Annotated in this window: 189 protein-coding genes, 2 tRNA genes, 1 other RNA gene, 5 pseudogenes and 1 other annotated feature; of the genes and pseudogenes, 104 read left to right on the forward strand and 93 right to left on the reverse strand. The window is 54.6% G+C overall.

All coding sequences use genetic code 11. The annotated features are described in order from the left end of the window. Window positions 1-110: 110 nt before the first annotated feature. Together ACOTXL_RS14500 and ACOTXL_RS14505 are read left to right on the forward strand one after the other, a co-directional pair. The gene (locus ACOTXL_RS14500; protein WP_032634437.1) at window positions 111-350 is read left to right on the forward strand and encodes a hypothetical protein; all 240 of its coding nucleotides are present in this window, start codon (window positions 111-113) and stop codon (window positions 348-350) included. After that, complete coding sequence (locus ACOTXL_RS14505; RefSeq protein WP_032634435.1) at window positions 350-670, forward strand: hypothetical protein; 321 nt, start codon at window positions 350-352, stop codon at window positions 668-670. Before ACOTXL_RS14500 ends, ACOTXL_RS14505 begins: the two co-directional genes overlap by 1 nt. 237 nt (window positions 671-907) lie before the next feature. On the opposite strand, the gene ACOTXL_RS14510 is transcribed toward ACOTXL_RS14505, so the two are convergent. Together ACOTXL_RS14510 and yeaG are read right to left on the reverse strand one after the other, a co-directional pair. After that, complete coding sequence (locus tag ACOTXL_RS14510) at window positions 908-2,191, reverse strand: YeaH/YhbH family protein (RefSeq protein WP_045350494.1); 1,284 nt, start codon at window positions 2,189-2,191, stop codon at window positions 908-910. An 89-nt stretch (window positions 2,192-2,280) separates the two neighbouring features. Next, entirely contained in the window at window positions 2,281-4,215 is a 1,935-nt protein-coding gene (gene yeaG / locus ACOTXL_RS14515) for a protein kinase YeaG (protein WP_006809140.1), read from the reverse strand. A 432-nt stretch (window positions 4,216-4,647) separates the two neighbouring features. Between yeaG and ACOTXL_RS14520 the strand changes: the two genes are divergently transcribed. Further along, window positions 4,648-5,394, forward strand: coding sequence for a MipA/OmpV family protein (locus ACOTXL_RS14520; RefSeq protein WP_022650867.1), 747 nt, complete (start codon window positions 4,648-4,650; stop codon window positions 5,392-5,394). Between the two features lie 66 nt (window positions 5,395-5,460). Here the strand turns inward: ACOTXL_RS14520 and ACOTXL_RS14525 are convergent, their stop codons facing one another. Both ACOTXL_RS14525 and gapA read right to left on the reverse strand, forming a co-directional pair. Then, window positions 5,461-6,345 (reverse strand): D-hexose-6-phosphate mutarotase, encoded by an 885-nt coding sequence (locus ACOTXL_RS14525; protein WP_023324474.1) that lies wholly within the window; start codon window positions 6,343-6,345, stop codon window positions 5,461-5,463. 74 nt (window positions 6,346-6,419) lie between these two features. Beyond that, window positions 6,420-7,415, reverse strand: coding sequence for a glyceraldehyde-3-phosphate dehydrogenase (gene gapA, locus ACOTXL_RS14530; protein ID WP_023324475.1), 996 nt, complete (start codon window positions 7,413-7,415; stop codon window positions 6,420-6,422). A 341-nt stretch (window positions 7,416-7,756) separates the two neighbouring features. Here gapA and msrB point away from each other — a divergent pair, with 341 nt between their 5' ends. After that, window positions 7,757-8,170, forward strand: coding sequence for a peptide-methionine (R)-S-oxide reductase MsrB (gene msrB / locus ACOTXL_RS14535; protein WP_003857865.1), 414 nt, complete (start codon window positions 7,757-7,759; stop codon window positions 8,168-8,170). A 41-nt stretch (window positions 8,171-8,211) separates the two neighbouring features. Beyond that, window positions 8,212-8,490: a YeaC family protein gene (locus ACOTXL_RS14540; protein WP_003857863.1), complete on the forward strand. Its 279-nt coding sequence runs from the start codon at window positions 8,212-8,214 to the stop codon at window positions 8,488-8,490. A gap of 60 nt (window positions 8,491-8,550) precedes the next feature. Here the strand turns inward: ACOTXL_RS14540 and ACOTXL_RS14545 are convergent, their stop codons facing one another. The 4 genes from ACOTXL_RS14545 to sppA all read right to left on the reverse strand — a co-directional run bounded on the left by ACOTXL_RS14545 (window position 8,551) and on the right by sppA (window position 13,613). Continuing rightward, window positions 8,551-9,807, reverse strand: a complete 1,257-nt coding sequence (locus tag ACOTXL_RS14545; RefSeq protein ID WP_023324476.1) for a glycoside hydrolase family 18 protein — start codon at window positions 9,805-9,807, stop codon at window positions 8,551-8,553. Window positions 9,808-10,026: 219 nt separating this feature from the next. Then, window positions 10,027-10,668 (reverse strand): bifunctional nicotinamidase/pyrazinamidase, encoded by a 642-nt coding sequence (pncA, locus tag ACOTXL_RS14550; protein ID WP_023324477.1) that lies wholly within the window; start codon window positions 10,666-10,668, stop codon window positions 10,027-10,029. Window positions 10,669-10,677: 9 nt separating this feature from the next. After that, window positions 10,678-11,694 carry an asparaginase gene (gene ansA / locus ACOTXL_RS14555; RefSeq protein WP_023303507.1) on the reverse strand — a complete coding sequence of 339 codons (1,017 nt, stop codon included), beginning with the start codon at window positions 11,692-11,694 and terminating at the stop codon, window positions 10,678-10,680. Window positions 11,695-11,756: 62 nt separating this feature from the next. Beyond that, window positions 11,757-13,613: a signal peptide peptidase SppA gene (sppA, locus tag ACOTXL_RS14560; protein ID WP_032653247.1), complete on the reverse strand. Its 1,857-nt coding sequence runs from the start codon at window positions 13,611-13,613 to the stop codon at window positions 11,757-11,759. Between the two features lie 167 nt (window positions 13,614-13,780). On the opposite strand from sppA, the gene ACOTXL_RS14565 reads away from it, so the two are divergent. From ACOTXL_RS14565 to ACOTXL_RS14575, 3 genes are all read left to right on the forward strand, one after another. After that, window positions 13,781-14,332, forward strand: coding sequence for an NAD(P)H nitroreductase (locus ACOTXL_RS14565; protein WP_023324479.1), 552 nt, complete (start codon window positions 13,781-13,783; stop codon window positions 14,330-14,332). 116 nt (window positions 14,333-14,448) lie between these two features. Further along, window positions 14,449-15,492 (forward strand): selenide, water dikinase SelD, encoded by a 1,044-nt coding sequence (gene selD, locus ACOTXL_RS14570; RefSeq protein WP_045350495.1) that lies wholly within the window; start codon window positions 14,449-14,451, stop codon window positions 15,490-15,492. 4 nt (window positions 15,493-15,496) lie between these two features. Next, window positions 15,497-17,404 (forward strand): DNA topoisomerase III, encoded by a 1,908-nt coding sequence (locus ACOTXL_RS14575; protein ID WP_022650874.1) that lies wholly within the window; start codon window positions 15,497-15,499, stop codon window positions 17,402-17,404. 71 nt (window positions 17,405-17,475) lie between these two features. Here the strand turns inward: ACOTXL_RS14575 and gdhA are convergent, their stop codons facing one another. Next, window positions 17,476-18,819 carry an NADP-specific glutamate dehydrogenase gene (gene gdhA / locus ACOTXL_RS14580; protein ID WP_023315910.1) on the reverse strand — a complete coding sequence of 448 codons (1,344 nt, stop codon included), beginning with the start codon at window positions 18,817-18,819 and terminating at the stop codon, window positions 17,476-17,478. A gap of 225 nt (window positions 18,820-19,044) precedes the next feature. Between gdhA and ACOTXL_RS14585 the strand changes: the two genes are divergently transcribed. Beyond that, entirely contained in the window at window positions 19,045-19,317 is a 273-nt protein-coding gene (locus ACOTXL_RS14585) for a YnjH family protein (protein WP_003857857.1), read from the forward strand. On the opposite strand, the gene ACOTXL_RS14590 is transcribed toward ACOTXL_RS14585, so the two are convergent. Beyond that, window positions 19,277-19,693: a pyrimidine (deoxy)nucleoside triphosphate diphosphatase gene (locus ACOTXL_RS14590; protein ID WP_023315911.1), complete on the reverse strand. Its 417-nt coding sequence runs from the start codon at window positions 19,691-19,693 to the stop codon at window positions 19,277-19,279. The genes ACOTXL_RS14585 and ACOTXL_RS14590 overlap by 41 nt on opposite strands. A gap of 75 nt (window positions 19,694-19,768) precedes the next feature. Between ACOTXL_RS14590 and ACOTXL_RS14595 the strand changes: the two genes are divergently transcribed. After that, complete coding sequence (locus tag ACOTXL_RS14595; RefSeq protein WP_003857852.1) at window positions 19,769-20,341, forward strand: carboxymuconolactone decarboxylase family protein; 573 nt, start codon at window positions 19,769-19,771, stop codon at window positions 20,339-20,341. Next, the gene (locus tag ACOTXL_RS14600) at window positions 20,331-20,948 is read left to right on the forward strand and encodes a CDP-alcohol phosphatidyltransferase family protein (RefSeq protein WP_045350496.1); all 618 of its coding nucleotides are present in this window, start codon (window positions 20,331-20,333) and stop codon (window positions 20,946-20,948) included. The genes ACOTXL_RS14595 and ACOTXL_RS14600 overlap by 11 nt, the downstream gene beginning before the upstream one ends. On the opposite strand, the gene ACOTXL_RS14605 is transcribed toward ACOTXL_RS14600, so the two are convergent. The 6 genes from ACOTXL_RS14605 to xthA all read right to left on the reverse strand — a co-directional run bounded on the left by ACOTXL_RS14605 (window position 20,945) and on the right by xthA (window position 27,120). Then, window positions 20,945-22,252 (reverse strand): sulfurtransferase, encoded by a 1,308-nt coding sequence (locus tag ACOTXL_RS14605; protein WP_045350532.1) that lies wholly within the window; start codon window positions 22,250-22,252, stop codon window positions 20,945-20,947. The two genes, ACOTXL_RS14600 and ACOTXL_RS14605, sit on opposite strands and share 4 nt — an antisense overlap. Window positions 22,253-22,325: 73 nt before the next feature. Next, window positions 22,326-22,946, reverse strand: coding sequence for an ATP-binding cassette domain-containing protein (locus ACOTXL_RS14610; RefSeq protein ID WP_022650881.1), 621 nt, complete (start codon window positions 22,944-22,946; stop codon window positions 22,326-22,328). Beyond that, the gene (locus ACOTXL_RS14615; protein ID WP_045350497.1) at window positions 22,946-24,475 is read right to left on the reverse strand and encodes an ABC transporter permease subunit; all 1,530 of its coding nucleotides are present in this window, start codon (window positions 24,473-24,475) and stop codon (window positions 22,946-22,948) included. The genes ACOTXL_RS14610 and ACOTXL_RS14615 overlap by 1 nt, the downstream gene beginning before the upstream one ends. Beyond that, window positions 24,448-25,617 carry an ABC transporter substrate-binding protein gene (locus ACOTXL_RS14620; protein WP_072134609.1) on the reverse strand — a complete coding sequence of 390 codons (1,170 nt, stop codon included), beginning with the start codon at window positions 25,615-25,617 and terminating at the stop codon, window positions 24,448-24,450. Before ACOTXL_RS14620 ends, ACOTXL_RS14615 begins: the two co-directional genes overlap by 28 nt. A gap of 6 nt (window positions 25,618-25,623) precedes the next feature. Further along, window positions 25,624-26,307: a TVP38/TMEM64 family protein gene (locus tag ACOTXL_RS14625; protein ID WP_032628204.1), complete on the reverse strand. Its 684-nt coding sequence runs from the start codon at window positions 26,305-26,307 to the stop codon at window positions 25,624-25,626. Between the two features lie 6 nt (window positions 26,308-26,313). Beyond that, window positions 26,314-27,120: an exodeoxyribonuclease III gene (xthA, locus tag ACOTXL_RS14630; RefSeq protein WP_022650885.1), complete on the reverse strand. Its 807-nt coding sequence runs from the start codon at window positions 27,118-27,120 to the stop codon at window positions 26,314-26,316. Window positions 27,121-27,553: 433 nt separating this feature from the next. On the opposite strand from xthA, the gene astC reads away from it, so the two are divergent. From astC to ves, 7 genes are all read left to right on the forward strand, one after another. Then, window positions 27,554-28,774 (forward strand): succinylornithine/acetylornithine transaminase, encoded by a 1,221-nt coding sequence (astC, locus tag ACOTXL_RS14635; protein ID WP_022650886.1) that lies wholly within the window; start codon window positions 27,554-27,556, stop codon window positions 28,772-28,774. After that, window positions 28,771-29,805 (forward strand): arginine N-succinyltransferase, encoded by a 1,035-nt coding sequence (gene astA, locus ACOTXL_RS14640; RefSeq protein WP_022650887.1) that lies wholly within the window; start codon window positions 28,771-28,773, stop codon window positions 29,803-29,805. The genes astC and astA overlap by 4 nt, the downstream gene beginning before the upstream one ends. Next, window positions 29,802-31,289: a succinylglutamate-semialdehyde dehydrogenase gene (astD, locus tag ACOTXL_RS14645; protein ID WP_045350498.1), complete on the forward strand. Its 1,488-nt coding sequence runs from the start codon at window positions 29,802-29,804 to the stop codon at window positions 31,287-31,289. The genes astA and astD overlap by 4 nt, the downstream gene beginning before the upstream one ends. Further along, complete coding sequence (gene astB, locus ACOTXL_RS14650; protein WP_045346450.1) at window positions 31,276-32,601, forward strand: N-succinylarginine dihydrolase; 1,326 nt, start codon at window positions 31,276-31,278, stop codon at window positions 32,599-32,601. The genes astD and astB overlap by 14 nt, the downstream gene beginning before the upstream one ends. 9 nt (window positions 32,602-32,610) lie before the next feature. Next, entirely contained in the window at window positions 32,611-33,576 is a 966-nt protein-coding gene (gene astE / locus ACOTXL_RS14655) for a succinylglutamate desuccinylase (protein WP_045346449.1), read from the forward strand. Between the two features lie 337 nt (window positions 33,577-33,913). Continuing rightward, window positions 33,914-34,408: an ATP-independent periplasmic protein-refolding chaperone Spy gene (gene spy / locus ACOTXL_RS14660; protein WP_015570753.1), complete on the forward strand. Its 495-nt coding sequence runs from the start codon at window positions 33,914-33,916 to the stop codon at window positions 34,406-34,408. Between the two features lie 167 nt (window positions 34,409-34,575). Beyond that, window positions 34,576-35,133: an environmental stress-induced protein Ves gene (ves, locus tag ACOTXL_RS14665; protein WP_045350500.1), complete on the forward strand. Its 558-nt coding sequence runs from the start codon at window positions 34,576-34,578 to the stop codon at window positions 35,131-35,133. On the opposite strand, the gene cho is transcribed toward ves, so the two are convergent. Then, window positions 35,111-35,989, reverse strand: coding sequence for an excinuclease Cho (cho, locus tag ACOTXL_RS14670; protein ID WP_072139661.1), 879 nt, complete (start codon window positions 35,987-35,989; stop codon window positions 35,111-35,113). The two genes, ves and cho, sit on opposite strands and share 23 nt — an antisense overlap. A 115-nt stretch (window positions 35,990-36,104) precedes the next feature. Next, window positions 36,105-36,932 carry an ammonia-dependent NAD(+) synthetase gene (gene nadE / locus ACOTXL_RS14675; RefSeq protein WP_003857837.1) on the reverse strand — a complete coding sequence of 276 codons (828 nt, stop codon included), beginning with the start codon at window positions 36,930-36,932 and terminating at the stop codon, window positions 36,105-36,107. 231 nt (window positions 36,933-37,163) lie between these two features. Between nadE and osmE the strand changes: the two genes are divergently transcribed. From osmE to chbG, 7 genes are all read left to right on the forward strand, one after another. Further along, window positions 37,164-37,508 carry an osmotically-inducible lipoprotein OsmE gene (osmE, locus tag ACOTXL_RS14680; RefSeq protein WP_003857836.1) on the forward strand — a complete coding sequence of 115 codons (345 nt, stop codon included), beginning with the start codon at window positions 37,164-37,166 and terminating at the stop codon, window positions 37,506-37,508. A 281-nt stretch (window positions 37,509-37,789) separates the two neighbouring features. Further along, window positions 37,790-38,107 carry a PTS N,N'-diacetylchitobiose transporter subunit IIB gene (chbB, locus tag ACOTXL_RS14685; RefSeq protein WP_015570750.1) on the forward strand — a complete coding sequence of 106 codons (318 nt, stop codon included), beginning with the start codon at window positions 37,790-37,792 and terminating at the stop codon, window positions 38,105-38,107. 80 nt (window positions 38,108-38,187) lie between these two features. Further along, entirely contained in the window at window positions 38,188-39,546 is a 1,359-nt protein-coding gene (gene chbC, locus ACOTXL_RS14690; RefSeq protein ID WP_017384664.1) for a PTS N,N'-diacetylchitobiose transporter subunit IIC, read from the forward strand. Window positions 39,547-39,594: 48 nt separating this feature from the next. Beyond that, on the forward strand, window positions 39,595-39,942 hold the full coding sequence (chbA, locus tag ACOTXL_RS14695; RefSeq protein WP_003857835.1) for a PTS N,N'-diacetylchitobiose transporter subunit IIA: 348 nt from the start codon (window positions 39,595-39,597) through the stop codon (window positions 39,940-39,942). Between the two features lie 30 nt (window positions 39,943-39,972). Further along, on the forward strand, window positions 39,973-40,791 hold the full coding sequence (gene chbR, locus ACOTXL_RS14700) for a transcriptional regulator ChbR (protein WP_017384663.1): 819 nt from the start codon (window positions 39,973-39,975) through the stop codon (window positions 40,789-40,791). Between the two features lie 109 nt (window positions 40,792-40,900). Beyond that, on the forward strand, window positions 40,901-42,256 hold the full coding sequence (locus ACOTXL_RS14705; RefSeq protein WP_022650894.1) for a 6-phospho-beta-glucosidase: 1,356 nt from the start codon (window positions 40,901-40,903) through the stop codon (window positions 42,254-42,256). 11 nt (window positions 42,257-42,267) lie between these two features. Beyond that, a complete protein-coding gene (chbG, locus tag ACOTXL_RS14710; protein WP_023324492.1) occupies window positions 42,268-43,017 on the forward strand; it encodes a chitin disaccharide deacetylase in 750 nt (249 codons plus the stop codon). Window positions 43,018-43,126: 109 nt separating this feature from the next. Here chbG and katE read toward each other — a convergent pair whose 3' ends face one another. Next, window positions 43,127-45,376, reverse strand: a complete 2,250-nt coding sequence (katE, locus tag ACOTXL_RS14715) for a catalase HPII (RefSeq protein ID WP_045350501.1) — start codon at window positions 45,374-45,376, stop codon at window positions 43,127-43,129. Between the two features lie 188 nt (window positions 45,377-45,564). Here katE and cedA point away from each other — a divergent pair, with 188 nt between their 5' ends. After that, on the forward strand, window positions 45,565-45,819 hold the full coding sequence (cedA, locus tag ACOTXL_RS14720) for a cell division activator CedA (protein ID WP_072034775.1): 255 nt from the start codon (window positions 45,565-45,567) through the stop codon (window positions 45,817-45,819). Window positions 45,820-45,867: 48 nt separating this feature from the next. Here cedA and tcyP read toward each other — a convergent pair whose 3' ends face one another. The 4 genes from tcyP to hxpB all read right to left on the reverse strand — a co-directional run bounded on the left by tcyP (window position 45,868) and on the right by hxpB (window position 49,634). After that, complete coding sequence (gene tcyP / locus ACOTXL_RS14725; RefSeq protein WP_022647826.1) at window positions 45,868-47,259, reverse strand: cystine/sulfocysteine:cation symporter; 1,392 nt, start codon at window positions 47,257-47,259, stop codon at window positions 45,868-45,870. Between the two features lie 127 nt (window positions 47,260-47,386). Next, window positions 47,387-47,977 (reverse strand): metal-dependent hydrolase, encoded by a 591-nt coding sequence (locus tag ACOTXL_RS14730; protein ID WP_015570742.1) that lies wholly within the window; start codon window positions 47,975-47,977, stop codon window positions 47,387-47,389. A 95-nt stretch (window positions 47,978-48,072) separates the two neighbouring features. Beyond that, window positions 48,073-48,834 carry a 2-dehydro-3-deoxy-D-gluconate 5-dehydrogenase KduD gene (gene kduD, locus ACOTXL_RS14735; RefSeq protein ID WP_032658160.1) on the reverse strand — a complete coding sequence of 254 codons (762 nt, stop codon included), beginning with the start codon at window positions 48,832-48,834 and terminating at the stop codon, window positions 48,073-48,075. Between the two features lie 128 nt (window positions 48,835-48,962). After that, window positions 48,963-49,634, reverse strand: coding sequence for a hexitol phosphatase HxpB (hxpB, locus tag ACOTXL_RS14740; protein WP_032658162.1), 672 nt, complete (start codon window positions 49,632-49,634; stop codon window positions 48,963-48,965). Between the two features lie 140 nt (window positions 49,635-49,774). Between hxpB and ACOTXL_RS14745 the strand changes: the two genes are divergently transcribed. Next, window positions 49,775-50,311 (forward strand): YniB family protein, encoded by a 537-nt coding sequence (locus tag ACOTXL_RS14745; RefSeq protein ID WP_045350504.1) that lies wholly within the window; start codon window positions 49,775-49,777, stop codon window positions 50,309-50,311. 36 nt (window positions 50,312-50,347) lie between these two features. Here the strand turns inward: ACOTXL_RS14745 and ACOTXL_RS14750 are convergent, their stop codons facing one another. The 3 genes from ACOTXL_RS14750 to pfkB form a co-directional block, all read right to left on the reverse strand. Beyond that, window positions 50,348-51,208, reverse strand: a complete 861-nt coding sequence (locus ACOTXL_RS14750) for a fructosamine kinase family protein (protein ID WP_045350505.1) — start codon at window positions 51,206-51,208, stop codon at window positions 50,348-50,350. A 105-nt stretch (window positions 51,209-51,313) separates the two neighbouring features. Then, window positions 51,314-51,604 (reverse strand): type V toxin-antitoxin system endoribonuclease antitoxin GhoS, encoded by a 291-nt coding sequence (gene ghoS / locus ACOTXL_RS14755; protein WP_003857822.1) that lies wholly within the window; start codon window positions 51,602-51,604, stop codon window positions 51,314-51,316. 91 nt (window positions 51,605-51,695) lie between these two features. Then, a complete protein-coding gene (gene pfkB / locus ACOTXL_RS14760; RefSeq protein ID WP_032609031.1) occupies window positions 51,696-52,628 on the reverse strand; it encodes a 6-phosphofructokinase II in 933 nt (310 codons plus the stop codon). A 296-nt stretch (window positions 52,629-52,924) separates the two neighbouring features. On the opposite strand from pfkB, the gene ACOTXL_RS14765 reads away from it, so the two are divergent. Further along, entirely contained in the window at window positions 52,925-53,683 is a 759-nt protein-coding gene (locus ACOTXL_RS14765) for a DUF481 domain-containing protein (protein WP_026080717.1), read from the forward strand. A 263-nt stretch (window positions 53,684-53,946) separates the two neighbouring features. Further along, window positions 53,947-54,177: a hypothetical protein gene (locus tag ACOTXL_RS14770; RefSeq protein ID WP_003857817.1), complete on the forward strand. Its 231-nt coding sequence runs from the start codon at window positions 53,947-53,949 to the stop codon at window positions 54,175-54,177. A gap of 149 nt (window positions 54,178-54,326) precedes the next feature. On the opposite strand, the gene yniD is transcribed toward ACOTXL_RS14770, so the two are convergent. Then, on the reverse strand, window positions 54,327-54,434 hold the full coding sequence (gene yniD, locus ACOTXL_RS14775) for a small membrane protein YniD (protein ID WP_003857815.1): 108 nt from the start codon (window positions 54,432-54,434) through the stop codon (window positions 54,327-54,329). A 98-nt stretch (window positions 54,435-54,532) separates the two neighbouring features. After that, window positions 54,533-54,625 carry a stress response membrane protein YncL gene (gene yncL, locus ACOTXL_RS14780; RefSeq protein ID WP_071785204.1) on the reverse strand — a complete coding sequence of 31 codons (93 nt, stop codon included), beginning with the start codon at window positions 54,623-54,625 and terminating at the stop codon, window positions 54,533-54,535. Between the two features lie 324 nt (window positions 54,626-54,949). Between yncL and thrS the strand changes: the two genes are divergently transcribed. The 14 genes from thrS to selO all read left to right on the forward strand — a co-directional run bounded on the left by thrS (window position 54,950) and on the right by selO (window position 67,593). Further along, window positions 54,950-56,878, forward strand: coding sequence for a threonine--tRNA ligase (gene thrS, locus ACOTXL_RS14785; RefSeq protein WP_003857814.1), 1,929 nt, complete (start codon window positions 54,950-54,952; stop codon window positions 56,876-56,878). A gap of 3 nt (window positions 56,879-56,881) precedes the next feature. Beyond that, window positions 56,882-57,424: a translation initiation factor IF-3 gene (infC, locus tag ACOTXL_RS14790; protein WP_023616141.1), complete on the forward strand. Its 543-nt coding sequence runs from the start codon at window positions 56,882-56,884 to the stop codon at window positions 57,422-57,424. A gap of 97 nt (window positions 57,425-57,521) precedes the next feature. Then, window positions 57,522-57,719 carry a 50S ribosomal protein L35 gene (rpmI, locus tag ACOTXL_RS14795; RefSeq protein WP_001124225.1) on the forward strand — a complete coding sequence of 66 codons (198 nt, stop codon included), beginning with the start codon at window positions 57,522-57,524 and terminating at the stop codon, window positions 57,717-57,719. A 50-nt stretch (window positions 57,720-57,769) separates the two neighbouring features. Continuing rightward, complete coding sequence (gene rplT / locus ACOTXL_RS14800) at window positions 57,770-58,126, forward strand: 50S ribosomal protein L20 (protein WP_000124850.1); 357 nt, start codon at window positions 57,770-57,772, stop codon at window positions 58,124-58,126. 117 nt (window positions 58,127-58,243) lie between these two features. After that, window positions 58,244-58,368: a sequence feature (Phe leader region), on the forward strand. After that, window positions 58,249-58,293, forward strand: a complete 45-nt coding sequence (pheM, locus tag ACOTXL_RS14805) for a pheST operon leader peptide PheM (RefSeq protein WP_001386830.1) — start codon at window positions 58,249-58,251, stop codon at window positions 58,291-58,293. Its footprint overlaps the feature before it by 45 nt. Before the next feature lie 62 nt (window positions 58,369-58,430). After that, on the forward strand, window positions 58,431-59,414 hold the full coding sequence (gene pheS / locus ACOTXL_RS14810; protein ID WP_003857809.1) for a phenylalanine--tRNA ligase subunit alpha: 984 nt from the start codon (window positions 58,431-58,433) through the stop codon (window positions 59,412-59,414). Window positions 59,415-59,429: 15 nt separating this feature from the next. Next, window positions 59,430-61,817 carry a phenylalanine--tRNA ligase subunit beta gene (gene pheT / locus ACOTXL_RS14815; RefSeq protein WP_022650903.1) on the forward strand — a complete coding sequence of 796 codons (2,388 nt, stop codon included), beginning with the start codon at window positions 59,430-59,432 and terminating at the stop codon, window positions 61,815-61,817. A gap of 4 nt (window positions 61,818-61,821) precedes the next feature. Further along, window positions 61,822-62,121 carry an integration host factor subunit alpha gene (gene ihfA / locus ACOTXL_RS14820; protein ID WP_003857805.1) on the forward strand — a complete coding sequence of 100 codons (300 nt, stop codon included), beginning with the start codon at window positions 61,822-61,824 and terminating at the stop codon, window positions 62,119-62,121. 103 nt (window positions 62,122-62,224) lie between these two features. Further along, complete coding sequence (gene btuC / locus ACOTXL_RS14825; RefSeq protein ID WP_032658170.1) at window positions 62,225-63,205, forward strand: vitamin B12 ABC transporter permease BtuC; 981 nt, start codon at window positions 62,225-62,227, stop codon at window positions 63,203-63,205. A gap of 33 nt (window positions 63,206-63,238) precedes the next feature. Further along, window positions 63,239-63,790 carry a glutathione peroxidase gene (locus ACOTXL_RS14830; protein ID WP_045346439.1) on the forward strand — a complete coding sequence of 184 codons (552 nt, stop codon included), beginning with the start codon at window positions 63,239-63,241 and terminating at the stop codon, window positions 63,788-63,790. Next, a complete protein-coding gene (btuD, locus tag ACOTXL_RS14835) occupies window positions 63,790-64,545 on the forward strand; it encodes a vitamin B12 ABC transporter ATP-binding protein BtuD (RefSeq protein WP_045350506.1) in 756 nt (251 codons plus the stop codon). The genes ACOTXL_RS14830 and btuD overlap by 1 nt, the downstream gene beginning before the upstream one ends. Before the next feature lie 72 nt (window positions 64,546-64,617). Next, window positions 64,618-65,082, forward strand: coding sequence for an NlpC/P60 family protein (locus tag ACOTXL_RS14840; protein ID WP_003857796.1), 465 nt, complete (start codon window positions 64,618-64,620; stop codon window positions 65,080-65,082). A gap of 293 nt (window positions 65,083-65,375) precedes the next feature. Further along, entirely contained in the window at window positions 65,376-66,089 is a 714-nt protein-coding gene (locus ACOTXL_RS14845; protein WP_003857794.1) for an EAL domain-containing protein, read from the forward strand. 61 nt (window positions 66,090-66,150) lie between these two features. Continuing rightward, window positions 66,151-67,593: a protein adenylyltransferase SelO gene (gene selO, locus ACOTXL_RS14850; protein WP_023324501.1), complete on the forward strand. Its 1,443-nt coding sequence runs from the start codon at window positions 66,151-66,153 to the stop codon at window positions 67,591-67,593. On the opposite strand, the gene ACOTXL_RS14855 is transcribed toward selO, so the two are convergent. The 8 genes from ACOTXL_RS14855 to ppsR all read right to left on the reverse strand — a co-directional run bounded on the left by ACOTXL_RS14855 (window position 67,590) and on the right by ppsR (window position 75,722). Then, on the reverse strand, window positions 67,590-68,369 hold the full coding sequence (locus tag ACOTXL_RS14855) for a heme ABC transporter ATP-binding protein (RefSeq protein ID WP_032658174.1): 780 nt from the start codon (window positions 68,367-68,369) through the stop codon (window positions 67,590-67,592). The genes selO and ACOTXL_RS14855 overlap by 4 nt on opposite strands. After that, a complete protein-coding gene (locus tag ACOTXL_RS14860) occupies window positions 68,362-69,354 on the reverse strand; it encodes a FecCD family ABC transporter permease (RefSeq protein ID WP_045336621.1) in 993 nt (330 codons plus the stop codon). The genes ACOTXL_RS14855 and ACOTXL_RS14860 overlap by 8 nt, the downstream gene beginning before the upstream one ends. Next, window positions 69,354-70,172 (reverse strand): heme/hemin ABC transporter substrate-binding protein, encoded by an 819-nt coding sequence (locus ACOTXL_RS14865; protein ID WP_022650910.1) that lies wholly within the window; start codon window positions 70,170-70,172, stop codon window positions 69,354-69,356. Before ACOTXL_RS14865 ends, ACOTXL_RS14860 begins: the two co-directional genes overlap by 1 nt. Beyond that, window positions 70,169-71,197: a hematinate-forming heme oxygenase ChuS gene (gene chuS / locus ACOTXL_RS14870; RefSeq protein WP_086532034.1), complete on the reverse strand. Its 1,029-nt coding sequence runs from the start codon at window positions 71,195-71,197 to the stop codon at window positions 70,169-70,171. The genes ACOTXL_RS14865 and chuS overlap by 4 nt, the downstream gene beginning before the upstream one ends. 35 nt (window positions 71,198-71,232) lie before the next feature. After that, the gene (locus tag ACOTXL_RS14875; protein ID WP_045350507.1) at window positions 71,233-73,215 is read right to left on the reverse strand and encodes a TonB-dependent hemoglobin/transferrin/lactoferrin family receptor; all 1,983 of its coding nucleotides are present in this window, start codon (window positions 73,213-73,215) and stop codon (window positions 71,233-71,235) included. Between the two features lie 76 nt (window positions 73,216-73,291). Continuing rightward, window positions 73,292-73,480: a hemin uptake protein HemP gene (gene hemP, locus ACOTXL_RS14880; RefSeq protein WP_015570723.1), complete on the reverse strand. Its 189-nt coding sequence runs from the start codon at window positions 73,478-73,480 to the stop codon at window positions 73,292-73,294. 211 nt (window positions 73,481-73,691) lie between these two features. Then, window positions 73,692-74,738, reverse strand: coding sequence for a 3-deoxy-7-phosphoheptulonate synthase AroH (gene aroH / locus ACOTXL_RS14885; RefSeq protein ID WP_023315935.1), 1,047 nt, complete (start codon window positions 74,736-74,738; stop codon window positions 73,692-73,694). A 150-nt stretch (window positions 74,739-74,888) separates the two neighbouring features. Next, window positions 74,889-75,722 carry a posphoenolpyruvate synthetase regulatory kinase/phosphorylase PpsR gene (ppsR, locus tag ACOTXL_RS14890; RefSeq protein WP_017384644.1) on the reverse strand — a complete coding sequence of 278 codons (834 nt, stop codon included), beginning with the start codon at window positions 75,720-75,722 and terminating at the stop codon, window positions 74,889-74,891. Between the two features lie 334 nt (window positions 75,723-76,056). Here ppsR and ppsA point away from each other — a divergent pair, with 334 nt between their 5' ends. The 5 genes from ppsA to ACOTXL_RS14915 all read left to right on the forward strand — a co-directional run bounded on the left by ppsA (window position 76,057) and on the right by ACOTXL_RS14915 (window position 83,226). Continuing rightward, window positions 76,057-78,435, forward strand: coding sequence for a phosphoenolpyruvate synthase (ppsA, locus tag ACOTXL_RS14895; RefSeq protein ID WP_045350508.1), 2,379 nt, complete (start codon window positions 76,057-76,059; stop codon window positions 78,433-78,435). 234 nt (window positions 78,436-78,669) lie between these two features. After that, on the forward strand, window positions 78,670-80,070 hold the full coding sequence (locus ACOTXL_RS14900; RefSeq protein WP_045350509.1) for an MFS transporter: 1,401 nt from the start codon (window positions 78,670-78,672) through the stop codon (window positions 80,068-80,070). A 3-nt stretch (window positions 80,071-80,073) separates the two neighbouring features. Further along, a complete protein-coding gene (locus ACOTXL_RS14905) occupies window positions 80,074-82,449 on the forward strand; it encodes a glycoside hydrolase family 3 N-terminal domain-containing protein (protein ID WP_045350510.1) in 2,376 nt (791 codons plus the stop codon). A gap of 131 nt (window positions 82,450-82,580) precedes the next feature. Further along, the gene (locus tag ACOTXL_RS14910; RefSeq protein ID WP_052426625.1) at window positions 82,581-82,943 is read left to right on the forward strand and encodes a hypothetical protein; all 363 of its coding nucleotides are present in this window, start codon (window positions 82,581-82,583) and stop codon (window positions 82,941-82,943) included. A gap of 13 nt (window positions 82,944-82,956) precedes the next feature. Beyond that, window positions 82,957-83,226, forward strand: coding sequence for a hypothetical protein (locus ACOTXL_RS14915; protein WP_048210412.1), 270 nt, complete (start codon window positions 82,957-82,959; stop codon window positions 83,224-83,226). A 1-nt stretch (window position 83,227) separates the two neighbouring features. Here the strand turns inward: ACOTXL_RS14915 and ACOTXL_RS14920 are convergent. Continuing rightward, window positions 83,228-83,761, reverse strand: a pseudogene (locus ACOTXL_RS14920) (IS3 family transposase); the annotation flags it as partial. A 210-nt stretch (window positions 83,762-83,971) separates the two neighbouring features. Here ACOTXL_RS14920 and ACOTXL_RS14925 point away from each other — a divergent pair. The 6 genes and pseudogenes from ACOTXL_RS14925 to ACOTXL_RS14950 form a co-directional block, all read left to right on the forward strand. Continuing rightward, entirely contained in the window at window positions 83,972-84,514 is a 543-nt protein-coding gene (locus tag ACOTXL_RS14925) for a hypothetical protein (RefSeq protein WP_099975526.1), read from the forward strand. Between the two features lies 1 nt (window position 84,515). Beyond that, entirely contained in the window at window positions 84,516-84,776 is a 261-nt protein-coding gene (locus tag ACOTXL_RS14930) for a hypothetical protein (protein ID WP_126814528.1), read from the forward strand. A gap of 9 nt (window positions 84,777-84,785) precedes the next feature. Continuing rightward, window positions 84,786-84,989, forward strand: coding sequence for a hypothetical protein (locus ACOTXL_RS14935; RefSeq protein ID WP_045350515.1), 204 nt, complete (start codon window positions 84,786-84,788; stop codon window positions 84,987-84,989). 489 nt (window positions 84,990-85,478) lie between these two features. Beyond that, on the forward strand, window positions 85,479-86,291 hold the full coding sequence (gene tolA, locus ACOTXL_RS14940) for a cell envelope integrity protein TolA (RefSeq protein WP_052426624.1): 813 nt from the start codon (window positions 85,479-85,481) through the stop codon (window positions 86,289-86,291). A 344-nt stretch (window positions 86,292-86,635) separates the two neighbouring features. After that, the gene (locus ACOTXL_RS14945) at window positions 86,636-86,845 is read left to right on the forward strand and encodes a hypothetical protein (RefSeq protein WP_045350520.1); all 210 of its coding nucleotides are present in this window, start codon (window positions 86,636-86,638) and stop codon (window positions 86,843-86,845) included. A 434-nt stretch (window positions 86,846-87,279) separates the two neighbouring features. Beyond that, window positions 87,280-88,007, forward strand: a pseudogene (locus ACOTXL_RS14950) (IS3 family transposase); the annotation flags it as partial. A 302-nt stretch (window positions 88,008-88,309) separates the two neighbouring features. Here the strand turns inward: ACOTXL_RS14950 and rprA are convergent. After that, window positions 88,310-88,417: antisense sRNA RprA (gene rprA / locus ACOTXL_RS14955), an RNA gene on the reverse strand. 209 nt (window positions 88,418-88,626) lie between these two features. Continuing rightward, the gene (ydiK, locus tag ACOTXL_RS14960; RefSeq protein ID WP_015570721.1) at window positions 88,627-89,742 is read right to left on the reverse strand and encodes an AI-2E family transporter YdiK; all 1,116 of its coding nucleotides are present in this window, start codon (window positions 89,740-89,742) and stop codon (window positions 88,627-88,629) included. 199 nt (window positions 89,743-89,941) lie between these two features. Between ydiK and ydiJ the strand changes: the two genes are divergently transcribed. From ydiJ to ACOTXL_RS14975, 3 genes are all read left to right on the forward strand, one after another. Next, entirely contained in the window at window positions 89,942-92,998 is a 3,057-nt protein-coding gene (gene ydiJ, locus ACOTXL_RS14965; protein WP_032666027.1) for a D-2-hydroxyglutarate dehydrogenase YdiJ, read from the forward strand. Then, window positions 92,995-93,405 carry a 1,4-dihydroxy-2-naphthoyl-CoA hydrolase gene (gene menI, locus ACOTXL_RS14970; protein WP_003857767.1) on the forward strand — a complete coding sequence of 137 codons (411 nt, stop codon included), beginning with the start codon at window positions 92,995-92,997 and terminating at the stop codon, window positions 93,403-93,405. The genes ydiJ and menI overlap by 4 nt, the downstream gene beginning before the upstream one ends. An 85-nt stretch (window positions 93,406-93,490) precedes the next feature. After that, window positions 93,491-93,685 (forward strand): YdiH family protein, encoded by a 195-nt coding sequence (locus tag ACOTXL_RS14975; RefSeq protein WP_003857766.1) that lies wholly within the window; start codon window positions 93,491-93,493, stop codon window positions 93,683-93,685. A gap of 46 nt (window positions 93,686-93,731) precedes the next feature. Here ACOTXL_RS14975 and ACOTXL_RS14980 read toward each other — a convergent pair whose 3' ends face one another. Both ACOTXL_RS14980 and ACOTXL_RS14985 read right to left on the reverse strand, forming a co-directional pair. Beyond that, window positions 93,732-94,361, reverse strand: a complete 630-nt coding sequence (locus ACOTXL_RS14980) for a helix-turn-helix domain-containing protein (RefSeq protein WP_032609042.1) — start codon at window positions 94,359-94,361, stop codon at window positions 93,732-93,734. Between the two features lie 77 nt (window positions 94,362-94,438). Further along, on the reverse strand, window positions 94,439-95,098 hold the full coding sequence (locus ACOTXL_RS14985) for a winged helix-turn-helix transcriptional regulator (RefSeq protein WP_003857763.1): 660 nt from the start codon (window positions 95,096-95,098) through the stop codon (window positions 94,439-94,441). A 354-nt stretch (window positions 95,099-95,452) separates the two neighbouring features. Here ACOTXL_RS14985 and ACOTXL_RS14990 point away from each other — a divergent pair, with 354 nt between their 5' ends. Genes ACOTXL_RS14990 through ACOTXL_RS15015 form a run of 6 tightly spaced genes read left to right on the forward strand, consistent with a single transcriptional unit; the run spans window position 95,453 to window position 101,457 of the window. Continuing rightward, the gene (locus ACOTXL_RS14990) at window positions 95,453-95,983 is read left to right on the forward strand and encodes a fimbrial protein (protein ID WP_022650915.1); all 531 of its coding nucleotides are present in this window, start codon (window positions 95,453-95,455) and stop codon (window positions 95,981-95,983) included. A gap of 57 nt (window positions 95,984-96,040) precedes the next feature. Then, window positions 96,041-96,718: a fimbrial biogenesis chaperone gene (locus ACOTXL_RS14995; protein ID WP_045346430.1), complete on the forward strand. Its 678-nt coding sequence runs from the start codon at window positions 96,041-96,043 to the stop codon at window positions 96,716-96,718. 27 nt (window positions 96,719-96,745) lie between these two features. Beyond that, window positions 96,746-99,289, forward strand: a complete 2,544-nt coding sequence (locus ACOTXL_RS15000) for a fimbria/pilus outer membrane usher protein (RefSeq protein ID WP_045350522.1) — start codon at window positions 96,746-96,748, stop codon at window positions 99,287-99,289. Between the two features lies 1 nt (window position 99,290). Further along, window positions 99,291-100,238, forward strand: coding sequence for a fimbrial protein (locus ACOTXL_RS15005; RefSeq protein ID WP_045350523.1), 948 nt, complete (start codon window positions 99,291-99,293; stop codon window positions 100,236-100,238). Window positions 100,239-100,249: 11 nt separating this feature from the next. After that, on the forward strand, window positions 100,250-100,762 hold the full coding sequence (locus ACOTXL_RS15010) for a fimbrial protein (protein ID WP_022650916.1): 513 nt from the start codon (window positions 100,250-100,252) through the stop codon (window positions 100,760-100,762). A 41-nt stretch (window positions 100,763-100,803) separates the two neighbouring features. Beyond that, window positions 100,804-101,457: a helix-turn-helix transcriptional regulator gene (locus ACOTXL_RS15015; RefSeq protein ID WP_023324523.1), complete on the forward strand. Its 654-nt coding sequence runs from the start codon at window positions 100,804-100,806 to the stop codon at window positions 101,455-101,457. A 51-nt stretch (window positions 101,458-101,508) separates the two neighbouring features. Here ACOTXL_RS15015 and fdhF read toward each other — a convergent pair whose 3' ends face one another. The 4 genes from fdhF to ycgZ all read right to left on the reverse strand — a co-directional run bounded on the left by fdhF (window position 101,509) and on the right by ycgZ (window position 104,725). After that, entirely contained in the window at window positions 101,509-103,659 is a 2,151-nt protein-coding gene (fdhF, locus tag ACOTXL_RS15020) for a formate dehydrogenase subunit alpha (protein WP_045350524.1), read from the reverse strand. Between the two features lie 193 nt (window positions 103,660-103,852). After that, entirely contained in the window at window positions 103,853-104,131 is a 279-nt protein-coding gene (locus tag ACOTXL_RS15025) for a biofilm/acid-resistance regulator YmgB/AriR (RefSeq protein WP_003857748.1), read from the reverse strand. A 29-nt stretch (window positions 104,132-104,160) separates the two neighbouring features. Further along, entirely contained in the window at window positions 104,161-104,481 is a 321-nt protein-coding gene (locus ACOTXL_RS15030; RefSeq protein WP_045350525.1) for a hypothetical protein, read from the reverse strand. A gap of 4 nt (window positions 104,482-104,485) precedes the next feature. Continuing rightward, the gene (gene ycgZ, locus ACOTXL_RS15035; RefSeq protein ID WP_003857747.1) at window positions 104,486-104,725 is read right to left on the reverse strand and encodes a regulatory protein YcgZ; all 240 of its coding nucleotides are present in this window, start codon (window positions 104,723-104,725) and stop codon (window positions 104,486-104,488) included. A 339-nt stretch (window positions 104,726-105,064) separates the two neighbouring features. Between ycgZ and ACOTXL_RS15040 the strand changes: the two genes are divergently transcribed. Continuing rightward, window positions 105,065-106,285 carry a diguanylate phosphodiesterase gene (locus ACOTXL_RS15040; RefSeq protein WP_045350526.1) on the forward strand — a complete coding sequence of 407 codons (1,221 nt, stop codon included), beginning with the start codon at window positions 105,065-105,067 and terminating at the stop codon, window positions 106,283-106,285. 189 nt (window positions 106,286-106,474) lie between these two features. Beyond that, complete coding sequence (locus tag ACOTXL_RS15045) at window positions 106,475-107,203, forward strand: MerR family transcriptional regulator (protein ID WP_045350527.1); 729 nt, start codon at window positions 106,475-106,477, stop codon at window positions 107,201-107,203. A 109-nt stretch (window positions 107,204-107,312) separates the two neighbouring features. On the opposite strand, the gene ACOTXL_RS15050 is transcribed toward ACOTXL_RS15045, so the two are convergent. Together ACOTXL_RS15050 and ACOTXL_RS15055 are read right to left on the reverse strand one after the other, a co-directional pair. Next, window positions 107,313-107,765, reverse strand: a complete 453-nt coding sequence (locus ACOTXL_RS15050) for a DUF3828 domain-containing protein (RefSeq protein ID WP_045350528.1) — start codon at window positions 107,763-107,765, stop codon at window positions 107,313-107,315. Between the two features lies 1 nt (window position 107,766). Then, the gene (locus ACOTXL_RS15055; protein WP_045350529.1) at window positions 107,767-108,126 is read right to left on the reverse strand and encodes a CHAP domain-containing protein; all 360 of its coding nucleotides are present in this window, start codon (window positions 108,124-108,126) and stop codon (window positions 107,767-107,769) included. A gap of 496 nt (window positions 108,127-108,622) precedes the next feature. On the opposite strand from ACOTXL_RS15055, the gene sufA reads away from it, so the two are divergent. The 7 genes from sufA (at window position 108,623) to ldtE (ending at window position 115,251) form a co-directional block, all read left to right on the forward strand. Then, entirely contained in the window at window positions 108,623-108,991 is a 369-nt protein-coding gene (sufA, locus tag ACOTXL_RS15060) for a Fe-S cluster assembly scaffold SufA (protein ID WP_003857741.1), read from the forward strand. Window positions 108,992-108,999: 8 nt separating this feature from the next. Further along, on the forward strand, window positions 109,000-110,490 hold the full coding sequence (gene sufB, locus ACOTXL_RS15065) for a Fe-S cluster assembly protein SufB (RefSeq protein ID WP_045350530.1): 1,491 nt from the start codon (window positions 109,000-109,002) through the stop codon (window positions 110,488-110,490). A 9-nt stretch (window positions 110,491-110,499) separates the two neighbouring features. Then, window positions 110,500-111,246 carry a Fe-S cluster assembly ATPase SufC gene (gene sufC, locus ACOTXL_RS15070; RefSeq protein WP_003857736.1) on the forward strand — a complete coding sequence of 249 codons (747 nt, stop codon included), beginning with the start codon at window positions 110,500-110,502 and terminating at the stop codon, window positions 111,244-111,246. After that, entirely contained in the window at window positions 111,221-112,492 is a 1,272-nt protein-coding gene (sufD, locus tag ACOTXL_RS15075; protein WP_022650922.1) for a Fe-S cluster assembly protein SufD, read from the forward strand. Before sufC ends, sufD begins: the two co-directional genes overlap by 26 nt. Further along, window positions 112,489-113,709: a cysteine desulfurase SufS gene (gene sufS, locus ACOTXL_RS15080; RefSeq protein ID WP_003857731.1), complete on the forward strand. Its 1,221-nt coding sequence runs from the start codon at window positions 112,489-112,491 to the stop codon at window positions 113,707-113,709. Before sufD ends, sufS begins: the two co-directional genes overlap by 4 nt. 14 nt (window positions 113,710-113,723) lie before the next feature. After that, window positions 113,724-114,140, forward strand: a complete 417-nt coding sequence (gene sufE, locus ACOTXL_RS15085) for a cysteine desulfuration protein SufE (RefSeq protein ID WP_015570705.1) — start codon at window positions 113,724-113,726, stop codon at window positions 114,138-114,140. 97 nt (window positions 114,141-114,237) lie between these two features. Further along, on the forward strand, window positions 114,238-115,251 hold the full coding sequence (gene ldtE / locus ACOTXL_RS15090; RefSeq protein WP_022650923.1) for a L,D-transpeptidase LdtE: 1,014 nt from the start codon (window positions 114,238-114,240) through the stop codon (window positions 115,249-115,251). 60 nt (window positions 115,252-115,311) lie between these two features. Here the strand turns inward: ldtE and lpp are convergent, their stop codons facing one another. The 5 genes and pseudogenes from lpp to ACOTXL_RS15115 all read right to left on the reverse strand — a co-directional run bounded on the left by lpp (window position 115,312) and on the right by ACOTXL_RS15115 (window position 120,189). Beyond that, entirely contained in the window at window positions 115,312-115,548 is a 237-nt protein-coding gene (gene lpp / locus ACOTXL_RS15095) for a murein lipoprotein Lpp (RefSeq protein ID WP_001082307.1), read from the reverse strand. A 312-nt stretch (window positions 115,549-115,860) separates the two neighbouring features. Further along, complete coding sequence (pykF, locus tag ACOTXL_RS15100; RefSeq protein ID WP_003857687.1) at window positions 115,861-117,282, reverse strand: pyruvate kinase PykF; 1,422 nt, start codon at window positions 117,280-117,282, stop codon at window positions 115,861-115,863. A gap of 7 nt (window positions 117,283-117,289) precedes the next feature. Next, the gene (locus ACOTXL_RS15105; RefSeq protein ID WP_418249985.1) at window positions 117,290-117,586 is read right to left on the reverse strand and encodes a hypothetical protein; all 297 of its coding nucleotides are present in this window, start codon (window positions 117,584-117,586) and stop codon (window positions 117,290-117,292) included. A 73-nt stretch (window positions 117,587-117,659) separates the two neighbouring features. Then, window positions 117,660-118,806: pseudogene (locus tag ACOTXL_RS15110) on the reverse strand (trans-sulfuration enzyme family protein). Between the two features lie 12 nt (window positions 118,807-118,818). Continuing rightward, on the reverse strand, window positions 118,819-120,189 hold the full coding sequence (locus ACOTXL_RS15115) for a pyridoxal-phosphate dependent enzyme (protein ID WP_045350531.1): 1,371 nt from the start codon (window positions 120,187-120,189) through the stop codon (window positions 118,819-118,821). Between the two features lie 399 nt (window positions 120,190-120,588). Here ACOTXL_RS15115 and ACOTXL_RS15120 point away from each other — a divergent pair, with 399 nt between their 5' ends. The 4 genes from ACOTXL_RS15120 (at window position 120,589) to fumD (ending at window position 123,426) form a co-directional block, all read left to right on the forward strand. Continuing rightward, the gene (locus ACOTXL_RS15120) at window positions 120,589-121,611 is read left to right on the forward strand and encodes a methionine ABC transporter ATP-binding protein (RefSeq protein WP_023315949.1); all 1,023 of its coding nucleotides are present in this window, start codon (window positions 120,589-120,591) and stop codon (window positions 121,609-121,611) included. Beyond that, a complete protein-coding gene (locus ACOTXL_RS15125; protein ID WP_023315950.1) occupies window positions 121,604-122,272 on the forward strand; it encodes a methionine ABC transporter permease in 669 nt (222 codons plus the stop codon). The genes ACOTXL_RS15120 and ACOTXL_RS15125 overlap by 8 nt, the downstream gene beginning before the upstream one ends. Before the next feature lie 23 nt (window positions 122,273-122,295). After that, window positions 122,296-123,108, forward strand: coding sequence for a MetQ/NlpA family ABC transporter substrate-binding protein (locus tag ACOTXL_RS15130; RefSeq protein ID WP_003857677.1), 813 nt, complete (start codon window positions 122,296-122,298; stop codon window positions 123,106-123,108). 108 nt (window positions 123,109-123,216) lie between these two features. Beyond that, window positions 123,217-123,426 carry a fumarate hydratase FumD gene (gene fumD / locus ACOTXL_RS15135; protein ID WP_003857676.1) on the forward strand — a complete coding sequence of 70 codons (210 nt, stop codon included), beginning with the start codon at window positions 123,217-123,219 and terminating at the stop codon, window positions 123,424-123,426. Here the strand turns inward: fumD and ACOTXL_RS15140 are convergent. From ACOTXL_RS15140 to ACOTXL_RS15155, 4 genes are read right to left on the reverse strand one after another with little or no spacing between them, the layout of a single operon-like run. Continuing rightward, window positions 123,407-124,093: an amino acid ABC transporter permease gene (locus tag ACOTXL_RS15140; RefSeq protein ID WP_032609051.1), complete on the reverse strand. Its 687-nt coding sequence runs from the start codon at window positions 124,091-124,093 to the stop codon at window positions 123,407-123,409. The two genes, fumD and ACOTXL_RS15140, sit on opposite strands and share 20 nt — an antisense overlap. Continuing rightward, window positions 124,077-124,823 carry an amino acid ABC transporter permease gene (locus ACOTXL_RS15145; protein WP_045342720.1) on the reverse strand — a complete coding sequence of 249 codons (747 nt, stop codon included), beginning with the start codon at window positions 124,821-124,823 and terminating at the stop codon, window positions 124,077-124,079. The genes ACOTXL_RS15140 and ACOTXL_RS15145 overlap by 17 nt, the downstream gene beginning before the upstream one ends. Next, window positions 124,823-125,638, reverse strand: a complete 816-nt coding sequence (locus ACOTXL_RS15150) for an amino acid ABC transporter ATP-binding protein (RefSeq protein WP_023324533.1) — start codon at window positions 125,636-125,638, stop codon at window positions 124,823-124,825. Before ACOTXL_RS15150 ends, ACOTXL_RS15145 begins: the two co-directional genes overlap by 1 nt. Before the next feature lies 1 nt (window position 125,639). Beyond that, window positions 125,640-126,470, reverse strand: a complete 831-nt coding sequence (locus ACOTXL_RS15155; RefSeq protein WP_044704414.1) for an ABC transporter substrate-binding protein — start codon at window positions 126,468-126,470, stop codon at window positions 125,640-125,642. 245 nt (window positions 126,471-126,715) lie between these two features. Between ACOTXL_RS15155 and ACOTXL_RS15160 the strand changes: the two genes are divergently transcribed. Both ACOTXL_RS15160 and ACOTXL_RS15165 read left to right on the forward strand, forming a co-directional pair. Then, window positions 126,716-126,883, forward strand: coding sequence for a hypothetical protein (locus tag ACOTXL_RS15160; protein WP_032609053.1), 168 nt, complete (start codon window positions 126,716-126,718; stop codon window positions 126,881-126,883). 144 nt (window positions 126,884-127,027) lie between these two features. After that, entirely contained in the window at window positions 127,028-128,434 is a 1,407-nt protein-coding gene (locus tag ACOTXL_RS15165; protein ID WP_022650932.1) for a DUF1996 domain-containing protein, read from the forward strand. Window positions 128,435-128,490: 56 nt separating this feature from the next. Here ACOTXL_RS15165 and ACOTXL_RS15170 read toward each other — a convergent pair. Beyond that, window positions 128,491-128,630: pseudogene (locus tag ACOTXL_RS15170) on the reverse strand (hypothetical protein). Window positions 128,631-128,755: 125 nt separating this feature from the next. Between ACOTXL_RS15170 and ACOTXL_RS15175 the strand changes: the two are divergent. Together ACOTXL_RS15175 and ACOTXL_RS15180 are read left to right on the forward strand one after the other, a co-directional pair. After that, on the forward strand, window positions 128,756-129,538 hold the full coding sequence (locus ACOTXL_RS15175; RefSeq protein WP_032658225.1) for an MBL fold metallo-hydrolase: 783 nt from the start codon (window positions 128,756-128,758) through the stop codon (window positions 129,536-129,538). A gap of 72 nt (window positions 129,539-129,610) precedes the next feature. Beyond that, window positions 129,611-130,246, forward strand: coding sequence for a carbonic anhydrase (locus tag ACOTXL_RS15180; protein ID WP_003857662.1), 636 nt, complete (start codon window positions 129,611-129,613; stop codon window positions 130,244-130,246). 28 nt (window positions 130,247-130,274) lie between these two features. Here the strand turns inward: ACOTXL_RS15180 and ACOTXL_RS15185 are convergent, their stop codons facing one another. Next, window positions 130,275-131,870 (reverse strand): FAD-NAD(P)-binding protein, encoded by a 1,596-nt coding sequence (locus tag ACOTXL_RS15185; protein ID WP_045342713.1) that lies wholly within the window; start codon window positions 131,868-131,870, stop codon window positions 130,275-130,277. A 595-nt stretch (window positions 131,871-132,465) separates the two neighbouring features. Between ACOTXL_RS15185 and tssB the strand changes: the two genes are divergently transcribed. The 8 genes from tssB to ACOTXL_RS15225 all read left to right on the forward strand — a co-directional run bounded on the left by tssB (window position 132,466) and on the right by ACOTXL_RS15225 (window position 138,036). Beyond that, the gene (gene tssB / locus ACOTXL_RS15190) at window positions 132,466-132,957 is read left to right on the forward strand and encodes a type VI secretion system contractile sheath small subunit (protein ID WP_003856899.1); all 492 of its coding nucleotides are present in this window, start codon (window positions 132,466-132,468) and stop codon (window positions 132,955-132,957) included. Window positions 132,958-132,997: 40 nt separating this feature from the next. Continuing rightward, complete coding sequence (gene tssC, locus ACOTXL_RS15195; protein WP_045351002.1) at window positions 132,998-134,533, forward strand: type VI secretion system contractile sheath large subunit; 1,536 nt, start codon at window positions 132,998-133,000, stop codon at window positions 134,531-134,533. Window positions 134,534-134,546: 13 nt separating this feature from the next. Next, entirely contained in the window at window positions 134,547-135,887 is a 1,341-nt protein-coding gene (gene tssK, locus ACOTXL_RS15200) for a type VI secretion system baseplate subunit TssK (RefSeq protein ID WP_032667088.1), read from the forward strand. Beyond that, window positions 135,884-136,537, forward strand: coding sequence for a type VI secretion system protein TssL, short form (tssL, locus tag ACOTXL_RS15205; protein WP_045344095.1), 654 nt, complete (start codon window positions 135,884-135,886; stop codon window positions 136,535-136,537). Before tssK ends, tssL begins: the two co-directional genes overlap by 4 nt. A 3-nt stretch (window positions 136,538-136,540) precedes the next feature. Further along, window positions 136,541-136,807 (forward strand): hypothetical protein, encoded by a 267-nt coding sequence (locus ACOTXL_RS15210; RefSeq protein WP_127341242.1) that lies wholly within the window; start codon window positions 136,541-136,543, stop codon window positions 136,805-136,807. 83 nt (window positions 136,808-136,890) lie between these two features. After that, entirely contained in the window at window positions 136,891-137,013 is a 123-nt protein-coding gene (locus tag ACOTXL_RS15215) for a hypothetical protein (protein WP_255580146.1), read from the forward strand. A 179-nt stretch (window positions 137,014-137,192) separates the two neighbouring features. After that, window positions 137,193-137,393, forward strand: coding sequence for a cell surface composition regulator GlgS (gene glgS / locus ACOTXL_RS15220; protein WP_045332105.1), 201 nt, complete (start codon window positions 137,193-137,195; stop codon window positions 137,391-137,393). Between the two features lie 172 nt (window positions 137,394-137,565). Next, window positions 137,566-138,036 (forward strand): Hsp20 family protein, encoded by a 471-nt coding sequence (locus ACOTXL_RS15225; protein WP_003857647.1) that lies wholly within the window; start codon window positions 137,566-137,568, stop codon window positions 138,034-138,036. Between the two features lie 178 nt (window positions 138,037-138,214). Here ACOTXL_RS15225 and ACOTXL_RS15230 read toward each other — a convergent pair. From ACOTXL_RS15230 to mdtK, 3 genes are all read right to left on the reverse strand, one after another. Then, a tRNA-Val gene (locus ACOTXL_RS15230) sits at window positions 138,215-138,291 on the reverse strand. Window positions 138,292-138,295: 4 nt separating this feature from the next. Further along, window positions 138,296-138,372: transfer RNA gene (locus tag ACOTXL_RS15235), tRNA-Val, on the reverse strand. Between the two features lie 153 nt (window positions 138,373-138,525). Next, window positions 138,526-139,899, reverse strand: a complete 1,374-nt coding sequence (mdtK, locus tag ACOTXL_RS15240; protein WP_032609058.1) for an MdtK family multidrug efflux MATE transporter — start codon at window positions 139,897-139,899, stop codon at window positions 138,526-138,528. Window positions 139,900-140,124: 225 nt separating this feature from the next. Here mdtK and ACOTXL_RS15245 point away from each other — a divergent pair, with 225 nt between their 5' ends. After that, window positions 140,125-140,766 carry a riboflavin synthase gene (locus ACOTXL_RS15245; RefSeq protein WP_003857643.1) on the forward strand — a complete coding sequence of 214 codons (642 nt, stop codon included), beginning with the start codon at window positions 140,125-140,127 and terminating at the stop codon, window positions 140,764-140,766. Window positions 140,767-140,797: 31 nt separating this feature from the next. Here the strand turns inward: ACOTXL_RS15245 and cfa are convergent, their stop codons facing one another. Beyond that, window positions 140,798-141,946: a cyclopropane fatty acyl phospholipid synthase gene (gene cfa, locus ACOTXL_RS15250; RefSeq protein ID WP_045332192.1), complete on the reverse strand. Its 1,149-nt coding sequence runs from the start codon at window positions 141,944-141,946 to the stop codon at window positions 140,798-140,800. A 298-nt stretch (window positions 141,947-142,244) separates the two neighbouring features. Further along, entirely contained in the window at window positions 142,245-143,444 is a 1,200-nt protein-coding gene (punC, locus tag ACOTXL_RS15255; protein WP_003857639.1) for a purine nucleoside transporter PunC, read from the reverse strand. 111 nt (window positions 143,445-143,555) lie between these two features. Here punC and punR point away from each other — a divergent pair, with 111 nt between their 5' ends. Then, window positions 143,556-144,467 (forward strand): DNA-binding transcriptional activator PunR, encoded by a 912-nt coding sequence (gene punR, locus ACOTXL_RS15260; protein ID WP_003857638.1) that lies wholly within the window; start codon window positions 143,556-143,558, stop codon window positions 144,465-144,467. Window positions 144,468-144,484: 17 nt separating this feature from the next. On the opposite strand, the gene purR is transcribed toward punR, so the two are convergent. After that, window positions 144,485-145,510, reverse strand: a complete 1,026-nt coding sequence (gene purR, locus ACOTXL_RS15265; protein ID WP_003857634.1) for an HTH-type transcriptional repressor PurR — start codon at window positions 145,508-145,510, stop codon at window positions 144,485-144,487. 297 nt (window positions 145,511-145,807) lie between these two features. Between purR and ACOTXL_RS15270 the strand changes: the two genes are divergently transcribed. After that, complete coding sequence (locus tag ACOTXL_RS15270; protein ID WP_003857632.1) at window positions 145,808-145,897, forward strand: YnhF family membrane protein; 90 nt, start codon at window positions 145,808-145,810, stop codon at window positions 145,895-145,897. Between the two features lie 161 nt (window positions 145,898-146,058). Continuing rightward, window positions 146,059-147,225 (forward strand): MFS transporter, encoded by a 1,167-nt coding sequence (locus ACOTXL_RS15275; protein ID WP_045350970.1) that lies wholly within the window; start codon window positions 146,059-146,061, stop codon window positions 147,223-147,225. Window positions 147,226-147,262: 37 nt separating this feature from the next. Here ACOTXL_RS15275 and sodB read toward each other — a convergent pair whose 3' ends face one another. Together sodB and ACOTXL_RS15285 are read right to left on the reverse strand one after the other, a co-directional pair. Continuing rightward, on the reverse strand, window positions 147,263-147,844 hold the full coding sequence (gene sodB, locus ACOTXL_RS15280; protein WP_003857629.1) for a superoxide dismutase [Fe]: 582 nt from the start codon (window positions 147,842-147,844) through the stop codon (window positions 147,263-147,265). Between the two features lie 122 nt (window positions 147,845-147,966). After that, window positions 147,967-148,725: a C40 family peptidase gene (locus ACOTXL_RS15285; RefSeq protein ID WP_023313959.1), complete on the reverse strand. Its 759-nt coding sequence runs from the start codon at window positions 148,723-148,725 to the stop codon at window positions 147,967-147,969. Between the two features lie 338 nt (window positions 148,726-149,063). Here ACOTXL_RS15285 and grxD point away from each other — a divergent pair, with 338 nt between their 5' ends. Continuing rightward, complete coding sequence (gene grxD / locus ACOTXL_RS15290) at window positions 149,064-149,411, forward strand: monothiol glutaredoxin 4 (protein WP_003832760.1); 348 nt, start codon at window positions 149,064-149,066, stop codon at window positions 149,409-149,411. Window positions 149,412-149,489: 78 nt separating this feature from the next. Here the strand turns inward: grxD and rnt are convergent, their stop codons facing one another. The 5 genes from rnt to eptA form a co-directional block, all read right to left on the reverse strand. Then, window positions 149,490-150,149, reverse strand: a complete 660-nt coding sequence (rnt, locus tag ACOTXL_RS15295) for a ribonuclease T (RefSeq protein WP_003857625.1) — start codon at window positions 150,147-150,149, stop codon at window positions 149,490-149,492. 96 nt (window positions 150,150-150,245) lie between these two features. Beyond that, window positions 150,246-150,653 (reverse strand): lactoylglutathione lyase, encoded by a 408-nt coding sequence (gloA, locus tag ACOTXL_RS15300; protein WP_003857623.1) that lies wholly within the window; start codon window positions 150,651-150,653, stop codon window positions 150,246-150,248. A 99-nt stretch (window positions 150,654-150,752) separates the two neighbouring features. Beyond that, the gene (locus tag ACOTXL_RS15305) at window positions 150,753-151,850 is read right to left on the reverse strand and encodes an alkene reductase (protein ID WP_045350971.1); all 1,098 of its coding nucleotides are present in this window, start codon (window positions 151,848-151,850) and stop codon (window positions 150,753-150,755) included. A 53-nt stretch (window positions 151,851-151,903) separates the two neighbouring features. Continuing rightward, window positions 151,904-152,503, reverse strand: coding sequence for a TetR/AcrR family transcriptional regulator (locus ACOTXL_RS15310; protein WP_003857618.1), 600 nt, complete (start codon window positions 152,501-152,503; stop codon window positions 151,904-151,906). Window positions 152,504-152,529: 26 nt separating this feature from the next. After that, window positions 152,530-154,170 carry a phosphoethanolamine transferase EptA gene (gene eptA, locus ACOTXL_RS15315; RefSeq protein ID WP_045350972.1) on the reverse strand — a complete coding sequence of 547 codons (1,641 nt, stop codon included), beginning with the start codon at window positions 154,168-154,170 and terminating at the stop codon, window positions 152,530-152,532. 147 nt (window positions 154,171-154,317) lie between these two features. Here eptA and ACOTXL_RS15320 point away from each other — a divergent pair, with 147 nt between their 5' ends. The 3 genes from ACOTXL_RS15320 (at window position 154,318) to sodC (ending at window position 156,102) form a co-directional block, all read left to right on the forward strand. After that, window positions 154,318-154,557 carry a DUF1289 domain-containing protein gene (locus ACOTXL_RS15320; protein ID WP_003857614.1) on the forward strand — a complete coding sequence of 80 codons (240 nt, stop codon included), beginning with the start codon at window positions 154,318-154,320 and terminating at the stop codon, window positions 154,555-154,557. Between the two features lie 48 nt (window positions 154,558-154,605). Beyond that, window positions 154,606-155,502, forward strand: coding sequence for an aldo/keto reductase (locus ACOTXL_RS15325; RefSeq protein ID WP_045350973.1), 897 nt, complete (start codon window positions 154,606-154,608; stop codon window positions 155,500-155,502). An 81-nt stretch (window positions 155,503-155,583) separates the two neighbouring features. After that, a complete protein-coding gene (gene sodC, locus ACOTXL_RS15330) occupies window positions 155,584-156,102 on the forward strand; it encodes a superoxide dismutase [Cu-Zn] SodC (protein ID WP_032609061.1) in 519 nt (172 codons plus the stop codon). On the opposite strand, the gene ACOTXL_RS15335 is transcribed toward sodC, so the two are convergent. From ACOTXL_RS15335 to ACOTXL_RS15345, 3 genes are read right to left on the reverse strand one after another with little or no spacing between them, the layout of a single operon-like run. Then, window positions 156,081-158,114, reverse strand: coding sequence for an FUSC family protein (locus ACOTXL_RS15335; protein ID WP_045351003.1), 2,034 nt, complete (start codon window positions 158,112-158,114; stop codon window positions 156,081-156,083). The two genes, sodC and ACOTXL_RS15335, sit on opposite strands and share 22 nt — an antisense overlap. Then, a complete protein-coding gene (locus tag ACOTXL_RS15340; RefSeq protein WP_032610212.1) occupies window positions 158,114-158,974 on the reverse strand; it encodes an HlyD family secretion protein in 861 nt (286 codons plus the stop codon). Before ACOTXL_RS15340 ends, ACOTXL_RS15335 begins: the two co-directional genes overlap by 1 nt. A 2-nt stretch (window positions 158,975-158,976) precedes the next feature. Continuing rightward, on the reverse strand, window positions 158,977-159,213 hold the full coding sequence (locus ACOTXL_RS15345) for a DUF1656 domain-containing protein (protein WP_003857607.1): 237 nt from the start codon (window positions 159,211-159,213) through the stop codon (window positions 158,977-158,979). Window positions 159,214-159,400: 187 nt separating this feature from the next. On the opposite strand from ACOTXL_RS15345, the gene slyA reads away from it, so the two are divergent. Continuing rightward, window positions 159,401-159,841: a transcriptional regulator SlyA gene (slyA, locus tag ACOTXL_RS15350; protein ID WP_006808997.1), complete on the forward strand. Its 441-nt coding sequence runs from the start codon at window positions 159,401-159,403 to the stop codon at window positions 159,839-159,841. A gap of 35 nt (window positions 159,842-159,876) precedes the next feature. On the opposite strand, the gene ACOTXL_RS15355 is transcribed toward slyA, so the two are convergent. Then, the gene (locus ACOTXL_RS15355; protein WP_045350974.1) at window positions 159,877-161,241 is read right to left on the reverse strand and encodes a GGDEF domain-containing protein; all 1,365 of its coding nucleotides are present in this window, start codon (window positions 161,239-161,241) and stop codon (window positions 159,877-159,879) included. 193 nt (window positions 161,242-161,434) lie between these two features. Beyond that, window positions 161,435-161,902, reverse strand: a complete 468-nt coding sequence (gene slyB, locus ACOTXL_RS15360; protein ID WP_003857604.1) for an outer membrane lipoprotein SlyB — start codon at window positions 161,900-161,902, stop codon at window positions 161,435-161,437. A 255-nt stretch (window positions 161,903-162,157) separates the two neighbouring features. Between slyB and anmK the strand changes: the two genes are divergently transcribed. From anmK to pdxY, 5 genes are all read left to right on the forward strand, one after another. Beyond that, entirely contained in the window at window positions 162,158-163,282 is a 1,125-nt protein-coding gene (gene anmK / locus ACOTXL_RS15365; RefSeq protein ID WP_003857603.1) for an anhydro-N-acetylmuramic acid kinase, read from the forward strand. Window positions 163,283-163,375: 93 nt separating this feature from the next. Next, window positions 163,376-163,699, forward strand: a complete 324-nt coding sequence (gene mliC, locus ACOTXL_RS15370) for a C-type lysozyme inhibitor (RefSeq protein WP_003857602.1) — start codon at window positions 163,376-163,378, stop codon at window positions 163,697-163,699. A 57-nt stretch (window positions 163,700-163,756) separates the two neighbouring features. Beyond that, window positions 163,757-164,413 (forward strand): pyridoxamine 5'-phosphate oxidase, encoded by a 657-nt coding sequence (pdxH, locus tag ACOTXL_RS15375; protein ID WP_003857601.1) that lies wholly within the window; start codon window positions 163,757-163,759, stop codon window positions 164,411-164,413. Window positions 164,414-164,538: 125 nt separating this feature from the next. Further along, window positions 164,539-165,813 carry a tyrosine--tRNA ligase gene (gene tyrS, locus ACOTXL_RS15380; protein WP_003857600.1) on the forward strand — a complete coding sequence of 425 codons (1,275 nt, stop codon included), beginning with the start codon at window positions 164,539-164,541 and terminating at the stop codon, window positions 165,811-165,813. A gap of 66 nt (window positions 165,814-165,879) precedes the next feature. Next, window positions 165,880-166,740 carry a pyridoxal kinase PdxY gene (gene pdxY, locus ACOTXL_RS15385; RefSeq protein WP_003857599.1) on the forward strand — a complete coding sequence of 287 codons (861 nt, stop codon included), beginning with the start codon at window positions 165,880-165,882 and terminating at the stop codon, window positions 166,738-166,740. A gap of 90 nt (window positions 166,741-166,830) precedes the next feature. On the opposite strand, the gene gstA is transcribed toward pdxY, so the two are convergent. The 12 genes from gstA to blr all read right to left on the reverse strand — a co-directional run bounded on the left by gstA (window position 166,831) and on the right by blr (window position 177,015). Continuing rightward, entirely contained in the window at window positions 166,831-167,436 is a 606-nt protein-coding gene (gene gstA, locus ACOTXL_RS15390) for a glutathione transferase GstA (protein WP_003857598.1), read from the reverse strand. A gap of 105 nt (window positions 167,437-167,541) precedes the next feature. Further along, window positions 167,542-169,050 carry a dipeptide/tripeptide permease DtpA gene (dtpA, locus tag ACOTXL_RS15395; RefSeq protein ID WP_003857596.1) on the reverse strand — a complete coding sequence of 503 codons (1,509 nt, stop codon included), beginning with the start codon at window positions 169,048-169,050 and terminating at the stop codon, window positions 167,542-167,544. Window positions 169,051-169,663: 613 nt separating this feature from the next. Then, window positions 169,664-170,299: an endonuclease III gene (gene nth, locus ACOTXL_RS15400; protein ID WP_003857594.1), complete on the reverse strand. Its 636-nt coding sequence runs from the start codon at window positions 170,297-170,299 to the stop codon at window positions 169,664-169,666. Further along, window positions 170,296-170,982: an electron transport complex subunit E gene (locus ACOTXL_RS15405; RefSeq protein ID WP_003857592.1), complete on the reverse strand. Its 687-nt coding sequence runs from the start codon at window positions 170,980-170,982 to the stop codon at window positions 170,296-170,298. The genes nth and ACOTXL_RS15405 overlap by 4 nt, the downstream gene beginning before the upstream one ends. A 2-nt stretch (window positions 170,983-170,984) precedes the next feature. Then, a complete protein-coding gene (gene rsxG / locus ACOTXL_RS15410; protein WP_045350975.1) occupies window positions 170,985-171,605 on the reverse strand; it encodes an electron transport complex subunit RsxG in 621 nt (206 codons plus the stop codon). Window positions 171,606-171,615: 10 nt separating this feature from the next. Continuing rightward, window positions 171,616-172,668, reverse strand: a complete 1,053-nt coding sequence (gene rsxD, locus ACOTXL_RS15415; protein WP_003857588.1) for an electron transport complex subunit RsxD — start codon at window positions 172,666-172,668, stop codon at window positions 171,616-171,618. Beyond that, complete coding sequence (rsxC, locus tag ACOTXL_RS15420; protein WP_045350976.1) at window positions 172,669-174,690, reverse strand: electron transport complex subunit RsxC; 2,022 nt, start codon at window positions 174,688-174,690, stop codon at window positions 172,669-172,671. Beyond that, window positions 174,683-175,261, reverse strand: coding sequence for an electron transport complex subunit RsxB (rsxB, locus tag ACOTXL_RS15425; protein WP_003857583.1), 579 nt, complete (start codon window positions 175,259-175,261; stop codon window positions 174,683-174,685). The genes rsxC and rsxB overlap by 8 nt, the downstream gene beginning before the upstream one ends. Then, a complete protein-coding gene (rsxA, locus tag ACOTXL_RS15430; protein ID WP_003857582.1) occupies window positions 175,261-175,842 on the reverse strand; it encodes an electron transport complex subunit RsxA in 582 nt (193 codons plus the stop codon). The genes rsxB and rsxA overlap by 1 nt, the downstream gene beginning before the upstream one ends. 76 nt (window positions 175,843-175,918) lie before the next feature. Next, window positions 175,919-176,359, reverse strand: a complete 441-nt coding sequence (locus ACOTXL_RS15435; protein WP_015570663.1) for a DUF2569 domain-containing protein — start codon at window positions 176,357-176,359, stop codon at window positions 175,919-175,921. Between the two features lie 85 nt (window positions 176,360-176,444). Continuing rightward, window positions 176,445-176,660: a transcription modulator YdgT gene (gene ydgT, locus ACOTXL_RS15440; RefSeq protein ID WP_000217941.1), complete on the reverse strand. Its 216-nt coding sequence runs from the start codon at window positions 176,658-176,660 to the stop codon at window positions 176,445-176,447. A 229-nt stretch (window positions 176,661-176,889) separates the two neighbouring features. Beyond that, entirely contained in the window at window positions 176,890-177,015 is a 126-nt protein-coding gene (blr, locus tag ACOTXL_RS15445) for a division septum protein Blr (RefSeq protein WP_151884424.1), read from the reverse strand. A gap of 209 nt (window positions 177,016-177,224) precedes the next feature. Between blr and ACOTXL_RS15450 the strand changes: the two genes are divergently transcribed. After that, a complete protein-coding gene (locus ACOTXL_RS15450) occupies window positions 177,225-178,295 on the forward strand; it encodes an oxidoreductase (RefSeq protein WP_234393273.1) in 1,071 nt (356 codons plus the stop codon). 56 nt (window positions 178,296-178,351) lie between these two features. Here ACOTXL_RS15450 and add read toward each other — a convergent pair whose 3' ends face one another. The 3 genes and pseudogenes from add to ACOTXL_RS15465 form a co-directional block, all read right to left on the reverse strand. Then, a complete protein-coding gene (add, locus tag ACOTXL_RS15455; RefSeq protein WP_015570661.1) occupies window positions 178,352-179,350 on the reverse strand; it encodes an adenosine deaminase in 999 nt (332 codons plus the stop codon). A gap of 96 nt (window positions 179,351-179,446) precedes the next feature. Next, a complete protein-coding gene (locus ACOTXL_RS15460) occupies window positions 179,447-180,619 on the reverse strand; it encodes a MalY/PatB family protein (RefSeq protein WP_045350978.1) in 1,173 nt (390 codons plus the stop codon). A gap of 50 nt (window positions 180,620-180,669) precedes the next feature. Continuing rightward, window positions 180,670-181,137 (reverse strand): annotated as a pseudogene (locus tag ACOTXL_RS15465) (glucose PTS transporter subunit EIIB); the annotation flags it as partial. A 418-nt stretch (window positions 181,138-181,555) separates the two neighbouring features. Here ACOTXL_RS15465 and ACOTXL_RS15470 point away from each other — a divergent pair. Then, the gene (locus ACOTXL_RS15470; protein WP_049025764.1) at window positions 181,556-182,278 is read left to right on the forward strand and encodes a YagK/YfjJ domain-containing protein; all 723 of its coding nucleotides are present in this window, start codon (window positions 181,556-181,558) and stop codon (window positions 182,276-182,278) included. 542 nt (window positions 182,279-182,820) lie between these two features. Here ACOTXL_RS15470 and ACOTXL_RS15475 read toward each other — a convergent pair. Then, the gene (locus ACOTXL_RS15475) at window positions 182,821-183,906 is read right to left on the reverse strand and encodes an MmcB family DNA repair protein (protein WP_058660857.1); all 1,086 of its coding nucleotides are present in this window, start codon (window positions 183,904-183,906) and stop codon (window positions 182,821-182,823) included. A 158-nt stretch (window positions 183,907-184,064) separates the two neighbouring features. Then, window positions 184,065-184,679, reverse strand: a complete 615-nt coding sequence (locus tag ACOTXL_RS15480) for a recombinase family protein (RefSeq protein ID WP_063216025.1) — start codon at window positions 184,677-184,679, stop codon at window positions 184,065-184,067. Window positions 184,680-184,950 lie beyond the last annotated feature (271 nt).

Here is a 184,950-nt window from a genome sequence, read left to right on the forward strand (position 1 = left end):
CCGCCAGACACCCAAGGCAGGAGCCCGGTGCGTGAATAGCGCACGCCGGGATCTGTGCGGGGGGTACCCGGTAACGGGTATCCCTACCGCGACATTTTTGTGAGGTAATGATGCCACGCACAGCAGACATAAATGCCGCTTTTATCGCGGCAATAGAGGTTAACCCAAAAGGGTACCGCTATCTACGAACAGACAGCTTCATCAAAAAGCTGCGGGGGTTTAACTGGCACTTCAGCCGTGCAGAAGCAAACACATGGATAGAACGCTATCAACCCGGTTTTGCAGATAAGACAACTGACGGCAGTGATAACAGATACTGGATCCTGCGTAACATGGGGAGAGTTCTCTAATGGGATTTCCTTCACCAGCAACAGACTACATTGAGCGCCGACTAACCCCAGCAATTCTTTGCAATATGGGGGTTGATAGTAGGGTGCTTGAAACGGATGTGGGGTTTGCGGTCATAGAGCCAGCAACGAAAAAGACACCTGGAGATGTGTTGTTAATTCTTTGCGATGGCCACACACAATTTGCCAAGCTGATGGGCAGGGCGCTCATAACTGATGATGGAGAGGCGATAGAAGGTGCAGCGCTGGAGCAGATTGAAGTGCTGGGTAGGGTGACATTCTTCATCAATCGTGCATTAGATGATGATTGCCCCGCAATATAGATAAATTTCCCCAGGCTTCACTGACGAATAACCAGCCATAAGCGGCTGGTTTTTTTGTGTGGTTTTGGTCGGCACGATAGGATTTTTCCTCCATCGCATGATGACCATCCTTAAAGCTCAAAGGAAGTTTTGCATTATCACTTCCTCAAAATCGCATTCCCCAAAATAAAAGCTAAGCGAATGAAAATGCAATAAAATCAGCCAGAAAAACATGGTTAACTGGCTGATTAATAACAATTAATTGGAAGTTGTAGAACTCTGCTTCTGGAACAGTTCCCGGAAGACCGGATAGATGTCATCCTGGTCACGAATGTGCTGCATCGCAAAGTTATCAAACATCTCTTGCAGATGCTCATACTCACGCCATAGCGTCTGGTGGGCGCGACGGGTAATTTCAATGTAGCTGTAGTAACGCACCACCGGCAGGATCTTCTTCGCCAGAATTTCATGACACAGCGGCGAGTCATCCGCCCAGTTATCGCCATCCGATGCCTGCGCGGCGTAGATGTTCCACTGCGCCGGATCGTAGCGCTCCTTCACTACCTCATCCATCAGCTTCAGGGCGCTCGACACGATGGTGCCACCGGTCTCCTGCGAGTAGAAGAACTCATGTTCATCCACCTCTTTCGCCTGAGTGTGATGGCGGATGTAGACCACCTCCACGTTCTTATACGTTCTGCTCAGGAACAAATAGAGCAGAATATAAAAACGCTTAGCCATATCCTTGGTGGCCTGATCCATTGAACCTGACACGTCCATCAGGCAGAACATCACCGCCTGGCTGGAAGGCTCAGGGCGTTTTTCGTAGTTCTTGTAGCGCAGGTCGAACGTGTCGATAAACGGCACCCGGTCGATCTTCGCCCGCAGTTCGGCAATCTCTTTTCGCAGGCGCTCCTCTTCCAGCAGTTGCGCCGGTTCCGTGTTTTCTACTACTTTCAGGCTGGTTTCCAGCTCGCGCAGTTCGCGCCGTTTGCCTGCCGTCATCGCCGTGCGTCGCGCCAGCGAGTTTTGCAGTGAACGCACCACGCTGATGTTGGCGGGCACCCCATTTGCGGTATAGCCCGCACGATGGGTTTTGTATTCGTTGAGTTGACGGTGCTGATTCTTTCTCAGATTCGGCAGGGCCAGATCCTCAAACAGCAGATCGAGATATTCGTCTTTTGAAATCTGGAAGACAAACTCATCCTGGCCTTCTCCGTCCTGGCTGGCTTGCCCCTGACCGCTGCCAGAACCGCCGCCTCCGCCTTGGGGACGCTCGATTCTGTCATTCTGGACGAAGTGGTCATTACCTGGGTGTACACGATGGCGAAGGCCGCCACGCCCCTGATGAAACATCGGTTCGCTGATGTCATCGTTGGGGATGGAGACGGATTCGCCGCTGTCGACGTCGGTCACCGAGCGTTTGTTGATGGCCTCGGAGATCGACTGTTTAATTTGCGCTTTATAACGGCGCAAGAAGCGCTGGCGATTCACCGTGCTCTTGTTTTTGCCGTTAAGACGCCGGTCAATAAACCAGGTCATATATCCCCCGTACTGCATTTGCCAACTTGCAGCGTCCGTAAGTGCCGGACATTTTGTTGGCCCGGTAAGCGCGTTACCGGGCACTTGTTTTAAGACGATTTACGCACGCGCAGATACCATTCACAAAGCAGGCGGACCTGTTTGCGCGTATAGCCTTTTTCCATCATACGGTCGACAAAATCGTCGTGCTTTTTCTGCTCGTCGGTTGAGGTTTTGGCGTTGAACGAGATAACCGGCAACAGCTCTTCCGTGTTAGAGAACATTTTCTTCTCTATAACGGTGCGCAGTTTTTCGTAGCTGGTCCAGTTCGGATTGCGGCCGTTGTTATGCGCTCTGGCGCGCAGCACGAAGTTCACAATCTCGTTTCGGAAGTCTTTCGGGTTGCTGATCCCGGCTGGTTTCTCGATTTTTTCAAGTTCCGCGTTCAGGGATTCACGGTCAAACAGCTGGCCGGTATCCGGGTCGCGATACTCCTGATCCTGGATCCAGAAGTCAGCGTAAGTGACGTACCGGTCGAAGATGTTCTGGCCGTATTCGGAATAGGATTCCAGATAGGCGGTCTGGATCTCTTTGCCAATGAACTCGGCGTATTTCGGGATCAGGTAGCCTTTCAGGAACTCCAGGTAGCGTTCAGCCTGCTCCTGTGGGAACTGTTCACGTTCAATTTGCTGTTCCAGCACGTAGAACAGATGTACCGGGTTGGCGGCCACCTCCGCGTGGTCGAAGTTAAAGACGCGGGAGAGGATCTTAAACGCGAAACGCGTCGACAGACCGTTCATCCCTTCGTCGACCCCGGCGTAATCGCGGTATTCCTGGTACGATTTCGCTTTCGGGTCAGTATCCTTCAGGCTTTCCCCGTCATACACGCGCATTTTTGAGTAGATGCTGGAGTTTTCCGGCTCCTTCAGGCGCGACAGGATCGAGAAGCGCGACAGCGTTTCCAGCGTTCCCGGTGCGCAAGGGGCATGGACCAGCTCACTGTGGTTGAGCAATTTTTCGTAAATCTTGATCTCCTCGGAGATCCGCAGGCAATAAGGCACTTTGACGATGTACACACGGTCAAGGAACGCCTCATTGTTTTTGTTGTTACGGAAGGTCACCCATTCAGATTCGTTAGAGTGGGCAAGGATAATCCCGTTAAACGGCAGGGCGGAAATACCTTCCGTCCCGTTGTAGTTCCCCTCCTGGGTGGCGGTCAGCAGCGGATGCAGCACTTTGATCGGTGCTTTAAACATCTCGACGAATTCCATAATCCCCTGGTTGGCACGGCACAGCGCACCGGAATAGCCGTAGGCATCTGGGTCGTTTTGCGCGTGATGCTCCAGCTTACGGATATCGACTTTACCCACCAGCGCCGAGATATCCTGGTTGTTCTCGTCACCGGGTTCTGTTTTGGCAATGGCGATCTGCTCGAGGATAGACGGCCACACTTTCACGACGCGGAATTTGGTGATGTCCCCGCCAAACTCGTGCAGACGTTTTGCCGCCCACGGCGACATGATCGTACCGAGATAGCGATGCGGAATGCCAAACTCTTTTTCCAGAATTTGCGCATCCTCTTGCGGATTAAACAGGCACAGCGGATGGTCATTGACCGGGCTGCGCTCGCCGTTGGCGCTCAGCACATAGATCGGCACGCGCTGCATCAGCGCTTTCAGCCGTTCAGCCAGGGAGGATTTACCCCCACCGACAGGACCCAGCAGGTAAAGGATCTGCTTCTTCTCTTCCAGCCCCTGAGCGGCATGCTTCAGGTAGGAGACGATCTGCTCAATGGCATCTTCCATGCCATAGAACTCTTCAAACGCCGGGTATCGGGCGACCACCCGATTCGAAAAGAGACGGGAAAGCCGTGGCTCCAGGGCAGTATCAACCATGTTTGGCTCACCAATAGCCATCAATAGCCGTTCTGCCGCATTGGCATAGGCACTGCGATCTTGCCGACAAATGGTAAGAAACTCCTGCAGTGTGAACTCTTCGTCCTTGGCAGCTTCGTAGCGCTGGCGATAGTGATCGAATATATTCATGGCATGCCGTCCTTTCGTTTTTTAGCACAGGATAAGAGCCGTTCGTATGAGTAGTGGAGGCTCCCGGAAGAGAATTTTTCGCACCTCACTGCCAGAGCAGCAACCTGTGTGCCAGGTCGAAGGCTATGAACCGCAGGGTGTTCAGCAAAACCTCTTCTTAAATTAAAGCGTAGATGGCAATTGCAAAACTTGCATACGGATAAAATCTACTTTCAATGACATATCAATAACTCATCCAAAAATTTCCACTGCGGTTATAAGCGAAAAGCGGGTTTTTCATTTATCGGTCACATAAATGAAAGCGGGATGTCATCTGAAAAATGAAAAATAACGGGTTAATCAAACGGATTAGTGCGCAAAAAATTTTGGGATGTACGGGAATGGCGGTTACACTTCACCCGCTGATTATTTGACTACAGGAAAGAATGGATTGTGACCAAACTCAAACTTCTGGCATTGGGCATCCTTGCCGCTACCGCAGCGAGCACCGTACAGGCTGAGAGCCAGTGGACTGTTGGCGCGGGTGCTGGCGTGATTAACAGCCCGTACAAGCAGTATGACCGCGACGTTTATCCTGTCCCCGTTGTCACCTATGAAGGCGATAACTTCTGGTTCCGTGGGTTGGGCGGCGGCTACTATCTGTGGAACGATACGGCCGATAAGCTCTCCATCATGGCCTATTACGACCCAACGCACTTTAAACCAGGCGACAGCGACAGCAATGCGCTTCGTCAACTGGACAAACGCAGAAGCTCACTGATGGCGGGGCTTTCTTACGTCCATAATACCGAGTATGGCTTCCTGCGCACTGCGCTGGCGGGCGATACCCTGGACAACAGCAACGGCTTCATCTGGGATCTGGCGTGGCTTTACCGCTATACCAACGGCGCAGTGACGCTGACGCCGGGTATCGGTGTGCAGTACAGCAGCGAAAATTACAACGACTACTACTATGGCGTGTCTAAAGCGGAGTCTCGCCGCAGTGGTTTGAATAGCTACAGCGCGGATGATGGCTGGGACCCGTACCTGGAACTCACCGCATCGTATAACTTCCTCGGTGACTGGAATGTGTACGGTACTGGCCGTTACATTCGTCTGAGCGATGAAGTGAAAGACAGCCCGATGGTCGACAAGTCCTGGTCTGGCATCTTCTCTGTAGGTGTGACCTACAAGTTCTGACCAGAACGTAATGCATTAAAACGGGGCGCTTGCGCCCCGTTTGTTTTTTATGATGCCTGAACAATATTAGCGCTTCACAATCTTGATCGTCTGGCCTAAGCGGGACGGTTTTTCTTCGCTGGTTTTCTGCGGCGCGGTCACGCACGCGGTTTCCACGCAGACGAAGGTCTTGTAACCGTCATCCGGGATATCCGCCATGCTGACGGAAAGGGCAGGGCCCGGGTTCCAGCCCACTACGTTGCTGTGGTGGTGATGAACCACATCAATACCGCGGTTCAGCGCGCTGTCGTGGATGACGCTACAGGCTTCCGGGTGCAGGTATACGCGGTCGGTACGATCCGGGAAAGTCTGCACGCCGTCGTCCAGCTTGCCTTCTTTCGCGTTATCCACTTTGTCGATAAAGGTATCGCCAAGTCCGCTCACCTTAACGGCCTGAATGTCGCCTACGTTGAAATAGGTGTGCAGGGCGGACGTTGTTTCGAATTCGCCGTGCGCTTCCAGTTCAATCTCGCAGGTTTTACCCAGCTTGAAGCGGGCATACAGGGTGAATTCATGTGGCCACAGGGCGCGCGTTTCATCATTCGCCTGGAGCTCAAAGGTCAACACCGCGCCGTTTTCATCTTCGTTGTGGGCTTTCAGCGTCCACTGCTGGTTACGGGCGAAACCGTGAGACGGTAATCCCTGCTGCGCTGACGGGCCAAACCATGGCCAGCAAATCGGTACGCCGCCGCGGATCGCCGCCCCTCTTTTGAACGAGGTGGCCTCGCTTAGCCACAGGCCTTCTTCTTCACCTTCTGGTTTCCAGGAGAGCAGGTGGGCGCCGTTGAGCGCGACGGAGGCTTTAACGCGCGGATGATCAACGACGATGATATCGGCACCGTCAATCTGACGGCGGGAGAGCACAGGGGTAAGTTGTTCGACTACCGGAAGTGCAAAAATTTTATTAATCATTAAGCAATCCTCTGTCTAAAAACAATAAAAAAGGCGACCGAAGTCGCCTTTTAGGATCAAGCACTCATCTCAACTTATTTGGAGATGTGAGCGATCAGGTCCAGTACTTTGTTAGAGTAGCCAGTTTCGTTGTCGTACCAGGAAACCAGTTTCACGAAGTTGTCGTTCAGTGCGATACCTGCTTTAGCATCGAACACGGAAGTGCACACTTCGCCGTTGAAATCGGTAGATACAACGTCGTCTTCGGTGTAACCCAGAACGCCTTTCATTGGGCCTTCGGAAGCAGCTTTGATTGCTTTCTTAATTTCTTCATAAGAAGCAGCTTTTTCCAGACGAACGGTCAGGTCAACAACGGATACGTTAGGAGTTGGAACGCGGAACGCCATACCAGTCAGTTTGCCATTCAGTTCTGGCAGTACTTTACCTACTGCTTTAGCAGCACCGGTAGAAGATGGGATGATGTTCTGAGCCGCGCCACGGCCGCCGCGCCAGTCTTTGTGAGACGGGCCATCAACGGTTTTCTGAGTAGCGGTGGTTGCGTGAACGGTAGTCATCAGACCTTCGATGATGCCGAAGTTGTCGTTGATAACTTTAGCCAGCGGTGCCAGGCAGTTGGTGGTGCAGGATGCGTTGGAAACGATGTCCTGGCCAGCGTAAGTTTCAAAGTTTGCACCGCGAACGAACATTGGGGTGTTGTCTTTGGAAGGACCAGTCAGAACAACTTTCTTCGCACCCGCAGTGATGTGTTTACGTGCAGTTTCGTCGGTCAGGAAGATACCGGTAGCTTCAGCTACAACGTCAACACCGATTTCGTTCCATTTCAGGTTAGCTGGGTCTTTCTCAGCAGTAACGCGGATGGTTTTGCCGTTAACAACCAGGTGGCCGTCTTTCACTTCAACGGTGCCGTCGAAACGACCGTGAGTTGAGTCGTACTTCAGCATGTACGCCATGTATTCAGCGTCCAGGAGATCGTTGATACCAACGATTTCGATGTCAGAACGTTCCTGAGCAGCACGGAAAACAATACGGCCGATACGGCCAAAACCGTTGATACCTACTTTGATAGTCATATATTCCACCAGCTATTTGTTAGTGAATAAAAGGTTGCCTGTAAAATTACAAAAACCTTACGCAGCGTCAAGCGGAATCGTGTCAATCATTGCGACAAATCAATCCTGTGACTAACGTTTGTGCGACTGACTCGCCTCACTTTCCCTTTGAGCTAGCAACCACATGGGGGCTGCGCCCGGAATTTTAAAGGCCTCGCAGGATTAAAATGTGAAATTGATCACAATTGCCTGACCGCCTTTTCGCGACACATAAGTTTAGAACAAAAGTGCACGCGCGGGTGTTAATGTTTTGTTAGAATCTGGGTTAAAAGATGTCTGTTTCAACAGCGAGATGTAAGCATATGTCGAACCAACGTAACCCCGACGATTTGAAAAAAAACCTTACAGAGATGCAGTTTTACGTGACGCAAAATCACGGCACAGAACCGCCGTTTTCCGGGCGTTTGCTGCACAATAAACGGGAAGGCGTCTACCACTGCCTGGTGTGTGATGCACCGCTGTTTAACTCCCAGACGAAGTACGATTCTGGCTGCGGCTGGCCGAGTTTTTACGAGCCTGTCAGCGATGATGCGATCCGCTACCTGACGGACACCTCGCACGGCATGGTGCGCACCGAAATTCGTTGCGGGAACTGCGACGCCCATCTCGGGCATGTCTTCCCGGATGGCCCGCAGCCGACGGGGGAGCGTTTCTGCGTAAATTCGGCTTCCATGAGCTTTACCGATGATGAAAACGGCGACCAGACCAAGGGTTGAAAAAACGATTCAGCAAATTATTCCTTTGAAAGGGAGAGATCATGAATATTGATGACATGATTGCAGGTATGACCCCGGAGGTTTATCAGCGTCTGGTGACGGCCGTTGAGCTGGGAAAATGGCCGGACGGTGTGGCGCTCACACCTGAGCAAAAAGAGAACAGCTTGCAGCTGGTGATGCTGTGGCAGGCGCGTCACAATACCGACGCCCAGCACATGACCATCGACACTAACGGTCAGATGGTGATGAAAAGCAAGCGCGAGTTGAAAGAAGACTTCGGCATCACGCCGAAGCCGATTGCGACGATGAAAATGCAATAACGGTGCGGGTTTATGCCCTCACCCAACCCTCTCCCAAAGGGAGAGGGCTTGATTGTCTTACTACTGATGCGGGATCCCAAGCGACTCCGCCAGCTGTTTCGCGAGCTGGTTTTCGTCGTCAGCCCCATACTCCCAGAACATGGCGCCGGCAAGTCCTTTCTCCTTGATGTAATCCGCTTTGATCGCCACGGAGCGCGGGTTCTCATAGGAAATCGCAAACAGCGCCTTCCCGTCGGCGGATTTCACCGACAGCCACGGCACCTTCGCCTGTTCGTCCCAGTGCTCGGTAAAGCGTTTTTGCGGATCGTTCAGCAGCTTGCGGACGATATCGTTGTATTTCACATAGGTATCTTTGGTCAGATCATAGCCAAGCGATTTGAACAGGCTCAGTTCCTGCGGCCCGAAGTAGGGCTGCGTCACCGGATTGTTTTGCGCGTCTGGTTTGCTCCAGTCGATCCCTGGCTCTACGGCACGTTTCGGCACGCGCCCATAGAAACCAATTCCGAGATTCATCTGCTGCGGCTTCAGCCCGGCGGCCAGATAGTTATTCACCACAAACTCGACGCTGTATTTGTCTGCGGCAGCTACCGTTGGCCAGTCGCTGGAGTCATACAGATTCGCGTTAAAATACTGAGTACCGTACGCCATGTCGTAGGTCATCAGGTTGATGTAATCAAGCAGGGGGGCAATGGCTTTCACATCCACCCAGCTTTTCGGACTTTCCGCATTCGCGCCCACCGCAATCGTGACCAGCTTTTTCTTACCAAACGCGTCACGCATCTCTTTTAACAGCGCGGTGAAATTATCCCGGTCGGCAGGGGTGCTTTCGACAAGTCCCCACGCGCCGTTGACCGGATATTCCCAGTCCAGGTCGATCCCGTCCAGGCCGTATTTACTGACGATCTCCTGCGCGGAGCGAATAAACACCGCGCGACTCTCTTTGGTTGCCGCTGCGCCAGAAAATCCTCGCGCGCCCCAGCCGCCAACGGAAAGCAGGACTTTCAGGTTCGGGTTTTGTTTACGAAGCTGAGGAAGTAACGCCAGATCGGATGCCACCTTGGGTGATAACCAGATTTGATGCAGTTTTGCCGGATCTTTCAGCGCGGCGTTGGTTTCGTCTTTCTCGTTGTTATAGACCAGACCAAACGAGTAGTTGAGGTGGGTGATCTGGCGGACGTCGAGTTTATGAATATCGCCACCCGGTCCGGCGGTAACATCGCCACCCCCATTGAAGTAGCCCACGGACATCAGGGGCGCGGCGGAAGCCAGTGACGCGCAAAGCAAGGGTAATGCTGCCAGCAAGGGCAAACGTTTCATATAAGTTCCTCTTTGACTGAATAAAAATAACCACGCCACAGAAAAGGCGTGGCGAAAAAACAGCCTGAAGAGAATAGCATCGCCGTTTCGCTTGTGATGCGAGGGAGTTCACTTTATGGGGATTGGGGAAGAAATGCCGGGTGGCGCTGACGCTTACCCGGCCTACAAAACCAGAGAAAGTAGGCCGGGTAAGGCTAAGCCGTCACCCGGCTAAAAAGCTTACGCCTGCGTCTCCATCCAGTCAGCCAGCGTATACAGCGTTGCGCCTTCTGCTGCCATATCCATAAACGCCTGAGCGCTGTCCTGCGGCTGAATATTTACCCCGCGACAGCCGTCGGTGATGACATTCACGGTATAGCCCAACTGGAGCGCATCCAGCACGGTGAACTTCACGCAGTAATCCGTCGCCAGGCCCAGCACAATCAGCTCGGTGATCTCATGGTGGCGTAACCACGCGTCCAGCGCCGTCTTCTGGCGGTGACCGTTATCAAAGAACGCGCTGTAGCTGTCGATGATTGGGTTTTCACCTTTGTGGAACACCGCGTCGATGGCCTTCTGGTTCAGCAGCGGATGCAGCTCAGCGCCCTCCGTCTGCTGCACGCAGTGATCGGGCCAGAAGGTTTGCGCCAGCCCGTCCAGATCGCCCTGGCTGTAAGGCTCAACGTTGTGCTGGCTGGCAAAGCTGCCGTGGTTTGCCGGATGCCAGTCCTGACTCGCCACCACCGCTTCACCACGAGCTTTACACCACGCAATCAGCGAATTCGCGACGTCTACGGTGCTGTCGCCTTCCGCGACGGCCAGCGCACCACCCGCACAGAAATCATTTTGCAAATCGACCAGTAACAGGGCGCGTTGCTTCATGGGATCTCCTTATTCGTCCGGCGTCAGTTCACCGCGCAGGTTTTGCATCATGGCGCGGCGAATGGAATCAATATCCAGATCCTGACTCAGTAAATAGTGAAGTTTAGTCAGCGTTGCCTCAACGGTCATATCGAAACCACTTATCACGCCTGCGTGAGCCAGAGCATTACCGGTGGCGTAGCCGCCCATATTGACCTTGCCGGACATACACTGGGTGAGGTTGACCACCACAATCCCGCGATCGCTCGCCTCCTGAAGCTCTTTCAGGAACTCACCGTTCTGCGGGGCGTTACCCACACCATAGGAGCGCAGGATCAGCGCCTTCACCGGCTGGCGCAGGAAGTTGCGCACCACGTCGGCGGAAATACCCGGATAAATCGTCACCACGCCGATCGGCTGCGGGGTGATCGGGTGAACGATCAGTTCGCCTGCGGTATTTGGTGCGGGCGGCGTGCCCAGACGACGGATATGGATCCCCGCTTCCAGCAGCGGTTGCAGGTTAGGTGAGGCAAAAGCGTCAAAGCCATCGGCGTGCGCTTTAGTGGTACGGTTCCCGCGGTACAGTCGGTTGTTGAAGAAAAGCGTTACCTCGTTGATCGGGTAATTAGCGGCCACGTACAGAGAGTTAAGCAGGTTGATCTGCCCGTCTGAACGCAGTTCCGCCAGCGGGATCTGCGAACCGGTCACGATGACGGGCTTGCTCAGGTTCTCCAGCATGAAGGAGAGCGCCGAGGCGGTGAACGCCATGGTGTCGGTACCGTGAAGGATCACGAAGCCGTCGTACTGGTCGTAATGGGCTTTAATATCATCCGCAATATGCTGCCAGTCTTCCGGCGTCATGTCGGAGGAGTCCATCAGCGGCTCATATTCGTGGATGGTAAAGTCCGGCATTTCCGGACGGTGAAATTCAGGCATCAGCGCCAGCTGGCGCTGCAAGTGGCCGGAAACCGGGATATAGCCATTTTCTGAGCGCTGCATACCGATGGTACCGCCGGTATAGGCGACATATATTGATTTCTTCTGCATGGTAATGAGTTCTTGTTCTTCAAAAGAAAAAATCCCCTCTTCACGGGAAGAGGGGACGGTTTTTAACGCACGTTCGCGCAGGTCAGGCAAAACGCGTAACGGCTCTGTGGATCATTAAAGGCTGCGAGCTTGTCGCTCTCCGCTTTCATGGCTTTCGCCGCGGTCGCCACCGGGGCCGGCAGATAAGCCTGAAGCGCGTCCGGCAGCATGGCACGGACGGAGCCGGACATGCTGTCCATGACCATATCGAAGAACGTCGGTTCGTCCTGATAATAGTCCACGTGCCACTGCTTGAGCTTCGCCAGCTCCGCCGCTTTCTTCACGGCGTCGTCGAAGTCACCCAGGCTGTCTACCAGACCGTTGCTCTTCGCATCCTGGCCGGTCCAGACGTGGCCCTGCGCGATCTGGTCAATCTGGTCTGGCGTCTTTTTACGGGAGTCCGCAACCAGCGTGATGAAACGTTTATAGCCACTCTCAATGCTGAGCTGCATCATCTCAGACACCTCAGGCGGCAGGGATTTGGTAACGGACACGTCTGCCAGCGGCGAGGTGGAAACGCCGTCGGTGTGGACGCCGAGATAATCCAGGCTGTTCTCAACGGTGTTGATCACACCGAAGATGCCAATCGAGCCGGTCAGCGTGCTTGGGTTAGCCACGATGTAGTTGGCTGGCGTCGAGATCCAGTACCCCCCGGAAGCCGCCATGCCGCCCATCGAGACCACTACCGGCTTGCCTGCGGCGCGCGCGGCGGCCAGTTCAGCACGGATCACTTCAGAGGCGCTGACGCTGCCGCCAGGGCTGTTCACCCTCAGGACAATTGCCTTCACTTTCGGATCCAGGCGCGCATCGCGGATCTGCGACGCGGTGGTGTCCCCGCCGACGTTCCCCGGCGTTTCTTCCCCGTCCATAATGGCCCCGTTAGCAAACACCACGGCGATGCTGTCACCGCTGTCGTCCGGCTTTTTCGCGGCGTAGTCATACATGCTGATGGCGCTGTAGTTTTTATCCTCTTTACTCCAGCCGAACTGTTTGGTCAGCGCTTTTTCAATTTCAGCGCTGGAACCCAGCTGATCGACCAGTTTGTTATCAAGCGCGTATTTCGCTGTATCGCCGTCCACCTTGCGCAGGCCGTCCAGCACGCCGCGCGCGCCCGGAAAGACCTGCTCAGCGGTAATCTGACGGTTAGCGGCAATGGTGCCGAGGTAGTTCTGCCACAGCTCGCCAATCCAGCGGCTGTCCGCTTCACGAGCGGCAGGGGACATATCATCGCGGATAAACGGCTCCACGGCGGATTTATAGGTCCCGACGCGGAAGACGTGGGTAGTGACCTTCAGCTTGTCGAGCAGCGATTTGTAGTACAGACCGTTAGTGGCGAAGCCATGCAGATCGACCGTGCCCTGTGGCGAAAGCCAGATCTTATTGGCAAAGCTCGCCAGATAATATTGCCCCTGGGTGTAGCTGTCGCCAATGGCAATAACCGGTTTACCGCTGTCGCGAAATTCGCGCAGCGCTTTACCGATGTACTGCATTGACGGCTGATCGGCGCCGGCAAAATCTTTCAGGTCCAACACGATACCGGTAATGTTACGATCGTCTTTGGCCTGACGGATGGTGTCGACAATATCAAACAAGGAGTTTTCCTGGAGACGGTCTGACGTTGCGCCGAACAGCTGGCGGCCAATCACGCCCAGACGGTTGCTGGTCGATGGCTTATCAACAATCACCCCGGTGATATCGAGTAACAGTGCGCCGCGCGTCGAATGCTGCGACTGGTTTGCGTTGCTGATATGCATCCAGATACCAGCGCATACCAGGACCAGGAAGATGAAAAAGATGTTCATCACCAGGTTGCGGACGAAGTTGAGCAGTCGCCACGTCCATTTAAAGAAACCGGCAAAGATTCGCCAAAGGGTTCGCATGTATTCTCCCTAACCAGAAAAGGACTGTTTCCGTCGCCACGGGACGGTAATGTGCGGTTATCGTAATGACCCAACCGCCACTTGTCAGCAGGAATCGCCTGCCACGCTGTAACAAATTCTGCTGTCGTGTTAATTTTGTGAGTAAATTTCATGAAAGGAGTTAACCAATGGACGCACTTGAACTGCTTGTTAACCGTCGTAGCGCTTCCCGCCTGGCCGAACCGGCACCCGTCGGCGAGCAGCTGGAAAACATTCTGCGTGCCGGAATGCGTGCGCCGGACCATGGCACATTGCAGCCGTGGCACTTCTTTATTATTGAAGGCGAAGGGCGCGGCCGCTTCAGCCAGCTGCTGGAGCAGGGGGCTGTTGCCGCAGGCCAGGATGAGAAGGGGATTGATAAAGCCCGCAACGCGCCATTCCGTGCGCCGATGATCATCGCGGTAGTCGCAAAATGCCAGGCCGATCATAAAGTGCCGGTCTGGGAGCAGGAGATGTCTGCCGGTTGCGCGGTAATGGCAATGCAAATGGCCGCCGTCGCGCAGGGCTTCAATGGCATCTGGCGCACCGGACCGCTGACCGAAAGTTCGGTCGTGCGTGATGGCTTTGCCTGTGGCGAGCACGATAAAATTGTCGGCTTCCTCTATCTCGGCACCCCGCAGCTTAAAGCCTCCAGCACCATCAGCGTGCCGGACACCACGCCTTTCGTCAGCCGTTTTTAATTACCCGCGCTAAACTGTCTGGATTCTGAGCATCCGCCGCAGAATTCAGACAGTCATACTTACCTCTTTATGGAATGAGCGCTACCATAGCGCGATTGAGATGACAGGAGACGTCCATGAGCGAGCAAACCATTCGTTTAACGCAATACAGCCACGGAGCCGGTTGCGGTTGTAAAATTTCCCCGAAAGTGCTGGAGACCATCCTGCACAGTGAGCAGGCGAAGTTTGTCGACCCGAACCTGCTTGTCGGTAACGAAACGCGTGACGATGCAGCGGTTTATGACTTAGGTAACGGCACCAGCATTATCAGCACCACTGACTTTTTTATGCCGATTGTCGACAACCCATTCGACTTCGGACGCATTGCGGCCACCAACGCCATCAGCGATATCTTTGCGATGGGCGGTAAACCGATCATGGCGATCGCCATTCTGGGCTGGCCGATTAACAACCTCCCGCCTGAGATTGCCCGCGACGTGATCGAAGGCGGACGCTTTGCCTGCCAGCAGGCGGGTATTGCCCTGGCCGGTGGTCACTCTATCGATGCGCCGGAGCCGATCTTCGGCCTGGCCGTCACCGGCGTGGTGCCCACCGAACGCGTGAAGCGCAACAGCACGGCGCAACCGGGCTGCAAACTGTTCCTCACCAAGCCGCTGGGCATTGGCGTACTGACCACTGCCGAGAAGAAATCCCTGCTGAAGCCCGAGCATATCGGTCTGGCAACGGAAGTGATGTGTCAGATGAACCTCGCCGGTGCGGCATTCGCCAATATCGACGGCGTGAAGGCCATGACCGACGTGACCGGATTTGGTCTGCTGGGGCACCTCTCTGAAGTGTGTCAGGGCGCGGGCGTGCAGGCGCAGATCTGGTATCAGGATGTGCCGAAACTGCCGGGCGTGGAAGAGTACATTGCTCAGGGCGCGGTGCCGGGCGGGACGCAGCGCAACTTCGCCAGCTACGGCCATTTAATGGGCGAAATGCCGGAAGCATGGCGTAACCTGCTGTGCGATCCGCAAACCTCCGGCGGTCTGCTGCTGGCGGTGACGCCGGAAGCTGAAGCTGACGTTCAGGCGACGGCTGCCGAGTTTGGCATCACCCTGACGGCCATTGGCGAGCTGGTGACCGCCCGCGGTGGCCGCCCGATGATTGAGATCCGTTAATTCGATGCGGTTGTTTATTGCCGAAAAGCCGAGTCTGGCGCGAGCCATCGCCGACGTGCTGCCCAAGCCGCATCGCAAAGGTGATGGCTTTATCGAATGCGGTAACGGGCAGGTGGTCACCTGGTGTATCGGTCACCTGCTTGAACAGGCGCAGCCGGATGTCTACGACAGCCGCTACGCCCGCTGGAATCTCAACGATCTGCCGATTGTGCCGGAAAAGTGGCGTCTGCAACCGCGTCCTTCCGTCACCAAACAGCTCAACGTCATTAAGCGTTTCCTGCATGAGGCGACGGAAGTGGTCCACGCGGGTGACCCGGACAGGGAAGGGCAACTGCTGGTCGATGAAGTGCTGGACTACCTGGAGCTGGCGCCGGAAAAGCGTCAGCAGGTGCAGCGCTGCCTGATCAACGACCTTAACCCGCAGGCGGTGGAGCGCGCGATTTCGCGCCTGCGCGCCAACAGCGAATTTATTCCCCTGTGTGTGTCCGCGCTGGCACGTGCCCGCGCGGACTGGCTGTACGGGATCAACATGACCCGCGCCTACACCATCCTGGGACGCAATGCGGGCTATCAGGGCGTACTCTCTGTTGGGCGTGTTCAAACCCCGGTGCTGGGGCTGGTGGTGCGTCGCGACGAAGAGATCGAAAATTTCGTCGCCAAAGACTTCTTCGAAGTCAAAGCGCATATCGTCACGCCGAAAGACGAACGCTTTACCGCCGTCTGGCAGCCGAGCGATGCCTGTGAGTCATATCAGGACGAAGAGGGACGGCTGCTGCATCGTCCGCTGGCGGAGCACGTGGTTAACCGCATTACCGGCCAACCCGCGATAGTCACCAGCTATAACGACAAACGGGAATCAGAGCCCGCACCGCTGCCGTTCTCCCTTTCGGCGTTGCAGATCGAGGCCGCGAAAAAGTTTGGCCTGAGCGCGCAGAACGTGCTCGATATCTGCCAGAAGCTCTATGAAACCCACAAGCTGATCACCTATCCGCGTTCGGACAGCCGCTATCTGCCGGAGGAACACTTCGCCGGACGCCACTCGGTGATGAACGCCATTGGTGTCCATGCGCCGGATCTGTTGCCGCAACCGGCGGTAAACCCGGATACCCATAACCGCTGCTGGGACGATAAAAAAGTCGATGCCCACCACGCGATAATCCCGACGGCGCGCACCAGCAACGTCAACCTGACCGACAACGAAGCAAAAGTCTATAACCTGATCGCGCGTCAGTATCTGATGCAGTTCTGCCCGGACGCGGTGTTCCGCAAGTGCGTTATCGAACTGGACATTGCCAAAGGCAAATTTATCGCCAAAGCGCGTTTCCTCGCGGAAGCGGGCTGGCGCACGCTGCTCGGCAACAAAGAGCGTGACGAAGAGAACGACGGTACGCCGCTGCCGGTCGTGGCCAAAGGCGACGAACTGCTGTGCGAGAAGGGGGAGGTGGTTGAACGACAGACCCAGCCGCCGCGCCACTTCACCGATGCGACGCTGCTTTCGGCCATGACCGGGATCGCCCGTTTTGTGCAGGATAAAGATCTGAAGAAGATCCTGCGCGCCACCGACGGTCTGGGTACGGAAGCAACCCGCGCGGGGATCATCGAGCTGCTCTTTAAGCGCGGTTTTCTTGAGAAAAAGGGGCGCTATATCCATTCGACCGAGCCGGGGCGCGCGCTGATTCATTCCCTGCCGGAGCTGGCCGCCAGGCCGGACATGACCGCGCACTGGGAATCGGTGCTGACGCAGATTAGCGAGAAGCAGTGCCGCTATCAGGACTTTATGCAGCCGCTGGTGGGGACGCTTTACCAGCTGATCGATCAGGCGCGCAGCACGCCGGTGAAGCGCTTCAGAGGGATGGTTGCACCAGGCGCGGGTGCGAAGAAACCGTTTAAAAAGAAGAAAAGCGCGGCCTGATACGCCCGGTTTTCACCCTCTCCCTATGGGAGAGGGCCGGGGTGAGGGCACCCGGCCGCACAATATAAACCTTAAATCACACCCTGCCCAATCATCGCATCGGCCACCTTCACGAACCCGGCGATATTCGCCCCGCGCACGTAGTTGGTTTGAGACGCCTCGCCGCCATACTCCACGCAGGCGTGATGAATATCGAGCATGATGTGGTGCAGACGGGCATCCACTTTCTCAGCCTTCCAGCTCATTCTCGCGGCGTTTTGCGCCATTTCCAGACCGGATGTTGCCACGCCGCCAGCGTTCGCCGCCTTGCCTGGTGCAAATAGTACGCCCGCGTCCAGGAACAGATCGGTCGCTTCAATGGTGGTGGGCATATTTGCCCCTTCCGCTACCGCTTTCACGCCATTGCTAATCAGCGTCCGGGCGGCATCCACGTCCAGTTCGTTTTGCGTCGCGCACGGCAGGGCGATATCCACCGGCACGCCCCACGGCTGTTTACCTTCCAGATAGGTCAGGCCAAACTCACGGGCATAATCCGCTACCCGACCGTCACGGCTGGCTTTGATTTCGCACAGACGCGCCAGTTTTTCTGCCGTAAAGCCAGCTTCATCCACTACGGTGCCGCTGGAGTCGGAGGCGGTCACCACGCGCGCGCCAAACGCCATCGCTTTCTCGATAGCGTACTGCGCCACGTTGCCGGAGCCGGAGACCGCCACGCGCATCCCCTCGAAGCTCAGCCCGTGACGCTTAAGCATCGCTTCAGTGAAATAGACCAGACCGTAACCCGTCGCTTCCGGGCGAATCAGGCTACCGCCAAACGACAGACCTTTGCCGGTAAAGACGCAGGCGCTGTTGTTGGAGAGCTTTTTCATCATCCCGGCCATAAAGCCCACTTCACGCCCCCCCACGCCGATATCTCCGGCGGGAACGTCGGTGTCGGGCCCAAGGTGGCGATAGAGTTCAGTGACCAGCGCCTGGCAGAAGCGCATCACTTCGCCTTCGCTCTTGCCTTTCGGATCGAAATCACTCCCGCCTTTACCGCCGCCCATCGGCAGGGTAGTGAGCGCATTTTTAAAGGTCTGCTCGAAGCCGAGGAACTTCAGAATCGACAGGTTCACCGAAGGATGGAAGCGCATCCCGCCCTTAAACGGCCCAATGGCGGAGTTAAACTGCACGCGCCATGCGCGGTTGACCTGCACCTGATTGCGATCGTCCACCCACGCCACGCGGAACTGGATGACGCGCTCTGGCTCTACCAGACGTTCAAGCAGCGCCATCTGGCGGTAGCGCGGATTTTCCTCAAGGAAGGGCCACAGGGTGGTCATGACTTCACGAACGGCCTGGGCAAACTCGCTTTGGTGCGGGTCGCGCTGCTGAACATGGGCAAGAAAGCTTTCCAGAGAGCGTGTCTGATCCATAGATATAAGAACCTCTTATAATAATTTATGCGTGTGGCGGAGATGTTTTGTGTCGTTTTTTTGACTATACCACCCGCACCGCTTTGAGAGGCAAGCAGAAATTTATGCTGCAAGGGAAATTAATGACAGGGCGCGCGTCATAACTAAAAGCGATGACGAGATACATTAAAGATCCCGTCCGGATCGACCGTTATAGATATAAACGATGCAAAGGAAACAAAGTCTATGAACCGTTACGCAATGGCCGCGTTATGTTTGATGGTGTCCGCCGGGGCACAGGCTGATCGCATTCGCCCGGATGTCGAGGTTAACGTGCCGCCAGAGGTCTTTAGCGCTGGCGGCCAGCGTGCGCAGCCGTGTAATCAGTGCTGTATCTATCAGGATCAAAACTATTCCGAAGGCGCAGTGGTCAGGGCGGATGGCGTGCTGTTGCAGTGCCAGCGTGATGAACGCACCCTCAGTACAAACCCGCTGGTCTGGCGTCGCGTAAAAGAATAAACGCTTCCAGCAGCGGTATATCCGCCGGGGCTAAATCATACGTGAACGCGTCTTCTGGCGTACACCATACCAACGCCGAGTGATAATGCGCCTTCAGCTCACCGCTAAATTCAGGCACATGCCAGGCGTGGAGGTGAATCAGCCGCTGCGACACCTCCCGCTGGTGGCTTGCCACATACCGCGCGGGCACGGCCTCAATGCCGAGCTCTTCGCGCAGTTCGCGGATCAGCGCTTCCGGCTGGGTCTCACCGGCTTCAACCTTCCCGCCCGCAAATTCCCACATTCCTGGCTGATCGGCATGTTCGGGACGCTGCGCCAGCAAAATCTTGCCCTCATTTTCGAGGATGGCCGCAACCACATCGAGTGTTTTCAGCATGTTCGTCAATAATTAATAGCGAAAAACGACATATTATCGTGCCCTTCCAAAGAGTCCAGTCATCAGGAGAATCAGGTGAAAGAGATATCCGCCTGGGTTGCGCCCATGGAAACCCTTCCCGTCAGCCTTAGCCCCATCGCCGCCATGCAGAAAAAACACTTCGGCGCGGTGCTGAACCCCACTCGCTGGTGGGGGCGTATGCCGCGTCTTTTCTGGCTGGTGGCGCTGTTTGTCGGCTATCTGGAGCGGCGCAAGGCGCGTTTGACCCCGGTTCTCCGATCGCTACTAATGACGCGGGTCTCGCAGATCTGCCACTGCGCATTTTGTATTGATGCCAACAGCCTGCGTCTGGCCGAGCGGAGCGGGGCGCTGGATAAAGTGCAGGCCGTCAGCGACTGGCAAAATTCCACCCTGTTCAGCGAAGAGGAGCGCGCGGCGCTGGCCTATGCGGAAGCGGTCACCGCCACGCCGCCTGAGGTGGATGAAAATATCAAAAGCCTGCTGAAGCGCCACTTTACGGAAGAGACCATCACCGAAATGACGGCTCTGATTGCCTTTCAGAATCTTTCCGCCCGCTTTAACGCCGCGCTGGATATCCCGACTCAGGGGCTGTGCGCCACGTTTAAAGGTAAACCACATGCTGGATAAACATCTGCACCCCCGGCTGAAACCCGGGTTAAATCAGCTGGCCGCCGCGCTGGATAAACCGTTTATCACGCCTGATGGCTTAACGCTCGCCGGGTTTGCGATTGGCGTGCTGGCGTTACCTTTTCTGGCGCTGGGCTGGTATCCGGCGGCGCTGATCGCCATTGTGCTGAACCGGCTGCTGGATGGTCTGGACGGCGCGCTGGCGCGTCGCCGTGGCCTGACGGACGCGGGAGGATTTCTTGATATCGCCCTCGACTTCCTTTTTTACGCCCTGGTGCCGTTTGGTTTTGCGCTGGCCGCTCCGGCTGATAATGCGATCGCCGCCGCCTGGCTGCTGTTCGCGTTTATGGGGACGGGCAGCAGTTTTCTGGCCTTTGCCGCGCTGGCGGGGAAGCATGATATCGACAACCCCGGCTATGCGCACAAGTCGCTTTATTACATTGGAGGATTAACGGAAGGAACAGAGACCATCGCGCTGTTTGTGCTGTGCAGCCTGTTTCCGGCGCATTTCGCGCTCTTTGCATGGGCGTTTGGCGCGTTGTGCTGGCTGACCACCACAACGCGCATCTGGAGCGGTTATATCACGCTGAAGTCACTTCCCCGCTAGCGTGCGCTCTCCGGTCCGCGCTCCCCGGTGGAGACCGGGTTCTGCGGATGGCTGCTCCATTCGTACCAGCCGCCGTCGTAGACGGCAACGTTCTGCCAGCCCATGGCGCGGGCGTACATAAAGGCTTCAGACGCGCGCCAGCCGGTACCACAGTAAAACGCAACGTGCTGCTCCGGCAGGATATTCCACGTTTTCCACATGGCGGCAATATCATCGGCGCTGCGCATGGTGCCATCCGGATTGTGGAAATCTTCCATGTGGGTCGCGTCGCTGCCCGCATGGCCCCAGCGCGCACCGGCAATTTCACCTTTTGGCTTGATATAGCTGTAGCCGCTGGTTTCACCGATAAACTCTGGCCAGGAACGAATGCTCACCAGCGACGCGTCCTGACGGTGCAGCATTCCCCGGGCCTGCTCCATATCCACCATCAGCTGCGGCTGGCCCGGGATCGGCGCGCCAAAATCAGGGGCTGGCTTCACGTTTGCAGGCGTTCCGCGCTCAACGGGCAGGCTGGCGTCGGACCACGCCTTCCAGCCGCCATCCAGAATCCGTACATCCTTCACGCCCGCGTAGAGCATGATCTGCGCCACGCGCGCGGCGGCATACACGTCGCGACCGTACAGAATGACGGTGGTATCGTGACGGATCCCGTGCTTCGCCAGCATCGCTTTCAGCTTTTCGTCAGAGACCTTATTCCACAGCGGTTCGCTTTCCACTTCATTGGTGTCGATATAGCCCGCGCCGGGAATATGGCTCAGGAGATAAAGCTTCGGCGCACCCCAGCCAGCCTCGATCACCTTCCACTCTCCGGCTGGTGCGGCGGTAACGGGTTTCCCCTGCTGCAACTGGCAGATCCACTGCGGATAAACCAGCTGTTCGAAATGCGCCAGACGTTGCAGACGGTCGGATTGTTGCAGGGCATCGCTCAGGGTGGAGACGTGGGTAAAGCCCGCTTTCTCCAGCCGTGTTTTGACGGTCTGGTTGTCATTATCGTTGCCATAGAGCGCAACCGGCATGTCTGGCGTAAGCCGATGCTGTTTTGCCCAGCCGCTGAGCTGTTCATCGCTCATTGCCCCAAGCCAGCTGGCAGAGAGATTAAGCGCGGCGGGCTCGTGCCCGGACGTTCCGCTCAGGGTCTGCGGCCAGCCGTTATAGAACGCACTGATGCGCGTATCAATTACCGCGCCATTTTGCGTCTGAAGCTGAGCCAGCGTGAGGGAGTGGGGCATATCAGCCGCCGTGGAGGAGAGTGAGGCGAGGCCGCAGATCAGGGCCAGCGCGGTCAGTTGAGAAACACGTTTCATCGAAAAACCTGACGTCATTAAAAGAGGGGGGCATTGTCGTCTCTCCTGAAGCCAAAAACATTGCGTTAGCACATTACTGCCAGCGAGAAATCTCAATCACCTCGCCGCCGGGCGGAATATCGTCCTCATCATGCGTGACCAGCACCACCGGGATCCTGCGCTGGCGAGTGACCTCGAATACCCACGCCCGGAATGAGGCGCGCAGCGTTTTATCCAGTCGACTGAACGGCTCGTCGAGCAGCAATGCCTGCGGCTGGGCGAGAAGGGCGCGCAACAGGCTGACCCTGGCGCGCTCGCCGCCGGAAAGGGTCGCCGGATCGCTGGTGTAGTGGTTTGCCAGCCCGGCAGTCTCCAGGGCCTGCTCGACCGCGTTGCGGCGGGCGCGCCCGACGATGTGCGCCGGCAGCGCCAGCATCAGGTTTTGCCCCACGCTGAAGGCGTCAAACAGCAGGGCATCCTGAAACAGAATGCCGATCCCGCGCGTTTCCACGGGGAGCATATCGCAGCGACGATCGTTCAGCCACAGCTCGCCGTGCGCCTTAAAATCAGCGGATAACGCCCCCACCATCCAGGCGAAAAGGGTCGATTTCCCACTCCCGGAGGGCCCCATCAGCGTGACGATCTCCCCTGCCGGGACGCGGAAGTTGACCTCATGTAAGAGCGGCGCAATGGTGAGATTTTTCACGGTCAGCATTAACGTAATCCTTGTCTGTGACGGCCCACGAGCCGGGAGAGCAGCGCGGCAAGGGCAAATACGCTGCTGGTCAACAACAACAGACCCAGCGCCCTGCTGGCGAGGATCGGAATGCTGCCGCCGCTGCTGAGGGCGACCGCCTCCGTCGTCAGGGTGGTGAAACGTCCCGCCCCCAGCCAGAGGGTAGGCATGTACTGGGCCATGCTCACGGAAAAGCCGGTGGCAAAGGCCAGCAGGGCCGGACGAACCATCAATGGGCATTTCACTAGCCAGAAAATTTTCGCCCGCCGCCAGCCCAGCGTTCTGGCAGTGAGGATAAGCCGGGGATCGAGCCGGCGCCAGGCCGGTTGTAGCACCAGGAGCATCCACGGGAGGACCCAGAGCATATGGCTCCAGAGCACCGCAGCGTACTGGCCGTCGATGCCCAGCCACAGCGCTACGGCGTATTGCCCGGACACGAGGGGCAGCGCCGGGAGGGCGAGCGGCAGCCAGATCCACACCGCGCCGCGCTGGGATCCCCACTCAAGCCAGAGCATGAGGATGGCCAGCGCTGTCAGGCTGGACAGCAGTCCCAGTGAAAGGCTGTCGCTGACGGGGCCGATGTCGTCCCGGCGTGCCAGCATCAGCAGAACCAGCGCACAGAGCACGCCGCACAGCGGCAGTAACCCGCCCAGCACCCGTGCGGGCAGCGCGCTATGCGAAGCGCGACGTACCCCGGAGGGGTCAGGCTGGGCGCGCCGCCATGCCGTCCAGAAGCCGTATCCCACCGCGGCAAGCGCCGCCAGCAGCAGGAGCAACACCAGACACAGCAGCGTTCCCTTGGTTTGCTGCTGCGCATCGCCCTGGGTGAGCCACTGCCAGGCCAGCACCGCCAGCGTAGGCGGGTTGCCCGGCCCGAGCACGATCGCCACATCCACCACGGAAAGCGACCAGGCGAGCACCGCCAGCATCACGGCGCCCAGCGCGGGGGCGATTGCCGGGAGGATGAGCCAGTTGAGCGCCTGCATTCGTCCGTAGCCGAAGGTATGCAGGACAATTTTCTGCTGTACGAGGCGCTTTTCAGGCAGCGCGGCGTAGATTGTCCACAGAACGAACGCACTCTCTTTGACCGCAAGCGTCAGGCCAAGCCCGATACCGTAGCGGTCAAGCTGCGGCGAACAGACTGTACAGATCCGGTAAAACTGCCCCCCTTCCGCAAACAGCAGCAGCGCGCTGGTGGCGAAGGCGACGTGCGGCACGGCTAACAGCCACGGCAAACGGGTGCTCAGGCGCTGCCAGCCTTCACCCGGCCAGAGAAGCGCAAGCAGGGTCAGGGCGATAAACAGTGAGCCCAGCGTCGCGATAAGCGCTGACACCAGCGTGGCGGCCAGCGCCTGCGGCAGCTGCGGGTCGGCAAACAGCGTCGCCCAGTTGCCGGGAGAAAACGCCGGGGCCAGCAGCATGCCGCTGGCGGGAAGCAGGGGCAGATAGATGACCGCCATTGCCGCCCAGACCAGCCCGCTTAGCGGGTTCCGTAGCGGCGAAGCCATTCCTGCTCCAGGGCGTTAACCCAGGCGGCGTGCGGTTCGGGAAGCACATCAGGCGTGCCTGAGGGGGTAAAGGCGCGAAGCTGTTTTGCCGCTTTCGCAGGCAGTTTTTCGCCATCCAGCACGCTCGGGTCACCCCAGACGGCAGGATTAGCTTTGCGGATCTGCGCCTGTGGTGACAGCAGGAAATTCGCCACCACTTTCGCACCTGCGCTCGCGCTGGCGTTTGCCGGGATGGCGACAAAATGGACGTTGCCGATCATGCCTTTGAGAAAGCCGAAACTGTAGCTGTCGGCAGGCAGTTCACCGCTCGCCACCTTTTGCATCGCATGGGCGGGGTTAAAGGTGAGCGACAGGTTCAGACTGCCGCTGGCCAGCAGCGTATCCATGCGCGCAGGCGACGGAGGAAAATCGTTTCCTTCGCGCCACAGCAGGGGGTGCAGCGTATCAAGGTAATCCCACAGCGGCGCGGTGACCTGCGCAAAGGTACTGTCTGGCGCGTTTTTTAACGCCTCCGGATGGGCGGTCAGCGCCAGCAGTAGCTGCTCAAGAAACGCCGTGCCGGTAAAATCCGGCGGTCGCGGATAGCTCACCTTGCCAGGGTGCTGTCGGGCGTATACCAGCAGCGCGTGGGGATCTGCCGGTGGTGTCGGCGTACTCGCTTTACGGGCGATAAAGGTTAATTGCGCGCCGCCCCACGGGGATTCTGCCCCATCGGTCGGGATGGCAAAATCTTCCGTTACCGGTTTACGGGTATCGACGTAGCGCCAGTTGGGCAGGGTTTGCGCCCAGCCGGTGAGCAGCAGGTTTGCCGCTTTCAGGTTGCGGAAGTTTTCCCCGTTTACCCAGAGCAGATCCACCGACCCGTTACTGCTACGTCCTGCGGCATGTTCCGTCTGGATCCGCTTCACCGCGTCGGCGGCATCGGCCAGATGAACGATCTTCAGGTTGATGGCGTAGTGCGTTTTCATCTCGCCGCTTACCCAGTCGAGGTAGCGGTTAACGGCCTCGTCACCGCCCCAGGCGTTAAACCAGACGGTCTGCCCGGTGGCCTGTTGCTGAATGGATTGCCAGCTCTCTGCGGCGAAGGCAGAGGTTGCCAGCAGCAGACTCGTCAGAAACGCGCAAAAACGCACCCGGCGCATAATGCCTCACTTTTTAATCGAAGGGATGTAACGGGAAAACAGCCAGCGAGTGACCAGCGGTAATAACCCTAATAGTGTAAAGGCGAACAGCAGTCCCGGCGACAGAATATCGCGCAGCGAGGTGAGTTTCCCCAGCTCGCGTCCGGCGTTCAGATAAATGACGGTGGCAGGTAGCATTGCAAGCTGGCTGACCCACCAGTAGTGACACACCCTGAGACGGGTTAGCCCCATCAGCAAATTGACCAGAAAGAACGGGAACAACGGCATCAGGCGCAGGGCAAAAAGGTAGCGCGCGCCGTCGCGATCCATTCCCGCATCTATCGTGCTCATCTGTGCGGCAAAGCGCCGTTGCACCCAGTCTCGAAGCAGATAACGGCTGACGAGCATGGCAAGCGTGGCGCCGAGCGTCGAGGCAAATGACACCAACAGCGTCGCCTCCCACAGGCTGAAAAGCGCCCCGCCGAGCAGCGTCAGAAGCGCGGCTCCGGGGATCGATAGCGCGGAGAGCAGAACGTAAACCGCAAAATAGAACAGCGCGCTCTGAAGGGGCGCTTGCTCCACACGAGCGAGCAACGTTTGCTGGTGTATTTTTAGCGTGTCGAGGGAGAGCATGCCCGGTGGAAGCAAAACAACAATTAAAACAAATGCGCCCAGAAGGGCGCACAGGAGACTGATTTTTTTAATATTCACTGAAGTTTACAGCTTGAACGTTGCCCATACCGGCGCATGGTCGGACGGCTTTTCCATGCTGCGGATGTCATAGTCGATACCGGTTTCGATGCAGCGTTCGGCCAGGGGGGCGCTCGCCAGCAGCAGATCAATACGCAGGCCCCGGTTGTCATCGAAGCCTTTAGAGCGGTAGTCAAACCACGAGAAACGGTCCTGCGTTTCCGGGTTAGCCGTGCGGAAAGTATCCACCAGCCCCCAACCCAGCAGGCGCTCCATCCACTCGCGCTCCTCCGGCAGGAAAGAGCATTTGCCGGTGCGCAGCCAGCGCTTACGGTTCTCTTCGCCAATACCGATATCCAGATCCGTCGGGCTGATATTCATGTCGCCCATGATAAGCACCGGGTTTTCTTTTTTGAGTTCGGTTGTCAGGTAGTTTTGCAGATCCTGATAAAACTTCGCTTTGGCCGGGAATTTGGTTTCATGATCGCGGCTTTCACCCTGCGGGAAATAGCCGTTGATGACGGTCACATTGCCGAGTGCGGAAGGAATTTCCGCCATGATGATGCGGCGCTGCGCCTCTTCACCGTCACCCGGGAAGCCACGGCGCACCGACACCGGCGTATCTTTGGTCAGCAGCGCAACGCCGTAGTGGCCTTTCTGACCGTGGTAAAAAACGTTATAGCCCAGCTTCGCTACCTCTTCGAGCGGGAACATATCGTCGTGAACTTTTGTCTCCTGCAAGCCGATCACATCTGGCTGATGTTGCTCAACAATCGCTTCAAGCTGGTGAGGGCGGGCACGCAGGCCGTTGATATTAAAAGAGACAAATTTCATAGTCGCTGCCAATGCAAGGTGAATAGTGCAAGGATGGTAGCAGAATTTACGTCGTCTGTTATCCGCTTCGCCCAATTACTGCGACAGATAATGCCAACGGTGCAATATTTGCACCATTTCGGCGCGTTTTGCCCTCGAACAGGGCGTAAACGACCGATAAATTTCGCGAGCGATCACAATTCCAGAATTATATTTGGCCTCTGCATACTCTTTCTTGTTTTCATGCGGCAAAGCGCCGCTTGTCGTAAAAATATTCACTATTTATGCATTATAAGTGAATATCTCCATATTGTAACTCATTGATATTCTGTTACCCAAACCCATTTATGCATTTTTATCGCTGGCTGGCACGAACGCTGCAATCTACATTCACAGTGCAAACACTCAATTATTTAACATTTAAACAACCTTTTATTTACCGGATGAGGTCGCTATGTCTCTGTCAGTTACGCGTGAAAATTTCGATGAATGGATGATGCCGGTATACGCTCCGGCGGCTTTTATTCCGGTACGTGGGGAAGGCTCTCGCCTGTGGGATCAGCAGGGCAAAGAGTATATCGACTTTGCAGGTGGGATTGCGGTGAATGCGCTGGGGCATGCAAACCCGGCGTTGCGGCAGGCGCTGAATGACCAGGCGGCGAAATTCTGGCATACCGGCAACGGTTATACCAACGAACCGGCATTGCGTCTGGCGAAGAAGCTGATCGACGCCACCTTCGCAGAAAAAGTCTTTTTCTGTAACTCCGGCGCGGAAGCGAACGAAGCGGCGCTGAAGCTGGCGCGCAAATATGCGCACGATAAATTCGGCGCGCATAAGAGCGGCATCGTAGCCTTTAAAAATGCTTTCCATGGCCGCACGCTGTTTACCGTCAGTGCGGGCGGTCAGCCCTCATATTCTCAGGATTTTGCGCCGCTGCCGCCGGATATCCGTCATGCGGCGTATAACGATTTACACTCTGCCAGCGAGCTGATTGACGACACCACCTGTGCGGTGATTGTCGAGCCCATGCAGGGGGAAGGCGGCGTCATGCCCGCCCAGAAAGCGTTCCTGCAAGGGCTGCGCGAGCTGTGCGATCGGCATAACGCGGTCCTGATTTTTGACGAAGTCCAGACCGGCGTGGGCCGCACGGGTGAGCTGTATGCCTACATGCACTATGGCGTGACCCCGGATGTGCTCTCAACAGCCAAAGCGCTCGGCGGCGGTTTCCCGGTGGGGGCGATGCTGACCACCGAAAAATTCGCCAGCGTGATGACCGTGGGCACTCATGGCACCACATACGGCGGCAACCCGCTGGCAACCGCTGTCGCCGGACAGGTGCTGGATATCATCAACACCCCTGAGGTGCTGAACGGCGTGAAGCAGCGTCACCAGTGGTTTGTTGAGCGACTCACGGCCATTAACAGCAAAACTGGCCTGTTCAAAGAGATCCGCGGTCTGGGGCTGTTAATAGGCTGTGAGCTTGCCCCTGAGTTTGCCGGCAAAGCGAAGCTGATTTCACAGGAAGCGGCAAAGCAGGGCGTAATGGTGCTGATTGCCGGTGCTAACGTGGTGCGCTTTGCCCCTGCGCTGATCGTCAGCGAGGAAGAGGTCAGAACTGGCTTAGATCGTTTTGCGCTGGCCTGCGAACAGGTGAAGTCCGGGGTGTCATCATGATGGTCATCCGTCCCGTTGCGCACGGCGATCTCGCCGGGCTTATGCAGCTTGCCGGTAAGACAGGGGGCGGGCTGACCTCGCTGCCTGCTGATGAAAAAACGCTGTCGGCGCGCATTGAGCGCGCCCTGCAAACCTGGCAGGGGACGTTGCCAAAAAGCGAACAGGGCTATGTGTTCGTGCTGGAAGATACCGACACGGGAACCGTGGCGGGGATTTGCGCTATCGAGGTGGCCGTCGGGCTTAATGATCCGTGGTACAACTACCGCGTCGGCACGATGGTCCACGCCTCGAAAGAGCTGAACGTTTACAACGCGCTGCCGACGCTCTTCCTCTGTAATGACCATACCGGCGCCAGCGAACTCTGCACCCTGTTTCTCGATCCGGACTGGCGCAAAGAGGGCAACGGTTATCTGCTCTCCAAATCGCGCTTTATGTTTATGGCCGCCTTTCGCGACCGCTTCAACGAAAAAGTGGTCGCGGAGATGCGCGGCGTGATTGATGAGACGGGCTACTCGCCGTTCTGGGAGAGTCTGGGCGAACGCTTCTTCTCCATGGAATTTAGCCGGGCGGATTACCTGTGCGGCACCGGTCAGAAGGCGTTTATCGCCGAGTTGATGCCGAAGCATCCTATTTATACCCATTTCCTAACGCCAGAAGCGCAGGCGGTGATCGGCGAAGTTCACCCGCAAACCGCCCCGGCCCGCGCGGTGCTGGAGAAAGAGGGATTTCGCTACCGTAACTACGTCGACATCTTCGACGGCGGCCCGACGCTGGAATGCGACATTGACCGCGTTCGCGCCATCCGTAAAAGCCGCCTGGTTGAGGTTTCAGAAGGCCAGCCCGCGCCGGGCGAGTGGCCAGCCTGCCTGGTCTCGAACGAGAATTACACCAACTTCCGCGCCATGCTGGTGCGAACCAACCCATCATGCGAGCGTCTGGTACTGACGGCTGCGCAACTGGATGCCCTGAAATGTAACGCTGGCGACACGGTTCGCCTGGTGCGGCTCTGCCCTGAGGAGAAAACAGCATGACTCTATGGATTAACGGTGACTGGGTTACGGGCGAAGGTGACGCGCGGACAAAAACTAACCCGGTCGGCCAGGAGGTGCTCTGGTCTGGGAACGACGCAAGCGCCGGGCAGGTTGAGCAGGCCTGTCAGACTGCACGCCGCGCGTTTCCGGCGTGGGCGAAACGGCCATTCTTCGAGCGCCAGGCGTTGGTTGAGAAATTTGCTGCGCTGCTGGAGGCCAATAAAGCCGAGCTGACCCGCATCATTGCCTGCGAAACCAGTAAGCCGCGCTGGGAGGCAACAACCGAAGTCACGGCGATGATCAACAAAATTGCGATATCGGTGAAGGCGTACCATACCCGCACCGGCGAGCAGCATACCGAGATGCCAGACGGCGCGGCCACGCTGCGCCACCGTCCGCACGGGGTACTGGCGGTGTTTGGCCCGTATAACTTCCCCGGGCATCTGCCGAACGGGCACATTGTGCCTGCGCTGCTGGCGGGGAATACCGTCATCTTCAAGCCGAGTGAGTTAACCCCCTTAACCGGAGAAGCAGTGGTAAAACTCTGGGAGCAGGCGGGGCTGCCGCCGGGGGTGCTGAATCTGGTGCAGGGCGGGCGTGAAACCGGTCAGGCGCTGAGTGCGCTGAGCGACATTGACGGTCTGCTGTTTACCGGCAGTGCCGGAACGGGCTATCAGCTGCATCGTCAGCTGGCGGGGCAACCGGAAAAAATTCTGGCGCTGGAGATGGGCGGCAACAACCCACTGATTGTGGAAGATCCGGAGGATATCGATGCCGCGGTCCACTTGACCATTCAGTCGGCGTTCATTACCGCCGGACAGCGCTGCACATGCGCCCGCCGCCTGCTGGTTAAGCGCGGCGCGCAGGGGGATGCGTTCCTGAAGCGTCTGGTGGAGGTGAGCGCGCGTCTGGTTCCCGCGAAATGGGATGCCGAGCCGCAGCCGTTTATCGGCGGGCTGATCTCCGGGCAGGCGGCGCTGAACGTACTGAAAGCGTGGCAGGAGCACGTGGCGCGCGGGGCGAAAACCCTGCTGGAGCCGAAGCTGGTTCAGCCGGGCACGTCGCTGCTGACGCCGGGGATTATTGAGATGAGTGCGACGAGCAACGTGCCGGATGAAGAGGTCTTTGGCCCGCTGCTGTGCGTCTGGCGCTATGACGATTTTGAGTCGGCGATCGAGATGGCCAACAATACCCGCTACGGCCTGTCGAGCGGCCTGATATCGCCGCATCGCGAGAAATTCGACCAGCTGCTGCTGGAAGCGCGCGCCGGGATCGTGAACTGGAACAAACCGCTGACCGGTGCGGCGAGCACTGCGCCGTTTGGTGGCGTAGGGGCGTCGGGCAACCATCGCGCCAGCGCCTGGTATGCCGCCGATTACTGCGCGTGGCCGATGGCAAGCCTGGAAACCCCGGCGCTGACGCTGCCGGAGACGTTGAATCCGGGGCTGGATTTTACTGAGGGTGACGCCCATGAAAGCGCGTGAGGTTAACTTTGACGGCCTCGTGGGGCTGACGCACCACTATGCCGGGCTGTCGTTCGGTAATGAAGCCTCGACGAAGCACCGTTTCCAGGTCTCGAACCCGAAGCTGGCGGCGAAGCAGGGGCTATTGAAAATGAAGGCGCTGTCAGATGCCGGTTTCCCGCAGGCGGTGATCCCACCGCAGGAGCGCCCAAACGTGGCCGTGCTGCGCCAGCTGGGGTTCAGCGGTACGGATGAACAGGTGGTGGAAAAAGCAGGCACGCAGACGCCACACCTGCTTTCCGCAGCCAGTTCAGCCTCCTCGATGTGGGTGGCGAATGCCGCCACCGTTGCGCCGTCGGCGGATACGCTGGACGGCAAAGTGCATCTGACCGTTGCTAACCTGAACAACAAATTCCACCGCGCCAGCGAAGCGGAGACCACCGGGCGCGTGCTGCGCGCCATTTTTAATCATGATGCGCATTTCGAGGTACATTCGGCGCTGCCGCAGGTCGCGATGTTTGGCGATGAAGGGGCGGCAAACCACAACCGTCTGGGCGGCGACTATGGCGAGCCGGGTTTGCAGCTGTTTATCTATGGACGGGAAGAGGGCGGCCACGCCGCGCCGGTTCGTTATCCGGCGAGACAAACCTTAGCCGCAAGCCAGGCGGTTGCGCGGCTGAACCAGGTTAATCCTTCTCAGGTGATTTTTGCCCAGCAAAATCCGCAGGTGATCGACCAGGGCGTGTTTCATAACGACGTCATTGCCGTTTCCAACCGTCAGGTACTGTTCTGCCACGAGCAGGCGTTTGCCCATCAGGAAAAGTTGCTGGCCACGCTGCGCGAACGCGTGCCGGGATTTATGCCGATTCAGGTGCCCACGCAGGCGGTAAGCGTGCAGGACGCGGTCGAAACGTATCTGTTCAACAGCCAGCTGCTGAGCCGGGATGACGGCAGCATGATGCTGGTGCTGCCGCAGGAGTCCCACAACCATCAGGGCGTCTGGCGCTATCTCAGCGAACTGGTGCAGGCGGATAACCCGATTGATGAACTGCGCGTGTTTGATCTTCGGGAAAGTATGGCCAACGGCGGGGGACCGGCGTGCCTGCGACTACGCGTGGTGTTAACGCCGGAGGAATTGCAGGCCGTGAATCAGGCGGTGATGATGAACGACACGCTGTTCAATACCCTCAATGACTGGGTGGACCGCTATTATCGCGACCGTCTGGCTCAGGCCGATCTGGTTGATCCGCAGCTGCTGCGCGAAGGCCGCGAAGCGCTGGATGCATTATCAACCATCCTGCAACTGGGATCGGTTTATCCGTTCCAGCGCTAAGGAGACGACATGGAAAACTTACTGGCGCTGACGCTGGCCGAAGAGACACCGGAGCGGCAAGAGGGGGCAGGCCCTTCGTTCCACTGGCGATGGCTGGGGCCGGGCGTGCTTGAACTCACGCCGACGGGGAAATATAACCTGTCGCTGCTGCTTTCTACCGGCATTCACGGAAACGAAACCGCGCCCGTGGAGATTGTCGAACTATTGCTGCGCGCGCTGTATCGCGCAGAGATCACGCTGCACTGCCGTCTGCTGGTGGTACTGGGAAATCCGCCTGCGCTGGCGCAAAATAAACGGTATCTCGTGAGCGACATCAACCGCATGTTTGGTGGTCGCTGGGCGCAGTTTCCACAGAGTGATGAGACGACTCGCGCGCAATGGCTGGAGAAGGTGGTCACGGCGTTTTTTGCCGGGGCGGGGGAAACGCGCTGGCACCTTGATCTGCATACGGCCATTCGCGCCTCGTACCATGTGCGTTTTGGCGTGTTACCGCAGCGTCATCAGCCGTGGGATGAGGCGTTTCTGACCTGGCTTGGCGATGCGGGGCTGGAGGCACTGGTTTTCCACCAGACGCCAGGCGGCACTTTTACCCACTTCACCTGCGAAAATGTTGGCGCGTTATCCTGCACCCTGGAGCTCGGAAAAGCGCTGCCGTTCGGGCAAAACGACCTGACGCGTTTTACCCCTACGCATCAGGCGCTCCGGGCGTTGCTCGCCGGGGTTGCGCCGGAACCCACCCGGGAACCCGTCGTGCGCTATCGGGTCGTGCAGCAGATCACGCGTCAAAGCGAGGCTTTCCAGCTTCATATGGCACCCCATACGCTGAACTTTACGCCGTTTCGCCAGGGCGTCCTGCTGGCGGAAGATGGTGAGACGCGCTATGCGGTAAAGAAATCCACGGAATATGTTTTATTTCCTAATCCGTCGGTCGCGTTTGGTTTTCGAGCAGGTCTGATGCTGGAAAAAATGCCCTGAACGTCTCCCCTCGCGCAGACCGGAGGGGAAATGAAGAATAAATTTCTTAGCGTTAAAAGCGCTCTGGTATTGTTTGCGGAATATTCCTGGAGAATTGCTTTATTATTAAACGGCACTTCGCTATACTTCTCCATAATCTCTTTAAAATCATCCTGTTGAATATTTTTGTTTCATCTCTCCACGCTTTTTCCTTAATTTCTCCACAATTGGCGAAAAGTTGTTTTTTACACTTTCATTGTTTTACCGTTGCTCTGACTAATTGACGATAAACGCCGTAAAGTTAATCTCGTCAACACGGCATAGCGCCGAAGAATAACTGAAAGTAAGGAAAGACATTATGCGTAAATTAACTGCACTGTTTGTTGCCTCTACCCTGGCTCTGGGCGCTACCAGCATGGCGTTCGCCGCCGATACCGCGACCACTACCGCCGCGCCGACGGAAGGCAAAATGATGATGCATCATAAAGGCAAGCCGGGTATGCACCATGAGATGATGATGTTTAAAGATCTGAACCTCACCGATGCGCAGAAGCAGCAGATCCGCGACATCATGAAAAGCCAGCGTGACCAGATGAAACGTCCTCCGCTGGAAGAGCGCCGCGCAATGCATGACATCATTGCCAGCGACAGCTTCGATAAAGCAAAAGCGGAAGCGCAGATCGACAAAATGGCCGAGCAGCATAAAGCACGCATGCTGGCCCACATGGAAACCCAGAACAAGATTTACAACATTCTGACGCCGGAACAGAAAAAGCAATTTAATGCCAATTTTGAGAAGCGTCTGACAGAACGTGCAGCGCCGGAAGGTAAAATGCCTGCACCAACCGAATAATCGGTTCACTCTCTTAAGACCGCCGGGCTCCTGTCTACAAAAGCGAAAACGCTGTGGACAGGACCGGCGGTTTTTCTTTTATCCCATGCCTAAGGTCTGGCCTGACTGCTGCCGATAATACGTCTGTGAAAATGCCCTGGCGCACGGTGCGTCCTTCAGGAGTGGTCATGGAATTCTTTGATATCCGTAAAATGCCGGTCAGTCTCTGGCGTAATGGTGCGGGTGAGACGCGTGAGATTTGCTGTTTTCCTCCCGCGACGCGGGATTTTTTCTGGCGGGCCAGTATTGCCTCCATCGCCATTAACGGCGAATTCTCCGCGTTCCCGGGCGTTGACCGGGTGATTACGCTGCTGGAAGGCGGCGAGGTGACCCTGGATGCAGGCAGGGCGTTTTGTCATACCCTGAAGCATCACCAGCCTTACCGATTTGCGGGCGATCTGGCGGTGAAAGCCGTGCTCACAGAGGGGCAGATGTCGATGGACTTCAACATCATGACCCGACGGGATTGCTGCCAGGCAAAGGTGCGCGTTGCTACCCGAACGTTCACTACCTTCGCGTCACGCGGTGGGGTGGTCTTTGTCTTAAGTGGCGCCTGGCAACTGGGCGACAAATTACTGACCGCCGATCAGGGTGCCAGCTGGGAAGCGGGCAGTCATACCCTACGTTTACTGGAAACGAAGGGGTCGCTGCTGTTCAGTGAAATTACCTGGCTGCCGGGTCACTGAGGACGATGATCTCATATTTTCCGGTTAATAATGGCTTACAGAGAATTTTGTAACCATCCTGATCGAACCCGGCAGGGGTGCGCAGCAGGGCGGTAGCGTCATCCAGGCTTTCAACGGCGCCAAGCCAGAGCCAGTTGCGGATGATGTGATAATGCGTCATCGCATCGCGGGTTTCTTTCAGCGCCACCGCGCCTTCCCACGGCCAGCAGTTAACGCTGATAGAGGCCAGGCCCGCCATAAACCGGGCATGATGTTCTTCAACGCTCTCTTTTCCACAACACGCCCCGGCGCAGCGTTTCAGCGCGGAGCGGAAACAGGCGCGACCGCGGGTGGTGGCTTCCAGTCCTAACAGGCCGTAACAAAGCTGTAATTCATCAGCCAGGGATTGCAGGGTTTGCAGTGCGGCACGTTTGTTGGCAAACAGACCGTAAAGATTGGGTTCATGCGAAAAATCCACTTCCCGGGCATAAACAACCTGCGGTTTTCCTGCGTTAACCTGCAAGGAACACAGCTGGCGGTTGCGGCGCAGGCGTTTGTTAAACAGCGGCTGCTGTTCCTTGATGAGCCGGGCTTCGAGCAGAAGCGCGCCCAGTTCGCCTGCCGTCTCGATCCAGGTGATCCGCCGGGACTGCCTGAGCATCGATGCTTCATCCGGCGTACGCAGGTGCGACATCACCCGGCTGCGGATATTCACGCTTTTGCCGATATAGAGCGGCATGGTATCGCTGTCGCCGTGGAAGAAATAGACGCCAGGCTGTTTAGGCAGAGCCTCAAGCCAAGGGCGAAGATGCTCGGGATATTCGTAGATAGCCGCCGCTTCAAACTCAAGACGCGGGGCGGATTGACGCCTGCTCACATACTGCTCCATATACTGTTCAGGCATACAGTGTAGCAGGTGTTCGGTGGTTAAAAAAGAGCCGGGTGGCGGTTACGCCTTACCCGGCCTGTAAAACTGAGTTACCGTTTTGCTTTTACTTTTTCCAGAAATCATCAAACACCGTAATCGGCGGACGGCGCTTGTGCTCGGTTTTCAGATACCAGCCTTCGATAATTTTGGCGGTACCTTCGTCGAGCGTTTTGCCTTCCAGATAATCATCAATGTTGTCATATGTGACGCCCAGCGCGGCTTCATCCGGCAGGGAAGGGCGATCGTCCTCCAGGTCCGCCGTTGGCGCCTTCTTATACAGGTGCTCCGGGCAGCCCAGCGCCGCCAGCAGCTGCTTGCCCTGACGCTTGTTCAGGCGGAAGAGGGGGTTGATATCCGTGCCGCCATCGCCGTATTTGGTGAAGAAGCCGGTGATGGCTTCCGCGGCGTGGTCGGTGCCGACGACGACCCCTTTGGTCATCCCTGCGATACTGTACTGCGCTTTCATGCGCTCACGGGCTTTCTCGTTGCCGCGAACAAAATCGCTCAGTTCAATACCGGCTTCACGCAAGGCCTGCTCGCTTGCCAGTACCGAACCTTTGATGTTTACGGTAAGAACACGGTCCGGCTGAATAAACGCGATCGCATCCTGACAGTCCTGCTCGTCAGCCTGCACGCCATACGGCAGACGTACGGCAATAAATTGCAGCGCGGTGTCACCGGTCTCGTCACGCAGCTCGGAGATGGCCATCTGGCTCAGCTTGCCGGCCAGAGTGGAATCCTGACCGCCGCTGATACCCAGCACCAGCGTCTTCAGGAAAGGGTGTGCAGACAGGTAAGCTTTCAAAAAATCAACGCTACGACGGATCTCTTCATTGGCATCAATCGCAGGTTTCGCGCCCAGCGCCTGAATAATTTCTTGTTGCAGAGCCATTACGCCCTCCCTATGCAGAACCAAACAGAAAGTGTGATCTGTTAAAACTAACCCTTTGTCGGGGAAACGACAAGGATCACAGTTTTGAGTGTACTGTTTTACAGCGATTTAGCAGCTTACCGTTGTTTTATTAGAATTTTCCGAAATTCGTCTGGCGTAACTCGCAAAGTTGAACAATAGTAATTTTTATCCCATGCTTAGTTAACACGCTGATAAACAAGAGGACGGAATATGAACAAGAACGTAGCAGGAATTTTAAGCGCAGCGGCGGTACTGACTATGCTGGCAGGGTGTACAGCTTACGATCGCACCAAAGATCAGTTCACACAGCCAGTGGTAAAAGACGTCAAAAAAGGCATGACGCGTTCCCAGGTTGCAGCCATTGCCGGTAAACCTTCTTCAGAAGTTACTATGATCCACGCGCGTGGTACCTGCCAGACCTATATTCTGGGTCAACGTGATGGTAAGGCAGAGACCTACTTTGTCGCCCTGGATGATACGGGTCACGTGATCAATTCTGGTTACCAGACCTGTGCCGAATACGACACCGACCCACAGGCACCTAAGGCACAGTAAGCCTGCTTGCCTGAGAGCGTTAACTAACCGGCCGGAAGGCCGGTTTTTTTATGCATACGTGAATCTTATTTCTTGGCGCGAATTATTTGCCTGAAATGTGAAGGTAGTCAACAAGCCAGGTCAATGAGAGACAATTTCAGTCTATCCAGAATTATCCCCTCCCTGTACCATTGCGTATACTCACTTCAACGATAAACAATGTTCAGCACACTGCCCGTCAGCCAGGATAGCGAGTCGAGTGATAGCGAGACGGCGGGTAGCCAAACAAGAGGGAAGTTATCATGGAAAAGAAACATATCTATCTGTTTTGCTCTGCGGGCATGTCCACTTCGCTGCTGGTTTCTAAAATGCGCGCGCAGGCCGAAAAATATGAAGTCCCTGTGGTGATTGAGGCGTTTCCGGAAACGCTGGCGGGCGAGAAGGGCCAGACAGCAGACGTTATTTTACTCGGGCCGCAAATCGCTTATATGCTGCCAGAAATTCAACGTCTGCTACCCAATAAGCCGGTCGAAGTGATCGATTCCGTTTTATACGGCAAGATTGATGGTTTAGGTGTATTAAAAGCTGCCGTTGCGGCGATTAAAAAAGCTGCTAATTAATTTTTTATTTTTCCCGTCAAAGAGTTATTTCACACACAATACGCCGTAACGATCGTTGCGGCCTTTAAGGGTATTTTCCTATGAGTAAAGTCATCGCTTCACTTGAAAAGGTACTCCTTCCTTTTGCTGTTAAAATAGGAAAGCAGCCTCATGTTAATGCCATTAAGAACGGCTTTATTAAATTAATGCCGTTGACATTAGCCGGGGCAATGTTCGTTTTAATTAACAACGTTTTTCTGAGCTTTGGAGAAGGTTCCTTTTTTTATTCATTAGGAATTAGGCTAGATGCTTCAACTATTGAAACCCTTAATGGTTTAAAAGCCATTGGCGGCAACGTATACAACGGTACGTTGGGTATTATGTCGCTAATGGCGCCTTTCTTTATTGGAATGGCGCTGGCGGAAGAGCGTAAAGTGGATCCGCTGGCGGCAGGCTTACTGTCCATTGCCGCGTTCATGACCGTCACACCGTACAGCGTGGGCGACGCTTATGCCGTTGGCGCCAACTGGCTGGGTGGGGCAAACATCATTTCCGGTATTATTATCGGGCTGGTGGTGGCCGAAATGTTCACCTTCATTATTCGCCGTAACTGGGTTATCCGCTTGCCGGATAGCGTTCCGGCCTCTGTTTCTCGTTCATTTTCCGCGTTGATTCCGGGCTTCATTATTCTCTCCATCATGGGGATTATTGCCTGGGCGCTCTCTCACTGGGGAACTAACTTCCACCAGATCATTATGGACTCTATCTCAACGCCGCTGGCGTCGATGGGTAGCGTGGTCGGTTGGGCGTATGTCATCTTTACCTCCCTGCTGTGGTTCTTCGGCGTGCATGGTTCACTGGCACTGGCGGCGCTGGACAGCGGTATTATGACCCCATGGGCACTGGAAAACGTCGCGCTTTACCAGCAGTACGGCTCCGTCGATGCGGCGCTGGCGGCCGGTAAAACCTTCCATGTGTGGGCGAAGCCGATGCTTGACTCCTATATCTTCCTGGGCGGTACCGGGGCGACGTTGGGTCTGATCATCGCGGTCTTTATTGTCTCTCGCCGCGCTGACCATCGTCAGGTTGCGAAGCTGGCCCTGCCGTCAGGCATCTTCCAGATTAACGAGCCGATCCTGTTTGGTCTGCCAATTATCATGAACCCGGTGATGTTCATTCCCTTCATCCTAGTTCAGCCGCTGCTGGCCGCGATTACGCTGACGGCGTACTACCTGGGCATTATCCCGCCGGTGACCAACATTGCGCCGTGGACGATGCCGGCTGGTCTGGGCGCGTTCTTCAACACCAATGGTAGCGTGGCCGCCTTCCTGCTGGCGATATTCAACCTCGGGATTGCAACCCTGCTCTACATGCCGTTCGTGGCGATTGCGAACAAGGCCGCAACGGTTATCGATGAAGAAGAGAGCGAAGAGGATATCGCCCTCGCACTGAAATTCTAAAATTGCACGGCGCGGGGCAACCCGCGCCAGCGGAAAGGAGCTTAAAAAATGTTAGATTTAGAGAGTATCGTTGCCGAAGAAACCGCAGAGAACGATCTGGAAGAGGTGGTGATGGGCCTCATCATCAACTCCGGGCAGGCACGCAGCCTGGCGTATGCGGCGCTTAAGCAGGCTAAGCAGGGCGACTTCGTTGCCGCGAAAACCATGATGGAGCAGTCCCGTACGGCGTTAAACGAAGCGCATCTGGTGCAGACGAAGCTTATCGAAAGCGACCAGGGCGAAGGGAAGATGAAAGTGAGTCTGGTGCTGGTACATGCGCAGGATCATCTGATGACCTCCATGCTGGCACGCGAGCTGGTAGCGGAGCTCATCGAGCTTCACGAGAAGATGCAATAAGTCAGGATGAAGTAGCAGGAGGTCAGCACGATGGAAATCAAAACCGCACATGAGCAGCAGCTGTTTAATGGCAAGAATTTTCACGTGGTGATTTACAACAAAACGGAGAGCGCCAGCGGTCTGCACCAGCATGACTACTACGAGTTCACGATTGTTCTGACCGGCCGCTACTATCAGGAGATCAACGGTAAGCGCGTCCTGCTTGAGCGTGGCGATTTCGTCTTCCTGCCGATGGGATCTTATCACCAGAGCTTTTATGAGTTTGGTGCGACGCGCATTCTGAACGTAGGCGTGAGCAGGCGTTTCTTCGAGAAGCATTATCTGCCGCTGGTGCCGTTCTGCTTTGTGGCGTCACAGGTGTATCGCGTTAAAAATGAGTTTATGACCTGGATTGAAACGGTTATCGCCTCGCTGAATTTCCGCGACAATGAATTTGATGAATTTATTGAAACCGTGACGTTCTACGTCATGAATCGCCTCCGCCATCACCGTGAAGAACAGCAGGTGGTGGATGATATTCCTCAGTGGCTGCGTAGTACCGTGGAGCTGATGCACGACAAAGGACAGTTCAGCGATAACGCCCTGGAGAATATGGTGGCGCTGTCGGGTAAATCGCAGGAATATTTGACGCGCGCCACGCAGCGTTATTACCGTAAAACGCCTGTGCAAATTATTAATGAAATCCGCATTAACTTTGCCAAAAAACAGCTGGAAATTACTAATTACTCTGTCACCGATATCGCTTACGAATCGGGTTACAGCAGTCCCAGTCTGTTTATTAAAACCTTTAAAAAATTGACTTCATTCACACCGAACAGTTACCGCAAAAATTTAACGGTAATTAATTAACTTTCGGCGGTTTATCCGCCAGGAACAGTGACGTAATGGCTTGCCCAAATAGCGGGAAGAGCACGCTATACCTTGCAGGCGATTAACCTGATACGCTAAGGGAGATATTATGCAACAGAAATTAAAAGTCGTAACCATTGGTGGCGGCAGCAGCTATACTCCGGAATTACTTGAAGGTTTCCTGAAACGGTATCATGAATTACCGGTCAGCGAATTATGGCTGGTGGATGTTGAAGAAGGTCAGGAGAAGCTGAATATTATTTTTGAACTGTGCAAACGCATGGTTGAAAAAGCGGGCGTGCCCTTAACCGTGCATAAAACGCTGGATCGTCGCCTGGCACTGAAAGATGCTGACTTCGTGACCACGCAGCTGCGCGTCGGCCAGCTGAAGGCGCGTGAGCTGGACGAGCGCATTCCGCTGAGCCATGGTTATCTGGGCCAGGAAACCAACGGGGCAGGTGGCCTGTTTAAAGGCCTGCGTACTATTCCGGTCATTTTTGACATCATTAAAGACGTGGAGGAGATCTGCCCGAACGCCTGGGTGATCAACTTTACCAACCCGGCCGGGATGGTCACCGAGGCAGTCTATCGCCATACCGGTTTCAAACGCTTTATCGGCGTCTGCAATATTCCGATTGGCATGAAGATGTTCATCCGCGATGTACTGGAACTGACCGAGCACGATGATCTGTCCATTGACCTGTTCGGCCTGAATCACATGGTCTTTATCAAAGATGTGATTGTGAACGGGCAATCGCGCTTTGCGGAACTGCTCGACGGCGTCGCCTCTGGTCGCCTGACTGCGGCCTCGGTGAAAAACATCTTCGATCTGCCGTTCAGCGAAGGGCTGATCCGCTCCCTGAATCTGCTGCCGTGCTCGTATCTGCTTTACTACTTCAAGCAGAAAGAGATGCTGGCCATTGAAATGGGCGAATACTACAAAGGTGGCGCACGCGCTCAGGTTGTGCAGAAAGTAGAGAAGCAGCTGTTTGATTTGTATAAAGATCCGAACCTGAACGTCAAACCGAAAGAGCTGGAGCAGCGCGGCGGGGCATACTATTCGGATGCGGCGTGTGAAGTGATTAACGCCATTTACAATGACAAGCAGGCCGAGCACTATGTGAACGTTCCCCATCACGGGCACATCGACAATATCCCGGCAGACTGGGCCGTTGAGATGACCTGCATCCTTGGACGCGAGGGTGCAAAACCGCATCCCCGCATTACCCACTTCGATGATAAGGTGATGGGGCTGATTCACACCATCAAAGGCTTTGAAGTGGCGGCGAGCAATGCTGCCCTGAGCGGCGAACTGAATGACGTACTGCTGGCGCTGAATCTCAGCCCGCTGGTGCATTCTGACCGTGACGCTGAAAAACTCGCGAGTGAGATGATCCTGGCGCATGAAAAATGGCTGCCAAACTTTGCTGCAACGGTTGAGAAACTGAAACTCACACACCGTTAAGAGGAGGCGCGATGGAAAACCTGCTGATCGTCAATGCCGATGATTTTGGCCTGTCAAAAGGGCAGAACTACGGCATTATTGAAGCCTGTCGCCGGGGCGTCGTGACCTCTACAACAGCGCTCATCAACGGTGAGGCGGTGGAACATGCGGCGCAGTTAAGCCGTGAGCTGCCCGAGCTGGGCGTGGGCATGCACTTTGTGCTGACGCTTGGGTTGCCCCTTTCACCGATGCCGGGTCTGACGCGCGAGGGACAACTGGGGAAATGGATTTGGGAAATGGCGGAGCAGGACGCTCTGCCGCTCGATGAGATTGCCCGCGAGCTGGAGTGCCAGTTTAACCGCTTTGTGGATATGTTTGGCCGCGAACCTACCCATATTGACAGCCATCATCATGTGCATATGATCCCGGCGATTTTCCCGCTTGTGGCAGAGTTTGCGCAACGTAAAGGCGTGGCGATGCGCGTGGATCGTGAGGTGCGCGGGTTGCCGGACGTCGCGGTGACGTCAACGGAGGGGTTCAGCAGCGCATTTTATGGCGACGAGATCGACGAAGCGCTGTTCCTGAAGGTGCTGGATGACTCCGCCGCAAAAGGGGAGCGCTCGCTTGAGGTAATGGCGCACCCGGCGTTTGTCGATGAGATAGTACGTAAGAGCGCCTACTGCTGGCCGCGTCTGGCAGAACTGGATGTGCTGACATCGGCGTCGTTAAAGTATGCGATTGCCGAGCGTGGGTATCGTCTGGGGACGTTCAGGGATCTTTGAGGCAAAGCCCGGTGGCGAGGTAAAAGCAAAACGGTAACCTTTTGGTTACCGTTTTTATTGTTTTCTCCCTCTCCCAGGGGAGAGGGCCGGGGTGAGGGCTTCAGGTTTTTTACGCCGGTATCTGGTCAATCTTACTGCTGCGCGACCACACGCGGTGCGCGGCGAGCAGGTCAAACAACCGGGTCATAAACGCATCATCGACGTTATCACCTTCGACAATGCCTTCTTCCCCTTGATCCGGTACCTTCAGCAGAGTTTTAAACTTCCGCGCATCGCCTGCCAGAGCGATTGGCTTCAGGTGCTTATAGGCTTCCAGCAGATAATAGGCGGCATCACCGTTACCGAGCAGGCTCTCAACGTCGCCGCACGGCATAATCACCGCATCAACCGTCAGCGACGGTGCTCCGGCGAAGGTCGCGGCAATCGGCAGGACGGAGCCATCATCGGCCGTCACTTCACCCATGCGAGAGTAAAGCAGTTTGGCATGTACGCCCTGGGTTTTGAGCGCCCGCATGATCCCCAGTACGTCGCTGGCGCGCGGTTTATCGTTCAGCAGAATAGCCACTACGCGGCCTTTAATTGACCCGCCAGGTACCGCGTACAGGCTCAGGGACGGATCCTTCTTCAGCCCGTTCACGTCTTTTGGCGGTGCGGCATGGCATTGCTCATCGGTGAGCGTGATGCCGAGATTATTCGCCACGCCCTGAGCAAGCTGGATATCAATATGCGCCAGATGGTCGACCACGCGCTCGCGAATGTAGGTACGCACCACTTTGCTCAGCTCAAAGCTGAAACCGCCGATAATGTGCTGCTGTTCAATCGGGGTCTGGCTGTTCCAGAACAGGCGAGGCTGAGCGTAATATTCGCCGAATGACGGGCTGCGCTCGCGAATTTTTGTTCCGTCCACGCGCTCCTGATACGACTCGAATCCGCCACGTTTTGGCCCCGGCGGGGTTTCACGCGGCCAGTTATCGTTAATGGAGTTTGGCTCGTAGTTCGCCGGGTTGGTATCGATATCCTGGCGATGCATCCCGTCACGCTGGAAGTTATGGTACGGGCAGGTCGGACGGTTGATAGGAATTTCGTGGAAGTTCGGTCCGCCGAGACGGCTGATCTGCGTATCGGTATAAGAGAACAGACGGCCCTGGAGCAGCGGATCGTTGGTGAAATCCAGCCCCGGCACAATATGGCCCGGGTGGAACGCAGCCTGCTCATTCTCCGCGAAGAAGTTATCCGGGTTGCGATTAAGCACCATTTTGCCCACCAGCTGAACCGGCACCAGCTCTTCGGGAATAAGCTTGGTCGGGTCGAGCAGGTCGAAGTCGAATTTGAATTCGTCCTCTTCCGGGATCAGCTGTAACCCCAGCTCGTATTCCGGGAAATCACCGGCTTCAATGGATTCCCACAGTTCGCGACGGTGGAAGTCCGGATCGCGCCCGGTCAGCTTCTGTGCTTCATCCCACACCAGGGACGCTTTCCCCGCGACCGGTTTCCAGTGGAAACGCACAAACGTCGCTTTACCTTCAGCGTTAATCAGACGGAAGGTATGAATACCAAAGCCTTCCATGGTGCGATAGCTGCGTGGGATCCCCCGGTCAGACATCGCCCACATCACGTTGTGAAGGGTTTCCGGTTGCAGGGAGACGTAGTCCCAGAAGGTGTCATGCGCACTTTGTCCCTGCGGTATGGCCCAGTGTGGCTCTGGTTTTACCGCATGGACAAAGTCAGGGAATTTATGCGCATCCTGAATGAAGAAAACCGGGGTGTTATTCCCGACGAGGTCGAAAATGCCCTCTTCGGTATAGAATTTGGTGGCGAAGCCGCGAATATCACGCACCGTGTCGGCCGAACCCGCGCCGCCCTGTACGGTAGAGAAGCGCACAAATACCAGTGTAATTTTGTTCGGATCGGAAAGGAAATCCGCCTTCGTGATCTCCTTCAGGCTCTTGTACGGCTGGAAATAGCCGTGCGCCGCAGAGCCGCGAGCGTGAACGATACGTTCAGGAATACGCTCATGGTCGAAATGGGTGATTTTTTCCCGCAGGATGAAATCTTCCAGCAGCGTCGGGCCGCGCGTTCCGGCGCGCAAGGAGTTCTGATCATCGGCGATGCGCACGCCCTGATTGGTGGTCAGCGCATAGCCTTCACCCCCTTTGCGGTGCGGGTCGAGAGATTTTAACTTTTCGTTGTCCGCATCGGGTGACTTCATGCTTCCCGGTGCAGTAGGTTGCTCGCCCGGCGCGGAGAGGCCCGGCGACGGTTTATGAGAGCCATCCGCAGGGGCGAGTGAGTCCATTCCCGGTTGAGATTCTTCGGTGCCATGAATAGGGGATTGATGGGGTTTATCATTGTTCGACATTGCACGATTCTCCTTTGTTCGTTCCTGAAAACCCTATTAAGGATAGAACAATGTGATGAATTAGCAGGCGAACTAAGCGTTTTCAGAGGAAGTGATTAGCGAAAGGAGCCATCTGCCACATGTCAGGCGCGACGGGTGGGGGGAGAATCGGCTATGATAGAAATTTCCTGCTTTAAGAATTTGCTTTAGTGAACCCGTCGCTTATGAAACCTTTTCGTCAACAAAACCGCCAGGTTATTAGCTATGTGCCCCGCGTTGAACCCGCGCCGCCTGACCATGCCCTGAAAGTGGATGGTTTTCGCGATGTCTGGATGTTACGGGGTAAATACGTTGCCTTCGTGCTGATTGGCGAGCACTTCCGTCGCTCCCCTGCGTTTACGGTGCCAGAATCGGCGCAGCGATGGGCTATGCAGACCCGCCAGGATGAAGAGGTTGAAGAATAACAGCCATAAAAAAACCGCCCTCAGGCGGTTTTTTTATTTCGGCCGTGATTAACGATGGGCCAGTTCGGCATCATCTTCACTGTCGAGAATTGTTTTGTCGGTCTGCTTCAGCCACTGGCTGGTCAGGGTACCGGCGGTCATTGAGCCACTCACGTTCAGGGCGGTACGACCCATGTCGATCAGCGGTTCAACAGAGATCAGCAGGGCAACCAGCGTCACCGGCAGTCCAAGCGCAGGCAGAACGATCAGCGCAGCGAAGGTCGCGCCGCCGCCCACGCCCGCAACACCGGCGGAGCTAATGGTCACGATACCGACCAGCGTCGCAATCCAGACCGGATCCAGCGGATTAATCCCCACTGTTGGGGCAACCATTACGGCCAGCATCGCCGGGTAGAGACCCGCACAGCCGTTCTGCCCGATGGTGGCGCCAAAGGAGGCCGAGAAGCTGGCGATAGACTCCGGTACGCCCAGACGACGGGTCTGTGCTTCGACGTTCAGCGGGATAGATGCCGCGCTGGAACGGCTGGTAAAAGCGAAGGTCAGCACCGGCCAGACTTTACGGAAGTATTTCAGCGGGCCAACGCCGTTCACCGCCAGCAGAATGCCGTGCACAACAAACATGATGCCCAGACCGAGGTACGAGGCAATCACAAAGCTGCCAAGCTTAATGATGTCTTGCAGGTTAGAACCTGCAACGACTTTGGTCATCAGCGCCAGGACACCGTACGGCGTCAGCTGCATGACCAGACGCACCAGCTTCATCACCCAGCTTTGCAGGGTATCGATGGCTGTCAGAACGCGCTCGCCTTTCGGCGCATCGTCCTTCAGCAGCTTCAGCGCAGCCACGCCCAGGAATGCCGCGAAGATCACCACGCTGATAATGGAGGTTGGGCTTGCGCCGGTCAGGTCAGCAAACGGGTTCTTCGGAATGAAGGAGAGCACCATCTGCGGAACGGTCAGATCGGCCACTTTACCCACGTAGTTGGTCTCAATCGCCGTCAGACGCGCGGTTTCAGCGCTACCCTGCACCAGACCTTCAGCAGTCAGGCCAAACAGATTGGTTACCAGCACACCCACCAGCGCCGCAATCAGCGTGGTGAAGAGCAGGGTACCAATGGTCAGGAAGCTGATTTTACCCAGTTGAGAGGCATTGTGCAGGCGGGCTACGGCGCTCAGAATAGAGGCGAATACCAGCGGCATAACGATCATTTGCAGCAGCTGTACATAGCCGTTACCGACAATGTTGAACCACTGAATGGAGTCTTTCAGTACCGGGCTGTCGGAGCCGTAAATAGCGTGTAAGGCCAGGCCAAACACCACGCCCATGACCAGACCGACCAGTACCTTTTTCGCCAGGCTCCACTGTTTGTGGCGAGCCTGGGCGAGAAGCAATAGCAATACGACGAACACAACAATGTTCGCGATGAGTGGAAAATTCATCCCCGTTCTCCTGATTTATTATACGGTCGGTTTTTACCGAACCTGTTGGCGCAAGGTTATCAGAAGTGTGATGTCACGCTTATATCCATATGGAATGGTTTATGACAAAAGTGATTATATTGTCGGTTTAATGTTCAATCTGGTGATTAATAAAACGATTGAACTGAAATTGCAGCGAGTTGATCATCTGCGATGACCAGCGCACTGCACCATTTTCGGGCAATGTCTGCGGCATCCAGACGGCATACGCAAACAGCGCCATGCACAGAACGCGCTCCAGCTGGTTGCCTTTTTGCGGCACGAGGATTGGCAGGCGGAAACGCCAGCGGCAGGGCCAGAGCAGCGGTACGCCCGCTGGCGTCAGCATATCGGCGAGGATATGGCTTAAGTAGCCAAGCACCATGCCCTGAATGGCATCCGCCGGGACGATCCAGCTCTCCGGAACCTTTAAATAGAAGAGTGTAAGCAGGCCAAATACGGCCAGCAGGCTGTGGGTAAACCCGCGATGACCAAAGGCTCTGGCGATGGGCTTTGAAATCCACTTTAGCCGCTGGCCAAGGAATGACTTTGGATGATCTATGTCCGGCAGCAGGCAGGTAAGTACGGCGGAAGGGACAATATGCCACCAGTCCCCCTGTGCCAGCACAGGGGTCAGTTCAGCGTTTTTGGCAAACACTGCACAGGCAAGTGAAAAAAGCAGGTGGCCTTCCGCCGTCATGATAAAACCCGGTAAACTGTCGATTCATACAGTATAGGGTTTTTATACAGTGTGTGAAAGAGGTGACGGTGTAACTCTTTGTCACAAACGCGCGGTTAGCGCGCCAGCCAGCCACCGTCTACGGCGAGAGTATGACCGTTAACGTAATCAGATGCTCTTGAAGCCAGAAACACCACCGGACCCTGTAAATCCTCCGGGAGACCCCAGCGGCCCGCCGGAATCCGGTCGAGGATCGCCTGGCTGCGCTGCTCATCATCCCGAAGTTGCCGGGTGTTATTTGTCACCATATAACCCGGCGCAATAGCATTCACATTAATGCCCAGCGTTGCCCATTCGTTCGCCAGCAGGCGGGTGAGGCCCAGCACGCCGCTTTTGGACGCCGTATAGGAGGGCACCCGGATGCCGCCCTGGAAGGAGAGCATGGAAGCAATGTTAATGATCTTGCCGCCCTGACCCTGCGCGATAAACTGTTTCGCCACTGCCTGAGAGAGGAAAAAGACTGATTTCAGATTGAGATCGATGACCTCGTCCCAGTCCTTCTCACTAAATTCCAGCGCATCGGCACGGCGGATGGTGCCGGCATTGTTAACCAGAATATCGATGCGGCCCATCTCAGCGACTGCGGTATCCACCACGCTCTGAATACTCTCCTGCTTGCCAAGATCGGCGCGAATCGCGATAAAGCGTCGTCCCAGCGCCGTAACGCGCGCTGCCGTTTCGTCAGGAACCTTGCGGTTAACCCCCACGATATCGCATCCTGCTTCGGCGAGGGCAATGGCCATGCCTTGCCCCAGACCGGTATCGCACCCGGTCACCATCGCCACTTTTCCTGCCAGAGTAAAAGCATCCAGTATCATACGCGCCTCAGAAGTCAGGTTATTGTCATTCTGCACGTAAGAATAGGAGTCTGGAATGAGAAAAGCAAATAAAGTAAAACGTTGTTTTGATTTTGCGGGGCAGGCAGCCGAAGCTGCCTGAAAGAGCGTTACTCCCCACGCAGATGGCGGGCAGTCAATTCTTCAAGAGACGTCAGCCTGACATCCGCCAGGGCAAAACGGGGATCGTGTCGGCCTTCTTCAGCCGGCACAACGATGGAGCGCATACGTGCGGCTTTGGACGCCACCATGCCGTTAACCGAATCTTCCAGCGCCACACAGGTAAGCGGATCCAGCCCCAGTTTCGCGGCGCAGTCCATATACACCTGCGGATGTGGCTTGCTGTACGGAAGCTTTTCGGCCGAGGCCAGCGCGTCGAAGCTGTCGCGCAGCCCGAACATCGTCAGCACTTTTTCCAGCATATGCAGCGGTGAGGCGGAGGCCAGCCCCACTTTCAGCCCTTGCGCCTTGCACAGGGCGATAGCGTCGCGTACGCCCGGTAACAGAGGCTTATACTCTTCTACGAGGGAGATGGCGCGGTTGATAATGCGCGCCGTAACTTCGTCGCGATCCGGGCCAACCCATGGCTGGTGGGCATACCAAAGGTCAACCACCATATCGATGCGCAGCCCCAGGGTATCGGGAAGCTCGTTACGACGACTGATATCGACGCCGAGGCTGGCCATCACGTCCAGTTCAGCCCGATCCCACAGGGGTTCGGAATCAATCAGCAATCCATCCATGTCAAAAATAGCGGCAAGTATCTTGCGCGGTGTCGACATTACAACATCTCCTTATCTTGGGGTAAGACGAACGGTGCTAAGCACAAGCAATTTAGCATATTGCATGCAAAGAGCGGGCGAAATTGACCGACAGCAGGTAGACTTAGGCACAAATAACGCGTCTTTATGAAGAGGAACTAATGACGTATCAACAAGCTGGACGCATCGCGGTCTTAAAACGTGTTGCTGGTTGGGTTATTTTTATTCCCGCCCTGATTTCAACGCTGATCTCCGTACTCAAATTTATGTACGATCACAGCGAAAAACAGCCGGGCATCAATGCCGTTATGCTTGATTTTGCCCACGTCATGATTGAGATGATGCGGTTTAACACCCCGTTCCTGAACGTCTTCTGGTTCAACTCCCCCACGCCGGATTTTCACCACCAGCTGAATGTCGTTTTCTGGATAATCTATGCGTTGATATTTATCGCGATGGCGTTGCAGGCCTCCGGCGCGCGCATGAGTCGCCAGACCCGCTTTTTACGCGAAGGGGTGGAAGATCAGCTGATACTTGAGAAGGCGAAAGGCCCTGACGGGATGAGCCGCGAGCAGATCGAATCGCGCATTGTCGTTCCGCGTCATACCATTTTTGTGCAGTTTTTCCCGCTCTACATCCTGCCGGTCATCATCATTGTGGCCGGGTATTTCTTCTTTACGCTGCTTGGCTTCCTGTAAATCCTAAGGGAAGGGGCGTGATGCTGCCCCTTCCCGCTATGCCGCCAGAATACGGTCCAGCGCCCGCTGGGCATTTACCAGATGACTCCCGCCAAACAAAATAGCCCGGTTTAGCAAGGTGTACAGCTGATAAACCGGCTGACGATCAAGGAAATCCGCAGGTAACGGCGAGACAGACTGATAGCCATCATAAATTTGCGGCGGCTGTTCAGGGTGCAACGGCAGCATCGCGAGGTCACACTCTCTGTCGCCCCAGTAGCAGGCCGGGTCATATATATAGGGACCATCAGGCCCAAGCGCGCAGTTGTTTGACCATAAATCACCGTGCAGAAGGGAAGCCTGAGGCTGATGCGAAGCCAGACGCTGCTGAATATGTTCAACAATCGCGTCGATGTTGCCGAACGCTAATCCCTTTTCAGCGGCCAGCTCCAGCTGCCAGCCGATGCGCTGTTCGGCGAAAAAAGTCGACCAGCGGCGCTGCCATGCGTTTGGCTGTGGGGTGGTGGAGAGGTCGTTATCGAAATCGAGCCCAAACTGAGGTTGATCGCTCCACTGGTGCAAACGGGCGATCTGTTGCCCGAGAATAAAGGCGTTATGCGCATCCAGAGGACGCGCGGGAAGATAGTTCATCACCAGAAAGCTATAGTCACGATCGCTGCCGACGGCTAAAACCTGCGGAACGGTGACTGTTTTACTGCGCGATAACAGCTCAAGCTGATCGGCTTCGGCAGTAAAAATGGGGAGCAATTCGCGCTCATCACATTTAACGAAAAGATCGCGCCCGGCGTAACGTAAATGCCATGCGGCATGGATCTCTCCGCCTGGCAGTTCGTTACGCAGTTCAATTTCACCTTCACCCAGCTGCTCACTTAAAAGATGACTGATAGCCTGCCACATGATGTCTCTCCCATGTTGTCTGCCAGATCATAAAGTTAGCGCAAAACGGCTATAAAAAAACAGGAACTAACGCACAACTGAGCGGTTTAATTTTATACAGGGCACTTATTGTTCTTTTTTATGCCAGTTTTCCCAGCTATCCACATCAATTTCCGTGGCTTTGTCAGTCACGCTTTCCACCAGGCTACTGGCCAGCGCCTTCACCTCTTCCTGACTCAGCGGGCTTATCAGGCCAAATGCCAGTGAGCCGAGATCGTGAATATTGCCCTCATCGTCCGTCAGCGTAAGCAGAAAATTGGCGCGCGTGAACGCGTTGTTGAGTTCATTCAGTTCGGTCAGCGACGCTTCATGAATATTCACGGTTACGACGTAGCGGGTGATATCACCACTGCTCATAATTCACCTCGTTGTTATCCTGAAAGTTTTCTTAGCATAGTCGATAAGCCCTGTTTAGCGACTTCCCCTTCCATGGGAAGGGGAAGCAGGTTCAGCTTCTCTCGAGGTAATCGACAATTTTCTGGGTATCCGCAAGCGAACACAGACGCGTTCCCTGATTGATGGTGGCTGCACTCCCTGCCGCGACGCCATAGCGTGCCATCTCCAGAAGCGAAGCGCCCTGCGCCAGCTTCAGCACCATCGCGCCAACCATACTGTCACCGGCACCCACGGTGCTCTGGCTTTTCATCGGCGGTGGCACAACCTGCACAAAGCCCGTCTTGTCGACGGCCAGCGCACCCTGAGGACCGAGAGAAACAACAACGCGATGTGCTTTGCCCGTACGTACCAGCTCTTCTGCGGCAGTACGAACGTCATCAGGCTGGCTGAGTTCTCGATTAACCAGGGCACTGAGCTCTTTCTGGTTAGGTTTAACGAGTTCAAGTTGTCCGGGTTCTAACGCCGCCTTCAGGGCTTCGCCCGAGCTATCGACAATGCAGCGGATGCCGCGCTGGAGCGCAGCCTGAACCAGCGCCGTCAGTTTCTCTGTTTTGACGCCCGGCGGCAGGCTACCGCTGATCACCAGTAATGAGCCGCTTTCAATGGTCAGCACTTTCTCTTCCAGTTGACGAAACTCATCATCGGTCAATATCGCCCCCGGCATCACAAAGCGATATTGCTCGCCGCTGGATTCAACATGGACATGCAGATTCTGCCGGGTCCAGTCTTTAGCGTCGACGGTGTCTACGGCCACCTGTTCATCTGCCAGCAACGCCACCAGATGTTCTCCCGTGGCGCCGCCAGCGGGGAAGATGGCGGTGGCTTTTCCGCCGAGATGGGTAATAGCGCGCGCCACGTTGATGCCGCCGCCGCCCGGTTCAAACACCGGCGCGCTACAGCGCAGCTTACCTTCCGGGTAGATTTGCGGCGTCATGGTCGCGGAGTCGAGGGAAGGGGAGAGTGTCAGCGTATAAATCGAAGCCATCATGACCTCCTTTTATCATGGGTTCTTTTAAGCCTGGCACCGTTTGGCAGGAAGGCAACGTAAATAACAGTATGATTTTAAATATGAATGCTGACAAATAAGCTGCGCCGGGCATATAAAATAAAACGCGTTTTGGGATCGTTCTTATTCAAAAAATGAAAGAAGAAAATATTGCTATGTTATTTGCGGCTTTTTATAATTTGTTACCTTTCTATGGTCGCCTTGTCATTGATCCGCAAGAAAGTTTCCGAGACCGTGACGGTCTCTTTTTATGTTGTACGGACTCCTTAAATAAAATGAAGCTTTTGAAGACAGTACCCGCAGCACTGATGCTGGCGGGTGGCGTATTTGCGTCACTGAATGCAACCGCCGATGATACCGTTTTTACTGTCATGGACGATCCCTCCACTGCCAAAAAACCCTTTGAAGGTAACGTGAATGCCGGGTATCTGGCGCAATCCGGTAATACGAAAAGCTCCTCCCTGACCGCAGACAGCACCCTGACCTGGTACGGCAACACCACGGCCTGGTCGCTGTGGGGAAATGCCAGCAACACCTCTGCTAACGATCAACGCTCATCGGAGAAATACGCGGTAGGCGGACGTAGCCGATACAACATGACCGATTATGACTACCTGTTCGGGCAGGCGAGTTGGCTGACTGACCGCTACAACGGCTATCGCCAGCGTGATGTCGTAACTGCGGGTTATGGTCGTCAGTTCCTCAATGGGCCGGTGCACAGCCTGCGTTTTGAATTCGGTCCGGGTGTCCGTTACGACGAGTACACCAACGGCGAAGATGAAACCCAGCCGCTGGGTTATGCATCGGGCACCTATGCATGGCAGATGACCGACAACGCAAAATTCACCCAGGGTGTGTCGGTGTTTGGTGCTGAAGATACAACGCTGAACTCAGAAAGTGCGTTGAACGTGGCGATCAATGAACACTTTGGACTCAAGGTGGCGTACAACGTAACCTGGAACTCATCCCCACCTGATTCTGCACCGGAACATACCGATCGCCGAACCACGATTTCATTAGGTTATAAAATGTAATATCGTCGGGCCGAGAATAATCCCGGCCCGTTTTTTATTTTCTGAAACTGTGCTTATTTATATTAAACGGCGTTTTAAAATAATGTGTCTGGTTTCATCTTCATAATTTCTCCATAATTAGCTGGCCAGGGCTTATTCAGTTTATTTGACACGAATTGATAAATAATTTGACTAGGCAAGAATGTGATCCAGATCTACACTTACGGCACAGGCGAAAAACTTGCCTCAGGCATATCGCATTAAATAAGTATGAGAATAAAATTATGAAAAAAATCAAAACCGCTACAGCAGCGATGGTGCTTTCCGCACTTTCATTTGGCGTATTTGCTGCTGATAATACGCAACCTGCCAATGACGTTAACAGCCCAATCGGGATCGCTAAAGCCTCTGATGTAGAAGCAGGCTCCAACATTGCCCCTGGCACTCAGTCTACCGGCCAGTCAATGAATGATGCATTTGATGTACATAAGCTGGTGGCGGGTGAGTGGTCCTGATATTTCAACTGCCACGAGTGACGGAATATATACGCTGCCACAGCCTGTCGAAAACCGGATTATGACGTACCGGTTTTGGACCATAAATTATCGTAAAGATAGTTAAGATTTATTCAGTAAATTCACGGCAGGTTTTCGCTGACAAAATATTAGCCCCAGATCATAGCGGCCCAGCGCAGCAGCAACATCGCGCCGCAAATAGCAATTAACACCACGACCATTTTCCAGTGCTTCACGGCAAATCTTTTTGTTGGCATAACCTAATCCTTGTCAGTTGATACCCTTAGTCTACCAAAGTCTGCGCCAGAAAACGCTCAACAAGGGAGAACAGGTTATGCCGGAACACCGGTTCGGCTTAAAACCAATGGAATCTGTCAGCCAGAATCAATACCAGGCCAGCAGCGGAAAGTAGATTTAATATCACAACGGTTCTACTCGATACGTTCATGTGATACCCCTTCGATGTTTAAGGACCAGATCAAGAATAGCTCAGCACTTTCGGATTGCGAGCACCCGTCAACAAAAGTTCATTAATGCAGACAACAGGATGTGCGGTTCAAAACGGTCGCAGGAAGGTGCATTCGCCCTGTCAATAGTGTTACCATTACGTCGCCTGTCGTAAACCCGCATTATTCTGAAATCGGCCGGTGAATGATGACGAACCAATTTGACGATTGTTGGTCAGATGGTTTCGTAATCTACTGTTTAATCACGATTATTTTCTTTGTATATGCTCTTATGTGTGGGGCATCACTGCAAATAAGGATATAAAATGCCTGTAATTACTCTTCCTGATGGCAGCCAACGCCATTTCGACCACGCTGTTAGCCCAATGGATGTTGCCCTGGATATCGGTCCTGGACTTGCAAAAGCAACCATTGCAGGCCGCGTAAACGGCGAGCTGGTAGACGCGTCCGATCTGATTGAAAGCGATGCAACGCTTGCGATCATCACCGCGAAAGACGAAGAAGGTCTGGAGATCATTCGTCACTCCTGCGCGCACCTGTTAGGCCATGCTATCAAGCAGCTGTGGCCAAACACCAAAATGGCGATCGGCCCGGTTATCGACAACGGTTTCTACTACGACGTTGACCTTGACCACACCCTGACCCAGGAAGATATCGACGCGCTCGAAAAACGTATGCACGAGCTCGCCGAAACTAACTATGACGTCATTAAGAAGAAAGTCAGCTGGCACGAAGCGCGTGAAACCTTCGTGAAGCGCGGCGAGAGCTACAAAGTCTCGATTCTTGATGAAAACATCGCTCATGATGACAAGCCAGGCTTGTACCATCACCAGGAATACGTCGACATGTGCCGTGGTCCGCACGTGCCGAATATGCGCTTCTGTCATCACTTCAAACTGATGAAAATCGCAGGCGCTTACTGGCGTGGCGATAGCAACAACAAGATGTTGCAGCGTATCTATGGTACCGCGTGGGCCGATAAGAAAGCCCTGAACGCATACCTGCAACGCCTGGAAGAGGCGGCTAAGCGTGACCACCGTAAAATCGGTAAGCAGCTTGACCTGTATCATATGCAGGAAGAAGCGCCGGGGATGGTGTTCTGGCATAACGACGGCTGGACTATCTTCCGTGAACTGGAAACGTTCGTGCGCTCCAAGCTGAAAGAGTACCAGTATCAGGAAGTGAAGGGCCCGTTCATGATGGACCGTGTGCTGTGGGAAAAAACCGGCCACTGGGACAACTACAAAGATGCGATGTTCACCACTTCGTCTGAGAACCGTGAATACTGCATCAAGCCAATGAACTGCCCGGGCCACGTTCAGATCTTCAACCAGGGTCTGAAATCCTACCGCGATCTGCCGCTGCGTATGGCGGAGTTCGGTAGCTGCCACCGTAACGAGCCATCAGGTGCGCTGCACGGTCTGATGCGTGTTCGTGGCTTTACTCAGGATGATGCGCATATCTTCTGTACTGAAGATCAGGTCCGTGAAGAAGTTAACGCCTGTATTCGTATGGTCTACGATATGTACAGCACCTTTGGCTTCGAGAAGATCGTGGTCAAACTCTCAACGCGTCCGGAAAAACGTATCGGCAGCGATGAGACATGGGATCGCGCAGAGGCGGATCTCGCCGTAGCGCTGGAAGAGAACGGTATTCCGTTCGAATACCAGCTGGGCGAGGGCGCATTCTACGGTCCGAAAATTGAATTTACCCTGTATGACTGCCTCGATCGCGCATGGCAGTGCGGAACGGTACAGCTGGACTTCTCCCTGCCGCAGCGTTTAAGCGCCTCTTATGTTGGCGAAGACAACGAGCGTCAGGTGCCGGTTATGATTCACCGTGCGATTCTCGGTTCACTGGAGCGCTTCATCGGCATCCTGACCGAAGAGTTCGCAGGCTTCTTCCCAACCTGGCTTGCGCCGGTGCAGGTCGTGGTGATGAACATTACCGATTCTCAGGCGGATTACGTTAAAGAATTGACGCAGAAACTACAAAATGCGGGCATTCGCGTAAAAGCAGACTTGAGAAATGAGAAGATTGGCTTTAAAATCCGCGAGCACACTTTACGTCGTGTCCCGTATATGTTGGTCTGTGGTGATAAAGAGGTGGAAGCAGGCAAAGTTGCCGTTCGCACCCGCCGTGGTAAAGACCTGGGGAGCCTGGACGTAAGTGAAGTGATTGAGAAGCTGCAACAAGAGATTCGCAGCCGCAGTCTTCAACAACTGGAGGAATAAGGTATTAAAGGCGGAAAACGAGTTCAAACGGCACGTCCGAATCGTATCAATGGCGAGATTCGCGCCCAGGAAGTTCGCTTAACAGGTCTGGAAGGCGAGCAGCTGGGGATTGTGAGTCTGAGAGAAGCGATCGAAAAGGCTGAAGAAGCTGGAGTAGATTTAGTTGAAATCAGCCCTAACGCCGAACCGCCAGTTTGTCGTATCATGGACTACGGCAAGTTCCTTTATGAAAAGAGTAAGTCTTCTAAGGAACAGAAGAAGAAGCAAAAAGTTATCCAGGTTAAGGAAATCAAATTCCGTCCTGGTACCGACGATGGCGATTATCAGGTAAAACTCCGCAGCCTGATTCGCTTTCTGGAAGATGGCGATAAGGCCAAGATCACGCTGCGTTTCCGCGGTCGTGAGATGGCCCACCAACAGATTGGTATGGAAGTGCTTAACCGCGTCCGTGACGATCTGAGTGAACTGGCAGTAGTCGAATCCTTCCCTACGAAGATCGAAGGCCGCCAGATGATCATGGTGCTCGCTCCTAAGAAGAAACAGTAAGGCCTTCAAGCAGCAAAATCTGTGGAGCCTTCGGGTTTCATAGGTTTTGTTCGCCTATGTTTCGTTTATTTAACAATGCGAAGTGGAAGTTATTAAAATGCCAAAAATTAAGACCGTACGCGGTGCTGCTAAGCGCTTCAAAAAAACCGGTAAAGGTGGTTTTAAGCACAAGCACGCTAACCTGCGTCACATTCTGACTAAGAAAGCTACCAAGCGTAAACGTCACCTGCGTCCAAAAGCCATGGTTTCTAAAGGCGATCTGGGCCTGGTCATCGCGTGCCTGCCGTACGCATAAGTCGTTAACGTTTAACTTTTTTAACTTAGAATAGATACAGGAGAGCACACATGGCTCGCGTAAAACGTGGTGTAATTGCACGTGCACGTCACAAGAAAATTTTGAAACAAGCTAAAGGCTACTACGGTGCGCGTTCACGCGTATACCGCGTTGCCTTCCAGGCTGTTATCAAAGCAGGTCAGTACGCTTACCGTGACCGTCGTCAGCGTAAGCGTCAGTTCCGTCAACTGTGGATTGCGCGTATCAACGCAGCAGCACGTCAGAACGGTATTTCTTACAGCAAATTCATCAACGGCCTGAAAAAAGCCTCTGTTGAAATCGACCGTAAGATCCTGGCTGACATCGCAGTATTTGACAAAGTAGCGTTCACCGCTCTGGTCGAAAAAGCGAAAGCAGCACTGGCATAAGCCAGTTGAGAGAGGGGGCTTTGCCTCCTCTTTTCATTTAACACCATCAGAAGATTGACATTTATCCGTGCAGGCTTTTCAATAAGGTCTTAACGGTTTTTACCCTACAAGGTAACGCAAGCATGAATGCTGCTATTTTCCGCTTCTTCTTTTACTTTAGCACCTGACTTCAGGAGGCTAGCGCGTGAAAGATGAAACGAAAAACAGCGCCAGATAAGCCTCCCGATGGAGGCTTTTTTTGTGCCTGAAGTTAAGAGAATACGTCCAACAATTCGGTGTCTGCACCGACATAATGAGGAAAACCATGTCACATCTCGCAGAGCTGGTTGCCAGTGCAACGGCCGCCATTAACCAGGCCTCAGATGTTGCCGCGTTAGACAATGTCCGCGTCGAATATCTGGGCAAGAAAGGGCATTTGACCCTTCAGATGACTACCCTGCGTGAACTGCCAGCAGAGGAGCGCCCGGCAGCCGGTGCAGTGATTAACGAAGCCAAAGAGCAGGTACAGCAGGCGCTGAACGCGCGTAAAGCCGAGCTGGAAAGCGCAGTACTGAATGCGCGTCTGGCGGCAGAAACGATTGACGTTTCTCTGCCGGGTCGTCGTATCGAAAACGGCGGTCTGCATCCGGTTACCCGTACTATCGATCGTATTGAAAGTTTCTTCGGTGAGCTCGGCTTTACCGTGGCGACTGGCCCGGAAATTGAAGATGATTACCATAACTTCGATGCCCTCAACATTCCTGGCCATCATCCGGCACGTGCTGACCACGACACTTTCTGGTTTGACGCTACCCGTCTGCTGCGTACCCAGACTTCCGGCGTTCAGATCCGTACCATGAAGGAACAGGAACCGCCTATCCGCATCATCGCGCCGGGTCGCGTATACCGTAACGACTACGATCAGACCCACACCCCAATGTTCCACCAGATGGAAGGTCTGATTGTTGATAAAAACATCAGCTTCACCAACCTGAAAGGCACGCTGCACGATTTCCTGAACAACTTTTTTGAGGAAGATTTGCAGGTTCGCTTCCGTCCGTCCTACTTCCCGTTCACCGAACCGTCTGCGGAAGTTGACGTGATGGGTAAAAACGGTAAATGGCTGGAAGTGCTGGGCTGCGGCATGGTGCATCCAAACGTGCTGCGCAACGTGGGTATCGATCCAGAAGTGTATTCCGGCTTTGCGTTCGGTATGGGCATGGAGCGTCTGACCATGCTGCGCTACGGCGTAACCGATTTACGTGCGTTCTTCGAAAACGATCTGCGTTTCCTCAAACAGTTTAAATAAGGGCAGGACAGAACAATGAAATTCAGTGAACTGTGGTTACGCGAATGGGTGAACACCACGCTGGACAGCGACGCGCTTTCCAACCAGATCACCATGGCGGGTCTGGAAGTTGATGGTGTAGAGCCGGTTTCTGGCGCCTTCACCGGCGTGGTCGTGGGCGAAGTTGTTGAATGCGGTCAGCACCCTAACGCTGACAAACTGCGCGTAACAAAAGTCAATGTGGGCGGTGATCGTCTGCTGGATATCGTCTGCGGTGCGCCAAACTGCCGTCAGGGCCTGAAAGTGGCCGTGGCGACCGTCGGTGCGGTACTGCCGGGCGATTTCAAAATCAAAGCGGCTAAGCTGCGCGGTGAGCCGTCTGAAGGTATGCTGTGCTCCTTCTCCGAACTGGGTATTTCCGACGATCACTCCGGCATTATTGAACTGCCGCAGGATGCGCCAGTCGGTACCGATATCCGCGAATACCTGAAGCTTGATGACAACACCATCGAAATCAGCGTAACGCCAAACCGTGCCGACTGCTTAGGCATCATCGGTGTGGCCCGCGACGTGGCCGTGCTAAACCAGACCGAACTGAACGTGCCGGAGATCGCGCCGGTTGAGGCAACCATCAGTGACGTGCTGCCGATTCAGGTAGACGCGCCTGAGGCCTGCCCACGCTACCTCGGTCGTGTGGTGAAAGGTATTAACGTTAAAGCGCCAACCCCGCTGTGGATGAAAGAGAAACTGCGTCGCTGCGGTATCCGTTCTATCGACGCCGTGGTTGACGTCACCAACTATGTTCTGCTGGAGCTCGGCCAGCCAATGCACGCCTTTGATAAAGATCGTATCGAAGGTGGGATCGTCGTGCGCATGGCGAAAGAGGGCGAAACCCTGGTTCTGCTGGACGGCAGCGAAGCGAAACTGAACGCCGACACCCTGGTGATTGCCGATCACAACAAAGCGCTGGCGATGGGCGGTATCTTCGGCGGCGAGCACTCTGGCGTTAACGACGAGACGCAAAACGTCCTGCTGGAATGCGCGTTCTTCAGCCCGCTCTCCATCACTGGCCGCGCACGCCGTCACGGTCTGCACACTGATGCTTCTCATCGCTACGAGCGTGGCGTGGATCCTGCGCTGCAATACAAAGCGATGGAGCGTGCAACTCGCCTGCTGATCGATATCTGCGGCGGTGAAGCGGGTCCGGTAATTGATGTGACCAACGAAGCGACACTGCCGAAGCGTGCGACCATTACCCTGCGCCGCAGCAAGCTGGATCGCCTGATTGGTCACCACGTTGCCGATGCGCAGGTGACCGACATTCTGACGCGCCTGGGCTGCGAAGTCACAGAAGGCCAGGACGAGTGGAAAGCCGTTGCGCCATCCTGGCGTTTCGACATGGAGATCGAAGAAGATCTGGTGGAAGAAGTGGCCCGCGTTTACGGCTACAACAACATCCCTGACGAGCCGGTGCAGGCGGGTCTGGTGATGGGCAGCCATCGCGAGGCCGATCTGTCTCTGAAGCGTGTGAAAACCATGCTGAACGACAAAGGCTACCAGGAAGTGATCACCTACAGCTTCGTTGATCCTAAGCTGCAACAGCTGATCCACCCGGGTCAGGAAGCGCTGATCCTGCCAAGTCCGATTTCCAGCGAGATGTCAGCGATGCGTCTGTCCCTGTGGACGGGACTGCTGGGCACTATCGTTTATAACCAGAACCGTCAGCAAAACCGCGTGCGTATTTTCGAAAGCGGTTTGCGCTTTGTACCGGATACTCAGGCGAATTTAGGCATCCGTCAGGATCTCATGCTGGCCGGCGCCATCAGCGGTAACCGCTATGAAGAGCATTGGGACCTGGCAAAAGGGACGGTTGATTTCTACGATATGAAGGGCGATCTGGAAGCAATTCTCGATCTGACCGGTAAATTATCCGAAATTGAATTCCGCGCAGAAGCGATTCCAGCCCTGCATCCGGGTCAGAGTGCGGCGATCTATTTAGACGGCAAACGTGTTGGTTTCATTGGGGTTGTTCACCCGGAACTGGAACGTAAGCTGGATCTGAATGGCCGTACCATCGTATTCGAACTGGAGTGGAACCCGGTTGCAGACCGCGTCATTCCTCAGGCGCAGGACGTCTCACGCTTCCCGGCAAACCGCCGTGATATCGCGGTTGTGGTCGCTGAAAATGTGCCCGCAGCAGATATTTTGGCCGAATGTAAGAAAGTTGGCGTAAATCAGGTAGTTGGCGTAAACTTATTTGACGTGTACCGCGGCAAGGGCGTAGCAGAAGGTTTCAAGAGCCTCGCTATTAGCCTTATCCTTCAGGATACCAGCCGTACACTCGAAGAAGAGGAGATTGCCGCTACCGTCGCCAAATGTGTAGAGGCATTAAAAGAGCGATTCCAGGCATCATTGAGGGATTGAACCTATGGCGCTTACAAAAGCTGAAATGTCAGAATATCTGTTTGATAAGCTTGGGCTTAGCAAACGGGATGCCAAAGAGCTGGTAGAGCTGTTTTTCGAAGAGATCCGTCGTGCTCTGGAAAATGGTGAGCAGGTTAAACTCTCCGGTTTTGGCAATTTTGATTTGCGAGACAAAAACCAACGTCCGGGCCGTAACCCGAAGACGGGGGAAGATATTCCCATTACAGCCCGCCGCGTGGTGACCTTCAGACCCGGACAGAAGTTAAAAAGCCGTGTCGAAAACGCAACGCCCAAAGCAGAGTAATATGAACTAACTAAAAAGGCCGCTCACGCGGCCTTTTTTCTTTGCGCTATTTGCTAAACCCGCCGTAAAATCAATGATATCTCAACCGGATAACCTATCGTCTATGCTTGATCTTGCCCGTCTTCAGCACCGCTCCGATCTCCGCCGCCTGTGTCTGCTCGGGGTGCTGTTGATTGTCGCCACCACCGTCAGCCTGTGCGCGGGCGATCGGTGGCTGGGGCCGGAAAGCTGGTTTACGCCTGAAGGGCAGCTCTTTGTCTGGCAGATCCGCCTGCCGCGGACGCTGGCTGTCCTTTTGGTCGGCGCTGCGCTGGCGCTGTGCGGTACGATCATGCAGGCATTATTTGAAAACCCTCTGGCGGAACCCGGGCTTCTCGGGGTCTCGAATGGTGCAGGCGTCGGGCTTATCGCCGCCGTGATGCTGGGGGGAGGCGAGCTCTCCGCCTGGGGGATTAGCCTCAGCGCCATCCTAGGCGCGCTGTTGATAACCCTTATCCTTCTGCGCTTTGCTCGTCGCCATTTATCCACCAGCCGGCTGCTGCTTGCCGGGGTAGCGTTGGGGATCATCTGTAGTGCGCTGATGACCTGGGCCGTCTACTTCTCCACCTCCTTCGATCTGCGCCAGTTAATGTACTGGATGATGGGGGGATTTGGTGGCGTCGACTGGCGTCAGGGGTGGCTGATGGTGCTCCTGATCCCGGTTATCCTGTGGATGGTTTTCCAGGCGCAGCCGCTGAATATTCTCGCGCTGGGCGAAACGTCTGCTCGCCAGCTCGGGATGCCGATTGGATTCTGGCGCAACGTGCTGGTTATCGCCATCGGCTGGATGGTGGGCGTAAGCGTGGCGCTTGCGGGGGCGATTGGCTTTATTGGGCTGGTGATCCCGCATATGCTGCGTCTGTGCGGCATGACGGACCACCGAACCCTGCTCCCGGCCTCGGCGGTTGCCGGGGCGGCAACGCTGCTGGTTGCCGATATCATCGCCCGACTCGCCCTGACGGCCGCTGAGTTGCCCATAGGCGTGGTGACCGCAACGCTGGGCGCGCCGGTCTTTATCTGGCTACTATTAAAAGCTGGACGTTAAAACACAACCTGTAAGTCAACCTGAGGGAATGCTATGCAGTCTGATATTCTGAATACCGAAGTGACGACCATTGACGGCGAGAAAACCACGCTGGAAGGCTACAAGGGCAAGGTGCTGCTCATCGTGAACGTGGCGTCGAAATGTGGCCTTACGCCGCAGTATGAACAGCTGGAAAACATTCATCAAGCCTGGGAAAAAGACGGCTTTACCGTACTCGGCTTCCCGTGCAACCAGTTCCTGGGCCAGGAGCCGGGCAGCGAAGAGGAAATTAAGACCTTTTGCAGCACAACCTATGGCGTGACGTTCCCGATGTTCAGCAAAATTGACGTGAACGGGGAAAATCGTCATCCGCTGTATGCCAAACTGGTGGCCGCGGCGCCGACCGCCGTTGCGCCTGAAGAGAGTGGTTTCTATGAGCGTATGGCGAGTAAAGGCCGCGCGCCGCTCTATCCGGACGATATTCTGTGGAACTTCGAAAAATTCCTGATTGGACGTGACGGTCAGGTCGTGCAGCGTTTTTCGCCTGACATGACGCCGGAAGATCCTATCGTGATGGAATCAATCAAGCTGGCGCTGGCGAAATAATGACGCTGCTGATGCAGCTCACGGACGTTGCCGGGAAGGGACGTCTTGAGCCTGTGACTGCCGCAGTCAACGCAGGTGAAATCCTTCACCTGGTTGGGCCAAACGGCGCCGGAAAAAGCACACTGCTGGCTCGCATGGCGGGGCTGACCACCGGGGAAGGAGAGATAACCTTTCTCGGGCAATCGCTCGTCGACTGGCTACCCGCTACACTTGCCTCCCGTCGAAGCTACCTGGTTCAGCAGCAGGTTCCGCCCTTTGCGATGCCCGTCTGGCACTACCTGACGCTGCATCTGTCTGATAAAAATCAGATGGGCTTGCTCAACGAGGTTGCTGCGGCGCTCGGGTTAGACGATAAGCTCACCCGGCAGGCAAATCAGCTTTCCGGCGGCGAGTGGCAGCGCGTGCGTCTGGCCGCCGTTATCCTTCAGATCCATCCGGCGGGAAATCCTCACGGGCGGATGCTGCTGCTGGACGAGCCGATGAGCGGGCTGGACGTTGCCCAACAGGCAGCGCTGGATACCCTGCTCAGCGCGCTATGTCGCAAGGGGATCGCCATTGTGATGAGCAGCCATGATTTAAACCATACGTTGCGCCACGCGCATCGGGTGTGGTTGCTGGCGCGTGGCAAACTGATTGCCAGCGGAACGCGCGACAACGTGCTGACGGCCGCCAATCTTGCGAGCGCTTACCACATGTCGTTCCGGAGGCTGGATATTGAAGGCCACAAGATGCTCATTTCCACGGCGCAGGAATAACCTTTCTTGCACAGTCGCATAGATGCACGCTAAATTACCGAAAGAACAAAAAAAGCAGAGGATTCGTCTGAAATGCGATTCTGGTTTCTCCTTGTTGCGGCGCTATTTCTTGCAGGATGCAGCAGCCATCATGCACCTCCGCCCAACCCACGGCTTTCCGATTCCATTACGGTCATTGCCAGCCTGAACGATCAGCTCAGCAACTGGCGCGGCACCCCTTATCGCTACGGCGGCATGAGCCGGGGCGGGGTGGATTGCTCAGGATTCGTGCTGATGACCTTCCGCGATAAATTTGACCTCCAGCTTCCGCGAGAAACGCGTATGCAGGCGAAAATCGGTACTGAAATTGATAAAGACGAACTCCTGCCCGGCGATCTGGTCTTTTTTAAAACGGGCTCCGGTGAAAGCGGCCTTCATGTCGGCATTTATGACACCGATAATCAGTTCATTCATGCCTCGACCAGCCGTGGCGTGATGCGCTCCTCTCTGGATAATGTTTACTGGCGTAAAAACTTCTGGCAGGCCAGACGTATTTAACCGCTGCATAAAAATGCAGTGCGGAGGGCCTGGCGGTGAAAATAGACGTCAGGCTTTTCTTGCGGGTTGATTAAAGTTAAATTTTTTGCCCAATTATTTATGTCCGCATGTGCCTGTTTTATCTAAAACTGGCTATTATTCAATAACCAGGATAAAATTAATTAAGATTCAGGGAAAAATCTGAAAATTAATACGGAAAGAATGAAATTAATCTTATTAAAATCAAGACAGTGGAATTGTGCCTGCAATTGCTCCAGGATGTTCTCTCTCATCTTTAATGCAGGACAAGCGCGATGATTATTACGCTAGATAATGCTTACCAGTCTGAACTTTTACTCCTTCCGGCGCGTGATAGTGCAGGTTTGCTTAAAGGTTTAGAGATTTTGGTTAACTTTACTGGCGTGGGTGCGGACGTACGGATCCCGACTGAACTGGTTATCCCCCATCTTTCTCAGGAAGATGAATTAGCGCTGTTTCAGGAGAAACTACAATTACTCGATACCTGTAAGCTATTTTTTATTCAGCATCAGTTAATTGCATGGATCAATATTACACCTGCAATTGTTGAGTTTTTATTAACTAATGAGAACGCTGTTTCAATCCTTGAACGATATCCGTTTCTTGAGTTTACTGTTAATGAGAACTATCCAGGTTTAAATAACGGGAAAGACGATCCCTGTCTGGCAAGAATGGCGATCCATTTCCCCTTAGTGCTGGCTAACTTCGGTGCAGGGGCTGCGTCCCTTAAGCCGGTTTATGATGGTCTGTTCAAACGGGTGGTTCTGGATAAAAACTTTATCCAGCAGCGTGTCTCGGCACTCTCGTTTGAGCCTTTTATGCGCGCTATTCTCTGGCAGATCGCGCCGCACTGTCAGTCGGTCATGGTCTCGGGAATTGACGATCACGGCATCTTACAACGCGTGCTGCCATTCAATTTTGGTGCAATGCAGGGAAGCCTGTGGCCTGCCGTCCCGGCAGAGCGGGTCACGACTCTCGTACAGCAATAACCCCTTTCTTCGCCCGTGTTTACGTCCAGGGAAACCCTCTACACTTAAAGCAGGAGGACTTATGACCCTGTCTTTTACTGCTCACTGGCACGATGAATTACCCGGCTTTTACACCGCGCTTAAGCCAACGCCTTTACAAAACGCGCGTCTTATCTGGCATAACGATGCATTAGCGGATTCGCTTGGCATCCCTTCGACGCTTTTTCAGCCAGAAAAAGGCGCCGGCGTCTGGGGCGGCGAAACGCTGCTTCCGGGCATGAAGCCGCTGGCTCAGGTCTACAGCGGACATCAGTTTGGCGTCTGGGCGGGACAGCTCGGCGATGGCCGCGGTATCCTGCTGGGTGAACAAGTTCTGCCGAATGGCGAAACGCTCGACTGGCACCTGAAAGGGGCAGGGCTAACCCCATACTCACGCATGGGAGATGGCCGCGCGGTGCTGCGTTCAACCATACGTGAAGGTCTGGCTTCCGAGGCGATGCACGCTCTGGGGATCCCTACCTCACGTGCGCTGTCCATTGTCACCAGCGACACGCCGGTGGCCCGCGAAACGATGGAGCAGGGAGCGATGCTGGTCCGCGTGGCGGAAAGCCATCTGCGTTTCGGTCATTTTGAACACTTCTACTATCGCCGCGAGCCGGATAAAGTCCGCCAGCTTGCCGATTACGCTCTTCGTCGTCACTGGCCGCACCTGCAAAACGAGCCGGACCGCTATGTTCTCTGGTTCCGTGATGTTGTTGCGCGCACCGCCGCAATGATTGCCCGCTGGCAGGCCGTCGGCTTTGCCCACGGGGTGATGAACACCGACAACATGTCCCTGTTAGGGCTGACGTTTGACTACGGTCCGTACGGCTTCCTTGATGACTATCAGCCGGGTTACATCTGTAACCATTCGGACTATCAGGGGCGTTACCGTTTCGACAACCAGCCTGCGGTGGGGCTGTGGAACCTTCAGCGGCTTGCACAAAGCCTGTCGCCGTTTATCGACGTCGATGCCCTGAACGATGCGCTGGACAGCTATCAGGAGGTCCTGCTGCGGGAATACGGTGTGTTAATGCGCACCAGGCTGGGGCTGATGACGCAGCAAAAAGGCGATAACGCGCTGCTGAATGGGCTGTTTGCCATCATGGCGCGTGAAGGCAGCGACTATACCCGAACCTTCCGTATGCTGAGCCAGACCGCGCAGCAGAGCGCCGCGTCACCGCTGCGCGACGAGTTCGTCGATCGACAGGCGTTTGATGACTGGTTTGCCGCTTACCGGGCGCGTTTACAGCAGGAACAAATTGATGACGATACCCGCCAGGCGCGGATGAAGGCGGTTAACCCGGCGATGGTATTGCGCAACTGGCTGGCGCAGCGGGCCATTGAGCAGGCAGAGCAGGGGGACTATACCGAGTTGCATCGGCTACATATCGCCCTGCGCACGCCGTTTGCCGACCGGGAGGATGACTATGTCAGCCGCCCGCCGGACTGGGGCAAGCGGCTGGAAGTGAGCTGCTCAAGCTAAGGGGCGAGAAAAACCTGCGGCGCGGCGTGCGCCGGATGTCTGCCGACGTGCACCTGCGCACCGTACCAGCGTGCCAGCGCGTCGGCCTGCAAAACCTTCTCCGGTATGCCCTGAGAAACAATCCTGCCGTTGTGTAACAGCAGGATCCGGTCCGACCATAATGCGGCAAGATTGAGATCGTGCAGCACCACGCAGGCGTGAAGATGGCCCTGACGGGTCAGCGATTTCAACAGGCGCAGCAGATGCTGCTGGTGGTAGAGATCCAGCGCGGAAGTGGGTTCGTCGAGAAACAGCCAGCCGCGTGGCGTTCCGTCACGCCACAGCTGCGCCAGCGCGCGGGCGAGCTGGACGCGCTGTTGCTCGCCCCCCGAGAGGGCATGATAGCGCCTGCCGGCCAGCGGCAGGCAACCGGTCAGCTGCAACACCTCACGCACAATTGACGGTTCCGGGTGACGCGTCCAGGGCGCACGCCCCATTCCAACGATCTCCTCCACCTGCCAGTCAAATTCAGGCTGAGATTGCTGGCGCATCACCGCCCGATAGCGCGACAGCACCTGCGGATGCCATTCATCCAGCGCTTTTCCCGCCAGCGAACAGCCTCCGCTGTCGGGTTTCAGATAGCCGGTCAGCAGCCGCAGCAGCGTGGATTTCCCCGCGCCGTTGGGGCCGATCAATGTAACCAGCTCTCCCTGCGACAGTGACACCGAAACGTTATCTGTCAGCGTGCGGCCAGACCGGGTAAAAGTCAGATTTTCAGCCGTATAACGTTCAGCCATGCTGTTCTCCACGACGAAAAATGAGCCATAAGAACCAGGGAGCGCCAAGGATACTGGTGAGCAGGCCGACCGGCATTTCTGCCGGGGCGACCAGGGTGCGCGCGACCGTATCCGCCACCAGCAGCAGTAAAGCGCCCGCGAGTACCGTGCCGGGGAGGGTTGCCCGGTGATCGGCGCCCAACCACATGCGCATCAGGTGCGGCACCACGAGTCCGACAAAGCCAATCACGCCGCTGACGGCGACAGCCGCAGCGACCAGCAGGGCGCTGCATAACAGTAATATTCGCTGTACAAGGGCAACGTCCACGCCAAGGTAATGCGCTTCCTCTTCACCCAGTTGCAGTAAATTTAACGCACTGGCACAGCGCCAGATCGCCAGAGCGGCAGGCACCATCAGCGAGGTCACGGCGAGCAGCGTGGACCACTGCGCCTGACCAAGACTTCCCATTCCCCAGAGTGAAAGCTGACGCAGCTGGGCGTCATTGCTGACCCACGAAAGCACACCTACTGCCGCACCGCACAGGGCATTGATGGCGATACCCACCAGCAACAGACGTGACAGAGAGGTGTCATGCTGCTTGCTGAGCAGGAAGATCACGCCTGTGGCTGCCAGCGCTCCAAAAAATGCCGCCAGCATAGGGGCGTAAAGCATCACCAGCGCGGGCAGCGCAAGCGGGAGCACCACCCACAGGGCGACGGCCAGCGCCGCACCGCTGCTGATCCCGAGCAGGCCCGGGTCGGCAAGCGGATTGCGGAACAGCCCCTGCATGACGCAGCCGGCGAGCGCCAGCGACCCGCCAATCACCAGCGCCAGCAGCACGCGGGGCAGACGGATGGTGAGCCAGATATGGCGTAGCGTCTCATCGCTGCCGCTCCACAGCACGTTCACCGGCAGGCGTAACGCCCCAAAACCGGTAGCCATGATCGTCATGACGGTAAGCGACCCCGCCAGAAGCCATAACGATAACGTGATGCGCCGGGACATCAGGGCAGTTGCTCCGCTCTGGCACGCAGCTGTTGTATGGCTTTCGGCGTGCGGACGCTGAAGCCCAGCAGGGCCATGTCATCAATAGCCAGCACCTGCTTGCTTCGTCCCGCTGGCGTTTGCGCCAGACCGGGCAGTTTCCACAGATTTTCTTCGCCGCCCAGCGCGTTAAGGCCCTCCTGCGAAATCACCACCAGATCCGGCTGGCTGGCCATCACCCCCTCCTGGGAAAGCGGCTGATAGCGGGTAAAGCCCTGCATGGCGTTCTGCAACCCGGCGGCGCGTATTGCCGCATCCGCGCCGGTCTGTTGCCCGGCCGCCATTGCGGTCATTCCGCCGTGGCTGAGGATAAACAGCACCCGCTTGTTGAGCGGTATTGAGGGCAGTGCCGCCAGCGCCTGACGCAGCGAGCTGCGCAGGGTTTCCCCTTGCGCCTCATGATGCGTCGCCTGAGCTATCACCCTCACTTTTTCGTCAATCGCGCGCAGGTCAGGCGTGCCGGGAACGGTAACCACCCGGACGTGGCTCTGTTCAACCTGCTTCAGCGCCAGAGAGGGCTGCGCCTGGTCGCTTGCCAGCACCAGCGTCGGGCGTACGGACAAAATCCCCTCCGCATTCAGCTGGCGAAGATACCCCACGTCAGGCAGCGCGTTTGTCGCCTGCGGCCACTGGCTGGTACTGTCGCGCGCAACCAGAGAAGACTCCGCGCCGAGGGCGTAGACGATCTCCGTCACGTCGCCGCCGAGGGCGACAATTCTCTCCGGCGCGGCGACGGCGACCAGCGGCAGGGCGCAGAGCAGGGCAAACCAGTTTTTCATGCGGCCAGCCCTTCTGGCGTCAGGGCGTCAATCTGGCGACGCCACTGGCTCTGCTCAGGCTCGCCTTCGGTACGCTGCCCATAGAGCTGGGCGATTTGGGTGCCATCCGCCGCAAACAGCTCCAGGCTGGTGACGTGACCGTCCGCCGTCGGCTTGCGCGTTACCCACGTCTCCGCGACGGCCTCCTCCAGCAGGTGCAGGGTAAAGGTTGGGTTGAAGATGTTCAGCCAGCCTTTCATGGGCGTCAGTTTTTCCACCACACCGGTGAAAATCTGCACGCAGCCGCGGTTGCCGACGAAGATCATGATTTCGTTTCTGTCCTGTCGCGCCGTCTCCAGCAGCTGTGCCAGCGCGCTGTTATCCACCTTACAGGCCAGATCGTCACTCACCAGACGAAACGCCTGCTGGCGGCTCAGGTTATGGCGCTTCAGTAAGCTAAAGAACTGATGCACGTCGGTCATGGCGCGCCACTCTTTCTCCACCGAGCCTGCATCAGCACCGTCGGAATGCGCAGGGGCCTCGACAGCCTTTAGCGCCAGAGCGGGGTTATCGGCAATGATAAAACGGGTCAGCACGTCGCCCCAGGCGGCAACGTCGGTGTGATCCGTGGTGTAGACCTTAAGTAAAGCGTCGCCCTGATGATCGAAGAACTGAATGCTCTGACGTTCGCCGCGGGAGGTCGTTTCACTTATGTGAAACGCGCTCGCCCACTGGTTGAGGAACAAACGCAGATCCAGCGCACGCGGATTTAGCACCAGCCCGGCGTGGCCGCCGAGGTGCTGGTTAGTAAACGCTCCGATCTGTTCATGAACGGCGTATTCGTTACGGCAGATGCATTTGGTTTCCCCCACCAACTCCAGCGCCGCCAGAATCTCACGGATTTCACCGCGCAGCCGCCAGGCGTCGTGTCCCACGCGCGCAAATGCCAGCTCTGCTTCGCTGATGTGCATTAATCCGGCGATATCACGGGCGTACTTACCCGGATGTTCTTCTTTAAGCTCAAGCCAGCGTGTGTAGTGACCCATAATCTTATCCTTCTGAATCGTTGCCCCGAAGGGAATTACCATTGATAACTGACGAAGATCTTGCCGTTGCGGCCATCCTGCGGGATGCCCTGCGGTGACCAGTAGGCTTTGTCGAAGGCGTTCCCCAGCACGAGGGTGGTGGTGATGCCTTTGAACTGCTGCTGACCTTTATAGCTGACGTAGAAATCATTCACTGCGTAGCCAGGCTGCTCGCTGTAGCTGCTGCTGATATGCGTTGAACGTTCGACGAAGGTGCCGATCCAGCCCACGGAGAATCCGCTTTGCGCCACCGGGATATCCAGCTTGCTGGTGACGGTGTCCGGGTTGATGCTGGAGATGTATTCGCCCGTGTCGGTATCTTTCCCGCGCGTGCGGTTGTAGGCCACGTCCAGGTTGAACAGGCTGGTCGCGTAGGTTGCCATCATGTCCCAGCCCCAGATTTTGGCATTTGGTACGTTATAGGACATGGTGGTGGCCGCCGCAAAATCGACGGTAGTGGAGATGTAATCTTTCGCTTTGGTGTCGAAGTAGCTGGCTTTGAACTCCAGCGCGTCGTTGGCGAGCAGCAGATCGTCAAAACGCAGCCCAAAACCGAACTCCTGGGTTTCGTTAGTTTCCGGACGCAGGTTCGGGTTCGGCACCCAGTAGTTGGTGTAGAAGCTGCCGATAGAGAAGTGCTTCGAGTCGTTATACATCTCGCCCATCGTTGGCGCGCGGAAGGCCTGGGCGTAAGAGCCGAACAGCATCAGCCAGTCGGCTGGACTCACGGTTAACCCGGCGCGTGATGACCACTTATCCGCATCCACGTCATCGTAACCGCTGCTGCTGCCGCGGTAGTTGTCGTAACGCGTCCCGCCGAGAAGCGTTACCGGCAGGTCGCGCAGGGTAATCTCATCCTGCAACCAGCCGGAGCTGAAGTCGATTTTAGCGTCCGGGAAGCCGGTGGTCGCGCCGCCAGGGTGTTGCTCCTGACGATAGTATTCCCCGCCGTAGGTCAGCAGGTGCGAGGCGAAGGAGTCGCTGAACAGGCGGGTGCGGTTTTCGACTTTGCCGCCTTTGGTGGTCTGCTTACGGAACTCACCGCTGGCGTCGATGTTCTGGGCGTTAATCCGCGCTTCGGACCAGTAAATTTTCGCATCGGCGTTCAGCCAGTTGTTTCCGGCTGGCGCAATGCGGTAGCCAAGCTGGGCATCGCGCTGAATGGTGGAACGATCGGTCATCGGGTTACTGCTGCTGGCATCCGTGGTCTGCGGATTTTTCGGCTCCTGCGCGTCGTTGTTGTAGTAGCGCAGGGAGCCGCTCAGCGTCTGCGCCGGATCGATTTTCCAGCTGCCTTTCGCCAGCATATTGTTGATGGATTCGTCGTTTGGCGCCCTCGCGCCGTCACTCTGGCGAATGTCGCCGCGATCGCGGCTGGACCAGGAGACCACACCGTCCAGGGTATCGGTGCGGCCATAGGCGCTGGCGCCCATCCCGATGCTGTGATCGCCCGTTGCACCGGTAGCAAATACGCGATAGCCGCTGTTTTTACCTGCATCCAGCAGATCGCTGGCGTCGACGGTGTCATACGAAATTACGCCGCCCAGCGCGCCGCTGCCGTACAGCAAGGCGGAAGGGCCGCGCACCACTTCGATACGTTTGATCAGCGCCGGATCGAGGAACGTGCTGTTCAGGTGTCCGGTATCGGTGCCCTGGCGCACGCCATCCACCAGCACCAGCACGCCACGGCGGTCATAGCCACGGAGGTTAACGTCCTGACCGTTGGTGCGCCCGGTGCCGTCCAGCATCAGACCGGGCACCTTGCGCAGCAGGTCGGCGGCGGAGCTGGCGGTCTGGTTTTCCGGCGCGGTGGCGTCAATCACGCTCACCATCATGGGGGCTTCAAAGGCGCTGCGGGCATTGCCGGTGGCGGTGACGGTGATCTCGTCTGCAGCGGCAAACGTAACGCCCGGCAGGGTGCTGACAATCGCCAGCGCCAGAAGAGACGGGCGTAAAGACGCGGATTGCAGGTGTGGCATAGCAACTCTCCATAAGAATTGAAAAGCGCTGGCTGCCTGGGGATCACCTGGGTGGCTGGCGAATGTGTTGTCTGGTTTATTTAGTCAGGATCAGTTTTCCGGCATTGGTCTGGCGCAGCAGGTAGTGCTGGCCGTCATGCTCGATAATGACCCGTCCCTCCTCACCCAACAGGCTTTTACTGTCGATTCGGCGATCGGTGGGAGCAGGGGACGGCGCTGTGTGTGTTTTTGTTGGCGTTGCCGCGCTGTTATCGGTCGGTGACATAATGTTTATAAATAACAATCAATGTAACAATGATAATCATTATCAATAAACTGCAAATTCACAGCAAGCGTTTTTGTGAAAATTGTGTGACGGGATCAAATTTGGGGGAGAGATGCGGTCTGACACCCTCACCCCGACCCTCTCCCACGGGGAGAGGGAGAAGGGCACGAATCGTAGGCCGGGTAAGGCAAAGCCGCCACCCGGCAAGGGGTTAGAAGCGCGAATCTACCGCAGACGCCAGCATCTCCAGCAGCCGTTCGCTGTCTTCCCAGCTCAGGCACGGGTCGGTGATTGACTGGCCGTAGACCATTTGCTGTCCGGCGACGATCTTCTGCGTGCCTTCTTTGATAAAGCTCTCCGCCATAATTCCTGCAATGGCGGTCGAGCCGCTGCGGATCTGCTGGCAAACTTCCTCGCAGACGTCCAGCTGGCGGCGGTGCTGTTTCTGACAATTGCCGTGGCTGAAATCCACCACCAGATGCTCCGGCAGGTCAAATTCCGCCAGCGTTTCGCAAGCGGCGGCAATATCTTCTGCATGGTAATTCGGTTTTTTACCGCCACGCATAATGATATGTCCGAACGGGTTGCCGCTGGTCTGGTAGATGGTCATCTGGCCATTTTTATCCGGGGAGAGGAACATATGGCTGGCGCGTGACGCGCGGATGGCATCTACGGCAATTCGGGTATTACCGTCCGTTCCGTTTTTGAAGCCCACCGGACAGGAGAGCGCCGACGCCATTTCACGGTGGATCTGACTTTCGGTGGTACGCGCGCCAATCGCGCCCCAGCTTATGAGGTCGGCAATAAACTGTCCGGTCACCATATCCAGAAATTCGGTGGCAGTCGGCACGCCCAGCTCGTTAACCTGTAACAGCAGCTTGCGCGCCAGCGCAATACCGTGATTCACCCGGTAGCTACCGTTCAGATCGGGATCGGAAATCAATCCTTTCCAGCCCACGACGGTACGGGGCTTTTCAAAGTAGGTACGCATCACGATCTCCAGGCGATCCTGATACGTGCCGCGCAGCGTCTGAAGGCGTTGTGCATAATCCATTGCCGCGTCCAGGTCGTGGATGGAGCAGGGGCCAATCACCACCAGAAGACGTTTGTCTTCACCATTGAGAATTTTTTCGATGCGGCGACGGGAGGCCGTCACATGGTCCGCCACCTCGGCGGAAACGGGATGCAGCCGGGCCAGTTCAGCCGGTGTGACCAGGCTATCAATGCGCGCGGTGCGCAGTTCGTCGGTTTTGTTCATGGAATGTCTCAGAAATTTTTTGCTTCATCGGCAGACTACCGGGAAGTGATGGGCATCACCTTAAACCAATCCCTGCTGATTTCAAGTTCGGGGCACGTCGCCCCGAGGATGGCATGATAATAACTGAAACTGGATTAATGTACTAGCATATTAGTACATGCGGCGATTTAGCCCCATGATATCGAGGATCTTGGTGGCAATTTCTTCTACTGAATAGTTGGTACTGTTCAGCCAGGGAATTTGATTTTTCCGGTACAGCGCTTCGACTTCAGAGACTTCCATTCGGCACTGGCGCATCGAGGCGTAGCGGCTGTTCTCGCGACGTTCTTCGCGGATCGCCGCCAGTCGTTCCGGGTTGATGGTCAGCCCAAACAGCTTATGCTGGAGCGGCTTGAGCGCGGCGGGCAGCACCAGGTTATCCATATCATCGGCAATAAAGGGGTAGTTGGCGGCGCGGATGCCAAACTGCATTGCCAGGTATAGGCTGGTGGGAGTTTTACCGCAGCGCGACACGCCGAGCAAAATCACCTGCGCCTGGTCGAGATTGCGCAGCGAGATCCCGTCGTCGTGCGCCAGGGTGTAGTCAATAGCGGCAATACGCGCATCGTATTTGGTCAGGTTACCGGGGTTCAGCCCGTGGGTACGGTGGGCGATCGGCGTCGGGTCGAGCTTCAGTTCGCTTTGCAAGGGGGCAACCAGCGCCTGCACGATGTCCTGACAGAAGCCCTCGCTTTGCAGAATGATATTGCGGATCTCAGGGATCACAATGGAATAGAACACCAGCGGACGAACGCCGGTCTGCTGGTAAATAGCGTCGATCTGGTCCTTGACCGCTTTGGCCCGGCTCTCATTTTCCACGAACGGCAGCGTGATGCTGTTTATCGATACCGGAAACTGCGACATCACCGCGTGTCCCAGCACCTCGGCGGTAATCGCCGTCCCATCAGAAATATAAAAAACGTGGCGATCGACAGCATTATCCATTTTATCCACCCTGAATAGCGTACGTAATTGCCTGAAAGCATAAATTAAAAAAGTTAATTTCACAGCAAAGAACTTATCTGAATTTAAAATGAAATGGTGTTTTTGATTTTCCTGAAAAGTGGATTTCATTTTTCGAATAGCGGCTTTATTTCTATGGTTTTTGCCGGAATCTATAGGAATCATCGGGTTAGCGAATGCGGGAAACTGTCCGAAAAGTTGAAAATTTAAATTGCTTACACGATTCACCGTTTTTTTAGCGGAAATAAATATGCCAGTATAAATACGTAGTCAGGTGTTTCTTACTCCGATCAAATATCACAAAAGGATTGTTTCGATGTCCAACAATGGCTCGTCACCGCTGGTGCTTTGGTATAACCAACTCGGCATGAATGATGTAGACAGAGTTGGGGGCAAAAATGCCTCCCTGGGTGAAATGATTACAAATCTGTCCGGTATGGGTGTCTCCGTACCTAACGGGTTTGCCACAACCGCCGATGCGTTTAACCTGTTTTTAGACCAGAGCGGTGTAAACCAGCGCATTTACGACCTGCTGGATAAAACGGATATTGATGATGTCACCGAGCTTGCCAAAGCCGGCGCGCAAATCCGCCAGTGGATTATCGACACACCTTTCCAGCCGGAACTGGAAAAAGCCATCCATGACGCCTACAACCAGCTCTCCGCTGACGACGCGCAGGCCTCCTTTGCCGTGCGCTCTTCCGCTACCGCAGAAGATATGCCGGATGCCTCTTTCGCCGGGCAGCAGGAAACCTTCCTCAACGTCCAGGGTTACGAGGCGGTACTGGTGGCGGTGAAGCATGTGTTTGCTTCCCTGTTCAACGACCGCGCCATCTCCTATCGCGTCCATCAGGGCTATGACCACCGCGGCGTCGCGCTCTCCGCAGGCGTACAGCGCATGGTGCGCTCCGACGTGGGCTCTTCCGGCGTGATGTTCTCTATCGACACTGAATCCGGCTTCGACCAGGTGGTGTTTATCACCTCCGCATGGGGTCTGGGCGAGATGGTGGTGCAGGGGGCGGTGAACCCTGACGAATTCTATGTGCACAAGCCTACGCTGGCGGCTAACCGTCCGGCAGTGGTACGCCGCACCATGGGCTCGAAAAAAATCCGCATGATCTATGCCCCGACGCAAGAACATGGCAAGCAGGTCACCATTGAAGATGTGCCGCAGGAGCAGCGGGATCGCTTCTCCCTGACCGACGCCGAAGTGGAAGAGCTGGCGAAGCAGGCGGTGCAGATTGAAAAACACTATGGCCGTCCGATGGACATCGAGTGGGCCAAAGACGGACACACCGGCAAGCTGTTTATCGTGCAGGCGCGTCCGGAAACCGTCCGTTCACGCGGTCAGGTCATGGAGCGCTACACCCTGCACGCGCAGGGCAAAATTGTCGCGGAAGGCCGCGCAATCGGCCACCGCATCGGTGCCGGTCCGGTGAAAGTGATCCACGACATTAGCGAGATGAACCGCATTCAGCCCGGCGACGTGCTGGTGACCGACATGACCGACCCGGACTGGGAACCGATCATGAAGAAAGCGGCTGCCATCGTCACGAACCGCGGCGGCCGTACCTGTCACGCGGCTATCATTGCCCGTGAGCTGGGGATCCCGGCGGTAGTCGGCTGCGGTGACGCGACCGAACGCATGAAGGACGACCAGAACGTGACGGTCTCCTGTGCCGAAGGCGATACCGGTTACGTGTATGCCGATATCCTCGACTTCAGCGTGAAAAGCTCCAGCGTGGATACCATGCCGGATCTGCCGCTGAAGATCATGATGAACGTCGGCAACCCGGACCGCGCGTTTGACTTCGCCTGCCTGCCGAACGAAGGCGTGGGCCTGGCGCGTCTGGAATTTATTATTAACCGTATGATCGGGGTGCACCCGCGTGCGCTGCTGGAGTTCGACGACCAGGACGCAAAACTGCAAAACGAAATCCGCGAGATGATGAAGGGTTACGACTCGCCGAGAGAATTCTATGTTGGTCGTCTGACGGAAGGGATCGCCACGCTCGGCGCGGCCTTCTACCCGAAACGCGTGATCGTGCGTCTGTCGGACTTTAAGTCCAACGAATACGCCAACCTGGTGGGCGGCGAACGCTACGAGCCGGAAGAAGAGAACCCGATGCTGGGCTTCCGCGGCGCCGGACGCTACGTGTCGGAAAGCTTCCGCGACTGCTTCGCGCTGGAGTGCGAGGCGGTAAAACGCGTGCGCAACGACATGGGGCTGACCAACGTGGAAATCATGATCCCGTTCGTCCGTACCGTGGATCAGGCGAAGGCAGTGGTAGATGAGCTGGCGCGTCAGGGGCTGAAGCGCGGCGAGAACGGGCTGAAGATCATCATGATGTGTGAAATTCCGTCCAACGCCCTGCTGGCAGAGCAGTTCCTGGAGCACTTCGACGGCTTCTCCATTGGCTCGAATGACATGACGCAGCTGGCGCTCGGCCTGGACCGCGACTCCGGCGTTGTCTCTGAGCTGTTCGATGAGCGTAACGAGGCGGTGAAAGCGCTGCTCTCCATGGCCATCCGCGCGGCGAAGAAACAGGGTAAATATGTCGGGATTTGCGGGCAGGGTCCTTCTGACCATGAAGACTTTGCGGCCTGGCTGATGGACGAGGGAATTGATAGCCTCTCCCTGAACCCGGACACCGTGGTGCAGACCTGGCTGAACCTGGCAGAGCTGAACAAGTAAAACCTGCATAATCTGAAAAAGGCGAGGATATCTGTCCTCGCCTTTTTTATTTTCCTGCGAATATGCTCACCATCACAAATAAAGCAAAAAACCAAATATCATAATTTATCTGTTAATTTAGACAATTGTTAGCGGGCAGGGCGTTGCTAATACTTGAGCCTTACCGCGTACATCCGTCGGGATGATGCGCGACTGGTTGAAATACGTTTTAACCTGATAAAAAGGCAAATAACAATGACAATCTCCTCTGTATTACGTACCAAAGATAAAATAGGTTATGGCCTCGGCGATATGGCCAGCGCGCTGGTCTGGCAAACGGCAACGTTATTTCTCGCTTATTTCTATACGGACGTATTCGGTTTGCCTGCCGCCATTATGGGCACCATGTTTTTAGTGGTGCGCGTGGTCGATGCGTTTGTCGACCCGTGCATTGGCGCGCTGGTGGACCGCACTCAGACCCGCCACGGTCGTTTTCGTCCCTGGCTGCTCTGGTTTGCCATTCCGTTTGGCGTGAGCTGCCTGATTACCTTCTACGTACCGGATGCCGGGCAGACGGCAAAAATTGTCTATGCCTGCGTAACCTATGCCATCCTGAGTCTGATCTATTCTGCGATTAACGTCCCTTACTGCGCCATGCCCGGCGCGCTGACGCTCGACCCGCGCGAACGCCACTCGCTGCAATCCTGGCGCTTTGGCCTGTCGTTTATCGGCGGGTTGATTGTAACGGTCATCGCGCTGCCGCTGGTCTCATTATTAGGCCAGGGGAATGTGCAAAAAGGCTATTTCTATGCCATGAGCCTGATGGGGCTGCTAGGCATTGTTTTATTCTTCTGCTGCTTCTTTATGACCCGGGAGCGTTACTCGCCGCGCAATGACACCTCCGGTTCGATGCTGACGGATTTAAAACTGCTGGCCGCCAATAGCCAGTGGCGAATTGTTTTTCTGTTTAATATTTTACTGTTAACCGCCGTCGTGACGCGTGGCTCTGCGACCATGTATTACGTTAACTATGTTCTGTTACGTCCGGAACTGGTTTTTGCCTTTATTGTTTCCGGCATGGTGGCCTCCTTAAGCGGCGCATTATTATCTGAACGCCTGCTGGGGAAATTTGACCGGGTGCGTGCCTATCAGTGGACCATTATTTCTTTCGTTATTTTTGGCGCGCTGATTTTCTTCATTCCGCCTTCGCAGGTGTGGCTGATATTCGGTCTGAATATTGTGTTTAGCTTTATTCAGAACCTGACCACGCCGCTGCAATGGACCATGTTCTCCGATGTGGTGGACTACGAAGAACACCGTAGCGGCCGCCGCCTGGACGGGCTGGTCTTTTCTACCGCCCTGTTTGCCATCAAGTTTGGGCTGGCGCTGGGTGGGGCGGTGGTCGGTTGGGTGCTTGGCATGGTGGATTACGCTCCGGGTCAGGCAAACCAGGCGCCTCATGTTCTTGCAACCATCAATGCCCTGTTCACCCTGATCCCCTGCGCGCTGTTCCTCTGCATGATGGCGCTCCTTGCCATCTACAAACTTAACAGCCGGCTGGTGGACAGCATCGCCCGCGAGCTGGCCAGCAAACGCGATAGTCGAAACGATGCGGGGCAGCTCAGCCCGGCAACCCAATCCGCACTACAGGAGTAAACCATGACTGCGATCTACAAGGACGCGGGACGTCCCGTACACGAGCGTGTCGCTGATTTACTGGCGCGTATGACGCCGGAAGAGAAATTTGCCCAGATGCACGCGTACTGGCTGATCCTCGATGAACACGGCAACCACCGCGAGCGCAGCGATCTGAGCGATGAATTCGCTGGCGTGAGCGAACAGGCGTCCCTCAACGAAAGGCTGAAGCTCGGCGTCGGGCAGATCACCCGTCCGCTCGGCACGCACATTGTTAATGCAAAAACCGGCGTGCGTGCCGCCAACCGCCTGCAACGCATGATGATGGAGGAGACCCGGCTCGGCATTCCGGCGCTGTTTCATGAGGAGTGTCTGGTGGGGCTGCTGTGCAAAGATGCAACCCTGTTCCCGTCGTCGCTAAACTACGGTTCCACCTGGGACCCGGAGCTGGTACAGCGCGCAGCGGAGCAGATTGGCAAAGAGGCCCGATCCGTCGGGTGCCAGCAGGGGCTGGCCCCCGTGCTGGATGTCTCGCGCGATGTGCGCTGGGGACGGACGGAAGAGACATTTGGGGAAGATCCGTGGCTGGTAGGGGTGATGGCGACGGCGTACGTGAAGGGGTTGCAGGGCGATAAGCGCGATCTGCTGGCGACCCTGAAACATTACGTCGGCCACTCCTTCAGCGAAGGGGCGCGCAACCATGCGCCGGTCCATCTCGGTTTCAGCGAGCTAAACGATACCTTCCTGCTGCCGTTTGAGATGGCGGTGAAGCTGGCCAACGCCGGTTCGGTGATGCCAGCCTATCACGACATTGATAATCAGCCAGGGCACAGCGACCATTTCCTGCTCTCTACCGTGCTGCGTGAACAGTGGGGCTTCGACGGCATTATCGTGGCGGATTACGGCGGCGTCAGCCTGCTGCACCAGCACCACGGAATTTCTCACGATCCAGCGGAATCGGCGGCGCTGGCGTTTAACGCCGGGCTGGACGTGGAATTGCCGAAGGATGACTGCGCGCGTCATCTGGCGGAAGCGGTAGAGCGTGGGCTTATCTCAATGGCGAAAGTGGATGAGATTGTGGCGCGCGTGCTAAGTGAAAAATTCCGTCTCGGGCTGTTTGAAAAACCGTACGCCGCCGAAGACGGCATCGATTTGCAGAGTGAGGCGACCCGGCAGGTGGCGCGCGAGGTGGCAACAAAATCGATCACGCTGCTGGAAAATAACGGCATATTACCTCTCGGCGGAAAACCCCGTGTAGCGGTGGTGGGGCCAACGGCTGACGATCCGCTGGCGCTGCTGAGCGGCTACAGCTTCCCGGTTCACCTGATCATCAGCGATATGGTTGAAGAGACCTCGCAGGTGACCACCCCGCGCGCGGCGCTGGAACAGTACCTTGGCGCATCGCTGATACGTTACGCCAAAGGGTGTCACATTATCGAAAAACGGATGGCGGGCGCGCCGGTGTTCCCGGGCGACAGCGGCGGTAAACCGATACAGCAATCGCCGGTTTCACAACGTATGGATCTGATCCCCGACGCCGTAAGCGCGGCAAAAGAGAGTGACGTGGTGATAGCCTGCGTCGGCGATCTCGCCGGGCTATTCCAGAGCGGCACCGTGGGGGAAGGCTCGGATACGGATTCGCTAAACCTGCCGGGCGTGCAGCAACAGCTGCTGGAGGCGCTGGTGGCAACCGGTAAGCCGGTGATTGTCGTCATGACGGGCGGGCGTCCTTATAACCTCCAGGGGCTGGAAGAGAAGGTGGCCGCGCTGATGATGGCCTGGGCGCCGGGGCAGGAAGGGGGCTGGGCGATTGCAGATGTCTTAACCGGCCGCGCGGAGCCGCAGGGCAGGCTGGTAGTGAGCGTGCCGAAAAACGCCGGGGCGATGCCGTACTACTATAACCACAAGCTGAAAAGCGGCGGCACGCCGTTTGCGTTCCATTTCGGCGCACTTTACCCGTTCGGTTACGGTCTCGGCTGGACGCAGTTTCGCTGGGGCGCGGCCCGCCTGGCTGAAAGCCGCGTCCCGATCGACGGAGAGGTGGCGTTAAGCGTCGATATCACCAACACCGGCGAGCGCAGCGGCAGCGAAGTGGTACAGGTGTACGTACGCGATAAGGTCGCCACGCAGGTGCGTCCGCTTCAGGAGCTGAAAGCGTTCCAGCGCGTTACGCTTTCACCGGGAGAAACCGCCACGCTGACCTTTACCCTGCCGGTGGAGATGTTTAATTTCACCCGCCGGGACGGGAAGCGGATTGTCGAGCCAGGGGAATTTGAGCTACAGGTTGGCGCGTCCTCGGCGGATATTCGCGCGGTGGTGAACGTGCAGGTAACCGGAGAGACGCGGGTGCTGGCGGGGGAGTGGCGGATGCTCAGCCGCTGTGACATTACACGGGCGTAAAAAGGATAAAAAAAAGCCCATCGAGGGAGATGGGCAAAATACAAACCCACGATAAGCACTACGGCCTTAAAGCCTTGTGCAGTGGGCTTTTGCAATGCTCTCAGCAAAAATTCTATATCTGAGAGAATGTTATGATTCATACAAATGTAAAACAAACTTCATACAGCGCTAAGAACGGTTATGTGTGGCGAAAGCTGTACCAGAAACAAGCGCTCAGCGCTTCCATACAAGCACGTGATGAAGAGGAAGCGGCTAAACGTTCTGCACTGATGGAAATTCGATTCATGCAACTTGCTCAGCTTGCCGTGCCATTCGTGGCAATCCGTGAAACGCTCAAGCAATATAGAAATGAGCTTGTGATGCAAAGCAAGATTGCTTTCTTAGCGAGCGTAGCGGGAAATCCCGCTTCGGTTTCAGACCGCTCTGCATTTTTGCAGACCGCACCAGAAGCCCCACAAGCGACGTTTGCACCACAGGCAACCCAATCACTCTAGCATTGTTGAGAAAGTGGCTGTAGCGACGTTACAGAGAGAAATTGACGCTAAAGCAGGTCACTCACTGGAAGAAACCAAAGCTGCATACTTTGAAGCTAACACTGAATGGACTCAGAAAACGATTAAGGATTATTCAAGCTGTATTGACCGCTTTATTGTATGGGGAACTACTCAGAGCATCACCACTGTAGAAGCTGTCACTAAAGACTCTAGCATTGCGTTCAAAGTTTATATGGATTCAGTAGGGTTAGCTCCTAACACTAAACTGAATCGCCTCGGATAAACTAGACACTTCCGAGCCGTTGATAATTTTGGTTTTCATATTCTGTCGGTGACATCTGATCGCTAGAACCATGCCGACGCTTACTGTTATAAAACATTTCGATGTAATCAAAAATATCACTGCGGGCTTCTTCCCGCGTTCCGTAGATCTTTTTCTTTATCCGTTCGCGTTTCAACAACTGGAAAAAGCTTTCTGCAACCGCATTATCATGGCAGTTACCGCGACGGCTCATGCTGCCCTCCAGGCCGTGTGATTTCAGGAACGACTGCCACTCATGGCTTGTGTACTGACTACCCTGATCCGTATGAACCAGCACCTGTTTTTGGGGATTACGCCGCCATACAGCCATCAGCAGTGCGTTCAGGACAATGTCCTTTGTCATCCGGGATTGCATGGACCAGCCGATAATTTTGCGTGAGAACAGATCAACAACTACGGCAAGATACAGCCAGCCTTCGTGGGTCCTGATGCAGGTTATGTCCGTTACCCAACGCTCATCCGGAGCATCCGGATTGAACTGTTGCTGGAGCCTGTTGTGATTCGGCGGTTCACGTATGGCCTAAAGCTGTATGCAAGGCAAGCTTAAATCAACTGTGCATAGCATAATGGTGCAGCACAGTTTAATTAGCTCGTGGCGTGGTCAAGAAAAGTCTGAAGGATTAGCACTAATACCTCATAAAATCAAAGGTGCTGACTTTATTATTTGGCTCCCCGCTCAGGGGAATTAAACTTTTAGGTGAATGTGATGAATAAGATTTTATTGGCTGCTTTACTGGTTGCTTCATTTAGTGCTGTGGCTGGTAATTGTACTTACCCTGATGATATTGCGTCTGATGGTTCTATCTGTGGTGGTCGTGCTGCTTCTGTTCGTGCGGGTGGTGAAGTTCCACCCCCTGAATATGTTCAGCCTGTAAGTGATAATTCTGCATCAGATACATATGTTCAAAAAGCTGATTGCACTAACGGTTATTCAGTGATGGAAACTACTGTAATGACGGGTGAGGAGCCTACTCAGATTATATTTATGCACAGTGGAAAGGTTGTGGCTCAGGAATCAGGAACAAGTGCAAGCATTGATTCCACCACTGATAATGTAGATGGAATTAATAGCACTACTAATTCAATTGCTCGGACGGGTAATTTAAATTCAGGCACATTGAAATTCTATACGCTGGCTTATGAGTTTAATCGCGTTAACTTCAATGCAAAAGATGTTAATAAGGGCGTGATTATCATTAATAAAGATGTTGTAGCCCAATGCTCTGTTTCTATGATAAGTGGTGATTAATATGAAAAAATTAATATTGGCTGTTCTGCTGTGCACCTCTTTCAGTGCTCTTGCTGATTCTCAGACTTATTGCAACCCTGATGGTGCAGGTGGTCAAATCTGTAACACATACGGCAGCGGTGATAGTGATAGCGGTCAGTCATACACTAGCCCTGACGGGGCGGGTGGCTCTATTACTAACTCATATGGTGAAGATGGTTCCACTACTCAAACTTTTTGTAGCCTTGATGGAGCTGGTGGTCAGATTTGTAATTCTTATTAAGAGGTGCATATGAAGATTTTAATTTTAATTACCTGTGTTATTGTTTTCATTCTGGCTTCTCGCTCTCTTGAGCGTGACAAACAGGAAGAAGCAGCACGAAAGAAAGAAATAATAGACCGTGCAATGGATGAAGCCTCTGAAACCATCAACAAAAGAAAGCTTGAAGAACACGAACAGTTTAAGCGTGATTTGAAAAATGGAGTGTTTAATTAATGAAAATTATATTAACCGCTCAACTTTTAAGCACAGCGCTCACAGCTTCAGCTTGCCCTCATGGTGAGCGCATCCACGGCGGTTATGGCAGTCACCATACAGGGGGTGGGTGTTGTTATTAAGCATTCTGACCTGTATCGAATTGAGGCGGGTGATTTAAGCCCCTCAGCACACGCTACACAGCGTTTAACTGAACACCCCTATGGAAAGGAAAGGCTTCAGGAGTGGCTACAGAGGCCTACGGTGGCTTTTATGATGATGAAGGTAAGGGATGGACAATAAAATATTTTGGTCTGTGTTTAGTGCTCTTATAGCTTTCGCTGTTCTGTGTAGTGCTGGATATCTGGTCTATCAGGACAATGAATATCATAATAGAGTAAAGGCTTGCATTAATCATCAGAATAAAATAATCATTCAGTCAGGTGAGTATGATTTATTGACTTCTGAGAAAACAGAAATAACTAAAGAATGTCGTGAGGCTGTTCAGTTATGAAGAAGATTATGATGGGTGCTGTTCTACTGGCTGTGTGTGGTAGTGCATTTGCTTCAGAGCTACCACCTACAGATTACACATGCATCAGGGAAACAGAAACGGGCTTCAATGTAATTGGCATTAAATACGCTCAATATGAAGGTCAATATCCTTTCATCCTTTTTGGTGAATCAGACACAAGCCTTGCATATTATCGCTATGACTCTCTGAACGATTTGAAAGAAGGTGTTTATGACCTACAGAAGAAATCTGTTATTTCTATTTCCAGTGACAATAGCAACTACCCTCTGAAGGTTCACTATAAGGATGAAAAGAAAATACTTGAATATAGCTGTCAGCTAGACGCTGAACAGACAGAAAGTGATTTAGAAGATTGGCATAGAATGCATCCAACTAAAAAGGAATTAGCAGAGAGAAAGAAAGCTGAAGCTGTTAAGAAAGCTGAAGCTGCTGCTCTTGCTGCTCTAAAAAAGATGGAGGCTGAGAGGGCTGCTGAACAGGCTGGACAGAGGAGGCCTGAGAGCGTTTCTAGCAGTGCATCAGGTGCAGATATAAATAATTATGTCAACACCATCAGAGCAACGATACAGAGGCGTTTAGATGCATCTAAATACGCTGGTCAGCGCTGCTCTCTGACATTGCACCTAAGCAGGGATGGAACTGTTCAGGCTGTAGACCATCTGACAGGGGATGATAATCTCTGCAATGATGCTCTTGCTGCTATTTATGAAATAGATAAGTTTCCCTCACCACCTAGCGATGGGGTGTATGCAGTATTCAAAGATGCAACTTTGAGCTTGCGGCTATAGAACGCTGAGCTATTACGCTGAGTAAATAGAAGGGCTAAGGCCATTACTGGCCTTTGGTGATTTCTATTGTTCCTGATTAGAAAGGCTATCTAGTGATAGGTAGCTCTTTTTTATTTCTTTTCCTCAGCGTCTGCCGTAAGGCAGTATAGCAAAATTGAGAACTGTCAACTTGACAGTCTATTTATATGCATCTTTTAAGTAAGTAATAGTTTGAATATTAATGTGTTGTCAATCTGACACTTCTCAAAATCGGGACCATTTTACCTTATCTGGTGTACTTATCTATAAACGAAAGAAAATTACTTTCTTTCAATACTAAAACATCAATGCAAGGAAGTAATAAAATGAAAATGAATATGGCCTCTAGCGAGTTGCCTATGCCAGAGCATTTCTTGCTATCTAAAAACTTTGAATCTCTCAATATTTGGGATTGGTTTATTTACTCTGCCATGCTATCAACTACTGATTATAACGATTTGCCTTGCACAGTTAATGTGAGCTTTAAAGAGTTAGAAATTTATTGTAAATGTTCGCATGTGACTATTCGTAAATGAATGAAACGCTTACTGAGAGTAGGCTTACTGAACAAAATCACTAAACATATTTATACGCTAAACGATTATCAGGAAGTTGGCGGTGAACTGGAGGAAAACCCATATGAAGAAACCCTCTAATGATACTGCACCTTTCCAGATGGTATTCAGTGAGCTTTATCAGTATTCAGAATTAACTCTGATGGATGCATATATTTATTCATTTCTGTTTGTTAAGTCTTGCTATTATAAATCCATTCATAAGCCTTTCTGTCCTTCAGTGCATTACATCAGTATTGAATGCAAGATCTCAGAAAGTAGCGTATTACGTTCTTTGAAGTTCCTTAAAAAACTGGGGTTGGTAACTGTGGTACGCAAAGGAAACAACATCACAGGTCACGTCTCTTAATACACAATCAAAGATTATCGTGAACTGGCTTCTGTGCTATTCACCCGCCCGCGAACTCAGCCTGTATGAGTCCCAGCTCTATGCATGGCGCAGCAAACAGCAACAGCAAATGACATCGTCAGAGCGGGAAAACGAATTGGCAGCCGAGAATGCCCGCCTTAAACGTCAGCTGGCGGAGCAGGCTGAAGGGTTGGCCATCCTTCAAAAGGCCGCGATATACTTCGCGAAGCGCCTGAAATGAAGTATGTCTTTATCGAAAAACATCAGGCAGAGTTCAGCATCCAGGCGATGTGCAGTGTGCTTCAGGTTGCCCGCAGTGGTTGGTATGCCTGGCGTCCCCGTCGTCATCAGATAAACCGCCGTCAGCAGTTCCGCCTTGTCTGTGATAATGCCGTCCGGAAGGCATTCAGTGACGGAAAACAGCGGTACGGTGCGCCACGTCTGACGGATGAGCTTTGTGCTCAGGGTCTGGTGTATAACATAAAAACCGTGGCGGCCAGTCTGCGCCGTCAAGGGCTACGGGCGAAAGCCTCGCGCAAGTTCATTCCGGTCAGCTACCGTGACCACGGCCTGCCGGTATCCGAGAACCTGCTGAAACAGAATTTTCATGCCAGTGGCCCGAATCAGAAGTGGGCTGGCGATATAACATACCTGCGTACAGATGAAGGCTGGCTGTATCTGGCGGTGGTAATCGACCTGTGGTCACGCGCCGTTATCGGCTGGTCGATGTCGTCGCAGATGACGGCGCAACTGGCGTACGATGCGTTGCAGATGACTACGTCAAAAATCAAAACGTAAAATCCAATCGTCAGGGTGGGTTAAACAAAACAATGGGTAACTGGTCAACACGTTAAGCATAAACATCACCCCTTCATGGCCTTCTGGCATGAGGGGATTTTCAAAGTTATCATCACATCCTACCGCAATAATCCGCAGTCAGAAAATTGTTGTAACATTCGCCTGATTTACGTCTGTAGCACACAAATGGTACACAAACGGCATACATGTAATCGCATGCCCTAAAAATGCGAAATCCTTGAAATGCCGTCATTGCTGGCCTGATGCCTGAAATCAGGATAAAAAAAAGCCCATCGTGGGAGATGGGCAAAGACTACACACAGCAATTCGTTGTTTCACTCAGGGGATTTCCATGCTTATAAATCAAGGTGTTGATTTATAACCGTGTCTTAATAGTAGGCATGCCAGGATTTTGAGTCGATCGGATTCGTCTCAATAGTTAAAGGCAGGTAAAGATTTCTTGAAGAGAATGACGGTTTTAGGCAGGAAAAGGCGGGTCTGACCAGTGTGCAGAGAATAAATAGTTTAGCAACGTTTAAGTATTGCTGTGGAGAGTGTAGGCCGGGTAAGCGTTAGCGCCACCCGGCATCCGTTCTTACTGCGCGTTCTTATCTTCCAGCTCTTCAAGTTCGCTTAAGATGACGTCTGGATCGGTTCCCGGCGGCGGTACTTCATGCACCCAGGCGGAGAAGAGACGCCAGGTCACCGCTAGCAGAACCGGACCGATGAACAGGCCAATCATGCCGAAGGCAATTAACCCCCCGATTACCCCGGACAGGATCAGAATCAGCGGCAGGTCAGCGCCCATGCGGATGAGGAGGGGACGGATCACGTTATCCATGGTGCCCACCACGCAACTCCAGACCAGCAGCACCGTGCCCCAGGTCGTATCCCCCGTCCAGTAAAGCCAGATAATGCAGGGAACCAGCACCAGCAGCGGACCGAGCTGCGCCAGACAGGTCATCAGCATGACGACGGTGAAAATGGTGGCATAAGGTACGCCGGAAATCGCCAGCCCGATTCCGCCAAGTACAGCCTGCACCAGCGCTGTGACCACCACACCGAGCGCCACCGCGCGGACGGCCTGGGCTGCCAGCAGCACGGCCGCATCGCCGCGTTTACCTGCCAGTCGGGTGGCGAAATGACGTACCCCCAGCGCAACCTGCTCGCCGCGCCAGTACAGCAGGGCGCTGAAGACCAGCATCAACGTACAGTGCATCATGAAGCGACCGATGTGCGCAGCCTGCCCCACAAACCAGGTGGTGGTTGTGCCGATGTACGGACGCACTTTGGCCATCAGGGCGCTACCGCCCATCTCCAGCAGGCTGTGCCAGCCGCTGTACAGTTTTGCGCCCACAACAGGAATACTGTTCAGCCACGCGAGATCCGGCAGCGTCATATCACCGCTGGTGACCGCGCGAATAACCGGGCCGCTACTGTCAACCAGGCTGTTAACCAGTAGTGCAATGGGAATAATAAACAGCAGGAACAACAGCAACGTCATCACCAGCACGGCCAGGCCGCGGCGACCAAACAGCAGTTTCTGCAAACGCAAGAGTAAAGGCCAGGTGGCGACGACGACGGTCGCGGCCCAGGCAAATCCGAGCACGAAAGGACGAACGATCCACAGACACGCAATAATCATAATGGCTAAGAACAGCACCGACAGCAGTATCTGCGCGACATCCCTGGGCTGACGAAGATTGACCATAAACGAAACTTTCCTTAAATGAACACCAGCAAGGCTGATGGGAATATAAACCGCATCTCTCTAATCATTAGTGATTTCAGCGATTTTTGACAGGCGGATTTTGCCCGTAATTCTACGAAGCACATAAGAAAAAAATGTGATAAAACTTTCCAGACACAACGCAAACGATTTCACACTATTCTCATTAGGGTCGACAGCAATGATCCCACAGATTTCTCAGGCACCGGGCGTCGTTCAGCTGGTGCTTAATTTTTTGCAGGCACTGGAGCAACAGGGTTTTACAGGTGACACCGCTACCGATTATGCCGACAGGCTGACGATGGCGACCGATAACAGTATTTACCAGCTTCTTCCCGATGCCGTCGTTTTCCCGCGCTCTACCGCCGATGTGGCGCTCATCGCCCGTCTGGCATCGCAGGAGCGTTTCAGCTCCCTGGTCTTCACCCCGCGTGGCGGCGGGACGGGTACCAATGGGCAGGCGCTGAACCAGGGCATCATCATTGATATGTCCCGCTATATGAACCGCATCATTGAGATCAACCCGGAAGAGGGGTGGGTGCGTGTGGAAGCGGGGGTGATCAAAGATCAGTTGAATCAGTTTTTGAAACCTTACGGCTATTTTTTTGCGCCGGAGCTTTCCACCAGTAACCGCGCGACCATTGGCGGGATGATCAACACCGATGCCTCGGGGCAGGGCTCACTGGTGTACGGCAAAACCTCCGACCACGTTATGGGTGTGCGGGCGGTGCTGCTGGGGGGCGATATCCTCGATACCCAACCGATGCCGATCGAGCTGGCCGAAACGCTGGCAGCAGAGAGCACCACCAGCGGACGGATTTATCGCACCGTGCTGGAGCGCTGCCGCGAAAATCGCGAGCTGATCCTTGACAAATTCCCGAAGCTAAACCGCTTCCTGACGGGCTACGATCTGCGACATGTCTTCAATGACGATATGAGCCAGTTTGATCTTACCCGCGTACTGACCGGGTCAGAAGGGACGCTGGCCTTCATCACCGAAGCGCGTCTGGATATCACCCGGTTGCCAAAGGTGCGCCGTCTGGTGAACGTCAAATACAACTCCTTTGACTCGGCGCTGCGTAATGCACCGTTTATGGTGGAGGCGCGGGCGCTGTCGGTGGAAACCGTCGATTCAAAAGTCCTGAACCTGGCCCGGGAGGATATTGTCTGGCATTCGGTGAGCGAACTGATTACCGACGTGCCGGATAAAGAGATGCTCGGCCTGAACATCGTTGAGTTCGCCGGGGATGACGCAGAGCTGATTGAGAGCCAGGTAAGCACGCTCTGCCAGCGTCTGGACGAGCTGATTGCGCAGGGGGAAGGCGGCGTCATTGGCTGGCAGCTGTGTAACGATCTCTCCGGCATCGAGCGAATCTACGCGATGCGTAAAAAGGCGGTGGGGCTGCTCGGCAACGCGAAAGGGGCGGCGAAGCCGATTCCGTTTGCGGAAGATACCTGCGTGCCGCCGGAACATCTGGCGGATTATATCGTGGAGTTTCGCGCGCTGCTCGACAGCCATGGTCTGAGCTATGGCATGTTCGGGCACGTTGACGCGGGCGTGCTGCACGTGCGCCCGGCGCTGGACATGTGCGATCCGCAGCAGGAGATCCTGATGAAGGCGATCTCCGACGAGGTCGTGGCCCTCACGGCCAAATACGGCGGTTTGCTGTGGGGCGAGCACGGCAAGGGGTTCCGCGCCGAGTACAGCCCGGCCTTTTTTGGCGAACAGCTCTACGCCGAGCTGCGTAAGGTGAAGGCCGCGTTCGATCCTCATAACCGCCTCAATCCGGGAAAAATCTGCCCGCCGGAGGGCGTTGATGCGCCGATGTTGCAGGTGGATGCCGTTAAGCGCGGCACCTATGACCGCCAAATTCCGATTGCGGTACGCGCTTCCTGGCGCGGCGCGATGGAGTGTAACGGCAACGGGCTGTGCTTTAACTTCGATGTGAAAAGCCCGATGTGTCCGTCGATGAAAATCACCAGCAACCGCATCCACTCCCCAAAAGGGCGTGCCACGCTGGTGCGCGAATGGCTGCGCCTGCTGGCCGACCGCGGCGTTGACCCGCTCAAGCTGGAACAGGAGCTGCCGGAAAAACGCGCGAGCCTGCGCGGGCTTATCGAACGCACCCGCAACAGCTGGCATGCGAACAAAGGCGAATACGATTTCTCGCATGAGGTGAAAGAGGCGATGTCCGGCTGCCTGGCGTGTAAGGCGTGTTCAACCCAGTGCCCAATTAAAATTGACGTACCGGAATTCCGTTCCCGCTTCCTCCAGCTGTACCACACGCGTTATCTGCGCCCGATGCGCGATCATCTGGTAGCAACGGTGGAGAGTTACGCGCCGCTGATGGCCCGTGCGCCAAAAACCTTTAACTTCTTTATCAACCAGCCACTGGTGCGAAAACTGTCTGAAAAACATATCGGCATGGTGGATCTGCCGCTGCTGTCGGTGCCATCGCTCCAGCGTCGGCTGGTGGGGCACCGCTCGGCGAATATGACCCTGGAACAACTGGAAGCATTAAGCCCTGAGCAGAAAGCGAAGGTGGTGCTGGTGGTGCAGGATCCATTTACCAGCTATTACGATGCGCAGGTGGTGGCCGATTTTGTCCGACTGGCCGAGAAAATCGGCTACCAGCCGGTGGTGCTGCCGTTCTCGCCGAACGGCAAGGCGCAGCACATTAAAGGCTTCCTCACCCGCTTTGCGAAAACCGCGCAGAAAACTTCAGATTTTCTGAATCGCGTGGCGCAGCTCGGCATGCCGATGGTGGGCGTCGATCCGGCGCTGGTGCTCTGTTACCGGGACGAATATAAGCAGACTCTCGGCGATAAGCGCGGTGATTTTCAAGTCTTACTGGTACACGAGTGGCTGCCTGCGGTGCTGACGCAAACGCCCCCTCAGGAGGTCAGCGGAGAATCCTGGTACCTGTTTGGGCACTGCACCGAAGTGACGGCGCTGCCGACGGCGCCTGCCCAGTGGGCTTCTATCTTCTCCCGGTTTGGCGCGAAGCTGGAAAGCGTCAACGTGGGCTGCTGCGGTATGGCCGGAACCTACGGCCATGAAGTCAAAAACCACGCTAATTCGCTCGGCATTTACGAGCTGTCATGGCATCAGGCGATGCAGCGCCTGCCACGCAACCGCTGTCTGGCGACGGGCTACTCCTGCCGCAGCCAGGTGAAACGGGTGGAAGGTAACGGCGTCCGCCATCCATTGCAGGCTTTACTGGAGATTATCGGATGATCTGGAAACGTGCGGTCACGCTGGAGGCCTTAAATGCCATGGGCGCGGAGAACATGGTCGGTTTGCTGGACATCCAGTTCACGCGCATTGGCGACAACGAACTGGAAGCGACGATGCCGGTAGACTGCCGTACTCATCAACCGTTTGGCCTGTTACACGGCGGCGCGTCCGTCGTGCTGGCCGAAACGCTGGGATCGGTGGCGGGCTACCTGTGTACGGAAGGAGAGCAGAAGGTGGTGGGTCTGGAGGTCAATGCCAACCACATCCGCTCCGTTCGCAGCGGGCGCGTGCGCGGCGTCTGCCGGGCGCTGCATGCTGGAAGCCGCCATCAGGTGTGGCAGATTGATATCCTGGACGAGCAGGATCGCCTGTGTTGTTCATCAAGGCTGACGACGGCCGTTGTGTAAAGTTTCCGGATGTCTTGCTTTTGGTCAAAAATTAGCCGCCTGATTGTGATATACTGGTCACGTTTTGAACATAAGCGAGGACATCATGGATACTGAAATAACCCCAACACAGCTGGCAATTGAATATTTACGTCGCGATAAAAGCAATCTGTCTCCAGCGCAGTACCTGAAAAAGCTGAAACAGCTTGAGCTGGAATTTACGGATTTGCTGGCGCTCTCTTCAAACGAACTGAAAGAAGAGATCTACTTTGCCTGGCGGTTGGGCGTTCACGTCCATTAAGCAGTGAAGAAAAGGCCGCAAGCGCGGCCTTTTTTGTGTCTGACAGTCAGTATCTGGCAGGCAGTTTATTAATTTTAATCAGCCGGCCTTCTTCCATTTCGATGAACCCGCCCGTTTTCAGGTCAGCCAGGATCCGCATTACGCCGCTGCGGGAAAGCTGGGTTTTATCCCTGATATACCTTTCCGCCGTCACGCTACGTCGGTAGCTGTCATCTTCCTGCATCAGCAGCACGAGCTGCTGGCGAATCATCTCGTACGCGGTTGGCGCGCCTTTCGGCATGACGTTGTGATAAAGCCGGTTATAGACAAACATTAGATGATTAGAAAGCAGCCCCCACAGCGCCTTCTCTTTGATAATTTCAGCCACCCGATCGGTCGTGAGCACACCAATCAGGCAAGGCGTTACCGTTCGAAGGTAGTCGGTAAAATAGATGTCCGTCAGGTTAGCGAGGCCAAACAGGGCGGGACTGCGCGCCGTCGAAAGCATCATGTCGTCGCTTCTTCTGTATATGGCGACCGTGCCGTCAAGAATTAAATAACACATGCTCTGCCCGTTTACCTGGAGATTAAGTTGCTCGCCGGGATCGGTTTTATGCGTGGTGCAGTGCGGCTGTAAATGAGAAATCAGTTCCTGAGCATAGGGAGATCCGCGATGCGATGGTTTGTCAGAAGACATAGCGTTAACCTGGAAAGAGACTGTACTCTCTATAGTGTCGCTCTTCTTTTCCACCTTCTCCAGAGATAAATACAGCCTCAGTATTTACGGGGTAAGTGATGGATCTCTACTAGAACGCCACGCTCCATGGTGATGTATTTCCCCGTCCGCAACTCCGCGAGGATCCGCATAATGCCACTGCGTGAAAGATAGGTGCGGCTTTTGATATAGGCTGCGGCGGTAATGTTTTGTCTAATGGCTTCCGGCTCCTGCATCAACTCAACCAGCTGAAAGCGGATAATGTCATAAGCCGACATTTGCGATATCTGGGCGCAATGTTCGTAAACGCGCGATGCGGTATAGATCAGCAGGTTTGAGAAGTGCTCCCATAAATTCTGTTGTGCGACAACATGATTGAAACGCGCCAGCGAAACGCTGGCCACCTCTGAGGTTTCCAGCGCTCTGACGTACAGGTGCTCAGACGATAACTGGCTGCTCACGCCGAGTATAAATGGCGCAGATTCAGAATTTAAGACGATACCGTCCCCGCGACGGTGCAACGCCACGCTGCCATGCAACAGTAAAAAGCATTGACGGGTATCGCCGGAGCAATAATGGATAATTTCTCCTCTGGCAATAATGCCTCTCTCCGCATGCGGCAAAACATTATCGATTATTTTTTCAATGTGCTTAAAAGGCTTAGCGCCGAGCACTGTTGATTTATCAATTTCTGACTCAGGCGCGAATCGGGTATTCATTTGAGACCTCACTGACTGATGCGATCATTTTTTGATCGGCATAAAGAATTATCTTAAAAAACAGCAGGTCAGGGAATGTTAGCAGCGAGTCTAATTATAGACTTATCTTTTTTTAAGTGTTAATTAATTGAAATTGCAACTTTTTTTGTTCAGGTCTAAAAGTAGACTGTGGACATTATTCTTAAGCTATTCCCGAGTGAATATGTTTTTTATTTGTTAAAAGAGGGTCTACAGCTAGACCTCAAAATTGATTGTATGCGGAAAAGGAGTTGTATAAATTTTGACTCGTCGGAAGGGGTTTAATTTCTGCAACTGAATGTCGGTAATAAATAGAGTAATACGGGATATAAAATTATGAATAAAAAATTGATGATGGCAATGTTAGCGGCAGGTTCTGTACTCACTATGACCAATGCATTGGCAGCGGCCGGTACCGTTAATTTTAACGGAAATATTCTGGATTCTGCCTGCGACGTTGATGTGGCATCCCAGAATCAGGTGGTGGTATTGGGCGATTATTATAAAACGGAATTCCCGACAACCGGGGCGAGAACGGCTGCGACGCAGTTTAATATTATTTTGAAAAACTGTCCGGTAACGGTCACCAATGCAAAAGTCCGTTTTGATGGCACGCCGGATTTAACCAACGCCAGCCTGCTGGCGATTGATACGTCCGTGGCGGGAGCGGCTACCGGGGTGGCGATTAACCTGATGACGGCAGATAAAGCCGATCTGCCGCTGCACGGCAGCAACAGCTATACCTACGCACTCAGCAGTACGGCTGATAATACGTTGAGCTTCTACGCGCAGTATATTTCCACCGCGGCATCCGTTACCGCGGGCCCGGCTAACTCGGTCGCGAACTTCTCTGTGGTGTACAACTAAGTCAATGGCAGTAATTAGCAGGGGGCCGCCTGGCCCCTTGTTTTATGAGGTAAAAAAATGCGTTTTATCACCACAACGGGCCTGGCTATGGCGCTGTTACCGCTGACGTTAACATCCGCCAGTGCAGGAGTAATTATTGGCGGCACCCGTGTTATTTTTGATGGGGCTAAAAAAGAAGCGTCAATAAATATTACGAATCCTGATAACGGTCCTTATTTAATTCAGTCGTGGATAGATGTTCAGGATGAACAATCGGGTAAAGCGCCTTTTATTATTACTCCTCCGCTGTATCGGCTGGACGGCGGACAAAAAAACCTCGAGCGTATTGTCATGACAGGCTCTCTGCCTCAAGGGCAGGAGAGTTTATTCTGGCTGAACATCAAAGCTATTCCGTCAGCCTCTAAGCAGATGAACTCGCTGCAAATTGCCGTCAAAACGCGCATCAAATTAATTTATCGACCAGAGGCTCTTCGTGCGTCTACCCCCGAGGAGCAGGCCAATAAATTAACCTGGCGTCGTGCGGGAAATACCCTTCTGGTTAATAATCCAACGCCGTACGTTATCAATTTCAATGAAATTACGTTGGGTAATAAGAAACTTGACGATGTCACGTATGTGATGCCTTCGGGCACAGCCCGTTTCCCGTTACCGAATGGAACCAGTGGCAATACGCTGACGTTTAAAGTCATTAACGATTATGGCAGCCCTGGTGAATTACACCGGGCCAGTTTGTGATCCTTACGCGTTAATCAGGTGCTCGTCATGACAACGGCATTGAATACAATGCAGCCTGCGCGCCTGGCAATATTTATTGCCCTCGCGCTTGCTGGTGTCTCTCCCACACTGTATGCCAGTGAGACGTTTAATACGGAACTGGTAGAGCTGGATAATCCCGGAATGGGGAAAGCGGATTTATCTGCCTTTGAATCCGGCTCGCAGGCGCCCGGGACATACCATGTTGATATTATTCTTGACGATCGGCTGCTGGAAACGCGGGATATTCGTTTCATGGCAGTGAAGGATGCTAACGGCAGTGAAACGTTGCAGCCGTGCCTGAGTATCGGGCAGTTAAAAGCGTGGGGCGTGAAAACGGCGCTTTTCCCGCAGCTCGACGCCGGGGAAGGAGAATGCGCCGATCTCAGGGCGATTCCACAGGCCAGCGCGGATTTCCAGTTTGGCGCCCAGCGCCTGGCGATCAGCATCCCACAGGCGGCCATAGACCTGCCAGCGAGAGGTTACGTTCCGCCGGATATGTGGGATGAAGGCATTACCGCGGCCATGCTCAACTACAGCCTGAGCGGGGCAAACAGCCGGGCAAGAAGCGGGGCAGGCACCCGCAGCGACAGCCAGTATGCAAACCTGCGGCCGGGGATCAACGTCGGTCCCTGGCGGTTACGCAACTACACCACCTGGTCCCGCGATGCGTCCGGCCTGGATAAGTGGGACAACGTCTACACCTTGATGCAGCGCGCGATTATTCCCCTGCAAGCCCAGCTTACGCTCGGAGACAGTTCCGCGCCTGCCGATGTCTTTGACAGCATGCCGTTTCGCGGCGTCCAGCTGGCGTCCGACGACGATATGCTGCCGGATTCCCTGAAAGGCTATGCGCCGGTGGTGCGCGGTATTGCGCGAACTAACGCGCAGGTCGTGGTGCGTCAGAATGGCTATCAAATCTACCAAAGCTACGTGGCGCCGGGCGCGTTTGAGATCGCGGATATGTATCCCACCGGCGGCGCGGGCGATCTTGATGTCACGATCGTCGAAGCCGATGGCAGTGAGCAACATTTCACCCTGCCGTACGCTTCGCTGCCGGTCCTGCAACGGGAGGGGCGACTGAAATATGCCCTTACCGCCGGGCAATATCGCTCGTATAACCGTAGCGTGGAGAAAACCCCCTTCGGGCAACTGACCGGAATTTACGGCCTCCCTCACGGGATCACGCTCTATGGCGGCGTCCAGGGGGCAGATAAGTACCAGTCGGCGGCTCTGGGGATGGGCAAGAACATGGGCGATCTCGGGGCTGTATCCGCAGACGTCACTCAGGGCTGGTCAACGCCGGAGCATACCGCGAAAACAAGCGGTCAGTCGTGGCGGGCCAGATACAGCAAGAATTTTATCACTACCGGGACCAACTTTTCGATTGCCGGGTATCGCTACTCGACCCGCGGCTATTACGGGATGCAGGACGTCCTCGGTTCGTACGGAGACAGCAGCGCGCTTCAGGACAGGCGACGTAACCGTGCCGAGCTGACGATGAGCCAGACGCTGGGGGACAACCTGGGCGCGCTTACCCTCAGTGCGGCGCGGGAAGATTACTGGAATGACGGTAAGTCGATGGCTTCGTGGAGCGTCGGCTATAGCAACTACTGGCACAACATCAGCTATGGCCTGACATGGACCTACAGCAAAAATGTCCGCTCAGCGTCAGAAAACCGCAAAAGCCAAAAAAACGCTGACCACGACCAGCTTCTGTCGTTCAACGTCAGCATTCCGCTGGATAAATTTTTGCCGCAGACATGGGCTAACTATGGCATGAACGCCAGCAGCAATAACGGGACGACGTATAACGTCGGCCTGAACGGGGTGGCACTCGAGAACCGTGCCCTGAGCTGGAACGTCCAGCAGGGATATGGCACAGAGGGCGTGGGGAATACCGGCAACGTGAACGCGGACTATAAAGGCACCTATGGCGAAGTCACGGCAGGTTATGGTTATGACAAAAACAGTGAACGCCTGAATTACGGGCTGCAAGGCGGCATTCTCGCCCATGCTGATGGCATCACGCTTTCCCAGCCGCTGGGGGAGACCAGCGTCTTAATCAAAGCCCCAGGCGCCTACTACGTGGATATCCGCAATCAGCCCGGTGTACGGACAGATTTTCGCGGATATACGGTCGTGAGCAACCTTTCTGTCTACCGGAAAAACGATCTCACCCTCGACCCGGAAACGATGCCGGACGATGTCGAGCTGGAGATCAACACCCGCACGGTGACGCCGACGCGGGGAGCGGTGGTGAGAGCCGATTATCTGCCGAAGTCAGGTCGCCGGGTGCTGATGACCTTGACCGACAACGACCGCGCCGTTCCGTTTGGGGCGGTGGTCACCCTTGTGGGTGATGAAAGCGGCAGTTTTATTGTCGGCGATCGCGGTCAGGTCTATTTAACCGGGATGCGCGAGCAGGGAACGTTAGTCGCCACATGGGGAAGTCAATCCAGCCAGCAATGCCGCGCTGATTTCAAGCTGCCGAATCACTCAACGTACGGTGGGATCGCTGATATGCGCGCCACCTGCCGTCAGGAACGCTAACATGAAATGTCTTAACTCGATGCTGCTGCTCTGTTTGCTCGCGGCGGGAAGTATCGCTCGTGCCGGTACCTGCACCACCATCATCCCGCAGCTTTCCACCCTGTCCGTGGGGACGATCAACGTGCAGCGCGATGCGCCTGTCGGCACGGTGGTATTTTCCGGCGCGGCGTCAGCCACAGGCTCCTATCTTACCGGGTGTACGAATCCGCTGATGCTGGGATTCAGCATGCGCTACAACAGCGCCACGTTGAGCAGCTACGGCAACCATGTTTACAACACGAACGTCAGCGGGATAGGGATACGCTTTTCCTCCAACGGCTATCTTGAAAACCCGAGCAATACGTTCTCGTACAATGCGCAGACATCCTATGTGGACTGGTACGGCGGGAGGATTGAGCTGGTGGTGACCGGCCCGGTCTCATCGGGGGCATTAACCCCGGGGGTGATTGGCGTCGTGACGCTTCAGGGAAGCGACGGCCTCTACCGTGACGGTCTGACCACGCAGCTCACCTCCGGCAACATCAATGCCCTGGCGTGCACGGTGAATACGGCCCAGCTGACGTTTCCGATAGGGGATATTCCCGCTTCGGCGTTCGGCACCGTGGTGGGCACCACGCCAGCGGGAGCACAGAACACGCAAAACCTGGGCTTAACCTGCGCCGCCGGAACCAATATTACGGTCTCGCTCAGTGGAATACAGAATCCGGACAGCGCCAATACCAGCGTGATGGCCTTAACCGGGCAGGGAAATGCCGGCACTGCAAAAGGGGTGGGGGTGCAGCTAATCTATAACGGTGCACCGCTGGCGATGAACAGCCGACTATTTTTGCGACAGTCTGCCGGGGGGCAAGAGACGTTGCCATTAACGGCCCGATATTACCAGACGTTAACCCGCGTGGAGTCAGGTTCAGCGAATGCCTCCGCCACCCTGAATTTGACCTACCAGTAGCAGGTAAGAAGATGAAAATAAGATGCAGGACACTGCTGTTACTTGCCTTACTCAGCGGGAAGGTATGCTCCGCTGATAGCGTCAACATCGGTGTGACGGGAAATATCGTGGCGTCGCCATGCATATTTAATGGCGGCAATAACAATCTCGATGTCAATCTGGGCAATATTCAGGCAACCAATATGGCGACGCCGGGCTCAACATCGGATCCGGTGCCTTTCAGTCTGCTGTTTACCCAGTGCCCAACGGGAACGCAGAGTGTGACCGTCGCTTTCACCGGCAGCCCCGATCCTGAGGCGGGCGCGGACTATTTTATGAACAGCGGTTCGGCCACACATGTGGCGATAGCCATGCGCGATGCCCAAACCGGTGCGCTTAAAGGAACAGGCTCCAGCATGACCCAGACCATTGCCGCGGACAGAACCGCGACATTAGCTATGCTGGCCTCGGTAAAATCCATGACGGGGGGCGCCACGCCGGGAAGCATCCGCGCGGTTGTGGTGATGACGATGCAGTACAACTGAATGCCGGTGATAAGCCTTTTTTAAAGACGTTGGTGTGAACTATGTTAAATATTCTGATTCAGGAAACGGATCTGTTTTTTCAGGCTGGGCTACAGAGCTTTTTCGAAGATTTTTTTAAGCATAACTTTCATCGCTCCATCACTTTTCACCTGGCGCTGACCAATGAAAACGTCAGCCAGGCCGATATTATTGTTCTTTCATTATGTCAGGGGGAAACGCTGACCTGTTTTCCGGAATTACTGGCCCGGCAAAAAGGAATTGTGATAGGTCTCGTCGACGATGAGCTGCGCTTTTCGGCGCTGCCTTCCTGCTTTCAGGACATTATTTTTCTTCCTCGCCGGGCATCGCTTGATCGTATTAGCGGCGTTCTGTTTATTGCGTGGTTCACGACGCAATTACCGGGTTACACCTGGAATAAAAAGACCTGTTTCGACTGCCAGCATAAAGGGTTATCCCGGCAACAAATTCGTATTCTGGTCAATTTTTACCGAGGGCTGTCGGTAGTGCAGACCGCTCAGGCGCTGGAGATGAGCGAAAAAACGGTCTTTACCCATAAATATATGATGATGCAAAAATTTAATCTGCGAAGCGATTACGAGCTGATCGTACTGTTGAGAAGGCTGATGGAGAAAAAGAGCCGGCCGAACCTGCTTCGCGATTACCTGGAAAATAATTATGCACAACAAATAGCCTGAAACGGCAGCGGATAGCTGGCCGGGCAGCGATAGCCGCCACCCGGCAAGCATTTAAACGTTAACCGCAGCGATCAACCGCGTCTTCATGGTCTGGTACGCGGAAGCCGCAAAATCCTCCGCCCAGCGCTGGTCCTCGATTGCCTCAAGCTGCACGGCGCAATACTTCGTTTCCGGCGTTCTGGAGATCGGGTCGAGATTATCCTGCGTCAGCTCATTACAGGCGCCAATCCACCACTGGTAGGTCATATAGATTGCTCCCGCATTGATGCGCTCGCTGATGCTGGCGCGGGTGATCACTTTACCCCGGCGTGAACGTACCCAGACCAGCTGGCCTTCGGCAATCCCCCGTTCATCCGCGTCGGCCGGGTTAATTTGCACCCGGCCCGGCTCGTCGGCCAGGCTTTGCAGCGCGGCGCAGTTCCCGGTCATGGAGCGGCAGGAGTAGTGGCCCACTTCGCGCACTGTGCACAGTACCAGCGGGTAATCCGCATCCGGTGTCTCCGCCGGGGCGCGCCAGGGGGCGGCAAATAGCTGGCCTTTGCCAGTGGGGGTGTCGAACTGATTATCCTTGTACAGGTAGGGAGTGCCGGGATGATCGAGGGTTGGACAGGGCCACTGCACATGACCCATCTCGCCCATTTTTTCGTAGGTCACGCCGTAGAAGAGGGGGCACAGCTCGCGCATTTCGTCCCAGATCTGCTGGTTATCCTCGTAATGCATGGGATAGCCCATTTCCGTGGCCAGCAGGCTGATGATCTCCCAGTCGCGCCTGACATTGCCGCTGGGCTCAATGGCTTTGCCGAAACGCTGAAAGCCGCGATCGGCACAGGTGAACACACCGGCGTGTTCTCCCCATGAGGTGGCAGGGAGCAGCACGTCAGCCAGCTCTGCCGTTTTGGTCATAAAGATGTCCTGAACCACCACAAAATCTAGCGCCTCAAAGCCGCGGCGGACCTGACCCAGATCGGCTTCTGTCTGAAGCGGATCTTCCCCCATGATGTAATACGCTTTGATCTTACCTTCCAGCGCGAGATGCGGCACTTCGGTGATACGCGTTCCGACGCGATCGTCCATCCGGTTGACATTGATTTTCCACGCATCGGCAAATTTCAGTCTGACCGCCGGATCAGTGACGTCCTGGTAGCCGGGGAACATATTGGGCAGAACACCCATATCGCAGGCGCCCTGAACGTTATTTTGCCCGCGAACCGGCCCCACGCCGACGGCAGGGCGGCCCAGATTGCCGGTCAGCAGTGCCAGGCTGGAGAGACCTTTCACCACATCGACCGCCTGACCAAACTGCGTGACGCCCATACCCCACATCACCGTTGCTGAAGGCGCCGCTGCGAACATGCGAATTGCCTGACGAACATCCCGCGCGGGGATCCCCGTCAGATGTTCAACCTGCTCGGGTGCGTAATCTTTTACCGTCAGTCGGTACGCCTCAAGCCCTTCTGTAAAGCGAGCAACGTAGTTTTTGTCGTACAATTCCTCTTCAAGCAGGACATAGCCAAAGGCATTGACCAGCGCCATGTTACTGCCATTTTTTAACTGAAGATGAAGATCGGCAATGCGTGCCGTTTCAATATGACGCGGATCGCAGACAATGATTTTAGCGCCATTTTCACGTGCTTTAAGCACGCGTCGGGCGACGATGGGGTGAGAGTCGGCGCAGTTATAGCCGAATACCAGCAGGCATTTTGAGTTTTCAATATCGTTAATGGAATTGCTCATGGCGCCGTTGCCGAGGGTCTCCTGTAAACCGGCAACGGACGGACCGTGACAGACGCGGGCGCAGCAGTCGACGTTGTTAGTATTCAGCACCGCACGGGCAAATTTTTGCATCACATAGTTGGTCTCATTGCCCGTTCCCCGCGAGGAACCCGTGGTCATAATGGACCGAGGGCCGTACTGTTCTTTGATGCTTTTAAGCCTGTAAGCGGTATAGCGAATGGCCTCTTCCCAGGTAACAGGGGTAAAGGCCTCGCCTTTGCTGTAGCGGATCATGGGCTGCGTCAGGCGGGGGGTAAGCAGCTGAGTATCATTAAGATAGTCCCAGCCGTAGAACCCTTTCAGGCAAAGCGTGCCCTGATTAGTTACGCCATCAGCGGCTTCGGCACGGATAATCCGATTATTTTTAACGACGAGGTTAAGTTTGCAGCCTGCACCGCAGTACGGGCAGACGCTGGCGATTTTTTTCATCAATAACAGACCTGTTAAGAAATGAAGCAATGTTTACTGGAAAGCCCAGTCCCTTAGCGGACTAAGCAGGATCCATGCCACATTCGGCGTGCTTGATTAACAGGGCGTTAGGGGAGAGAGGGCGTGTCATCGTCAGTCCGTTCGTCAGAATTGACGATGACACGCTATCCGAAGAGATGGGAAGAGAGAGGCGTTAAAGATCGTCCATGGTGTAACCGACGACAATTTCCAGCGTCTTGCGGATCACATCCGCCTTAACGACATCGTCGGTGGATTCCAGCGTCTGGATCAGCCAGAGAATGATCGCTTTGTTGGTCAGATGACCTTCGGAAGCAAGAACACAACGAACCGCAGTCGAAAAAATGGCAGACTCTTCAGCAAAGCGATCGCCTGCGTGACGGAAATACTCCGACAACGCGCTATCTAAAAAGGCGGAGTGGTATTCGGGTTGAAGCTGAATATTTTGTCTCATTTGTTCTCACCGTAGCTGTAAAGTTGTAGTCAATGTATCTTTTTGGGATCGGACGGTTTTCCATTTCCAAATAACGGCACTACATTGTCTCGGTTATTTTTGAGAGATCCCTCTCTCTGAATTCGTCCTTGTGCGGTTCTGCGACCTTTAAAAGCGACCGTGCCAGAGCTGATTTCAGCTATCACCCTCGCTAATGTCTCCCGCCGCTGGGGATCCGTCTCACAGGCTTGCATGTTACGCAGACGCAGAACCAATCCCTCGGTCGTTACAGGACCGCGCTCCTTCAAAAGTGAAAGAGCGGCTTCTCCAATAAGCTGGTCGATCAGTCTGTCCGCATCACTGCTGTTCATAACATTAACGTTCGAAGAGCAGGCCAAGAAGCATGTGATAATGATGCTCCTCTTCCGGGCCATTGGCCTTTTCAAGGCGACTTAACAGTTTTGTGCAGAGCGATTTGCGATTCAGATTCCGCCCGTCGCTAAGGATTTCAACAACAACCTGACCCAATGTTTCCTGTTGGGTTGGAAGCGCGGCTTTTTCGAAGTACTGCGCAATTGCTGTTGCTGTGTCTGCGAGGTGTCCGTTCTGCTGCATGTTTCGCTCCTGTAAATTTTCGTAATCAGTAACGTTACATTTAAGGTATACATAATTTTCAAATCTGTACATTAAAAATGTACAATTTTTTAAATATTTTATTATATATTTGATAAAGTATATATTTATCATATGGTTATATGTATACAGCTTACTGCTAAATTCACAAAATATATTGTACAATTCGAAGTGGCGTTGCAAAGTTGTACAAGCCCGGAAAAGGCGCAAAGAAGTCATGTAAATTGTTGAGATGTAAATTATTTATTGGGTAATTAATGTGCTATAACAGAGTTCTCCCCACGTGTTTTCGTGGTCACCCCCTCAATCTTCAGGATTAGCATGCTCACAACCATTATTTACCGCAGTCATATCTGCGAGGACGTTCCAGTGAAAGCGCTGGAAGACATGGTCGCTGCTGCAAATTGTAGAAATCGCCAGTTCGATGTGACGGGGATTTTGCTGTTTAACGGCACACACTTCTTTCAGTTACTTGAAGGGCCCGCTGATAACGTTAAGGAGATCTATCAGCTCATCTGCCGTGACCAACGGCATCACAACGTGGTCGAATTGTTAAGCGATCACGGGCCTTCAAGACGTTTTGGCAACGTAGGTATGGAGCTCTTTGACCTTCGTCAGTACGACACCGACGAAGTGCTACAAAAGGTACTCGATAAAGGCACAACCCGCTATCAGCTGACCTATAACGATCGCGCCCTGCAATTTTTCCGCACCTTCGTTGAGGCCACTGAAAAAGCCAACTACTTTGAGCTGCCTCCGGCTGACGCCTGGGAGTTTGTCACCGAAAACACGCCATTATCCTCCCAGCCAACGGTAGTGGCAAAGGGCGCGGACTGTAGTTTCGCATTTCAACCTATCGTCGATCCGTTTATGCAGCAGGTGGTTTCCTGGGAAGCCCTGATCCGCACGCCGTCCGGTGAGTCTCCGGAAAGCTACTTTGCCAACCTGTCGCGTGAGGCGCTGTACGAATCGGATCTGAAGAGTAAGCAGGTGGCTTTGTCGATGGCCAGCGCGCTGGGCCTACAGACTCAAACGTTGTCCATTAATCTGTTGCCGATGACGCTGGTCAATGTTCCTGGCGCCGTCGATTTTTTACTGACGGCAATTGAGGCGAACGGTTTTGTGCCGGAGCAAATTGTGGTCGAGTTCACCGAGAGCGAGGCGATCTCGCGCTTCGAAGAGTTCACCAGCGCGGTCAGACAGCTTAAAAGCGCCGGGATCAGCGTGGCCATCGATCACTTTGGCGCGGGATTCGCCGGTCTGCAACTGCTGGCCCAGTTCCAGCCGGACAGAATCAAGATCAACCGTGATTTGATTGCTAACGTGCACAAGAGCGGCCCGCGTCAGGCAATCATTCAGTCAATCATTAAATGCTGCGCCTCCCTGGAAATTCTGTTCTGTGCGGTAGGCGTAGAGCTGGCTGAAGAGTGGATGTGGCTGGAATCTGCCGGGATTTCTCAGTTCCAGGGTCACCTTTTCGCCAGCCCGCGTCTGGGGGGCATTCCGGCGATTGCCTGGCCCGAGAAAAAGTACGATTTATAAAAAACCTGTACGTAACTGTTAAAAGTGACCTGTACGTACGGCTAAATTTATACAACAATATATTAACGAGTGAGTGGTTCTTTGAGCCATTCACTTGTCTCAGAACGAGGAGTTAGTTATACAAATGATTTGTACAATCTGATAAGGTTGGTTTGGTTAGGTATGGAAGTATTGTGCGTGAGGGAGTTAATGGCCTATTACAGTATCGGCGAAGTGGCCGAACGATGCGGTATCAACCCCGTTACGTTGCGTGCCTGGCAGCGCCGTTATGGATTGTTGAAGCCGCAGCGAAGCGAAGGGGGCCATCGTCAGTTTGACGATGAAGATATCCTGCGTATCGAAGAGATCAAACGCCTGATGAAAACGGGTGTTTCGGTCGGTAAAGTAAAAGCGCTTCTTGAAAATTCAGAAGTGATGACTCAGGGGAACTGGGCATCGTTTCAGGAAGAGATGTTAACCGTTCTGCGCTATGCCAGCCCGGCAAAACTGCGCGCCAAAATCGGCGAGTTCCGCCGCGACCATGCGATGGATGTTCTGATAGATAACATCATCACCCCTGTGCGTCAGCGAATGAACCAGGACCAGAATACGGTGCGTCACATGGCGAGCCTGCTGGACGGTGTCCTGATTGAGTTTGCCGTTGCAAGCCTGGGTGAGTCGCGAAAAAAAGCAGGTAAGGATGCGCTGCTGATTGGGTGGGAGTGCGACGACCGTACGCATTTGTGGCTGGAAGCGGCCCGTCTTGCCTACAAAGGCTGGCATATCGACGTGCTGGCTGAGCCGATTGATTCTCCACGTCCTGAACTCTTCCCCGGGCAAAAAATCTTCGTCTGGACCGGTAAAGCGCCTACGCCTCGTCAACAGGAGCAGCTCGACCACTGGCGTGAACAGGGTTTCGCCGTTTCGATCCATCACTGATGTTAAGGGGGCCAACGGTAAACCGCCAGTGCGGGATTTTGCCTTCTGGCGATACGACAGGGGTATCCGCGAAGATGCATAGCATCAGTACCCCTGTCATATCGTCGGTTTATTCCATCATCAGGTTGTCTGAAATATTCATACTGGCCACGGATTCAACTTTCCACACGCCATCTTCCTTGACCATGCAGTCAATCACGGTGTGATCCCGCTTTTTGCCGAATGAGATATAAACCTGCATACAGGCGGCATCGTAATCCAGCGCCCGCGCACTGACGATGCCCCAGTCATCTTCATATCCCTGAGCCTTGATGAACATATCGACGTCAGGCACGTCATATTCATCTGGATCCAGCTTATCCATGGCTTTGAGTTTGCTGATAGTTTCGCGGGTTATATATGGCCTCAGCGCTTCATAGTTTTTCAGGGGCTCTTTCCCGATAATAATTTGCGAGATGTACCACTTATTAAACTGAAGGGCAGCGGATACCTCAGGGGGGAACTTCTGTGCAGCGGATGCGAGAGTGGGCAGAAGCAGGATCGCCAGAATTATTTTTTTCATGTCAGTCATGCCTGTAAATTGCATATGCTGGCTTTAATTCCCGGTATTCCTTTCCCGGATACATTGTTCGCTGAACAAAATCAGAGTACCAGACGCCGTTCCCACCATAGATGCAAGCGTGGCCATATGGGTGGTGCGCAGTGGGCTGGATCACCGCCACATCGCCCTCAACAGGCTCATCGTAAACCTGGTGGAAACCCGCCAGAATTAAATTGCTTTTCATATCCTTAGCATAATGCGTGTTCTGTAGATTAGCACCGCCGGCGCGAATGGATTTCGAAACAAATTCTGCACATCTTTTCTGGCTATACTGACCTGCATGCTGGCGAGCATGAACTGCGGCTTTATGGGCACTCCACATAATTTAATCCCTTATTGAATAAATGGTTAACAAGGGAAACATTACGCCGAAAAGGGATGAGTTTATGTAAATAATCATGAGCGGAATTTAACCACTATCAGACTGATAAATAATGGTTAACTCATCCATTAAACGTCTTTATGCGCACCCAGGTAAGGCAAAAAAGGATTAAAAAGAACCTGGCTTAAGGGGGAGGCATACGTAAATAATGTATTTGGTGCCTGGGTGTACTTTAGCTATCTTAAAAATAGGTATTTCCAATACAATTTTTATCATTGCCCGCCACCTTACCGCCTTTCTTATGAAATGCATTATTTATCAATGCATTGAACAAATCTAACCATCCCATCCGCATCCCGTCACAGGGTCTATGCTTAATGAAAGTAGCCAAAAAGGGCGGTTTAGCCCAAAGCCCCTGCTCGCAGGGGGTTGAAGTGATAATCGTTATCACTAACATGGTGTTATGCCCTGGTGGCTTATCAGATGAGGTGGACCTATGGAACTGCATTCAGAAACCTTCAATCCGGCCGATTTTGCCTGGCGTGGCTTAACGCTGACGCCCGCGGCGGCGGCGCATATTCATGAGCTGGTGGCAAAAAATCCCGACATCCTCGGCGTACGCTTAGGCGTTAAGCAGACTGGCTGCGCGGGATTTGGCTACGTGCTGGATACCGTAACCGAACCTGAAAAGGACGATCTGGTCTTTGAAACCGACGGTGCAAAGTTATACGTCGCACTACAGGCGATGCCGTTTATCGATGGAACCGAAGTCGACTACGTTCGGGAAGGTTTAAACCAGTTATTCAAATTTCATAACCCGAAAGCCCAGAACGAATGCGGCTGCGGCGAAAGCTTTGGGGTATAGGCGGTACTATGTCTCGTAATACTGAAGCAACGAGTGATGTAAACACCTGGAGCGGCGGACACCTCAACTATAAAGAGGGTTTCTTCACGCAGCTGCAAACCGATGAACTGGCGAAAGGCATCAACGAAGAGGTCGTGCACGCCATTTCGGCGAAACGTAACGAGCCGGAGTGGATGCTGGAGTTTCGCCTGAGCGCATTCCGCGCGTGGCTGGAGATGGAAGAACCCCACTGGCTGAAAGCGCATTACGATAAGCTGAACTATCAGGATTATAGCTATTACTCTGCGCCCTCCTGCGGCAGCTGTGATGATACCTGCGCCTCGCAACCCGGTGCGGTACAGCAAACCGGTGCCGAGAACAGCTTCCTGAGTAAAGAGGTGGAAGAGGCGTTCAATCAGCTCGGCGTGCCTGTGCGCGAAGGCAAAGAGGTGGCGGTAGACGCCATTTTTGACTCCGTCTCGGTGGCAACCACCTACCGTGAAAAACTGGCGGAGCAGGGGATCATTTTCTGCTCCTTCGGGGAAGCCATTCACGATCACCCGGAGCTGGTGAAAAAGTACATTGGCACCGTGGTACCCAGTAACGATAACTTCTTCGCGGCACTGAATGCGGCGGTGGCGTCAGACGGTACCTTTATCTACGTGCCGAAAGGCGTGCGCTGCCCGATGGAGCTCTCGACCTATTTCCGCATCAACGCGGAAAAAACCGGCCAGTTTGAACGCACCATCCTGGTGGCCGATGAAGGCAGCTACGTTAGCTACATCGAAGGGTGCTCCGCTCCTGTGCGCGACAGCTACCAGCTGCACGCGGCGGTGGTGGAGGTCATCATCCATAAAGATGCGGAAGTGAAGTACTCTACGGTACAGAACTGGTTCCCGGGCGACGGTAACACCGGCGGTATTCTGAACTTCGTCACCAAGCGTGCGCTGTGCGAAGGCGAAAACAGCAAAATGTCCTGGACGCAGTCAGAAACCGGCTCCGCCATTACCTGGAAATACCCGAGCTGTATTCTGCGCGGCGACAACTCCATCGGTGAGTTTTACTCCGTGGCGCTGACCAGCGGTCATCAGCAGGCCGATACCGGCACCAAGATGATCCACATCGGTAAAAACACCAAATCGACCATCATCTCCAAAGGGATCTCTGCCGGTCATAGCCAGAACAGCTATCGCGGTCTGGTGAAAATCATGCCGACGGCAACCAACGCGCGTAACTTCACCCAATGTGACTCCATGCTGATTGGCGCGGACTGCGGGGCGCATACCTTCCCGTATGTCGAATGCCGCAATAACAGCGCCCAGCTTGAGCATGAGGCAACTACGTCACGTATTGGTGAAGATCAGCTTTTCTACTGCCTGCAACGCGGGATCAGTGAAGAAGATGCGATTTCAATGATCGTTAACGGCTTCTGTAAGGACGTGTTCTCTGAACTGCCGCTGGAATTTGCCGTTGAAGCCCAGAAACTCCTCGCCATTAGTCTTGAACACAGCGTCGGTTAAGGAAAGCACATGTTAAGCATTAAAGATTTACAGGTTAGCGTGGAAGAGAAAGAGATCCTGCGTGGCCTCAATTTTGACGTCAAACCGGGTGAAGTTCACGCCATCATGGGGCCAAACGGCTCCGGGAAAAGTACGCTTTCAGCGACGCTGGCAGGACGCGAAGATTATGAAGTTACCAGCGGCTCCGTTGAGTTTAACGGCAAAGATCTGCTGGAGATGTCGCCGGAAGAGCGTGCCGGCGAGGGCATCTTTATGGCCTTCCAGTATCCGGTGGAAATTCCGGGCGTCAGCAACCAGTTCTTTCTGCAAACCGCGCTGAACGCGGTGCGCAAGTATCGCGGCCTTGAGGCGCTGGATCGCTTTGACTTCCAGGATCTGATGGAAGAGAAGATCAAGCTGCTGAAAATGCCGGAAGATCTGCTGACCCGCTCGGTAAACGTGGGTTTCTCCGGCGGTGAGAAGAAACGTAACGATATTCTGCAAATGGCGGTTCTGGAGCCAGCGCTGTGCATTCTTGATGAGACCGATTCAGGGCTGGATATCGATGCCCTGAAGATCGTTGCCGACGGGGTGAACTCCCTGCGTGATGGCAACCGCTCATTTATCATCGTGACACATTACCAGCGAATTCTGGACTACATCAAGCCGGACTATGTCCACGTGCTTTACCAGGGACGCATTGTGAAATCCGGTGACTTTACGCTGGTTAAACAACTGGAGGAGCAGGGTTATGGCTGGCTTACCGAACAGCAGTAATGCACTTCAGCAGTGGCACCGGCTGTTTGAAGCGCAGGCTGGAGCGCGCTCTGAACAGGCTCAGCACCATCTCCAGCAGATGCTGCGTCTCGGTTTACCGACGCGTAAACATGAGAACTGGAAATATACCCCGCTGGATGGCCTGCTGAACGGCGAGTTTGTCACCCGTCTGGCGCAGGTCAGCCCCGATCAGCGCGACATGCTGGCGCTGAGCGTGGATGCCGTGCGTCTGGTGTTTGTCGACGGTCTGTTCCGTGCGGAGCTGAGCGACAGCGTGCAGGAGAGCGGGTTCGATATCGTCATTAACGATGAACGTCAGTCGCTGAACGCGCCTGTTCAGCCTGAAGTCTTCCTGCACCTGACAGAGAGCCTGTCACAATCTGTCACCCATATTCGCGTTAAGCGTAACCAGCGCCCGGCGAAACCGCTGCTGCTGATGCATATCACCCAGGGCGTTGCGGGTGATGAGATTAACACCGCCCACTATCGCCACCATCTTGAGCTGGCAGAAGGGGCGGAGGCGACGGTGATCGAGCATTACGTCAGCCTTAACGACACCCGTCATTTTACCGGTTCGCGTCTGACGATGAACGTGGCGGCCAATGCCCAACTGCACCACATCAAGCTGGCGTTTGAGAATCCGCTCAGTCACCACTTCGCCCACAACGATATTCTGCTGGGCCAGGATGCCGCGGCGTACAGCCACAGTTTTCTGCTTGGCGGCGCGGTGCTGCGCCACAATACCAGCACCCAGCTGAACGGTGAAAACACTACGTTGCGTATTAACAGCCTGGCGATGCCGGTGAAGTCAGAAGTGTGCGACACGCGCACCTGGCTTGAGCATAACAAAGGCTACTGCAACAGCCGTCAGCTGCACAAAACCATCGTCAGCGACAAAGGACGTGCGGTGTTCAACGGCCTGATCAACGTGGCGCAGCACGCCATCAAAACTGACGGGCAGATGACCAACAACAACCTCTTGCTGGGACGTCTGGCAGAGGTGGACACCAAACCACAGCTGGAAATCTATGCGGACGACGTGAAATGCAGTCACGGTGCGACGGTCGGGCGTATTGACGATGAGCAGATGTTCTACTTGCGCTCGCGCGGGATAGACCAGCAGGCCGCGCAAAAGATGATTATTTACGCCTTTGCGGCTGAGCTGACGGAAGCGCTGCCCGATGGCGGACTCAAACAGCAGGTGCTGGCCCGTATCGGTCAGCGACTGCCTGGAGGCGAAGCATGACATTTCCCGTAGAGAAAGTCCGGGCAGATTTTCCGGTACTGACCCGTGAAGTGAACGGTCTGCCGCTGGCCTATCTCGACAGTGCGGCCAGCGCGCAAAAACCGAATCAGGTGGTGGATGCGGAAGCCGAGTTTTACCGCCACGGTTATGCGGCGGTACATCGTGGGATCCACACCCTGAGCGCCGAGGCGACCCAGCGCATGGAAAACGTGCGCACGCAGGTTGCGGCCTTCCTCAACGCGCGTTCGCCGGAAGAGCTGGTGTTCGTGCGCGGCACCACCGAAGGGATCAACCTGGTGGCTAACAGCTGGGGCAATGCGCAGGTGCACGCGGGGGATAACATCATCATCACCCAGATGGAGCACCATGCCAACATCGTGCCCTGGCAGATGCTCTGCGAGCGTGTGGGGGCGCAACTGCGGGTGATCCCCCTGAATGAAGACGGCACGCTCCAGCTGGAAAAGCTGGACGCTCTGCTGGACGACAGAACGCGGCTGGTGGCGGTGACCCACGTTTCAAACGTGCTGGGCACGGAAAATCCGGTGGCGCTGATCGTCGACAAAGCCCATCAGGCCGGTGCGAAAGTGTTGATTGATGGTGCCCAGGCGGTGATGCACCATGCGGTTGACGTTCAGGCCCTGGACTGCGATTTCTACGTCTTCTCCGGGCACAAGCTGTATGGCCCGACGGGCATCGGCGTGTTGTATGTGAAAGAGGACATTCTCCAGGCCATGCCGCCGTGGGAAGGGGGCGGGTCAATGATCGCCACCGTCAGCCTGACGGACGGCACAACATACGCCCGTGCGCCCTGGCGCTTCGAGGCGGGTACGCCCAACACGGGCGGGATCATCGGGCTGGGCGCGGCCATTAGCTACGTCTCTGAAACGGGGCTGGCGGCGATTCAGGAGTACGAACAGCTGCTGATGCATTACGCCTTGCAGGAGCTGGTCAGCGTCCCGGACCTGACCTTATATGGTCCTGCTGACCGTCTGGGTGTGATAGCCTTCAACCTCGGCAAGCATCACGCCTATGATGTGGGCAGTTTCCTTGATAATTACGGCGTCGCTGTGCGTACCGGGCATCACTGCGCGATGCCGCTGATGGCGTATTATGAGGTACCGGCCATGTGCCGCGCATCGCTGGTGATGTACAACACAACGGAAGAGGTCGACAGACTGGTGGCGGGATTAAAACGTATTCACCAGCTGCTTGGCTAACGGAGAGGCGAGAGATGGCAGATTTGCCGGACAGAGATAAATTGCTGCGCAACTTTGGGCGTTGCGCGAACTGGGAAGAGAAATACCTTTATATCATCGAACTGGGTCAGCGCCTGCCGCCGCTCAGCGAAGAGGCGCATAACCCGGACAACATCATTCAGGGCTGCCAGAGCCAGGTCTGGATCCTGATGCAGCAGACGGATGAAGGCGTAATTCAATTACAGGGTGACAGCGATGCCGCCATTGTGAAGGGGCTTATTGCCGTCGTATTTATTCTTTATCACCAGATGTCGGCGCAGGATATTGTCGCCTTTGACGTTCGCCCGTGGTTTGAAAAAATGGCCTTAACTCAACACCTCACCCCGTCCCGATCCCAGGGGCTGGAAGCGATGATCCGCGCCATACGCGCCAAAGCCGCAATCCTTAGCTAAACTGACAGAACAGCATTCATTCTGTTTCGCGGGGTGGTTTCCACCTCGCTGGTTTTTCAGCTTTCTGACGTTTGGTCAGTGAATAAGGAATCTCAGCATGAAGCGCGCGTCTCTAATAACTCTATTACTCCTTGGTTCGCTCAGTGCTGTTAATTCAGCCAGGGCGGTTGATTATCCTTTACCGCCCGCAGGCAGCCGCCTGATTGGGCAAAACCAGACATACACCATTCAGGAAGGGGACAATAAACTTCAGTCTATCGCTCGTCGGTTTAATACCGCCGCACAGCTCATCCTTGAAACCAATAATACCATTGCACCGGTGAATCCTGCGCCAGGAACGGTCATTACGATCCCTTCCCAGATGCTACTGCCGGACACCGAGCGTGAGGGCATTGTGGTGAATCTGGCGGAGCTGCGTCTTTACTTCTATCCGCCTGGCGAAAATATCGTGCAGGTCTATCCGCTGGGTATTGGTCAGCTTGGGCTGGAAACACCGGTCAGCACCACCCGTGTGAGTCAGAAAATCCCTAACCCTACCTGGACCCCCACAGCGGGCATCAGAGCGCGCTCACTGGCCCAGGGAATTAAACTGCCGCCTGTGGTACCCGCAGGGCCAAATAACCCGCTGGGGCGCTTTGCGCTTCGTCTGGGTATCGGGAATGGGGAATATCTTATTCACGGCACCAGCGCGCCGGACAGCGTAGGGCTGCGGGTCAGCTCGGGCTGTATGCGGATGAACGCGCCGGATATCAAAGCGTTGTTTGAGCAAGTGCGCGTCGGCACGCGGGTGCAGATTATCAATGAGCCGGTGAAGTTCTCCGTCGAGCCGGACGGCAAACGTTATATCGAAGTGCACAGGCCGCTGGCGCAGGCAGAGGGCGAAAACCCACAGACGGTGCCGTTCACGCACTCGGCGGCGTTTACCGCTTTTGCAGCGGAGTCAGGTAGCGATAAAACGCTTATCGATAAAGCCCTGGCGCGCAGAGCCGGGATCCCGGTTGCCGTTTCAACAGGCAATGGTTCGTCAGCCAGCAATTCTGTCCTGTCGGTTCAGAATAGTCGTGTCTCAGCGGCGGTGGCGGAAGACGAGGGAGAGAAAGCGCTTCAGTAGAGGTTTGACTAAGGCAAAAAAAATGGCGCACAATGTGCGCCATTTTATTAACAGGTACTATTACTTACGGTATTTAGTAGCCTGGTTGTCCAGACGCTGGTTAGCGCGAGCTGCGTCGTCTTTAGCAGCCTGAACGTCGGAACGCATTGCGTTCACGTCGTTGCTCAGCTGGTCAACTTTAGCGTTCAGAGTCTGAACGTCAGAAGACAGCTGATCGATTTTAGCGTTGCTGGAGCAACCTGCCAGCAGAGTAGAACCCAGGATTACCGCGCCCAGTACCAGTTTAGTACGATTCATTATTAATACCCTCTAGATTGAGTTAATCTCCATGTAGCGTTACAAGTATTACACAAAGTTTTTTGGGTTGAGAATATTTTTTTGATGGGATTACGCCTATTTTTGATCGTTCGCTCAAAGAAGCAACGAAATCGGCAATTTTGACGAAAAAGCTATGTTAAAAAAGGCATTTTTCATCGGATTCATCTTAGATAAATCGCGATTAAATAGAAAAACCCGATTTGCTTTTTGAATAGTTCTGGTTAAAGGCGGGAATAAAAAAAGCGCCCCGAAGGACGCTTTTTAACAAAACAATAATTTGTTCGTGAAATATTACAGCACGTGGACAGATGCCGTGTTGGTGGTGCCGCTTGGAACCAGCGCGCCAGAAACCATAACCACCACGTCGCCTTTCTGAGCCAGGCCACAATCAACCAGTTCCAGAGCCACTTCTTTACCCAGACGATAGAAATCATCGGTAGAGGCAATCTCTTTCACCAGGTGTGGGATCACGCCTTTGCTCAGCACCAGCTGACGCGCAGTGGTTTCGTTGGTGGTCAGCGCCAGAATGGTCGCATCCGGGAAGTATTTACGCACGGCACGCGCAGATTTACCGCCCTGGGTCGCCACGACAATCAGCGGGGCTTCCAGTTTCTCGGCAGTTTCTACCGCACCACGGCACACGGCTTCGGTGATGCGCAGTTTACGGCTGTCGTTGTTGTAATCCAGACGGCTTTTCATCACGCGGTCGGTACGCTCACAGATGGTCGCCATGATGCTGACCGCTTCCAGAGGGTATTTCCCTTTTGCAGATTCGCCAGACAGCATAACGGCATCGGTACCGTCGAGGATGGCGTTCGCAACGTCGCCTGCTTCAGCGCGGGTAGGGCGTGGGTTTTTGATCATGGAGTCCAGCATCTGCGTTGCGGTGATAACCACTTTACGCGCGCGAACACATTTCTCGATCATCATCTTCTGCGCGAAGATCACTTCTTCAACCGGGATTTCAACGCCCAGGTCGCCACGCGCTACCATGATACCGTCAGACGCTTCGAGGATTTCGTCGAAGTTGTTCAGGCCTTCCTGGTTTTCGATCTTGGAGATGATCTGGATGTTCTCGCCGCCGTGCGCTTTCAGGTGCTCACGGATCTCAACCACGTCAGAACGTTTACGGATAAAGGAGGCAGCAACGAAGTCCACGCCTTGTTCGCAGCCGAAGATCAGGTCTTGTTTGTCTTTTTCAGCCAGCGCTGGCAGAGCAATGGACACACCCGGCAGGTTGACGCCTTTGTTTTCGCCCAGATCGCCGTTGTTCAGCACTTTACAGATAACTTTGTTACCTTCGATAGCGGTCACTTCCATGCCGATCAGGCCGTCATCTACCAGCACGGTGTTGCCAACAGACAGGTCGCTGGTGAAGCCTTCGTAGGTCACGGCAACGATTTCGTTATTACCCACAACGGATTTGTCGGTGGTGAAGGTGAAGGTCTGGCCCGCTTTCAGGGAAACGTCGTTACCGCCTTCCAGTTTGATAGTGCGGATTTCAGGACCTTTGGTGTCGAGCAGGATTGCCGCTTTTTTCCCGGTCTTGCTCATCACGTTGCGCAAGTTCTGGATACGCTGACCGTGTTCAGCATAGTCGCCGTGGGAGAAGTTCAGACGCATCACGTTCATGCCGGCATCCAGCATTTTGCTCAGCATCTCTTCGGATTCGGTTTTCGGGCCGATAGTACAAACAATTTTCGTCTTTTTCATGACAGTCTTAGTCTTTAAGTTGGGAAGGATATGGAAATCTCGCTCCGGGGGCGCACCGCCGCGGAGTCAAACCTGTGTTGCGAAAGAGTATATGACACGCACTAAGAATAGGTGACATCAAATGAGCGTGCAGAAGAAAGTGTGCCTGAGTGCCAGCCCAACGAAGGAGAGGAGAAGTTGTACGTTGTTTTTTGTATTCCAAGCGCTGAAACCATTCACCAGGGATTTGGCGCGCATTATACGCTGATTTACAGTAAAAAGGAAAATGGAAACAGCGTTTCAAAAACAATCTGTGCAGATTCACATAAGTTTGTTATCAAGGCGTTAAGGCCTAATGTCATCTTATGACGGCAGGCGCAACGCCCGCCGTTTTTTGCTCACTTTTTCAGCGCTTGTTTAAGGTCGGCGATCAAATCCTTCGCATCTTCAATCCCCCACCGACAGGCGGATAAGCTGCGGCACAATGCCGTTTGCAAGACGCTGCGCCAGTGGAATGGAGGCGTGGGTCATGCTGTAGGGCTGGCTCACCAGACTCTCCACACCGCCAAGGCTTTCCGCCAGGGTAAAGAGCGTAAGATGACGGATCACCTCTGTCGCGCGCTGCGCATCGCCTTTAATCACAACGGAGATCATGCCGCCCGGCAGCGCCATTTGTCTGCGGGCCAGCGCATACTGGGGATGTGACGCCAGCCCGGGATAGAACACGCTGTCTACCTGCGGATGCTGCTCCAGCCATTGCGCAATCGCCAGCGCATTGGCGCTGTGCTTCTCAACGCGCAGTGAGAGGGTGCGAATGCCCCGCAGCGTCAGGAAGCTGCTGAACGGATCCAGAACGCCGCCAATCGCGTTTTGCAGATAGCCCAGACGCTCCGCCAGATCCTTATTCGACCCCACAACAGCCAGCCCGGCAACCACGTCTGAATGACCGTTGAGATATTTGGTGGCGGAGTGGACCACTATGTCGAACCCCGCCTCCAGCGGCCGGTGAATGACCGGGGAGGCGAAGGTATTATCCGCCACGCTGATCGCATTATTGCGCCGGGCAATGTCCGCGATGGCCTCCAGGTCGGCCAGTTTCAGCAGCGGGTTCGTTGGCGTTTCCACCCAGATCATGCGCGTGTCCGGGCGAATGGCGGCCTCAAGTCCGGCTACATCGTCCGGCTTAACCCAGCTCACCTGTAACCCGGTGCTGCGCTTGCGCACGTTTTCGATCAGGCGATACGTACCGCCATACACGTCGTCAATGGCGACGATATGGCTGTCTTTATCCAGCAGTTCGAGCATGGTGGAAATGGCCGCCAGCCCTGACGCGAAGGCGTACCCGCGCGTGCCGCCTTCCAGTTCGGCGATGGCGGTCTCCAGCGCGTGGCGGGTTGGGTTGCCGCTCCGGGAGTATTCGTAGCCGGTATGTTCACCCGGTGCCGGTTGCGCAAACGTCGACGTGGCGTAAATTGGCGGCATCACGGCGCCGTGCGGGTCGTGATACTCACCGCTGTGAACGCTGAGGGTGACCAGGTTTTTCATCTTTTGCTCCTTTTATTTTGTCAGGCGGTTACGCCAGGCGGTGAGTACGTCACTGCGTGTGATCAAACCCAGAAAGCGGTTTTCGTCATAAATAATCGCCACCAGGCCACGGTCAAAGATGGCGTACAGGGCGCTCTCCGGGGCCTGCTTATCCAGATATTCAACCTGACGCGTCATGGCCGCCGTCACGGGGAGTGAGAAGCGATCGGCATCTCCCCCGATGTGTCGCAGCAGGTCCCACTCATCGATGATGCCGACGACCTTGTCGTTATCGAGCACCGGCAGCTGGGAGATGTCGTACAGGCGCATGCGGGCCAGTACGGTGGAAAGCGTGTCGTCCGGGGCGGCAGTCACCGTCGCGCCTTCATCGTGGCGCAGGGCAATATAGTCCGAGAGATCGCCTGCCTGCGGACGCGAAATCAGCCCCTGCTGACGCATCCAGTCGTCGTTGAACATCTTCGAGAGGTATTTATTGCCGCTGTCGCAGGCGAAGGTGACCACCCGTTTTGGCGTAGTCTGCGCCTGGCAATATTTCAGCGCCGCCGCCAGCAGCGTGCCGGTGGAGGAGCCTGCCAGGATCCCTTCCGTTTTTAGCAGATCGCGGGCGGTGGTGAACGCCTCGCGATCGGTAATGCGCCAGGCGCGGTTAACCCCTTCGATGTGCGCCAGCGGAGGGATAAAGTCTTCGCCAATCCCTTCAACCAGCCACGATCCGGCATCGTGATGGCGTCCGGTCTCAACCTGGTCCGCCAGCACCGACCCGGCCGGATCGGCAAGCACAAATTCCGTCTGCGGCGAATGTTCTGCAAACCACGCCTGTAAGCCCCCCAGCGTACCGCCGGACCCCACGCCGACGACGATGGCATCGATCTGGCCGTCAAGCTGTTCAAACAGTTCCGGTGCGGTAGTGGTACGGTGCGCCAGCGGATTGGCCGCGTTATTGAACTGGTCGATATAAAACGCGCCTGGCAGTTCGTTCGCCAGCCGCCGGGCATAATCCTGATAGTAGGCCGGATGCCCTTTATTCACGTCCGAGCGGGTCAGCACGACCTGCGCCCCTAACGCCCGCAGGTGGAAAATCTTCTCGCGGCTCATTTTGTCCGGCACCACCAGGATCAGCGAGTAGCCCTTCTGCGCCGCAATCAACGCCAGCCCCAGGCCGGTGTTCCCCGCCGTGGCTTCAATAATGGTGCCGCCGGGCCGTAGCTGGCCCGTACGCTCGGCTTCATTAATCATCGACAGCGCGACGCGGTCTTTAATCGAGCCGCCGGGATTCTGGTTTTCCAGCTTCAGAAATAACGAGCAGGGGCCGGCGTCCAGCTTGTGCAGCTGGATGAGCGGCGTGCGGCCAATCAGTTCGGTGACGGAGTGGTAAAGCGTCATGGTCATGTCCTGTGAAGAGGTGATGACCGGATGATAGAACCATGAAATTCTCTCAATAAAGAACGTTTCACTGCGTTTTAGAACGGAAAGGAATAATCCTTGTGTTTTCAGATGGAAAGACAGCAAGACGTAAAGTTGTCCGGATGTGAGGATGGCTATATCCGTATAAAGTGCTGCAAAATTAGCCAATTTCGTCGGGTGAATGAGACCTGATATGCAAATGGCAGATAATTATTGCCGATATTCATCTAAATGCTTTTCACCCGCCAGTTCGCTGCTTATTCCGCAGAATTATAAGAAATTCTTTTTTGGTCATTTAAAAGCTGATAACGGCTGTTTACTATCTTTTGGACATCCATACTGCTAAACCGCTATATGCGTAACGGATAACGAATAAGAATGATCGTACTCAGCAATATTTCGAAGGTCTTTGACAACGGAAAGCTGGCGCTGACAGCCGTTGATAACGTCAACTTGACGATAGAGCAGGGACAGATTTACGGGATCATCGGTTACAGCGGGGCCGGGAAAAGTACGCTGATCCGTCTGCTGAACGGTCTGGAAAAGCCCAGCGCCGGCAGCGTCACCATTAACGGTCAGGATATCTCCGCCGCGAAGGGAGAAGCGCTGCGTCAGGCACGCCTGAAAATCAGCATGGTGTTCCAGCACTTTAATTTGCTCTGGTCGCGCACGGTGAAGGAAAACATCGCCTTTTCAATGCAAATTGCCGGTGTGCCAAAAGCGCAAATTCAGGCTCGCGTTGCCGAGCTGGTGGAGCTGGTCGGCCTGAAGGGACGCGAGAATGCTTACCCGTCGCAGCTGAGCGGCGGGCAAAAACAGCGTGTGGGCATTGCCCGCGCGCTGGCCAATCATCCGGACGTACTGCTGTGTGATGAAGCCACCTCGGCGCTGGATCCACAAACCACCGATCAGATCCTCGATCTGCTCCTGGACATTAACCGTCGCTTTAACCTGACCATCGTACTCATTACGCATGAGATGCACGTGGTGCGCAAAATCTGCGACCGCGTGGCGGTTATGGAGAACGGTAAGGTGGTGGAAGAGGGGGACGTACTGAGCGTGTTTACGCATCCGCAGCAGCCGATCACCCGGCAGTTTGTCCGCCAGGTGAGCCAGTACGCGGAGGAAGAGACCTTCAATACCGAACTGGCAAACGATCTGGAAGGTACGGTTATCAGGCTGACCTTTACCGGGCACAGCACGCATAAACCGATTGTGGGCGAACTGACGCTGCGCTACGGCCTGCCGTTTAACATCCTGCACGGAAAAATGACCCAAACCGCTCACGGCGTGTTTGGTCAACTCTGGGTGCACGTCGTGGCATCTGATGAACAACTGAACAATATCCTCGCCGACCTGCAGCACAGCGATATTGAAGGCGAGGTGATTAAACATGGCTGAGAATCTCTTTCCGCATCTCAAGTGGGATCAGCTCTGGGCGGCGACGCTGGAGACGCTGTACATGACCGCGCTTTCCGGCGTGGCGACGTTTGTCCTGGGGATCGCGCTCGGTCTGGCGCTGTTTTTAACCGCCCGCGGCGGGTTATTCCACAACCGCACGGTCTACAGCGTGATGTCGATTGTGGTGAACGTGTTCCGCTCGATTCCGTTCATCATTCTCATCGTTCTGCTGATCCCGTTCACCAAGACCGTTGTGGGGACCATTCTCGGCGCTAACGCTGCGCTGCCCGCCCTGATTGTGGGCGCGGCGCCGTTCTACGCCCGTCTGGTCGAGATTGCCCTGCGAGAAGTGGACAAAGGGGTCATTGAGGCCACGCGTTCGATGGGCGCGCGGCTGAGCACGTTAGTGTTTCGGGTTTTACTGCCGGAATCCTCACCCGCACTGGTTTCAGGTATGACGGTGACGCTGATTGCGCTGGTGAGCTACAGCGCAATGGCAGGGGTGATAGGTGCCGGCGGTTTGGGAAATCTGGCTTATCTGGAAGGATTCCAGCGCAACCATGGTGACGTCACGCTGGTGGCAACGGTGACCATTCTGATCATCGTGTTCATTATCCAGTTCTGCGGCGATGCCATTACTTCACTGTTAGATAAACGCTAATAAATACACACAGGAACCACATCATGAAAAAGACACTGACACTGATCGCCGCCGCAACCCTGAGCGCCCTGAGCTTTGCCTCCTGGGCGGATACGCTCACCGTGGGGGCGTCCAACACCCCGCACGCGGAAATTCTGGAGCAGGCTAAGCCGATTCTGGCGAAGCAGGGGATCGATCTGGAGATTAAACCCTTCCAGGACTACATACTGCCAAACACGGCGCTGGCGGGGCATGACATTGACGCCAACTATTTCCAGCACATCCCTTACCTGAACAGCGTGCTGAAAGATCACGCGGGCGATAAGGATTATGATTTTGTCAGTGCGGGCGCAATCCACATTGAGCCGATCGGTATCTATTCAAAAAAATACAAATCGCTGAAGGATCTGCCGGAGGGCGGCAAAATCATCATGCGTGATGCGGTTTCCGAGGAAGGGCGTATTCTCTCCATCTTCGAAAAAGAGGGCGTGATCAAGCTGAAGCCGGGCATCGATAAAGTGACCGCGCGCATCAGCGATATCGTGGAGAACCCGAAAAAGCTGCAATTTACCCCTAACGTCGAAGCGTCTCTGCTGCCGCAGATGTACAACAACGACGAAGGTGCTGCGGTGGTGATCAACGCCAACTACGCGATTGATGCTGGCCTGGATCCGGTCCACGATCCAATTGCGGTTGAAAGCGGTGAGAATAACCCGTACGCCAACATCATTACCGTTCATCGCGGTGACGAGAAGAAGAAGGATATCGTCGCGCTGGTGAACGTGCTGCACTCCAAAGAGATTCAGGACTGGATCCGCACCAAATACAAAGGCGCAGTCATCCCGGTTAACAACTAATCGACTGATTTTCCAGACGAAGCCCGGCGAACAACACGCCGGGCTTCTTTTTTGTATCCAGCCGACGAATGATTTAAGCTGACGGTTTAGGGCAACGGAGTGATGGCAATGGGCAATGTGACCAAAGACGAAGCGCTGTACCAGGAGATGTGTCGGGTGGTAGGCAAGGTCGTTCTCGAAATGCGTGATTTAGGGCAGGAGCCGAAACATATTGTCATTGCGGGCGTACTGCGTACCGCGCTGGCGAACCAGCGCGTTAAGCGCAGTGAGTTGACCACCAAAGCGATGGAAACGGTGGTTAAAGCGCTGGCCGGCTAACGCGCCAGCGCTTCGCGAGCAGCTCAAGCGAGCTGCAGAGCAGGTAATAGATCACACCCGTAAAGATAAAAATGGCCGCCGGGTAAATTTGCACCCGGTTGTTGACCTGTCCCGCCACCGTGGTCAGTTCAGGAACGTTCACGATAAACGCCAACGACGTATCCTTCAGCAGGCTGATAAAAATCCCCACCAGCGACGGCAGAATATTTCTCAGCGCCTGCGGCAGCAGCACGCGCCACAGCGTTTGCTGCGTACTGAACCCTTGAGAAAGCGCGGCCTCATTCTGGCCCGACGGTAGAGCTCTCAGTCCGGCTAATACCGAATGCATCACCGCAGCCGCGGTAAACCAGGCCAGCGCCAGCGTGACGGTCGTCGCGCCAGGGAGATCCCTGCCGGTTATCAGCGGCAGCAGATACCACATCCAGAATATTACGAAGATCAGGGGGATCCCGCGAATCAACTCTGCCCACGCAAACAGCGCACTGCGCACCACGCCGGGATAGCGCCAGGCGACGCATGCCAGCACAATCCCGCCGGGCAGGGCAAGCGCGGCGGCGCCAGCGGCCATCAGCAGTGAGAGCAGTACGCCGCCGGGTTCTCCCGCAATCGCACGTCCCCAAAGCAGATAATCCAGGTTTTCGACAATAACGTTAAATCCGGGGATCATGATTTTTCCTCCCTGAATGGGGGCCGAGGCGCACCAGCACGCTCCCCGTCACCATCCCGGTAAGTAAGTAGAGCACCGTACCGACGGTAAAGGCTTCCAGGGCATGGGCGTTATAACTTTCTATCTGGCGAACCTGGTAGGTCAGTTCGGCGAAGCCAATTCCGCTCGCGAGCGAGGAGAGCTTCATCAGGTTAAGGTACTGGCCAACGACGGGTTGCCAGGCGTTAGCGAGCCCCTGTGGCAGAAGAATGTAGCGAAACAGACGCCATGAGGAAAATCCCTGGGCGAGCGCCGCCTCCCGTTGCCCGGCAGGTACGGAACGGAGCCCCGATTCGACTTCTTCAATTAAAAACGCCGAGGTAAATACGCCTAACCCCCAGGCGGAGCATAAAAATTCGGGCGTAAACCACCAGACGTCACCGGGCAAAATGGACCAGCTGTGGTCTGCATTCACCGCGTCACGCAGCTCCTGCGGCAACCCGTTCCAGGCGGCGAAATACCAGAACAGCAGCTGCACCAGCAGCGGCGTATTGCGAAACAGCGATACCCAGCCGCTGACGAACGACGTCCCGAGACGTCCCCCGGAAAGCCGCAAAAGCATAAAGAACAAGGCGAGCAGGCTTGCCAGCATAATCCCCGCCAGCGTCACCCACAGAGTGGTGAGAAATCCGGAGAGGATCCAGTGCAGGGGCTGTCCGGCCAGCACCCCCTGCCAGTCCAGAGCGGGCATTACAGTTGCTCCTGACGCAGCGGATCCAGCACTTTTTGCAGGAACCGCCTCGCACGCGGATGCGACGGTTGGTTGAAAAATTGCGCCGGGGACGCGGTTTCCAGAATGTGTCCACCGTCGATAAAGACGATTCGATCGGCAATTTCCCGGGCGAACTGCATCTCATGGGTGACGACAATCATGGTGATCCCGCTGTGGGCAAGGGCTTTCATCACCAACAGCACTTCGCCAATCATCTCCGGGTCGAGTGCCGACGTTGGCTCGTCAAAGAGAATGATTTGCGGCGACGAGGCCAGAGCGCGGGCAATCGCCACGCGCTGCTGTTGTCCGCCGGAAAGTTCAGCAGGGTAGCGGTGCGCCTTCTCCAGCATGCCGACCTTCTCCAGCAGCGCCAGCGCGCGCTCCTGGGCGGGCAGGGGTTTCCAGCCGTGAACGTGCTCCAGTGCCAGGGTGATGTTCTGGCTGGCGGTAAGGTGGGCATAGAGATTGAACTGCTGGAATACAAACCCGACGCGGCTGCGTAACTGACGTAGCCTGCTGCCGGAAAGCTGTCCGGTCGGCTTGTGGTCGACCAGAATCTCCCCGCCGCTCAGGCTCTCAAGCTGGTTGATAAGCCGAATCAGGGTCGATTTTCCGGAACCCGAAGGGCCGAGAATGGCAACCACTTCACCCGGCATGATGGTGAGATTAATGTCGGTTAAAACCGGATGGTCGCCGTAGCGTTTGTCCACATGGCGAAACTCAACGCTGGCCTGTTCCAGACGTGAAAAATCCGCGGCATTGGCCGCGGAGTGCGAAAATAAACCTGAGAGCATATTACCGGGCTTCTATTTTAAAGTTACGAGGCTGTGGAGCAGGGGTGCCTGGACCGAACCAGACGTCATAGATTTTTGCCGCCTGGCCGTTTTTCTCCAGGTTAACCAGCTCATCGTTAACGGCTTTCAGCAGCGCCGTTTCACCCTTTTTCACCCCCACGCCAATCTCTTCTTTACTGAGCAGGTCGGGCAGGATTTTGAAGTCGGCTTTATCCGGCGCCTGCGCCAGCAGACCAGCCAGAATGGTGCTGTCCTGGGTAATGGCCTGCACGTTGCCATTGCGCAGTGCCGTCAGCGCCAGCGGGATGTCATCGTAAGAGAGGACGCGGGACTGCGGAAAACGCTGGTGCAGCGCCTGTTCACCCGTCGTACCTTTTACGGCGCCAATGCGTGCCCGGCTATAGTCATCAAGCTTGTCCGGTGATTTTACCGGTACCAGGAACTGCTGGCCGGTGACAAAGTAAGGCGTCGAGAAATCAATGACCTGTGCGCGTTCCGGGGTGATGGTGATATCCGCCACGATGAGATCCGCTTTTCCGGACTGTAGCAGCGGAATGCGGTTAGCCGGATTGGTGGTGACCAGTTCAAGCTTGACGCCGAGCGATTTCGCCAGCGCTTTGGCGAAGTCCACATCGTAACCCACGATCTCATGCGTTTTGGCATCAATCGAGCCAAAGGGTGGATTAGCATCAAATGTGGCCACTTTCACCACGCCTGCTGCCTTGATATCCGCCAGCCGATCGGCCTGCGCCTGCGCTGAAACCAGGCCCCAGGCTGCCACTAATCCCAGAACCTGCGCCCGTTTTTTAAACCCTTTCATTTTTGCAGCCATAGTCATACGCCATCCCGTTGTTTTTGTTTTACCCCGTTACGCTCCCATAAGGGAAAGCTATCGCCAAATAAGAAATCGTTCTTTGCTATGTGAAAAAAAGCATGAGTGAACAAGGTGTTAAAGAAGAGAGCAGACGGTGGGGCGCTATTTGCAGATCCTGCACATCGACAGTGGATTTTGATATTTCCCCCCGGCGCAATTTGGGTGTTTAACTGAGGACAGGTTAAGCGAGAAGGGTAATGACGATGAAAAAATGGATAAGCACGTTACGGCGGTTTTTTGCGCCCCGACCAGCGAATGCGGAGAACAGCGCGCAACGTGTTCTTGAGTCAATACTGCCTGTCGCCAGCCTGTATGGCGTGGACGTAGCCAACATCGACCCGGAGTGGTTCCATGATAAAACGTCACGCTGAACTGCGCCGGACGCGCGAAATGTACTGGAATGAGTTGTGCGTGGTGTCTGTAAAGCGAGGATGAAGGGAAAAATACCCAGGCTAATCCTCGGTAATTGATGGCCGTTTTGTTACCACTATCTCCTTTCACAGATGGAGATAATAATGAAACGGACAGTATTAACCCCCGCGCTTTCTGCCACCGCACTTCTGCTTACCATGCAGGCGGCACACGCTGGTCCACAGGCACATGTTGTATGCAGTTATTCCCACACCCTCGGCGATGATGCCATTATGATGTTCGGCATGCCCAACGAGGCTATGCTGCACGATTTTTTTGGTAACGTGCATACGGATGCTTACTCCAGCCGTGAATCGCTGCGTACCCAGGAAAAGACCACCTGCGATAACAAAGCAGACAGCTCGGCCTACTGGGCTCCGTCGCTAAAATTGCCGGACGGAACGGTGGTCAAACCCGCCTATCAAAAAACCTATTATCAAGCATCGAACGTTGACGCCTGGCCGCTGCACCCGTTCCCGGCGGGGCTGTCGCTGCTGGCGGGCGATCACCACGGCACCGCGCCAAATCCGCATATCACCTTTTTATGCGCCAATGGCAAGGGTTACACCACCAGAACGGGTGAAGTCTGCGGCTTACGCAAGGCGAAGGATGCCGTGCAGTTTAATATCGGCATTCAGTTCCCGAACTGCTGGGACGGGGTCAACCTGAAGCCCGCCCACGGCCTGGCTAACGCCACCTACGATACGAAAGGACAGTGTCCGTCCGCCTTCCCGGTGAAGATCCCGACGGTGAACATGAATATTGCGTACGTGCTCCCGACAATTAGCTCTCTGGATACCAGTAAAGTCCAGCTTTCCCTCGACCCCATCATGCATGGCAGTGAGCGTGAAGAGCGGTGGGGTAGTCTGTATACGGCACATGCTGACTTCATGAACGGCTGGACGGAAGATGCCGCGCGCTTTATGACCGACCTGTGCATGAACCGCGGAATGGATTGCGGCACCACCGTGCCGTATGGTTATTCAAAAGCGAAGGCCAACGTCTGGCTCAGCAGCATGGAACCCGCACTTTCACAGCCCGATCCCCAGGTCTTACTGGTGCAGGATAACTGGAAGAACGGTGGACGCACGAAAAACAGCGAAACATTGTCGCTGGTGAAGTTCCACATTCCACCGCTGCCTGCCGGACAGGATCCTGCCCTGTTCAAATACCGCGTAAGAATTTTTGGCGGGAAAGTGGAAACCAACGGCGCGGATCAAATTTTCTTCTATCCGGCGAGTAACGACTGGGATCCGGCCACCGTAAGCTGGCATTCACGACCGTCCTGCAACTACCGCTCGGATGCGGTGCTTTACCTGAACCACTCCCGCGAATACCGGATGGTGGACGTGGATAAAGTGGTGCGTAAGGCGCTGGCAGAAGGGAAAACCGAAATTTCGTGGTATATCGGCGGCGATCGTCAGGGAAATCACTATCAGTTTGAGACGGGCTCATCTCCCCAAAGCCTGATCCTGATGCTGACCGGGTTTAGCAAAACGCCGGAGATCTGATATCGGGTAGCAAAAGGCATCCATAAAAAAGCACCGGGGAGCCCGGTGCTTTTTCTTCAGATCTTGCAGGCATCGCCGCAGTCGTCATCGGCGACAATCGCCTGGGCCTTTTAACCGCATCGTCGAGACGTTCCGCGTTGCGCTCTTCTGCTTCATCCAGCCCGTTAAAGACTAAGTTATCGAGATCAATTTCCATGTGCCACCTGCGTTATTCAGTTTTTGATACTGGCACAGTATAAGTCAAAAAAAGTGGGCCAGACACCCCTCAGCACATATGGATAATCCCTGCCATACTCAGTGCTTTATTGCTGAGGAAAGCCGATGATTACACTCTGTAAAACCTGCGGTACCGCTTACGATGAACAGCCCAAAAACTGCCCGATTTGCGACGATGAGCGCCAGTATGTCCCGGTGACGGGCCAGGCATGGACGGACTTCGACAGCCTTACGACCACGCACACCAACAAATGGCAACAGCTGGAGCCGCAGCTGTTCAGCATCAAAACCGTTCCCGCTTTTGCCATCAACCAGCGCGCGCTTCTGCTGCGTACGCCACAGGGCAATGTTCTGTGGGACTGCATCGCCAATCTTGACCCGGCGACCAGAGTGTTAGTTGACGCGCTCGGGGGCATCAGCGCGATCGCGATTTCGCACCCGCATTACTACACCACCATGCAGGAGTGGGCCGCCGCGTTTAACGCGCCGATCTACCTGCACGCCAGCGATCGGCAGTGGGTGATGCGTGACAGCCCGGCGATACGCTTCTGGGAGGAGGACGCCCTGGAGATTATGCCTTTGGTGACTCTGCTGCGGCTGGGCGGGCATTTTGCAGGCGGCACGGTGCTGCACTGGCAGTCAGGCGACGGTGTGCTGCTGGCCGGTGATATTTTGCAGGTTACACCCGGAAAAGACGCCGTGTCGTTTATGTGGAGTTATCCGAATATGCTGCCGCTGCCTGCCCGCACCGTTGAGTCGGTGATCGGCCGACTGACCGGGAAAACGTACCAGCGCCTGTACGGGGCCTTTGAAGGACAGAACATCCCGGTGAACGCAGATGAGATCGTGCAGCGGTCGGGCCAGAAATATATTGCTTGTCTCCGCTAAGACGCGGTGGTTAAATTTTACGAGTGTGATCGCGATCATACCTAAACTAAAACAGATAAAAGAGAAATGGCTATGCAACATATCATTGAAGGTTTTCTCAGCTTTCAAAAAGAGATTTTCCCGCAACGTAAAGAGCTTTTTCGTAGTTTAGCGTCCAGTCAGAATCCCAAAGCGCTGTTTATCTCCTGCTCCGACAGCCGTCTGGTTCCGGAACTGGTTACGCAACAGGAGCCAGGACAGCTCTTTGTCATTCGAAACGCGGGCAACATTGTGCCTCCGTTCGGGCCGGAGCCTGGCGGTGTCTCTGCGACCATCGAATATGCGGTCGTGGCCCTGGGCGTGACCGATATCGTTATTTGCGGCCACTCCAACTGCGGCGCGATGAAGGCGATTGCTGACAACGCCGATCTGGAGCCGATGCCGGCCGTTTCCCACTGGCTGCGCTATTCTGATGCGGCAAAAGCGGTGGTGGAGAAGAAAACCTGGGATAAGCCAATCGATAAAGTGAATGCGATGGTGCAGGAAAACGTCTTTGCGCAGCTGAGCAACATCAAGACCCATCCGTCGGTGGCGGTAGGCCTGCGCAACAATGCCATTCGCCTGCACGGCTGGGTATATGACATCGAAAGCGGCAAAATCCTTGCCCTGGACAAGAACACAAAATCGTTCGTGTCGTTGTCGGAAAACCCGGAAGTCTTCTTCGAGTAATCCGACACCGCAGGGCAGGGAAGCCCTGTTAAAACTCCATGTAAGGTAACTTCCTTCGCACCCCCGACGCAGGTTTTCCAGCCGCTTTCGCCATCGCTTTACCAATTTCAGCGCACTCAGACAAACCCTGAACAAATGGATGATCGTGCATCAGCCAGGGGATCGCCCCAAAAGCGATACGCCCCCGCAGTGATGCCGGCGCCAGCAACGTATAGTCTTCCCCCACGTCCGGAACGTCATCGCCGGTTCCCGCAAGCTGTTTACGCAGGGTGGGGAAGGGAATGTCCTTGTTTCTGAGCGGCTTTTGTCCGCGCGCGTCGATAAACACGTCGAAGCGGTAACTTTTTTTTGCCGTGGTGATGACGGTCTGATCGCTGCCGATATCCAGGTCGTAATCATCACCGAGTGCGACCACGCTAATGATCCCTGCCTCGCGCAGCGCCAGTAACCGGCGGATAGACTGCGGTGGAATGGCGGCATAATTATCGATAAACACACGCTCCAGCCCGGATTTAAACCGCTCTCTGTCATGCTCATTGAGTGAAGGGACGATGGCCTGTACCACTTCATGCAGACGAAGCACGGTATAGCGCCAGGCAACGGTGCGTTTTTCGCGCTTGTTGCGCTCCACTTCTTTCAGATTCGCTTCGGCCCAGGTGAAAGGACCGTGCTTTTTACGATCCTCAAACCAGGCATCACGGAGCGTGTCGGCATTCAGCGTGCCGAGCGCTATCGCCTGACACCATCGCGGATCGGCCAGCTCAAGCTCTTTCACCATCAGCGCAAAGATGCGGTCAAGCAGCCCATCCGGGCCTTTGTCGATTTCGCTTGCCACCACACAATCCGTTAACACCGACAGTGGTTCATAAGGGATAGGGCAGTAAAAATCGGCCTCCGGCAGAACGCCCGTGCGGGACATCAGCATGATTTTTAGCCCTTCGCTGCCTTTATTGACAACGAACTGCTTCCCGCTAAACCGGCCATGCTGCATCACAACCGCCATTGCAGCGTCCAGCCCGCTGAGGGAGGTACCCATGATCCCCACCTCACAGGCTCGGACCTCCGCTTCCATCAGCCCTGACCATGGGCTTGGGAAATATGCGCGGGTGGTTTCATCTTCATCAGGCCAGACGTGGCCGGTGGCAACAACCGCAAGATCAAACCGCCTTGAGAAAGGGGCATCGTTCACTGAAAGGGCCACGCCGTCTGCATCAGCCTTAATATCAGTGACTTCTGCGTTGGGGTGAACCTCGATATGAAACCCAGCCTTTTTCGCCTCGGCAGCGACAGCGAGAAACCGGTCGTGGAAATATTCACCCAGCAGAATACGGGGCAGAAATTGCCGGTCGTGCAGCTTCTCACTGTCGACGTTATAGCGGGCAAGGCGGGCCGCATTCTGCTGTTTGAGCCAGTCCAGGTAAGTGATGAAAATGGGCGGTATTTCAATACTGGCGATGTTCGCCAGCATCAGCCGGGAATTATCCTCGTCGCTGTAGGGCATTCCGACACCGGGTTGGTCTGCCTTTTCGAAAACGGTGATCGAAAGCGGCGCTGCGTTGTTAAGAAGTGAGTAAAAGGTGTAAATCCCTGTTGGGCCTGAGCCGATAATGGCGATTTTTTTCATCGAAAGCGTTCCTGCGTTTCTGAACCATACAACAAGCGTAGCAGGAGAAAGGCTAAGTCATTCAATGAAGGGAGAAATTAAGACGTTTAGAAGAGGGGATGTTGCGCCCCTTCCTGAATTTATGGGAAAGTCAATTCAATTGACCCTGCTGATTAGATATAATTCTGCCTGATTTTCTGAAAGGAATAACTGTTTGGTCCCAGGTTTATCGATTATCTGTATGTGATAGGGGTTAAAAAAGAGATAGGATATTTAAATATATAGTGGGGCCAATATTATCCTTATTTTTTATAACTGTGAGTGATGGAATAGTCCGTGGCTGGACTATTCCATCACTTCGATAAAGTAACAAAATAATCTGGTAGCCAACCTTTGAGCAACTTTTTGTCAGGCTCACAAAAAGCGCGCAAGGGCATTTCGGCAGGCCGCTACGCGGCGTTCTTTTTTATTCTTATTGGTGGAATATTCTTAAGAAAAGTCCAATTGTAGATCTTTGATCTGAAAAGTTGATTTCAAATGGACATTTGCTCTAATATGGCTTTGTAAAGAAACGTCACTCACTTAACATTTATTTCTTTTAAAGAAAGGGACTGCTATGGCCGATTCATTCCAGAATGAGGTGCCCAAGGCACGCATAAACTTAAAGCTGGCTCTGCATACAGGTGGCGCGCAGAAGAAAATCGAACTGCCGCTTAAACTCCTCACCGTCGGTGATTTCAGTAATGGAAAAGAGAATCGCCCATTATCGGAAAGGGAGAAAATTAACGTCAATAAAAATAACTTCAACAGCGTACTTTCGGAGTTTAACCCGGAAGTGAATCTGACGGTTCCTAACACAATGGCCGGGGATGGTTCGGAGGAAAGCATAAAACTGAATTTCTCCGATATTAAGGATTTCGAACCTGAACAGGTTGCCCGCCAGATCCCCCAGCTCCGCGCCATGCTGGCCATGCGTAATTTATTACGCGACCTCAAATCCAATCTCCTTGATAACGCCACTTTCAGAAAAGAACTCGAGAAAATTCTTAAAGACCCGGCGCTGTCTCAGGAATTACGCGACGAAATGAGTGCACTGGCCCCGAAATAAGCGGCATGTGTAATTTAATGGATTAACCGGGAATATGCTGATGTCTGTGAATACTGAAACCGCCTCCGCGCAGGGGCAGACCACCGTACTGGAAAAAGAGGGCGTTTACGCCTCCCTGTTTGAAAAAATCAACCTGACCCCGGCCTCCAGCCTGGGGGATATCAATGCGTTTCTGGATGACGCCGCGCTTTCTGACGCTCCGGCGGGTGAACGCCTGACGGCGGCGATGCAGGTGTTTATGGACTGCATCCGCAAATCCGGTCAGCCGGTGGAGAAGCTCGACAAAACGCTGATTGACCACCATATCGCTGAGCTGGATTTCCAGATCAGCCGTCAGCTGGATGCCGTAATGCATCACCAGGAGTTTCAGAAGGTGGAGTCCCTGTGGCGCGGCCTGAAGCAGCTGGTGGACAGCACCGACTACCGCCAGAATGTGAAAACCGAAATTCTGGATGTGTCGAAAGAAGATCTGCGTCAGGACTTTGAAGACGCGCCGGAACTTATTCAGAGCGGCCTCTACTGGCACACCTATACCGCCGAATACGACACCCCGGGCGGCGAGCCGATTGGTTCCGTGATTTCATCCTATGAATTTGACGCCAGCCCGCAGGATGTGGCGCTGCTGCGCAACATCTCTAAAGTATCAGCTGCCGCACATATGCCGTTTATTGGCTCTGTCGGTCCGAAATTCTTCCTGAAAGACTCGATGGAAGAGGTCGCTGCAATTAAGGATATCGGCAACTACTTCGACCGCGCCGAGTACATCAAGTGGAAATCTTTCCGCGACACCGACGACGCCCGCTACATCGGCCTCGTGATGCCGCGCGTGCTGGGGCGTCTGCCGTATGGCCCGGACACCGTACCGGTACGCAGCTTTAACTACGTTGAGCAGGTGAAAGGCCCGGATCACGAGAAATACCTGTGGACCAGCGCGTCGTTCTCCTTCGCGTCAAACATGGTGAAGAGCTTCATCAATAACGGCTGGTGCGTGCAGATCCGTGGCCCGCAGGCGGGCGGGGCGGTGAAAGATCTGCCTATTCATCTGTACGATCTGGGCACCGGCAACCAGGTGAAAATTCCGTCTGAGGTGATGATCCCGGAGACCCGCGAGTTTGAGTTTGCCAACCTCGGCTTTATCCCGCTCTCGTATTACAAAAACCGCGACTATGCCTGCTTCTTCTCGGCGAACTCCGCGCAGAAACCGGCGTTGTACGACACCGCAGATGCCACGGCCAACAGCCGCATCAACGCCCGTCTGCCGTACATCTTCCTGCTGTCGCGTATTGCGCACTACCTGAAGCTCATCCAGCGCGAGAACATCGGCACCACCAAGGACCGCCGTCTGCTGGAACTGGAGCTGAATACCTGGGTGCGTAGTCTGGTGACGGAAATGACCGATCCGGGCGATGAGTTGCAGGCTTCTCATCCGCTGCGTGACGCGAAGGTGGTGGTGGAAGATATCGAAGACAACCAGGGTTTCTTCCGCGTGAAGCTGTTTGCGGTGCCGCACTTCCAGGTGGAAGGCATGGATGTGAACCTGTCTCTGGTGAGCCAGATGCCGAAAGCGAAAGCGTAAGGCGGTAGCAGGGATGAAAATTTATCGTCCGTTATGGGAAGACGGGGCCTTCCTGGCCCCGCAGCAGTTCCAGCAGCAGGCCCGCTGGGATGCACATGTGGCCGACACCGTGGCCCGGATGGCGCTGGCGCACCCGTGGGGTGTGCTGTGTGCGGAGTTCGACGAAGGCGCTCTGGCCCTTTCACGGCTGAATGCCACCCGGCTTTGCGTGCGCTTTGCGGATGGTACGCTGGTGGACACAGATCTGGCGGATAACCTGCCGCCGGTCTGTGATTTATCAGCGGCGGGGAGTGATGCAGTTGAAGTGCTGCTGTGTCTGCCACTCCTCAGCGCCAACGGCGGTAATCTGGATGACGGGCAGGACAGTGCCCGTCCGCGCCGCTGGCAGTCTGAACGGGTGACGGTGCAGGAACTGGCCGGGCATGAGCGCAGTGAACTGACGGTACTTCGTCATGCCCTGACGCTGCGGCTGTCGACTCAGGAAAACAGCGCCTGGCTTACCTGCCCGGTGGCGAGACTGATGCGAAACGCGCAGGGGCAGTGGGTACTGGAGCGGAGCTTTATTCCGCCGCTGCTCTCTTTATCTGCCAGCCCGTTACTGCTCAGCGAACTGAGTGATTTGCTGCACCGCCTTGCGGCCCGGCGTAAGCGCCTGATGGCAATGCGCCGTGAAAGCAACGAGCGGATGGCGGACTTCGCGGTGGCCGATGTATCGCTGTTCTGGTTGCTGAACGCCCTCAACAGCGTTGAGCCGGTACTGACGGAGCTGCACCAGGCGCCGTCCCGCCATCCGGAACTGCTGTACCGCGAGCTGGCCCGCCTTGCCGGCAGCCTGCTGACCTTTTCGCTTGAACATGATGTGGACGCCATTCCCCCCTATCGGCATGACGCGCCGGAAACGGTGTTCCCGCCGCTGTTTACCCTGCTTGATAGTCTCCTTGAAGCCAGTCTGCCGTCGCGCGTGATCGCTATTGAACTGAAACAGGGCGAAGACCGGGAAATCTGGCGCGGGAAGCTGCACGACGCGAGGCTGCGTGAAGGGGCCGATTTCTATCTCTCCGTGCGCTCCGCCATGCCAAACCACGAACTCCAGACGCGCTTCCCGCAACTGTGCAAGGCGGGCAGCCACGATGATGTCTCTGAGGTGGTGAATATCGCCCTGAGCGGGATGGTGATTAAACCGCTGAGTCACGTTCCGGCGGCCATCCCGCTGCGCCTGGAAAATCAGTATTTCGCGCTGGATCTGTCCACCGATGCTGCTCGTGCCATGCTGGAAGCCGGGAACTGTACCTTCTATACGCCGGGCTCCCTCGGTGAGGTGAAACTTGAACTGTTTGCGGTGCTGCGCTCATGAACGATGCCGACATTGACCTGATAAACAAAACGTTTTATCCGGGCTGGCTGATGGTCAGCCAGTTGCGCAGCGGCCAGGAGGTAAAGGACGGCGAAGCGCTGTACCGACGGGCCTGCCGGTGGGTGAACGCCGCGCGTGAATCACTGAACAAAGCCGGGTTCAGCACCACGTCCTGCGAACATATGCTGTATGCGTACTGCGCCCTGATGGATGAGAGCGTGCTGAACCGGGATAAACAGGATGACGGTTACCGCCAGTGGCGAAAAGACCCACTTCAGGCGCGATTTTTCCGTACCCTGAATGCAGGAGAAGAGCTATGGGAGCGTATCCGTACGGCCCTGCGCGAACCTGCGCCGGATGTGGCAGTGCTGACCTGTATGTACCGCACTCTGCAACTGGGCTTCACCGGTCAGTACCGCACGCAGGATGATGAGCGGCGTGAGGATGTGGTGCGCGCGCTCAGTGAGCGCGTACCGCCGTTTGCGCTGACCCAGGAAACGCCTGTGGTGGTCAGGGCATCCCGCCTGCGCAGCGGACGCCGGATGTACTGGCTGGGCTGGGCGGCGGGCGTGGTGGTGCTGGCGGCGCTGTGGTTCACCTTCTCCTCTGTGCTGTCGCAGATGGTGGCGCAGATTGCGGGGCAGGGATAACGGATGCGTCAACTCACCCGAACGCTACTCACACTGTTTGCTGCTGTCCTTGCCCTGTGGCTGGTCGTGGGTTTCTGGCCGCTTTCCACCGTCAGCCGTTCTGTGCTCAGCATCTGTATTCTGCTGGTCTGCGTGGCACCGGTGGCGGCGTCGCCAGTTCGTCATACCGGTAACGGAGCATGTCCTGCCCCCGGAAGATTTTCAGGGTGCGGTGGTGCTGGCCTGCGGCGATACGACCAGCCTGTTCCCTCCCGATACCGTTTATCGTGAAACCCGTCAGGGCTGGTAATCAGTATTAATCCGCCAGTGTAAACGTTCTTTGTCTGTTATTCGAACTGATAAGACGCTTGCAGGTGGAAACCCACCTGAACGCGCTGGGCGACCTGTTACAGCGTATGGCATTAAAGCACGCCGTTCGCACCTTCCGGATACGTGGCGAACTTACTGCATGGCTGGCGTTTATGTTTTCTGCATGAGTGATAAAAGGGAGGGAAAATCATGACCAGGGCTGAAGAGTTTTGTCGTTCCTGAAATGTGAACACTGGCAGATGGATGCGCACACATCGCTGAAAAATCGATCTTTTTCAGGCGGATACTGAGATCAGAAAAGCATATGACCTTGAACAGTAACCACAGCGACTGGAGGGATATGCTAATGAAGCGACAAGATATAAACGCATTAAAGAATTTTGATTTTCTGGAACGCAGTTTTGCCCGTATGTACGCCCTGGGCCAGCCAGTTGATATCGATGCCGTGACCGGCAATATGAGTAATAAACAGCAGGCATGGTTCCGGGAGCGATATGACCACTACCGAAAGCAGGCTGAGCGGGCGAGAGTAATAGAACTGCGATGATGTAACGAACAACGGGCTTAACGGCCCGTTGCTTTTTTAGGTTCCAGCTACATTTTTGCAGGCTCCTGAGGTTGAAATATTTTGCGGTAACCTCATATAGAAAGCGGGTAAGGAACACCTGCCCATAAGACATGAACTTTTTGAATATTCTTTTTTACTGTTCAGGAGGTACATGATGACTCTCAGAACCTTTCCCGTGTTGAACGATCTCTCCGACTCTCTGTTTGCGGACCGTTTTAACCGTATCGATCGCCTTTTTAGCCAGCTAACCGGCAGTACGCCGTTGCCCTCCACGCCTTCTTACAATATCCGGCGGCTGGGCGATAACCGCTATGAACTGACGCTCAGCGTGCCGGGCTGGAAAGAGAGCGAACTGGAAATTGAAACCGTTGGCGGTCAGCTGAATATCAGCGGTAAACGTGAAGAGGAGAAAACCGAAAACGGCGAAGAAGGGTGGATCCATCGGGGTATCAGCCGCAGCGACTTCCGGGCCAGCTATAGTCTGCCGGAGCATGTGAAAGTGACCGGCGCTTCGCTGGAAAACGGCTTACTGGCAATTGAATTACACCAGGATATCCCGGAAGAAGAGAAACCGCAGCGAATCGCCATCAACAACAACCCAGCGATTGAACATAAGCCGTAATCGTTGACTGACGTTGTTTTCACGCCCGGCAAACGCCGGGCGTTTTGCTAACCTGATGGGGCTTATGCCATTCCGCTTTTCCCGGTACGCGCGGGCTGGAGGTCACTTTCGATGTGCTTAAAAGGTTTGCTGCCTCTGCATGAGGCTGAACGGGAATGAAATGTGAGAGAAAACAGATTGGTGCGTCTGAATGGACTCGAACCATCGACCCCCACCATGTCAAGGTGGTGCTCTAACCAACTGAGCTACAGACGCAAGATGGTGCGTTCAATTGGACTCGAACCAACGACCCCCACCATGTCAAGGTGGTGCTCTAACCAACTGAGCTATGAACGCATTGTGTTGTCGGTGACAACGGGGACGAATATTAGCGGCACAGCACCAAGGTGGCAAGAGGGAAAATGCATTTTTCTCTCTGATTTCACGCGATTGCTTCATTACCGCGCAAAGTGAAGAGAAAGTAGCCGCCAGCCGGCGGCTACAGGGTCATTAACGTGCAGCGCGCTGCAAAATAACCGTAGAGGGCTGACGTTGCAGGAAACGCATGCGCAGCATCATCATAATGGCCGCAGACGTTAAGCCGATGATAAAGCCCATCCAGAATCCGGCTGGCCCCATGCGATCCACCACCAGATCCGTGAGCGCCAGAATGTACCCGCACGGCAGACCCAGCACCCAGTAAGCGATAAAGGTGATAAAGAAGATGGAACGCGTATCTTTATACCCACGCAGCACGCCGCTGCCAATGACCTGGATGGAGTCAGAGATCTGATAAATGGCCGCCAGCAGCATCAGGTGCGAGGCCAGAGTCACTACCTCCGGGTTGTCGTTATAGAGCAGGGCAATTTGCTCACGCAACAGCACGGTAAAGAGGGCGGTACAGACCGCCATGCAGACGCCGACGCCCAGCCCGGTGCGGGCAGCCGTTTGCGCATCCAGCGTAGAACCTTGCCCCAGACGGAAGCCCACGCGAATCGTCACCGCAGCCGCCAGCGACATCGGCAGAACAAACATCAAAGAGCTGAAGTTCAGCGCGATCTGGTGGCCTGCCACATCAATAATCCCTAACGGCGAGACCAGCAGGGCGACGACGGCAAACAGCGTCACTTCAAAGAACAGCGCCAGCGCTATGGGCAGACCCAGCTGTGTCAGGCGGGTCAACATCGACCAGTCAGGCGTGCTAAAGGCGGTGTCGTTGCGAATGTCGCGCATGGATCGCGCATGCTTAATGTAGGTGAGCATGCTTCCGAACATCACCCAGTACACCGCTGCCGTCGCCACGCCGCAGCCCACGCCGCCGAGTTCCGGCATGCCAAAATGACCGTAAATGAAGATATAGTTCACGGGAATGTTCACCAGCAAGCCGATAAAGCCCATCACCATGCCCGGCTTGGTTTTTGCCAGCCCTTCACACTGGTTACGTGCCACCTGGAAGAACAGATAGCCGGGCGCGCCCCAGAGCAGGGCGCGCAGATAACCGACCGCCTTATCCGCCAGCGCCGGGTCGATATTATGCATGGCGCGAATAATATACCCGGCGTTCCACAGGACGATCATAATCAGGACGGAGACGAACCCGGCCAGCCAGAAGCCCTGGCGCACCTGATGGGCCACGCGGTCACGTCGACCGGAGCCGTTAAGCTGTGCGATGACGGGCGTTAGCGCCAGCAGCAGGCCGTGACCAAACAGAATGGCCGGGAGCCAGATTGAGGTTCCGATCGCCACGGCGGCCATATCGGTGGCGCTGTAACCACCGGCCATTACCGTATCCACAAATCCCATTGCGGTTTGGGCTACCTGCGCGACGATCACCGGTATTGCCAGTGCCAATAACTGACGCGCTTCGATCATATACTTCTGCACGTGAACACCTTTGTATTGTAGTTATTTGAGAGACTAAAAAGGCCGCCGTTACTGGCAGCAAGAAGAAAAAACAGAGGGATGCCAGCTATTGTAGCGGGGTTTAACTAATTATCTAGTGAAAAAATCGCCAGAAATTGCGCATCACTGGCAACCTGTTTTTTCAACTGTTATTGTGGTGGGATTATACGGTGTCATCGCCGTTCGGAATGAACAGGAGCTGTAAGCATGTTTACTGGTATTGTGCAGGGCACTGCCAAAGTGGTGTCCATTGATGAAAAACCGAATTTCCGCACTCACGTGGTTGAGCTGCCTGAATATATGCTCGACGGCATTGAAACCGGGGCGTCGATAGCGCATAACGGCTGCTGCCTGACGGTGACCGAAATTAACGGTAATCAGATTAGCTTTGATTTAATGAAAGAGACGCTGCGCATCACTAACCTGGGTGAGCTGGTGGTGGGAGATATCATCAACGTTGAACGCGCGGCGAAATTCAGCGATGAGATTGGTGGGCATCTGATGTCGGGCCATATTATGACCACCGCAGAAGTGGCGAAAATCGTGACCTCGGAAAATAACCGTCAAATCTGGTTCAAGGTGCAGGATCCGTCATTAATGAAATACATCCTTTATAAAGGATTTATTGGCATCGATGGGATTAGTCTGACCGTCGGTGAAGTGACGCCTACGCGTTTTTGCGTGCATTTAATTCCTGAAACGCTGCAACGTACTACGCTTGGCGCAAAAAAATTGGGGCAGCGTGTAAATATCGAAATTGATCCCCAGACCCAGGCGGTCGTGGATACCGTTGAGCGCGTGCTGGCGGCGAAAGAGGCGGCGATAATAAAGACCGTGGAAGAAGAATAAAAATTAACCCCGGGAAACCGGGGTTATTTTTTCAGCGAGCCACCCGCAAGCCGTGCTCAATCCCACGACTAAACACCACCTGCCACAGCTGTATATCCCGCGCACGGAACGCGCCCGCACAGGCATTCAGATAATAGCTAAACATCCGTTTGAATCGTTCCGAATAGTTGTCGGCGATTTCAGGCCATGCAGCCTGGAAACGTTCATGCCAGGCCATCAGGGTCGTGTCGTAATCTGCGCCGAAGTTATGCCAGTCTTCCACAATAAAATGCGGTTCGCTGGCGTTCGCAATCTGGCGAACAGAGGGTAAACAGCCATTCGGGAAGATATATTTGTTGATCCAGGGGTCCACATTGTTATCGGTGCGCTTAGAGCCGATGGTGTGTAGCAGGAAAATTCCGTCAGGCTTCAGGTTATGATCGGCGACCTCAAAGTAGGTCTTGTAGTTCTTCGGCCCCACGTGCTCGAACATACCTACGGAAACAATACGATCGAACTGCTCATTCAGGTCGCGGTAGTCCTGAAGCCGAATATCAACATCCAGTCCCAGACAGCGTTCCTGCGCCATCTTCTGCTGTTCAGCCGAAATCGTGACGCCGACTACGCTGACGCCGTAATTTTTCGCCATAAACCAGGCAAGACCACCCCAGCCACAGCCGATGTCCAGCACACGCATACCGGGCTGTAACTGCAATTTATCGCAGATCAGTTGCAGCTTATCCTGCTGCGCCTCTTCCAGGGTCGTCGCTTTTTTCCAGTATCCGCAGGAGTACTGCATTAAAGGATCGAGCATACGGCTGAACAAATCGTTGCCAAGGTCGTAATGCTCTTTACCGACGATCCATGCCCGTTTTTTACTTTGCAGATTGAACAGGCGGGCGGAGGCGATACGTAAGGTATCTTTGAAATGACGAGGGAGCTGTTTTTCAAGACCGGCGCGTAATACGCTGGAGAAGAACATATCCAGCCGCTCACACTCCCACCAGCCGTCCATATAGCTTTCACCCAGCCCTAACGATCCCTCCTGTAACACGCGTTTGAAAAAATCGGGATGCTTTATCTGGGGATCGGAGGGGGATGAGCCATTAATCGTAATGCCCGCACGTCCCAACAGTTCACTGACGATCCGGGACCAGTTATCGTCCGGAACGCTGACTTCTTCTATACACGATGAACTCATAGCTTCTCCATCACCTTGCTGTGATCAGAACCTTAAAACAGCGTAGACGCTTTTTTGGTTTGTGAGAAATCTCACGGTAAATGCCCGCGAGGCTAATATCCGACGTAGAACAGAGGAAGGGAGATAACCCTTGCCGAAATGCCTTCCATGGTAAAACGGGAGCGCTCCGGCTCCCGTTAACACTTAATATTTATCGTATTTAATCGAACCAAATTCAGTATAGGCCGCAAAATTTGGTGATTCAACAGAAAATTGTTAGCTACCTAATCACTGGTTTTTAACATAGTTTCCCGCGCAATCAGGCGTGCGACGTTTCGGTTTGTGCATTGTCATTCTGCTCGCGAAGCGCGGAGGACTGCATGCGATAACCCAATCCCGCCAGCGCAACGGTGATCAGCATCACGCTGGTAGTGGTGAGCAGCGGGGTTGCAATCAACGCAGAGACCACGAGACTTGCCAGGAAGCACAGGCCAAGTTGCAGGGTATTTTGCAGCGCGGCAGCGCGGCCTGTCGCCTGCGGAAATGGACGCAACGCCTGGGCTACAACGATAGGGTAGATGGCCCCGTTAGCGATCGCCATGACGCAGAACGGAATCAAAATTTCTGCAAGCCCGGCGCCGGGAATAAAGCCGACAGCCCAGGTCGCAATCACGCTTAGCGCATACAGCACCAGCAGCCAGGGCAGCATCTGTTGGCCTTCCCATTTTTGCAGCGCGGCGCGACAGCCATAGCCACCCACCAGGAAGGCGATGGTCTGTGGTACATAGCTCAGGCCGATAGCCGCCGGGCTGTAGCCCATGTCATGCAGAATGAACGGCGAACCGGTCAGCCAGGCAAAGAAGCTGGCAGAGCAGGCGGCATAAATCAGCACGTTACCGCGATAGGCTTTCGACCGCAGTAAAGAGGTAAAGGTGATGGGCTTCGCGTCCGGATGCGTCTCTTTTTTATGCGCCGGTTTAAGCCCGAACGCGGGCAGCATCAGGACCAGCGTAATAGCAAAGAGCGTGGCGAAAATGGCCTGCCAGTCGAAATGCGCCAGGATCCAGCTTCCCAGTAACGGGGCAAGCGCCGGCGACAGGCCGACCAGGGGCATAATGGTGGCGAATATGCGGTTAGTGCGCGAGGCGGGGTAGTAATCGGTTACCAGCGCCTGCCAGGTCACCGCAGCGGCACAGACACCGACCGCCTGAATAAAGCGCAGCGCCAGCAGCCAGGCGGCATCGCGGACCCACAGCATGCCCAGACAGCCTGCGGCAAAAATCGCCAGCCCCAACAACAGGACGGGTTTACGGCCAAAACGATCCGAGAGCGGCCCCCACAGCAATTGCGCAAAAGCAAAACCGGCGAGGAACAAACTCAAACTGGCGCTGATGGCGGCGGCAGGGGTTTGCAAATCTTCCTGCATCGCGGCGAACGCGGGCAGATACATATCGGTCGCCAAAAAGCCCAGCACGCTTAAGCCGCCGAGCCAGACTAAAAATCCTTTCCTGGGTTGCACTTTTTTCTCCTGAGGAGGCAGGTGTACGTTGGCGCAGAGTGTAGGGAGTGCAAAGCGGCTTGTGAAACGCTAATATTTGGCGGGTGCATTCAAAAAATTTGCAGGCTAAAGATGTGGTCAGATTATTCCCTTGAAGTGGTTGATGCCGTGGCGCGTAACGGCAGCTTTACCGGCGCCGCCCAGGAGCTGCATCGCGTTCCCTCGGCGATCAGTTACACGGTGCGTCAGCTGGAAGCGTGGCTGGCGGTGCCGCTGTTCGAGCGGCGTCATCGCGACGTGGAGCTCACGCCTGCCGGAGCGTGGTTTTTGAAGGAAGGGCGGTCTGTCATCAAAAAAATGCAGATCACCCGTGAGCAGTGCCAGCAGATCGCCAACGGCTGGCGCGGGCATCTCGCTATCGCGGTGGATAACATTGTTAAGCCGGAGCGGACCCGGCAGATGATCGTCGATTTCTATCGTCATTTTTCCGACGTCGAACTGCGTGTTTCGCAGGAAGTGTTCAACGGCGTCTGGGATGCGCTGGCGGACGGCAGGGCGGAGATGGCGATTGGTGCAACCCAGGCGATCCCGGTTGGTGGGCGCTACGCGTTTCGCGACATGGGCATGCTGAGCTGGACCTGCGTGGTCGCGCGCGATCACCCGCTGGCAGCGCTGGAAGGGCCGCTGAGCGATGACACATTACGCAACTGGCCCTCGCTGGTGCTGGAAGATACCTCCCGCTCGCTGCCCAAGCGCATTACCTGGTTGCTGGATAATCAGCGCCGCGTGGTCGCGCCGGACTGGGAGTCGTCAGCCACCTGTCTGAGCGCGGGGCTGTGCGTTGGCATGGTGCCGGTGCATTTTGCGCGCCCGCGCATCGACGCGGGAGAGTGGGTGGCTCTGACGCTGGAAAACCCCTTCCCGGATGCCGCATGCTGTCTGACGTGGCAGCAAAACGACGTCTCGCCCGCCATGGCCTGGCTGCTGGATTATCTGGGAGACAGCGAAACGCTGAACCGGGAGTGGTTGCGGGAACCAGCATAGCTGGCCCCGGAAAGTGATTAACGACGGTAGTCGCGGAACGGACCGTCCGCAACGGAACGGCGTTCTATCAGGCGCGGGTGAACTTCAATGGACTGGGACTGTTCACGCTTGTTGACGATCCTGTCCAGCAGCATGTTGAAGGCCGTTTCACCCAGCGAATCTTTCGGCTGGTGAATGGTGGTCAGCGCCGGGGTAAAGAAGCGGGCGTTGCGCACGTTGTCATAGCCGATCACCGAGATATCCTGGGGGACGCGCAGGCCGAGTTCATCTGCCGCGCATAGCGCGCCCATCGCCATGATGTCACCGCCGCAGAACACCGCGGTAGGGCGATGCGGCTGGGAGACGATCTGCTGCATGGCGCGATAGCCTGACTCCGGCTCGAAGTCGCCCTGAACAATCCAGTTTTCCGGCACGGTGATCAGCGCCTCTTCCATCGCTTTCATGAAACCGGCCAGACGGCCAGCACCGGTGTTACGCTCCAGAGGTCCCGGGATCACGCCAATTTCACGATGACCGCGTTCTACCAGATAACGCCCCGCCATGTAGCCGCCTTCAAAGGCGTTATCAATAACGGAGTCGGTGAAGTCTGCGCGCGCCTCGCCCCAGTCCATGACCACCATCGGAATGTGGCGATACTCTTCCAGCATGGAAAGGACCGACTCAGGGTATTCAGAACACATTACCAGAAGACCGTCGACGCGCTTTTGCGCCATCATTGACAGGTAAGCGCGCTGTTTTTCAATGTTGTTCCACGCATTGCCCAGAATCAGGGTATAGCCTTTCTGGAAGCAGTTTTTTTCAACGGCTTCGATGATTTCAGCAAAATAGGCCGCTTCACTGCTGGTGGCCAGCAGGCCAATCGATTTGGTGTGATTAACCTTCAGGCTGCGGGCGACGGCACTTGGCGAGTAGTGCAGTTCTTTGATTGCCGCCCAGACGGCATTACGCGTCTCTTCAGCGACGAAACGCGTTTTGTTAATAACATGTGATACAGTTGTAGTGGAAACGTTTGCGCGTTTTGCTACGTCTTTAATTGTTGCCATTAAATGTCACTCCAGACCATATCCTAAGCTCCTGAAAAAATTGAAGGTAAACGTTTGCCTTCTCTCACCCTTATTACGCAAACATGAGTTGCGACACGCCGGGAAAACGACACAGGACGTCAGGAGGGGGTCAGTGGCCGGTACGCTAATAAATTTAGCGTGGAATTTTGTCCTATCTTGATGAAAAGGGGAAGAGGTAAAGTGGATATGCGTTTAAATCCTGGAAGATTTTTGACCTGAACTGTGTAAAAATGAGCAAGCTCACTTTTCGTAGGGTGAATAAAAGGAGAAAAATTGATGAGTACCGATCTGAAGTTTTCGCTGTTTACCACCATTGTTGTTCTTGCTCTGATTGTTGCCGGTGGTTTAACCGCTGCACTGCACTGATTCAGGCGGAGGGAGAACCTTCTCCCTCTCTTGCCGCTATTGTTACCTCTCCGGCAAAAATCTTTTGCCAAAATGTTAACTTCTCATTTTTTGTGATTGATGTCATGCTTTTGACTTCTTAGTTCTGTGCCGGGTTATGGCACGGTATCCGGAGTCTCTTCATGAAAATCAATTTTCCCCTGCTGGCCCTGGCGATTGGCGCCTTTGGGATTGGCACCACTGAATTCTCCCCGATGGGGTTATTGCCTGTTATCGCCCGGGGGGTAGACGTCTCTATCCCTGCGGCCGGTATGTTAATTAGCGCCTACGCGATCGGCGTGATGGTGGGCGCGCCGCTGATGACGCTTCTGCTTTCGCACCGTGCGCGCCGCAACGCGCTGATTTTCCTGATGGCGATTTTCACTCTCGGCAATGTGTTTTCCGCGATTTCGCCCGATTACACCACTCTGATGCTTTCGCGCATTCTTACCAGCCTCAACCATGGCGCCTTCTTCGGACTGGGCTCGGTTGTTGCTGCCAGCGTGGTGCCAAAACATAAGCAGGCCAGCGCGGTAGCCACTATGTTTATGGGCCTCACCATCGCTAATATCGGCGGCGTTCCCGCCGCCACCTGGCTGGGAGAAGCCATCGGCTGGCGTATGTCTTTCCTCGCAACCGCCGGACTGGGCGTGGTCGCGATGGTTGCGCTGTTTTTCTCACTGCCGAAAGGATGTGCTGGAGAACGTCCGGAAGTACGTAAAGAGCTGGCGGTGCTGATGCGTCCTCAGGTGTTGTCCGCGCTGCTCACCACGGTGCTGGGGGCCGGGGCGATGTTTACGCTCTACACCTATATCTCCCCGGTGCTGCACGACATAACCCACGCAACGCCACTCTTTGTTACCGCGATGCTGGTGCTGATTGGTGTCGGGTTCTCGATTGGCAACTATCTCGGCGGGAAATTTGCCGACCGCTCCGTCAGCGGGACGCTGAAAGGTTTTTTAACGCTGCTGATTGTCATCATGGTGGCGATTCCGTGGCTGGCGCGTAACGAAGTGGGTGCCGCGATTGCCATGGTGGTATGGGGCGCCGCAACCTTTGCCGTGGTGCCACCGTTGCAGATGCGTGTAATGCGCGTTGCACACGAAGCGCCGGGGCTCTCTTCATCGGTGAATATCGGTGCGTTTAACCTGGGCAATGCGCTGGGGGCCGCAGCGGGCGGGGCGGTGATCTCCGGTGGTTTGGGTTACAGCTTTGTGCCGGTGATGGGGGCGATCATTGCCGCACTCGGCCTGCTGCTGGTGATATTGTCTGGTCGTAAACAGCCTCAAGCGGTGTGTACGGCGGAATAAACAAAAACGCAGAAGGGCTGCCCCTTCTGCGTGTCTCTTACGCAGCGAAGTTCTTCGCAACAAATTCCCAGTTAACCAGTGCCCAGAAGTGTTCCAGGTAGTTCGGGCGCGCATTACGGTAATCAATGTAATAGGCGTGTTCCCATACGTCCACGGTCATCAGCGGCGTGGCGCTGGTGGTCAGAGGGGTACCCGCATTAGAAGTGGAAACGATAGCCAGTTTGCCATCAGCCTCTTTTACCAGCCAGGTCCAGCCGGAGCCAAAGTTTTTAACGGCTGCGTCAGTAAACTTCGCTTTAAAATCCGCGAAACTGCCGAACGCGGCGTTAATCGCTGCCGCCAGCTCACCGTCAGGTTCTCCGCCTGCATTCGGGGCCAGGCAGTGCCAGTAGAAGGTGTGGTTCCACACCTGTGCGGCGTTGTTGAATACGCCGCCGTCTGAACTGCGCACGATCTCTTCCAGCGTTTTGCCTTCAAAATCGGTGCCCTTGATCAGGTTATTCAGGTTGGTGACATAGGTCTGGTGATGCTTGCCGTAATGGTACTCCAGGGTTTCCGCGGAAATATGCGGGGCCAGGGCGTCTTTTGCATACGGTAGTGCAGGTAATTCGAACGACATTGCTTCTCTCCTTATAGTTTTATACGTTGCCAATAACCCTACAGACAACAAGGACAGGATAGCAAATTGAAAGGGTATGCAAAAGAGGAACTTACCCTGCCACAAGGGCGGCAGGGCAGGGGCTAGCGGATGGTTTTTGGCGTCATCACGCGGCGCGCACCCACATAGTGGCGCACCCAGTAATCTTCGCTGAGAGAGGTGATCTGAATGTCCTGACCGCTGCGCGGTGACTGGATAAATTTACCGTTACCCACATACACCCCAACGTGATCGGCCGTACCGCGTCCCTGGGTGCGGAAGAACACCAGGTCGCCATTTTGCAGTTCGCCACGGTTTACAGGGGCGGCGTCGCGCAGATGGTACATCTCATTGGCGGTGCGTGGAATGCGAAACTTCACCAGATCTTTATAGGCATAATAAACCAGCCCACTACAGTCAAAACCGGTGCGCGGAGAGGTGCCACCCCAGCGATACGGCTTACCTATTTGCCCCATCAGTTTGTTCATCGCCGTTTTTTGCGCTTTCTGCATGCGCGCTTTATGCACGTCAGCCAGCTTCGTCACTTTTGCGCATTTCGTTTTATGGCCTTTGCGCACGGTGCATTTTTCATTCACCAGGCTGGCGGTTGTGCGGGTGGTTTTGTGCGTGCCGGAGCGGAGAGTTTTGGTTTTACTGGAGGCGGTCTTTTTGGTCTGAGCGGTGATTTTCTTCTTAACTGTTTTGCTGGTGGTTTTTTTCTTACGTTCTGTGGATTTTGCCAGATGCGTTTTTTGTACAGCAGAATGCCGCGCCTGTTCAGAGGCGTTCGCCGCTGGCGTAAATGAGAGTGTGGTAAACAGTAAAGCACAGAGCGTCATCGAGATTTTAGTTATCCGCGCCACTGGGCAGTCCCCTGATAAATGCAGGCCACAATGCATACCCGCGTGAGATTTACAAAACCTGTCGATTCTAATCCATAAAATCAGAAGAAGTTAATAGCATTTTTCATTCAAAAATTATGTTTCGTTAGCAAGTGCAAAAAAATTCACCATTCTGACGCACTCCTGTTCGCTCCTTAAGCAAAACCGCACCCCGTCTGGCGATAAACGACATTAGCAATGCAACTTTATGCGATAAGCGATAAAATAATTAGACGTGACAAAAATGTTATTTTCCGATGTCGGCCTGACCCGCTACAATGTCAGACTGATGCCGTAACAGAAGTTAAAGGAAGCAAGACATGAGCACCACTATTGAAAAAATTCAGCGCCAGATCGCTGAAAACCCGATTCTCCTGTACATGAAAGGTTCTCCGAAGCTGCCAAGCTGCGGCTTCTCCGCGCAAGCGGTTCAGGCGCTGTCCGCCTGTGGTGAGCGTTTTGCTTACGTTGATATCCTGCAAAACCCGGACATTCGCGCTGAATTGCCAAAATACGCAAACTGGCCGACCTTCCCACAGCTGTGGGTTGATGGTGAACTGGTTGGCGGATGCGATATCCTGATTGAAATGTATCAGCGCGGCGAACTGCAACAGCTGATCAAAGAGACTGCGGCGAAGTATAAAACCGAAGAGCCGGACGCAGAATAAGTTTTCTGCGGCTATAAAAAAGCGACCACATTATGTTGGTCGCTTTTTTTTGTCCTGTGGGGCTGTTGATAACCCAACCTACGATTGAAGATCGGCCTCGTCGCCCATCGGCAGCGGCCAGCCGCCCAGACGTTTCCAGCGGTTGACGATCTCACAGAACAGCTCCGCCGTACGCTCGGTGTCGTATAACGCGGAATGCGCCTGGGTACCGTCAAACGCAATACCCGCCGTGATGCAGGCTTTCGAGAGCACGGTTTGCCCCAGCGCCAGGCCGCTCAGCGCGGCGGTGTCGAAGGTCACAAACGGATGAAATGGATTGCGCTTTAGCGAGGCGCGCTCGGCGGCAGCCATGGTGAAGCTGTGATCGAACGTAGCGTTGTGGGCTACCATGATGGCGCGGCTACAGTCATTCTCTTTCATGCCTTTGCGCACCATTTTGAAAATGGCGTGCAGCGCCTCGTATTCGCTTACCGCCCCGCGCAGCGGGTTTGTCGGATCGATACCGTTAAAGGCCAGCGCCTCTGGCTGTAAGTTTGCCCCTTCAAAGGGTTCAACGTGGAAATGCAGCGTGGTGTCCGGTACAAGCCAGCCCTGTTCATCCATCTTCAGCGTGATGGCGGCAATCTCAAGCAGCGCATCGGTTTTAGCGTTAAATCCGGCTGTTTCAACATCAATGACAACGGGATAAAAACCACGAAAACGGTCGCACAGACCGGTAAATTGAGCGTTATCGGACATCAGGGTCTCTTACAAGGGGGAAAAAGCAGTGCGCATTATGGCAAATTTTGAGAGGGGATGCAGCAAAACAACGGGCGCATAGTGCGCCCTGCGGGATCAATTGCCCAGACCGCGACCAGCGTCTTTGGCTTCAATCAGTTCGATTTTATAACCGTCCGGATCTTCCACAAACGCAATGACGGTGGTACCGCCTTTAACCGGACCGGCTTCACGGGTGACGTTACCGCCATTGCTGCGGATACGTTCGCAGGCTTCGGCGGCGTTATCCACTTCCAGCGCGATGTGTCCGTAAGCCGTACCCAGCTCATAGCTGTCCACGCCCCAGTTGTAGGTCAGCTCGATGACCGCTTCATCAGATTCCGGGCCGTAACCGACAAACGCCAGAGAGTATTTATATTCCGGATTTTCGCTGGTGCGCAGCAGCTTCATGCCCAGAACGTTAGTGTAGAAATCGATGGAACGTTGCAGGTCGCCAACGCGCAGCATGGTGTGAAGTAGGCGCATAATTTCCTCATTAACCAGTGGAATGGATTATCTTTTTGAACAGAAACGATGTTTTAGTATAGCGGCGAAAGGTCGCCGCTATCAATGTACAAAGCGGGATTACAGTGAAGGGTAGTCGGTATAACCTTCCGCGCCGCCGCCATAGAAACTTTCAGGGCGCTGCGGGTTCAGTTCGGCTTTCTTCTGCAAACGGGCAACCAGATCCGGGTTAGCAATGTAGTCACAGCCAAAGGCCACGGCGTCGATCAGGCCTTTCCCGATCAGATCTTCAGCTTTCTCTGCCGTATACGCGCCCGCCCCGATAATCACGCCGTGGAAGCGCTCGCGCACTTTCTGGCGGAAGGCTTCACTATAAGGCTTGCCGCCTGCCCAGTCCGGCTCGGACATGTGCAGATAGGCGATACCACGTTTCGCCAGCTCTTCAATCAGATACAGCGCGTCTGCTTCTTCGTTCGGACCGTTGTCGACGTTCTGGAAAGTACCGATCGGGGAGACACGAATACCAATGCGGTCTGCGCTCCACTCATTACAGACAGCATCCACCACTTCAAGCACCAGACGCGCGCGGTTTTCAACGCTGCCGCCGTACTGGTCGGTACGCTGGTTGGAAGAAGGGGACAGGAACTGATGCAGCAGGTAACCGTGCGCAGAGTGCAGCTCAACCATGTCGAAGCCCGCTTCACGAGCGTTGGCGACGGCCTGACGGAAATCATTCACAATACCCGGGATCTCGTCCAGCTCCAGCGCGCGTGGCGTGGTGGTGTCAACGCGGATCGCATTACCGTTTTCATCGCGCAGGGAAGTGCGGGTATTGGCGTTCAGGGCAGAAGCAGAAACCGGCGCCTGACCGCCAGGCTGGATGCTGCTGTGTGAGATACGACCGGTGTGCCACAGCTGAACCGCAATACGGCCATCTTCAGCATGAACACCTGCGGTGATTTTTTTCCACGCGGCGATCTGTTCCGGGCTGTGCAGACCCGGCGCACCGGCGTAGCCTTTTGCCTGGGCAGAAATCTGCGTGGCTTCGGAAATTATCAGGCCCGCGCTGGCGCGCTGACGATAATACTCACCCATCAATGGCGTTGGGATATCGCCCGGCTCGATGCTGCGCAGACGGGTGAGTGGGGCCATAAACACGCGGTTTGGGGCAGTAACGGCACCCACTTTCAGTGGGGTAAACAGCTTTTCAGCGGACATAATGGCTCCTGAGTAGACCAGTCGACTAGTAAAAGGGTAAATAAAAACGCCGGCTACACGCCTGGCGCGGTTATACAGTTTTTCACGTGCGCCAGCGCGCTTTCGAGCGGCACGGCGCTGCGAGACATTTTTGCTTGCAGGTTGGCGCCTAACCAGAGGGAATAGAGCACCTGTGCCTGCGTGAGCGGATCGCCGGAGAAGGAGAGCGTTTTTTCATTGCGCCCGCTCTCCAGCGCCTGAGCCAGCAGTGCAATCACGCCGCTGGCCCCTTTATCCATGGCGGTGCGCATATCTTCGGAGAGATCGCACACTTCGGCAGACAGTTTTACCGTCAGGCAGCCGCTGATGATGCCCTGCTGACAGAACTGCGTCAGCGTTTCCTGATAGTAGTTCAGAACACGATCCCGGTAGTCACCTTCACCGCTGGCGAAGTGGGCTGCCAGGCGCTGATGGTAGCTGGCGTAGTGCCGCTCCAGCATGGCAACGCCGAACGCCTCTTTGGAACGAAAATAGTGATAAAACGATCCCTTAGGTACTTCAGCGGTTTTTAACAACTCGCTAAGCCCCATCCCGGTAAACCCGCGATGCATGCAAAGGCGCTCGCCGGTAGCCAGCAAATGTTCTCGTGTATCGTGTTCAGTGTGTCTGCTCATGCCCTTACTCTAATAGACCGTTCGGTCTAATGCAAGCCCGCTTGGCGACGACACTGTGACAGAATATCCAGCTGCGGCTGATAAACCGCTGATTTCACGTCCATCATGCCCAGAACGGTGGCGAATAAATTGTCCTGTGAAACCGCCTCTTTTGCGGCATGGTCACGCATGCAATCCGTGTTTACGCCGAAGTTTTTCGCATAATCCGGGGAGAGCCAGAACATAAAAGGAATATGCGTTTGCTGCTCCGGGGCCAGCATATACGGCGTACCGTGCAGGTAAATTCCGCTTTCGCCCAGCGATTCACCGTGATCGGAGAGGTAAATGAGCGCCGTGTTCATGTTGGCCTGCCGGGCTTTCAGTGCGTCGATGGTTCGGCTGACGACGCTATCGGTATACAGAATCGTGTTGTCATAGGTATTGATCAGCGACTGATGATCGCAATCCTGAATTTCATTGGTATCGCAGGTTGGGGTGAACTTGCGGAAGCTATCAGGGTAGCGTTTGTAATAGGCCGGACCGTGGCTGCCCATCAGGTGAATAACCAGAACCGTATCCTGCTTTATTCCATCCAGCACGTTGTCCAGGCGGTACAGGTTAACGTCGTCGATACAGGATTTGTCCTTACAGAACTGATCCAGTTTCCACTGGGTCATGTCCGTGTGCGGCACGCGGTCGCAGGCGCCTTTACATCCGCCGTCGTTGTCGCGCCACAGCAGGTTGAACCCGGCGTGGTTAAGCACATCAAGCAGACCTTCCTGATGATGGGCGAGGTCCGCGTCATATTTTTTCCGCGTCATGCCGGAGAACATGCAGGGGACGGAAACAGCGGTTTCCGTGCCACAGGAGGAGGCCCGCGGGAAGTTGATGACATCCTGCTTTTTCAGCTCGGGGTTGGTTTCACGCGGGTAACCATTTAACGAGTAGTTTGCAGCGCGGGAGGCTTCGCCCACCACCACAACCAGCACGGTTTTCTTGCGTTGGCTGGCAATCAGCGCGCCTTTATGAGCATCTTCGCCAATGCGGACCAGCGTCTGGTCGCCGGCAAACCAGCGCATTTTGCTGTATTTCACCAGGGCGCTCACGTAATTCGCCGGGGTGACCATTTTTACGATGCTTTTGTTATTGCGGAACAGCGAAGCATAGTCTTTATAGAACACTGACGCGACCAGGATGATCACCAGCAGCGCACCCAGCATAGCGGCGAAGCGCGTCAGGAGGGCATACCACCATTTTCCGGTGCGAATGCGCGTCAGGGCTAACACAACAGATGGAACCAGACCCGCTACGACCAGCCACAGGATCATCTGCGGCGTCACCAGGGCTGTCGCTTCCTGAGAATTAGTCTCGAACACGTTCACAATCATGTTCTGATCGATAACCGCGCCATAGGTATACATAAACCAGGTCGCGGCGGCACATCCCAGGGTCAGGACAATCAGGAGCGGCTTACGAATATAGGGGATATTTAACAGGCTGAAGACAATCACCCAGCCGCAGAACAGTACCAGCGGCACGCTGGCAGCAAACAGGACATCGTGCAGATGCGCAGGCGCAATAATTGACCAGCTGCGCTGGATAAACAGTGCATTCAGTACGGTAAAGAAAAATGCACAGCCCAGAGTAAATTTTATATCGTTACAGTGTAACTTTTTTGCGAACCACATGATAAGCAGACCATTCGTTATATCAATGCGGCGAGTATAAGAAGGGAAGATTAGCGAAACCTTAATGTCCTGTTTGTGGCAGACATCCTTGCATGCAAGCCATTTAGGGTCTTCACTGTAGGGAATAATGACGTTCTGGAGGTAGGTGTGGCAGAGCAACTGGAATTTTTCCCTGTCCAGAGCCCGTGCCGGGGTATTTGCCAGGTTGATGAACGAGGATACTGTCGTGGCTGCATGCGCACGCGCGATGAACGTTTTAACTGGCAAAATTTCAGCGACGCGCAAAAGCAGGAGGTCTTACGGCTTTGCCGACAGCGTCTGCTGCGTAAAATTCGTGCAAACAAAGCGGTTGAACCCGAAGAACCTCAGCAACCTTCACTGTTTTAGCAGGGTAATTGCGTATACTGGTGACATGACTTCCTTGAGGAAAATGTTATGGTTCAGCGTATTACCCTTGCCCCACAGGGCCCGGAATTCTCCCGATTTGTTATGGGCTACTGGCGCCTCATGGACTGGAATATGTCTCCGGTCCAGCTGGCGGACTTTATAGAAGAGCATCTCGATCTCGGGATCACCACCGTCGATCATGCTGATATTTATGGCGGCTATCAGTGCGAGGCCGCCTTTGGCGAAGCGCTGAAGCGTGCGCCGGGGCTGCGTGAACGAATGGAGATTGTGACCAAATGCGGTATTGCCACCACAGCAAAACCGGAGCATGCGCTTGGACATTACATCACTGACAGCGCGCATATCGTTAAAAGCGCCGAGCAGTCACTGGTCAACCTGGCCACCGATCGTATCGACCTGCTGCTGATCCACCGTCCCGATCCGTTGATGGATGCGGATGAGGTCGCGGAAGCCTTCCTGACGCTGCACCAGAGCGGCAAAGTGCGCCATTTTGGCGTGTCTAACTTCACCCCGGCACAGTTTGCGCTATTGCAGTCTCGCCTGCCGTTTACGCTGGCGACGAATCAGGTGGAGATCTCGCCTGTTCATCAGCCGCTGCTGCTGGATGGCACGCTCGACCAACTGCAACAGCTGCGCATCCGTCCAATGGCATGGTCTTGCCTGGGAGGCGGCCGTCTGTTTAACGATGAGCCATTCCAGCCGCTGCGTAACGAGCTTGAAACGGTGGCGCGCGAACTGAATGCGGAGAGTATCGAGCAGGTGGTTTACGCCTGGATCCTGCGCCTGCCGTCTAAACCGCTGCCAATTATTGGCTCCGGCAAAATTGAGCGTGTCCGCGCTGCGCTTGTAGCTGAGGAGCTGGATATGACGCGTCAGCAGTGGTTCCGCATTCGTAAGGCGGCGCTGGGCTACGACGTACCCTGAGCACGCCTGAACCTGACTTTCCGGTGAAATCTGCGCCTCTGGTATAGACTTAAGGTGCAAAAAATAACCTGTGGAGGTCATATGAAGCGTTTTGCTCTGGCAATGGTCACGCTGGTTGTTTGCGCAGGGGCGCAGGCAGCCAGCGAGGACGTTGAAATGAATCTCGTCACTTCTCAGGGGGTAGGTCAGTCCATCGGGACGGTGAAAATCACCGAAACCGATAAAGGGCTGGAATTTGCTCCCGATCTCAAGGCTCTTCCACCCGGCGAACATGGTTTTCACGTTCATGCTAAAGGCAGCTGTCAACCCGCGATGAAAGAGGGGAAACCAACAGCTGCGGAAGCCGCAGGGGGGCATCTCGACCCGCAGAACTCCGGTAAGCATGAAGGCCCGGAAGGGATGGGGCACCTCGGTGATCTGCCGGTGCTGGTGGTAAATAACGATGGTAAAGCCACCGATCCGGTTGTGGCGCCACGACTCAAAAAGCTTGACGAGGTCAAAGGCAAGGCGCTGATGATCCACGTGGGCGGCGATAACATGTCCGATCAACCTAAACCGCTTGGCGGCGGCGGGGCGCGCTATGCCTGCGGGGTGATCTGATCGCCAATCGTTCCGGGTGGCGGCGCCTGTTCAAGCTGTGACAGGGAGCAGTGCAGCCGCCAGATAATGGATGCCAGATCGCGGGCCGCAGGCTGATGATGGTGCGCCAGCGTGTCGCAAATACGCTGAAGCTCGGCGAGCGTGACGCTCAGGGGGCGCTGCTGCACCCCGCGCTCGCTCATCACATCGCGGAGCATGGAAATACAGTTATCACGGACCTGCGACAGCGGATCGGAACGCGTCTCCCAGGCGCGCAACTGCCACACCACGTGCGAACAGTTTAGCAGCACCACGCCCCAGCGCAGTAGCCAGCGACGGGAGAGTGAATCCTGGCTGTTATTCAGCTGGCTGACATGATGGTAAACCAGCGATTCATACTCGCTTTCGCGCAGATGCGGCCTGCGGCTCAGCTGATCGACAAAACCCCTGCGCAACTCCCGAATATGCCTGCGGCTTTTACGCGCGTCCGAGCCCGGGCGTAGCACGGCGAAAGCCAGCCACGCCAGCCCCACGCCGAGGATCTTCGCCAGGTTGTCGTTGAGAAAATCAGCGTAATCGTAAACCGGTGGATTCGTTACAGAGATAAATGAGCCCATAAAAACAATTAACTGACCCCACAGACCGGCCAGTTTAGGCATTTGCAGTTTGAGCAACTGCATGGTGGTTAATAGCGGGAAGAGAAATAGCAGAAATTGCCAGAGGTCGGTTATCTGCACCATCAAACCAAATTTCACCACGAAGCTGAACAGCGACAGCAGCACCAGCGTACGCAGCAGAAGCGTCAGGGAGTTAAAGGGGGAAGCGGCGACGGAATAGAGCACGCAGCTTATTGCCGCAAGCGTCAGGGCCGCACTGCCCGCATCCCATTGCGTGGTGATGGCCCATGCGCCCACGGCCGTCAACGCGCAAAACGTACGAAAACCGCTCCACAGCGCCTCCATTGCGTCGGTATGCCGCGCCAGAGCAGGACTACCGGGAACGGAAAATTCGGTGACGGGCGTGGCATTCTCGACGGCTTTTAACCAGCGGCTGCTGCGCAGATACAGGCGGCAGAAATAGTTCAGACGCTGCCAGAAGGCGCGATGCCGGTAGTCATATTCATCCGCTGGGGCGAGCGGCGCGATAATGCGGGCCACGGTATAAATATCGGCATCCGAACGCGCAAGGGTAGCGAGCAGCGCCTCGATAATCTCCCGGGTATGGGCTGGGGGTGCAGGCCAGTTCAGCAACATCCGACGAAGGCTCGAGATCGCGCTCGTCATCCGCAATTGCTGGTGCAGTAAATAGTTCAGAAGCGTGTTCTGGCGACGAAAACGGTAGTGGCTCCAGAAAGCCTGGATGCGCAACAGGTTCATGGTCAGGATCTGGCCGATGACCTTTTCGTGCGCGAGGCGGATGTCATCGCTGCTGTCAGGCTGCCAGAGCAGGCTGGCATGTTCCAGCAAACGTGCGTGCATCGTTTTAAGTGCGGTGATAAGCGTAGTGCCATCTGAGGTACTGGGCAGGATCATCATCATGACGCCCCCGCACAGAATGCCGACCATCACTTCACACACGCGTGCCTGGGCGATATCCCACAGCTCAGTGGTATCCAGCACGTTGACGACCGGAAAGGCGATAATGGCCGCGGTGTAACCCGCCAGTTGAAACGCATAGGCAACGTTATTGGTAAAATGAGCGCAGGCCCAGGTACACAGCCCCAGCCATGCCGACATGCTTAACAAAAAGAGCCAGGGATCGTTCAGAGTATGGCCGGCAAGAAGCAGTGCGGCGGTTGCCCCCAGCAGGCTACCCGCCACGCGCCCGAGGCTTTTACTGATAACGCCCCCGACGGTTGGGAAGCTGACGACCGCCGCAGAGGTCATCGCCCAGTAAGGCTCATCCAGATTCAGATAATAGGCAACCGTAAGCGCAAGGCACATGGCGATGCCGTTACGCAGCGCGTAACGCCACTGCGGCCGTGTCGCTTTTATCCACGGCGTATTGCGCCAGGAGAAAGCTCCCAGGTTCATCATCGCGATCCGATGGCGACGGTGCAGGTTGTGCCAGAGACCAAGGTAATGTCTTTCGGCAGTTGATCAAACTCGACGCGAACAGGCACCCGCTGAGCCAGACGCACCCACGGTACGTTGGGTTTGATGTCGGGCACCAGGCCAGAATCGGTTTCCACGCTCTGATCGTAAATTGCCCGACCTATGCTGCTAACGTGACCCTGTAACGTTTCTGCGCCGCTGTAAAGCGTGATTCGGGCAGGCGCTCCCTCGCGGATATGGCGCAGCTTGGTCTCTTCAAAATAACCTACAACATAGAAAGAGCGGCTGTCGACCAGGGCAAAGACCGGCTGGCCTGTGGTGGCGTAATCCCCCACACGGGTCGACAAGCTCGTGATCCATCCATCCACCGGAGCTTTGACAACGGTCTGGGTCAGTTGCCACTCGGCCTGTTTCAGCGTTGCCTCTGCAACCTTCAGGCTGGCCTGCATGGCTTTTACATTGATATTGGCGGTATCGAGATCTTCCGCAGAGATGTAATTCCTCGACAGATGTCGGCGACGTTCGGCTTCGTTATTGGCTTTTGCCAGATCGGATTGAGCTTTTGCGAGCTGCGCCTGGGCATTGAGCACTGCAATGTGAAAAGGGGTCTCGTCGATGCGGAATAACACATCACCCGCATGAACGAACTGGTTGTCCTTCACCAGCAGCGCGCTGATACTGCCGGACACCTGTGGCGTGATGCTGACCTGTTCCGCGCGGATCTTGCCGTCACGCGTCCAGGGCGACTGCATGTAATAATTCCAGAGCCACCAGCCGGCGATAAGCGCCAGCGCTAAGACGAAAAGAGTGGAAAAATATTTTAACGTTTTCAATGCTATTCTCACCACACGGTTAACACGGCAAGGCCAAGACAGACGGAGAGGGTAAACAGGGAGAGATCCATTAACATCGGGTGCCAGATTTCACCGGAATACATCCAGTCGCGCAGCAGACGATGCGCAATGAGCCAGATCACAAAACCGACCATCACGGCTTTAAACAGTGGCGGAAAGTAGACCGATGCGCCAACAATCAGATCCTGGAGGGGCAACCCTGCGGAGAAGGAAAACAACGTCACAAGCAGCGATCCTTTGCGGTGGAATGAGGGCCACAATGGCAGATTTCAATGCGATGGCGCATTACCGTTCAGTGTAAATCATCCTTTAAGGAATGATGAATACCGTGATTGCATTTGTTTTGGCAATACAAATACTGCAAACTATTCTAAAATCACTATAATCACTTAGCAAGCTAATTATAAGGAGATGAAATTGGAATCGCCATTAGGTTCTGATCTGGCAAGGTTGGTACGCATCTGGCGTGCTCTGATTGACCATCGCCTGAAACCTCTGGAACTCACACAGACGCACTGGGTTACGCTGCACAACATCCATCAGCTTCCGCCCGATCAGTCACAGATCCAACTGGCAAAAGCGATTGGTATTGAACAGCCTTCCCTGGTGCGTACCCTTGACCAGCTGGAAGAGAAGGGACTCATCTCCCGACAAACCTGCGCCAGCGACCGTCGCGCCAAGCGGATCAAATTGACGGAAAAAGCGGCCCCGATTATTACTGAGATGGAAACCGTCATCAGTAAAACGCGAGGGGAGATCCTGGCCGGTATTTCACCCGCTGAGCTGGAGATGCTGATCGGACTCATCGCCCGTCTTGAGCAAAACATCCACGATTTACAGTCGCGCGACTGACGTTGTTCACTGGCCTTGCTCGTGCAAGGCCTTTGTCATGTTCTGAACACCACCACCCGGTTGCGGCCCGTCTCTTTTGCCTCGTACATGGCTTTATCCGCGCTTTCCACACAGGTTTCAGCGCTGGTTTCCGGCGAGGTAGCGGTGAATACTCCCATACTAATGGTAATCGGTTCCGGAAGCTGCCCACCGCTGCTGGCCTTGTCAAACCCGCTCAACTTGAGGCGAATACGTTCGGCAACCTGATGCGCGACATCGGACGGTGTATTTGTCAGCATGAGCACAAACTCTTCGCCGCCGATCCGCGCCGCGATATCCTGCGGTCGCACCGAATCGGTCAACAGGTTTGAGACAAACTGTAAAACCCTATCCCCTTGCAAATGACCGTAGCAGTCGTTAATGCGTTTAAAACGGTCAAGATCGCTCACGACCACCGATACCGGATGTGTCACCGTGGCCGTGTTTAGCGCGTGATTTAATGAATCATAGAAATAGCTGCGATTATAAAGACGGGTGAGGGGGTCGCGGATGGAATTTTGATAAGACTGCTGATATTTTACATGCGAGTCACGATACAAATTAAATACGTCGGAAAGTAAGATGAAAATAATCATTAACGTAGCGACAGTTTCGAATAACCGTGCCCGGTACCATGAAATATCTTCAGCGTGTCCGCCTAACAATAGCATGAGCAGAGTGACGATATAACAGACACATAAAAAATTGCCGCCGACCCAAAACAAATTCCTCACGCGGGTAATGGCCAACAGGGTGATTAACGTTACTACCCACAGGACGATCAAAATGATATTGATCGCCTGGCTCCAGAGAACCATAAACTGTCGGGTTTCATTATCCACCAGGTCCAGTGTGAGCAGGGTTGAATGGCTGGAATAGAACAATGCCAGCCCAAGCATACAGCCCGTAAAGAGCGAGGCGCCGACAACGATACCAACATGGGCGCTTCGTGAGAGCGCAGAATTGCGCAGGGTATACAGTAATGCTGCGACGATCATCAGCACCGCCATTAAAAAGTGGCGGAACATGTAGAAAATCATGGCGTCGTTATAGTTCGCTTCGTTGAACTGATAGAGATCAAGCCAGGCCGGGAAGCTGGCCAGTGTCCCCACCATCAGTAACGCCGAACCGGCAAAGGCCAGGGCAATGGGAACAAGATATAATCGCCTTTTGTCGCACCAGTATTTCATTGCCATAAAACAGGCAATAAACAGATGGAACACCAGAAGAAATATCGTCAGCGTAGGGAAAAACAAAGGTGAAAACGAAGGAACCCATTCAACAAGTTTTATAAAAAAACCTTGTAATACGGCAATGATAACAATGCACCCAAGCGCGAAGGCCACAAAGCGGTTCTTTAAAAATCGACAGATCGCAAGCATAGAGAATTTAAAAATTAAAAAAGGAAAAAGAGATTGCGAAGAGTCTAAGCGAGGGAAATAAAAAATACTTTGCGCACGGACAAGAACGGGTGAAATGAATAATTCACCATGTGAATATATTGTGCCAATATATTATTGGAAATGATGATTTTGGTAAATGGATGCGGTCTGAAAGACCACATCCATCAGGATATTAACGCGGGGAGACGGTGACCTGGCTGCCGTTGCTTGCAAGAACAACACGCTGGCCAGCAGAGAAGCGGGTGTTACCCTGTTTCTGCACAACCATAATAGTGCTGCCATCGTCTTTGCGGATTTCCAGCTCAACGCCCTGAGTTTTGTTCATCGCACCCTGAACGCCCTGACCCGCTACGCCGCCTGCAACTGCGCCCGCTGCGGTCGCCAGAGAACGTCCGGTGCCGCCGCCAATGGTATTACCCAGGAAACCACCCAGCACAGCACCGCCGATTGCGCCCACCACGTTCGTGTCATCGCCCCCCTGAATCTGAACAGGACGGGCATTAACGATAGTACCGTATGTCACGTTCTGCACCTGTTTAGCTTCAGAAGCACTATATACGTCGCCGGAGAGTGAACTGTCATTCACACAACCCGCCAGTGTTAAACCAATCAGCGAAACGCCCAGTACACGTAAAATCATTTGACTCTCCTGTTCACCAAAAAACGCCCGGTTGGGGCATCCGTTATGGCTAAATTATATGGCATTCCTGACCACAGTTCATATCTTTGCATGCCGAATAAATAAATTTTACCTGAACAGGGCTTAACGGGACATAAACAAACATCGCCTGTGCTACAGGTCTGAGATTGTTAAAAATTATTATCACCGCATAGCAAAGCCGCGTTATTTATGATGGAGTGTTTGCACTTAGCCCATGTAACGTAAGGAAAGCGCATGAAATCGGGTCGCTATATCGGTGTGATGTCTGGTACCAGTCTTGACGGTGTGGATGTCGTTCTGGCCGCCATTGATGAAAACATGGTGGCGCAGCAGGCAAGCCTGACCTGGCCAATTCCGGTCTCGTTAAAAGAAGAGATCCTGAACATCTGCCAGGGGCAACAGCTGACGCTTTCCCAACTGGGCCAACTGGATGTGCGTTTGGGGGCGCTGTTTGCTGATGCGGTACTGGCCCTGATGCAGCAGGAAAGACTCCACCCGCAGGACATCGTGGCAATAGGCTGCCATGGGCAGACCGTCTGGCATGAACCTGTCGGCGAGGCGCCGCACACGATGCAAATTGGCGATAACAACCAGATTGTGGCAAAAACCGGCGTAACGGTGGTGGGTGATTTCCGTCGTCGTGATATGGCCCTCGGCGGGCAGGGGGCGCCGCTGGTTCCGGCATTTCATCAGGCGCTGCTGGCGCACCCGGTAGAGCGCAGGATGGTCCTGAACATCGGCGGGATCGCCAACCTGTCGATGCTTATTCCCGGGCAGCCCGTGCGGGGGTACGATACCGGACCCGGTAATATGCTGATGGATGCCTGGATTTGGCGTCAGAGCGGTAAAGCCTATGACAAAGACGCGCAGTGGGCCAGCCAGGGGAAAGTGATCCTTCCCTTGCTGCAAACCCTGTTAAGCGATCCTTTCTTTGCTCTGCCTGCGCCAAAAAGCACGGGGCGGGAATATTTCAACTACGGCTGGCTTGAACGTCAGCTGGCGCGCTTCCCCGGCCTTGCGCCTCAGGATATTCAGGCTACGCTGACGGAGCTCACCGCGGTGTCGATCTCTGAACAGGTGTTGCTGAGCGGCGGGTGTGAGCGCTTGCTGGTATGCGGAGGCGGAAGCCGAAACCCGCTGGTGATGGCACGCCTCGCCGCCTTGCTGCCGGGCACCGAAGTCACGACCACTGATGAAGCCGGGATCAGCGGAGACGATATGGAAGCGCTGGCCTTCGCCTGGCTTGCCTGGCGTACGGTTGCCGGTCTGCCGGGTAATTTACCCTCCGTAACCGGTGCGCGGGAGGCGAGCGTCCTCGGGGCCATTTTCCCCGCAAACCCGCGCCATAATCAGAGTTAACTGAAATTCAGCGGGAGGCGTAACCCGTAAAATAGGGAAAAACAGGAGGGCGGTTAGGCCCTCCAGGACCAGGATAGTCTTCGGAATCTGCCCATGAAAAAACTTCTTCTCATTGCTGTACCTTTTCTTATGACCGGATGCAGCGTCTATAACCAGTTCGTTGAGCGTATGCAAACCGATACGCTGGAATATCGTTGTGATGAAAAACCGCTGACGGTGAAGCTGAACAACCCGCGTCAGGAAGCCAGCTTTGTTTATGACAATAAGTTGTTGACGCTGAAGCAGGGAATGTCGGCCTCCGGTGCGCGCTACTCAGACGGGATCTACGTCTTCTGGTCGAAAGGCGACAGCGCCACCGTCTACAAGCGTGACCGCATTGTGCTGAACAATTGTCAGCTTCAAAATCCGAAGCGTTGAGATTTTTGAAGGGGGCGCGCACAATAGCGCCACCCAATCTCACTTTCAGCTAACGCCATGTCAGATAACGACGAACTACAGCAAATTGCGCATCTGCGCCGTGAATACACCAAAGGCGGTTTGCGCCGCCAGGATCTTCCCGCCGAACCGCTGGTGCTTTTTGAACGCTGGCTGAAGCAGGCCTGCGAAGCGAAACTGGCCGACCCGACGGCGATGGTCGTTGCCACGGTTGATGAAAATGGTCAGCCGTATCAACGCATCGTTCTTCTCAAGCATTATGACGAGAAAGGGCTGGTGTTCTACACCAACCTGGGCAGTCGTAAAGCGCATCACCTTGAAAATAATCCGCGTATTAGCCTGCTCTTCCCGTGGCATATGCTTGAGCGCCAGGTGATGGTTACCGGCAAGGCGGAGCGCCTCTCTACGCTCGAAGTGGTGAAATATTTCCACAGCCGCCCGCGCGACAGTCAGATCGGTGCCTGGGTCTCTAAACAGTCCAGCCGAATCTCAGCCCGCGGCGTGCTGGAGAGTAAATTCCTCGAACTCAAACAGAAGTTTCAGCAGGGTGAAGTACCGCTGCCGAGTTTCTGGGGTGGGTTCCGCATCCCCATTGAGCAGATGGAATTCTGGCAGGGCGGTGAACACCGTCTCCACGACCGCTTTTTATACCAGCGCGACAACGGTGGCTGGAAAATCGACAGACTGGCACCGTAATCCCCAAAATTTGTTGATTTAAGCGCTAGCGCACACCGCGCTGGCGCTTTATTCTATGGTCCTTTCGCATCAGGCGAAAAGTCGTGTACCGGCAAAGGTGCAGTCGTTTATACATGGAGAATTTGATGGCAAGCAGTAACTTGATTAAACAATTGCAAGAGCGGGGCCTCGTGGCCCAGGTGACGGACGAGGAAGCGTTAGCAGAGCGACTGGCGCAAGGCCCGATCGCGCTCTATTGCGGCTTCGATCCCACCGCTGACAGCTTGCATTTGGGGCATCTTGTTCCATTGTTATGCCTGAAACGCTTCCAGATGGCCGGCCATAAGCCTGTCGCTCTGGTTGGCGGCGCGACCGGTCTGATTGGCGACCCAAGTTTCAAAGCCGCTGAGCGTAAGCTGAATACCGAAGATACCGTGCAGGAGTGGGTGGATAAGATCCGTAAACAGGTTGCACCGTTCCTGGATTTCGACTGCGGTGAGAACTCTGCGATTGCGGCGAACAACTACGACTGGTTTGGTGGCATGAACGTGCTGACGTTCCTGCGTGACATCGGCAAACACTTCTCTGTTAACCAGATGATTAACAAAGAAGCAGTGAAGCAGCGTCTTAACCGTGACGACCAAGGTATCTCTTTCACCGAGTTCTCCTACAACCTGTTGCAGGGGTATGACTTCGCCTGCCTGAACAAGCTGCACGGCGTATCTCTGCAAATTGGCGGTTCCGACCAGTGGGGTAACATCACCTCCGGTATCGATCTGACCCGTCGCCTCCACCAGAATCAGGTGTTTGGTCTGACCGTGCCGTTGATCACCAAAGCAGACGGTACCAAGTTCGGTAAGACCGAAGGCGGCGCGGTATGGCTGGATCCGAAGAAAACCAGCCCGTATAAATTCTACCAGTTCTGGATCAACACGGCGGATGCCGACGTTTATCGCTTCCTGAAGTTCTTCACCTTTATGGATATCGAAGAAATCAATGCGCTGGAAGAAGAAGACAAGAACAGCGGTAAAGCACCACGCGCCCAGTACGTGCTGGCGGACGAAGTAACCAAACTGGTTCACGGCGAAGAAGGTCTGGCGGCGGCGAAACGCATTACGGCGAGCCTGTTCAACGGGACCCTGAGCGATTTAAGCGAAGCGGATTTCGAACAGCTGGCGCAGGATGGCGTACCGATGGTGGAGATGGAAAAAGGCGCCGATCTGATGCAGGCGCTGGTGGACTCCGAGCTCCAGCCGTCTCGCGGTCAGGCGCGTAAAACCATCGCCTCTAACGCGATCACCATTAATGGCGAAAAACAGGCCGATCCGGAATACACCTTTACCGAGAACGACCGTCTCTATGGTCGCTACACGCTGCTGCGTCGCGGTAAGAAAAATTACTGCCTGGTCTGCTGGAAGTAATTAAAAGTATGCAGGGGCGTGGGAAACCACGCCCCTTTTGTTTTGACAGGGTTTGGTAAGTACAACATGAAGAACATCCTCGCCATTCAGTCCCACGTTGTGTTTGGACATGCTGGCAACAGCGCTGCGGAATTCCCGATGCGCCGCCTCGGCGTTAATGTCTGGCCCCTCAATACCGTCCAGTTTTCGAATCACACCCAGTACGGTAAATGGACCGGCTGCGTGATGCCGCCGTCGCATCTGACGGAAATCGTTCAGGGGATTGCGGATATCGACCAGCTTAAACGCTGCGATGCCGTACTGAGCGGCTATCTGGGATCGGCGGAGCAGGGGGAGCACATCCTCGGCATTGTGCGCCAGGTGAAAGCGGCAAACCCCGCGGCGAAATATTTCTGCGATCCGGTGATGGGACATCCGGAAAAAGGCTGCATCGTAGCGCCGGGCGTTGCGGAGTTTCATGTCCGTCATGCATTGCCCGCCAGCGATATTATTGCCCCCAACCTGATTGAACTGGAGATCCTCAGCGAGCATCCGGTTAACAGCGTAGAAGAGGCTGTAAGCGCCTCTCGCGAGCTGATCGCCCAGGGGCCAGAGATTGTACTGGTGAAACACCTGGCACGCGCAGGGTTGAGCCAGGACCGTTTTGAGAAGCTGCTGGTGACGAAGGATGAAGCCTGGCATATCAGTCGACCGCTAGTGGATTTCGGTACACGTCAGCCTGTCGGGGTCGGGGATGTGACCAGCGGTTTGCTGCTGGTGAAACTATTGCAGGGCGCGAGCCTGCGCGATGCGCTGGAGCACGTCACCGCAGCCGTTTATGAAATCATGATTGCGACGAAGACGATGCAGGAATATGAGCTCCAGGTCGTCGCGGCACAGGATCGCATCGCGAAGCCGGAGCACTATTTTAGCGCAACGCAGCTATAGACACTGCCCGGCGGCGCTGCGCTTGCACGGGCCTACGGAATTTGTAGGCCGGGTAAGCGTCAGCGCCACCCGGCTCCCCAGGCCGCTCCGTTAATTCAACCCTTCCGCTTTCAGCGCCGCCGCCACCGCAGGACGCTCCGCCACGCGCGTCATATACGAGGCGACATGGTCTAATCCTTCCATGTTCAACTTAACCGCGCGCGCCCAGCGCAGAACGGTAAACAGATAGGCATCGGCGATAGTGAAACGCGAGCCACAGATCCACTGGTCGTCTTTCAGCGCGTCGTTAACGTACTGCAACTTTTTCTCCAGCAGCGCGCGCACGGTAGGTTTGTACTCTTCTGGCGTGTCCGGGCGGAACAGGGGCGTAAAGCCTTTGTGCAGTTCGGTGGCAATATAGTTCAGCCACTCCAGCGTCTTATAACGCGCAATGCTGCCGGTGGGGGCAAGGAGCTGACGATCCGGTACGTTGTCCGCCAGGAATTGCATAATCGCCACCCCTTCGGTCAGCAGGGTGCCATCATCCAGCAGCAGGGCCGGAACCTGCCCTTTTGGGTTAATCGCAAAAAAGTCATCCCCGTTTTCCAGGCGCTTTTTCATCAGGTCAACGCCGTCCAGCGTAAAATCTTTACCGCTCTCGCGAAGCGTAATATGGGAAGCAAGAGAGCAGGCGCCCGGTTTATAGAACAGTTTCATCGGTAACTCCTTTTTGCTGAGGTTCCAGCTATGTTAGTGCGCGTTCGGATAAAAAAAAAGCCGCTAATCAATTAGCGGCTTCTGTTCAGTCGTTTCCCGATGACATTACGCGTTCGCGGTTTTAATCGCTTTAGCGGATTTGTCGTCGTCCTGCGTCATACGATTCAGTTTAGGTGCGGTCAGCAGCATCAGTACGGCAATCACGGCGGTCGCGATACCAATTTGCATGAACACGGTGCCGTAGACATTCAGGGAAACCAGCGGGTCGGTAACGTTGTCTGGTACCGCCATCAGGTTCGCAATCTTACCTGCGATGATGGCCGCGCCAGCGGTAGTCAGGAACCAGCTACCCATGATGAAGCCCATCAGACGCTGAGGGACCAGCTGCGCAACCATCGCCAGGCCCAGACCGGAGATCATCAGTTCACCGATGGATTGCAGCGCATAGCTCAGGATCAGCCAGTTTACAGACACGATACCCGCGTCGGTCGCGAATTTCGTCCCCAGCGGCAGCACCAGGAATGCGCCAGAGCACAGCACCATACCGATAGCGAATTTGTGCGGCATAGGCAGACGGTCGCCCATCTTGTTGTAGATAGCGGCCAGAATCGGGCTACCAATCATGATCCAGAACGGGTTCAGGGCCTGATACTGCTCCGGCTCGAACGCGATACCGAGGATGGAGTGCTCAACGTTGCGGATAGCGAAGAAGTTCAGAGACGTTGGCATCTGGCTGTACAGAACGAAGAAGATGATTGCTTCCAGCATCAGAATGAACGCCACAATCATCTTACGACGTGCCGCACCCTGCATCGCGAAGGCTTCTTTCGCGAAGATAATCACGATACCCAGCGCAACCACGCCCAGTACGGCACGTGCAACGCCCTGGTTATGCAGCAGCCAGGTGGCGACAGCGGCCAGGATCACGATGCCGACGATGGTTGCCAGCAGTTTGCCCATGTGCACGGGTTCGAAGTCTGGTTTTGAACCATAGTCTTTAACCCAGCTACGGCAGAACAGGAAGTTCACAACGGTGATCAGCATACCCACGAAGCTCAGCGCAAACGCTACGCTCCAGCCGAATTTTGCGGCCAGCCATGGGGTTGCCAGCATAGAGAAGAAAGAGCCGATGTTGATGGACATGTAGTACATGGTAAATGCACCGTCCAGACGTGGGTCATCTTTGCTGTAGCAGGTAGAGAGCAGGGAAGATGGGTTCGCCTTGAAGAGGCCGTTACCTACCGCGATGGTAGCCATGCCCATGTAAACCACACCTGCATCGTGCCCGGACCAGGCAACCAGCCCATAGCCAATCGCCAGAACAACGGCGCCCAGCATAATGACTCGTTTAGTACCGAGGACTTTATCGCCTAACCAGCCGCCGATAGCGACGAGGCCATACACCAGGGCGCTGAAGGAAGAGAATAGCGTGATGGAATCGGCTTCAGACATACCCAGCTGTTTAACCAGGTAAACCGCCATGATCCCTTGCAGGCCGTAGTAGCCAAAACGTTCCCATAATTCGATAGAGAAAATGAGATAGAACGCTTTAGGCTGTTTGAAAGCGTTAAGACTTACGCTCTCATCTGTTGGTTTATTGTTTGCAGTAGACACATATACCTCTTTTTTTACATCCCATATTAACGGGGGTGTTCATAGCGTGATGACCGTAGTCCATCCGCTTTATAGTTATATTGGGAGGGGAAACGGCGGGTAATGTTCACTATCCAGCCGCATCTGGCAATACGTTTGTAATAATCTGTTACATATAACTCTGGCGGTATAATCATCGGTTCACGCAAATGTTATGCAGCTTTAAATTTCATTGGTTGAAAATTAGTGGTTTTTTTGACTGTGAGTGACCCTGTTTAATGGCTGTATGGCGATATGTTCTGCTATTTCGGGTGATTGGCAGTGATATAGCCCATGTTCTGAAAAATGACTGGTCTTATGTGCGGTATGGAATAGACGAAATCTTGTCTGACAAAGGGGTTGGGCGGGTTTTAACAACAAAAATCCAACATCAGGTTATCAGAGTGATCGCGATCACAGATGTATAGAAATTTTTGGTGATGAAAAAACTATTAACCTGTTTGAGTGTTAAATGACCGAAGAATCGACAATGCGTAAAGGAGAAAAAGAGGGTAATTTATGGTCAAATGAGAAGATATCAGAGCCCTTGTTAATTCTAAGGGCTTGAAAAGGTAAGAAGTAAGGTGGTTTACGCTCAGGGATAGACTTTTTCTTTGTATTCGCAGAGATCTTCGATAATGCAGGAACCGCAGCGTGGCTTACGGGCAATACAGGTATACCGGCCGTGCAGGATCAGCCAGTGGTGGCAGTCCACCTTAAATTCCGCAGGAACGACTTTTAACAGCTTCTCTTCAACCTCTTCCACGTTTTTACCCGGCGCGAAACGGGTGCGATTTGAGACGCGGAAGATATGGGTATCCACGGCGATGGTCGGCCAGCCAAACGCCGTGTTCAGCACCACATTTGCCGTTTTACGCCCGACGCCCGGCAACGCTTCCAGCGCGGCGCGATCTTCAGGGACTTCACCGCCGTGCTTCTCCAGCAGGATCCGGCAGGTCTTAATGACGTTTTCGGCCTTGCTGTTAAACAGGCCAATGGTCTTGATATAGGATTTCACACCTTCAACGCCCAGCTCCAGCATGGCCTGCGGCGTATTGGCGACAGGGTAGAGCAGGGCAGTGGCTTTATTGACGCTCACGTCCGTCGCCTGTGCAGAGAGCAGCACCGCGATCAACAGTTCAAACGGCGAGTTAAAGTTCAGCTCTGTCGTTGGATGAGGATTCTCATCGCGCAGGCGCGTCAGGATCGCAATGCGTTTCTCTTTATTCATACTGCTTTCTCGGGGATCCCTTCCTGTACGCTGCGTTCAGCGGCGCGGCGTTTACGTTTTTCATCAATCAGGTATTTTAACGCCAGCATCATCCCAAGGCCAATGAAGGCGCCAGGAGGTAGCATGGCCAGCAGGAACGGGGTGTCCGTATGGAACACCTCAATACGCAGCGACTTCGCCCAGCCGCCAAGCAGCGCGTCCGCACCGTCGAAGAGCGTACCGTTGCCCAAAATTTCACGCAGAGAGCCGAGGACGAACATGGCGGCAGTCGCGCCCATGCCGATGGAAAACCCATCCAGCGCGGATATGGCCGGATTGTTTTTCACCGCGAAGGCTTCAGCGCGGCCTACGACAATACAGTTAGTCACGATAAGCGGAATGAAGATCCCGAGCGACTGGTACAGGCCAAATGCGTAGGCGTTAATCAGCATTTGCACGACGCTGACCACCGACGCAATGATCATGACATAAATCGGAATACGGATTTCTGACGGCGTCCAGCGGCGCAAAACAGAAATGGAAAAGTTAGTCAGGGTCAGCACCAGCGTGGTCGCCAGCCCCAGCCCGAGCGCGTTGGTGGCGGTAGACGTCACCGCCAGCAGCGGACATAGCCCCAGCAGCTGCACCAGCGCGGAGTTGTTCTTCCAGAGACCCTGGACGATAACCTCTTTAACCTGGCTCATGGTCACTCCTCACAGGTGGAAAGATGATTGATCTGCGCGGGCAGCGTTTCGGCATACAGCCCGGCGCGCTTTACGGCGTTGACCACCGCGCGCGGAGTAATCGTGGCGCCCGTGAACTGGTCAAATTCGCCGCCATCTTTTTTCACCGCGAAAGCAGGATCGTCCTCGCCATGAATCATCTTTCCGGCGAAGTGTAAGATCCAGTCGCTTAAGCGTGTTTCAATTCTGTCGCCAAGGCCCGGCGTTTCGTGATGCTCCGTCACGCGCGTACCCAGTACGGTGCCGGAAAAATCGCTGCCCACCAGCAGCTGAATCGCACCGGAGTAACCGTCCGGCGCGGTGGCTTCCATGACGGCGCCCACGGGGTTATCGCCCTTGCGGGCAATATAAACGCGATGGGGTCCTTTACCAAGCTGCGGAGCCTGCACGACAAAGCAGCTTTTTTGCAGGTCATTATCGTAGAGATCGGATGGGATCACCTGATCGAACAGCGCTTTTTGCTGCTTCATTGCCTGCTCTGCAATGGTGGTTTTCGTCAGTTCATTTACCAGCGCGGTCAGCCCGGTGAGGGCGGCGGCGAAGATCGCCAGCGTGACGCCGTGTTTTTGCATTGTCTTGAGCATGGCGCGACCCTTAGCGATGACCGTACACGCGTGGACGCGTGTAGTAGTCGATGAGCGGAACGGTGATGTTAGCCAGCAGCACGGCAAATGCCACGCCGTCCGGATAGCCGCCAAAGCTGCGAATAAGCCAGACCAGCAAGCCTGCCAGCGCGCCGAAAATCAGACGACCACGGTTGGTGGTAGAGGCGGTGACCGGATCGGTCAGAATAAAGAATGCCCCGAGCATGGTCGCGCCGGAGAGCAGATGGAGCTGCGGGCTGGCCAGTGACTCAGGTGAGATAACCCAGCCGAGCGTCGAGCAGACGGCCAGCGTCACCAGGAAGCTCACCGGAATATGCCAGCGGATCGCCTTCTGTTGCAGCAGGAACGCGCCACCCAACAGGTAGGCCAGATTGACCCACTGCCAGCCAGCACCTGCCAGTACGCCGCTGTAAATAGACGATTTCATCACCTGCTCCACGCTTTGTCCGGCACGCAGGGAGGTTTTGAAGGTATCGAGCGGAGTGGCCTGACTGATGCCGTCCACGCCCATGCGAAGCGCGTTCATATCTGCGCCCAGCGCGGTGTGGCCGGTAAAGATAACGTGCAGGGCATCCATAAAGCCGGGCACCGTGGCGGCGATCTCATGCGGCGGCAGCCAGCTGGTCATCTGTACCGGGAAGGAGATCAGCAGTACTACGTAGCCAATCATCGCCGGGTTAAACGGGTTATGGCCCAGCCCGCCGTACAGCTGCTTGGCGATGATCACCGCAAACACCGTTCCCAATACCACCATCCACCACGGGGCGAACGGGGGAATGCTGATGGCCAGCAACAGGCCGGTCAACAGGGCGGAGTTATCGCTCAGGATGCGAGTCACCTCCATTTTGCGCAGCTTCAGGATCGCGGCTTCCGCTGCGACGGCACTGGCGCAACCCAGAACTAACTGGAAAAGCGTACCCCAGCCGAAAAACCAACACTGTACGGCAATACCTGGCAGCGCGGCCAGGCACACCAGCATCATAATACGCGATGTCTGGCGCTGGTTATGGGTATAAGGGGAACTTGCAATTCTGAAAACCATTTAATCCTCGTTAACGGCTTGCTGCGCGGCTTTCTTTGCCTGAACGCGCGCAATCGCGGCGGCGACTGCGGCTTTGCGTGGATCGTCATTAGCGGCCGCAGGCAGTTCGTCCTGCTGTGCCGCTTTTCGTGCTTTGGCACGGGCGATGGCCGCTTCAACGGCGGCTTTACGCGGATCGACAGGGGCTTCACTCTCTTCGGCAGGTTGTAGCTGTGCCGCTTTACGTGCTTTGGCGCGGGCGATAGCGGCTTCAACGGCCGCCTTGCGCGGATCCGTCGCTTCCTGTTCAACCACCACTGTCTGCTGACCGGCTTTGCGGGCTTTTGCCCTGGCAATAGCCGCTTCCACCGCCGCTTTACGCGGGTCGATGTCGGCTTCCGGTTTGGCGTTTTGCGCTTTCTCCGCCTGACGCGCGCGTGCTTCGGCTTTCCGCGCTTCGCGGGCCGCAATCGCTTCGCTGTTGTCCGGTTTTTCTCCCGGAGCGATCACAACCGTCTGGGCGGCGGTGGCTTTCTTCTCGCGTACGCGGGCCAGGGCTGCGTTAATGGCATCCTGATCTTTCGCCGCAGGCTGCACGGCAGCCTGCTTATGGCGTTCCTGACGGGCTTGTTTCTCGCGCTCCAGTCGCGCCCGGCGCGCTTCAAAGCGGGCCTTCGCTTCAGCGGCACGTTTTTCTTCCATGGAGATGGCGTAGATTTCAGCTTTCTCCTGACGGAAATACTGCACCAGCGGAATATTGCTTGGGCAGACCCAGGCGCAGGCACCGCATTCAATACAGTCAGCCAGGTTATGCGCCTGGGCTTTATCGTGCAGCTGGCCTTTGCTGTACCAGTACAACTGCTGCGGCAGTAAATCTGCCGGGCATGCGTCCGCACAGGCGCTACAGCGTATGCAACCTTTCTCTTCCTGCGTTTCGCCCATCTCCGTCAGGGAAGGGGCGAGCAGGCAGTTGGTAATCTTCACCACCGGCACATCAAGCCACGGCAGGGTAAAGCCCATCAGCGGGCCGCCCATAATGACCAGTTGATCGCTACCCGGGCAGAAGCCAGCCTGTTCCAGCAGATGACGCACCGGCGTACCCAGACGCGCCCAGATGTTGCCGGGACGGGAGACGGACTCGCCGGTCAGCGTGACGACGCGCTCGGTCAATGGCTCGCCGTCAATCACCGCACGTTTCACCGCGTAGGCGGTCCCCACGTTTTGCATCAGCACGCCGATGTCGGACGAACGGCCCCCGTGGGGGACCTGTTTGCCGGTCAGGATCTGCGTCAGCTGTTTTGCCCCGCCGGACGGATATTTGGTCGGGATCACGCGCAGGGCGATATCATGGCTGTCCGCCAGTACTGCACGCAGCATCGAAATGGCCTGCGGTTTATTGTCCTCAATACCGATCAGCACTTCGCGGGGTTGCAGGATATGCGCAAGAATGCGAATACCTTCCACCACCTGCGCGGCACAGTCCTGCATCAGACGGTCATCGGCGGTGATGTACGGTTCGCACTCGGCGGCGTTGATGATCAGCGTTTCGATTTTATCGCCGCCGCCGTGAAGCTTAGCGCCGGTCGGGAAGCCTGCGCCCCCCAGACCCGCCACGCCGAACTGATGAATGCGTTCAATCAGCGCTTCACGGCTGTGGGAACGGTAGTCGCTCCAGCCGTCACGCTCGATCCAGCGGTCTTCACCATCGGCTTCAATGATCACGCTCAGCTCAGACAACGCCGACGGATGGGCAACGGTATGGGGGGCAACAGCCACCACCTTACCGGAAGTCGGGGCATGTATCGGCAACATCCGTCCGCGACCAAAGGTCAGCGGCTGGCCGCGAAGAACGCTATCGCCTTCTTTCACGCACAATTCGCCTTCCGCGCCGATATGCTGTTTCAGGGGCATAACGTAACGGGTCGCCAGCGGGATCTGGCGCAGCGGCGTGCCGTTAGACTGCGATTTCATCTCAGGCGGATGAATGCCGCCGTCGAAATCCCAGATCTTCTCTTTTCTGAAGGCAGAAAATAACTTAAGCATGTTGTTCCACAGGAATATTGCGAACCGGAATGGTCTGAAGGTCCCACTTCCAGTTTTCGGTAGTCGTTTCAACCGGGCGCAGTTCTATACACTGCGTCGGGCAGGGCGCCACGCAGAGATTACAGCCGGTGCACAGATCCGCCACAACGGTATGCATCGCGCGCGTTGCGCCCACAATGGCGTCAACAGGACACGCCTGAATACATTTTGTGCAGCCAATGCAGTTGGCTTCGTCGATAACAGCAAGGGCACGAACAGGCTCCTGGGCCTGTTCATCGCCGTCGACAGGCTGGGGATCGACGTTCAGCAGGGCAGCTATTTTAAGCATGACCGCTTCGCCACCCGGCGCGCAGCGGTTGATCTTTTCTCCCTGCACGCCCACCGCCTCAGCGTAAGGGCGGCAGCCAGGGTAGCCGCACTGCCCGCACTGGCTCTGGGGTAAAAGTTCATCAATTTTTTCAACCACCGGATCGTCCTCCACCGCAAACCGGCGGGAGGCGTAACCCAGAATGATGCCAAAGACGAGTCCCAGCACGCTGATGGACGCGATGGCAATCCAGATAGCACTCATTACAACTTAACCAGACCACTAAAGCCCATAAAGGCCAGAGACATTAAACCTGCGGTCACCAGAGCGATGGCGTTACCGCGAAACGGCGCGGGAATATCCGCCGCGGCCAGACGCTCGCGAATCGAGGCGAACAGGACCATAACAAAAGAAAAACCGACCGCGGCGGAAAAACCATACAGCGCCGATTGCAGGAAATTATGCCCAAGGTTGATATTCAGTAGCGCCACGCCCAGCACCGCACAGTTAGTGGTGATGAGGGGCAGAAAAATACCCAACAGGCGATACAGGGCAGGGCTGGTTTTCCGCACCACCATTTCGGTAAATTGCACCACGACCGCAATGACCAGAATAAAGGCCAAAGTGCGCAGGTAGAGCATGTCGAGCGGGATCAGGATCCAGGTATCAATCAGCCATGCGCAAATGGAGGCCATCGTCATCACGAAGGTGGTTGCCAGCCCCATGCCCATTGCCGTCTCCAGCTTTTTGGAGACGCCCATAAACGGGCACAGGCCAAGGAACTTCACCAGTACGAAGTTATTCACCAGCACAGTTCCGACAAAGAGCAGTAAGTAATCGGTCATTATTTAGCCTGAAATAAAATAGCCGCCTATTATCGGATAAACGACAACAGGCCACAACAGGTTAACTGTAAGGTTATTACGGGTTGACAAAGGTCTTCTTAACGCGCGTCGAACGCTTGAAATAAGGGACCAGAAGCGCCGTCGCCAGTAGCGGAAACAGTAACTGGCGAACCGCCAGCGCGTCAGACACAGGCGAGAAAGCGAACGCTTTGACAGCCAGCAGCACGGAGACCAGCAGCCAGATAATGTAATGCTTTGGCACGCTTTTGCGGCGTTTGAAGAAGGCGATAGTCAGCCACAGCGTGTAGTACCACATCGCGATCGCGAAAACGAACGACACAAACCACGTCGCAATATTGAGCGCACTCTGGGACATCAGTGTCTGGATTGCATGAGGCGTAACCAGTGCGGTGGTGTAAAGCAACAGCGCCAGTGAAGCGCTTAATAATGCCACCAGCAGCCATGCCAGCGGGGCGATTAACCAGCCCCCAATTCTCTCTCCAGGCAATGCGGTCATACGCTCTCCCATAGTCTGCGCGAAATGTTATACAGAAATTTGCAGGGCGGAGAGTATATAACATTTCACGCCGAAGGCTACTTTCTTATACAACGTAACGCCATACGGATTTAGGCACTTCCCCCACATTGAACAGACGACCGCCAGAGACCAGTTCGGCGCGACGATGGTCAGCAGCGCGGTACATATTGATGATGTCCTGATTATCCGACAGCGTGTAGTTCAGATGGTCAAACAGTTTTTCCAGGCTTTCAAGGGAATTGATCTTGCGAAATTTTAATAAATAGTCCTGAACTGTCATATTAATAAGTTTCCATATAAAAGGGTAATACCCATAAAGGTAATGCGTTCGAATAATAAACGGATTAATAAAGACGTAAACTGTCCACTCGGGTAACGCGACGAAATTAGGAGTTTTCTTTGCGAAGAATCAGGCATCAGGAGATGCCTGAAAGAGAAGGGTAACCCCGTTCATTACGGCTGGCAATATGTTCCATGACGTAATGTGTCACGCTTTATGACGACACGGCTTACTTTTGTTGTGCGACAGTCACAGGCTCCGGCGGCTGGTAGTTATCGATATGGCTGGCAATGCCGAGCAACACGACTGAAACCCCAAGGACAATCCATCCCGCTAATTCAATGATTCGATTAATTATTGACGCCATAATTTGTGTTTGTAATTTATCCATAAATACAGATTACAAATGTTACAGCGCCCTTTTCTTCAGAGCAAGCGCTTTGGGAACGATTCCCCGGGCCCCTATGCACACTTTAATGCGAGGTAACAAAAAACGCTGTCGTGAGATGCTATTTTAACTCACAGGGCACATTATTAATGTGTGCGTTAAGCACAAGGCCAGTGATAAATAAGCGCACAGCGAGGGGGCAAACGAAGAGTGAAAACATCCGCGTCGGTCTTATTGGCTACGGGTACGCAAGCAAAACCTTTCATGCACCGCTGGTTGCCGGCACGCCGGGAATGGAACTGGCGGCCATCACAAGCAGCGATGAGACTAAGGTCCGCGCCGACTGGCCAGCTGTGCCGGTGGTAACGGAGCCTAAGCATCTGTTTAACGATCCTAATATTGACCTTATTGTCATTCCTACCCCTAACGACACTCATTTCCCCCTGGCGAAAGCGGCGCTGGAGGCATGCAAACATGTTGTTGTCGATAAGCCCTTCACCGTGACGTTGTCACAGGCGCGCGAGCTGGATGCGCTGGCGCGAAGTCTGGGTCGGTTATTATCGGTCTTTCACAACCGGCGCTGGGACAGCGATTTCGTGACGGTCAAAGCGCTGATCAACGAAGGCACGCTCGGCGAAATTGCCTTTTTTGAGTCGCACTTCGATCGTTATCGTCCGCAGGTGCGAGATCGCTGGCGCGAGCAGGCGGGACCGGGCAGCGGCATCTGGTATGACTTAGCGCCGCATCTTCTCGATCAGGCCGTTCATCTGTTTGGTCTGCCCGTAAGCATGGCGGTCGATTTAGCGCAGCTCAGGCCGGGGGCGCAGACCACCGACTATTTCCATGCCATTTTGAGTTATCCGCAGCGGCGCATTGTGCTGCACGGGACAATGCTTGCGGCGGCGGAATCGGCCCGCTATATCATTCATGGGGCGCGCGGCAGCTATGTGAAGTTCGGCCAGGATCCGCAGGAAGAGCGCCTCAAAAATGGCGAACGCTTACCGCAGGAGGACTGGGGCTACGACATGCGCGACGGGGTGGTGACGCGTGCGGAGGGTGAGGCGCTGGTTGAAGAGACGGTATTGACCCTGCCGGGGAACTATCCGGCGTATTACGCCGCCATTCGTAACGCGCTGAACGGTTCAGGTGAAAATCCGGTTCCCGCAAGCCAGGCAATCCAGATTATGGAGCTCATTGAGCTGGGGATCGAATCTGCCAAACATCGCGCAACGCTCTGTCTGGCATAAGTGCCAAACGCTTTCGTAGGCCGGGTAAGCGCAGCGCCACCCGGCAGTAAAGAGGACTACTGAGCAACTTTATCGCGCAGCGCCTGTTTCTCTTCAGGCGTCAGGAAGGCGATCTCCAGCCCGTTGATTTGCGCCTGACGGATCTGCTCGCGGCTCAGCCCGGCCTGCGGCGCGGCGATGTTGTATTCGTGAATAATATCCACGCCCTGAACCGCCGGATCGTCCGTGTTCAGTGAAGCCAGCACCCCGTGTTCAAGGAAGGTTTTCAGCGGGTGTTGCGCCAGCGATGCCACTGTACTGGTCTGAATATTGGAGGTCAGGCAGGATTCGATTCCAATACGTTGTTCGGCGAGGAAATCCATCAGCGCGCGATCTTCAATGGCTTTCACGCCGTGACCAATACGTTCCGCACCCAGTTCACGAATGGCCTGCCAGATGCTTTCCGGCCCCGCGGCTTCGCCTGCATGAACGGTAATATGCCATCCTGCATCACGTGCGCGGTTGAAATGAGACAGGAACAGGCTGCCCGGGAAGCCCAGCTCGTCACCGGCGAGGTCGATGGCGGTGATCTGGTCGCGATGCGCCAGTAATGCTTCCAGCTCCTGAAGACAGGCCGCTTCACCGAAGGTACGGCTCATAATGCCGATCAAACGCGCCTGAACGTCAAAGGTTTTACAGCCTTCACGCACGCCTTCAATGACCGCTTCAACCACGCCCGCTACGGGGAGATTGTGGGTCATCGCCATATAGCCCGGGGAGAAACGCAGTTCGACATAGTGCAGGCCGTTGCGCGCGGCATCTTCGATGTTTTCAAAGGCGACACGGCGACAGGCATCGACCGAGGCCAGCATCTTCACGCCCCAGTCGAGCTTGCTCAGAAAGCTCACCAGATCCGGTTCGTTCGACGTGACCTGAACATGGGGGATCAGGGTTTCAAGCGTTTCGGCAGGGAGGGTTAAATTGAACTGGCGACCAAGATCGAGAATGGTTTGGGCACGAATGTTTCCGTCGAGGTGGCGGTGAATATCAGTTAAAGGCAGGCGTGTATCAATCATGGTCGCACTCTTTGCTGGTTAAAGTGCGCCATATTATAAAAACAAAACGGGGTAAAAAGCTATTTGCGCAAGGGAATATTCCGTTGCGCAAATGATTTACAGCAGAGTGTTGATGCCAGCGATAAGGCGCTGAACGCCCTGTTCAAGCTTACTACGCGGACAGCCAGCGTTCAGTCGCACATAGCCTTTACCTTCATCCCCATAGGTATATCCCGGCATGATGGCCACTTTTTGCTGTTCAATCAGCACGTTTTGCAGCGTCTTGTCATCAATGCCAAGCGGGCTGAGATCGACCCAGGCCAGATAGGTTGCCTCTGGCGGTTGCCAGTTGAGTGTCGGAAATGCACTGTTTAGTTCGCGAGCAACATACCGCAGATTCTCTTCGAGATAGGTCCGCAGCGCGTCCAGCCACGGTTCGCCCTGCCGGTAAGCAGCAATGTGCGCGGTCAGCGCCAGCACGGAAGGGGAAGAGAGTCCGTCCCGACCTTTTAATGCGTTCAGATAGGCGTTACGGCTGGCATCATCGGCGATAAGCCCCCAGGCGCCCGTCAGCGCCGGAATGTTGAAGCTTTTGGAACCCGAGGTCAGCAGCGCCCATTTACCGCGCGCAACCTCATTCCACGGGGTGTGACGATGCATGCCCCATACCATATCCATATGAATTTCGTCGCTGATCACCGCTACGTCATAACGTTCACACAGGGCCGCCATTGTGGTCAGCTCCTCCCGCGTCCAGACTTTGCCGGTCGGGTTTTGCGGGCTACACAGCAGCAGCACCTTGTTTTCCGGTTTTGACAGCGCCGCTTCCAGCGCGGCCATATCGCCCTCCCAGCCAGGCGCTGTTTTCTGCATTGGCACGGAAACAACGGTACGCTGGTTGCCTTCGATGGCTTTATAAAAAGCATCGTAAGCCGGGGTATGAACCACCACGCCGTCGCCAGGTGAGGACCAGAGGCGGATCAGCTCCGAGACCATATAAATGACCGACGGCCCATACACCACGGTTTCGGTATCAATCTGACTGTTAAAGCGTTGCCGGAACCAGTGCGCCACGGCGGCCAGAAATTCGTCATTTTTCCAGCGACTGTAGCCAAACACCCCGTGGTTTATTCGCTGGTGCAGCGCATCGGTAATGCAGGGGGCGGTGGCGAAATCCATATCAGAGATGGTGAAGGGCAGCAGGTCGGCAGCGCCAAAACGGTCAGCGACATAATCCCACTGGGTACACCAGGTGCCGTGTCGATCCACGACGGTAGAAAAATCAAACATGACGGTGCTCCGTAAAGTAAAACCCCCTCATGACGAGGGGGGGCGAGGCATCAGGCTTCGACGGTTCGCATCAGGGTTGCCAGCTCATCCTTCACTGACTGTACCTGCGGGCCAATGACGACCTGCAAATTGTGCTGATTTAACTGTACTACGCCAATAGCCCGGTTAGCTTTAAGTGCGTTGGTATCCACTTTGGACATGTCCGCCACCGACAAACGCAGGCGGGTGATGCAGTTATCCAGAGAGGTAATATTATCCGCACCGCCCAGCGCCGCCAGAATAGCCGGCGTGTTATATCCGGATTTCCCAACGGTACCGGCCACCGCCTGTTCAACGCTGGTGGCCGTATCGGCATCGCGGCCTGGCGTTTTCAGGTTAAAGCGGGTGATGGCGAAGCGGAAGATCCCGTAGTAAACCGCGAACCAGATGGCGGCCACAACCGGCACCAGATACCACTTGGTGGACAGGCCGTGCAGGATACCGAATACCACGAAGTCAATCACGTTACCGTCGGTGTTCACTGAAGTGTAATAGGTATAATTGATATTTGCCGATGTACACTGTGAACAATCAGGTTACTGCAATGTTGAAAATTACAGCTCCCACTCAACTGTGTATGCCGGAAGGAAGCCAAAGACAAGATTGTAAATCCCTTTGAATTTCTCCGTTGTTACCAACACCCCACACAATCATCATCCCTCTTTTATCAAGGCATGATTTCCGTTGCCCCCTTTCACTCCTTCTGATATGATAATGAGTTATTATAAATATTTCCGTAAACTTTGTTCCGTAGTATTTCTCTCCTCGAAAACATCCCCAACGTCAGATGCAAGGCGGCTTTGCGCTATCGCAAATGCCATCGTTTTACCGTGGTTTTAGGTAGTAACTATGTAGGAGGTGTGATCTCTTTCTGAGTACAAAAAGGTTAAATTAACAATGATGCAACAATCACAAACCCTATTCGAATCGTCGGTTTTATCGGCAACAAGTTTTCGTACCGTCTACCATGAACACGGACGTTACAAAACAATTAATGGCAACTCCTTTGTTCATGATGGTCATGCATACCGGATTAACACAAGAATCGGCTCTGGTGTTCGTCATGACATACTTATTTCAACAATCAACGAACTGAACGCAATCCTGAAGCTCTACAGTCGAGTGTTCCTGACCCGTTTTGATCTCCACCTCCCTGAGTTCACTTCTGTTGAAGCAGGTAACAAATACATACGCAACCTGTTCAAACGATTACGTGACCGCCTGGAGTCTGGAAACAACGGTTTATCAGAACCTATCATCGATTTTGCTTACGGTTGGGTTTGCGAACAGGAAAAGGCTTCACAACCCCATTACCATTGTTGGATTGCACTTCCACATCGTTCGGTAAGATGGTTTGGAACGCCAGAAAGAGGGATCGCTGGTATTATTACGGAAATCTGGATGAAACTGACAGGTGGTAAAGCAACGCTGGTAAACTTGTCTAAAGCCACTAAAGACTATCCCGATCACTACGTCATTCATCGTGAACATCCTTCATCACTCGAAGGTCCGGTATTCTGGCTTTCTTACCTGGCAAAAGAACGTGGTAAAGCGCAAACAGGGAAGGGAACACGCATGTACTCAACATCAAAATTGAGTTGTAAAGCACTAAATTCGTAAATATCGCACAGGAAGCCCGTAGCGCGTTTTTCTTTCCAAGGTATGCAATCGCATTACCCATATCATGAAAATCGCTTACAGCCTCGCTCAGAGCGTTTTAAGGCATAATTTGTAACTGGTTAACTTTATGCTTCGGTCAGTTGCATGATAGTTCAACTACAGTTGCTATGCTGATAGATTCATACATCACTTCAAAATTCCTCGCGAAGCGAGGGACACGAACGAAGTGAGTGTCTGTGTACGATGTACTGTTTATAATATTTATATTTTATATATAGAGAAAACAGTACATTTCCGTATATTTTTTAACCAGCATTAACTATCCGTCTTCGCTTCGCTTGACGGAACTCGCTTCGCTCGTAATTCAGGATATAACTTCAGCGTTTGAAACGATTTTCGCAACCCTTAGAACGTTTTGTTCAATGTTCATTGTCCGGTCAGAATCGAAGATAAAATATTAGATTTGGCCTGACACAGCTTTGGCACAGAGCAGACCTTCACCTCCGTCAAGTGCCAACAGCGAGCTTCGCTGAAATTAGTTTTTACTGACCAAATTCAGATTGAACGAATTTTAATGTTTGCTCATGCCGCAATTTACAGACGACATTTTGGTTCGCGAAGATGCCAGAAAATGTTTTCGCCTGCTCTCTCGGAAGAGACTTGATCCAACGAACACCAACAACCCATTCTGAAAGTTCTTCATTGTCAGAGTTTGCGTTTGGGTGTTCCGCTTTCAATCCTGCGGAGAGTAAAGGAACATTTGAATCAGTTACGAAATCGCGAATCATGACTGCTGGTTTGGTCACTTCCCCAAAGCCGACGTAACCGCATCCTTTCATGTAAGCATAAATTTTGTCACCGACTGCAAGACGATTAAGTGCAGATGAGTACACCTTCCCTTGACCTGCGCTAATAAAGCCAAATTGTCTGTTATCGTCCCAGGTTCGATACTTGCATTCGCCCACATTCACGAACCAACTACCAGTCCAATCTTCTTGAGTGGAAGCAATTGCTCTATGCTTAATTTCTCTTCGTTCAATATAATCTTTAGCTTCCGGCAACGGAATAATTGTTTCCGGTTTGATAAATAGCTCACCATCAGAATCGACAAATGGTGCAAGCCGAGTGCACTGAATATCTATGCCATATTCTCGCAGCCATAATACAGCGGAGATGACTTCAGAGTTGAATTCTTTTGAGACCAAAATAATGTGCTGTTTCTCGTTAAGTAGCTCAATATCAGCATCAATGAATTCCTCGATTTTTTTTGCTGCATCAAATTCAGACTCCTTTAAATAGGCTGCGTAAAGTTTAAAAATCTCATCGGGGAAGAGTTTTGAGCAATACGATGCATACTTTATTGCCTGCCATTCAACAGACGAGCCAGAATCATCCCGTTTTAACTCAACTATAACAAGTGCAGCCGATTTATTTACGCAAAGTAAATCGAGGCGCTTGCCTGATGCAAGAACAACCTCTTTACCAATGACAAGTAGATCATTACCCAAAATAGCAGGGCTTTTTTCGATCCACTCCTGAATATCGAAACGTTCTCTCAACCCAAGTTCGGAAAAATTTGTTGGCTTTAATTTTATTAGTGTCTTATTTATTGTATCAACACGAAACATTGGTCCTACCTCCTTTTAAACAGTTCCTATAAATTTACATGCTATATTCAGCGGCATACTCACACTATCATGAACAAAAGATAGTATGCAATATCCGCACCTCCCTTAGTGTGGACGGTCAGATCCGAGTGCATTCTTACGATATAATACAAATATAATTAGCTTAATAACTCTTTCTTGATTCGGTAAAAGGTGGCGCGGCTGATATCTGCTGCCTTCATGATGTGGGCTGGTTTAACGTTCTGCGCTAGCATTTCGCGAACAGTCTCACGTGCTTCCATATCTTTCTCTTTTCCCGTATACAAACCTGCCTGTTTTGCTCTCTCGATCCCCTGTGCCTGGCGTTTACGGCGGGTTTCATAATCTTGTCGTGCCATTGTCGCAAGGATATCGATCAGCATAGCATTGACTGCCCGAAGAATGCCGCTGGTAAGGTCGTTACCGGACATTTCAACCATCTGCCAACTGGTCGGTAAGTCCATCGAAACAATAACCAGTCCTTTACTGTTCAGCGTAGCTTTGAGTTCAGCCCATTCTTCATGTTGAAGACGACTGAGACGATCAATCGCTTCAATTAGAAGCAAGTCGCCAGGCTGTGCTTCCGCAAGTAGGCGCATCAGTTCCATACGTTCCAGCTTCGCACCACTTGCATTCTCAATGTATTCTCCGGCTACTTGCCAGTTTTTGCTTTGCGCAAATTCGCGCAGGCTAACTAATGCACGATCAGCATGTTGGCCTTCGGTAGATGCACGGCAATAGATACGGACATTCATTATGCATTCTCTTTTGAGTATTAAATGTATATCCATATGATACAGTGCGTGTTTATATTGTCAATAGAGTCAAATTCAACCCTATTGATACTTTGTATCATGGTCTTTATCAGGTATACCCGAATGAGACGATAAAAAGGAGGAAAACATCTGTGATTTTGCAAGGAAGGGGATACTGATGTAGCCCCCTGAAACACCGGACAGTAGCTGTATCTCCAGATAAGAGATAGGCTTGAATATATGTCTAACACTAACGCCAATTTTGAGATGA

This window comes from Enterobacter cloacae complex sp. IR5402, from assembly GCF_049238125.1.
Classification (GTDB): Bacteria; Pseudomonadota; Gammaproteobacteria; order Enterobacterales; family Enterobacteriaceae; genus Enterobacter; species Enterobacter hormaechei_C.

What these genes read in the sequence shown, in the direction of transcription:
- ACOTXL_RS14500 (WP_032634437.1), top strand. Translation starts at nt 111, where the DNA reads ATGCCACGCACAGCAGACATAAATGCCGCTTTTATCGCGGCAATAGAG.
- ACOTXL_RS14505 (WP_032634435.1), top strand. Translation starts at nt 350, where the DNA reads ATGGGATTTCCTTCACCAGCAACAGACTACATTGAGCGCCGACTAACC.
- ACOTXL_RS14510 (WP_045350494.1), bottom strand. Translation starts at nt 2,191, where the DNA reads ATGACCTGGTTTATTGACCGGCGTCTTAACGGCAAAAACAAGAGCACG.
- yeaG (WP_006809140.1), bottom strand. Translation starts at nt 4,215, where the DNA reads ATGAATATATTCGATCACTATCGCCAGCGCTACGAAGCTGCCAAGGAC.
- ACOTXL_RS14525 (WP_023324474.1), bottom strand. Translation starts at nt 6,345, where the DNA reads ATGATTAATAAAATTTTTGCACTTCCGGTAGTCGAACAACTTACCCCT.
- gapA (WP_023324475.1), bottom strand. Translation starts at nt 7,415, where the DNA reads ATGACTATCAAAGTAGGTATCAACGGTTTTGGCCGTATCGGCCGTATT.
- msrB (WP_003857865.1), top strand. Translation starts at nt 7,757, where the DNA reads ATGTCGAACCAACGTAACCCCGACGATTTGAAAAAAAACCTTACAGAG.
- ACOTXL_RS14540 (WP_003857863.1), top strand. Translation starts at nt 8,212, where the DNA reads ATGAATATTGATGACATGATTGCAGGTATGACCCCGGAGGTTTATCAG.
- ACOTXL_RS14545 (WP_023324476.1), bottom strand. Translation starts at nt 9,807, where the DNA reads ATGAAACGTTTGCCCTTGCTGGCAGCATTACCCTTGCTTTGCGCGTCA.
- pncA (WP_023324477.1), bottom strand. Translation starts at nt 10,668, where the DNA reads ATGAAGCAACGCGCCCTGTTACTGGTCGATTTGCAAAATGATTTCTGT.
- ansA (WP_023303507.1), bottom strand. Translation starts at nt 11,694, where the DNA reads ATGCAGAAGAAATCAATATATGTCGCCTATACCGGCGGTACCATCGGT.
- sppA (WP_032653247.1), bottom strand. Translation starts at nt 13,613, where the DNA reads ATGCGAACCCTTTGGCGAATCTTTGCCGGTTTCTTTAAATGGACGTGG.
- ACOTXL_RS14565 (WP_023324479.1), top strand. Translation starts at nt 13,781, where the DNA reads ATGGACGCACTTGAACTGCTTGTTAACCGTCGTAGCGCTTCCCGCCTG.
- selD (WP_045350495.1), top strand. Translation starts at nt 14,449, where the DNA reads ATGAGCGAGCAAACCATTCGTTTAACGCAATACAGCCACGGAGCCGGT.
- ACOTXL_RS14575 (WP_022650874.1), top strand. Translation starts at nt 15,497, where the DNA reads ATGCGGTTGTTTATTGCCGAAAAGCCGAGTCTGGCGCGAGCCATCGCC.
- gdhA (WP_023315910.1), bottom strand. Translation starts at nt 18,819, where the DNA reads ATGGATCAGACACGCTCTCTGGAAAGCTTTCTTGCCCATGTTCAGCAG.
- ACOTXL_RS14585 (WP_003857857.1), top strand. Translation starts at nt 19,045, where the DNA reads ATGAACCGTTACGCAATGGCCGCGTTATGTTTGATGGTGTCCGCCGGG.
- ACOTXL_RS14590 (WP_023315911.1), bottom strand. Translation starts at nt 19,693, where the DNA reads ATGCTGAAAACACTCGATGTGGTTGCGGCCATCCTCGAAAATGAGGGC.
- ACOTXL_RS14600 (WP_045350496.1), top strand. Translation starts at nt 20,331, where the DNA reads ATGCTGGATAAACATCTGCACCCCCGGCTGAAACCCGGGTTAAATCAG.
- ACOTXL_RS14605 (WP_045350532.1), bottom strand. Translation starts at nt 22,252, where the DNA reads ATGAAACGTGTTTCTCAACTGACCGCGCTGGCCCTGATCTGCGGCCTC.
- ACOTXL_RS14610 (WP_022650881.1), bottom strand. Translation starts at nt 22,946, where the DNA reads ATGCTGACCGTGAAAAATCTCACCATTGCGCCGCTCTTACATGAGGTC.
- ACOTXL_RS14615 (WP_045350497.1), bottom strand. Translation starts at nt 24,475, where the DNA reads ATGGCTTCGCCGCTACGGAACCCGCTAAGCGGGCTGGTCTGGGCGGCA.
- ACOTXL_RS14620 (WP_072134609.1), bottom strand. Translation starts at nt 25,617, where the DNA reads ATGCGCCGGGTGCGTTTTTGCGCGTTTCTGACGAGTCTGCTGCTGGCA.
- xthA (WP_022650885.1), bottom strand. Translation starts at nt 27,120, where the DNA reads ATGAAATTTGTCTCTTTTAATATCAACGGCCTGCGTGCCCGCCCTCAC.
- astC (WP_022650886.1), top strand. Translation starts at nt 27,554, where the DNA reads ATGTCTCTGTCAGTTACGCGTGAAAATTTCGATGAATGGATGATGCCG.
- astA (WP_022650887.1), top strand. Translation starts at nt 28,771, where the DNA reads ATGATGGTCATCCGTCCCGTTGCGCACGGCGATCTCGCCGGGCTTATG.
- astD (WP_045350498.1), top strand. Translation starts at nt 29,802, where the DNA reads ATGACTCTATGGATTAACGGTGACTGGGTTACGGGCGAAGGTGACGCG.
- astB (WP_045346450.1), top strand. Translation starts at nt 31,276, where the DNA reads ATGAAAGCGCGTGAGGTTAACTTTGACGGCCTCGTGGGGCTGACGCAC.
- astE (WP_045346449.1), top strand. Translation starts at nt 32,611, where the DNA reads ATGGAAAACTTACTGGCGCTGACGCTGGCCGAAGAGACACCGGAGCGG.
- spy (WP_015570753.1), top strand. Translation starts at nt 33,914, where the DNA reads ATGCGTAAATTAACTGCACTGTTTGTTGCCTCTACCCTGGCTCTGGGC.
- ves (WP_045350500.1), top strand. Translation starts at nt 34,576, where the DNA reads ATGGAATTCTTTGATATCCGTAAAATGCCGGTCAGTCTCTGGCGTAAT.
- nadE (WP_003857837.1), bottom strand. Translation starts at nt 36,932, where the DNA reads ATGGCTCTGCAACAAGAAATTATTCAGGCGCTGGGCGCGAAACCTGCG.
- osmE (WP_003857836.1), top strand. Translation starts at nt 37,164, where the DNA reads ATGAACAAGAACGTAGCAGGAATTTTAAGCGCAGCGGCGGTACTGACT.
- chbB (WP_015570750.1), top strand. Translation starts at nt 37,790, where the DNA reads ATGGAAAAGAAACATATCTATCTGTTTTGCTCTGCGGGCATGTCCACT.
- chbC (WP_017384664.1), top strand. Translation starts at nt 38,188, where the DNA reads ATGAGTAAAGTCATCGCTTCACTTGAAAAGGTACTCCTTCCTTTTGCT.
- chbA (WP_003857835.1), top strand. Translation starts at nt 39,595, where the DNA reads ATGTTAGATTTAGAGAGTATCGTTGCCGAAGAAACCGCAGAGAACGAT.
- chbR (WP_017384663.1), top strand. Translation starts at nt 39,973, where the DNA reads ATGGAAATCAAAACCGCACATGAGCAGCAGCTGTTTAATGGCAAGAAT.
- ACOTXL_RS14705 (WP_022650894.1), top strand. Translation starts at nt 40,901, where the DNA reads ATGCAACAGAAATTAAAAGTCGTAACCATTGGTGGCGGCAGCAGCTAT.
- chbG (WP_023324492.1), top strand. Translation starts at nt 42,268, where the DNA reads ATGGAAAACCTGCTGATCGTCAATGCCGATGATTTTGGCCTGTCAAAA.
- katE (WP_045350501.1), bottom strand. Translation starts at nt 45,376, where the DNA reads ATGTCGAACAATGATAAACCCCATCAATCCCCTATTCATGGCACCGAA.
- tcyP (WP_022647826.1), bottom strand. Translation starts at nt 47,259, where the DNA reads ATGAATTTTCCACTCATCGCGAACATTGTTGTGTTCGTCGTATTGCTA.
- ACOTXL_RS14730 (WP_015570742.1), bottom strand. Translation starts at nt 47,977, where the DNA reads ATGACGGCGGAAGGCCACCTGCTTTTTTCACTTGCCTGTGCAGTGTTT.
- kduD (WP_032658160.1), bottom strand. Translation starts at nt 48,834, where the DNA reads ATGATACTGGATGCTTTTACTCTGGCAGGAAAAGTGGCGATGGTGACC.
- hxpB (WP_032658162.1), bottom strand. Translation starts at nt 49,634, where the DNA reads ATGTCGACACCGCGCAAGATACTTGCCGCTATTTTTGACATGGATGGA.
- ACOTXL_RS14745 (WP_045350504.1), top strand. Translation starts at nt 49,775, where the DNA reads ATGACGTATCAACAAGCTGGACGCATCGCGGTCTTAAAACGTGTTGCT.
- ACOTXL_RS14750 (WP_045350505.1), bottom strand. Translation starts at nt 51,208, where the DNA reads ATGTGGCAGGCTATCAGTCATCTTTTAAGTGAGCAGCTGGGTGAAGGT.
- ghoS (WP_003857822.1), bottom strand. Translation starts at nt 51,604, where the DNA reads ATGAGCAGTGGTGATATCACCCGCTACGTCGTAACCGTGAATATTCAT.
- pfkB (WP_032609031.1), bottom strand. Translation starts at nt 52,628, where the DNA reads ATGGCTTCGATTTATACGCTGACACTCTCCCCTTCCCTCGACTCCGCG.
- ACOTXL_RS14765 (WP_026080717.1), top strand. Translation starts at nt 52,925, where the DNA reads ATGAAGCTTTTGAAGACAGTACCCGCAGCACTGATGCTGGCGGGTGGC.
- ACOTXL_RS14770 (WP_003857817.1), top strand. Translation starts at nt 53,947, where the DNA reads ATGAAAAAAATCAAAACCGCTACAGCAGCGATGGTGCTTTCCGCACTT.
- yniD (WP_003857815.1), bottom strand. Translation starts at nt 54,434, where the DNA reads ATGCCAACAAAAAGATTTGCCGTGAAGCACTGGAAAATGGTCGTGGTG.
- yncL (WP_071785204.1), bottom strand. Translation starts at nt 54,625, where the DNA reads ATGAACGTATCGAGTAGAACCGTTGTGATATTAAATCTACTTTCCGCT.
- thrS (WP_003857814.1), top strand. Translation starts at nt 54,950, where the DNA reads ATGCCTGTAATTACTCTTCCTGATGGCAGCCAACGCCATTTCGACCAC.
- rpmI (WP_001124225.1), top strand. Translation starts at nt 57,522, where the DNA reads ATGCCAAAAATTAAGACCGTACGCGGTGCTGCTAAGCGCTTCAAAAAA.
- rplT (WP_000124850.1), top strand. Translation starts at nt 57,770, where the DNA reads ATGGCTCGCGTAAAACGTGGTGTAATTGCACGTGCACGTCACAAGAAA.
- pheS (WP_003857809.1), top strand. Translation starts at nt 58,431, where the DNA reads ATGTCACATCTCGCAGAGCTGGTTGCCAGTGCAACGGCCGCCATTAAC.
- pheT (WP_022650903.1), top strand. Translation starts at nt 59,430, where the DNA reads ATGAAATTCAGTGAACTGTGGTTACGCGAATGGGTGAACACCACGCTG.
- ihfA (WP_003857805.1), top strand. Translation starts at nt 61,822, where the DNA reads ATGGCGCTTACAAAAGCTGAAATGTCAGAATATCTGTTTGATAAGCTT.
- btuC (WP_032658170.1), top strand. Translation starts at nt 62,225, where the DNA reads ATGCTTGATCTTGCCCGTCTTCAGCACCGCTCCGATCTCCGCCGCCTG.
- ACOTXL_RS14830 (WP_045346439.1), top strand. Translation starts at nt 63,239, where the DNA reads ATGCAGTCTGATATTCTGAATACCGAAGTGACGACCATTGACGGCGAG.
- btuD (WP_045350506.1), top strand. Translation starts at nt 63,790, where the DNA reads ATGACGCTGCTGATGCAGCTCACGGACGTTGCCGGGAAGGGACGTCTT.
- ACOTXL_RS14840 (WP_003857796.1), top strand. Translation starts at nt 64,618, where the DNA reads ATGCGATTCTGGTTTCTCCTTGTTGCGGCGCTATTTCTTGCAGGATGC.
- ACOTXL_RS14845 (WP_003857794.1), top strand. Translation starts at nt 65,376, where the DNA reads ATGATTATTACGCTAGATAATGCTTACCAGTCTGAACTTTTACTCCTT.
- selO (WP_023324501.1), top strand. Translation starts at nt 66,151, where the DNA reads ATGACCCTGTCTTTTACTGCTCACTGGCACGATGAATTACCCGGCTTT.
- ACOTXL_RS14855 (WP_032658174.1), bottom strand. Translation starts at nt 68,369, where the DNA reads ATGGCTGAACGTTATACGGCTGAAAATCTGACTTTTACCCGGTCTGGC.
- ACOTXL_RS14860 (WP_045336621.1), bottom strand. Translation starts at nt 69,354, where the DNA reads ATGTCCCGGCGCATCACGTTATCGTTATGGCTTCTGGCGGGGTCGCTT.
- ACOTXL_RS14865 (WP_022650910.1), bottom strand. Translation starts at nt 70,172, where the DNA reads ATGAAAAACTGGTTTGCCCTGCTCTGCGCCCTGCCGCTGGTCGCCGTC.
- chuS (WP_086532034.1), bottom strand. Translation starts at nt 71,197, where the DNA reads ATGGGTCACTACACACGCTGGCTTGAGCTTAAAGAAGAACATCCGGGT.
- ACOTXL_RS14875 (WP_045350507.1), bottom strand. Translation starts at nt 73,215, where the DNA reads ATGCCACACCTGCAATCCGCGTCTTTACGCCCGTCTCTTCTGGCGCTG.
- hemP (WP_015570723.1), bottom strand. Translation starts at nt 73,480, where the DNA reads ATGTCACCGACCGATAACAGCGCGGCAACGCCAACAAAAACACACACA.
- aroH (WP_023315935.1), bottom strand. Translation starts at nt 74,738, where the DNA reads ATGAACAAAACCGACGAACTGCGCACCGCGCGCATTGATAGCCTGGTC.
- ppsR (WP_017384644.1), bottom strand. Translation starts at nt 75,722, where the DNA reads ATGGATAATGCTGTCGATCGCCACGTTTTTTATATTTCTGATGGGACG.
- ppsA (WP_045350508.1), top strand. Translation starts at nt 76,057, where the DNA reads ATGTCCAACAATGGCTCGTCACCGCTGGTGCTTTGGTATAACCAACTC.
- ACOTXL_RS14900 (WP_045350509.1), top strand. Translation starts at nt 78,670, where the DNA reads ATGACAATCTCCTCTGTATTACGTACCAAAGATAAAATAGGTTATGGC.
- ACOTXL_RS14905 (WP_045350510.1), top strand. Translation starts at nt 80,074, where the DNA reads ATGACTGCGATCTACAAGGACGCGGGACGTCCCGTACACGAGCGTGTC.
- ACOTXL_RS14910 (WP_052426625.1), top strand. Translation starts at nt 82,581, where the DNA reads ATGATTCATACAAATGTAAAACAAACTTCATACAGCGCTAAGAACGGT.
- ACOTXL_RS14925 (WP_099975526.1), top strand. Translation starts at nt 83,972, where the DNA reads ATGAATAAGATTTTATTGGCTGCTTTACTGGTTGCTTCATTTAGTGCT.
- ACOTXL_RS14930 (WP_126814528.1), top strand. Translation starts at nt 84,516, where the DNA reads ATGAAAAAATTAATATTGGCTGTTCTGCTGTGCACCTCTTTCAGTGCT.
- ACOTXL_RS14935 (WP_045350515.1), top strand. Translation starts at nt 84,786, where the DNA reads ATGAAGATTTTAATTTTAATTACCTGTGTTATTGTTTTCATTCTGGCT.
- tolA (WP_052426624.1), top strand. Translation starts at nt 85,479, where the DNA reads ATGAAGAAGATTATGATGGGTGCTGTTCTACTGGCTGTGTGTGGTAGT.
- ACOTXL_RS14945 (WP_045350520.1), top strand. Translation starts at nt 86,636, where the DNA reads ATGAAAATGAATATGGCCTCTAGCGAGTTGCCTATGCCAGAGCATTTC.
- ydiK (WP_015570721.1), bottom strand. Translation starts at nt 89,742, where the DNA reads ATGGTCAATCTTCGTCAGCCCAGGGATGTCGCGCAGATACTGCTGTCG.
- ydiJ (WP_032666027.1), top strand. Translation starts at nt 89,942, where the DNA reads ATGATCCCACAGATTTCTCAGGCACCGGGCGTCGTTCAGCTGGTGCTT.
- menI (WP_003857767.1), top strand. Translation starts at nt 92,995, where the DNA reads ATGATCTGGAAACGTGCGGTCACGCTGGAGGCCTTAAATGCCATGGGC.
- ACOTXL_RS14975 (WP_003857766.1), top strand. Translation starts at nt 93,491, where the DNA reads ATGGATACTGAAATAACCCCAACACAGCTGGCAATTGAATATTTACGT.
- ACOTXL_RS14980 (WP_032609042.1), bottom strand. Translation starts at nt 94,361, where the DNA reads ATGTCTTCTGACAAACCATCGCATCGCGGATCTCCCTATGCTCAGGAA.
- ACOTXL_RS14985 (WP_003857763.1), bottom strand. Translation starts at nt 95,098, where the DNA reads ATGAATACCCGATTCGCGCCTGAGTCAGAAATTGATAAATCAACAGTG.
- ACOTXL_RS14990 (WP_022650915.1), top strand. Translation starts at nt 95,453, where the DNA reads ATGAATAAAAAATTGATGATGGCAATGTTAGCGGCAGGTTCTGTACTC.
- ACOTXL_RS14995 (WP_045346430.1), top strand. Translation starts at nt 96,041, where the DNA reads ATGCGTTTTATCACCACAACGGGCCTGGCTATGGCGCTGTTACCGCTG.
- ACOTXL_RS15000 (WP_045350522.1), top strand. Translation starts at nt 96,746, where the DNA reads ATGACAACGGCATTGAATACAATGCAGCCTGCGCGCCTGGCAATATTT.
- ACOTXL_RS15005 (WP_045350523.1), top strand. Translation starts at nt 99,291, where the DNA reads ATGAAATGTCTTAACTCGATGCTGCTGCTCTGTTTGCTCGCGGCGGGA.
- ACOTXL_RS15010 (WP_022650916.1), top strand. Translation starts at nt 100,250, where the DNA reads ATGAAAATAAGATGCAGGACACTGCTGTTACTTGCCTTACTCAGCGGG.
- ACOTXL_RS15015 (WP_023324523.1), top strand. Translation starts at nt 100,804, where the DNA reads ATGTTAAATATTCTGATTCAGGAAACGGATCTGTTTTTTCAGGCTGGG.
- fdhF (WP_045350524.1), bottom strand. Translation starts at nt 103,659, where the DNA reads ATGAAAAAAATCGCCAGCGTCTGCCCGTACTGCGGTGCAGGCTGCAAA.
- ACOTXL_RS15025 (WP_003857748.1), bottom strand. Translation starts at nt 104,131, where the DNA reads ATGAGACAAAATATTCAGCTTCAACCCGAATACCACTCCGCCTTTTTA.
- ACOTXL_RS15030 (WP_045350525.1), bottom strand. Translation starts at nt 104,481, where the DNA reads ATGAACAGCAGTGATGCGGACAGACTGATCGACCAGCTTATTGGAGAA.
- ycgZ (WP_003857747.1), bottom strand. Translation starts at nt 104,725, where the DNA reads ATGCAGCAGAACGGACACCTCGCAGACACAGCAACAGCAATTGCGCAG.
- ACOTXL_RS15040 (WP_045350526.1), top strand. Translation starts at nt 105,065, where the DNA reads ATGCTCACAACCATTATTTACCGCAGTCATATCTGCGAGGACGTTCCA.
- ACOTXL_RS15045 (WP_045350527.1), top strand. Translation starts at nt 106,475, where the DNA reads ATGGCCTATTACAGTATCGGCGAAGTGGCCGAACGATGCGGTATCAAC.
- ACOTXL_RS15050 (WP_045350528.1), bottom strand. Translation starts at nt 107,765, where the DNA reads ATGAAAAAAATAATTCTGGCGATCCTGCTTCTGCCCACTCTCGCATCC.
- ACOTXL_RS15055 (WP_045350529.1), bottom strand. Translation starts at nt 108,126, where the DNA reads ATGTGGAGTGCCCATAAAGCCGCAGTTCATGCTCGCCAGCATGCAGGT.
- sufA (WP_003857741.1), top strand. Translation starts at nt 108,623, where the DNA reads ATGGAACTGCATTCAGAAACCTTCAATCCGGCCGATTTTGCCTGGCGT.
- sufB (WP_045350530.1), top strand. Translation starts at nt 109,000, where the DNA reads ATGTCTCGTAATACTGAAGCAACGAGTGATGTAAACACCTGGAGCGGC.
- sufC (WP_003857736.1), top strand. Translation starts at nt 110,500, where the DNA reads ATGTTAAGCATTAAAGATTTACAGGTTAGCGTGGAAGAGAAAGAGATC.
- sufD (WP_022650922.1), top strand. Translation starts at nt 111,221, where the DNA reads ATGGCTGGCTTACCGAACAGCAGTAATGCACTTCAGCAGTGGCACCGG.
- sufS (WP_003857731.1), top strand. Translation starts at nt 112,489, where the DNA reads ATGACATTTCCCGTAGAGAAAGTCCGGGCAGATTTTCCGGTACTGACC.
- sufE (WP_015570705.1), top strand. Translation starts at nt 113,724, where the DNA reads ATGGCAGATTTGCCGGACAGAGATAAATTGCTGCGCAACTTTGGGCGT.
- ldtE (WP_022650923.1), top strand. Translation starts at nt 114,238, where the DNA reads ATGAAGCGCGCGTCTCTAATAACTCTATTACTCCTTGGTTCGCTCAGT.
- lpp (WP_001082307.1), bottom strand. Translation starts at nt 115,548, where the DNA reads ATGAATCGTACTAAACTGGTACTGGGCGCGGTAATCCTGGGTTCTACT.
- pykF (WP_003857687.1), bottom strand. Translation starts at nt 117,282, where the DNA reads ATGAAAAAGACGAAAATTGTTTGTACTATCGGCCCGAAAACCGAATCC.
- ACOTXL_RS15115 (WP_045350531.1), bottom strand. Translation starts at nt 120,189, where the DNA reads ATGACGCTTTACCACTCCGTCACCGAACTGATTGGCCGCACGCCGCTC.
- ACOTXL_RS15120 (WP_023315949.1), top strand. Translation starts at nt 120,589, where the DNA reads ATGATCGTACTCAGCAATATTTCGAAGGTCTTTGACAACGGAAAGCTG.
- ACOTXL_RS15125 (WP_023315950.1), top strand. Translation starts at nt 121,604, where the DNA reads ATGGCTGAGAATCTCTTTCCGCATCTCAAGTGGGATCAGCTCTGGGCG.
- ACOTXL_RS15130 (WP_003857677.1), top strand. Translation starts at nt 122,296, where the DNA reads ATGAAAAAGACACTGACACTGATCGCCGCCGCAACCCTGAGCGCCCTG.
- fumD (WP_003857676.1), top strand. Translation starts at nt 123,217, where the DNA reads ATGGGCAATGTGACCAAAGACGAAGCGCTGTACCAGGAGATGTGTCGG.
- ACOTXL_RS15140 (WP_032609051.1), bottom strand. Translation starts at nt 124,093, where the DNA reads ATGATCCCCGGATTTAACGTTATTGTCGAAAACCTGGATTATCTGCTT.
- ACOTXL_RS15145 (WP_045342720.1), bottom strand. Translation starts at nt 124,823, where the DNA reads ATGCCCGCTCTGGACTGGCAGGGGGTGCTGGCCGGACAGCCCCTGCAC.
- ACOTXL_RS15150 (WP_023324533.1), bottom strand. Translation starts at nt 125,638, where the DNA reads ATGCTCTCAGGTTTATTTTCGCACTCCGCGGCCAATGCCGCGGATTTT.
- ACOTXL_RS15155 (WP_044704414.1), bottom strand. Translation starts at nt 126,470, where the DNA reads ATGGCTGCAAAAATGAAAGGGTTTAAAAAACGGGCGCAGGTTCTGGGA.
- ACOTXL_RS15160 (WP_032609053.1), top strand. Translation starts at nt 126,716, where the DNA reads ATGAAAAAATGGATAAGCACGTTACGGCGGTTTTTTGCGCCCCGACCA.
- ACOTXL_RS15165 (WP_022650932.1), top strand. Translation starts at nt 127,028, where the DNA reads ATGAAACGGACAGTATTAACCCCCGCGCTTTCTGCCACCGCACTTCTG.
- ACOTXL_RS15175 (WP_032658225.1), top strand. Translation starts at nt 128,756, where the DNA reads ATGATTACACTCTGTAAAACCTGCGGTACCGCTTACGATGAACAGCCC.
- ACOTXL_RS15180 (WP_003857662.1), top strand. Translation starts at nt 129,611, where the DNA reads ATGCAACATATCATTGAAGGTTTTCTCAGCTTTCAAAAAGAGATTTTC.
- ACOTXL_RS15185 (WP_045342713.1), bottom strand. Translation starts at nt 131,870, where the DNA reads ATGAAAAAAATCGCCATTATCGGCTCAGGCCCAACAGGGATTTACACC.
- tssB (WP_003856899.1), top strand. Translation starts at nt 132,466, where the DNA reads ATGGCCGATTCATTCCAGAATGAGGTGCCCAAGGCACGCATAAACTTA.
- tssC (WP_045351002.1), top strand. Translation starts at nt 132,998, where the DNA reads ATGTCTGTGAATACTGAAACCGCCTCCGCGCAGGGGCAGACCACCGTA.
- tssK (WP_032667088.1), top strand. Translation starts at nt 134,547, where the DNA reads ATGAAAATTTATCGTCCGTTATGGGAAGACGGGGCCTTCCTGGCCCCG.
- tssL (WP_045344095.1), top strand. Translation starts at nt 135,884, where the DNA reads ATGAACGATGCCGACATTGACCTGATAAACAAAACGTTTTATCCGGGC.
- ACOTXL_RS15210 (WP_127341242.1), top strand. Translation starts at nt 136,541, where the DNA reads ATGCGTCAACTCACCCGAACGCTACTCACACTGTTTGCTGCTGTCCTT.
- glgS (WP_045332105.1), top strand. Translation starts at nt 137,193, where the DNA reads ATGAAGCGACAAGATATAAACGCATTAAAGAATTTTGATTTTCTGGAA.
- ACOTXL_RS15225 (WP_003857647.1), top strand. Translation starts at nt 137,566, where the DNA reads ATGATGACTCTCAGAACCTTTCCCGTGTTGAACGATCTCTCCGACTCT.
- ACOTXL_RS15245 (WP_003857643.1), top strand. Translation starts at nt 140,125, where the DNA reads ATGTTTACTGGTATTGTGCAGGGCACTGCCAAAGTGGTGTCCATTGAT.
- cfa (WP_045332192.1), bottom strand. Translation starts at nt 141,946, where the DNA reads ATGAGTTCATCGTGTATAGAAGAAGTCAGCGTTCCGGACGATAACTGG.
- punR (WP_003857638.1), top strand. Translation starts at nt 143,556, where the DNA reads ATGTGGTCAGATTATTCCCTTGAAGTGGTTGATGCCGTGGCGCGTAAC.
- purR (WP_003857634.1), bottom strand. Translation starts at nt 145,510, where the DNA reads ATGGCAACAATTAAAGACGTAGCAAAACGCGCAAACGTTTCCACTACA.
- ACOTXL_RS15270 (WP_003857632.1), top strand. Translation starts at nt 145,808, where the DNA reads ATGAGTACCGATCTGAAGTTTTCGCTGTTTACCACCATTGTTGTTCTT.
- ACOTXL_RS15275 (WP_045350970.1), top strand. Translation starts at nt 146,059, where the DNA reads ATGAAAATCAATTTTCCCCTGCTGGCCCTGGCGATTGGCGCCTTTGGG.
- sodB (WP_003857629.1), bottom strand. Translation starts at nt 147,844, where the DNA reads ATGTCGTTCGAATTACCTGCACTACCGTATGCAAAAGACGCCCTGGCC.
- grxD (WP_003832760.1), top strand. Translation starts at nt 149,064, where the DNA reads ATGAGCACCACTATTGAAAAAATTCAGCGCCAGATCGCTGAAAACCCG.
- rnt (WP_003857625.1), bottom strand. Translation starts at nt 150,149, where the DNA reads ATGTCCGATAACGCTCAATTTACCGGTCTGTGCGACCGTTTTCGTGGT.
- gloA (WP_003857623.1), bottom strand. Translation starts at nt 150,653, where the DNA reads ATGCGCCTACTTCACACCATGCTGCGCGTTGGCGACCTGCAACGTTCC.
- ACOTXL_RS15305 (WP_045350971.1), bottom strand. Translation starts at nt 151,850, where the DNA reads ATGTCCGCTGAAAAGCTGTTTACCCCACTGAAAGTGGGTGCCGTTACT.
- ACOTXL_RS15310 (WP_003857618.1), bottom strand. Translation starts at nt 152,503, where the DNA reads ATGAGCAGACACACTGAACACGATACACGAGAACATTTGCTGGCTACC.
- eptA (WP_045350972.1), bottom strand. Translation starts at nt 154,170, where the DNA reads ATGTGGTTCGCAAAAAAGTTACACTGTAACGATATAAAATTTACTCTG.
- ACOTXL_RS15325 (WP_045350973.1), top strand. Translation starts at nt 154,606, where the DNA reads ATGGTTCAGCGTATTACCCTTGCCCCACAGGGCCCGGAATTCTCCCGA.
- sodC (WP_032609061.1), top strand. Translation starts at nt 155,584, where the DNA reads ATGAAGCGTTTTGCTCTGGCAATGGTCACGCTGGTTGTTTGCGCAGGG.
- ACOTXL_RS15335 (WP_045351003.1), bottom strand. Translation starts at nt 158,114, where the DNA reads ATGAACCTGGGAGCTTTCTCCTGGCGCAATACGCCGTGGATAAAAGCG.
- slyA (WP_006808997.1), top strand. Translation starts at nt 159,401, where the DNA reads ATGAAATTGGAATCGCCATTAGGTTCTGATCTGGCAAGGTTGGTACGC.
- ACOTXL_RS15355 (WP_045350974.1), bottom strand. Translation starts at nt 161,241, where the DNA reads ATGCTTGCGATCTGTCGATTTTTAAAGAACCGCTTTGTGGCCTTCGCG.
- slyB (WP_003857604.1), bottom strand. Translation starts at nt 161,902, where the DNA reads ATGATTTTACGTGTACTGGGCGTTTCGCTGATTGGTTTAACACTGGCG.
- anmK (WP_003857603.1), top strand. Translation starts at nt 162,158, where the DNA reads ATGAAATCGGGTCGCTATATCGGTGTGATGTCTGGTACCAGTCTTGAC.
- mliC (WP_003857602.1), top strand. Translation starts at nt 163,376, where the DNA reads ATGAAAAAACTTCTTCTCATTGCTGTACCTTTTCTTATGACCGGATGC.
- pdxH (WP_003857601.1), top strand. Translation starts at nt 163,757, where the DNA reads ATGTCAGATAACGACGAACTACAGCAAATTGCGCATCTGCGCCGTGAA.
- tyrS (WP_003857600.1), top strand. Translation starts at nt 164,539, where the DNA reads ATGGCAAGCAGTAACTTGATTAAACAATTGCAAGAGCGGGGCCTCGTG.
- pdxY (WP_003857599.1), top strand. Translation starts at nt 165,880, where the DNA reads ATGAAGAACATCCTCGCCATTCAGTCCCACGTTGTGTTTGGACATGCT.
- gstA (WP_003857598.1), bottom strand. Translation starts at nt 167,436, where the DNA reads ATGAAACTGTTCTATAAACCGGGCGCCTGCTCTCTTGCTTCCCATATT.
- nth (WP_003857594.1), bottom strand. Translation starts at nt 170,299, where the DNA reads ATGAATAAAGAGAAACGCATTGCGATCCTGACGCGCCTGCGCGATGAG.
- ACOTXL_RS15405 (WP_003857592.1), bottom strand. Translation starts at nt 170,982, where the DNA reads ATGAGCCAGGTTAAAGAGGTTATCGTCCAGGGTCTCTGGAAGAACAAC.
- rsxG (WP_045350975.1), bottom strand. Translation starts at nt 171,605, where the DNA reads ATGCTCAAGACAATGCAAAAACACGGCGTCACGCTGGCGATCTTCGCC.
- rsxD (WP_003857588.1), bottom strand. Translation starts at nt 172,668, where the DNA reads ATGGTTTTCAGAATTGCAAGTTCCCCTTATACCCATAACCAGCGCCAG.
- rsxC (WP_045350976.1), bottom strand. Translation starts at nt 174,690, where the DNA reads ATGCTTAAGTTATTTTCTGCCTTCAGAAAAGAGAAGATCTGGGATTTC.
- rsxB (WP_003857583.1), bottom strand. Translation starts at nt 175,261, where the DNA reads ATGAGTGCTATCTGGATTGCCATCGCGTCCATCAGCGTGCTGGGACTC.
- rsxA (WP_003857582.1), bottom strand. Translation starts at nt 175,842, where the DNA reads ATGACCGATTACTTACTGCTCTTTGTCGGAACTGTGCTGGTGAATAAC.
- ACOTXL_RS15435 (WP_015570663.1), bottom strand. Translation starts at nt 176,359, where the DNA reads ATGACCGCATTGCCTGGAGAGAGAATTGGGGGCTGGTTAATCGCCCCG.
- ydgT (WP_000217941.1), bottom strand. Translation starts at nt 176,660, where the DNA reads ATGACAGTTCAGGACTATTTATTAAAATTTCGCAAGATCAATTCCCTT.
- add (WP_015570661.1), bottom strand. Translation starts at nt 179,350, where the DNA reads ATGATTGATACACGCCTGCCTTTAACTGATATTCACCGCCACCTCGAC.
- ACOTXL_RS15460 (WP_045350978.1), bottom strand. Translation starts at nt 180,619, where the DNA reads ATGTTTGATTTTTCTACCGTCGTGGATCGACACGGCACCTGGTGTACC.
- ACOTXL_RS15470 (WP_049025764.1), top strand. Translation starts at nt 181,556, where the DNA reads ATGATGCAACAATCACAAACCCTATTCGAATCGTCGGTTTTATCGGCA.
- ACOTXL_RS15475 (WP_058660857.1), bottom strand. Translation starts at nt 183,906, where the DNA reads ATGTTTCGTGTTGATACAATAAATAAGACACTAATAAAATTAAAGCCA.
- ACOTXL_RS15480 (WP_063216025.1), bottom strand. Translation starts at nt 184,679, where the DNA reads ATGAATGTCCGTATCTATTGCCGTGCATCTACCGAAGGCCAACATGCT.